The organism is Mesorhizobium sp. P2_D6 (assembly GCF_056404315.1).
The window spans coordinates 278,439-470,969 of sequence record NZ_JBFUEG010000004.1 but is presented as its reverse complement, the minus strand read 5'-3'; the positions used below and the strand labels follow the sequence as shown (position 1 = coordinate 470,969).

187 protein-coding genes, 1 tRNA gene and 5 pseudogenes (1 of these 193 cut by a window edge) are annotated in these 192,531 nt (G+C 63.6%); 103 read left to right on the top strand and 90 right to left on the bottom strand.

Annotated elements, in window-relative coordinates; translation table 11 throughout:
• Positions 1-225, top strand: a pseudogene (locus tag AC1D1L_RS11955) (IS110 family transposase); the annotation flags it as partial.
• 68 nt (positions 226-293) lie between these two features.
• Here AC1D1L_RS11955 and AC1D1L_RS11950 read toward each other — a convergent pair.
• The 6 genes from AC1D1L_RS11950 to rplS all read right to left on the bottom strand — a co-directional run bounded on the left by AC1D1L_RS11950 (position 294) and on the right by rplS (position 4,724).
• On the bottom strand, positions 294-929 hold the full coding sequence (locus AC1D1L_RS11950) for a class I SAM-dependent DNA methyltransferase (protein ID WP_477341455.1): 636 nt from the start codon (positions 927-929) through the stop codon (positions 294-296).
• 60 nt (positions 930-989) lie between these two features.
• Positions 990-1,799: an amino acid ABC transporter permease gene (locus AC1D1L_RS11945; protein WP_477341453.1), complete on the bottom strand. Its 810-nt coding sequence runs from the start codon at positions 1,797-1,799 to the stop codon at positions 990-992.
• A gap of 253 nt (positions 1,800-2,052) precedes the next feature.
• Positions 2,053-2,853, bottom strand: a complete 801-nt coding sequence (locus AC1D1L_RS11940) for a transporter substrate-binding domain-containing protein (RefSeq protein WP_477341451.1) — start codon at positions 2,851-2,853, stop codon at positions 2,053-2,055.
• 236 nt (positions 2,854-3,089) lie between these two features.
• Positions 3,090-3,587, bottom strand: coding sequence for a MarR family winged helix-turn-helix transcriptional regulator (locus AC1D1L_RS11935; RefSeq protein WP_352586433.1), 498 nt, complete (start codon positions 3,585-3,587; stop codon positions 3,090-3,092).
• The gene (locus AC1D1L_RS11930) at positions 3,584-4,012 is read right to left on the bottom strand and encodes an organic hydroperoxide resistance protein (protein ID WP_352586434.1); all 429 of its coding nucleotides are present in this window, start codon (positions 4,010-4,012) and stop codon (positions 3,584-3,586) included. The genes AC1D1L_RS11935 and AC1D1L_RS11930 overlap by 4 nt, the downstream gene beginning before the upstream one ends.
• A gap of 160 nt (positions 4,013-4,172) precedes the next feature.
• Positions 4,173-4,724 carry a 50S ribosomal protein L19 gene (gene rplS / locus AC1D1L_RS11925; protein ID WP_477341448.1) on the bottom strand — a complete coding sequence of 184 codons (552 nt, stop codon included), beginning with the start codon at positions 4,722-4,724 and terminating at the stop codon, positions 4,173-4,175.
• A gap of 339 nt (positions 4,725-5,063) precedes the next feature.
• Here rplS and AC1D1L_RS11920 point away from each other — a divergent pair, with 339 nt between their 5' ends.
• Complete coding sequence (locus tag AC1D1L_RS11920) at positions 5,064-5,816, top strand: sulfite exporter TauE/SafE family protein (RefSeq protein WP_477341482.1); 753 nt, start codon at positions 5,064-5,066, stop codon at positions 5,814-5,816.
• Here the strand turns inward: AC1D1L_RS11920 and trmD are convergent.
• Both trmD and rimM read right to left on the bottom strand, forming a co-directional pair.
• Complete coding sequence (gene trmD, locus AC1D1L_RS11915; RefSeq protein ID WP_477341446.1) at positions 5,798-6,496, bottom strand: tRNA (guanosine(37)-N1)-methyltransferase TrmD; 699 nt, start codon at positions 6,494-6,496, stop codon at positions 5,798-5,800. The genes AC1D1L_RS11920 and trmD overlap by 19 nt on opposite strands.
• A complete protein-coding gene (gene rimM / locus AC1D1L_RS11910) occupies positions 6,493-7,092 on the bottom strand; it encodes a ribosome maturation factor RimM (RefSeq protein ID WP_477341444.1) in 600 nt (199 codons plus the stop codon). The genes trmD and rimM overlap by 4 nt, the downstream gene beginning before the upstream one ends.
• A gap of 96 nt (positions 7,093-7,188) precedes the next feature.
• Here rimM and AC1D1L_RS11905 point away from each other — a divergent pair, with 96 nt between their 5' ends.
• Together AC1D1L_RS11905 and AC1D1L_RS11900 are read left to right on the top strand one after the other, a co-directional pair.
• The gene (locus AC1D1L_RS11905) at positions 7,189-8,127 is read left to right on the top strand and encodes a tyrosine recombinase XerC (protein WP_477341442.1); all 939 of its coding nucleotides are present in this window, start codon (positions 7,189-7,191) and stop codon (positions 8,125-8,127) included.
• A 62-nt stretch (positions 8,128-8,189) separates the two neighbouring features.
• Positions 8,190-9,257 (top strand): TraB/GumN family protein, encoded by a 1,068-nt coding sequence (locus AC1D1L_RS11900; RefSeq protein ID WP_477341440.1) that lies wholly within the window; start codon positions 8,190-8,192, stop codon positions 9,255-9,257.
• Between the two features lie 714 nt (positions 9,258-9,971).
• On the opposite strand, the gene lpdA is transcribed toward AC1D1L_RS11900, so the two are convergent.
• The 10 genes from lpdA to mdh all read right to left on the bottom strand — a co-directional run bounded on the left by lpdA (position 9,972) and on the right by mdh (position 21,246).
• The gene (gene lpdA / locus AC1D1L_RS11895; RefSeq protein WP_477341438.1) at positions 9,972-11,378 is read right to left on the bottom strand and encodes a dihydrolipoyl dehydrogenase; all 1,407 of its coding nucleotides are present in this window, start codon (positions 11,376-11,378) and stop codon (positions 9,972-9,974) included.
• A gap of 91 nt (positions 11,379-11,469) precedes the next feature.
• Complete coding sequence (locus AC1D1L_RS11890; RefSeq protein WP_477341436.1) at positions 11,470-12,225, bottom strand: SDR family oxidoreductase; 756 nt, start codon at positions 12,223-12,225, stop codon at positions 11,470-11,472.
• Positions 12,222-12,710 (bottom strand): hypothetical protein, encoded by a 489-nt coding sequence (locus tag AC1D1L_RS11885; protein ID WP_477341480.1) that lies wholly within the window; start codon positions 12,708-12,710, stop codon positions 12,222-12,224. Before AC1D1L_RS11885 ends, AC1D1L_RS11890 begins: the two co-directional genes overlap by 4 nt.
• 75 nt (positions 12,711-12,785) lie before the next feature.
• A complete protein-coding gene (odhB, locus tag AC1D1L_RS11880; RefSeq protein WP_477341434.1) occupies positions 12,786-14,078 on the bottom strand; it encodes a 2-oxoglutarate dehydrogenase complex dihydrolipoyllysine-residue succinyltransferase in 1,293 nt (430 codons plus the stop codon).
• A gap of 62 nt (positions 14,079-14,140) precedes the next feature.
• Positions 14,141-17,128 (bottom strand): 2-oxoglutarate dehydrogenase E1 component, encoded by a 2,988-nt coding sequence (locus tag AC1D1L_RS11875; RefSeq protein WP_477341432.1) that lies wholly within the window; start codon positions 17,126-17,128, stop codon positions 14,141-14,143.
• A gap of 146 nt (positions 17,129-17,274) precedes the next feature.
• Positions 17,275-18,177 carry a succinate--CoA ligase subunit alpha gene (gene sucD, locus AC1D1L_RS11870; protein WP_436262419.1) on the bottom strand — a complete coding sequence of 301 codons (903 nt, stop codon included), beginning with the start codon at positions 18,175-18,177 and terminating at the stop codon, positions 17,275-17,277.
• A gap of 12 nt (positions 18,178-18,189) precedes the next feature.
• Complete coding sequence (locus tag AC1D1L_RS11865; protein ID WP_477341430.1) at positions 18,190-18,687, bottom strand: DUF1579 family protein; 498 nt, start codon at positions 18,685-18,687, stop codon at positions 18,190-18,192.
• Positions 18,688-18,689: 2 nt separating this feature from the next.
• Positions 18,690-19,061, bottom strand: coding sequence for a cupin domain-containing protein (locus AC1D1L_RS11860; RefSeq protein WP_477341428.1), 372 nt, complete (start codon positions 19,059-19,061; stop codon positions 18,690-18,692).
• Positions 19,062-19,065: 4 nt separating this feature from the next.
• Entirely contained in the window at positions 19,066-20,259 is a 1,194-nt protein-coding gene (sucC, locus tag AC1D1L_RS11855) for an ADP-forming succinate--CoA ligase subunit beta (RefSeq protein ID WP_477341426.1), read from the bottom strand.
• Between the two features lie 18 nt (positions 20,260-20,277).
• Complete coding sequence (gene mdh / locus AC1D1L_RS11850; protein ID WP_023670541.1) at positions 20,278-21,246, bottom strand: malate dehydrogenase; 969 nt, start codon at positions 21,244-21,246, stop codon at positions 20,278-20,280.
• Positions 21,247-21,480: 234 nt separating this feature from the next.
• On the opposite strand from mdh, the gene AC1D1L_RS11845 reads away from it, so the two are divergent.
• Positions 21,481-21,900 (top strand): N-acetyltransferase family protein, encoded by a 420-nt coding sequence (locus AC1D1L_RS11845; protein ID WP_477341424.1) that lies wholly within the window; start codon positions 21,481-21,483, stop codon positions 21,898-21,900.
• A gap of 30 nt (positions 21,901-21,930) precedes the next feature.
• A complete protein-coding gene (locus AC1D1L_RS11840; RefSeq protein ID WP_477341422.1) occupies positions 21,931-22,269 on the top strand; it encodes a hypothetical protein in 339 nt (112 codons plus the stop codon).
• Between the two features lie 4 nt (positions 22,270-22,273).
• Here AC1D1L_RS11840 and zapE read toward each other — a convergent pair whose 3' ends face one another.
• Together zapE and AC1D1L_RS11830 are read right to left on the bottom strand one after the other, a co-directional pair.
• Positions 22,274-23,485 carry a cell division protein ZapE gene (gene zapE / locus AC1D1L_RS11835; RefSeq protein ID WP_477341420.1) on the bottom strand — a complete coding sequence of 404 codons (1,212 nt, stop codon included), beginning with the start codon at positions 23,483-23,485 and terminating at the stop codon, positions 22,274-22,276.
• A 30-nt stretch (positions 23,486-23,515) separates the two neighbouring features.
• Complete coding sequence (locus tag AC1D1L_RS11830) at positions 23,516-24,055, bottom strand: AprI/Inh family metalloprotease inhibitor (protein WP_112560096.1); 540 nt, start codon at positions 24,053-24,055, stop codon at positions 23,516-23,518.
• Between the two features lie 273 nt (positions 24,056-24,328).
• On the opposite strand from AC1D1L_RS11830, the gene AC1D1L_RS11825 reads away from it, so the two are divergent.
• From AC1D1L_RS11825 to AC1D1L_RS11785, 9 genes are all read left to right on the top strand, one after another.
• Entirely contained in the window at positions 24,329-25,339 is a 1,011-nt protein-coding gene (locus AC1D1L_RS11825; RefSeq protein WP_477341418.1) for an MBL fold metallo-hydrolase, read from the top strand.
• 64 nt (positions 25,340-25,403) lie between these two features.
• Positions 25,404-25,565, top strand: a complete 162-nt coding sequence (locus tag AC1D1L_RS11820) for a DUF1328 family protein (RefSeq protein ID WP_066991727.1) — start codon at positions 25,404-25,406, stop codon at positions 25,563-25,565.
• A gap of 210 nt (positions 25,566-25,775) precedes the next feature.
• On the top strand, positions 25,776-26,246 hold the full coding sequence (locus AC1D1L_RS11815) for a cupin domain-containing protein (RefSeq protein ID WP_477341414.1): 471 nt from the start codon (positions 25,776-25,778) through the stop codon (positions 26,244-26,246).
• 273 nt (positions 26,247-26,519) lie between these two features.
• Complete coding sequence (gene dapF / locus AC1D1L_RS11810; RefSeq protein WP_477341412.1) at positions 26,520-27,404, top strand: diaminopimelate epimerase; 885 nt, start codon at positions 26,520-26,522, stop codon at positions 27,402-27,404.
• On the top strand, positions 27,404-28,708 hold the full coding sequence (gene mtaB, locus AC1D1L_RS11805; protein WP_477341410.1) for a tRNA (N(6)-L-threonylcarbamoyladenosine(37)-C(2))-methylthiotransferase MtaB: 1,305 nt from the start codon (positions 27,404-27,406) through the stop codon (positions 28,706-28,708). The genes dapF and mtaB overlap by 1 nt, the downstream gene beginning before the upstream one ends.
• Positions 28,709-28,720: 12 nt before the next feature.
• Positions 28,721-30,697: a signal recognition particle-docking protein FtsY gene (ftsY, locus tag AC1D1L_RS11800; RefSeq protein ID WP_477341408.1), complete on the top strand. Its 1,977-nt coding sequence runs from the start codon at positions 28,721-28,723 to the stop codon at positions 30,695-30,697.
• A 61-nt stretch (positions 30,698-30,758) separates the two neighbouring features.
• Positions 30,759-31,430 (top strand): septation protein A, encoded by a 672-nt coding sequence (locus tag AC1D1L_RS11795; protein WP_112560237.1) that lies wholly within the window; start codon positions 30,759-30,761, stop codon positions 31,428-31,430.
• A 66-nt stretch (positions 31,431-31,496) separates the two neighbouring features.
• A complete protein-coding gene (locus tag AC1D1L_RS11790; RefSeq protein WP_477341406.1) occupies positions 31,497-32,117 on the top strand; it encodes a pyridoxamine 5'-phosphate oxidase family protein in 621 nt (206 codons plus the stop codon).
• Positions 32,118-32,178: 61 nt separating this feature from the next.
• On the top strand, positions 32,179-32,712 hold the full coding sequence (locus AC1D1L_RS11785) for an NADPH-dependent FMN reductase (protein ID WP_477341404.1): 534 nt from the start codon (positions 32,179-32,181) through the stop codon (positions 32,710-32,712).
• 224 nt (positions 32,713-32,936) lie between these two features.
• Here AC1D1L_RS11785 and AC1D1L_RS11780 read toward each other — a convergent pair whose 3' ends face one another.
• Positions 32,937-33,143 carry a tautomerase family protein gene (locus tag AC1D1L_RS11780; protein ID WP_127280266.1) on the bottom strand — a complete coding sequence of 69 codons (207 nt, stop codon included), beginning with the start codon at positions 33,141-33,143 and terminating at the stop codon, positions 32,937-32,939.
• A gap of 165 nt (positions 33,144-33,308) precedes the next feature.
• On the bottom strand, positions 33,309-34,229 hold the full coding sequence (locus AC1D1L_RS11775) for an SMP-30/gluconolactonase/LRE family protein (RefSeq protein ID WP_477341402.1): 921 nt from the start codon (positions 34,227-34,229) through the stop codon (positions 33,309-33,311).
• A gap of 289 nt (positions 34,230-34,518) precedes the next feature.
• Here AC1D1L_RS11775 and AC1D1L_RS11770 point away from each other — a divergent pair, with 289 nt between their 5' ends.
• Positions 34,519-34,686 carry a hypothetical protein gene (locus AC1D1L_RS11770; protein ID WP_112560088.1) on the top strand — a complete coding sequence of 56 codons (168 nt, stop codon included), beginning with the start codon at positions 34,519-34,521 and terminating at the stop codon, positions 34,684-34,686.
• A 42-nt stretch (positions 34,687-34,728) separates the two neighbouring features.
• Here AC1D1L_RS11770 and AC1D1L_RS11765 read toward each other — a convergent pair whose 3' ends face one another.
• The 4 genes from AC1D1L_RS11765 to ccmA form a co-directional block, all read right to left on the bottom strand.
• Positions 34,729-35,310 carry a DsbE family thiol:disulfide interchange protein gene (locus AC1D1L_RS11765; protein WP_477341400.1) on the bottom strand — a complete coding sequence of 194 codons (582 nt, stop codon included), beginning with the start codon at positions 35,308-35,310 and terminating at the stop codon, positions 34,729-34,731.
• The gene (ccmD, locus tag AC1D1L_RS11760; RefSeq protein WP_477341398.1) at positions 35,307-35,498 is read right to left on the bottom strand and encodes a heme exporter protein CcmD; all 192 of its coding nucleotides are present in this window, start codon (positions 35,496-35,498) and stop codon (positions 35,307-35,309) included. Before ccmD ends, AC1D1L_RS11765 begins: the two co-directional genes overlap by 4 nt.
• Before the next feature lie 105 nt (positions 35,499-35,603).
• Positions 35,604-36,269 carry a heme exporter protein CcmB gene (gene ccmB / locus AC1D1L_RS11755; protein ID WP_477341396.1) on the bottom strand — a complete coding sequence of 222 codons (666 nt, stop codon included), beginning with the start codon at positions 36,267-36,269 and terminating at the stop codon, positions 35,604-35,606.
• A gap of 229 nt (positions 36,270-36,498) precedes the next feature.
• Complete coding sequence (gene ccmA, locus AC1D1L_RS11750; protein WP_477341394.1) at positions 36,499-37,101, bottom strand: heme ABC exporter ATP-binding protein CcmA; 603 nt, start codon at positions 37,099-37,101, stop codon at positions 36,499-36,501.
• 285 nt (positions 37,102-37,386) lie between these two features.
• Here ccmA and acnA point away from each other — a divergent pair, with 285 nt between their 5' ends.
• From acnA to AC1D1L_RS11735, 3 genes are all read left to right on the top strand, one after another.
• The gene (acnA, locus tag AC1D1L_RS11745) at positions 37,387-40,077 is read left to right on the top strand and encodes an aconitate hydratase AcnA (protein WP_477341392.1); all 2,691 of its coding nucleotides are present in this window, start codon (positions 37,387-37,389) and stop codon (positions 40,075-40,077) included.
• A gap of 328 nt (positions 40,078-40,405) precedes the next feature.
• Entirely contained in the window at positions 40,406-41,185 is a 780-nt protein-coding gene (locus tag AC1D1L_RS11740) for a DUF1223 domain-containing protein (protein ID WP_477341390.1), read from the top strand.
• Positions 41,186-41,614: 429 nt separating this feature from the next.
• Complete coding sequence (locus AC1D1L_RS11735) at positions 41,615-42,004, top strand: DUF2794 domain-containing protein (RefSeq protein ID WP_112560078.1); 390 nt, start codon at positions 41,615-41,617, stop codon at positions 42,002-42,004.
• Between the two features lie 124 nt (positions 42,005-42,128).
• Here the strand turns inward: AC1D1L_RS11735 and AC1D1L_RS11730 are convergent, their stop codons facing one another.
• From AC1D1L_RS11730 to AC1D1L_RS11715, 4 genes are all read right to left on the bottom strand, one after another.
• Positions 42,129-42,707, bottom strand: coding sequence for an N-acetyltransferase family protein (locus tag AC1D1L_RS11730; RefSeq protein WP_477341388.1), 579 nt, complete (start codon positions 42,705-42,707; stop codon positions 42,129-42,131).
• 118 nt (positions 42,708-42,825) lie between these two features.
• Complete coding sequence (locus AC1D1L_RS11725; protein ID WP_112560076.1) at positions 42,826-43,566, bottom strand: Bax inhibitor-1/YccA family protein; 741 nt, start codon at positions 43,564-43,566, stop codon at positions 42,826-42,828.
• Positions 43,567-43,797: 231 nt separating this feature from the next.
• Positions 43,798-46,296, bottom strand: coding sequence for an ABC transporter permease (locus AC1D1L_RS11720; protein WP_477341478.1), 2,499 nt, complete (start codon positions 46,294-46,296; stop codon positions 43,798-43,800).
• Between the two features lie 188 nt (positions 46,297-46,484).
• Positions 46,485-47,180: an ABC transporter ATP-binding protein gene (locus AC1D1L_RS11715; RefSeq protein ID WP_477341386.1), complete on the bottom strand. Its 696-nt coding sequence runs from the start codon at positions 47,178-47,180 to the stop codon at positions 46,485-46,487.
• Between the two features lie 85 nt (positions 47,181-47,265).
• Between AC1D1L_RS11715 and AC1D1L_RS11710 the strand changes: the two genes are divergently transcribed.
• Positions 47,266-47,910 (top strand): arylesterase, encoded by a 645-nt coding sequence (locus AC1D1L_RS11710; protein WP_477341384.1) that lies wholly within the window; start codon positions 47,266-47,268, stop codon positions 47,908-47,910.
• Positions 47,911-48,047: 137 nt separating this feature from the next.
• Positions 48,048-48,644, top strand: coding sequence for an RNA 2',3'-cyclic phosphodiesterase (thpR, locus tag AC1D1L_RS11705; protein WP_477235534.1), 597 nt, complete (start codon positions 48,048-48,050; stop codon positions 48,642-48,644).
• Here thpR and AC1D1L_RS11700 read toward each other — a convergent pair.
• Positions 48,548-49,060, bottom strand: a complete 513-nt coding sequence (locus AC1D1L_RS11700) for a low molecular weight protein-tyrosine-phosphatase (RefSeq protein ID WP_477341382.1) — start codon at positions 49,058-49,060, stop codon at positions 48,548-48,550. The genes thpR and AC1D1L_RS11700 overlap by 97 nt on opposite strands.
• Positions 49,061-49,163: 103 nt before the next feature.
• Here AC1D1L_RS11700 and AC1D1L_RS11695 point away from each other — a divergent pair, with 103 nt between their 5' ends.
• The 3 genes from AC1D1L_RS11695 to AC1D1L_RS11685 all read left to right on the top strand — a co-directional run bounded on the left by AC1D1L_RS11695 (position 49,164) and on the right by AC1D1L_RS11685 (position 50,778).
• Positions 49,164-49,460 (top strand): 4a-hydroxytetrahydrobiopterin dehydratase, encoded by a 297-nt coding sequence (locus AC1D1L_RS11695; protein WP_477341380.1) that lies wholly within the window; start codon positions 49,164-49,166, stop codon positions 49,458-49,460.
• Positions 49,461-49,592: 132 nt separating this feature from the next.
• Entirely contained in the window at positions 49,593-49,955 is a 363-nt protein-coding gene (locus AC1D1L_RS11690) for a YkvA family protein (RefSeq protein ID WP_112560071.1), read from the top strand.
• Positions 49,956-50,274: 319 nt separating this feature from the next.
• Positions 50,275-50,778, top strand: a complete 504-nt coding sequence (locus tag AC1D1L_RS11685; RefSeq protein WP_477341378.1) for an invasion associated locus B family protein — start codon at positions 50,275-50,277, stop codon at positions 50,776-50,778.
• Positions 50,779-50,943: 165 nt separating this feature from the next.
• Here AC1D1L_RS11685 and AC1D1L_RS11680 read toward each other — a convergent pair whose 3' ends face one another.
• Entirely contained in the window at positions 50,944-51,411 is a 468-nt protein-coding gene (locus AC1D1L_RS11680; protein ID WP_477341376.1) for a hypothetical protein, read from the bottom strand.
• Positions 51,412-51,513: 102 nt separating this feature from the next.
• Between AC1D1L_RS11680 and rlmN the strand changes: the two genes are divergently transcribed.
• Both rlmN and AC1D1L_RS11670 read left to right on the top strand, forming a co-directional pair.
• The gene (gene rlmN, locus AC1D1L_RS11675) at positions 51,514-52,749 is read left to right on the top strand and encodes a dual-specificity RNA methyltransferase RlmN (protein ID WP_477341374.1); all 1,236 of its coding nucleotides are present in this window, start codon (positions 51,514-51,516) and stop codon (positions 52,747-52,749) included.
• Positions 52,746-53,219: a hypothetical protein gene (locus tag AC1D1L_RS11670; RefSeq protein ID WP_477341372.1), complete on the top strand. Its 474-nt coding sequence runs from the start codon at positions 52,746-52,748 to the stop codon at positions 53,217-53,219. The genes rlmN and AC1D1L_RS11670 overlap by 4 nt, the downstream gene beginning before the upstream one ends.
• On the opposite strand, the gene AC1D1L_RS11665 is transcribed toward AC1D1L_RS11670, so the two are convergent.
• Positions 53,191-53,832, bottom strand: a complete 642-nt coding sequence (locus AC1D1L_RS11665) for a LysE family translocator (RefSeq protein ID WP_477341370.1) — start codon at positions 53,830-53,832, stop codon at positions 53,191-53,193. The two genes, AC1D1L_RS11670 and AC1D1L_RS11665, sit on opposite strands and share 29 nt — an antisense overlap.
• A 225-nt stretch (positions 53,833-54,057) precedes the next feature.
• On the opposite strand from AC1D1L_RS11665, the gene AC1D1L_RS11660 reads away from it, so the two are divergent.
• Both AC1D1L_RS11660 and AC1D1L_RS11655 read left to right on the top strand, forming a co-directional pair.
• Entirely contained in the window at positions 54,058-55,281 is a 1,224-nt protein-coding gene (locus AC1D1L_RS11660; RefSeq protein WP_352556974.1) for an argininosuccinate synthase, read from the top strand.
• 150 nt (positions 55,282-55,431) lie between these two features.
• On the top strand, positions 55,432-56,010 hold the full coding sequence (locus tag AC1D1L_RS11655) for a hypothetical protein (RefSeq protein WP_477341368.1): 579 nt from the start codon (positions 55,432-55,434) through the stop codon (positions 56,008-56,010).
• Between the two features lie 92 nt (positions 56,011-56,102).
• Here the strand turns inward: AC1D1L_RS11655 and AC1D1L_RS11650 are convergent, their stop codons facing one another.
• Positions 56,103-56,900, bottom strand: a complete 798-nt coding sequence (locus AC1D1L_RS11650) for a lytic murein transglycosylase (protein ID WP_477341366.1) — start codon at positions 56,898-56,900, stop codon at positions 56,103-56,105.
• 140 nt (positions 56,901-57,040) lie between these two features.
• Between AC1D1L_RS11650 and AC1D1L_RS11645 the strand changes: the two genes are divergently transcribed.
• The 9 genes from AC1D1L_RS11645 (at position 57,041) to AC1D1L_RS11605 (ending at position 65,260) form a co-directional block, all read left to right on the top strand.
• Positions 57,041-58,288, top strand: coding sequence for a flavin monoamine oxidase family protein (locus tag AC1D1L_RS11645; protein ID WP_192254706.1), 1,248 nt, complete (start codon positions 57,041-57,043; stop codon positions 58,286-58,288).
• A gap of 91 nt (positions 58,289-58,379) precedes the next feature.
• Positions 58,380-59,477, top strand: a complete 1,098-nt coding sequence (locus AC1D1L_RS11640) for a zinc-binding metallopeptidase family protein (protein WP_477341364.1) — start codon at positions 58,380-58,382, stop codon at positions 59,475-59,477.
• A 64-nt stretch (positions 59,478-59,541) separates the two neighbouring features.
• Entirely contained in the window at positions 59,542-60,141 is a 600-nt protein-coding gene (locus tag AC1D1L_RS11635; RefSeq protein WP_477341362.1) for a DUF1236 domain-containing protein, read from the top strand.
• Between the two features lie 388 nt (positions 60,142-60,529).
• The gene (sdhC, locus tag AC1D1L_RS11630) at positions 60,530-60,949 is read left to right on the top strand and encodes a succinate dehydrogenase, cytochrome b556 subunit (protein WP_477341360.1); all 420 of its coding nucleotides are present in this window, start codon (positions 60,530-60,532) and stop codon (positions 60,947-60,949) included.
• Positions 60,949-61,344 (top strand): succinate dehydrogenase, hydrophobic membrane anchor protein, encoded by a 396-nt coding sequence (gene sdhD / locus AC1D1L_RS11625; RefSeq protein ID WP_192254711.1) that lies wholly within the window; start codon positions 60,949-60,951, stop codon positions 61,342-61,344. Before sdhC ends, sdhD begins: the two co-directional genes overlap by 1 nt.
• A 1-nt stretch (position 61,345) precedes the next feature.
• Positions 61,346-63,178 (top strand): succinate dehydrogenase flavoprotein subunit, encoded by a 1,833-nt coding sequence (gene sdhA, locus AC1D1L_RS11620; protein ID WP_477341358.1) that lies wholly within the window; start codon positions 61,346-61,348, stop codon positions 63,176-63,178.
• Positions 63,179-63,180: 2 nt separating this feature from the next.
• Positions 63,181-63,618, top strand: a complete 438-nt coding sequence (locus tag AC1D1L_RS11615) for a DUF3052 family protein (RefSeq protein ID WP_477341356.1) — start codon at positions 63,181-63,183, stop codon at positions 63,616-63,618.
• Positions 63,618-64,397 (top strand): succinate dehydrogenase iron-sulfur subunit, encoded by a 780-nt coding sequence (locus AC1D1L_RS11610; RefSeq protein ID WP_112560055.1) that lies wholly within the window; start codon positions 63,618-63,620, stop codon positions 64,395-64,397. The genes AC1D1L_RS11615 and AC1D1L_RS11610 overlap by 1 nt, the downstream gene beginning before the upstream one ends.
• A 233-nt stretch (positions 64,398-64,630) precedes the next feature.
• Positions 64,631-65,260: a YceH family protein gene (locus AC1D1L_RS11605; protein WP_477341354.1), complete on the top strand. Its 630-nt coding sequence runs from the start codon at positions 64,631-64,633 to the stop codon at positions 65,258-65,260.
• A gap of 226 nt (positions 65,261-65,486) precedes the next feature.
• Here AC1D1L_RS11605 and AC1D1L_RS11600 read toward each other — a convergent pair whose 3' ends face one another.
• Positions 65,487-65,912: an OsmC family protein gene (locus tag AC1D1L_RS11600; protein ID WP_477341352.1), complete on the bottom strand. Its 426-nt coding sequence runs from the start codon at positions 65,910-65,912 to the stop codon at positions 65,487-65,489.
• 220 nt (positions 65,913-66,132) lie between these two features.
• Between AC1D1L_RS11600 and AC1D1L_RS11595 the strand changes: the two genes are divergently transcribed.
• Together AC1D1L_RS11595 and AC1D1L_RS11590 are read left to right on the top strand one after the other, a co-directional pair.
• Positions 66,133-66,342, top strand: coding sequence for a hypothetical protein (locus AC1D1L_RS11595; protein WP_477341350.1), 210 nt, complete (start codon positions 66,133-66,135; stop codon positions 66,340-66,342).
• Positions 66,339-66,695: a YciI family protein gene (locus AC1D1L_RS11590; protein ID WP_477341348.1), complete on the top strand. Its 357-nt coding sequence runs from the start codon at positions 66,339-66,341 to the stop codon at positions 66,693-66,695. Before AC1D1L_RS11595 ends, AC1D1L_RS11590 begins: the two co-directional genes overlap by 4 nt.
• A gap of 38 nt (positions 66,696-66,733) precedes the next feature.
• Here the strand turns inward: AC1D1L_RS11590 and AC1D1L_RS11585 are convergent, their stop codons facing one another.
• Positions 66,734-68,341 (bottom strand): GMC family oxidoreductase, encoded by a 1,608-nt coding sequence (locus tag AC1D1L_RS11585; protein WP_477341346.1) that lies wholly within the window; start codon positions 68,339-68,341, stop codon positions 66,734-66,736.
• 260 nt (positions 68,342-68,601) lie between these two features.
• Here AC1D1L_RS11585 and AC1D1L_RS11580 point away from each other — a divergent pair, with 260 nt between their 5' ends.
• A complete protein-coding gene (locus AC1D1L_RS11580) occupies positions 68,602-69,132 on the top strand; it encodes a hypothetical protein (protein ID WP_477341344.1) in 531 nt (176 codons plus the stop codon).
• A gap of 274 nt (positions 69,133-69,406) precedes the next feature.
• Here the strand turns inward: AC1D1L_RS11580 and AC1D1L_RS11575 are convergent, their stop codons facing one another.
• The gene (locus tag AC1D1L_RS11575; RefSeq protein WP_477341342.1) at positions 69,407-70,663 is read right to left on the bottom strand and encodes a ubiquinone biosynthesis hydroxylase; all 1,257 of its coding nucleotides are present in this window, start codon (positions 70,661-70,663) and stop codon (positions 69,407-69,409) included.
• 114 nt (positions 70,664-70,777) lie between these two features.
• Between AC1D1L_RS11575 and tesB the strand changes: the two genes are divergently transcribed.
• The 7 genes from tesB (at position 70,778) to AC1D1L_RS11540 (ending at position 79,273) form a co-directional block, all read left to right on the top strand.
• On the top strand, positions 70,778-71,653 hold the full coding sequence (gene tesB, locus AC1D1L_RS11570; RefSeq protein WP_477341340.1) for an acyl-CoA thioesterase II: 876 nt from the start codon (positions 70,778-70,780) through the stop codon (positions 71,651-71,653).
• Between the two features lie 216 nt (positions 71,654-71,869).
• Positions 71,870-72,208: a P-II family nitrogen regulator gene (locus AC1D1L_RS11565; RefSeq protein ID WP_023670499.1), complete on the top strand. Its 339-nt coding sequence runs from the start codon at positions 71,870-71,872 to the stop codon at positions 72,206-72,208.
• Between the two features lie 31 nt (positions 72,209-72,239).
• Positions 72,240-73,670, top strand: coding sequence for an ammonium transporter (locus tag AC1D1L_RS11560; protein ID WP_477341338.1), 1,431 nt, complete (start codon positions 72,240-72,242; stop codon positions 73,668-73,670).
• A 502-nt stretch (positions 73,671-74,172) separates the two neighbouring features.
• Positions 74,173-76,839: a DNA translocase FtsK gene (locus AC1D1L_RS11555; RefSeq protein ID WP_477341336.1), complete on the top strand. Its 2,667-nt coding sequence runs from the start codon at positions 74,173-74,175 to the stop codon at positions 76,837-76,839.
• A 152-nt stretch (positions 76,840-76,991) separates the two neighbouring features.
• Positions 76,992-77,672: an outer-membrane lipoprotein carrier protein LolA gene (locus AC1D1L_RS11550; protein WP_112561228.1), complete on the top strand. Its 681-nt coding sequence runs from the start codon at positions 76,992-76,994 to the stop codon at positions 77,670-77,672.
• Between the two features lie 158 nt (positions 77,673-77,830).
• Entirely contained in the window at positions 77,831-78,637 is an 807-nt protein-coding gene (locus AC1D1L_RS11545; RefSeq protein WP_477341333.1) for an exodeoxyribonuclease III, read from the top strand.
• Positions 78,638-78,661: 24 nt separating this feature from the next.
• On the top strand, positions 78,662-79,273 hold the full coding sequence (locus tag AC1D1L_RS11540) for a GNAT family N-acetyltransferase (RefSeq protein WP_477341331.1): 612 nt from the start codon (positions 78,662-78,664) through the stop codon (positions 79,271-79,273).
• Between the two features lie 105 nt (positions 79,274-79,378).
• On the opposite strand, the gene AC1D1L_RS11535 is transcribed toward AC1D1L_RS11540, so the two are convergent.
• Positions 79,379-79,834 carry a cyclic nucleotide-binding domain-containing protein gene (locus tag AC1D1L_RS11535; protein ID WP_477341329.1) on the bottom strand — a complete coding sequence of 152 codons (456 nt, stop codon included), beginning with the start codon at positions 79,832-79,834 and terminating at the stop codon, positions 79,379-79,381.
• A gap of 216 nt (positions 79,835-80,050) precedes the next feature.
• Complete coding sequence (locus AC1D1L_RS11530; protein WP_112561232.1) at positions 80,051-80,734, bottom strand: response regulator transcription factor; 684 nt, start codon at positions 80,732-80,734, stop codon at positions 80,051-80,053.
• 145 nt (positions 80,735-80,879) lie between these two features.
• On the opposite strand from AC1D1L_RS11530, the gene AC1D1L_RS11525 reads away from it, so the two are divergent.
• Positions 80,880-81,416 carry a L,D-transpeptidase family protein gene (locus tag AC1D1L_RS11525; RefSeq protein ID WP_477341476.1) on the top strand — a complete coding sequence of 179 codons (537 nt, stop codon included), beginning with the start codon at positions 80,880-80,882 and terminating at the stop codon, positions 81,414-81,416.
• A gap of 118 nt (positions 81,417-81,534) precedes the next feature.
• Here AC1D1L_RS11525 and AC1D1L_RS11520 read toward each other — a convergent pair whose 3' ends face one another.
• On the bottom strand, positions 81,535-81,789 hold the full coding sequence (locus AC1D1L_RS11520; protein ID WP_477341327.1) for a hypothetical protein: 255 nt from the start codon (positions 81,787-81,789) through the stop codon (positions 81,535-81,537).
• A 130-nt stretch (positions 81,790-81,919) separates the two neighbouring features.
• Between AC1D1L_RS11520 and gcvA the strand changes: the two genes are divergently transcribed.
• Entirely contained in the window at positions 81,920-82,870 is a 951-nt protein-coding gene (gcvA, locus tag AC1D1L_RS11515; RefSeq protein WP_477341325.1) for a transcriptional regulator GcvA, read from the top strand.
• A 25-nt stretch (positions 82,871-82,895) separates the two neighbouring features.
• Here gcvA and AC1D1L_RS11510 read toward each other — a convergent pair whose 3' ends face one another.
• From AC1D1L_RS11510 to tsaD, 6 genes are all read right to left on the bottom strand, one after another.
• Positions 82,896-83,318, bottom strand: coding sequence for a DUF1761 domain-containing protein (locus AC1D1L_RS11510; protein WP_477341323.1), 423 nt, complete (start codon positions 83,316-83,318; stop codon positions 82,896-82,898).
• Between the two features lie 107 nt (positions 83,319-83,425).
• Positions 83,426-84,124 carry a class I SAM-dependent methyltransferase gene (locus tag AC1D1L_RS11505; protein ID WP_477341321.1) on the bottom strand — a complete coding sequence of 233 codons (699 nt, stop codon included), beginning with the start codon at positions 84,122-84,124 and terminating at the stop codon, positions 83,426-83,428.
• A complete protein-coding gene (locus tag AC1D1L_RS11500; RefSeq protein ID WP_112621800.1) occupies positions 84,079-84,504 on the bottom strand; it encodes an EVE domain-containing protein in 426 nt (141 codons plus the stop codon). The genes AC1D1L_RS11505 and AC1D1L_RS11500 overlap by 46 nt, the downstream gene beginning before the upstream one ends.
• Before the next feature lie 29 nt (positions 84,505-84,533).
• Positions 84,534-84,830, bottom strand: a complete 297-nt coding sequence (locus AC1D1L_RS11495) for a YciI-like protein (RefSeq protein ID WP_436262310.1) — start codon at positions 84,828-84,830, stop codon at positions 84,534-84,536.
• A 27-nt stretch (positions 84,831-84,857) separates the two neighbouring features.
• Positions 84,858-85,874 (bottom strand): NAD(P)H-dependent glycerol-3-phosphate dehydrogenase, encoded by a 1,017-nt coding sequence (locus AC1D1L_RS11490; RefSeq protein ID WP_477341319.1) that lies wholly within the window; start codon positions 85,872-85,874, stop codon positions 84,858-84,860.
• A complete protein-coding gene (gene tsaD, locus AC1D1L_RS11485; protein WP_477341474.1) occupies positions 85,871-86,956 on the bottom strand; it encodes a tRNA (adenosine(37)-N6)-threonylcarbamoyltransferase complex transferase subunit TsaD in 1,086 nt (361 codons plus the stop codon). The genes AC1D1L_RS11490 and tsaD overlap by 4 nt, the downstream gene beginning before the upstream one ends.
• Positions 86,957-87,076: 120 nt before the next feature.
• On the opposite strand from tsaD, the gene hemC reads away from it, so the two are divergent.
• The 8 genes and pseudogenes from hemC to AC1D1L_RS11445 form a co-directional block, all read left to right on the top strand.
• Entirely contained in the window at positions 87,077-88,000 is a 924-nt protein-coding gene (gene hemC / locus AC1D1L_RS11480) for a hydroxymethylbilane synthase (RefSeq protein ID WP_477341317.1), read from the top strand.
• Position 88,001: 1 nt separating this feature from the next.
• Positions 88,002-88,715, top strand: coding sequence for a uroporphyrinogen-III synthase (locus tag AC1D1L_RS11475; RefSeq protein WP_477341315.1), 714 nt, complete (start codon positions 88,002-88,004; stop codon positions 88,713-88,715).
• Positions 88,716-88,828: 113 nt separating this feature from the next.
• Positions 88,829-90,334 carry a COG4223 family protein gene (locus AC1D1L_RS11470; protein ID WP_477341313.1) on the top strand — a complete coding sequence of 502 codons (1,506 nt, stop codon included), beginning with the start codon at positions 88,829-88,831 and terminating at the stop codon, positions 90,332-90,334.
• A 10-nt stretch (positions 90,335-90,344) separates the two neighbouring features.
• Entirely contained in the window at positions 90,345-91,952 is a 1,608-nt protein-coding gene (locus AC1D1L_RS11465) for a heme biosynthesis HemY N-terminal domain-containing protein (protein ID WP_477341311.1), read from the top strand.
• Between the two features lie 22 nt (positions 91,953-91,974).
• On the top strand, positions 91,975-92,454 hold the full coding sequence (locus tag AC1D1L_RS11460; protein WP_477341309.1) for a tellurite resistance TerB family protein: 480 nt from the start codon (positions 91,975-91,977) through the stop codon (positions 92,452-92,454).
• Positions 92,455-92,468: 14 nt separating this feature from the next.
• On the top strand, positions 92,469-93,185 hold the full coding sequence (locus AC1D1L_RS11455; protein WP_477341307.1) for a glutamine amidotransferase: 717 nt from the start codon (positions 92,469-92,471) through the stop codon (positions 93,183-93,185).
• A 186-nt stretch (positions 93,186-93,371) separates the two neighbouring features.
• Positions 93,372-93,635: a YMGG-like glycine zipper-containing protein gene (locus AC1D1L_RS11450; RefSeq protein ID WP_112561248.1), complete on the top strand. Its 264-nt coding sequence runs from the start codon at positions 93,372-93,374 to the stop codon at positions 93,633-93,635.
• A gap of 56 nt (positions 93,636-93,691) precedes the next feature.
• Positions 93,692-94,311: pseudogene (locus AC1D1L_RS11445) on the top strand (LolA family protein); the annotation flags it as partial.
• A 45-nt stretch (positions 94,312-94,356) separates the two neighbouring features.
• Here AC1D1L_RS11445 and AC1D1L_RS11440 read toward each other — a convergent pair.
• The 7 genes from AC1D1L_RS11440 to AC1D1L_RS11410 form a co-directional block, all read right to left on the bottom strand.
• Positions 94,357-95,598: an MFS transporter gene (locus AC1D1L_RS11440; RefSeq protein WP_477341304.1), complete on the bottom strand. Its 1,242-nt coding sequence runs from the start codon at positions 95,596-95,598 to the stop codon at positions 94,357-94,359.
• Between the two features lie 153 nt (positions 95,599-95,751).
• A complete protein-coding gene (locus tag AC1D1L_RS11435; protein WP_477341472.1) occupies positions 95,752-96,594 on the bottom strand; it encodes an aminotransferase class I/II-fold pyridoxal phosphate-dependent enzyme in 843 nt (280 codons plus the stop codon).
• Positions 96,595-96,984: 390 nt separating this feature from the next.
• Positions 96,985-97,449 carry a Ros/MucR family transcriptional regulator gene (locus tag AC1D1L_RS11430; protein ID WP_352586519.1) on the bottom strand — a complete coding sequence of 155 codons (465 nt, stop codon included), beginning with the start codon at positions 97,447-97,449 and terminating at the stop codon, positions 96,985-96,987.
• A gap of 213 nt (positions 97,450-97,662) precedes the next feature.
• Entirely contained in the window at positions 97,663-98,367 is a 705-nt protein-coding gene (locus tag AC1D1L_RS11425; RefSeq protein WP_477341302.1) for an ROK family protein, read from the bottom strand.
• A gap of 14 nt (positions 98,368-98,381) precedes the next feature.
• Positions 98,382-99,758 (bottom strand): glucose-6-phosphate dehydrogenase, encoded by a 1,377-nt coding sequence (gene zwf, locus AC1D1L_RS11420; RefSeq protein WP_477341300.1) that lies wholly within the window; start codon positions 99,756-99,758, stop codon positions 98,382-98,384.
• Positions 99,759-99,780: 22 nt separating this feature from the next.
• Entirely contained in the window at positions 99,781-100,794 is a 1,014-nt protein-coding gene (gnd, locus tag AC1D1L_RS11415) for a phosphogluconate dehydrogenase (NAD(+)-dependent, decarboxylating) (RefSeq protein ID WP_477341298.1), read from the bottom strand.
• Positions 100,795-100,826: 32 nt separating this feature from the next.
• Complete coding sequence (locus AC1D1L_RS11410; RefSeq protein ID WP_477341296.1) at positions 100,827-103,259, bottom strand: glucan 1,4-alpha-glucosidase; 2,433 nt, start codon at positions 103,257-103,259, stop codon at positions 100,827-100,829.
• A gap of 204 nt (positions 103,260-103,463) precedes the next feature.
• On the opposite strand from AC1D1L_RS11410, the gene AC1D1L_RS11405 reads away from it, so the two are divergent.
• The 8 genes from AC1D1L_RS11405 to AC1D1L_RS11370 all read left to right on the top strand — a co-directional run bounded on the left by AC1D1L_RS11405 (position 103,464) and on the right by AC1D1L_RS11370 (position 113,071).
• Entirely contained in the window at positions 103,464-104,477 is a 1,014-nt protein-coding gene (locus AC1D1L_RS11405) for a substrate-binding domain-containing protein (protein ID WP_477341294.1), read from the top strand.
• 46 nt (positions 104,478-104,523) lie between these two features.
• Positions 104,524-105,990, top strand: a complete 1,467-nt coding sequence (locus tag AC1D1L_RS11400; protein WP_477341292.1) for a sugar ABC transporter ATP-binding protein — start codon at positions 104,524-104,526, stop codon at positions 105,988-105,990.
• A gap of 1 nt (position 105,991) precedes the next feature.
• Entirely contained in the window at positions 105,992-106,969 is a 978-nt protein-coding gene (locus tag AC1D1L_RS11395; protein ID WP_203279779.1) for an ABC transporter permease, read from the top strand.
• Positions 106,970-106,971: 2 nt separating this feature from the next.
• Positions 106,972-107,919: an ABC transporter permease gene (locus AC1D1L_RS11390; protein ID WP_477341290.1), complete on the top strand. Its 948-nt coding sequence runs from the start codon at positions 106,972-106,974 to the stop codon at positions 107,917-107,919.
• 109 nt (positions 107,920-108,028) lie between these two features.
• Positions 108,029-109,054, top strand: a complete 1,026-nt coding sequence (locus AC1D1L_RS11385) for a BMP family protein (protein WP_477341288.1) — start codon at positions 108,029-108,031, stop codon at positions 109,052-109,054.
• Between the two features lie 215 nt (positions 109,055-109,269).
• Complete coding sequence (locus tag AC1D1L_RS11380) at positions 109,270-110,781, top strand: ABC transporter ATP-binding protein (RefSeq protein WP_477341286.1); 1,512 nt, start codon at positions 109,270-109,272, stop codon at positions 110,779-110,781.
• Positions 110,782-111,074: 293 nt separating this feature from the next.
• Positions 111,075-112,130 (top strand): ABC transporter permease, encoded by a 1,056-nt coding sequence (locus tag AC1D1L_RS11375; protein WP_477341284.1) that lies wholly within the window; start codon positions 111,075-111,077, stop codon positions 112,128-112,130.
• On the top strand, positions 112,127-113,071 hold the full coding sequence (locus tag AC1D1L_RS11370) for an ABC transporter permease (protein WP_477341282.1): 945 nt from the start codon (positions 112,127-112,129) through the stop codon (positions 113,069-113,071). The genes AC1D1L_RS11375 and AC1D1L_RS11370 overlap by 4 nt, the downstream gene beginning before the upstream one ends.
• Positions 113,072-113,138: 67 nt before the next feature.
• Here AC1D1L_RS11370 and AC1D1L_RS11365 read toward each other — a convergent pair whose 3' ends face one another.
• Positions 113,139-113,906, bottom strand: a complete 768-nt coding sequence (locus AC1D1L_RS11365) for an SDR family NAD(P)-dependent oxidoreductase (protein ID WP_477341280.1) — start codon at positions 113,904-113,906, stop codon at positions 113,139-113,141.
• A gap of 234 nt (positions 113,907-114,140) precedes the next feature.
• On the opposite strand from AC1D1L_RS11365, the gene AC1D1L_RS11360 reads away from it, so the two are divergent.
• The gene (locus AC1D1L_RS11360) at positions 114,141-114,296 is read left to right on the top strand and encodes a hypothetical protein (RefSeq protein ID WP_112561314.1); all 156 of its coding nucleotides are present in this window, start codon (positions 114,141-114,143) and stop codon (positions 114,294-114,296) included.
• Positions 114,297-114,548: 252 nt separating this feature from the next.
• Positions 114,549-115,508 carry an LLM class flavin-dependent oxidoreductase gene (locus AC1D1L_RS11355; protein WP_477341278.1) on the top strand — a complete coding sequence of 320 codons (960 nt, stop codon included), beginning with the start codon at positions 114,549-114,551 and terminating at the stop codon, positions 115,506-115,508.
• A 95-nt stretch (positions 115,509-115,603) separates the two neighbouring features.
• Here AC1D1L_RS11355 and AC1D1L_RS11350 read toward each other — a convergent pair whose 3' ends face one another.
• Positions 115,604-116,278, bottom strand: coding sequence for a cysteine hydrolase family protein (locus tag AC1D1L_RS11350; RefSeq protein ID WP_477341276.1), 675 nt, complete (start codon positions 116,276-116,278; stop codon positions 115,604-115,606).
• A 341-nt stretch (positions 116,279-116,619) separates the two neighbouring features.
• On the opposite strand from AC1D1L_RS11350, the gene exbB reads away from it, so the two are divergent.
• The 7 genes and pseudogenes from exbB (at position 116,620) to AC1D1L_RS11315 (ending at position 122,382) form a co-directional block, all read left to right on the top strand.
• Entirely contained in the window at positions 116,620-117,585 is a 966-nt protein-coding gene (gene exbB / locus AC1D1L_RS11345; protein WP_477341274.1) for a tonB-system energizer ExbB, read from the top strand.
• Between the two features lie 6 nt (positions 117,586-117,591).
• Complete coding sequence (exbD, locus tag AC1D1L_RS11340) at positions 117,592-118,047, top strand: TonB system transport protein ExbD (protein WP_477341272.1); 456 nt, start codon at positions 117,592-117,594, stop codon at positions 118,045-118,047.
• Positions 118,044-118,991 (top strand): energy transducer TonB family protein, encoded by a 948-nt coding sequence (locus tag AC1D1L_RS11335; protein WP_477341270.1) that lies wholly within the window; start codon positions 118,044-118,046, stop codon positions 118,989-118,991. The genes exbD and AC1D1L_RS11335 overlap by 4 nt, the downstream gene beginning before the upstream one ends.
• Positions 118,992-119,209: 218 nt before the next feature.
• Entirely contained in the window at positions 119,210-119,731 is a 522-nt protein-coding gene (locus AC1D1L_RS11330) for a hypothetical protein (RefSeq protein ID WP_436262281.1), read from the top strand.
• 85 nt (positions 119,732-119,816) lie between these two features.
• A pseudogene (locus AC1D1L_RS11325) lies at positions 119,817-119,939 on the top strand (transporter substrate-binding protein); the annotation flags it as partial.
• A 234-nt stretch (positions 119,940-120,173) separates the two neighbouring features.
• Positions 120,174-121,124 carry a hypothetical protein gene (locus AC1D1L_RS11320; protein ID WP_477341268.1) on the top strand — a complete coding sequence of 317 codons (951 nt, stop codon included), beginning with the start codon at positions 120,174-120,176 and terminating at the stop codon, positions 121,122-121,124.
• Between the two features lie 52 nt (positions 121,125-121,176).
• Entirely contained in the window at positions 121,177-122,382 is a 1,206-nt protein-coding gene (locus AC1D1L_RS11315; RefSeq protein ID WP_477341266.1) for a hypothetical protein, read from the top strand.
• 46 nt (positions 122,383-122,428) lie between these two features.
• Here AC1D1L_RS11315 and AC1D1L_RS11310 read toward each other — a convergent pair whose 3' ends face one another.
• From AC1D1L_RS11310 to AC1D1L_RS11300, 3 genes are all read right to left on the bottom strand, one after another.
• On the bottom strand, positions 122,429-125,854 hold the full coding sequence (locus AC1D1L_RS11310; RefSeq protein WP_477341264.1) for an acyl-[ACP]--phospholipid O-acyltransferase: 3,426 nt from the start codon (positions 125,852-125,854) through the stop codon (positions 122,429-122,431).
• Positions 125,855-125,946: 92 nt separating this feature from the next.
• Entirely contained in the window at positions 125,947-126,234 is a 288-nt protein-coding gene (locus AC1D1L_RS11305; protein ID WP_192254861.1) for a YiaA/YiaB family inner membrane protein, read from the bottom strand.
• Between the two features lie 65 nt (positions 126,235-126,299).
• Complete coding sequence (locus tag AC1D1L_RS11300; protein ID WP_477341262.1) at positions 126,300-126,986, bottom strand: PspA/IM30 family protein; 687 nt, start codon at positions 126,984-126,986, stop codon at positions 126,300-126,302.
• A 108-nt stretch (positions 126,987-127,094) separates the two neighbouring features.
• Here AC1D1L_RS11300 and AC1D1L_RS11295 point away from each other — a divergent pair, with 108 nt between their 5' ends.
• Positions 127,095-127,709, top strand: a complete 615-nt coding sequence (locus tag AC1D1L_RS11295) for a TetR/AcrR family transcriptional regulator (RefSeq protein WP_477341260.1) — start codon at positions 127,095-127,097, stop codon at positions 127,707-127,709.
• Between the two features lie 209 nt (positions 127,710-127,918).
• On the opposite strand, the gene AC1D1L_RS11290 is transcribed toward AC1D1L_RS11295, so the two are convergent.
• On the bottom strand, positions 127,919-129,076 hold the full coding sequence (locus tag AC1D1L_RS11290) for a hypothetical protein (RefSeq protein ID WP_477341258.1): 1,158 nt from the start codon (positions 129,074-129,076) through the stop codon (positions 127,919-127,921).
• A gap of 419 nt (positions 129,077-129,495) precedes the next feature.
• A tRNA-Ala gene (locus AC1D1L_RS11285) sits at positions 129,496-129,571 on the bottom strand.
• Between the two features lie 158 nt (positions 129,572-129,729).
• Here AC1D1L_RS11285 and AC1D1L_RS11280 point away from each other — a divergent pair.
• Complete coding sequence (locus AC1D1L_RS11280) at positions 129,730-130,020, top strand: YggT family protein (protein ID WP_023668602.1); 291 nt, start codon at positions 129,730-129,732, stop codon at positions 130,018-130,020.
• Between the two features lie 13 nt (positions 130,021-130,033).
• A pseudogene (locus AC1D1L_RS11275) lies at positions 130,034-130,336 on the top strand (DUF167 family protein); the annotation flags it as partial.
• 181 nt (positions 130,337-130,517) lie between these two features.
• Here AC1D1L_RS11275 and AC1D1L_RS11270 read toward each other — a convergent pair.
• Genes AC1D1L_RS11270 through AC1D1L_RS11260 form a run of 3 tightly spaced genes read right to left on the bottom strand, consistent with a single transcriptional unit; the run spans position 130,518 to position 133,290 of the window.
• A complete protein-coding gene (locus tag AC1D1L_RS11270; RefSeq protein WP_112561284.1) occupies positions 130,518-131,399 on the bottom strand; it encodes a MurR/RpiR family transcriptional regulator in 882 nt (293 codons plus the stop codon).
• A gap of 50 nt (positions 131,400-131,449) precedes the next feature.
• On the bottom strand, positions 131,450-132,517 hold the full coding sequence (locus AC1D1L_RS11265) for an ABC transporter ATP-binding protein (RefSeq protein ID WP_477341256.1): 1,068 nt from the start codon (positions 132,515-132,517) through the stop codon (positions 131,450-131,452).
• Positions 132,518-132,519: 2 nt separating this feature from the next.
• A complete protein-coding gene (locus AC1D1L_RS11260; RefSeq protein ID WP_477341254.1) occupies positions 132,520-133,290 on the bottom strand; it encodes an SDR family oxidoreductase in 771 nt (256 codons plus the stop codon).
• A gap of 177 nt (positions 133,291-133,467) precedes the next feature.
• Here AC1D1L_RS11260 and AC1D1L_RS11255 point away from each other — a divergent pair, with 177 nt between their 5' ends.
• The 4 genes from AC1D1L_RS11255 (at position 133,468) to AC1D1L_RS11240 (ending at position 138,204) form a co-directional block, all read left to right on the top strand.
• Positions 133,468-134,700 (top strand): ABC transporter substrate-binding protein, encoded by a 1,233-nt coding sequence (locus tag AC1D1L_RS11255; RefSeq protein ID WP_477341252.1) that lies wholly within the window; start codon positions 133,468-133,470, stop codon positions 134,698-134,700.
• Positions 134,701-134,996: 296 nt separating this feature from the next.
• Positions 134,997-135,866 carry a carbohydrate ABC transporter permease gene (locus tag AC1D1L_RS11250; protein WP_436262262.1) on the top strand — a complete coding sequence of 290 codons (870 nt, stop codon included), beginning with the start codon at positions 134,997-134,999 and terminating at the stop codon, positions 135,864-135,866.
• On the top strand, positions 135,863-136,687 hold the full coding sequence (locus AC1D1L_RS11245; RefSeq protein ID WP_477341249.1) for a carbohydrate ABC transporter permease: 825 nt from the start codon (positions 135,863-135,865) through the stop codon (positions 136,685-136,687). Before AC1D1L_RS11250 ends, AC1D1L_RS11245 begins: the two co-directional genes overlap by 4 nt.
• A 20-nt stretch (positions 136,688-136,707) precedes the next feature.
• Positions 136,708-138,204 (top strand): M81 family metallopeptidase, encoded by a 1,497-nt coding sequence (locus tag AC1D1L_RS11240; RefSeq protein ID WP_477341247.1) that lies wholly within the window; start codon positions 136,708-136,710, stop codon positions 138,202-138,204.
• 146 nt (positions 138,205-138,350) lie between these two features.
• Here the strand turns inward: AC1D1L_RS11240 and AC1D1L_RS11235 are convergent, their stop codons facing one another.
• The 6 genes from AC1D1L_RS11235 to AC1D1L_RS11210 form a co-directional block, all read right to left on the bottom strand.
• Entirely contained in the window at positions 138,351-140,405 is a 2,055-nt protein-coding gene (locus AC1D1L_RS11235) for a M3 family metallopeptidase (protein ID WP_477341245.1), read from the bottom strand.
• 86 nt (positions 140,406-140,491) lie between these two features.
• On the bottom strand, positions 140,492-140,905 hold the full coding sequence (locus AC1D1L_RS11230; RefSeq protein ID WP_477341243.1) for a nuclear transport factor 2 family protein: 414 nt from the start codon (positions 140,903-140,905) through the stop codon (positions 140,492-140,494).
• An 87-nt stretch (positions 140,906-140,992) separates the two neighbouring features.
• Entirely contained in the window at positions 140,993-141,637 is a 645-nt protein-coding gene (locus AC1D1L_RS11225) for a carbonic anhydrase (RefSeq protein WP_112561294.1), read from the bottom strand.
• 150 nt (positions 141,638-141,787) lie between these two features.
• The gene (locus tag AC1D1L_RS11220) at positions 141,788-142,552 is read right to left on the bottom strand and encodes a DUF429 domain-containing protein (RefSeq protein ID WP_477341241.1); all 765 of its coding nucleotides are present in this window, start codon (positions 142,550-142,552) and stop codon (positions 141,788-141,790) included.
• On the bottom strand, positions 142,549-143,433 hold the full coding sequence (gene pdxY / locus AC1D1L_RS11215) for a pyridoxal kinase PdxY (protein WP_477341239.1): 885 nt from the start codon (positions 143,431-143,433) through the stop codon (positions 142,549-142,551). Before pdxY ends, AC1D1L_RS11220 begins: the two co-directional genes overlap by 4 nt.
• Before the next feature lie 108 nt (positions 143,434-143,541).
• Positions 143,542-143,793 carry a hypothetical protein gene (locus AC1D1L_RS11210; protein WP_203280706.1) on the bottom strand — a complete coding sequence of 84 codons (252 nt, stop codon included), beginning with the start codon at positions 143,791-143,793 and terminating at the stop codon, positions 143,542-143,544.
• A gap of 150 nt (positions 143,794-143,943) precedes the next feature.
• Here AC1D1L_RS11210 and AC1D1L_RS11205 point away from each other — a divergent pair, with 150 nt between their 5' ends.
• The 7 genes and pseudogenes from AC1D1L_RS11205 to ppa all read left to right on the top strand — a co-directional run bounded on the left by AC1D1L_RS11205 (position 143,944) and on the right by ppa (position 149,106).
• Complete coding sequence (locus AC1D1L_RS11205) at positions 143,944-144,576, top strand: LemA family protein (protein WP_477341237.1); 633 nt, start codon at positions 143,944-143,946, stop codon at positions 144,574-144,576.
• Between the two features lie 282 nt (positions 144,577-144,858).
• Entirely contained in the window at positions 144,859-145,668 is an 810-nt protein-coding gene (locus AC1D1L_RS11200; protein WP_477341235.1) for a TPM domain-containing protein, read from the top strand.
• Positions 145,669-145,717: 49 nt separating this feature from the next.
• Positions 145,718-146,185, top strand: a pseudogene (locus AC1D1L_RS11195) (TPM domain-containing protein); the annotation flags it as partial.
• A gap of 54 nt (positions 146,186-146,239) precedes the next feature.
• On the top strand, positions 146,240-147,130 hold the full coding sequence (locus tag AC1D1L_RS11190) for a TPM domain-containing protein (protein ID WP_477341470.1): 891 nt from the start codon (positions 146,240-146,242) through the stop codon (positions 147,128-147,130).
• 5 nt (positions 147,131-147,135) lie between these two features.
• Positions 147,136-147,774, top strand: a complete 639-nt coding sequence (locus AC1D1L_RS11185) for a TPM domain-containing protein (RefSeq protein WP_477341233.1) — start codon at positions 147,136-147,138, stop codon at positions 147,772-147,774.
• 167 nt (positions 147,775-147,941) lie between these two features.
• On the top strand, positions 147,942-148,448 hold the full coding sequence (locus AC1D1L_RS11180; protein WP_142869081.1) for a GNAT family N-acetyltransferase: 507 nt from the start codon (positions 147,942-147,944) through the stop codon (positions 148,446-148,448).
• 124 nt (positions 148,449-148,572) lie between these two features.
• A complete protein-coding gene (ppa, locus tag AC1D1L_RS11175) occupies positions 148,573-149,106 on the top strand; it encodes an inorganic diphosphatase (RefSeq protein ID WP_477341231.1) in 534 nt (177 codons plus the stop codon).
• Positions 149,107-149,368: 262 nt separating this feature from the next.
• On the opposite strand, the gene AC1D1L_RS11170 is transcribed toward ppa, so the two are convergent.
• Positions 149,369-149,965, bottom strand: a complete 597-nt coding sequence (locus AC1D1L_RS11170) for a hypothetical protein (protein ID WP_477341229.1) — start codon at positions 149,963-149,965, stop codon at positions 149,369-149,371.
• 464 nt (positions 149,966-150,429) lie between these two features.
• Positions 150,430-151,047 (bottom strand): TetR/AcrR family transcriptional regulator, encoded by a 618-nt coding sequence (locus tag AC1D1L_RS11165; protein WP_477341227.1) that lies wholly within the window; start codon positions 151,045-151,047, stop codon positions 150,430-150,432.
• Positions 151,048-151,120: 73 nt separating this feature from the next.
• On the opposite strand from AC1D1L_RS11165, the gene AC1D1L_RS11160 reads away from it, so the two are divergent.
• Together AC1D1L_RS11160 and AC1D1L_RS11155 are read left to right on the top strand one after the other, a co-directional pair.
• On the top strand, positions 151,121-152,404 hold the full coding sequence (locus tag AC1D1L_RS11160) for an MFS transporter (protein ID WP_477341225.1): 1,284 nt from the start codon (positions 151,121-151,123) through the stop codon (positions 152,402-152,404).
• Between the two features lie 266 nt (positions 152,405-152,670).
• Positions 152,671-154,245 carry an alkaline phosphatase D family protein gene (locus AC1D1L_RS11155; protein WP_477341223.1) on the top strand — a complete coding sequence of 525 codons (1,575 nt, stop codon included), beginning with the start codon at positions 152,671-152,673 and terminating at the stop codon, positions 154,243-154,245.
• 216 nt (positions 154,246-154,461) lie between these two features.
• Here the strand turns inward: AC1D1L_RS11155 and AC1D1L_RS11150 are convergent, their stop codons facing one another.
• Positions 154,462-154,740, bottom strand: a complete 279-nt coding sequence (locus AC1D1L_RS11150; RefSeq protein ID WP_477341221.1) for a hypothetical protein — start codon at positions 154,738-154,740, stop codon at positions 154,462-154,464.
• A gap of 196 nt (positions 154,741-154,936) precedes the next feature.
• On the opposite strand from AC1D1L_RS11150, the gene typA reads away from it, so the two are divergent.
• Positions 154,937-156,766: a translational GTPase TypA gene (gene typA / locus AC1D1L_RS11145; protein ID WP_477341219.1), complete on the top strand. Its 1,830-nt coding sequence runs from the start codon at positions 154,937-154,939 to the stop codon at positions 156,764-156,766.
• 60 nt (positions 156,767-156,826) lie between these two features.
• On the opposite strand, the gene AC1D1L_RS11140 is transcribed toward typA, so the two are convergent.
• Positions 156,827-157,447 (bottom strand): DUF1062 domain-containing protein, encoded by a 621-nt coding sequence (locus AC1D1L_RS11140; protein ID WP_477341217.1) that lies wholly within the window; start codon positions 157,445-157,447, stop codon positions 156,827-156,829.
• Positions 157,448-157,788: 341 nt separating this feature from the next.
• Complete coding sequence (locus AC1D1L_RS11135; protein WP_477341216.1) at positions 157,789-158,823, bottom strand: L-idonate 5-dehydrogenase; 1,035 nt, start codon at positions 158,821-158,823, stop codon at positions 157,789-157,791.
• A gap of 142 nt (positions 158,824-158,965) precedes the next feature.
• Between AC1D1L_RS11135 and AC1D1L_RS11130 the strand changes: the two genes are divergently transcribed.
• Positions 158,966-159,580, top strand: a complete 615-nt coding sequence (locus AC1D1L_RS11130; protein ID WP_477341214.1) for a LysE family translocator — start codon at positions 158,966-158,968, stop codon at positions 159,578-159,580.
• An 89-nt stretch (positions 159,581-159,669) separates the two neighbouring features.
• On the opposite strand, the gene AC1D1L_RS11125 is transcribed toward AC1D1L_RS11130, so the two are convergent.
• Together AC1D1L_RS11125 and AC1D1L_RS11120 are read right to left on the bottom strand one after the other, a co-directional pair.
• Entirely contained in the window at positions 159,670-159,993 is a 324-nt protein-coding gene (locus AC1D1L_RS11125; protein WP_181062078.1) for a YciI family protein, read from the bottom strand.
• A 123-nt stretch (positions 159,994-160,116) separates the two neighbouring features.
• On the bottom strand, positions 160,117-160,680 hold the full coding sequence (locus AC1D1L_RS11120; RefSeq protein ID WP_477341468.1) for a peroxidase-related enzyme: 564 nt from the start codon (positions 160,678-160,680) through the stop codon (positions 160,117-160,119).
• 161 nt (positions 160,681-160,841) lie between these two features.
• On the opposite strand from AC1D1L_RS11120, the gene AC1D1L_RS11115 reads away from it, so the two are divergent.
• Positions 160,842-165,641 (top strand): NAD-glutamate dehydrogenase, encoded by a 4,800-nt coding sequence (locus tag AC1D1L_RS11115; RefSeq protein WP_477341211.1) that lies wholly within the window; start codon positions 160,842-160,844, stop codon positions 165,639-165,641.
• A gap of 309 nt (positions 165,642-165,950) precedes the next feature.
• Positions 165,951-167,330 carry an MFS transporter gene (locus AC1D1L_RS11110; RefSeq protein WP_477341209.1) on the top strand — a complete coding sequence of 460 codons (1,380 nt, stop codon included), beginning with the start codon at positions 165,951-165,953 and terminating at the stop codon, positions 167,328-167,330.
• A 137-nt stretch (positions 167,331-167,467) separates the two neighbouring features.
• Here AC1D1L_RS11110 and purH read toward each other — a convergent pair whose 3' ends face one another.
• The 4 genes from purH to htpX form a co-directional block, all read right to left on the bottom strand.
• Complete coding sequence (purH, locus tag AC1D1L_RS11105) at positions 167,468-169,084, bottom strand: bifunctional phosphoribosylaminoimidazolecarboxamide formyltransferase/IMP cyclohydrolase (protein ID WP_477341207.1); 1,617 nt, start codon at positions 169,082-169,084, stop codon at positions 167,468-167,470.
• Between the two features lie 106 nt (positions 169,085-169,190).
• Positions 169,191-170,915 (bottom strand): heparinase II/III family protein, encoded by a 1,725-nt coding sequence (locus AC1D1L_RS11100; protein WP_352586573.1) that lies wholly within the window; start codon positions 170,913-170,915, stop codon positions 169,191-169,193.
• Positions 170,916-171,138: 223 nt separating this feature from the next.
• Entirely contained in the window at positions 171,139-172,518 is a 1,380-nt protein-coding gene (locus tag AC1D1L_RS11095; protein ID WP_477341205.1) for an RsmB/NOP family class I SAM-dependent RNA methyltransferase, read from the bottom strand.
• Positions 172,515-173,540 carry a zinc metalloprotease HtpX gene (gene htpX, locus AC1D1L_RS11090; RefSeq protein WP_477341203.1) on the bottom strand — a complete coding sequence of 342 codons (1,026 nt, stop codon included), beginning with the start codon at positions 173,538-173,540 and terminating at the stop codon, positions 172,515-172,517. Before htpX ends, AC1D1L_RS11095 begins: the two co-directional genes overlap by 4 nt.
• A gap of 105 nt (positions 173,541-173,645) precedes the next feature.
• Between htpX and AC1D1L_RS11085 the strand changes: the two genes are divergently transcribed.
• A complete protein-coding gene (locus tag AC1D1L_RS11085; protein ID WP_477341201.1) occupies positions 173,646-173,867 on the top strand; it encodes a DUF1674 domain-containing protein in 222 nt (73 codons plus the stop codon).
• Between the two features lie 84 nt (positions 173,868-173,951).
• Here the strand turns inward: AC1D1L_RS11085 and AC1D1L_RS11080 are convergent, their stop codons facing one another.
• Entirely contained in the window at positions 173,952-174,617 is a 666-nt protein-coding gene (locus AC1D1L_RS11080; protein WP_477341199.1) for an HAD-IA family hydrolase, read from the bottom strand.
• A gap of 172 nt (positions 174,618-174,789) precedes the next feature.
• Here AC1D1L_RS11080 and AC1D1L_RS11075 point away from each other — a divergent pair, with 172 nt between their 5' ends.
• From AC1D1L_RS11075 to AC1D1L_RS11060, 4 genes are all read left to right on the top strand, one after another.
• On the top strand, positions 174,790-175,659 hold the full coding sequence (locus AC1D1L_RS11075) for a transglutaminase-like domain-containing protein (RefSeq protein ID WP_477341197.1): 870 nt from the start codon (positions 174,790-174,792) through the stop codon (positions 175,657-175,659).
• A gap of 294 nt (positions 175,660-175,953) precedes the next feature.
• Entirely contained in the window at positions 175,954-176,811 is an 858-nt protein-coding gene (locus AC1D1L_RS11070; RefSeq protein WP_477341195.1) for a TadE/TadG family type IV pilus assembly protein, read from the top strand.
• The gene (locus AC1D1L_RS11065; protein WP_477341193.1) at positions 176,811-177,314 is read left to right on the top strand and encodes a VWA domain-containing protein; all 504 of its coding nucleotides are present in this window, start codon (positions 176,811-176,813) and stop codon (positions 177,312-177,314) included. The genes AC1D1L_RS11070 and AC1D1L_RS11065 overlap by 1 nt, the downstream gene beginning before the upstream one ends.
• Before the next feature lie 365 nt (positions 177,315-177,679).
• Complete coding sequence (locus AC1D1L_RS11060; RefSeq protein ID WP_477341191.1) at positions 177,680-178,948, top strand: class I SAM-dependent methyltransferase; 1,269 nt, start codon at positions 177,680-177,682, stop codon at positions 178,946-178,948.
• 30 nt (positions 178,949-178,978) lie between these two features.
• On the opposite strand, the gene AC1D1L_RS11055 is transcribed toward AC1D1L_RS11060, so the two are convergent.
• Positions 178,979-179,722 carry an MOSC domain-containing protein gene (locus AC1D1L_RS11055; RefSeq protein ID WP_477341189.1) on the bottom strand — a complete coding sequence of 248 codons (744 nt, stop codon included), beginning with the start codon at positions 179,720-179,722 and terminating at the stop codon, positions 178,979-178,981.
• A gap of 8 nt (positions 179,723-179,730) precedes the next feature.
• The gene (acs, locus tag AC1D1L_RS11050) at positions 179,731-181,686 is read right to left on the bottom strand and encodes an acetate--CoA ligase (RefSeq protein ID WP_477341187.1); all 1,956 of its coding nucleotides are present in this window, start codon (positions 181,684-181,686) and stop codon (positions 179,731-179,733) included.
• A gap of 302 nt (positions 181,687-181,988) precedes the next feature.
• Here acs and AC1D1L_RS11045 point away from each other — a divergent pair, with 302 nt between their 5' ends.
• The gene (locus tag AC1D1L_RS11045; protein ID WP_352556825.1) at positions 181,989-182,261 is read left to right on the top strand and encodes an usg protein; all 273 of its coding nucleotides are present in this window, start codon (positions 181,989-181,991) and stop codon (positions 182,259-182,261) included.
• A 183-nt stretch (positions 182,262-182,444) separates the two neighbouring features.
• On the opposite strand, the gene AC1D1L_RS11040 is transcribed toward AC1D1L_RS11045, so the two are convergent.
• From AC1D1L_RS11040 to AC1D1L_RS11030, 3 genes are all read right to left on the bottom strand, one after another.
• Positions 182,445-183,479: an aldo/keto reductase gene (locus AC1D1L_RS11040; protein WP_477341185.1), complete on the bottom strand. Its 1,035-nt coding sequence runs from the start codon at positions 183,477-183,479 to the stop codon at positions 182,445-182,447.
• A gap of 44 nt (positions 183,480-183,523) precedes the next feature.
• Positions 183,524-184,813, bottom strand: a complete 1,290-nt coding sequence (locus AC1D1L_RS11035; protein ID WP_477341183.1) for an SGNH/GDSL hydrolase family protein — start codon at positions 184,811-184,813, stop codon at positions 183,524-183,526.
• Positions 184,814-184,877: 64 nt separating this feature from the next.
• Positions 184,878-186,071, bottom strand: coding sequence for an MFS transporter (locus tag AC1D1L_RS11030; RefSeq protein ID WP_477341181.1), 1,194 nt, complete (start codon positions 186,069-186,071; stop codon positions 184,878-184,880).
• 125 nt (positions 186,072-186,196) lie between these two features.
• Between AC1D1L_RS11030 and AC1D1L_RS11025 the strand changes: the two genes are divergently transcribed.
• Complete coding sequence (locus AC1D1L_RS11025; protein ID WP_477341179.1) at positions 186,197-187,105, top strand: LysR family transcriptional regulator; 909 nt, start codon at positions 186,197-186,199, stop codon at positions 187,103-187,105.
• Between the two features lie 49 nt (positions 187,106-187,154).
• On the opposite strand, the gene AC1D1L_RS11020 is transcribed toward AC1D1L_RS11025, so the two are convergent.
• The 4 genes from AC1D1L_RS11020 to AC1D1L_RS11005 all read right to left on the bottom strand — a co-directional run bounded on the left by AC1D1L_RS11020 (position 187,155) and on the right by AC1D1L_RS11005 (position 189,728).
• A complete protein-coding gene (locus AC1D1L_RS11020; protein ID WP_477341177.1) occupies positions 187,155-188,204 on the bottom strand; it encodes an aldo/keto reductase in 1,050 nt (349 codons plus the stop codon).
• Positions 188,205-188,339: 135 nt separating this feature from the next.
• The gene (locus AC1D1L_RS11015; RefSeq protein WP_477341175.1) at positions 188,340-188,741 is read right to left on the bottom strand and encodes a PIN domain-containing protein; all 402 of its coding nucleotides are present in this window, start codon (positions 188,739-188,741) and stop codon (positions 188,340-188,342) included.
• Entirely contained in the window at positions 188,741-188,995 is a 255-nt protein-coding gene (locus tag AC1D1L_RS11010; RefSeq protein WP_112559772.1) for a type II toxin-antitoxin system Phd/YefM family antitoxin, read from the bottom strand. The genes AC1D1L_RS11015 and AC1D1L_RS11010 overlap by 1 nt, the downstream gene beginning before the upstream one ends.
• A 70-nt stretch (positions 188,996-189,065) precedes the next feature.
• Complete coding sequence (locus AC1D1L_RS11005; protein ID WP_477341172.1) at positions 189,066-189,728, bottom strand: YggS family pyridoxal phosphate-dependent enzyme; 663 nt, start codon at positions 189,726-189,728, stop codon at positions 189,066-189,068.
• A 147-nt stretch (positions 189,729-189,875) separates the two neighbouring features.
• On the opposite strand from AC1D1L_RS11005, the gene leuS reads away from it, so the two are divergent.
• Both leuS and lptE read left to right on the top strand, forming a co-directional pair.
• Positions 189,876-192,503, top strand: coding sequence for a leucine--tRNA ligase (leuS, locus tag AC1D1L_RS11000; protein WP_477341170.1), 2,628 nt, complete (start codon positions 189,876-189,878; stop codon positions 192,501-192,503).
• Positions 192,490-192,531: the 5' end (the start) of an LPS assembly lipoprotein LptE gene (gene lptE / locus AC1D1L_RS10995; protein ID WP_477341168.1), read on the top strand. It continues 534 nt past the right edge of the window; 42 of the gene's 576 nt are visible here — the first part of the coding sequence; the start codon lies at positions 192,490-192,492; its stop codon lies beyond the right edge, outside the window. The genes leuS and lptE overlap by 14 nt, the downstream gene beginning before the upstream one ends.

Below are 192,531 nucleotides of genomic sequence, written 5' to 3'. Positions count from 1 at the left end.
GGCAACAGGCATGTGCGCGCCGGACGCGCCGGGCCGCGTGGCATCCTCTTCATCGTCGCAGCCATCGTGGCTAAGTTCGATCCACATCTCAAAGCGTTCGCTCAAAGGTTGCAACTGGCGGGAAAGCCCAAAATGCTCATCCGCATCGCGCTTGCCAGAAAACTTCTCGTCATCCTCAATGCAAAAGCACGCGACGCGAGAAGTGAGTTCGCAAATGCAACTTGACCCCCCAGATAGTCGCTCTCCCCCCTCCGGAGGGAGAGGAAGGGCGCCAAAGTGGGCGAACTCACCGCTCAAACCACCTCGAACACAAAAGTCTTCACCAGCGCGTCCGGCTCGGCGATGGCGTAGCAGCGGAACCATGGGCTTTGCTCGACCGGCCGCCATTTCCCGGCCTGCTCCAGTTCGTCGAACACGGCCTGGAAGCCGCCGGTTTCGAACACCTGGTCGCGCACGGTGAAGATGGCGTGGCCGCCCTTTCTGGTGATGCGGACAAGCTCGTGCAGGCCGGACGCCGGCGCATGGCTGATGGTGAACACGCCGGTCGAGAAGAAGGCGCGAAAATGGCCGTCCGGCCAGGGCAGCGGGCCGCCGAGCATCGCCTTTTTCAAATCGCCATAGGCGTTGCGGCTGCCGGCGATCTTCAGCATGTCGTCGGAGAGGTCGAGCCCGGCAATGTCGGCATAGCCCAGCGCCTTGAGCGATGGCCCCGACAGGCCGGTGCCGCAGCCAGCGTCGAGCAGCGGCCCTTCGCCCGCCGGCACATGCCGCGCCACCCAGGCGGTGATCAGGAACGGCAGCAAATAACCGAGCGAGGCGGTTTCGCTGTCATAGGTCGCGGCCCATGCGGCGTAAGCCTCTGCGAGCGCTTCCGGCGTATCGGCGGTATAGACCGATTCCAGCGCCGCATTGGCCTTGTCGACGATCATGGGACTCTCTCCGCAACTGGCCGCATCATCCGTGATGGTAGCCGCGTCTTCGCCCGACTTCTATTCCTGATGCTGGTTGCGTAGCCGCTTCTCCAGCGCGCGCAGCGCCAGCGACAGGCCGACGGTCAGGATGAGGTAGATATAGGCGACGATCGAATAGGTCTCGAAGAAGCGGAACGAGCCGGCGGCGTAGATCTTGCCCATCTGGGTGATGTCGGCGACGCCGAGCACCGAGACCAGCGACGAATCCTTGACCATGGCGACGAAGTCGTTGCCGAGCGGCGGCAATATGGTGCGGATCGCCTGCGGAAACACGATCAGCCGGAAGCGCTGCGTGCGCGACAACCCCAACGCCTTGGCCGCTTCGATCTGGCCCTTCTCGACCGCCTGGATGCCGGCGCGAAAAACCTCGGAGATGAAGGCCGAATAACCGATGGTCAGCGCCATGATGGCCCGCCACAACAGCGAGACGTCGCGCACCAAAAGCTCGCCCATCAGGCCGGCATTCTGCAACGGCGCGGTCAGCGCATTCCAGGCGGCGACGAAGGCCGGCGCACCGGCAAAGGCGATCCAGAACAGCAGCACCAGGATGGGCACGCCACGGATGATCTCGACATAGAAGCGGGCGATTTGCCTGAGCCAGCGCGACCCAGACAACCCCATCAGCGCAATGCCGAGGCCGATGGCCGACGCCAGCGCAAAGGCGACCACGGTGACAAAGACGGTGATGCCGATGCCCTTGGCGACGGTGGCGAAGACCTGGGCATAGAGATCGCTGGTGGCAATGTAGAGCGCGGCGATCACCGCGAGAACGATCGCGGCGGCAAGCCACCAGGGGAAATCGGATTTTTGGGTGGAGACGGGTGGCATCAATGCCCAACGCCGGCAAATAGCTGCCTTCGCAAAAGCCACTGATCTCCCCCCTTGCGGGGGAGATGTCCGGCAGGACAGAGGGGGGTGCTGTCCCTCCAACCTGTCAACCGATCAGTCCTCTGGCCAGGTTCTCTTTGGAGAAGCTCAAAATAAAAGGGAGGTGATCCTGCACACCCCCCTCTGCCCTACCGGGCATCTCCCCCGCAAGGGGGGAGATTGGCATCTTTACCGGCCGTAGCGCCAAGATGGGCTACTGCCCCATCTTGTAATCAAGAAACCACTTCTTGTTGAGCGCCTCGATCGTCCCATCCGCCTTGAGCGCCGCGATCGCCGCATTGACCGGCTTCACCAGATCCGAACCCTTCGGAAAAATGAAGCCGAAATCCTCGGTGCCGAGCGGGCCGCCGATCAGCTTCAGCTTGCCTTCGGAGGCGTCGACATAGCCCTTGCCTGCGGTGCCATCGGTCAGGACGACATCGACGTCACCGGACTTCAGCGCCTGTACGGTGGCGCCGAACGTCTCGAACAGCTTGATGCGCGGGTTCTGCTCATTGCCGTCGAGCACGCTGTAGACGGCGGTGTAGAAGGGCGTCGTGCCGGCCTGCGCGCCGATCAGCCCGTCCTTGAAGGCGCCGAAGGTCTTGGCGTCGGTGAAGCGGCTTTCGTCGCCGCGCACCAGCATGAACTGTTCCGAGCGCATATAGGGGTCGGAGAAATCGACCTTCTCCTTGCGGTCGTCCTTGATGGTGATGCCGGTCATGCCGATGTTGTACTGGTTGTCGGAAACCGCCTGGATCATCGCATCCCAGGAGGTGTTCTGATACTCGACCTTGAAGTTCAGCCGCTTGGCGATCTCGTCCATCGCGTCATATTCCCAGCCGATCTGCTTACCGGTCTTGGGGTCGATGAACTGCAGCGGCGGATAGGCGTTTTCCGTCACCACCACCACCTTCTTGCCGCCGAGGTCGGGCAGCGCATCGGCCGCCCATGCAGCAACGGGCGCGAGGAAACAGGCCAGCAGGCCGGCCAGCAGCAGTTTCGATTTGGTCATGATACACTCCAGGATGAGAAGCCCGCTTGCAGCCGGGCTCACATGAAAATCCAGGCGCGACTTTAGCCGTCCGCAGACGGCTTGCAAGCCGGTCCGGTGCTCAGCGTCCGGTGAAAGTGGATTCCAATGCCTTCAACCGGCGCGGTTTTAGAACGCTTCGCGGTCGGCATTCTTCCGTGACCCGCTATGGCTAACTAGGCCGCTTTCGAGCACAAGGGAAACCGTCAAACGACGGGTCAGGATGGTGACGCCGCGTCACGCAATTTTGCGACAAACCCGGTCAAGGTCCGGTGCAGCGACTTCAGCTCCTCGACTTCCAGCGGCATGGCGCAGGCAAGGCCGGCGGATACATCCTTGATGCGTGCGCGCAGCGCCTGGCCCTTTGCGGTCGGTTCGACCAGCACGCGGCGCTCGTCGGCTGGGTCGCGTCGGCGGGTGACCAGGCCACCCACCTCAAGCCGCTTGAGCAGCGGCGTCAGCGTCGCCGAATCCAGCCCCAGCGCCTCGCCGAGCTCGCCAACCGTGCTCGGCGCATGCTGCCACAGCGCCAGCATCGCCAGATATTGCGGATAGGTGAGGCCGAGCGGGTCGAGCAGGGGTCGGTAGAGTTTGGTCATCAGCCCGCTCGCGGAATAGAGCGCGAAGCAGAGCTGCTGGTCCAGGCGCGGAACAGCGATCGTCCCGGCGGTATCCGCCGGGACTTCTGTGGCTCTGGTTTCGGTCTTCGTCGTCATGCTGCCTTTGCCGGAAGCGCCACTGTCGAAAGCGCCACCTCGACATTGCCCTTGATCGCGTTTGAATAGGGGCAGATCTTGTGCGCTTCCGATACAAGCGCTTCCGCCGCCGCCTGATCAAGGCCCTTCGTCTCGGCGGCGAGCGCGACACCGAGCTTGAACCCTTCGCCGTTGGGAAGCAGGCTGACGGTCGAGGTCACAGACGCATCGGTCAGCGGCAGCTTTTGCTTGCGCGCGACGAAGCGGATGGCGCTTTCGAAGCAGGCGGCATAGCCGACCGCGAACAGCTGCTCGGGATTGGTGGCGCCACCCTGTCCACCGAGTTCCCTAGGCAAAGCGAGGTCGACCTTGAGCAGGCCGTCGCTGGTTTCGCCATGGCCGGCGCGGCCGCCGGTGACGCGAGCCTGTGTGGTGTAGAGTGCCATTTCAGTTCTCCAATTAATTTGTGTACGATTATTTAGTACACAAGATGATAATGCGCGGTCAACAGCCGAGCCCCAATTTCTCGGCCGACAATCGTTCACAGGTCTGGTGAAACGAAAAAAGGCGGCCGAAGCCGCCTTTCCAAAATCCTTGGTCGAGATCTTATTCGGCCGGGGTGGCTTCCGCAGCGGCCTTGGCTGCCGCTTCAGCCTCGTCGGCGGCCTTCTTCTCGGCGGCTTCCTTGGCGGCCGTCTCTGCGGCCAGCGCCTGGGCGGCGGCTACCTTCTCGGCTTCGATGCGGGCCTTCTCGGCGTTCAGCGCATCGCGCTCCTCATCGTTGAGCTTGCGGGCGCGCACGCCGGTGTTTTCCGAAATACGGGCCGACTTGCCGCGACGGTCGCGCAGATAATAGAGCTTGGCGCGGCGCACCTTGCCGCGGCGCACGATCTCGACGCCCTCGACCATCGGCGAGAAGACCGGGAAAACGCGCTCGACGCCTTCGCCGTAGGAGATCTTGCGGACGGTGAAGTTTTCCTGGAAGCCGGCGCCGGCGCGGGCGATGACAACGCCCTCATAGGCCTGAACACGGGTGCGGGTGCCTTCGGTCACGCGGACCTGGACGCGCACGGTGTCGCCGGGCTGGAATTCGGGAAGCTTGCGCTTGGCTTCGATCTTGGCGGCCTGTTCGGCCTCGAGCTGACGGATGATATCCATCTCAATAGTCCACTTCTTGTTCTTCCGACAGTCAGAGCGTCCGGCACTCGCCTTGCAGTTCCATTGACCGCTCGGCTATGCCCTTTGTCTCCGAGACATCTGTCTTCTGGACATCGGGCAGGGGCGACTACACCGTCATTGTTGACGGGTCTGGGAGATTTTCTCGCCAGTACGGGCGGGCACATACAGCTATTTCACTCACTTGTCACGCCTTGGCCCTGTCTTTTTTGGTCGCATGCCACCACGCAATCGTCCAGTGCAGGGTTGCGCCTGCCCTCCAAGCTTCCTAAGCCGGACGACGCATACTTGTCCGGCGCCACTCTCATGACGATTTTCGACATGTCCGTTCTCGACGCGGCGCTGCTGTTTGCGGCAGGCTTTCTGTCGGGCGCATGCAACGCGGTCGCCGGCGGCGGCACGTTCATCACCTTCGGCGCCATGTCGCTGGTCGGCGTACCGCCGATCGTCGCCAACGCCACGTCCTCGGTGACGCAGTTTCCGGGCTACATCACCTCGACGCTCGCCTACCGGACCGACATCGAGCATTTCTGGCGCGGCGCACTGCTGCTCTGCCTGATCTCGGCCGCCGGCGCGCTGGCCGGCGCCTTCATCCTTCTGGCGCTGTCCAACCCGTCCTTCCGCGTCATGGTGCCGTGGCTGTTGCTGGCCGCTACCGCGCTGTTCGCAGCCGGACCGTGGCTGAAGCCGGCGCCCAAGCCGGGACACGAGGCCGCGGTCGGCTCGCTCGTCGGGTCGCTGGCGCAGTTCTTCACCGCGGTCTATGGCGGCTTCTTCGGCGCCGGCATGGGCGTGATGATGCTGGCGACGCTCGGCCTGACACAGGCCGGCGACTATCACCGGCTGAATGCGCTGAAGAACATGCTGGCCGTGGTTATCGCGGCGGTAGCGATCATCGTCTTCGTCTCCGGCGGCGTCGTCGCCTGGCCGCAAGCGATCGTCATGATCCCCGGCGGCGCGCTCGGCGGCTATGCCGGTGTCTGGATCGCCAAGCGCGTGCCGCAAAACGCAGTACGCGGCTTCGTCATCGCCGTCGGCCTGTTTCTGGCGTTTTATTATTTTGCCAAGGGCTGAGCGGCGAGCAAATCCGGTCGCCGATCCCTGGTCAGCTTCTCGGACTCCGCGCGGCGCCAGGCGGCGATCTTCTTGTGATTGCCTGACGTCAGCACGTCGGGGATCGGCCTGCCCTCGAATTCCTGTGGCCGCGTATAGTGCGGATGTTCGAGCAGGCCGTTCTCAAAGCTTTCCTCTTCGCCTGACACCGCATTGCCCATCACGCCGGGCAACAGCCGCACCACGGCGTCGAGCAGCACAAGTGCGGCCGGCTCGCCGCCGGAGAGGATGAAGTCGCCGATGGAGACCTCCTCCAGGTTCCGCGCCTCGATCAGCCGCTGGTCGACGCCTTCGAAGCGGCCGCAGACGATGACGGCGCCCGGCCCGGCCGCAAGCTCGCGCACGCGCGCCTGCGTCAGCGGTTTGCCGCGCGGGCTCATCAGCAGTTTTGGCCGCGGATCGCCCTCTGGCGCCGTGCGGTCGATCGCCTTGGCCAGCACATCGGCGCGCATCACCATACCGGCGCCGCCGCCGGCCGGTGTGTCGTCCACCGTGTGGTGGCGGTCCTCAGCAAAGTCGCGGATCTGGACCGCTTCCAGTGACCAAGTACCTGCCTCCAGCGCCCGCCCGGCCAGCGACAGGCCGAGCGGACCCGGAAACATCTCGGGATAGAGCGTCAGCACCGATGCCTTGAACGTCACCGGTTGCCTCCGGCGTCCTTAGGCCCGCGCGGCCGGCCCTTCGCGTCGAAATTGTCTTCTCGCGGTGTCTCGCCATCCTCGTCGTCGATCATACCGGCGGCGGCCGGATCGACGCGGACAAACCCCTCGGCAACCGCCACCTGCGGCACGGCGGCCTGGGTGAACGGGATCAGCACGCCTTTGCGCCCGCCGAGTGTGACGTCGAGAATGTCGCCGCCGCCGAAATTGTGCACGGCGACCACCTTGCCGATGACCGCGTCCTTATCGTCGCGGACCTCGAGCCCGACGAGATCGGCGTGGTAGAACTCGTCCTCCTCGCCATCGTCGGGCAGCATCGAGCGGTCGACGAACAGCTCCGTGCCAGCCAGCGCCTCGGCGGCGTTGCGGTCAGCAATGCCCTTGAAGCGCACCACGACGACGGTGTTGGCGGGCCGAATGTCGATGATCTGGAAGGCGCGGCCGTCCTTGGCATAGAGCGGCCCATAATCAGCCAGCGCCAGCGGCTCGCCGGTGAAGGTTTTGACCCTGAGCTCGCCCTTGATGCCATGGGCGGCGCCGATCACGGCCATCTGGACAGGGTTTTGGGGCTTGCTCATGGCTGATGTCCTTTGCCCTGCTCTAACGCCCTCCCGTGGCCATTTCAATGACAGCTTCTTCACTGCTTCCTAACCCGGCTGCCTGACAATGGCCGTATGCAGGAATTTCTCATCCCGGCAAAACCCGACCTCCAGGCAGCGCGCGAGAGCTGGCTGAAGATGCTGGCGCGCGAACGCCGGCTGTCGCCGGCGACAGTCGAAGCCTATGAGCGGGATACGCGCCAGTTCTTGCATTTCCTGACCGGACATTGCGGCGGCTCGCCCGGCATTTCCGACATCGCCACTTTGCGTCCGGCCGATCTGCGCGGCTTTCTTGCCGCGCGGCGCAACGCCGGCGCCGGCGCCCGTACGCTCGGCCGGGGTCTTGCCGGCATCCGTTCGCTGCTGCGTTTCCTCGAGCGGCGTGGCCTCGCCAACGCAGCGGGAGCGGCAGCGCTGCGCGCCCCGCGCCAACCGAAATCGCTGCCCAAGCCACTCACCGCCAGCGACGCCAAACATGTCGTCTCGGTGGAAGGCCAATTGGCGGAGGAGCCCTGGATTGCCGCCCGCAACGCCGCCGTGCTGACGCTGCTCTACGGTTCGGGCCTGCGAATTTCCGAAGCGCTTGGCCTCAGTGCCGCCGACCTGGCCTCGGAAGCCGACACCGTGCTGCGCGTCACAGGCAAGGGCGGCAAGACGCGGCTGGTGCCGGTGCTGCCGGTGGCGCTGCGCGCCATCGCCGAATACCGCAAACTGTGCCCCTACCATCTCGACCCCAAGGGCCTGCTGTTTCGTGGCGCCCGCGGCGGACCGCTCAATCCGGCCATCGTCCAGCGCGACATGTCCAAACTGCGCTCGGCGCTCAACCTGCCGGATACCGCCACCCCGCACGCCTTGCGCCACTCGTTCGCCACCCATCTGCTTGGCCGCGGCGGTGACTTGCGCACCATCCAGGAGCTTCTCGGCCATGCCAGCCTGTCGACGACGCAGGTCTACACCGGCGTCGACACCGCAAGGCTGCTTGAAATCTATGAGTCCGCCCACCCAAGGGCGTGAACTCTTCAAATTTGCGGCGCCGATTAACCGTTTCGCCGCTTTTCGGTCCTAGAAAAGCGATCATGAAACGCGTCATCGCCATCGCCGACCGCGCGGCCCTTGCGTCGCTGAAGCTGCTTGTCGCGCTCAACGCGCTGTTTTTCCTGTCTTTCCTCATCGTGCTGCTGCTCGCCGCCGGTAAGGCGCATGCCGACGTCCCGGTCTGCACCGGCGCTGATCTGCTGTCGGCCCTGCAGAAGGACGACCCCGCCACCTATGCCAGGATCGAGGCGCAAGCGGCGGCGACGCTGAACGGCAAGGGCCTATTGTGGAAGTTGGAAAAATCAGGCGAAAAGCCGTCCTTCCTATTCGGCACCATGCACATGACCGACCCACGCGTGACCGCGCTGCCGCCGGCCGCCAAGCGGGCCTACGACGCCGCCGGTACTATCATCATCGAAACCACCGACGTGCTCGACAAGCAGAAGATGATGGAGGCCATGCTCAAGGAGCCCGAGCTGATGATGTTCACCGACAGCACGACGCTGTCGTCGCTGTTGTCGCCGGAGGATGCGGCCGCGGTGAACAAGGGGCTCGATGCGCGCGGCATTCCGCCGGCGAGCGTCTCCAAGATGAAGCCGTGGCTGCTGTCGGCCATGGTCGCGCTGCCGGTCTGCGAGGTCGCCCGCCAGGCAGGCGGCGCGCCGGTTCTCGACGTCAAGCTGGCTGAGGACGCCAAGGCCAATGGAAAGCCGGTGGAAGGCCTGGAAACCGCCGCCGGCCAGCTCCGCGCCATGGCTTCGCTGCCGATCGCCTTTCACATCAAAGGGCTGGTTGAAACCTTGAAGCTCGGCGACAAGATAAACGACATCAACGAGACCATGATCGTGCTCTACCAGCGCGGCGACACCGGCACGTTCTGGCCGCTCCTGCGGTCAATGTCCCCAGGCGAAGAGGACGACGCTGCAGGGTACGCCGCCTTCGAGCAGGCCATGATCACCGACCGCAACAAGGTGATGGTCGACCATGCCCAGCCCATCCTGGCCAAGGGCAACGCCTTCATGGCGGTCGGCGCCCTGCATCTTCCCGGCCCCGAAGGCCTGGTGGAGGATTTTCGCAAAGCCGGTTATACTGTCACTGCCGTCGACTGATCTGCGCGGCTCCTTGCCTGCCGAATCACGCAAGGCACGGTTGTGTCTGGGTCCGCAGCTGATTCGCGGTCCGAAGACCAGTTGGCCCTATTCTTGGCGAAAAAGTACAGGTAAGCTCATTTCTGCTCACTCGCGATTGATTTTGCGGGGGAAATACAGGCCATCGAGCGGTTGCAAATCAGAATTTTCCTGCGTTCGGCGATTTCCAGGCCTAGTATGAAACCCGTTCAACGGTTGCGCGTTGATGGGTGTTGTTTGATGCTTTTCATCCACGGAGGACACTTTTATGTCGAACCCTAACGACCCGGGCCCGGCGCCCAAATCGGGCGGTGGCAGCGGCTGGCTGATTGCGCTGGTCGTCGTCATCCTTGCGATTGTCGCGTACTATGTTTTTGGAAGAAGCGGCGAGCATCCGGCACCCGCCGAGCCGCCGGCAGCCAGCACACCGGCACCTGCGCCTGCACCGGCTGAGCCGATGAAGCCCGCCGAACCGGCTCCCGCGCCAGCCCCGGCGCCCGCACCTGCGCCTGAGCCCGCTCCGGCACCAGCCCCGGCTCCCGCGCCTGCTCCGGCTCCCGCACCGGCCCAGTAATCAGGCCACTGAATTTAATAACGAACGGCCCGCTGCGAAGCGGGCCGTTTTGTTTTTGGGCCTGTTATTGGCGAGGGTAGCGATCCTTCACCGCCGACGTGCCGCAAACTTCCCTGTCGAAATCAGATATGGATCGGCTTGAAGAACGTGGCCAGTGCCGCTTCCTTGACCGCTTCCGACATTGTCGGGTGCGCGTGGCAGGTGCGGGCGAGGTCTTCGGACGAGCCGCCGAACTCCATCAGTACCGCAGCCTCATGGATCATCTCGCCAGCGCCGAAGCCGACAATGTGGACGCCGAGCACGCGGTCGCTGACCTTGTCAGCGAGGATCTTCACGAAGCCGTCGGTGTGCAGCATGGCGCGTGCGCGGCCGTTGGCGGTGAACGGGAATTTGCCGATCTTGTAATCAATGCCGGCCTTCTTCAGCTCCTCCTCGGTCTTGCCGACCGAAGCGATTTCCGGGCTGGTGTAGACGACGCTCGGGATGACGTCGTAGTTCACATGGCCTGCCTGGCCGGCAATGGTCTCGGCAACCGCCACGCCTTCATCCTCTGCCTTGTGCGCCAGCATCGGTCCAGCGATGACATCGCCGATGGCGTAGATGCCGGCCACATTGGTCCGCAGATGCCCGTCGGTCTTGACCCGGCCGCGCTCATCGACCTCGACGCCGGCCTCCTTCAGCCCGAGACTGTCGGAATAGGCCCGGCGCCCGGTCGAGATCAGCACCGCGTCGGCCTCGATGGTCTCGGCCGCCCCGCCCTTGACCGGCTCGAAGGTAACCGTCGCGCCCTTCTTGGCCTTGGTGACCCCGGTCACCTTGGCGCCGAGCTTGAACTCGAAGCCCTGCTTGGAGAGCAGGCGCTGGAACTGTTTGGAAACCTCGCCGTCCATGCCGCCCAGGATCGTATCGAGGAACTCGACCACGGTGACCTTGGCGCCGAGTCTTGCCCAGACCGAGCCGAGCTCCAGCCCGATGACGCCGCCGCCGACCACCACCAGATGGCCCGGCACTTTCTCCAGCGACAGGGCGCCGGTCGACGACAGGATCACCTTCTCGTCGATGTCGACCTTGACGCCGGGAATGCCGGCGACATCCGAGCCAGTGGCAATGACGATGTTTTTCGTCTCGATCTCCTCGACCTTGCCGTCCTCAGCCGTCACCGAGACCTTGCTAGCGGCGACCACCTTCCCGGTGCCGCGGAACGAGTCGATCTTGTTCTTCTTGAACAGGAAGGCGACGCCGTTGACGTTGGCCGAGACGGTCGCGTCCTTATGCGCCATCATCTTCTTCAGATTGAGTTTCGGCGCCGGTATCTCGACGCCCAGCGTATCGAAGGAATGGCCGGCCTCCGCGAACATCTCGGAGGCGTAAAGCAGCGCCTTGGACGGGATGCAGCCGATGTTGAGGCAGGTGCCGCCGAAAGTGGCGTTCTTCTCGACCACCGCGACCTTCAGCCCGAGTTGCGCCGCCTTGATGGCGCAGACATAGCCGCCCGGTCCCGATCCGATGATAACGACGTCATAAGCCATGATGGGTGTCCTTCTTGCCTAGAGCGTGATGCCGAAAAGTGTGAAGCGGTTTTCGGAGACCATCATGCTCTATCCCTTTGATTTGTGGCCTTCAGCGGCCGCCGCTAACATTCAGGATCGCGCCCGTCGTATAGGACGCTTCATCCGACAAAAGATAGAGAATGGCATGCGCGACTTCATCCGCCGTGCCGGCGCGTTTCATCGGCAGCATGTCACGGAACCGCTCGACCCGGTCTGGCTGGCCGCCGGAGGCGTGGATCTCGGTGTCGATTATGCCTGGCCGTATCGCATTGACACGCACGCCTTCAGTCGCGACTTCGCGTGCCAGCCCGAGCGTGAAGGTGTCGATCGCCGCCTTGGACGCGGCATAGTCGACATATTCGCCGGGCGAGCCGTGTATCGACGCCGCCGACGAAATGTTGACGATGGCGCCGCCCTGGCCGCCATTCTTGCTCGACATGCGCCTGACCGCTTCGCGGGCGCACAGAAACGAGCCGATGACATTGATGCGCATCATGCGCTCCAGCCGCGCCAGGCTCATCTCGTCGACACGCGCCTTGACGTCGACGACGCCGGCATTGTTGACGAGGCCATCGAGCCTGCCGAAGCGGTGGTCGACCGCCTCGAACATTGCCACGATGTCGCCTTCGTTGCCGACGTCACCCTTGACGGCAAAAGCCTCGCCCCCCGCCGCCTCGATCTCGGCGACCAGCGCCCTGGCGGCCGCCTCGTTCGCGGCATAGTTGACCGCGACGCGGTAGCCGGCCTTCGCCGCAAGCCGGCAGGTGGCCGCGCCAATGCCGCGGCTGCCGCCGGTGACCAGAAGAACCTTCTTGGCCGCGCTCATTCCTGGCACCCTTTCAGCAGAAACACGTCCCATGGCAGTTTCGAGAAACCGTTGGCGACGAAGGCCGACGACATCTGCAGCGACGGCCCGAGATCGGGGAAGATCAGGCTCTGCGGTGCGTCCGTGCCTTCAGCCGCCAACAGGGCGATGTTGCCCTTGTCGTCGGCGCTGTAGACGACACCTTGCCAGACCGTGCAGGCGGCAAGCTCATCGCCGGTGACGTCGCCGGTCGGGCATTTGTACATCAGCGAGCCGTGCGGCCGCGAAACGCCTGATGTCCACATGACGATGCCGTCGAGCACGCCGCCCTTGTCGAGCACCATCTTGAAGGCGTTGGTGACGGTGACCGCATCCGTCGTCGGCCGGAAATCGATGCCGGCCTCGCTCTCGGCATCGCCATAGACGGCGAGCGCCAGCGGGCAGGCGGCGTGGGCTGTAGACACAGCTTGCGTGACGCCGACCGCACACACTGCCGTGAAAACCATTCCGGACCGGAAGCGCGAGGAACGGGTCGTCATGCGGCGGCGCAGTCCTTTCCCCGGCTCAAAACCGACCAGCCTCTAGAGGTCGAGCACCAGCCGTTCCGGATCTTCCAGACTGTCCTTGACGCGCACCAGGAAGGTCACTGCTTCCTTGCCGTCGACGATGCGATGATCGTAGGAGAGCGCCAGGTACATCATCGGCCGGATCACGATCTGGCCGCCGACCACGACGGGCCGATCCTGAATCTTGTGCATGCCGAGGATGCCCGACTGCGGCGCATTCAGGATCGGCGTCGACATCAGCGAGCCGTAAACGCCACCGTTGGAGATGGTGAACGTGCCGCCCTGCATGTCGGCGACCGACAACTTGCCGTCACGCGCGGCAATGCCCAGCCGGCCGATGTCCTTTTCGATCTCGGCGATCGACATCTGATCGGCATCGCGCACCACCGGCACTACGAGGCCCTTTTCGGTGCCGACGGCAACGCCGATATGGGCATAGTTCTTGAAGATGATGTCGGTGCCGTCGATCTCGGCATTGACTGAGGGGATCTCCTTCAAGGCGTGGGTGACGGCCTTGGTGAAGAAGCCCATGAAGCCAAGCTTCACGCCGTGCTTCTTCTCGAAGATGTCCTTGTACTTGGTCCTGAGCGCCATCACCGCTGACATGTCGACCTCGTTGAAGGTGGTCAGCATGGCGGCGGTCGACTGCGCTTCCTTCAGCCGGCGCGCGATGGTCTGGCGCAGCTTGGTCATGCGCACGCGTTCTTCACGCGAGGCATCGTCACCGGAGGACGGCGCGCGCACCGCGACGGGCGCCGGTGCGGCTCTCGGCGTTTCAGCCGGCTGCGACGGTGCGCCCTTGGAAATTGCGTCGAGCACATCGCCCTTCAGCACCTGGCCGCGCTTGCCCGAGCCGGACACCTGGTCGACGGACAGATTGGCCTCGGCGATCAGCTTTGCGGCAGCCGGCGCCGGCGGCATAGAGCGTGGCTCGACCGCGCCGGCATCACCGGCGATCTTGGCGGTCTCGGCCGCGGCCTGCTTGGTCGTATGGGCCGCGTCGGGGCTCGACGCTTGCGAGACGGCTTGCGGCTTGGCCTCCTGCTTGTTTGCAGGTGCGGCGGCGGCTCCGCCGGCCGAGATCGACCCCAGCAGCGCGCCGACGCCGACGGTCTCACCTTCCTTGGCGGTGATCTCGCCCAGCGTGCCGGCAGCAGCGGCGGGCACTTCCACTGTCACCTTGTCGGTTTCGAGCTCGACCAGCGGCTCGTCGACGGCAATGGCATCGCCGACCTTCTTGAACCATTTGCCGATGGTCGCCTCGGTGACGGATTCGCCGAGAGTGGGAACGCGGATTTCGGTAGCCATTGTGCCTGTCCGTTTCTTCTCTGTCTGTTCTGTGGGCCGAATTCTATTCGCCCAATTCTGCTTTACTCACCGAGCGCATCTTCGAGCAGGGCCGCGAGCTGCGCCAGATGCTTCGACATCAACCCGGTCGCCGGCGATGCCGCCGCCGGACGTCCGGTGTAGCGCACCCGCTGGTGCTTGGCGTCGATATGCGCCAGCACCCATTCCAGATACGGATCGATGAAGGACCAGGCGCCCATGTTCTTGGGCTCTTCCTGGCACCACACCATCTCGGCGTTGCGGAAACGCGACAGTTCGGTGATCAGCGCCTTGGCTGGGAACGGATAGAGCTGTTCGACGCGCAGCAGATAGATGTCGTTGATGCCGCGCTTCTCGCGCTCCTCATAGAGGTCGTAATAGACCTTGCCCGAGCACAGGACGACGCGGCGGATCTTGGAATCCTTGACCAGCTTGATCGTTTGGTTCTGCAACAGCTGGGCATCGTCCCACAGCAGCCGGTGGAACGAGCTTTCGCCCGAAATCTCCGGCAGCGTCGATACTGCCCGCTTGTGGCGCAGCAGCGACTTCGGCGTCATCAGGATCAGCGGCTTGCGGAAGTCGCGCTTCAGCTGCCGGCGCAATATGTGGAAGTAGTTGGCCGGCGTGGTGCAGTTGGCGACTTGCATATTGTCTTCGGCGCAGAGCTGCAGGAAGCGTTCGAGACGCGCCGAGGAATGCTCCGGACCCTGGCCCTCATAGCCATGCGGCAGCAGGCAGACCAGGCCCGACATGCGCAGCCACTTGCGCTCGCCGCTGGAGATGAACTGGTCGAACACCACCTGGGCGCCGTTGGCGAAATCGCCGAATTGCGCTTCCCACAAGGTCAGCGCCTTCGGCTCGGCCAGGCTGTAGCCATATTCGAAGCCGAGCACCGCCTCTTCCGACAGCATCGAGTTGATGACTTCGTAGCCCGCCTGCGCCGCCGACAGATTGTTGAGCGGGATGTAGCGGGTCTCGTCGCGCTGGTCGTAGAGCACGGAATGGCGCTGCGAGAAGGTGCCGCGCTCGGAATCCTGGCCCGACAGACGGATCGGGTTGCCGTCGAGCAGGATGGCGCCGAAAGCCAGCGCCTCGGCCGTCGACCAGTCGATGCCTTCGCCGGATTCGATCGCCTGGCGGCGGTTTTCGAGGAAGCGGATAATGGTCTTGTGCGCCTCGAAACCCTTCGGCACCTCGGTCAGCTTCTTGCCGATCTCCTTCAGCACCTTGACCGGCACGGCGGTCTTGCCGCGGCGCTGTTCGTCCTGGTTGTCGGCGGTGCGCAGGCCTGACCAGGCGCCGTCCAGCCAGTCGGCCTTGTTTGGCTTGTAGTGCTGGCCGACTTCCCATTCGGATTCCAGATGCGCGCGCCAGTCGGCCTTCATCTTGTCGAGTTCGGCCTGGGTGATATGGCCCTCGGCGATCAGCCGGTCGCCATAGATCTGCACTGTCGTCTTATGGTTGCGGATGTTGGCGTACATGATCGGCTGGGTGAAGGCCGGCTCATCGCCCTCATTGTGGCCGAAGCGGCGGTAGCAGAACATGTCCACCACCACCGGCTTGTGGAACTTCATGCGGAATTCGATCGCCACCTTGGCGGCATGGACCGTGGCTTCCGGATCGTCGCCATTGACGTGGAAAATCGGCGCCTCGATCATCTTGGCGACGTCGGACGGATAGGGCGACGAACGCGAGAAGCGCGGATTGGTGGTGAAGCCGATCTGGTTGTTGATGATGAAATGCAGCGTGCCGGCGACGCGATGGCCGCGCAGGCCCGACAGGCCGAGGATTTCGGCAATCACGCCCTGGCCGGCGAAGGCGGCGTCGCCATGCAGAAGCAGCGGCAGCACCTTGGCGCGCTCTTCCAGCGGCACGATCTCCTCGCGGCTGCGGCCGAACAGATAGTCCTGCTTGGCGCGCGCCTTGCCCATCACCACCGGATCGACGATTTCCAGATGCGAAGGGTTGGCGGTCAGCGACAGGTGCACCTTGTTGCCGTCGAACTCGCGGTCCGACGAAGCGCCGAGATGGTACTTGACGTCGCCGGAGCCCTCGACCTCGTCGGGAGCGGCCGAGCCGCCCTTGAACTCGTGGAAGATGGCGCGGTGCGGCTTCGCCATCACCTGGGAAAGCACGTTCAGCCGGCCGCGATGCGCCATGCCGAGCACGATCTCCTTCATGCCGAGCTGGCCGCCGCGCTTGATGATCTGCTCCAGCGCCGGGATCAGCCCTTCACTGCCGTCGAGGCCGAAGCGCTTGGTGCCCTTGTACTTGACGTCGATGAACTGCTCGAAGCCTTCGGCCTCGACTAGCTTCTGCAGGATCGCCTTCTTGCCCGTGGCGGTGAAGGAGATCTCCTTGTCGGTGCCTTCGATGCGGGCCTGGATCCAGGCCTTCTCCTCGGGATCGGAGATGTGCATGAACTCGACGCCGAGCGTCGAGCAATAGGTGCGAGTGAGGATCTCCAGCATCTGCCGGATGGTGCCGAATTCGAGGCCGAGCACATTGTCGAGGAAGATCGGCCGGTCGTAGTCGGCAGCGGTAAAACCGTAATTCTCCGGCGATAGCTCGTTATAGTCCTCGAGCGGCTTGGCGATGCCGAGCGGGTCGAGATTGGCGTGCAGATGGCCGCGCATGCGGTAGGCGCGGATCATCATGATGGCGCGCACCGAATCGCGCGTCGCCTGGTGTACGTCGGCATCCGACAGCACGACGCCGTTGGTGACCGCCTTGTCCTTGACCTTCTTTTCGACCGTCCTCTCGACTAGACCCCAATTGCCGTCGAGCGCCGACACCAGCTCGCCATTGGCCTGCAACGGCCAGGAGGGCCTTGCCCAGGAGGCGCCCTTGGCGTTCTTGCGCACATCGCCGGCGTCGTCCTTCAGCGCCGCGAAGAAGTCCTGCCATTCGGGGTTTACCGACTCCGGATCATCCTCATAGGAGGCGTAGAGCGCGTCGATGTAGTCGGCATTGCCGCCATAGAGGAATGAGGTGAGTGAAAACTGGTCGTTGGCCTGATCTTGTCTTGCCATTTTTTCTGCGGAGCCTGGCTCCGTCTCCTTACGTTTGGAGGCGAGTAGGGCAGTAAGGCAATAGGGCAGTAGGAAAGTGACGTTGCCGCCGCTCGTCCCGTTCTTCCTATTCCCCTACTGCCATACTGCCCTACTCCCTTATTGCCTTAACCCTTGATCGCCTCGACCAGGGTCGTGCCCAGCCGTGCCGGCGACGGCGAAACCTTGATCCCGGCCGATTCCATTGCCGCGATCTTGTCTTCCGCGCCGCCCTTGCCGCCGGAGATGACCGCGCCCGCATGGCCCATGGTGCGGCCGGCCGGCGCGGTGCGCCCGGCAATGAAGCCCGCCATCGGTTTCTTGCGGCCGCGCTTGGCCTCGTCCTTGAGGAACTGCGCGGCGTCTTCCTCGGCCGAACCGCCGATCTCGCCGATCATGATGATCGACTTGGTCTCGTCGTCGGCGAGGAACATCTCCAGCACATCGATGAACTCCGTGCCTTTGACGGGGTCGCCGCCAATGCCGACAGCGGTGGTCTGGCCGAGGCCGACATTGGTGGTCTGGAAGACCGCCTCATAGGTAAGCGTTCCCGAGCGCGAAACAACGCCGACCGAGCCCTTGCGGAAGATGTTTCCGGGCATGATGCCGATCTTGCATTCGTCGGGGGTGAGCACGCCCGGGCAGTTCGGCCCGATCAGCCGCGAGGTCGAGCGGTCGAGCCGCGCCTTGACCCTGACCATGTCCATCACCGGAATGCCCTCGGTGATGCAGACGATCAGCGGGATCTCGGCCTCGATCGCTTCCAGGATGGCTTCGGCGGCACCTGCCGGCGGCACATAGACGACCGAGGCATTGGCGCCGGTCTTGGCCTTGCCCTCGGCAACGCTGGCAAAGATCGGCAGGCTTTCGCCCTTGGCGCCGGTCCAGGTCTCGCCACCCTTCTTGGGGTGGATGCCGCCCACCATCTTGGTGCCGTGATAGGCCAGCGCCTGTTCGGTGTGGAACGTGCCGGTCTTGCCGGTCAGGCCCTGCACCAGCACCTTGGTGTTCTTGTCGATGAGAATGGACATCGGAGCCCTTTTCTAAAAACCGTTGATCGAGGAAGGCGAGACGCGCCGGTAGACGCCGCTCACCATGTCTTGCCAGTTGTCGCTGCCGGCAGGTTTGAAATGCAGTCGCATGCGGTAGGCATCGGCATCATCGAAAAGATACGTCACGCGTGCGGCGCCGCGCGGCGACGACCGCTCGAGGACCAGTTCAGCGCCGTTCCATGTGCCTGTGGCCGGCGATGCCGGCACAAAGCCCATCGAATCGAACTGGTGCATGGTGACGAGGCTGTTTGGCTGGTCGAAGCCGAACACGCTGTGCGAGCCGAACGAGACCGTGCCGTCGCGGCGCTGGCGATAGCGCTGCACCACGAACAGGCCGCCGAACTCAGCCTCTGCCAGCACGTCCGACGTCGCTGCGCCGCCATCGGCCCATTGCGTTTCCGCAACCTCTTCCTCGCCACGCCACGCGCCGACCAGCGCCTGCAGGCGCTGGTGATCGGCCGAGAGCGAGGAGAAGGACGCAGCGTTCATGGTCAGAGCCGCTTCAGGTCGGTGACGGTGAGGGCGCTCTTGGCGTTGCCGGTGTTGAGCGTCGTTGCCGGCTCGAACATCAGCACCACCGGCTCCGTGGTCAGCGACCGCGGCCGGTGCTCGACGCCGCGCGGTACGACGATGAAATCGCCCTCGCCGAGCTCGACCGGACCGTCGCGGAAATCGATGGCAATCCTGCCCCGCAGCACGAGGAAGGCTTCGTCCTCATGTTCATGCGCATGCCAGTCGAAGGTCTCGCCGAACTTGGCAAGCTTCGCCTGGCTGTCATTGACGTCACCGGCAATATGCGGATCGAAGACCTTGGTGATCTTCTGATCAGCCGCCTCGACCAGGTTTATCTTGCGCGGAGGCATCCGCTCAGCCCTTCACCGCTGCCACGATCTTCTTGGCTGCGTCGTCGAGGTCATCGGCCGACACGACATTCAAGCCGCTGTCGTTGATGATCTTCTTGCCGAGCTCGGCATTGGTGCCTTCGAGACGCACCACCAGCGGCACTTGCAGGCCGACTTCCTTGACCGCGGCAATCACGCCCTCGGCAATGATGTCGCACTTCATGATGCCGCCGAAGATGTTGATCAGGATGCCTTTGACGGCCGGGTCCTTGGTGATGATCTTGAACGCCGCCGTCACCTTCTCCTTCGACGCGCCGCCGCCGACATCGAGGAAGTTGGCGGGTTCGGCGCCATAGAGCTTGATGATGTCCATCGTCGCCATGGCAAGGCCGGCGCCATTGACCATGCAGCCGATATTGCCGTCGAGCGCGACATAGGCGAGGTCGTATTTCGACGCCTCGATCTCCTTTTCGTCCTCTTCGGTGGTGTCGCGCAATTCCATCAGCTCGGGGTGGCGGAAGAGAGCGTTGTTGTCGAACGACACTTTGGCGTCGAGCACGCGCAGGCGGCCATTCTTCATCACGATCAGCGGGTTCACCTCGAGCAGGCTCATGTCCTTTTCGACAAAGGCCTTGTAGAGGATCGGGAACAGCGTGGCGGCATCCTTGGCGGCGTCGCCGGTGAGCCCCAGCGCTTCCACCAATATGTCGACGTCGATGGTCGTCACGCCGGCCAGCGGGTCGATGGCGCGGGTGATGATCTTTTCCGGCGTGTCGTGGGCGACGCCCTCAATGTCCATGCCGCCTTCGGTCGAGACGACGAAGGCGATGCGTCCAACCGCGCGGTCGACCAGGATCGACAGATAAAGCTCGCGCTCGATGTCGGCGCCGTCCTCGATATAGAGCCGATTGACCTGCTTGCCGGCCGGTCCCGTCTGCTTGGTCACCAGCGTGTGGCCAAGCATCTCATTGGCGTTGGCGACGACATCGGCCACCGACTTGGCCAGCCGCACACCGCCCTTGGCGTCCGGGCCAAGCTCCTTGAATTTGCCCTTGCCGCGGCCGCCGGCATGGATCTGGCTCTTCACCACATAGAGCGGACCGGGCAGCGCTTGTGCCGCGGCTTCCGCCTCGCTCGCCTTGAACACCGGCACGCCTTCGGCCACCGGCGCGCCAAAGCTCTTCAGCAGCGCCTTGCCTTGATATTCATGGATGTTCATCTGGATGGTCTCCGGGGATCACTTCGAGGCGAGATGCGGGGCGATCTTGACGCAGGCCTCGGTCAGGCCCTGCACCGTCGCCACCGAGGCGTCGAACATCTTCTGCTCGGCCTTGTTGAGGTCGATCTCGATGATGCGCTCGACGCCGCCGGCGCCAATGACCACGGGAACGCCGACATAGGTGCCCTTGACGCCATACTGGCCCGAGAGATGCGCAGCGCAAGGCAGCACGCGCTTCTTGTCCTTGAGATAGGATTCAGCCATCGAGATGGCAGAGGCGGCCGGCGCGTAGAAGGCCGAGCCGGTCTTCAAGAGACCGACGATCTCGGCGCCGCCGTCGCGGGTGCGCTGCACGATCTGGTCGAGCTTTTCCTTCGAAGTCCAGCCCATCTTGATGAGGTCGGGCAGCGGAATGCCCGACACCGTCGAATAGCGGATCATCGGCACCATGGAATCGCCGTGGCCGCCGAGCACGAAGGCGGTGACGTCTTCGACCGAGACCTTGAACTCTTCAGCGAGGAAATAGCGGAAGCGGGCGCTGTCGAGCACGCCGGCCATGCCGACCACATGCGTCTTGGGCAGGCCGGAAAACTTCTGCAGCGCCCAGACCATGGCGTCGAGCGGGTTGGTGATGCAGATGACGAAGGCCTTCGGCGCGTACTTCTTCAGGCCGGCACCGACCTGTTCCATGACCTTGAGATTGATGCCGAGCAGGTCGTCGCGGCTCATGCCCGGCTTGCGCGGCACGCCGGCAGTGACGATGCAGACGTCGGCGCCCTCGATGCCGGCATAGTCATTGACGCCGGTCAGCCTCGAATCGAAGCCGTCGACCGGCGAAGACTGCGCGATATCGAGCCCCTTGCCTTGCGGAATGCCCTCGGCAATATCGAACAGCACCACGTCGCCGAGGTCCTTGAGGCCGATCATGTGAGCGAGAGTGCCGCCGATCATGCCGGAGCCGATAAGCGCTATCTTGTTGCGTGCCATGTGAGGAAATTTTCCCTTTGTCTGTGACGACGCCCAAATCTGTGGCGATCTGGTTGACGGCGTCGAGGAAGAGGCCGGAAGGCTGCGGGATCCGCGAGATTTCGCCGCATCCAGTAGCCCTGGTGGAAAATATATTCAACCGATTATTTTCGAGTGAATAATTTCAATCGGTTAGAAACATCGGGATTTACGTAAACGTCAAAGTTTGTAAGCCGACTTGAGAGGTTTTACACAATGAACGTGGAAATCAGAAGACTATATGCCGGCGATGACGCCCTTGTGAAGCGGATCGCCGAAGACGTGTTCGACGAGCCGGTGCGCGCCGACAGGCTCGCCGCCTATCTCGCCGCACCAGGCCATTTCATGATCGTGGCACTGTCCGAAAATGTCGTCGTCGGCCAGTGCGCCGCCATCATCCACCGCCACCCCGACAAGGTCAGCGAACTCTACATCGACGAGGTCGGGGTGTCCCCGGCCTTCCAGCGCCAGGGCATCGCCCGAAAGATGCTGGATGCGATGTTCATGATCGGGCGCGAACAGGGCTGTGAAGAGGCATGGGTCGGCACCGAGCCGGACAATGTCGCGGCGCGCTCGCTTTATGAGTCGCGCGGTGCAGTAGCCGAGCCATTCGTGATGTATGTCTACAGGCTCTAGAATGCCGCCACGACAACAGGGAGGTTAGCCATGACTGAGACAGAACCGCTCATTCTGCGTCGCTGGTCGTCCGTCATCCGTACACAGGATCGCGTTGCCTATGCCGCCTATGTCGAGAGGACGGGAGGCCTCGACTACGCGGCTACGGCCGGCAATCGCGGTTTCCAGATGCTTATGCGCGATCGCGATGATGACTCGACGGAGATCGTCACATTGAGCTGGTGGTCATCAATGGACGCCGTGCGAAGCTTTGCCGGGGATGCACCCGAACTGGCCCGCTACTATCCCGAAGACGATCGCTACCTTCTGGAAAAGCCCGAATTCGTCGACCACTACACGGTTGTTGCCGGAACCTTGCCGCCCATTTGAAGGCTTAGGCCATCGCGACCGGGGGCTCGCTATGCCTGCCTTCGGGCTTCTGCGCCTTCTGCCGTTCCGCCCAGTCTTCCAGCCAGTCGCGGCTTTGCATCTCGATCAGCCGTGAGGCGGTGCGTTCGAATTCGAACACCTCGACGCCGCGCTTGGCCGTATAAAGCTCAGACGGCGCGGCCTCGGCGCTCACCACCAGCCGCGTGTGGTGATCGTAGAGCGTGTCGATCAGGAGGATGAAGCGTTTGGCCTCGTTGCGCCTGCCTTCGCCGAGCACCGGCACGCGATCGATGAAGATGGTTGAGAAACGGCCGGCAATGGCCAGGAAATCGCGGGCGCCAAGCGGCTTTTCGCAGAGATCGGCGAAGGAAAACCGCGCCGTGTCGCCCGCAGCGGCCGGCACCACCACCTGCCTGCCCTTCACCGCCAGGGTGGTCTCGACGACGGGCGCGCCGCGTGTCATCGCCTGCCAGGCCTCGTCCAGCATACGGTCGGCCTCGGCATCCGCCGGGGTGACATAGACAGGCGTGCGCGCCAGTTTTTCCAGCCGGTAGTCCTTGTCGGCATCGAGTGTCAGCACCTGGGCGTGACGCTCGAGAATGCTGATGAAGGGCAGGAAGAGCTGGCGGTTCAGCCCGTCGCGATAGAGGTTTTCGGGCGCGACATTGGAGGTGGCGACCAGCACCACGCCATTGGCAAACAGCGCCGAAAACAGCCGCGACAGGATCATCGCATCGGCAATGTCGGTGACCGAAAACTCGTCGAAGCACAGCACCCAGGCCTGTTCGGCAAGCTGGAGTGCTACCGGCGGGATCGGATCGTCCTCCTTGGCGTCGCCATTCTTGCGCGCCTGCCGGTGCTTCTGGATGCGATCCTGCACATCGGCCATGAAGTCGTTGAAATGGACACGGCGCTTGCGGCGGACCGGCAGCAGTTCGAAGAACATGTCCATCAGCATGGTCTTGCCGCGGCCGACGCCACCATGGATGTAGAGGCCTTTGACGACCTCGCGCGTCTCGCGCTTGCGGGCAAACAGCCAGCCGAGCGCACTCGATTTGTGCGCCAGCCGCTTGACCGAGATCTCATCGGTCAGCCGGTCGAGTGCGGCTGCGATGCGCTCCTGCGCCGGATCGCGTTCGACAGCGCCGGTGTCGACCAGATGGTCGTAGCGCTGCCTGACGGTGGCATGGGTCTGGAGGCCGTCACGCAGATGCATCGGTCACGTCGCTGTCTAGGGATAGGCAGCTTATCTTGTAAGCGAAATCGGCAAGCCGGTGGAAGTCTGGCCGTCGAATTTCGAACCGCCCGACGAATAGAGCCGCGCCAGGGTGCCTCCATTCTCGTCATAGAGCGTCAGCTGCTTGCCGGCGACGTTCCACGACTTGATGCCGTCGATGGGTGCCGGGCAATGCAACGGTCCGGCGCGATAGCCGGCGCCGAATTTGGTCTGTGGCGTCGCCACCTTGCAGCTCTGTCCGGACACGCTGGCGTTCCAGACACCGGCGACGCTGGCCGCGGTGAGGTCGGTGGCGCCGGCAGGCGCCGATCCATCCGGCGGCAGCGAGGCGACCTGAGTGCCGGCCGGCGCCGTCGGGAATTGCGACGGGTCGGTTGTGCCCGGCGCTGCCGGCGGCGGCAGCTGGCTTCCGCTCACCGTACCGGCGGGCGCGGGCTGCAGTGGCGCCGGCTGCTGGTCATCCATCGATGAAAAACGCGAGGTCGAACAGCCGCTCGCAAACAGCGCGGCCAGCGATACGGCCACCAGGCCGCTTCTCGAAAAAGTCATTTCAACCTCCGTCGGATCCGGCTGGGGGAGCCGTCCGCACACTCTCACCCTCACCAAGATGGAGAAGGTGGCGAAATTTCAACCCGATATGGTTAAAATAGGGTTTGCGGCAAGAATTGTTGCAAATTTGTCGCAAAATTCCGGGCGGACGAGGGCGTGCCTTGGCTCTAGCGCGGTTCGAACCGGTAGATTGCTTGCGACAGCGGCACCTGCTTGCGCCGGAGGCCCTCGTCCCTATCTAGCAAGGACCAGAAACCTGCCGGAGCCGAAACCTTGGCCGCGAGAAAGAGACCCGCCAACCGCTATTACAGCGGCCCGCCCAGCGACCATTTCGACGGTACTCTGTTTTTCAATCCCGACGGCCAGATGCCAGGCCGCTTCACAGATCTGCTCAAATGGCAGCTAAGCGGCGAGCGTTCGAAATGGCCGGCAGCCAATCCGAGTCCGTTTGAACCAACGGAGCCGGCGGCGCGCATCAACAGCGACGGGCTGCGCCTGACTATGGTCGGTCATGCGACGCTGCTGATCCAGACCGCCGGCCTCAACATCCTGACCGACCCGGTGTGGTCGCCGCGCGTCTCGCCGCTCTCCTTTGCCGGGCCCAGGCGCGTCAATGCGCCAGGCATCGCGTTTTCCCAGCTGCCGCCGATCGACCTGGTGCTGGTCAGCCACAACCATTACGACCATCTCGACCTTGCCACGCTCAAGCGGCTGAAGGCGAAGCACGATCCGCTTGTGCTGACGCCGCTCGGCAACGACGCCATCATCGATAGCGCCGTGCCGGGCATGCGAACGACGGCGCATGACTGGGGTGAGCGTGTCGAGATTACCAAGGACATCGCCGTCCATGTCGAGCCGGTGCATCATTGGTCGGCGCGTGGCGCGCGCGACCGCCGCATGGCGCTGTGGGCTGGCTTCGTCGTCGAAACCCCCGCCGGAAAGATCTATTTCGCTGGTGACACCGGTTTCCATGGCGGCGCCAATTACCGGCTGATGGCTGAGAAACATGGCGGCTTTCGCCTCGCCATCCTGCCGATCGGTGCCTACGAGCCGCGCTGGTTCATGGCGCCGCAGCATCAGAACCCGGAAGAAGCGGTGCAAGGCATGCAGCTGTGCAACGCGGCTCACGCCGCAGGTTGCCACTGGGGCACGTTCCATCTCACCGACGAACCGATCGACGAGCCGGTCCAAAAACTGGCCGAAGCGCTGAAGGCGAAGGGCGTGCCGCAGGAGCGGTTCCGCGCCCTGCGGCCGGGTGAAATCTGGGACGTGCCGGAGGTCTAGGGAAGGAACCCAACGGGCCAAAACGCGTTGTCTTGCGCGACGCAATTTGGCCGGGAGCCTTTCCATGATCAAATGGATCATCATTCTTCTGATTGTCGCCGCCGCCGCGAGCCTGCTCGGCATGCCGGCGCTGGCCGGCGCGGCCGCTACCGGCGCACGCATCCTCATCGGGATCGTGCTGATCATCTTTCTGCTGATCGTGCTCGGCGTCTTCGCTGTAACCTAGTGAATATCGGCCTGGCACAAGAGTCCGGCTCAAGATTCCTTGGCGAAAGCGCATGCGCCGCACTCGCATGCGCTCTCGCCAAGGGCGGCGTCGATACTGAGCCGAGAACTTGCTTGCCTAGACGTGGCTCCCGGACCTAATCTGGACGGTTTTGGCGAGCCCAACCCGGCACGGGCCGGAATGGGTAGCCCGCCGAGACGGGAGGCTACCATGAAAGTTGCATCGCTACTTGCAGTCGGCTGGATCGTATCCTGCGCAATCGCCTCCGCTGCTTCGGCAGAGGACGCGCATACCGTGATCACTCCCAACGAGGTCAAGTGGGGCCCGGGCCCCAAAGCGCTCCCTGCCGGAGCAAAGTTGGCAATCCTGTACGGCGATCCGACCAAGGAAGGTCCGTTTGCCCTTCGGCTCAAATTGCCGGCTGGGTACGCGATCGCGCCGCACACACATCCAGGGCTTGAAGTTGACACAGTAATTTCGGGAACCGTTAATCTTGGCATGGGAGAGACCGCCGACCGGAGTACAGCCAGAGCAATTCCTGCGGGTAGCTACTTCGCTTTGCCGCCAGGCATGGCGCATTTTGCTTATTTCGATGAAGAGACGGTGCTCCAGCTCACCACAAATGGCCCGTGGGGCATCAAGTACATCAATCCGGCGGACGATCCTCGAAAGACGCAATAGCTGCGGCGGATCAAATGCAAACTGCCCCGCCGCGCTCGGCGGCGGGGTGCCAATACCGAGACAGGCTGAAGTGGATACCCAAGCGGGACTCAGGCCGTGGGTACCAGGCGTTGGATTTTATCCGTTAGGGGCGGCATCTTGCCGTCGCTAGGCGGCGCCCCCTTGGTCGTCGCCCAAGCGCGACCACTTGGTCGTCGCGCAGCCGCGCCGGACTGGTAATTCCCGCCCGTTTCCGCCATATAGCGCCAAACGGACACGGAAATGATGGGATCGATGGCAGGCACCGCCCCCTTCGCCAAGATGAACGGCATCGGCAACGAGATCATCGTTGCCGACATGCGCGGCCGTGCCGATCGAGTGACGGCAGCGTCGGCTGTCGCGCTCAACGCCGATGCGGCGACCAGGTTCGACCAGATCATGGCCATCCATGACGCCCGCACGCCCGGCACCGCCTACTACATCGACATATTGAATTCCGACGGCTCGGGCGCACAGGCCTGCGGCAATGGCATGCGCTGCGTCGTCCAGGCGCTGGCCGCCGAAACCGGCCAGAAGAACTTCACCTTCGAGACCCGCGCCGGCATCCTCAACGCCCTCGAGCACGCTGACGGCACCATCTCGGTCGACATGGGCACGCCGCGCTTCGGCTGGCAGGATATTCCGCTGGCGGAAGAGTTTCGCGACACCCGCATGATCGAATTGCAGATCGGCCCGATCGACGCGCCGGTGCTGCATTCGCCTTCGGCTCTCTCGATGGGCAACCCGCACGCCATCTTCTGGGTCGATCGCGATGTCTGGTCCTACGAGCTCGAGCGTTTCGGGCCGCTGCTCGAAAACCATCCGATCTTCCCCGAGCGCGCCAACATCACAATCGCACAGGTGACGTCGCCGGAGACGATGATCATCCGCACCTGGGAGCGCGGCGCCGGCCTGACCAAGGCCTGCGGCTCGGCCGCTTGCGCAGCGGTAGTCGCCGCAGCCCGCACCCGGCGCACCGGCCGCAACGTCACGCTGATGACGCCAGGCGGCGGCTCGCTGCATGTCGAATGGCGCGACGACGACCACGTTATCCTGACCGGCGCTGCCGAATGGGAGTTTTCCGGCAGTTTCGATCCGTCGACCGGAAGCTGGGCTCGCGACACTGAAAGCGCGGCCTGATGTCCGGTCTTGCCAACGCGAAAGGCATCGACGTCGTCACCTTCGGCTGCCGCCTCAACACCTATGAGTCCGAGGTGATGCGACGTGAGGCGGAAAGTGCCGGCCTCGGCGCGCTCGCAGGCGGCGCCATCATCTTCAACACCTGCGCCGTCACCTCGGAAGCGGTGCGTCAGGCCAAGCAGTCGATCCGCAAGGCCCGCCGCGAAAACCCGCAGACGCGCATCATCGTCACCGGCTGCGCAGCGCAGACCGAACCGCAGAATTTTGCCGCCATGGACGAGGTCGATCTCGTGCTCGGCAATGAGGAGAAGTTGAAGGCGAACTCCTACCGCGCGCTGCCGGATTTCGGCGTCAACGACACCGAGAAGGCGCGCGTCAACGACATTTTCTCGGTGCGCGAGACCGCTGGTCACATGGTCGACGCCATCGAGGGCCGGGCGCGTGCCTTCGTCCAGGTGCAGAATGGCTGTGACCATCGCTGCACTTTCTGCATCATCCCCTATGGCCGCGGCAATTCACGCTCGGTGCCAATGGGCGCCGTGGTCGAGCAGGTCAAAAGGCTCGCCGGCAATGGCTATGCCGAAATCGTGCTGACCGGCGTCGACATGACCAGCTTCGGCGCCGATCTGCCGGGTGCGCCGAAACTCGGCAAGCTGGTGAAGACCATCCTGAAGCAAGTTCCTGATGTGAAGCGGTTGCGGCTGTCCTCCATCGATTCGATCGAGGCCGATGACGAATTGCTCGACGCCATCGCCACCGAGCCCAGGCTGATGCCGCATCTGCACCTGTCGCTGCAGTCGGGCGACGACATGATTTTGAAGCGCATGAAGCGCCGCCATTTGCGCGACCAGTCGATCCGCTTCTGCGAGGATGTGCGCAAGCTGCGCCCCGAAATCGTCTTCGGCGCCGACATCATCGCCGGCTTCCCGACCGAGACCGAGGACATGTTCGAGAATTCGATAAAGATCGTCGAGGAATGCGGGTTGACGCATCTGCATGTCTTCCCGTTCTCGCCCCGCGAAGGCACGCCCGCCGCGCGGATGCCGCAGGTCCGCCGCGAACTGGTGAAGCAGCGCGCCGCAAGGCTGCGCGCCGCCGGCGAGGCCGCGTATATCAGTCATTTGTCGGCACTCCCGGGAACGCGTCAGTCGATCCTGGTCGAGCGCGACGGCCTCGGCCGCACCGAAGGATTTACGCTGGCCGCCATCGCCGCCGGTGCGCCGGGCGAGATCGTCGATGCCACCATTACCGGCCATGACGGCGCGCGCCTGCTTGCGGCGCCGCTCGCTGCCCGCGCCGCCTGAGACGATTGAAGCATGGCCGGTTTTTTCAAGAAGATATTTTCGTTCGGCAAGAAGGAAGTCGTCGAGGAACGCATCGACGAAACCACTCCCCTGCCGCCGATCAAATGGGATGCGCTGGAAGCGCTGAAGCCTGCCGCCGAGCAAGTCGTTCCGGAGTTTTTGAAGCGTGACGAGGCGCCAGCGCCCCACCCTCCTCTCGATGGGGAGGGTCGCCACGAAGTGGCGGGGAGGGGTGACAGCGCCGACGCCGATCATCCCCACCCCCAAGCTTCGCTTGGGACCTCCCCCATCGAGGGGGAGGTAAAGGCAGCGCCGGAGCCGGCGCCCGAGGAGCTGAAGCCCGAACCAGCGCCGACCATTCCGCCGGCACCGGAGCCGGTCGTCCCCTCTGAGCCGGAACCGCTGCCGGAGCCTGTGCCGGAGCCTGTGCCGGAGGAAGAGCCGCAACCGGAACCTGAGCCCGAGCCGCTGGAACCTGAGGAGGTTCCTACGCCGCCCACCGTTCCGGAGCCGCAGCCGCAAGAGGTGCCGCCGGCACCAGCCGAGCCGGAGATCGAGCCGTCGCGCCCGGAAAGGCAGCCTGAGCCAGCGCCTGTCGAAGTGCCGCCACCGGCCGATGCACCGGTAGAGACGCCACCCCCAATCGAGGTGCCGCCACCGGCGCCGTCTCCCGCGCAGCCAACCTCAAAGGCCGGCGCCGCCCCTCATCCGCCTGCCGGCACCTTCTCCCCGTATAGTGACGGGGAGAAGGAAGAAGCGCCGACGCCTTACCCTCCCCTCGATGGGGAGGGTCGACGCGAAGCGGCGGGGTGGGGTGACAGCGTCGACGCCAGTCACCCCCACCCCCGAGCTGCGCTCGGAACCTCCCCCATCGAGGGAGAGGTAAAGTCCGCGCCGCCCGAAGCTACACCCACGCCGGTCGAAGCACGGTCCATCGTTGCCGAGATCGCGCCCAAGCCGCAGCCAGCCCCGCAACCTTCGCCAGAGCCAAAACCCGCTCCCGGCAAAGTCACTGTCACGAAGAGGGTCGAGCAGAAGGCCGAGCCGGTCAAAGCACCCGAACCGGCACCGCGGCGCTCCTGGTTCCAGCGCATGCGCGACGGGCTCGCGCGCTCCTCGAAGGAACTCACCGGCAACATCGCCGGCGTCTTCACCAAGCGAAAGCTCGACGAGGACACGCTGCAGGACCTGGAGGACGTGCTGATCCGCGCCGATCTCGGCCTGGAAACCGCGCTGCGCGTAACCGATGCGCTGGCCTCCAGCCGCTACGGCAAGGATGTCTCCGACGCGGAAGTGCGCGCCGTGATGGCAGCCGAGGTGGAGAAGGTGCTGACCAATGTCGCCATGCCGCTGGAGCTCGACCTCTCGCACAAGCCGCATGTCATCCTCGTCGTCGGCGTCAACGGCACCGGCAAGACCACGACCATCGGCAAGCTGGCGGCAAAACTGACCGATGGCGGCCTCTCGGTGATGCTCGCCGCCGGCGACACCTTTCGCGCTGCAGCCATCGAGCAATTGAAGATCTGGGGTGAGCGGACGAAATCGCCGGTCATCGCCTCCAAGATCGGCGCCGATGCCGCCGGCCTTGCCTACGACGCCTTCGAGAAGGCCAAAGAGGCTGGCTCCGACGTGCTGATCATCGACACCGCCGGCCGGCTCCAGAACAAGACCGAGTTGATGGCCGAGCTGGAAAAGATCGTGCGCGTGCTGGGCAAGCTCGATCCGGAAGCGCCGCACACCGTGCTGCAGACGGTCGACGCCACCACCGGCCAGAATGCGCTCAACCAGGTCGAGATCTTCCGCAATGTCGCCGGCGTCAACGGCCTGGTGATGACCAAGCTGGACGGCACGGCGCGCGGCGGTATTCTGGTGGCGATCGCGGCAAAGCATAAACTGCCGGTCTATTTCATCGGCGTCGGCGAACAGGTCGACGACCTCGAACCTTTCTCAGCCAGTGAATTCGCCAGGGCGATCGCGGGCGTAGCGTAACAGGCAATGATCTCGAAGAGCTGACGGCTTTTTGGACAAGATCATGCGTCAGAAGGAAGTCATGAACCCTCCCATCCTCGAACGCGACCCGTCCGACCCGCAAAAGAAGAAGGAAAGCGTCAATCCGCTGCTCAAGCTGGTGCTGGAACTCGGGCCGCTGATGGTGTTCTTCTTCGCCAATGCGCGCGGCGCCTGGCTGGTCGAGAAATTTCCGGTGCTGGCCGAATTCGGCGGGCCGATCTTCGTCGCCACCGGCCTGTTCATGGCCGCGACCGCAATTGCGCTGATCGCCTCCTGGCTGCTGATGCGCACCTTGCCGATCATGCCGATGGTCTCGGGCGTCGTCGTCTTCATCTTCGGCGCGCTGACGCTCTATCTGCAGGACGACGTCTTCATCAAGATGAAGCCGACCATCGTCAACACGCTGTTCGGCGGCGTGCTGCTTGGCGGCCTGTATTTCGGCCGCTCGCTGCTCGGCTATGTCTTCGATTCGGCCTTTCGCCTCGATGCCGAAGGCTGGCGCAAGCTGACCTTCCGCTGGGGCCTGTTCTTCCTGTTCCTGGCTCTTGCCAATGAAGTGGTGTGGCGGAATTTTTCGACCGACTTCTGGGTTACCTTCAAGGTCTGGGGCATCATGCCGATCACGCTGCTGTTCACCTTCAGCCAGATGCCGCTGATCCTGCGCCATTCGATCGAGGATAAGACCGAGAAGGTGGAAGAAGCAGGCAAGTAGAGCAATTCCAGGAAGAGTGTGTAGCGGTTTTCCCAAGGATTGCGCTGGAATTGGAGGAGAGGGGCCATGGAATTCGTCACCACGAGCGACGAGTTGAGGACAATCTACAAGACGCCGCGGCCGACCGACGCCTCGATGCGCAAGGAGCTCAGGGCGCTCGACGGCCACTGCCGCGCCTTCATCGGCAAGAGCCCCTTCGTGCTGATCGGTTCTTCCGATAACGCCGGCAATGCCGACGTGACGCCGAAGGGCGACAGGCCCGGCTTCGCCCTTGTCCTCGACGACAAGACCATCGCCATCCCCGACCGGCCCGGCAACAACCGGCTCGACACGCTGGAAAACATCCTGCTCAACCCTTCGGTCGGGCTGCTGTTCCTCATCCCCGGCATGAACGAAACGCTGCGCATCAATGGCGACGCCCGCATCACCGTCGATGCGGATTTGCGTGAGCGCCTCACCGTCGACGGCAAGCAACCGCAAAGCGTCGTCGTGGTGAGCGTCAAGGCCGCCTACATGCACTGCGCCAAGGCGTTCATGCGTTCCGAGTTGTGGAAGCCGGACAGCTGGTACGACCGCGCGACGCTGCCGACGCTCGGCCAGATCCTGTCCGATCAGATGGCGCATGCCGAAACGCCCGATGATTTCGACCGCTCACTGGACGAGGCCTACAGCAAGACCCTGTGGTAGATTTTTGGCGACGATTCGCCATTCCGGCCCCTTGCCCGGTTCCCCTTTGCCCGGTTTTCCCGTGATCGAACTCCTCGCCATCTCCGGCAGTCTGCGCGCTGCCTCGACCAATTCGGCGCTGCTCGCGGCGCTGGCCGCGAACGCGCCTTCGGATTGCCGCGTAGCCGTTTATGACGGGCTGGGCCTGCTGCCGATCTTCAATCCCGACGACGAAGGCGAGCGCACGCCACGCGAAGCCGCACGGCTGATCGGGGCCGTCACCAGCGCCGACGGCATTATCGTTTCCTGCCCCGAATATGCGCATGGCGTGCCGGGCGGCATGAAGAACGCGCTCGACTGGCTGGTCTCGCGCGACGCCGCCGTCGACAAGCCGGCCATGCTGGTGCACGCCTCCGCGCGCTCGCTCTACGCCCGCGCCGCACTGGCCGAGATCATGCGGACGATGTCCTTCGCGCTTTGTGAGGACGCGGCGCTGGAGATTGGCTTGCTCGGCAAGAAACCGCCAGAGATTGCGAACATTCTGGCGGAGCCAACGAATGTGCTGGCGATGCGGGAAGCGGTTTCAGCCTTCGAGGAGTTCATCCGGGCGCGGTGAGCGATGGCAATCATCATCGCTTGCGATCCTTCGCACCCCCCTCTGCCCTGCCGGGCATCTCCCCCTCAAGGGGGGAGATTGGCAGCTTTGCGGTCTTCGCCTTCCTTCAACGCTGGTGGTTGGCGAAAGCAGAGGCGACATCCGATCTCCCCCCTTGAGGGGGAGATGGCCGGCAGGCCAGAGGGGGGTGCTGTCCCGCCAGCTTACCAAGGCTGCACCCCTGCCTACCCCTTCCGCAGCGTCTCGACATCGGTCTTGCCGACATACCAGTCGCGCGCATTGACCTCTTCGAACACCACCCAGACATCGTCGTTGCCGAGCCCGGTGGCGTCCATGATGGCCGCCGTTACCTTTCTAGCGATGTCAGCCTTCTTGCCCGCCGGATCAGCGGCGATCACTTCCTTGACGATGCGGATGTTGACGAATGGCATGATGTCCTCCCCTTAAATTGTGCCTGATATCGCCACTGGCAGACGGCTTCGAAATCCGCTCCGGCGAACCGCTTGGCGGCGGTTCCGGCAGCCGCAGCGCAACCGGCGTCGCGGGCATGCGTAGGAGCGCCATCAAGGGCCGCCAGAGAAGTGTTTCCAGCAGCCTCAATAGGTCTTGGCCCCGTTCACCATCAGCCGCACCATGTAAAGCGACGTCGTGCCGGCGATGTAGAGGCAGTTCAGCTTGTTGCCGCCGAACACGCAATTGGCGGTGACTTCCGGCACCTTGACCTTGCCGATCAGCGTGCCGTCGGGATCGTAGCAGTGGATGCCGTCGGCGGCGCTGGTCCAGATGCGGCCGGCCTCGTCGAGCCGGAAGCCGTCGAACAGGCCGGCCGTGCAGTCGGCGAACACCTTGCCGCCCGACACTTTCTTGCCGCCCTTGCCGATGTTGAAGACCCGCATATGCGCCGGGTTTTGTGAGCCATGGGTGCGGCCGGTGTCGACGACATAGAGCTGGCTTTCATCGAGCGAGAAGGCAAGCCCGTTCGGCCGGACCATGTCGGTGATGACAGCCTCGACCTCGCCGCTGTCGGGATCGACCCGGTAGACGTAGCAGGCGCCGATTTCGCTCTCGGCCTTGTCGCCCTCATAGTCAGTGTCGATGCCGTAGCTCGGATCGGTGAACCAGATCGAGCCGTCGGAGCGCACCACGACGTCATTTGGCGAATTCAGCCGCTTGCCTTTCCATTTGGCCGCGATGGTGGTGATCGAGCCGTCATACTCGGTGCGGCTGACGCGGCGGCCCGAATGCTCGCACGTCACCAGCCGGCCCTGGCGGTCGACGGTGTTGCCATTGGAATTGGCGGAGGGCTGACGGAACACGCTGACATTGCCGTCGGTCTCGTCATAGCGCAGCATGCGATTGTTGGGGATGTCGGACCAGACGACATAGCGGCCGGCGGCGAACCAGGCCGGCCCTTCCGCCCACTGACATCCGGTGAACAGTTTTTCCACCTGCGCGTTGCCATTGAACAGCCGCGCGAAACGCGGATCGAGAATTTCGTAATAGTCTGCGGCCGCCATGCTTTTCCTCCGGGCATCACGTGACGCGCGGATCAAGCCAGCCTGCGGGCGAGAAGGCAAGATGGCGCATGCGCAATTTGTAAGACAAAAGGCATGCGGCCCGGCATTGGCTCGCCAGCCTGCCCGGCCGGGTACGGTGCTGTTAGCGCTGCATTAACCGGCTATGCGCTCTGTGCAATGGTGCATTGCAACATCTTCTTTTTGCATCGCACCATTCCTATGTCATGCTGCGTACAGTCAAGGGAGGAACAAATTCGCCGCTGATATGCGGCACGAAAGGACCCTTGCTATGATCTTCGACAGTCTCATGACCCGCGCTCGCACCTCGATTGCCAAGCGCAAGCACTACAACCGCCTCGTCGCCGAAATCGAGAACCTTTCCGGCCGCGACCTCGCCGACCTGCGCGCCGATCGCTCGGAAATGCTCTACCAGGTCCGCAAGCAGATCTACGGCTGAGCTTAATGTCCTGACGGCCCCGCGTTCGAAGCGAGGCGGCCGTCAGCCCGGTGCCGCGAGCGCCTTCTCAATTTCGGGCATCAGCACCGTCTGCGAGGCCTCGCCCGTCAGCGGCCCGACATGCTTGTAGGCGATCTTGCCATCCTTGCCGATGACGAAGGTTTCCGGCACGCCGTAGACACCCCAGTCGATGGCCGTGCGGCCGGTTTCGTCGACGCCGATGGCCTGGAACGGATTGCCGAGATCGCCGAGGAACCGGCGCGCGTTTTGCGGCTCGTCCTTGTAGTTCAGCGCTGCCATGACGAAGCGCTTGTCTTGCGACAGCGCCAGGAGCACCGGATGTTCTTCCCGGCACGGCGCGCACCACGATGCAAAGACATTGACCAGCGTCACCTTGCCGGCGAAGGTTTTTGAATCGAGGCCGGGCAGGTTTGACGCTTCCAGCGCCGGCAAATTGGTCTGCGGCGCCGGCAGGCCAATCAGCGCCGACGGCACTTCCGCCTCGTCGCGCCCCGACAAAAGCTGCAACAGGAACAGCCCCGCAAGGCCGAGGAAAACCAGCAGCGGCAACAGCACAATCAGGCGGCGGCGCGGCGGCGCCGGCGTATCGCTTTCCGTGCTCATGGTTTGTTGGCCCCAGTGCTAGCCTCAGTGCTGGCCTTGTCCGAACGCCGCCGTACGCCTGCTGCCTCTAGTTCTGCCAGTTCGCGTTTGCGCCCACGCTGGTCGAGCAGGATCCAGCCGATCAGCCCGGCCAGCACGATCGCCGTGATGCAATAGGCGGCGGTGACATAAAGGGCGTGTGCGCTCATGCAGCCCGCTTCCCTTCCGCTGTCGCTTCGCCGTGCTCGATCATGGCCTTCCCATAGCTTTGCAGCTTCGGCTTCGCAATTGGCCGCTGCGCCGCAGCCGCCACGTCAATCCGTTCCATGCCGCAGCGCCAGCGCTGCCGCCACCGGCCCCAGCACGGCAAGAAACAGCGTCAGCGCGGCAAGAATGAGGAAGGGCTGCGCGAACGGGTCGGGATCGGCCACCGCGCCGTAGCTGGCCGACACGCCGAAGATCAGCACCGGAATGGTCAGCGGCAGCACCAGCACCGAGATCAACAGCCCGCCGCGCGGCAGCGCCACCGCCACCGCCGCGCCCACCGCACCGATGAAGGTGATTGCCGGCGTGCCGACCAGAAGGGTCAGCGCCGTCGCGCCGATGCTGAGTGGCTCCATGTTCATGAATAGGCCGAGCAGAGGGGCGGCGACCACCAGCGGCAGAACGCTGCCCGCCCAATGTGCCAGGCACTTCACCAGCACCGTCAGCGCCAGCATATGGCGGTCATTGGCCAGCACCAGAAGATCGAGCGAGCCGTCCTCGCGATCGGCCTGGAACAACCGGTCGAGGCCGAGCAGGCAGGCGAGAAGCGCGCCGATCCACAGGATCGCCGGGCCGATGCGGGCGAGCAGCTTCAGGTCGGGGCCGACGCCGAAGGGGATGGTGGCAATGACGGCGAGGAAGAAGATGACGCCAGTCAACGCTCCGCCGCCGGCACGGATGGAGAGGCGGATGTCGCGGAGGAAGAGGGCTAGCATGGGCAAGCCGCCGCTGCGGTTCGACTGCATTCTCTGCTAAGACCGCGTTCCTTCACACCCCCCTCTGGCCTGCCGGCCATCTCCCCCGCAAGGGGGGAGATTAGCAGCTTCGTTGAAGGCGCTTCTCCTTCAACCTTGGTGATTGGCGAAAACCGACGCGACATCCGATCTCCCCCCTTGCGGGGGAGATGCCCGGCAGGGCAGAGGGGGGTGTGACGTAGTGCCGACATCACTGCCCCATCACCAACGCCTGCGCCCCATCAATCCCCAGCGGCAGATGCGTCGCCGCCACGACAATCCCACCGTCCGCGCAGTGCTTCGCCATCAACCCCGCAAACCGCGCCTCCGAAGCCTTGTCCAGCCCCGCCGTCGGCTCATCGAGCAGCCACAAGGGCCTGTGGCTGACCAGCAATTTCGCTATTGCCGCGCGCCTTCTTTGCCCGGTCGACAGGTACCCGAATGGCAGATAGCCGATGCCGCCGAGACCGACCGTCTCCAGTGCCTCTTCGACACCCAACTGGCCATCGCCACTGAAATCGCGCCAGAAGCGCAGATTCTCCGCCACGCTGAGCGCCGTCTTCATCGCATTGAGATGGCCGAGATAATGGACGGCCGAAGCGATCGTCGGAAACGTCTCGCCGCCGCCCTCGATTCGCACATCGCCTTCAGCCCTCGGCAGCAGCCCGGCGATGACCCTGAGCAGGGTCGATTTGCCTGATCCGTTCGGTCCGGTGACGACCAGCGCCTGGCCTTTCTCGAGCGCAAAGCCGATGCCGGAAAAGACCATCTCGCCGCCGCGTTCGCCGCCCAGATTTTCGGCGATCAGCCGCATCCTTGCCCGTCCCGAAAACTTTACCGTGCGACAGCTGCCGCATCGCACAAAATTGCCTGTCGCCTGTCTAGAACTATTCCAGAAAATTCTCTATATGCGGGACATCCGTGCCAGCGGTCGGCACGGGAAGAGAATTTGCGCCGAACCAGCGCACGCGCCGCCTTGAACGGCTCGGGTTGCTTGGGAGCGGACAGCGGAAATGGCCGTACCCGCACCTTTGCGCGTGATTGCATGCCCATCGGCGTCCGTTCCCTTTCAGGCTGAACAGACAAGGACGGACCGCACGTGTCAAAATCCCTCGACAGTTTCAATTGCCGCCGCACCCTCACCGTGGGTGGCGCGGACTATGTCTATTACAATCTGGTCGAGGCCGAGAAGAACGGCCTCACCGGCATCGCCCAGTTGCCTTATTCGATGAAGGTGCTGCTGGAGAACCTTTTGCGCAACGAAGACGGCCGCTCCGTCACCAAGGAATCGATCCAGGCGGTTGCCGGCTGGCTGACCGACAAGGGCACTGCAGGCGTCGAGATCGCCTATCGCCCGGCCCGCGTCCTGATGCAGGATTTCACCGGCGTTCCAGCGGTGGTCGATCTCGCTGCGATGCGCGACGGCCTCAAGGCGCTCGGCGGCGATCCGCAGAAGATCAACCCGCTGGTGCCGGTCGACCTCGTCATCGACCATTCGGTCATCGTCGACGAATTCGGCACGCCGATGGCCTTCGCCCGCAATGTCGAGCTCGAATATGAGCGCAACGAGGAGCGCTACAAGTTCCTGAAATGGGGCCAGCAAGCATTCCGAAACTTCCGCGTCGTGCCGCCCGGCACCGGCATCTGCCACCAGGTCAACCTCGAATATCTCGGACAGGTCGTCTGGACCAACACCGAGGACGGCGAAACCACCGCCTATCCCGACACCTGCGTCGGTACCGATTCGCATACCACCATGATCAACGGCCTTGGCGTGCTCGGTTGGGGCGTCGGTGGTATCGAGGCAGAGGCCGCCATGCTCGGTCAGCCGGTCTCCATGCTGTTGCCGGAAGTGATCGGCTTCCGCCTCACCGGCAAGCTGAAAGAAGGCGTCACCGCCACCGACCTCGTGCTCACCGTCACCCAGATGCTGCGCAAGAAGGGCGTCGTCGGCAAGTTCGTTGAGTTCTTCGGCCCCGGCCTCTCCAACATGACGCTGGCCGACCGCGCCACCATCGGCAACATGGCACCCGAATATGGCGCCACCTGCGGCTTCTTCCCGGTCGACGGCGAAACCATCCGCTACCTGACAATGTCGGGCCGTGAGGAAAGCCGCATCGCTCTGGTCGAAGCCTATTCCAAGGCGCAAGGCATGTGGCGTGACACCGGCTCGGCCGATCCGGTCTTCACCGATTTGCTCGAGCTTGAACTCAGCGAGGTCGTGCCGTCGATGGCCGGCCCCAAGCGCCCCGAAGGCCGCGTTGCGCTGGAAGGCATTCCGGCCGGCTTCGCCAAGGCGATGGAGACCGAGTACAAGAAGGCCGCCGAAATCCACAAGCGCTACGCCGTCGAAGGCACCGACCATGATCTCGGCCATGGCGACGTCGTCATCGCCGCCATCACCTCCTGCACCAACACCTCCAACCCGAGCGTGCTGATCGGCGCCGGCCTGTTGGCGCGCAACGCCAACCGGCTCGGCCTCAAGCAAAAGCCGTGGGTGAAGACCTCGCTTGCCCCCGGCAGCCAGGTGGTGGCTGAGTATCTGGAGAAATCCGGCCTGCAGAAGGAACTCGACCAGATCGGCTTCAACCTGGTCGGCTTCGGCTGCACCACCTGCATCGGCAATTCCGGCCCGCTGCCGGCGCCGATCTCCAAGACCATCAACGACAAGGGCCTGATCGCTGCCGCGGTGCTCTCCGGCAACCGCAATTTCGAAGGCCGCGTCTCGCCCGACGTGCAGGCGAACTACCTGGCGTCGCCGCCGCTGGTCGTCGCGCATGCGCTGGCCGGCACGGTCACCAAGGACCTCACCACCGAACCGCTTGGCGAAGGCCGCGACGGCAAGCCGGTCTACCTCAAGGATATCTGGCCGAGCTCGGCCGAGATCCAGGAGTTCATCGAGAAGAACGTCACCCGCGAGCTGTTCGCCCGCAAATATGCCGACGTCTTCAAGGGCGATGAGTACTGGCAGAACGTCAAGGCGCCGGAAGGCCAGACCTATGCCTGGGACGACAATTCGACCTATGTGCAGAACCCGCCCTATTTCGCTGGGATGACCGCCGGGTTCGGCAAGATCGGCGACATCAAGGGCGCGCGCGTGCTGGGTCTCTTCGGCGACAAGATCACCACCGACCACATCTCGCCGGCGGGTTCGATCAAGGCGGCGTCGCCGGCCGGCAAATACCTCACCGACCATGGCGTCGGCGTTGCCGACTTCAACCAGTACGGCACGCGGCGCGGCAATCACGAGGTGATGATGCGCGGCACCTTTGCCAACATCCGCATCCGCAACCACATGCTGGGCGAGAACGGCCGCGAGGGCGGCTACACCATCCACTACCCGTCGAAGGAAGAGGAATCGATCTACGACGCGGCGATGGAGTACAAAAGGGAGGGCGTGCCGCTGGTCATCTTCGCCGGTGTCGAATACGGCAACGGCTCGTCGCGCGACTGGGCGGCCAAGGGCACCAACCTGCTCGGTGTCCGCGCCGTCATCGCCCAGTCCTTCGAGCGCATCCATCGCTCGAACCTGGTCGGCATGGGCGTCATCCCCTTCGTCTTCGAGGAAGGCACCTCCTGGGCCTCGCTCAACCTCAAGGGCGACGAGATGGTCGAGATCGACGGCCTGAGCGCCATCAAGCCGCGCCAGACGATGATCGCCAAGGTCACCTATGGCGACGGCACGGTGAAGAACGTGCCGATCATCTGCCGCATCGATACGCTGGACGAACTCGACTACTTCAAGAACGGCGGCATCCTGCAATACGTGCTGCGCGATCTGGCCGCGTAGGGAATAGGGCGTAGGCAGTAGGCAGTAGGGAATAAGGCCTCCTACTGCCTACCGCCCAGTCTTTCCAAAGCATTGGCCGGGCGGACGGAAGTTCCGCCCTGTTTGCTTGCAGTAAAAACCGGCTGGGCTCAGGAAGATCTGCCGCAAGCTCCTGATGCCGTGCTCCCGATCGAACCGGGCGGTGAAGTGCACCGTCCTGTAGCGGCCATACCCGCGGTTGCGGCAGCAAAAATTTCACCGCAACGTGACTTCCCGTTGACTGTCGCTTCTGCCACAAATCTGGGCAACCAGAACAAGGCCGGCGTCACCGGCGGGAATCGGAACGGCCATGGCACCTCGACAACCTCTACGGCTTGCGGCTTTCGCGCTGGCCTTCTCGGCGCTTGCCGGGACCGGGCTTGCCGAGGAGTCCGGCACCATTCAGACAAACAAGCCGCAGACCGACAAACCCTTGGGCGTCGTCGAGCTTTTCACCAGCCAGGGCTGCAATTCCTGTCCGCCGGCCGACGCTTTCTTTGCCGAGCTGGCAGCCAAGGACAACGTCGTCGCGCTCGCCTACCACGTCAATTACTGGGACTATCTCGGTTGGCAGGACACGCTGAGCAACAAGGACAACACCGACCGGCAATATGACTATATGCGCGCCTTCGGCACCCGCTCGGTGTACACGCCGCAAGCCGTCATCAATGGTCGCAGCCATGTCAACGGCGCCAGCCGCAGGGAGGTCGACGGTGCGCTTGCCCGCATGGAGAAGTCGGGCGAAGGCATGCGGGTCAGCATCAAGGTCAGCCGCACCAGCGACCGCGTCATGATCGATACCGGCGACGCCGGCAGCGGCCCGAGCGACGCCCATGTCGTCATCGTCTATTTCGAACCGCCGCAGACGGTTACCATCGCCAAGGGCGAGAACACCGGCCGCAGCATGACCTACTGGAACGCCGTCACCGGCATCCAGACCGCCGGCATGTGGCACGGCAAGGCGCAGCGCTACGAATTGCCGATGACCGAGATCGCCAAGAAAGGCGGCTGCGCCGTGCTGCTGCAATCGGTCGGTAAGGACGGCCTGCCCGGCCCGATTTTGGGCGCCGCGTTTATTCACAAGCCGTAGCGCCACCTCTTCCTTCTCCCACAGGGGGAGAAGGGAAGCGCTCCGCCCAACAAAAAACCGACGTCAGCTTGCTTCTGACGTCGGTCATTTAGGTTTTGGGATCGTCGCACCCGGTCTCTCCCTAAGGAAAGTCCGAGGTTGGTTCGATCCGACGCAGACCCGTGGGCGGGGGGCTTGGGGTTTACGAGCCGGTGCCGGACCGAACCGTCTCAGGCAACGCCGGTAAATTCGTCGGACATTGGGGCATGAGCGCGGATAAAATAAGGCAGGAATGTGGCGGAGCATCACCAATTCAAACACCGCGTTTTATAAAAGTGACTGGACGTTGCGAAAACAGCGCAGCCCCGGGATGGTTAGCCGGGTCTTGCAATTCCACCGCGAACACGCCAACTTCTGCAAGCGAGATTCATTTTTAAAAGGGATCGCGGTATGACCGATCGCAGCAGCGGTGGAGCGGAGGATGGGGACTCATCCGCAATATTGATCCCGCTGCAGGAGGCGCGACGCGAACGCCTCGATCAGCCGGTTCGCTTCGACCGGCGCGAGCTCGATGAGATCCTGAGACTCTACGGACGTATGGTCGCCGCCAACGAATGGCGCGACTACGCCATCGATCATCTCGCTGATCGCGCTGTGTTTTCGGTCTTCCGCCGAGCCAGCGAAGTGCCGCTGTTCCAGATCGTCAAGGATCCGAAACTGGCGCGCCGGCAAGGCGCGTTCGCCGTCATCGCTGCCGGCGGCCGCATCCTCAAGCGCGGCCAGGAACTCGGCCGCGTGCTCGGCGTGTTCGATCCCAAGCTGAAAGTTGTCGAGGCCTGAGTTGGGGAATTGAAGACATAGAGAGCTGAGGAATTGAGAAGACGGGATTACGCCAGGACTGAGTCCCTTTTCTCAAATTCTTCAGTCCATCAATTCTCCAGTTCCTAAGTTCGTCAACCCCCACTCACTTCCCGCCAAGACTCTTGCGAAATTTCCGCTCCGGCAGCGAATCCGGATCGGGCGGAGCCGTTGCCCCGCCATTCAGCGGCAGCTGCATGAACACCGTGTCCAGCCAGCGCCCATGCTTGTAGCCGGAACCTTCCAGACGGCCGGAATGGCGAAAGCCAAGCTTTTCATGCAACCGAACCGACGCGCTGTCGGCGTGACCGTCGCCGATCACAGCGATGATCTGGCGAAAACCCGCGACCCGGCACGCCTCGATCAGCGCCTGCATCAGCAGCAGCCCGACGCCCTGGCCCTTGGCGTCAGGCGCGACATAGACCGAATCCTCGACGATGAAGCGGTAGGCTGGGCGCGGGCGGAACGCGCCAGCATAGGCGTAGCCAAGCAGCCCGCCGTCTTTTTCCGCCACCAGATAGGGAAAGCCGCCAGTTGTCAGGCTGTCGAAGCGCGCGCCCATCTCGGCACGGCTCGGCGGCTCCAGTTCATAGCTCGCCGTGCCATGCCTCACCGCATCGGCGTAGATCTCGGTGATTCGGTCGAGGTCGCCCTCCAGCGCCGCTCGTATGGTAATAATGCTCATAATTTGTGCAAACGATTCATTTGCCTGGCATCACAGCAAAGGCCGGCACAAAAGAAAAGGGCGGCCGTTATGCCGCCCTTTCGATATCAGCTGGTCCAGTTGCCTGGATGGAGACCGTTTAGCGGCGATCGCCCATGAACTGCAGCAGGAACATGAACAGGTTGATGAAGTCGAGATAGAGCCTCAACGCGCCCATGATCGCCTTGCGACCGGCGACGTCGGCCTGGTCGCCTTCGTAGTACATTTCCTTGATGGTCTGCGTGTCATAGGCGGTGAGGCCGGCGAAGATCAGCACGCCGATCGCCGAGATGGCGAAGCCGAGCGCCGACGACTGCAGGAAGATGTTGATCAGCATGGCGATCACCAGGCCGACGACGCCCATGACCAGGAACGAGCCGAACGCCGAAAGATCACGCTTGGTCGTGTAGCCATAGAGCGACAGTCCGCCGAAGGCGGCCGCCGTGGCGAAGAAGGTCTGGGTGATCGAGGCGCCGGTGTAGACCAGGAAGATGGTCGACAGCGACAGGCCGACCAGGCCCGAATAGACCCAGAAGGTTGTCTGCGCCGCGGCCACGCTCATCGACTGGATCCTGAACGACAGGAAGAAGACTGCGGCGAGCGGGGCCAGGATGACCACCCAGCGGAAGGCGCTGGCGTAGATCAGCGTGCCAAAAGCGGTCAGCTGTCCGTCGCCGGTGACGGCGAGCTGGAAAGCGCCCCAGGCGGCGATGCCGGTGATGAGGAGACCAAGCCCCATCAAATTGTAGACCTTCAGCATGTAGCTGCGCAGGCCCTGGTCAATGTCGGCGCGTGCGCCCGGCACGGCCGAAGTCTGGTAATTGCGAATGGGCTCAGCCATTGGAATCCTCTGTTGCTTCTGCCCCGTACGGTGTCAGGTCTTTCCGGACCTGGGCGCCGCTGGCGGGGCTCCAGCATGCCTGTGGCGAAATATGATGGTTCTTGACGTCAAGAACAAGACCGTAACGGGCCGCAACGCTTGGTGAATCGCCGGAAGCCGGTTTTCCAGGCCGCTGCATTACCAAGATTTAATCGGAAACGGCCGGATTCGGCCGGCTTTGCCGCTTGAGACCTAGAGGTCGCGCAGCACCGGCGCCGCCTTGTGGCCGAGCACCCGCCAGGTGCCGGCAAGGCCGATGCCGACGGTGATGGCCAGCGCAAACACCAACGTCGCCACCGCCACCTCCGGCATGAAATGCGATGGCAGCGTCATGATGCGGGCGACGATGTACCAGGCCGCGATGCCGCCGGCGGCAAGTGCGAACACCGCGGTGGCCAACCCGATCAGCATATATTCGAGCGAAAACGCCGTGATCAGCGTCCGCCTCGTGGCCCCCAGCGTCTTCAGCACCACGGCATCGTGGATGCGGGCGCGGTTGCCGGCGGCGAGCGCGCCGGCCAGCACCAGCACCGAAGCGATCAGCGCCACGCCGGCCGCAGCCCGGATCGCCGTGCCGAGTTGGCCGACCAGTCGGTTGACGATATCGAGCGCGTCCTTGACGCGGACCGTCGTCACCGCCGGAAAGGCACGGGTGACGGCGTTGAGCAGGCGCGCGTCATCCGCTACCGACGCGTCCTTCTCGGTCAGCGTCGCCAGCCAGCCATGCGGGGCGCCGGCAAAAGCGTTGGGCGAGAACACCATGACGAAATTGATGCCCATCGTCTCCCATTGCACCTCGCGGAAATTGGCGATCCTGGCCGTCACGTTGCGGCCCAGCACATTGACGGTGACGGTGTCACCGAGTTTCAGCCCGAGCGCCTTGCCTTCATCGTTGGAAAACGAAACCAATGGCTCGCCGGTATAGCTGTCCGGCCACCAGCTGCCTTCGGTCAATGTCGCATTGGCGGGCTGCTTGGCGTCATAAGTCAGGCCGCGATCGCCGCGCAGCACCCAGGCGCCTTCCGCCGGCACGTTGGCTTTGTCGACATCGATGCCGTTCAGCGCCATCACCCGGCCGCGCAGCATCGGCACCTTGACCAGCGTGCCCTTGGGCGCCTCTTTGCCGACCAGCGCCGAGAAGGCGTCGACATCGCCGTTCTGGATGTCGACGAAGAAGAAATTCGGCGCCCGCTCCAGCAGGCTGCCTGAGATCTGCTGCCTGAGATTGCCGTCGATCAGCGCCAACGTCACCAAGAGCGTCAGCCCAAGCCCCAGCGACAGCACGACGGAAGGCGTCAGCGCGCCGGGCCGGTGGATGTTGCCGATGGCGAGTCTGAGCGCGACCGAGCGCACGCGCGGGCTTTTGCGCGCCACCCACTGCACCAGCGCGCCGACCAGGCGCAGTACCAGAAAGGCAAAGATTGTCGCGCCGACGAAGATCGAGGCGATGCGCTGGTCACCGGAAAACAGGATCGCCAAGGCGGCCAAAGCGAGCGCGATGCCGACCGCCGCCGCAAGGTAGGGCAGGCGCGGAAAACCGCGGCCCTCAAACCCCATTTCGCGAAACAGCGCCGTTGCCGGCACATCGCGGGCGCGGCCGAGCGGCAGCAGCGCGAACGCCAGCGTCACCAGCAGCCCGAACAGCGCGGCAAGAGCCAGCGCGCCGGGATAGAAGCCGCCTTCCGCCGGCACCGGAATGACCGATTTCAGGGCCGCACTCGCCGCGAACGGCATGGCGGCGCCGAGGATGAGGCCGAGCACGATGCCGAGGCCGGCGATCATCAGGATCTGTACGAGATAGACGGTGAAGACGAAGCCGCCCGAAGCGCCAAGGCTCTTGAAGGTGGCGATGACGCCGCGCTTGCCGTCGAGATAGGCGCGCACAGCATTGGCGACGCCGACGCCGCCGACCACCAGCGCCGTCAGCCCGACCAACGTCAGGAACTGCGAGAAGCGTTCGATGTTGGAGGACAGTGCGGGTGCGGCGTTGGAGCGCGTGCGGATCGACCAGCCGGCTTCGGGGAAATCGCTCGCGGCCCGTTTCTGGATGCTTTTGAGATCGGCCTCGCTAGCGCCCGCCGGTAGGCGAACCTTGTAGGCATTCTCGACCAGGCTGCCCGGCTGGATCAGCCCCGACGCGGCAAGCCCCGCGGTCGAGACCATCAGCCGCGGCGCGAAGCCGAATCCATCCGACACCGCGTCCGGCTCGCTCACCAGCCTGGCGCGCAATTCGAATGTCGCGCTGCCGAGTTTCAACCGATCGCCGATCTTCACATTGAGCCGATCGAACAGCAGGTCGGGCGCCACGGCGCCGAAGATTCCGGATTTCTCACCGAACAGATCCTGTCTGCCAAGCTGCGGCTCGGTCTGCAGCGCGCCATAGAGCGGATAGGCGTCGTCGACTGCCTTGGCCTCGACCAGCGCCTGGTCGGAGCCGTCCTCGAGCCGCGCCATCGAGCGCATGTTGGCGCTGTGCGACACCGCACCCAGGCCACCGAGGAAGGCGCTTTCGGCCGGCGTCGTATCGCGCTGGTTGATCTGGAAGCGCAGATCGCCGCCAAGCAGCGTCTGGCCCTGGTCGGCAACCCCGGCGGTGATCGCCTGCGCCACCGAATTGACGCCGCCGATGGCGGCAACGCCGATCGCGATGCAGGCAAGGAAGATCAGGAAGCCGGACAGCCCGCCACGCATCTCTCGCAGCGAGAAGCGGAACGCGAGTTTCAGGGTGCGGAGCCAGGTCGCTCCCTCATCCGGCCGCTTCGCGGCCACCTTCTCCCCGAGGGGAGAAGAGGTCACCAGCGCCGGCGTCAGCCTCTTCTCCCCAGCGGGGAGAAGGTGCCCCGAAGGGCCGGATGAGGAGGGGGTCCTTTCCACCATGGCTACGCCGTCACTTTGAGCAGAGGCGCATCCTCGATGCGGCCCGAGCGCATCGACACCTGGCGCGAGCAGCGCGCTGCAAGGGCCGGATCATGAGTGACCAGCACCAGCGTCATGCCGCGCTCGGCCGCCTTGGCGAACAAAAGGTCGGCGACCTGCCGCCCCGTCACCTGGTCGAGATTGCCGGTCGGTTCGTCGGCGATGAGAATGCGCGGCGCGGGCGCCAGCGCCCGCGCAATCGCCACACGCTGCTGTTCGCCGCCGGAGAGTTCGCCGGGATAGTGGGTGACTCGGTCGCTGAGGCCTACCGCTGCCAGTTCACGCGCGGCCACGCCGAACGGATCGGCATGGCCGGCCAGCTCCAGCGGCACCGCGACATTTTCCAGCGCCGTCATATTGGGAATGAGATGGAAGGACTGAAAGACGATGCCGATGTTTCGGCCCCGAAACGATGCGATCTGATCCTCGCTTTTGCCGCTAAGCAATTCGCCGGCGATGCGCACCGTGCCCGAATCGACCCGCTCCAGTCCGGCCAGAACCATCAGCAAGGTCGACTTGCCGGATCCTGAGGGACCGACAATGCCGGTCGCCTCGCCGCGCGTCACGTCGAGGCTGACGCCTTTCAGGACATGCACGGACGACGCGCCTTGGCCGAGGGTCAGAGATATGTCTTTCAGCTGGATGACGGCTTCTGTCACAATTAAAGCGTCCTATATGGAGATGAAGGGTCTGCCTGCCGGAAGCCGTCGCCGGAAGAATTCTTGGTCATATGGGGCCTGCCGCATGTCTTTCAAACGCTCGATTGCCGCAGGGCTCATCCTTTTCCTCACCCTCTGCGGCGCCATTTCGTCGGCGCGGGCCGAGACATTCACCGTCGTCGGCTTCGGCGACAGCCTGATGGCGGGCTTTGGCCTCGGGCCCGGCGAAGGCTTCACCGACAAATTGCAGGCAGCCCTTCGCGCCAAGGGCCTTGATGTGAGCGTCGCCAATGCAGGCGTTTCCGGCGATACGTCGAGCGGTGGCCTGTCGCGGCTCGACTGGTCGGTGCCGGACGGCACCAAGCTTGTCATCCTGGAACTCGGCGCCAATGACATGCTGCGCGGCGTCTCGCCCAGCATTACTGAAAAGAACCTGGACGACATGCTGGCGAAGTTGAAAGCGCGCAACATCGCGGTGCTTTTGGCCGGCATGCGCGCCGCCCCCAATCTCGGCGCCGACTACCAGACCGTCTTCGATGCGATCTATCCGAAGCTGGCCGCGAAATACGATGTGCCGCTCTATCCGTTCTTTCTCGACCGCGTTGCCGGCGAGAGCGGGTTCCAACTCGATGACGGCCTGCACCCCAATGCCAAGGGCGTCGACCGCATGGTCGAGCGCATCCTGCCCACCGTGGAAAAGGCAATTGCAGCGGTCGAGGGCGGCGCCTGAGGCCGGACATTCGCTCCTGGCGCGGCCTTCCGTAAGGGAAACATTAGGGAAAGCCTGCGACCAACAAACCACTTGCCCTGTTTGAATATCGATGATTCGGTAGGGGCATAGTTCGATTCGAGGAAGGGAGGCTCACCATGCCGCGTCTTTTCACCGCCCTCGAAATGCCGCGTGACGCCGCGCTTTCGCTGTCCCTTTTGCGGGGCGGCCTGCCCGGGGCCCGCTGGATCGATGTCGAAAACTACCACATGACGCTGCGCTTCATCGGCGATGTCGAAGGCCATGTCGCTGACGAGATCGCCAACGCGCTCGACCGGGTTCACCGCCCATCCTTCTCGCTGACGCTGTCCGGTGTCGGCGCCTTCGGCCAGAAAAAACCGCACGCCGTCTGGGCTGGCGTTTTCGCCTCGCCCGACCTTTCCGCACTGCAAGGCGAGATCGACCGTATCTGCCAGCGGCTCGGTCTGCCGGCAGACCCGCGCAAATTCACACCGCATGTGACGCTGGCGCGGCTTCGCAATTCGAGCCCGCTCGACGTCGCGCAATATCTGTCGGCGCGCGGCAATTTCTCGACACTGCCGTTTCGCGTCGGCCGCTTCGTGCTGATGTCGTCGCGCGATTCGGTCGGCGGCGGCCCCTACATCGTCGAGGAAGCCTGGCCGCTGTCCGGCGCCGATGCGCGCTCCTCAAGCAGCTTTGCCAGCGCCTCCGACGCTTCGCGGATCATGCGGTAGACCGAAGCGAAGGCTTCCGCCCCGTCGTAATAGGGATCCGGCACGTCGCGGGCTTTTCCCTGCGCGAACTCCGCAAGCAGATGGATGCGGTCGCCGGCACCGGCCGGCGCCATCACCTTCAGGTCTCGGACATTCTGCCGGTCCATACCGAGGATCAGGTCGAAGCGGGCAAAATCCTCCGGCCGGACCTTGCGCGCCCGCTGCCCGGAAATGTCGATGCCGTGGCGGGCAGCGACCGCGACCGAACGCGGGTCGGGTGCTTCGCCGAGATTCCAGCCGCCGGTCGCGGCCGAGTCCAGCATCATGGCGCGGCCCCGCTCGGCCAGCACGGCGCGAAACACGCCTTCGGCGAGTGGCGAGCGGCAGATGTTGCCGAGGCAGACGAACAGAATGGAATTTATCGGCTTTATGCTCATTCGATATGCGCCGTTTGTGCATTTGGCATCTCAAAACGCAAGGCACGTTTGGGCGACTTGCATTATGGTGAGGGTCAAAATCGGGATAGCACAGGACATCATCATGACGAGAGAGAAACTCAGCAAGGACGCCATTACAGCTGCACTGGCCGAACTAGGCGGCTGGTCGCTGGCCGCGGACGGCGCCTCCATCAAGCGTAGTTTCGCCTTCAAGAATTTTTCCGAAGCCTTCGCCTTCATGACGCGCGTCGCTTTGGCCGCGGAGAAGATGGACCATCACCCCGACTGGTCGAATGTCTACAAGACGGTGGACGTGACGCTGAACACCCATGATGCCGGCGGCGTCACTGCGCTCGACATCGCGCTGGCCAAGAAGATGAACGGCTATTTCGGCGGCTGAACGTCCGGCGCCGCGACGCGCCGGCGACGGCAAATCGGCACCATCCTCTTGCAGCGGGGTTCGGCTTTCACCACATTTTCCCGTGCCGGCCGCGCGCAACACGGTGCGCGACGGCCAGCAGAGGAGACATTGATGGCGCAACAACCCGGTTTTGATTTCTTCGGTTTCGGCAACAAGCTGGGCGATGAAAGCGAAGTGCGCGCGAAATTCTGGCGCACGGCCAAGAAGGCGGCGCGGCAGATTCCCTTCATGGAAGAGGTGGTCGCCGCCTATTACTGCGCGCTCGACAAGAAGACGCCTTTGCGCGCCAAGGGCATATTGCTCGCCGCGCTCGGCTATTTCGTACTGCCGGTCGACGTCATCCCCGATTTCGTCCTCGGCCTCGGCTTCACCGACGACATCGCTGTGCTGACCGCGGCGATCACTGCCGTCAGCGCCCATATCACGCCTGCCCATCGCAAGGCCGCCAAGGAAGCGATCGCCGACAAGAGCTGAACCGGCGGCCGTCCCATCAGCGAACTTGTTTTCCAGAAATCTGGCGCTCAAACAGGGCGATAGCGGCTTGGCTCCGGGTTCCGCTGCGGCCGTTGAAAAAGTCAAACTCTTGCCGCTTTCGTGGCCTCCAAGTCGCCGCAGGGACATTGCGAAAGCCGTTTTTCAACAAGCGGCGCGGAAATGGCGGCGGTTTCCTCGGGTGGATGTCCTTTTCCGGAAGGAAATTCACCGTTTGGTAACCCAGATTAAATCAAAATGAAGCGACGGGCAGGACGCCGATCCGGCCTGCCCCCGCACCATTTGGAATACGGGAAAAACGATGCGCGGATTGATTGCACTAGTCTCGAGCCTAGTCCTGGTGGCCTTTGCAGCGCCAGCACTGGCGCAGCAGGCGACCAAGATCGGCCAGCACAACGCCTGGGGCACCTACAGCTATCAGGCGCAGGGCGGCAAGGTCTGCTACGTCTTGACCGTGCCGACCGACAAGCAGCCGCCGACGCTGGACCATGGCGACATGTTCTTCTTCGTCAGCCAGCGGCCGGGCCAGCAGGTGTCCTACGAGCCGCAATTTATCGCCGGCTACACCTTCCAGGAAGGCTCCAAGGCGACCGTCACCATCGACAAGAAGTCGTTCTCGATGTTCACCCGCGGCAAATCGGCCTGGGTGGAGAACGCCGCCGAAGAGCCGGTGCTGATCGCCGCCATGAAGACTGGCACCGACATGAAGGTGTCGGCGAAGTCTGGCCGCGGCAACACGACAACCTATGTGTTTTCGCTGAAAGGCATCTCGGCCGCGTTGTCGTCCATCGCAAAGTGCAAGTAAGCCGATTGGTCTGACGGAATTTGAATGAAGGCCAGGCCGCAAGGTCCGGCCTTTGCTTTTTGACGAACTGCCACTCAGTTCAAGGCCACTTTCGCCCAGGCATTCGAGATTGGCCCGCCGACGCCTGCGCCGGCGGGAATGCGCGAAGCGAGGCCGGTTCGAACCTCACATGGCCATTTTTTCACATTCGGCCTGAGCCTTCTTGGTGGACGTGTCGATCATGTAGGCTTTGCCCTTGGCGTCGGTCATCATCATCATGCAGTGCTTGATCGGCTTTGCCATCTTCATCATCTCGGCGCCCATCTTGGCATCCGGCATCATAGTGCCCATGTGGCCGTCCGGCATGATCGCCGTCACCTGCCCGCCCTTCATCATGGTCATCGTTCCCATCGCATCCTCGGCAAACGCCGGGGCGGCAGACATGCCGATGAGTCCGGCAACAACAATAAGCTTGATTGATTGCATTCCGCGTACTCCCATTTTTACAGAGGCATAGTCGCCCCCTTTCAGATTTCGCGATGGACTGCCAACCGTTACGCCAACACGAACATGTGATCGATTTTCCGCGATGGGGATGGCGCTTCGCCGCTCGCGACGGGTCAGCCGGACGATGGGATCGGCAGGCCGCAACATTCGCCGCCTCGCATGACTCTCGCCGCAAGCTGTGCTATGCGCCGCGCTTCTTTCCGGCACGATGGATGAAATCGGCCGCAATTCGCTTATATTGGCGCTGATATGACCCTTTCCTTCGATCTCACCACTGAGGGCGCACGCGATGCGTTGCGCGCCCGTGCCACATCGGCCGAGAAGCCGTCGCTGATCGGCATGACCCGGGCCGAGCTCGGCGAGGCCCTTGTCGGGGCCGGCATCGTGCCCGAGCGCCAGGCGAAAATGCGCGCCCAGCAGCTGTGGCACTGGATGTATGTGCGCGGCGTCTCCGACTTCGCCGGCATGTTCAACATCTCCAAGGATCTGCGCGCCGAGCTCGACAAGCATTTCACCGTCGCTCGGCCCGAGATCGTCGAGGAACAGATTTCCTCCGACGGCACGCGCAAATGGCTGTTCCGCTTTCCGCCGCGCGGCGCCGGCCGTCCGGTCGAGATCGAGACCGTCTACATCCCCGAGGAAGGCCGCGGCACGCTGTGCATCTCCTCGCAGGTAGGCTGCACGCTGACCTGCTCCTTCTGCCACACCGGCACCCAGAAGTTGGTTCGCAATTTGACTGCCGAGGAAATCCTCGCCCAATTGCTCACCGCCCGCGACCGGCTCGGCGATTTCCCCGACCGCGACACGCCCGACGGCGCCATCGTGCCGGCCGAGGGCCGCAAAGTGTCCAACATCGTCATGATGGGCATGGGCGAGCCGCTCTACAATTTCGAGGCGGTGAAGAAGGCGCTACTGATCGCCTCCGATGGCGACGGGCTTTCCCTGTCCAAGCGCCGGATCACGCTGTCGACCTCGGGTGTGGTGCCGGAAATCCTGCGCACCGGCGAAGAAATCGGCGTCATGCTGGCGATCTCGCTGCACGCCACCAATGACGATCTGCGCGATCTGCTGGTGCCGATCAACAAGAAGTATCCGCTGAAGGAACTGATCGCGGCCTGCCGCGCCTATCCGGGCCTGTCCAACGCCAAGCGCATCACCTTCGAATATGTGATGCTGAAGGACGTCAACGATTCCATCGAGGACGCCAAAGGGCTGATTAAATTGCTCAAGGGCATTCCGGCCAAGATCAACCTGATCCCGTTCAACCCGTGGCCGGGCACCAACTACCAGTGCTCGGACTGGGAGACGATCGAGAAGTTTGCCGACTACATCAACAATGCCGGCTATGCTTCGCCGATCCGCACCCCGCGCGGCCGCGATATCCTCGCCGCCTGCGGCCAGCTCAAGTCGGACTCCGAACGCATGCGCAAGGTCGACCGGCTGGCGCTGGAAGCCATGATGATCGCGGGGCACGGCGAGGCGTGAGCCGCGTCATCGCCTATCTCGCCCGCTTCGCCGTCATCCTGTTCGGCTATATCGTCGCTTCGCTGGCGGCGAGCGCCTTTCTCAACGTCCTGTTCCTGGCCTCGCTCGGTTACGCGCCGGAACATGCCCGCCCGACGGCGACCGCATCGCTGTATTTCTCGATCCCCTTCGTGGCGCTGTTCATCGCTTATTTCGCCTTCATGCCGGCGGCCATCGTCATCTTGATCTCGGAGATACTCAGCCGCAGAGACTGGCTGTTCTATGCCCTTGCGGGCGGCATCGTGGCCGCGGCGTTCCTCGGCTTCGCCCACCAGAATGCCGATATCAACTTTGACGTCACCGAACCGCACGCCATCGCCGCCGTGATCGGCTGCGGCATGGTCGGCGGCATCTTCTACTGGCTAAGCGCCGGCCGCTGGGCCGGAAGCTGGTGGCAGGCGGCTACTTCGCCTGAGCAGTCAAAATCTTGAGCGCGAAGGCCGAAAACACCCCGGCAAAGAGATAGTCGACCACCCGCGTGACGCGCGGGCTGGCCTTCATCGCCGCCGAAAACTTTTCCGCGGCAAACACCATCGGCGCCGTCACCGGGATCGACAGCACGATGAACATGACGCCGAGGAAGAACAGTTGTCCCGGTGCGTTCGGGTCATGCGCCGAGACGAATTGCGGCAGAAACGTCATGAAAAACAGGATGATCTTCGGGTTGAGCTGATTGACCCCGAGCCCGGCGGCCCAACTGCGGAACAGCGAAATCTCAGGGCCGCTCTTCTTCTGCGGCGAAAATGCCGAGCCTTTGGTGAGCGCCTGCCAGGCCAGGAAGACGAGATAGGCCGCGCCGAAGATCTTCAGCACGAGGAAGGCCATTGGCGAGGCGACGATCAGCGCCGAGATGCCGATCGCCACCAAAGTGGTGTGGATCAGCGTGCCGCACAGCGCCCCGGCCAGCGAGGCAAAGCCGGCAGCGCGGCCTTGGCTCAGCGTGCGTGAGACGAACAGCGTCATGTCTGGCCCCGGCGTTATCGCCAGGATCATGGTGGCGACGGCGAACTGGATCAGCGTCGTGGTGTCGGGAATGAAGGACATTGGCGGCCCCTGGCAGAGCGTCGGACCCAAAAGTGGAAGCCGGTTTTGGGAGAATCCGATGCTTAAACAAAAGGAAGCGCAGCCTATAGCGCAGGCGCTTGGCCCGTTCCAGCCGCTGACGGCCGCAGCATCTGGTCCAGCCTTGATCGGCGTTCGTCCCTTGCGCTGGCCGGAAAGCCCGTGATACCTCGCCCGCGAAGAACCCTTGTCGCGGAACCGCCAACAATGTCGAAGACCAAAGACGTCAAGAAGGTCGTGCTCGCCTATTCCGGCGGCCTCGACACCTCCATCATCCTGAAATGGCTGCAGACCGAACTCGGCGCCGAAGTCGTCACCTTCACCGCCGATCTCGGCCAGGGCGGCGAGCTGGAGCCGGCGCGCAAGAAGGCCGAGATGATGGGCATCAAGGATATCCGCGTCGTCGACGTGCGCGAGGAGTTCGTCTCAGACTTCGTCTTCCCGATGTTCCGCGCCAACGCCGTCTATGAAGGCACCTATCTGCTCGGCACCTCGATCGCCCGTCCGCTGATCTCGAAACACCTGGTCGAGATCGCCAGGGAGACCGGCGCCGACGCGATTGCCCACGGCGCCACCGGCAAGGGCAACGACCAGGTCCGTTTCGAGCTTTCGGCCTATGCGCTGAACCCCGACATCAAGGTCATCGCGCCTTGGCGCGACTGGTCGTTCAAGTCGCGCACCGACCTGATCAATTTCGCCGAGCAGCACCAGATCCCCGTGGCGAAGGACAAAAGAGGCGAGGCACCCTTCTCGGTCGACGCCAACCTCTTGCACTCCTCCTCGGAGGGCAAGGTGCTGGAAGACCCGTGGAGCGAACCGCCGGAATTCGTCCACCAGCGCACCGTCTCGCCGATGGATGCGCCCGACAAGGTCACCGAGATCGAGATCGAATTTTTGAAGGGCGATCCGATTGCGCTCAACGGCAAGAAGCTGTCGCCGGCTGCGATGCTGACGGCCCTCAACGATCTTGGCCGCGACAACGGCATTGGCCGGCTCGACCTGGTCGAGAACCGGTTCGTCGGCATGAAGTCGCGCGGCGTCTACGAAACACCCGGCGGCACCATCCTGATCGTCGCCCACCGCGCGATCGAGTCGATCACGCTCGACAGGGGTGCAGGCCACCTCAAGGACGAGTTCATGCCACGCTACGCCGAGCTGATTTACAACGGCTTCTGGTTCTCGCCCGAGCGGCTGATGCTGCAGGCGATGATCGACAAGAGCCAGGAAGATGTCGAAGGCACGGTGCGCCTGAAACTCTACAAGGGCAATGTCATGGTCACCGGCCGCAAGTCGAAGAAGACGCTCTATTCCGACGCGCTGGTCACCTTCGAGGACGACCGCGGCGCCTACGACCAGAAGGACGCCGCTGGTTTCATCCGCCTCAACGCGCTGCGGCTGAGGACACTTGCAGCACGCAACCGCAAGGGTTGAGCCCAACTACTATTACAGACAGACCCGGCGGAGACGCCGGGTTTTTATTTGGCATCTCTAATATAAGAAAAGTCAAACCAGCCGGGCGGCTCCTGTTGACCTTCTAAAAGCTTCATCTAAATTCCCTCGCGGGACGGAGGGATTCTGATCGTGAAGAACGCCATTTTTCTCTTGCTTGCGGCGGCCGTCGTCTTTACCGGATGCCAGTCCTCGCAGGCAGCCGCGAAAGGCGAGCAGAATCCAGACGGGTGCATCTCCGCTGTCCATTTATGGAGCATCACGTTCAAGCACGAAATCGCCTCTTTCATGGGCGTCTCGCAGGAGCGCATGCCGGCTTTGTTCTGCCAACGCATTGGCGAAGGGGTCCGCAGCGGGCGGATCAGCTACTCCGATTTGAACAAAGTGCAGCTCGACCTACCGACCGAGATATGGCTGGTCATCAAGGGCAAATCAAAAGCGCCTCCGCAACCACCGGCGCCGCAGAACTCCAAATTCCGCACCTGCTCAAATGTTATCACCGGCTCCTTCGAGGTTCTCGCTTCCGCGAAATGCCCCTTGGGCGGCAGCTACTCGCAAGCTGCCGGAGTCCCAATGGTGATCGAGGGCAGGCCAAAGGCGGCTCCTCCAAAGCCGAGGAACTCCAAGTACCGTACCTGCTCGAATCTTTACGGCGGCTCCTTCGAGGTTCCCGCTTCCGAGAAATGCCCCTTGGGCGGCGGCTACAATTGAGAGCCCACGCGCTCGCCGCTCTTGGCGTGCCCCACGCACCGACAAAAAAGCCCGGCACATTGGCCGGGCTTTCCGTTGAATGGGATTGTCGCTCAACCGCCGTCGATTGCATCGGCGATCTGGGCGATGGCCTGCTGGTAGACGCTGGCGGAATTCCAGCCGGCAATTGCGCCTATATTCGCGCTCGCGCTCGCGCCCGCCCGCCAGCCATGAGCCTTGAGGAAGTTGGCGGTGGACGCCAGCGCGGTTGCCTTGTCGCGCAGATTTCCGTTGCCGACGCCATACTTCAGGACGTTTCCGGGCAGGAATTGGGTATGGCCGATCTCGCCATGCGCGGCGCCGACCGACGAGGCGCTCAGCGCGCCGCGATCGACCAGCTTCAGCGCCGCAATGGCGTGCGGGTAGAAGAACCCCGGACGACGGCAATCATAGGCCAGCGTCAGGATGGCGGAGACCGTGTTCTGGTTGCCCAGGGAGGCACCGAAGCCCGTCTCCATGCCCCAGATGGCGAGCAGCACGCCCGGCGAAACGCCGTAATTGCTCTCGATCCTCTCGAACATTGCCGCGTTCGACTTCTTCAGCGCACGGCCCTTGGAGATGATCGCAGCCCCGCCACGGCGCTTCATGAAAGCATCCACCGAGCCGCTGAACGCCTTGTGGATGGCGCGGTCGACGGAGATCGTCTTGGTCGCGTAGCTGGCGCCGGCCAGAGCAGCCAGGCCCTTGGGGCCAACACCTTCGGCCTTGGCCTCTGCAGCGAACTCCGGCTTCCACGCCTCGAAACCGGCGCCGGTCTTGCCGCAGCTGGCCGCCGCCTGCGCGCCCGTTGCCAGCGCAAGCACCGCCACCACCGTGGCCGCAAAAATCTTTCCCTTGGCAAACAATGCCATGCTTCTCTCCTGATTGCCTGAATCACGTCCCGGTTGTGAACTTGCCAGTGAAACGCGCCATTGTCACCGTACCCCGGCGCAACGCTGGCCAATGCAGCGGAATTTGCCTACGATCAAGTGCTTATTGTGGCGGGGAAACCATGGAAGACGTTGATGTCGTCATCATCGGCGCCGGCTCAGCTGGCTTAGCTGCCGCCAGGACCATTCGTGCCGCAGGCCTTTCCTTCAAGCTGCTCGAAGCCATGGGCCGCATCGGCGGCCGCGCCTGGACCAGCGACCAGCATTTCGGCATCCCGTTCGACATCGGCTGCGCCTGGCTGCACGCCGCCGACCGCAACCCCTATTTTCCCGAAGCGCAGGCTGCCGGCTGGACGCTGCATCACCACGACATGAATGTCGACCATCTCTATTACCGCCAGCGCAAGGCGAGCGAGCAGGAGGAGGCAGAGATGAAGGCCGCCGATGCGCGGCTGTTCGAGCTGCTGGCCACGCATCAGGTCGAAGAGGGCGACGACGACCGGCTGTCGACGCTTCTGGCCAAGGGCCAGGCGCCGCGCGCCGCCGCCACTTTCGCCGGACCGATGGATTTCGGCGCCGACGAGGACGAGATCTCGATCCGCGACTTCCAGGCCGCCGCCGATCTCGACCCGAACTATTTCAGCAAAGAAGGCTTCGGCGCGCTGGTCGCCCGCTTCGGCGCCGACCTGCCGGTCGAACTGTCGACGCCGGTGCGCAAGATCCTGTGGGATGTGCCGGGCGTCGCCTGCGTCACCGATCGCGGCACCGTGCGCGCCAAGGCGGTGATCGTCACCGCCTCGCCGGCCGTGCTCGCCTTCGAGGAGATCGAATTCTCGCCTGCACTTCCCGACGCGCATTTTGGCGCCTTCTTCGACCTGCCGATGGGCATGCTGACCAAGCTGCCGGTGGAGATCCGCGGCACCAGGCTCGGCTTGGAGCCCTTCGACGATCTGTTGATCGAACGCATGGCGCGGCACGACATCTATTTCCTATGCTTCCCCTTCGACCTCGATCTGATGGTCGGTTTCGTCGGCGGCGACTTCGCTTGGGAAATGTCGGCGGCGGGCGAGGCGGCCGGCATCGACTTCGTCGTCGACCGGCTGTGCGGCATTTTCGGCAGCGACACCAGAAAGCATGTGGCACGCGCCATGATGACCAATTGGGGTGGCGAGCGCTTCGTGCGCGGGGCCTATGCCGCGGCCCGTCCCGGACGCTCGGAGGCGCGCGCAACGCTAATGCAGCCGGTAGCGGACAAGATATTCTTCGCCGGCGAGCATCTGGCTGGCCCGCTGATCCAGACCTGCGGCGGCGCGCGCCTGTCGGGTGAGAACGTGGCGCGGCAGGTCGCCGCCCGGCTGGCCGTGAAATAGCCCCGGCAAAAGGGGAACGCCCGCCGGTCACTGGCGTTTTGGGCCGCGCGCCGCGCGTACCATATAACTGCCGTGACGATTTGAGGCCGAGATGAAACTGTTCGACTGTCCGCATTGCGGCCACCGGCTCTATTTCGAGAACGCGCAGTGCCTGAGCTGCTCGAACCTCGTGCTCTACGACCCCGAGCATGCGCGCTTCGCCCTGTCTGATATCGACGGCATCTTCCACTGCACCAACGCCGATGAATGCGCCTGCAACTGGATGGCCGAGCCGGGCCACCCCTTCTGCCGCGCCTGCGTGCTGAATCAGCTGATCCCCGACCTCTCCGTCGACGGCAACCGCCGCCGCTGGATCCGCGTCGAGGCGGCCAAGAAGCGCGCCATCTATTCGCTGCTCGCCTTCGGCCTGCCGGTGGCGCCCAAGCAGAACCCCGGCGACGAGATCGGGTTGGCCTTCGACTTCCTGGCCGACCCGATCGGCGGTGGCCCCGGCGGCGAGCGCATCCTCACCGGCCACGACAACGGCCTGATCACGCTCAATGTCGCCGAGGCGGACTCGGCCGAGCGCGAGCGACGGCGCGTCGAGATGGGCGAGAACTACCGCACACTGCTCGGCCATTTCCGCCATGAGCTCGGCCACTATTATTGGGACCGGCTGATCCGCGACGACCCGCAAAGGCTCGACGCCTTCCGGGCGCTGTTCGGCGACGAGCGCGCCGATTACGAACAGGCGCTGCAGACCTACTACGCCAATGGTGCGGCGCCCGACTGGCAGCAGAACCACATCTCGGCCTATGCGACATCGCACCCGTGGGAAGACTGGGCGGAGACCTGGGCGCACCATCTGCACATCACCGACACGCTGGAGATGGTGCACGCGTTGAACTTTCCGCTCGGCCAGCTGGAGACGATGGAGGCCAATGTGCTGCCGCAGGGCGACACCGGTGGCCGCCTGCAGCCCGCCCCAGCCGAGCCTCACGCCGTGCCCGAGCCGTTCGAAAAGATCCTCGCCCGCTGGCTGGTGCTGTCGGAAGCCTCCAACTCGATCAACCGCTGCATGGGCCTGCCCGACCTCTATCCCTTCGTCATTTCGGACGTGACGGCGCAAAAACTCGCCTTCGTACATGAGCTTCTGACGGGTTTGCCGAAAGAAACCGGAATAAATCGTGAGCCGGCACAGGCATTTTAGCCGGAACGCATAAGGCTCGGTTTCGTTTCGGCTCGCGAGGGACCAACGAAAACGGAGCGAAATCATGAGACGCATACTGTTTCCGGCCGTCGCCGGGGCGCTTGTCGCCATGTCGGGTGCGGCACTCGCCGATACTGCCGTCTCGGCCGTCACCGACCTTAACGTGCGCGCCGGCCCCGGCCCGCAATATCCGGTGATCGGCGTGCTTGCCGCCGGCCAGTCGGCGACGCTCAATGGCTGCATCGAAAACAGCAAATGGTGCACCATCGCCGAAGCCGGCGGCCAGGGCTGGGTCTATTCCGACTATGTGACGGCCGATTTCGGCGGCAACCGGGTCGTGCTGACGCGCCGCCCCGCCGACGCCGCCATCACTGTCGTTACACCGCCGCAGGATGATTATCCCGACACTTATACCGGCGCGATCCTTTCCGATGACGGCCCCATCGACGCCATCGACAGGCCACCGGCTGAAGTCGGCACCTATGTCAGCACGCACCGGCTCGACCCCGTCTATCTCGACGGCGAGGTGGTGACAGGCGCGACCTTGCCTGACACCGTCGAACTGCGCGAAATCCCCGATTACCGCTACCGCTATGTCTATGTGAACGGCCAGCCTGCGCTGGTGGACCCGCAGACACGGCGCATCATGTATGTTGTGCGCTGATTGAGCCCCCCGAAGGCGGTCCCCGTCCGGGCGGCCGCCTTCTCCCCGGTGTCGGCCTAGTCAGGCCGCTTGGAGTTGCTCTGTCGATCTCGGCCTTCCTGGCCTTGCTCCCGACGGCGAGGTCATAGCTCGCCTGCATGTTCATCCAGAACCGCCGTCGCGGAACGATTATTCCGCACTGCAGCGAACGTTGCGCCGGCTTCGGGCCGGCCCCTAATCGATTGAAGCAATCGCCAGCCTTTTTGTCAGACTAAATGACGTTTCCAAAACGATTTTCTGGCTTTGACGCGGTGCAAAAAGAGCATTAGAAACCGGCTGTCTGAAGTCACACATGAAGGCGGCAAACGCTGCATTCCATTGCGGCTCCGGACTTCGAACTGGGGCAGCCATGAGCAAATCACCAGCCACCCGAACCGCCAGACGTGAACGGCCGCTCTCGCCGCATCTGACGATCTACCGCCCGCCGATCACCATGACGATGTCGATCATTCATCGCATCACCGGCGGCGCGCTGTATTTCGGCACGCTCCTGGTCGCGGCCTGGCTGATGGCGGCGGCGAGTTCGCAAGCGACTTTCGATTGGGTCAATTGGGCCTTCGGCACCTGGCTCGGCCGCCTCATCCTGTTCGGCTACACCTGGGCGCTGATGCACCATATGCTGGGTGGCGTGCGCCATCTCGTATGGGACACCGGCGCCGGGCTGGAGAAGCACACGGCATCGAAGATCGCCTGGACGACGCTCGCCGGCTCGGTTGCGCTCACGCTGCTGATCTGGGTCGCCGGCTATATGGCGCGGGGAGCCCTGTGATGAGCGGCAGCAACAACGACATGCGCACGCCGCTGGCGAAAGTCCGTGGTCTCGGCTCGTCCCACGAGGGGACACAGCATTTCTGGCGCCAGCGGCTGACGGCGCTCGCCAACATTCCACTGACACTGTTCTTCGTCGGCTTCCTCATCGCGCTCAACGGCGCCGGCTATACCGAGGTGCGGGCAGCGCTCGCCAATCCGTTCGTGGCGCTGGTGATGATTCTTTTCCTGATTTCCGGGCTTTACCATATGCGGCTCGGCATGCAGGTGATCATCGAGGACTATGTGATCAGCGAAGGCCTGAAGCTGCTGACGATCGCGCTCAGCACATTTTTCACCATAGCGGTCGGCGTGGCCTCGATCTTCGCCCTGCTCAAGCTCGCATTCGGAGGCTGAGTTGGCCAAGGACGCAAAATCAGCCAACCCGGCTTACACCTATGTCGACCACAAATTCGATGTCGTGATCGTCGGCGCCGGCGGCGCCGGCTTACGCGCCACGCTCGGCATGGCCGAGCAAGGCCTGCGCACCGCCTGCATCACCAAGGTGTTCCCGACCCGCTCGCACACGGTGGCGGCGCAAGGCGGCATTGCCGCCTCGCTGTCCAATATGGGTCCGGATTCCTGGCAGTGGCACATGTATGACACCGTCAAGGGATCGGACTGGCTGGGCGATGTCGACGCCATGGAATATATGGTGCGCGAAGCACCGGCCGCGGTCTACGAACTCGAGCACTATGGCGTGCCGTTCTCGCGCACCGAAGAGGGCAAGATCTACCAGCGGCCGTTCGGCGGCCACATGATGAACTATGGCGATGGCCCGCCGGTGCAACGCACCTGCGCGGCGGCCGACCGTACCGGGCATGCCATCCTGCACACGCTCTACGGCCAGTCGCTGAAGCATAACGCGCAGTTCTTCATCGAGTATTTCGCGCTCGACCTGATCATGGAGCCGGATGGCACCTGCACCGGCGTCGTCGCCTGGAACCTCGACGACGGCACCATTCACCGCTTCTCGGCCAAGATGGTGGTGCTGGCAACCGGCGGCTACGGACGCGCCTATTTCTCCGCGACCTCGGCGCACACCTGCACTGGCGATGGTGGCGGTATGGCCGCACGCGCCGGCTTCCCGCTGCAGGACATGGAATTCGTGCAGTTCCACCCGACCGGCATCTACGGCGCCGGCTGCCTGATCACCGAAGGCGCGCGCGGCGAGGGCGGCTATCTCGTTAATTCCGAGGGCGAGCGCTTCATGGAGCGCTACGCGCCGTCGGCCAAGGACCTTGCCTCGCGCGACGTCGTCTCGCGCTGCATGACGCTGGAGATCCGCGAAGGCCGCGGCGTCGGCAAGAAGAAGGACCACATCTTCCTGCATCTCGACCATCTCGATCCGGCCGTGCTGCATGAGCGGCTGCCCGGCATTTCGGAATCGGCCAAGATCTTTGCCGGCGTCGACCTGACCAAGGAACCGATCCCGGTGCTGCCGACGGTGCACTACAATATGGGCGGCGTGCCGACCAATTACTGGGGCGAGGTGCTCAACCCGACGGCCGAAAATCCCGACCGGGTGTCGCCCGGGCTGATGGCGGTCGGTGAAGCCGGCTGCGCCTCGGTGCACGGCGCCAACCGGCTGGGCTCGAACTCGCTGATCGATCTGGTGGTGTTCGGCCGCGCCGCGGCGATCCGCGCGGGCCAGGTCATCGACCGCAATTCGGCGATCCCCGCGCCCAATGAAGCCTCGGTCGAAAGGATCATGGACCGCTTCGACCGGCTGCGTCATGCCAACGGCTCGACGCCGACCGCCGTGCTGCGTGAAAAGATGCAGAAGGCGATGCAGGAAGATGCCGCCGTGTTCCGCACCCAGGAATCGCTGGAGAACGGCTGCAAGCGCATTTCGGAGATCTGGACCGAGCTCAAGGACGTCAAGGTCTTCGACCGTTCGATGATCTGGAACTCGGACCTGGTCGAGACGCTGGAGCTGGAAAACCTGATGGCCAATGCCATCACCACGGTCTACGGCGCTGAAGCCCGCAAGGAGAGCCGTGGCGCGCATGCGCGAGAGGATTTCTCGGCCCGCGACGACAAGGTCTGGCGCAAGCACACGCTGGCGCGGCTCAATGAGGACGGCAAGGTGAGCCTAAGCTACCGCCCCGTGCACACCGAGCCGCTGCAGGCGGAAAAGGATGGCGGCATCAGCCTCGCCAAGATCGCGCCCAAGGCCAGGGTGTACTGACCATGGCGCTGGCGGCCTCGGGATATTCGAGCACGCCGCTTCAGGCCAAGCTTGGCCTGAAGGACGGGATGGTCGCGGCGTTCATCGCGCTGCCCGACGATCTCAGCGATCTCACGGAGGCCGTCGATTTCGCCCTGGTCGACCGGCTGGGCGAGTGGTCTGATATTTCGGGAACGACCCTGAAATACGATGCCGTCCATGCCTTCACCCGGCAGCGCACCGAGATCGAGGATCGTCTCGGCGATGTCGAAGCGGCGATCAAGCGTAACGGCATGGTCTGGGTATCCTGGCCGAAGAAGGCATCGAAAGTGCCGACCGATATCACCGAAGGCGTCGTCCGCACTGAGGCGCTGAAGCGCGACCTGGTCGACGTCAAGGTCGCTGCCGTCAATGAAATCTGGTCCGGGCTGAAGCTCGTCATCCGAAAGGACCTGCGGTAATGGTCGAACTCACGCTTCCTAAGAACTCGAAGGTGCAGCCGGGCAAGACCTGGCCCAAGCCGGAGGGCGCCACCAACCTGCGGGAATATCGGATCTACCGCTGGTCGCCGGACGATGACGAGAACCCGCGCATCGACACCTATTTCGTCGACATGGACGATTGCGGACCGATGGTGCTCGACGCGCTGCTCTACATCAAGAACAAGATCGACCCGACGCTGGCCTTGCGCCGCTCCTGCCGCGAAGGCATTTGCGGCTCCTGCGCCATGAACATAGACGGCTCCAACACGCTGGCCTGCACCAAGGGCTGCGACGACATTTCCGGCGCCGTCAAAGTCTATCCGCTGCCACATATGCAGGTGGTCAAGGATCTGGTGCCCGACCTCACCAATTTCTACGCCCAGCATGCTTCTATCCAACCCTGGCTGCAGACGGTTTCGCCGATGCCGGCCAAGGAGTGGCTGCAGAGCCATGAGGACCGCGAGAAGCTCGACGGACTCTACGAGTGCATCCTGTGCGCCTGCTGTTCGACCTCGTGCCCGAGCTACTGGTGGAATGGCGACCGCTATCTTGGCCCGGCAACGCTGCTGCAGGCCTATCGCTGGCTGATCGACAGCCGCGACGAAGCCAAGGGCGAGCGGCTCGACAATCTCGAAGACCCGTTCCGGCTCTATCGCTGCCACACCATCATGAACTGCGCCCAGACTTGTCCCAAGGGGCTGAACCCGGCCAAGGCGATTGCCGAAATCAAGAAGATGATGGTGGAGCGGCGGGTTTAGGCCCGGCGGGCCGCTCGCGGCGATCTCGAACGCAGCGATCCTTCGCGCCCCTCTGTCCTGCCGGACATCTCCCCCACAGGTGGGGAGATTGGCTGTCATCCCGTCGTTCGCCAATCTCCAAGGTTGAAGGATGGCTCGCTGTCGGCGAAGCTGGCGATCTCCCCCCATGTGGGGGAGATGTCCGGCAGGACAGAGGGGGCTGTCCYGCCAGCCTCAGAAAGGATTGCAACCCAATGAGCGAAGACCTTCCCATCCTTAATCCCGTCGAAGCTCGCGTGCTCGGCTGCCTGATCGAAAAGAAGGAGCTGACTCCTGACGTCTATCCGCTGACGCTGAATGCGGCACTTGCCGCAGCCAATCAGAAGACGGCGCGCGAGCCTGTCATGGCGCTGGAGCAGACGGAGGTGCACCGCGGGCTAAAGCTGCTCGAGCAGAAGGGGCTGGTGCGGCAGATGTTCGGTTCGCGCGTCGAGCGGTATGAGCATCAGATGGCGCAGCGCTTCTCGCTGACCACACCGCAGACCGCCTTGCTCGGGCTGCTCCTGTTGCGTGGACCGCAGACGGCGCATGAGCTCCTGGCGCGGAGCGAGCGCATGGCGCGGTTTTCTTCAATCGAGGATCTGCGCGCCGAACTCGACATGCTGATCGGTCGCCGGCCGCCGCTGATCCAGGAAATCCCACGCGGTCCGGGCCAGCGCGAGGACCGCTACGTGCATCTGCTCGCTGGAGCGGTGGACGTCGCAGCATTATCGGTACAGCGCAGCGCGCAAGCCATGCCTGCTTCCGACCTGGAAGAGCGCGTGAGGGTGCTGGAAGAAGATGTTGCCGCGCTGCGCGCCCGGCTCGAAGCGCTGGGCGGGTAAGATTTCCGAAGTTAGCGCTGCCCCTCATCGCCCTGCCGGCACTTCTCCCCGTATAGTGACGGGGAGAAGGAGGCCGGCCGCAACCGCGACGCATTTCTTGCAACGTTGGCGGTTGGCGAAACCGTCGATAACAGCATCCCTCGCCCCGTTTACGGGGAGAGGATGGCGGCAGCCAGGTGAGGGGCGGCGCTGACGGCGAAAGTACGGTGCAGACCCTGCCGGCCCTTCACCCCAATTTCGCGTCGAGCGACACCTTGATGGCGCCGAGCGCCTTCGACACCGGGCATTCGGCCTTGGCCTTTTCGGCCAATTCCTTGAACTTCGCCGCGTCGATGCCCGGCACCTTGCCGACCAAAGTGAGGGCGCTGCCGGTGATGCCGGTGCCGGGCACCAGGGTCACCACCGCCTTGGCGTCGAGTTCGGTGGCCGGCGTGCCGTTCTCGGCCAGGAAATGCGATAGCTGCATGGCGTAGCAGCCGGCGTGCGCGGCGGCGATCAACTCTTCGGGATTGGTGCCGGATTTACCGCTCTCGTCCTCGAAACGAGCCTTGAACGAATAGGGCGTGCCCTTCAAGGCGCCGCTCTGCGTGTCGAGCGTGCCGTTGCCCTCTTTCAGATTGCCTTTCCAGACGGCGTTTGCGGTGCGGTCCATGAAGTCCTCCTTGATTGCAGCGATAGCGCCGGCCTGGCGGCGTTCCCTTCAACTATAGCGCGGCGGCAGGGGAAGACCACCGCGCTGTTTTGGCGTGACCGCGGCGCCGCCGAGCCCTGCCGAATCTTTTTGAAAAAATCTGCGTGCAAAAATGTCGACTTGCATCTGCGCCGACCGTCCTGCGGGCGGCCACGGATTCTCGTGGCGGATGGAGGTACCCATGAACAATCTGTTTTCTGCCCATTGGAACGGCCCCGGCGGAAGGCCGCAAGACATCGATTGCTCGCGACCTTCCGGCTTCGGCCGGCTGCTTTTGGCGATCGCCATCATCGGTCTTGCGGTCTGCGTGCTCGACCACGTCTCCGCCGGCAAGGCTGCAACCGGCACGCTGATCGCCTATGGTTCGTCCGATCAAGGGAGCTGGAAATGAAATATGTCTGTCTGGTCTACGGCGAGGAAAAAGACCTCCATGCCATGACGCCACAGCGTCTGGCGAAGCTCGACGCCGATTCGATGGCCTATGACCGGTCATTGGATCAGCAAGGCAAGCTGATCATCGCGCAGGCACTGCAGTCGGTGAAAACGTCGAAGACGGTCCGGCGGCGCCAGGGCAAGCGGTTGATCACGGACGGCCCCTTCGCCGAAACCAAGGAGCAATTGCTTGGCTTCGTCATGATCGAGGCCGATAATCTCGACGCGGCGCTGGAGATCGCCGGCGAGATTCCTCTGGCCGAAATCGGTATCATCGAGGTGCGGGCGATCTACGACGTGCCAGGGTCATAAGAAGGACGGAGCGCTTCGTCGGCCGCGCGTGGGTAGACTCACGCTGGTCGGCGGATCATGTCGGCTGCCTTTTCGGCGATCATCACCACCGGCGAGGCGGTATTGCCGGAAACGATGCGCGGCATGATCGAGGCGTCGATGACGCGCAGGCTTTCGAGACCGGTCACGCGCAGGTCCGCGCTGACCACGGCGCGGTCGTCGACGCCCATCCGGCAGGTCCCGACCGGATGGAAGATCGTCGTCGCGATCGAGCCGATCTGGTGCAGCAAATCATCGTCGGACTGGTGCGCGAGACCGGGCAGGATTTCTTCCGGATGGAAGGCTTCAAGCGCCTTGGCGGTCATGATCGAGCGTGCCTGGCGTACCGAGCGCAGCGCGATCTCGCGGTCACGTACCGTCGAGAGATAATTCAGCCGGATCTCCGGCTGCACGGCGAGTTCTGGTGTCGTGGCATGCACCGAGCCGACGCTGTCGGGCCGCAGATTGCAGACCGACATGGTGATCGCCGGGAACGGATGCAGCGGGTCGCCAAGCCGGTCCGTCGACAGCGGCTGGACGTGGTATTCCAGGTCCGGCGTCGCCATCGACGGATCGGATTTGCTGAACATGCCGAACTGGCTCGGCGCCATCGACATCGGCCCCGAGCGGGCAAAGGCATATTGCAGCGCGATGCGCGCCTTGCCGGTCAGGCTGTTGGCAAGGGTATTGAGGGTCAGCGCCGACGACACTTTGTAGACGGTGCGGATCTGCAGGTGGTCCTGCAGGTTTTCGCCGACATCGGGGCTGGCGTGCACCACGTCGACGCCGAGTGCGGCGATGCGATCCTGCTGGCCGACGCCGGAAAGCTCGAGCAGTTTCGGCGTGTTGATCGAGCCTGCCGTCAGCAGCACCTCACTTCCGGCCTTTGCCTCGATGGCTTCGCCGCCGGTGAGATAGCGGACGCCGATCGCGCGCTTGCCGTCAAACAGCACCTTCTCGACATGCGCGTTGACAACCAGCCGAAGGTTGGGCCGCCGCAGCACCGGGCGCAGGAACGCCTTGGTCGTGTTCCAGCGCACGCCCTTGCTCTGGTTCACTTCGAAGAAGCCGGAGCCCTCATTGTCGCCGTCGTTGAAATCCTCGCGCGGCATGATGCCGAATTCCTTCGCGGCTTCCTGCACCGTGTTGAGGATCGGCCAAGACAGGCGTTGCCGCGCCACTTTCCATTCGCCGCCGGCGCCATGCAGCCTGGTCTTGCCGCCATGGTGGTCCTCGGATTTGAGGAAGTAGGGCAGCACGTCGTCCCAACCCCAGCCGACATTGCCCATCTGCCGCCAGCCATCATAGTCCGCCGCCTGGCCGCGCATGTAGATCATGCCGTTGACCGAGGTGCAGCCGCCCAGCACCTTCCCACGGGGATAGACCAGCGAGCGGCCGTTCAGGCCGGCTTCGGGCGCTGTCTTCATCATCCAGTCGGTGCGCGGATTGCCGATGCAATAGAGATAGCCGACGGGGATATGCACCCAGTGGTAGTTGTCGCTGCCGCCGGCCTCGAGCAAAAGCACGCGTGTCGCCGGGTTTTCGCTCAGGCGGTTGGCCAGCACGCAGCCGGCGGTGCCCGCGCCGACGATGATGTAGTCGTAGTCGCCATCGAGCCGTTGGGTCATTGCGGTGTTCTACTCGGTCCTGCGGCCTGTTCGGCCCAGAACGATCGCAGCGTATCGGCGAGGCTGCAATAGGCGCGATAACGCCTGTTGTAGTGATTCCGCATCGCTGGGTCCGGACGAGGGCGGCGCGAGGCCCGGGACCTTCGGAGTGTGGAAGCTTGAGGGAAGCAGCTGTGTTTCTTAACCAGCCGCAATTCTTGCGTGTTGAAGCAACGTCGGAGTTCTCTTATCGTCGCCGGGATTTTGGGGGAATTTTCGACATGCCTTTTCTGATTGCTCTTCTCGGCGTGCTGGGAGCGGCGGCGTTCTGGTGGTACCGCATGAAGGCCATGAACGACGCCGCGCGCGAGGTCGCCGATGTCGTCGGGCGCGTCCAGGGCAACATCCGCCGCAAGAAGCTGCGCAAGCAGGCGGCGCTGTCGCCGCTGACGGCGATCGACGACCCGGTCGTGGCGGCGGCAACGCTGATCACTGCCATGGCTGCGGAGCACGGCCCGATCCTGCCGAAGCGCGAAACCATCATCCGCGAAGTGATTTCGCAGATTGCCGAGAACCAGAAGAAAACCGACGAGGCCGTCGTCTACGCCAAGTGGGCCTCGGCGCAGATCGACGACACGACCATCGTCATCGACAAGCTGGCGCCTTTCCTGCGCGAGCGCCTCGATCCGCACGAGCGGGAAGATCTGCTGCAGATGCTGAACCGCGTCGCGCAAGGTGGCGAGCAGAAGTTCAAGGTCGCCGATCAGCGCATGCTGCGGCTGCGGCAAAAGCTGGGGTTCGAGGTGAACTGAGGGTGTGCCTGATATTCAGGTCGGTTGCTTGGGGTTCAATCCACCTGCAATCGTTGGCGCTGCCCCCACCTGCCTGCCGGCATCCTCTCCCCGTATAGTGACGGGGAGAGGGGTCGCTCTCATCGATGATTTCGCTAATCTCCAGCGTTGCAAGAAATAGTGCCGAGGGTGCGGTAAGCCATTTCTCCCCGTCCCTATACGGGGAGAAATGCCCGGCAGGGCAATGAGGGGCGGCGCTGACCTTCGATAATCTGTCGCTCGCACCGTGAGGGCTTCAGATCGTCTCGCCCTTCAATAGCCGTGGCGTGTCGCCCGACAGCCCCGACGCTTGGCGGATGAAGAACTCCTTCAGCCGGGGCATGCGTTCGACGAGGCCGAGGCCGATATCACGGAGCTGGCGCAGCGGGCCGATGTCGTTGGAAAACAGCCGGTTCAGCACATCGGTGGTGACGCCCATCTGCACGGTGTCGAAGCGGCGCCATTGCTGGTAGCGCTCGAGTACGTCGAGCGCGCCGATGTCCTGCCCAAGGCGATCGGCCTCGACAATCACTTCGGCCAGCGCCGCCACATCCTTGAAGCCGAGATTGAGGCCCTGGCCGGCAATCGGGTGGATGCCGTGGGCGGCGTCGCCGGCAAGCGCGATGCGCGGGGCGACGAAGGCGCGCGCGATGGTCAGGCCGAGCGGCCAGGCGCGTGGCTTGTCGGTGACGCGGATCTCGCCGAGCTTGAGGCCGAAGCGCAGTTCCAGCTCATGCTCGAAGACGAGGTCGTCGCCCGAAACCAGTTTTTCGGCATCTTCGGAGCGTTCGACCCAGACCAGCGATGAACGGTTGGTGCCGTCCTCGGTCGGCTTCAGCGGCAAAGTGGCAAACGGGCCGGCGGGCAGGAAATGCTCCTCGGCGCGGCCATTGTGCGGGCGCTCATGCGCCACCGTGCAGACGATGCCGGACTGGCCATATTCCCATTTCACCGTCTTGATGCCAGCCATGTCGCGCAATTTCGAATTGACGCCGTCGGCGGCGACAAGCAGCCGCGCTTTGAGCGTCGCGCCGTCGGCCAGATGCACGGTGACGCCGGCGCCGTTCGTGTCGAAGGCGCTGACCGCGACACCTTCGATGATATCGATGCCAAGCTTTTGCGCGCGGCGGCGCAAGGCGCCGTTCAGATCCCGGTTGGCGACCATGTGGGCGAACGGTTCGCCCGGCGCGACCTCGCCGTCGAAGGTGAGGAACACCGGGCGCACCGGATCGGCGGTGCGGGAATCGGTGATGATCATTTCGGTGATGGCTTGCGAGTGGCCGACGATCTCCTGCCAGACGCCGAGCTGGTCGAGCATGCGGCAAGCGGCGGCGGCGATCGCCGAGGCGCGGCCGTCCTTCTGCCAAACGCCGGCTGGGGCTGCATCGACGACGGCAACGGCCAGGTTCGGCCGCGCCTGTTTCAGCGACACGGCGGCGGCGAGGCCAACATAACCGGCGCCGGCGATCAGCACATCGAGCGAGTTTTTTGTGTCCGTCTTGCGGTCTGCCATGTCAATTCCTTTCGAAGCCATGACCGTCCTGCCTCCACGGGGACATTGCGGCCTTGACTGCCCGCCATTCCTGTCCGAAACCGCCATAGCATCTTTAAGGCGAGGTCACGAAGCATGACAGCGGCCATGGACGAGCTTCTCAGCATTCTCGACCTCGAGCAGCTGGAACACAATCTGTACCGTGGTCGCAGCCCAAAGCTCGACTGGCAGCGCGTCTTCGGCGGCCAGACCATCGCCCAGGCGCTGGTCGCCGCGCAGCGCACGGTCGAGCCCGAGCGCCATGTGCATTCGCTGCACGGCTATTTCATGCGGCCGGGCGACACCAAGGTGCCGATCGTCTACGAGGTCGACCGCATCCGCGACGGCGGCTCTTTCACCACGCGCCGCGTGGTGGCGATCCAGCACGGCCAGGCGATCTTTTCGCTGGAAGCCTCGTTTCAGCAGGACGAGGTCGGCCTCGAGCATCAATTGCCAATGCCGCGCGACGTGCCGGCGCCCGACAGCCTGTTGTCGCAGCGCGAATTGCTGGGCAAATTCGGCGAGGCGGTGCCGGAAGGCATCAGGCGCTACTGGGAGCGCGACCGCCCGATCGAGATGAAGCCGGTGATGCTGAAACACTACACCAGCCGCGAAAAGCTGGAGCCGCAGCAGAACATCTGGATCCGCACCACCGGCCCGGTGCCGGCCGACCGCGGCATACAGGCTGCGGTGCTTGCCTACCTCTCGGATATGACGTTGCTGGACACCTCGACCTTTGCGCACGGCCGCGCCATTTTCGACCGCGACATCCAGGCGGCGAGCCTCGACCACGCCATGTGGTTCCACCGCAGCCATCCGCTCGACGACTGGATCCTGTACACGCAGGACAGCCCGTCGACGCAAGGGTCGCGCGGCTTCACCTGCGGCTCGTTGTTTGCCCGTGACGGCACGCTGATCGCCTCGGTTGCCCAGGAAGGCCTGATCCGCCTGAAGCGTCCGCCTGCCGAATAGGCATTTTCTAAAAATTGCCCATTTTTTAATCAGTGACTGTCCGGTGACAATGTGCACCGCGCTGCTGCGGCCCGGTCAATCCGTTTGTTTACAATGAGTTAAAACACTGCTTCGGCAACTGGCACGGAGCTTGAATCCTGTCGGGCACTCTCCGGCTCTTTGGGATCGGTGAAGGTGTAAAACGCGGGGGACCGCAACAGCAAAGGGTGAAACCTTATGAAAATCGTGATGGCAATCATCAAGCCGTTCAAGCTCGACGAGGTGCGCGAAGCGCTCACCGCCGTCGGCATCCAGGGCCTGACCGTCACCGAAGTCAAAGGCTACGGGCGTCAGAAGGGACACACGGAAATCTATCGCGGGGCGGAATACGCGGTCAGTTTCCTGCCGAAAATCAAGATCGAAGTCGCGGTCAGCACCGACCTGGTCGACAAGGCCGTCGAAGCCATTACGGCGGCGGCCAAGACCGGTCAGATCGGCGACGGCAAGATCTTCGTCTTCGGCATCGATCAGGCGGTACGCATCCGTACCGGCGAAACAGACACCGACGCGCTCTAAGCGGCGAACACGTATTCCAATGGAGAGTTCAATGAATATTCCTTCCACCTTGAAGACAGTGGCGCGCTCCGCGCTGCTGGGCTCGTTCGCGCTCGGAGCATTGGGCACGGTTGCTGCCTTGGCGCAGGAAGCGGCACCCGCCGTCGCCGCGGCAGCGCCAGCGGCGCCGGCCTTTACCGTCGACAAGGGCGACACCACGTGGATGATGATCTCCACCGTGCTGGTGCTGTTGATGACCATTCCCGGCCTTGCGCTTTTCTACGGCGGCCTGGTTCGCACCAAGAACATGCTGTCGGTGCTGATGCAGGTCTTCACCATCACCAGCGTGGTCATGATCATCTGGGTTTTCTACGGCTACAGCCTCGCTTTCACCCCGGGCAACGCCTTCGTCGGCGGCCTCTCCAAGATGTTTCTCTCCGGCGTCAATGTGTCGACGCTGTCGGAAACCTTCAGCAAGGGCGTCGCCATTCCTGAACTGGTGTTCGTCGTCTTCCAGATGACTTTCGCCTGCATCACGCCGGCCCTGATCGTTGGCGCCTTCGCCGAACGCGTCAAATTCTCCGCCTTGATCCTTTTCGTTATCCTCTGGGTGACGGTCATCTACTTCCCGATCGCGCACATGGTCTGGTTCTGGGGGGGCCCGAGCGCCTATGCCGACCCGTCCGGCCTGATCTTCAGCCTCGGCGCCATCGATTTCGCCGGCGGCACGGTCGTTCACATCAATGCGGGCATTGCCGGCCTCGTCGGCGCGCTGATGATCGGCAAGCGTATCGGCTACAAGAAGGACATCATGGCGCCGCACTCGATGACGCTGACCATGGTCGGCGCCTCGCTGCTGTGGGTCGGCTGGTTCGGCTTCAACGCCGGTTCGAACCTCGAAGCGAACGCCTATGCGGTGCTGGCCATGATCAACACCTTCGTCGCCACGGCGGCGGCGGCAGTGACCTGGATCGTGCTTGAATCGCTGCTACGCGGCAAAGCCTCCATGCTCGGCGCTGTTTCGGGCGCGGTCACCGGCCTCGTCGCGGTCACGCCGGCGGCCGGTTTTGCCGGCCCGATGGGTGCCATCGTGCTTGGCATCGTCGCCACCTTCGTCTGCTACTTCTTCGTCTCGGTGGTGAAGAACACGTTCGACTATGACGACAGCCTCGATGTCTTCGGTGTCCATTGCATCGGTGGCATCATCGGTGCGCTCGGCACAGGCATACTGGTCAATCCCGCCCTCGGCGGCGCCGGCATCGTCGATTATTCGACCGCCGACTTCGCCGCCGGCTATGCCGGCACGGCCACACAGCTTCTGGCGCAAGGCAAGGGCGTCCTGGTGACCCTGCTGTGGTCGGGCATCGGCAGCGCCATCCTCTACAAGATTGTCGACCTGATCATCGGTCTGCGGCCGACGGCCGACGCCGAGCGCGAAGGCCTCGACCTGACCTCGCATGGCGAAGCGGCCTATCACTCGTAAGCCTTCCCGGGGGCGGCCTCGGCCGCCCCCGCATTCTCCCATCCCGTCGTGACGCTCCCGAAAAGGGCTCACGCTTTGAGGCCCGGGTCATTCCGGGCCTCTTTTTTTGCAATACCGTCATCCGGGCGCTCGGCGGCGCCAACCGATGATCGACGCAAGGGATGGCCCGGCGTCCCCCGCGCGGGGGATGCAAGCGCCGGACCGGTGTGGCACCTCGTGGAAGATCGCGAGATTCGCGACCTCACTCGAACAGGACGTCTCACCATGAAAAAAGCCTACGAGAAGCCGACGCTGTCAAAGCGTGAAAAACTGTCCCGTGTCACCGCTGGCATCCCTTTGTCGCAGCAGGCATGAGTCGAAACGGCCGTGGCGCGCTCTGTGCAAGATCGTTGCCCACGGCCTTATAGTTAATGCGGCCTTAACCTTCCCCCCGATAGTCTGGCGTTCGAATCTGCCGGGGTGCGTCATGCGCCCGGCCAGGCAAAAACAGACGGGGAAGAGCATGCGTTCAGGGGCTTCAGCACCGCTCGCGCTGACCGATACGGGGCACGGCATCCAGGCATTCGCGCGGCGCCAGGTCGGGCGGCTAGTCGGCGCCGGCCTGTTTGTGCTGGTCGCCTTTGGGGTCGCGGCGCTGGCCACCTGGAACGTCGCCGATCCAAGCTTCTCGCACGCCACCGACAACATCGTCACCAACGCCATGGGCTATGCGGGCGCGGTGTTCTCCGACCTCGCCATGCAGTTCTTCGGCCTTGCGGCGGTCGCCGCGCTGGTGCCGGCGGTGATCTGGGGCTTTCTCCTGTTTTCGGCGCGTGGCGTCGACAGGCTGCCGAAGCGCGGCCTCGCCTGGTTCGGCTTCGCGCTGCTTGCAGCGGCGATGGCCGGCTGCGTGGTGCCGCCCAAGACCTGGCCGCTGCCGACCGGCCTCGGCGGCGTGTTCGGCGACATGGTGCTCAACGTCCCCGGCCTGCTCATTGGCGGCTACCCGACCGGCCTCGTTGCCAGCATCATTGCGATACTGCTCATCGCGCCGGCGCTGTGGCTGTTTGCCTATGGCTCGGCGCTGATTGCGCGCAAGAACGGCTTTGCCGTCATGGAGCGCACTGCCGAGTCCGATCCCCGAGAGGACGACCTGCTCTTCGACGAAGACGAGGACGAGGGCGATGAAGGGATATTGGCGCTCGGCGCAATTACGCACTGGTGGCTCTCCTTCCGCGCGTGGATGCACCGCCGCGCCGTACGTCGCCAGCAGGAGCGCGACGAGTACGAACCGGAGATGGAGCAGCGCTCCACCGCATGGCGCCGTGCCGCCGAACGGGTCGAATCGGCGGAATTCGCCGAAGCGCGGATGAGCCCGGATGGCCGAGCCCGCGTCGAGCCGGAATTCTTCGCCGCCATGGTCAATGACCGCAGCGTTTCCGTCGATCCGGACGATGACGACGTCCTCGATGCCGGGTTCGACAATGGTGACGAAGAGGCCGATCTCGACGACGAGGCGGTCCAACGCCGTGCCGCGCCGAATGCCAAGGTGCAGAACTTCCGCTCCGATGCGGCGACCCGTGTTGCAGCACCTGCGCCGCGTCCCGCTCCTGGCGCCCGCGTTCAGCGCGAGGCGCAGACCTCGCTGATCGGCTCGGAAACGTTCGAAATGCCGTCGCTGCATTTCCTGTCGGAACCGAAGAATGTGGTGCGCGACGCCAGCCTCTCCAAGGACGCGCTGGAGCAGAATGCGCGCCTGCTCGAAGGTGTGCTGGAAGATTTCGGCGTCAAAGGCGAGATCATCGCCGTCCGGCCCGGTCCGGTGGTCACGCTCTATGAGCTGGAACCGGCGCCCGGCATCAAATCGTCGCGCGTCATCGGCCTGTCCGACGACATCGCGCGTTCGATGAGCGCCATCGCCTGCCGCGTCGCCGTGGTGCCCGGCCGCAACGCCATCGGCATCGAACTGCCGAATGCCAAGCGCGAGACCGTCTATCTCAGGGAGATCATGGCCAGCCGCGACTTCGAAACGACAAAGGCCAAGCTGGCGCTGGCGCTGGGCAAGACCATCAATGGCGAGGCGGTCATCGTCGACATCGCCAAGATGCCGCACGTGCTGGTCGCCGGCACCACCGGCTCCGGCAAATCGGTCGCCATCAACACCATGATCCTGTCGCTGCTCTACCGGCTGACTCCGCAAGACTGCCGGCTGATCATGATCGATCCGAAGATGCTTGAACTCTCGGTCTATGACGGCATCCCGCACCTTTTGACGCCGGTCGTCACCGATCCGAAGAAGGCGGTGGTGGCGCTGAAATGGACCGTGCGCGAGATGGAAGACCGCTACCGCAAGATGTCCAAGGTCGGCGTGCGCAACATCGACGGTTTCAACGCCCGCGTGCAATTGGCCGAGAAGAAGGGCGAAAAAATCTCGCGCACCGTGCAGACCGGCTTCGACCGGCAGACCGGCGAGGCGATCTACGAAACCGAGAATCTCGACCTCGAGCCGATGCCCTATATCGTCGTTATCATCGACGAGATGGCCGATTTGATGATGGTCGCCGGCAAGGACATCGAAGGCGCGGTGCAGCGCCTGGCGCAGATGGCGCGCGCCGCCGGCATCCATGTCATCATGGCCACCCAGCGCCCGTCCGTCGACGTCATCACCGGCACCATCAAGGCCAATTTCCCGACCCGCATCTCCTTCCAGGTGACGTCGAAGATCGACAGCCGCACCATTCTGGGCGAGCAGGGCGCCGAGCAGCTGCTGGGCATGGGCGACATGCTCTACATGGCCGGCGGCGGCCGCATCCAGCGCGTGCACGGCCCGTTCGTTTCCGATGATGAGGTCGAGAGGATCGTCGCGCATCTGAAGCTGCAGGGCGTGCCCGAATATCTCGACGCCATCACCGAAGATGACGGCGAAGACGATGACGACGAGCCGTCAGGCAAGGGCGGTGGCGGCGGTGGCGGTAATTTCGAGGATTCCGACGATCCCTACGACCAGGCGGTGGCCGTGGTGCTGCGCGACGGCAAGGCGTCAACCAGCTATATCCAGCGCCGGCTCGGCATCGGCTACAACCGTGCCGCGTCGATCATCGAGAAGATGGAGAAGGAAGGCATTGTCGGCCCGGCCAACCATGCCGGCAAACGCGAGATTCTGGTGCCGACGGAGGACGACAAATTCTGATTGGGCAATAGCGCCGGGGCAAAGACCGCCCGGCGGCAACCTTGAACCTTTTGGCGCGTTCAAGCGACAGAGTGCCGTTCGGCCGCCAAACTTAAGTCTAACTGGGGGTCCACGGACTGCAACGAGACACACACCACACGAGAGTGACCGGCATGAAAAACGATCCTTCCGCGCTCAGCGATTTCGCTCCAAACCGCCGCCAGCTGCTCGGCCTTGGCCTGGTTCTTGCCGGCGCCGCGGCCGTCAATGTCATGCCGGGGTTCCAGCTTCTGGCCTCTGCGCAGGCGGCGGTGCCGCCGACGGCGCAAAAGATCGCCGACCACTTCTCCTCGGTCAAATCGATGAGCGGCGAGTTCGTCCAGTTCGGGCCCAACAACCAGCAGACCGGCGGCAAGTTCTTCCTCGAGCGGCCGGGCAAAATCCGCTTCAACTATGAGGGCAAGTCGAATTTCCGGGTGATTTCCGACGGCAAGTCGGTGGTCATCCTCAACAAGCGGCTGAACACGTCCGATCTCTATCCGCTGTCGAAGACGCCGCTGAAGCTGTTGCTCGACAACCGGATCGACCTCTCCGGCGGGCGCGTCAAATCGATCAAGGAAGAGAGCGACCTCACCACCATCCAGCTCGCCGACAAATCGGTGTTCGGCAATTCGAAGATCACCATGATGTTCGATCCGAAATCCTATGATCTGCGCCAGTGGACCATCACCGACGCACAGGGCAAGGACACCACGGTGATGATCTACAACACCAAGGAAGGCGTCAGTTTCCCTGCGGATACCTTTGCCATCGATTATACGGCGAACCGCGAGCTGAACACCAAGACCAGATAGTGTTCTGCCGCTGCGGGCATTCCTCCTGCCGTTGGCGGTTTACGCCTGCTTGTTTTTAGATCGTGTGGCTGGCAGTAGTTCCAGGACCAATTTCATAGGCATAATGTCCTGTCGGGCTGTCCCGGCGGGATTTTCGCTGCCTCGGACCGGACTCCTGCATGCCCTTTTCCATCGCCACCTGGAACATCAACTCCGTGCGCCTGCGCATGCCGATCGTCGAGCGCCTGCTGGCGGAGCAGGCGCCTGATGTGCTCTGCCTGCAGGAGACGAAGGTTCCCGACGAGCTGTTTCCGGAAAAAGCCTTCCGCAAGGCGGGCTACGAGTACATCGCCTTCCATGGCCAGAAGGGCTATCACGGCGTGGCGACGGTGGCGCGGCGGCCGATCGAGGTGGTCGAAAAGCGGCGCTTCTGCGAGATCGACGACAGTCGGCATCTGTCGGTGAAAGTGCAGGCCGGCGGCAAGGCGATCCTCATCCACAATTTCTATGTGCCGGCCGGCGGCGACGAGCCCGATCCGGAGATCAACCGTAAATTCCGCCACAAGCTCGACTTCGTCGACGAGATGAATGCCATCCGCGCCGCGCATGACGAGGCATCCGCCTCGATCCTGGTCGGCGACCTCAACATCGCGCCACTGGAGCATGATGTCTGGTCGCACAAGCAATTGCTCAACGTCGTCAGCCACACGCCGGTCGAGACCGAAAATTTCGAAGCGATGCGGGTCGCCGGCGACTGGGTCGACCTGATGCGGCTCAACGTGCCGGTGGAGGAAAAGCTCTACACTTGGTGGAGTTATCGCGCGCAGGACTGGGAGGCGTCCAACCGCGGCCGCCGGCTCGACCATGTCTGGTCGTCACCGAACCTGGTGCCAAGTTTTGCCGGCTACGAAATCCTGCGCACCGCACGCGGCTGGGACCGACCATCGGACCATGTGCCGGTGATTGCGCGGTTTGATCTGGATTAGGCCGCGAGCCAAAGGGGTCGTTGAATGGAGATAGTGGCAGCACGGGAGCCGGATGTGACATCGGCGGCCGACTGTCTGGCGGCTGCCTTTGCCGATGATCCGCAGATGAGTTTTTTCTTCGATCCTCCGCAGCGTCAGGACCTGGTGACGGAGTTCTTCTCGATCCTGATGGCGGCGCGCCTGGCGCTTGGAATGCCTGTGCTGCTGTTAAAGAGCGAGGGTCGCATCCTTGGTGCGGTGATGGGCTATGATACGCAGCGGCCTGAATGGCTTCCGGCTCACCAGGAGAGATGGGCTCTGCTCCAGCAAAGGCAGGCATCGATGGCTTCGCGCTTCGAGCGAGCTGACGCCATCAGCGAGAAATACAAGCCGCAGGAACCGCATTTCTATCTTGGGGTCTTGGGCGTTCACCCTTCAATGCAGGGAAAGGGGGCTGGCGGCGCGCTCATCAAGGCCTATTGCGATCTTGCCGAAGGAGATCCCGTCTCGGCAGGGACGTTTCTCGAAACCGCACAACGCAAGAATTTGGCTTTCTACGAGCGTTGCGGGTTTCGACTCCTGGGCCAAGGTGAACTTGCGCCCGGGAAGCCATTCTGGTGCCTGTTCAGGCCAAAACCCGTTCGAGACAGCAGTTAAAGCGCGTCGCATTGAAACGGATTCAGGCAACGCGCCTTAAGTCTTTGTTTTGATGCATGTCGTTGTCCCAAAACCGCTGCGCACTTGTGGGCGATATGCATTAGCCTACTCGCCAAACCGCGGAGCCAGTTTTTCGATGCGTGCGATCATGGACTGGAAATCCTCGAGGATGCGCTGGTGCAGTTTCACCGCCACGTCGGGATATTCTTCGAGGATGCGGCGGAACATCTTGCGGCTGAGGCGGATCACTTCCGAATCGATCTCGGCCGACGCGCTGGTCAGCCGGTTGGTGTCGGCGATCAATGCCAGTTCGCTCAGCATCGTACCAGGGCCGGCCTTGCCGATCGGGATGCGTTCGCCATTCTGCTCGCGATAGAGCACGATGCGGCCGCTGACCACGATATAGGCCGAATCGGCCTCGTCGTCTTCGCGGTAAAGCTTGTGGTCGGCCTGCAGATGCGTGGCTTCGGCGCCGAAGGCGAGCAGGCGCAGCTGTTCCTGCGTGAAACCCTCAAAGAGCTTCACGGCGGACAGGATGCGGATGTCGTCATCCAACGCCATCTCTAGCTGCGTCCCCGAACGGTCAGTCCAATCCCTCCCTTAGAGCGCCGCGCGTCCTCCTGGTCGCGCAAAGACGCTCCAACATTTTCAATCTGCGCAGCGTTCTTCCCCAAAACCGAATCGATTTTGGGCCGATGCGCGGGTCGATCCAGGCCCCTCCAGCCGGATCGTACCCGAAACAGTCCCGCCCCGACCGCCTATTGAATAATGAAATGTTTAAGGAACCAGCTTGTAGCCGCCGCTTTCTGTCACAAGAATTTCAGCATTGGAAGGATCGCGCTCGATCTTCTGGCGCAGCCGGTAGACATGGGTTTCCAGCGTGTGCGTGGTGACGCCGGAATTGTAGCCCCACACTTCCTCGAGCAAGACGTCGCGCGTTACCACCTTCTGGTCGGCGCGATAGAGATATTTGATGATCGAGGCCTCTTTCTCCGTCAGCCGCACCTTGGCGCCGCGTTGGTCGATCAGAAGCTTCTGGCTGGGCTTGAACGTATAGGGACCGACCGAGAAGGTGGCGTCCTCGCTCTGCTCGTGCTGGCGCAGTTGCGCGCGGATACGGGCGAGCAGCACGGCGAAGCGGAACGGCTTGGTGACATAGTCGTTGGCGCCGGCCTCGAGGCCCAGAATCGTGTCGGAATCGGTGTCGTGGCCGGTCAGCATGATGATCGGCGCCTTGTAGCCGCCCTTGCGCAGGATCTTCACCGCCTCGCGGCCATCCATGTCGGGCAGGCCGACATCCATGATGAGCAGGTCGATGAGCCCACCGCGCGCAGCAGCAACACCTTTGGCGGCGGTCGCTTCCTGCAGGACGTCGAATTCTTCGTAAAGGGCGAGTTGCTCGACGAGGGTTCCGCGCAGGTCATCATCGTCGTCAACGATAAGAATGGTACGTGATGTCATGGATCAATCCGTTGTTTTGAAAAGAATTTTCAGTTGACCGACCCCCATTTATGCGGAAGCTGACCGGCGCAACAGTCCGATCACAGTGATTTGTTCCGTGACACGATCATACAAGAAAAAACGCGTTCGCAATGCAGCCGGCGCAATTTTGCCTAAAGGGCTGCGGGTGCTGGTGGTACGGGCGAGGCCCGGCAACCCAAGCCAAGGGATTTTGCAGGCCGGCAGCAAGGTGTTCGCGTGCGCGCTCGGACGCGGCGGCATCTCCGCCAACAAGCGCGAGGGCGATGGCGCGACGCCGCTTGGCGAGATGCGGATTCTATCGGGATATTTTCGGGGCGATCATTTTCCGGCGGCCCGCAAAACCCGGCTGGCAATGGCCCCGATCGGCCCAGATCTCGGCTGGTGCGAGGTGCCGGACGACCGCAATTACAACCGGCCGGTGAAAATCCCCTACGGCGCCAGCCATGAGCGGATGCGGCGCGACGACCGCCTCTACGATGCCTGCCTGGTGCTCGACTGGAACATGGCGCCGCGCCGGCGCGGGCGCGGCAGCGCCATTTTCTTCCACCTGGCGCGTCCCGGCTTCACGCCGACGCAAGGCTGCGTGGCGGTAACCGCGCGGACGATGGCGCGACTGTTGCCGCTGATTTCGGACAGGACGGTGGTGAGGGTGGTTAGGTAGGCAGTAGGCAGTAGGCAGTAGGCAGTAGGCAGTAGGCAGTAGGCAGTAGGCAGTAGGCAGTAGGCAGTAGGGCCGGGTGTCGGTGCCGTCTCATTTTTCCCTACTGCCTACTGCCTATTCACCACTGCTTATTCCTCTGCCAGCCGATATCCAGTAGTCCCAGCCTGCCCAACTCCCGGTCCATGGCGCGGGCGACATCCTTGCGTTCGCCGCCAATGTCGCGCAGCTCGCGATCGGAGAGATCCTCGACGTCCTGGTGGACGACATTTTGCTGGGTGAGGTGGATCGCGACCCTGGCGTGACGAAGCCAGTCGAGCACGGCGCGCAGCCAAGACGGCCGGGCAATCGATGAATGAAAAGCGACGGTGGACATGGTGTGATCCGTTCCTCCGGATATCAAATCCGGTTTGATGGTGTTTCGATTGCGCCCATCATGTCGGATTGAAAGACAAAGGAGAAACGAGTAGTTTTCTCCATATCATCAAGTTTTATTTGGAGATCGATTGGCCCGCCTGCTGCCTGGAACCCGTGCCTTGAGGACGCTGGAAGCGGCGGCCCGGCACCTCAATTTCACCCGGGCCGCGGACGAACTCGGGCTGACGCCGGCGGCGGTAAGCCACCAGATCAAGGAGATCGAGGATCAGCTCGGCATCGTGCTGTTCACCCGCACCAGCCGGACCATCCGGCTGACGGAATCGGGCACGGTGCTGTTCGAGGCTTCGATCGATGCGCTCGACCTGCTCAACCGGGCCGTTTCGCGGGCGCAAAAGATGACGCGCGGCATGGCGCTCCTGAAAATTACGCTCGACCCGCAGTTTGCGACCAAGTGGCTGATGCGGCGTGTCGAGGATTTCCGCAAGCATCAGCCCGGGATCGAACTTCGCTTCGACATCACCTATGAGGTGCGCGATTTCGATCGCGATGACGTCGATATCGGCATTCGCTTCGGCACCGGGAAATATCCGGGCATCGTCAGCCACCGGCTGTTCGACAACATCATCATTCCGGTCTGCAGCCCCGCTTTGCTGACCTCCGGTCCCCCGCTGCGCGAGCCGCGCGATCTGTTCCGGCACACGCTTGCCCATATCGTCTGGGCGCGGCAAGGCGTGACCTGGCCGAACTGGCGCATGTGGATGGCGGCGGCCGGCATCGACGATTTTGATGACAGCCGGACCATCGTTTTCGGCTCTTCGTCAGATGCGGTGCAGGCGGCGCTCGATGGCAATGCGGTGGCGCTCGCCGACTTCGCCATGGTGGCGAACGACCTGTCGGAGGGACGGCTGGTGCGGCCGTTCGAACTCGGCCTCAAGGTGGCGGCCGAATTCGCCTATTTCCTGGTCTATCCGGCAGGGTCGGCAAACGACGCCAGGATCATCGCGTTCAAGGACTGGATCCTGGGCGAAGTCCACAACCCGCAACCGGACCCGACGCGCCGGGCCTGGGACGAGCTGTAGGTCAGTCTCGACTCTGGAAAGGGCTTCAGCCGGGGACGACCGGTGCGCCGAACCAGCCGATGACAGCGCCGATGATCAGCAGCACGCCGAGCCAGTGGCCGCCGTCGATGAGGGTCAGGTCCCAGCCGAAATTCTCATAGCGATGGTTGGCTGTCAGCGTGGTGGCGACGAAGCCGAGCCAGAGGACGAAACCGAAGACCAGGCCGGCGACAAGGGTCGGCTCGCCGCCGGTCATCGCGCCGACAACCAGGGCGAAGACCGCAGCCATGATGAGTTCGGCAATGAAGGAGATGAGGAAGGGCAGCTTCGACTTGCTCATCGTCGCCGGATCGAGCTTGGCCGCCTTCAGCCACGGCTTGCTCAAAGCCATGTACCAGACGGCTCCGAACAGCCACGCCACCACGGCCGCGACAACGACCGCCAGCCAGTTCACTGCTGAAAAATCCATAAAGTCCTCCCCTCGAGCATGTCGCCCAAAAGTGTTGAGCGGTCTTGGGATAACGACATGCGTATTCTCAAATCAATCCCGCGATGGAATGCCTGTCGGCAGCGCCGTCAAGCGAAGCGCCACACCGTGGTGCGCTTGACCAGGGCATCCTCCAGCGCCCGCGTCACCGCCACTTCGTAGACGGCCAGCGGCTCCAGTCCTGCCTTCGGCATGTACGAGCGGCCGGGATCGCCGACGAGGATGTCGGCGCCGCGCGCCTTCAGTGTCGAAAACCACGGCATCAGCGTGTCGGCGAAGGATCTGTCGTAGAAGACGTCGCCGGCCAGCACCACATCCCAGCCGGCATCGGTGCCGATGCAGTCGGTGCCGCAAAATTCGATGGCAACGCCGTTGGCTTCGGCATTGAGGCGGATCGCCGTTTCGCAGAACGGGTCGATGTCGGTGGCGATCACTTGTGCAGCACCGGCCTTGGCGGCGGCGATGGCGACAAGCCCGGAGCCGGAAGCGAAGTCGAGCACACGTTTGCCGCGCACTTCAGACGGGTTGTCGAGGATATAGCGGGCAAGACCCTGGCCACCGGCCCAGGCAAAGGCCCAGAACGGTGGCGGCAACCCGATTTCGGTCAACTCGTCCTCGGTTCGCTGCCAGAGGTCATGCGCCTCATCGGCAAGGCGCAGAAAAATTTCCGGCACGTGCGGCGGCGTCATCAGAGCCGTGTTGTCGAGAATGAACTTTTTCGCGCTATTCGGCGTGAGGACCGTCACGGAGCGGGCGTCAGGCCGCCCATGCGGCAGACTTCCTTCCATTCGGCCGGAGTCACCGGCTGTACGGAAAGCCGCCCGAGCCTGACCAGCGCCATCTCGGCGAGCTTCGGGTTGGCCTTGACCTGTTCCAGTGTCGGCGGGTTCGGCACGTCCTTGAAGGCGCGGATGTCGACACACTCCCAGCGCGGATCGTCGGTGGTGCTGTCGGGATGGGCAAGCGCGCAGACCTCGGCAATGCCGACGACGTTCAGCCCCTCATTGGAATGGTAGAAGAAGCCGAGATCGCCGATCTGCATCGCCTTCATGTTGTTGCGCGCCGCATAGTTGCGCACGCCGTCCCATTGCGTGCCGGCCTTGCCCTTGGCCTTCAGCGCCTCGAAGGAAAAGACCGAAGGTTCGGATTTGAACAGCCAGTAGTTCATGTCTTTGCTCCTCCTTGGCGTAGCCCGAATTAACTAGCCGCCGGCTTGTTGAAGGTCCAGTTCCACTGGCGGATTTCGACGGTTTCAAACAGCCCTGCCTTGGCATAGGGGTCGGCGGCCGACAGCGCCTGCGCACCGGCCAGATCCGGGGCCTCGACGACGACGAGGCTGCCGTTCGGCTTGCCGTCGGCATCGAGGAACGGACCGGCAAAGGCCAATGTCCTGTCGGTGTTCAAGCCCTCGAGAAAGGCGACGTGGGCGGGCCGCGTGTCGACGCGCACCTGCAGGCTGCCGGGCTTGTCCTTGCAAATCAACGCAAACAGCATGCTTTCAAAACTCCGGTTTGTCCGAGATCAGATATCAGCTTCGGTCTTCAACGGCCGCGTCATCAGGGCGGACACAGCCTGCCGTATGGTGATCGTGCCGTCCAGTATCGCCGACACCGCAGTTATGATCGGCGCGTCGATGTCGCGCTCGGTGGCGATGCGGGCGGCGATCGCCGCCGTCGGCACGCCTTCGGCGAGCGGCAGGCCGGCCAAGGGCTTGCCTTGTCCCAAGGCCAAGCCGTAGGCGAAATTACGCGACTGGGCGGACGAGCAGGTCAGCAGCAAATCGCCGAGGCCGGAAAGCCCCATCAGCGTCTCCGGTTTTGCACCGAAGGACGCGCCGATGCGGCGCAGTTCGACGAAACCGCGCGTCACCATGGCGGCCTGCGCGCTGGCGCCGAGCCCGGCACCGGTGACGGCACCGGCGGCGATGGCAAAGACATTCTTCAGCGCGCCGCCGATCTCGACGCCGATCAAATCGTCGCTGGAATAGCAGCGCAGGTTTTCCGCCGAAAAGCGGGCGGCAAGCTCGGCCGCAAGGGCGTCATCACGAGCCGCGACCACGACAGCGGTCGGCAGGCCCCTGGCGACATCGGCGGCGAAGCTTGGGCCGGACAAGGCTGCGACCGGGGTTTCCGGCAAAATGTCCGCGACGATTGCCGACAGCAGGGCGCCAGTGTCGCGCTCAATGCCCTTGGCGCAGAGAACCAGCGGAATGCCTTGCGTCACATGGGGTTTCGCTGTCGTCAGGATGGCGCGCAACGCCTGCGCCGGCGCCACGGCCAGCACGCAATCGGCATCAGTCAGCGCAGCGCCAATATCGCTCGTCGCCGCGATGCCGGGCTCGATGGCGATGCCGGGGAGATAGCGCGGGTTCTCACCGCGGTGGATGGCGGCGACCGTTTCTTCATCACGGGCGTAGAGCCGGACATCGTGGCCGGCGCGCAGCATGGCCAGCGCCAGCGCAGTGCCCCAGGCGCCGCCTCCGAGCACGGCGACGCGCCAGCCGGTCTTGTCCCTGTCGCTTGCCTTGCTGCCGGTCATGCTTTCGCTCCACGCCGGCCGGAGCCGACCATCGGCGCCGAAATGCTGTCCAGCGGCCAGCGCGAACGCGGCACGAAATCGAAACCGTTCTCTTGCGACAACCCAGCCCGCAGCCGCTCAATGCCGGCCCAGGCGATCATCGCCGCATTGTCGGTGCACAGTTTCAGCGGCGGTGCGACGAAGGCAAAGCCGGCCTCGGCGCACAGCTTGTGCAACGTCGCCTTGATCGTGCGATTGGCGGCGACGCCGCCGGCAACGACCAGCGAGGGCATGGCCTTGTCCGGAAATTCCTGGCGAAAGCGGGCCAGCGCACGGGCAACGCGGTCGCCCAGCGCATCGGCCACCGCCGCCTGGAACGAGGCGCAGATATCGGCGACATCTTGCTCGCTCAACGGCTGGATGGCGGTCGCCGCCTGGCGCACGGCGGTCTTCAAACCGGAGAAGGAGAAATCGGGCTGCGCCGAGCCTTTCATCGGCCGTGGAAAGGCAAAGCGGGTCGCATCGCCCGTTGCTGCCGCCTTCTCGACATTCGGCCCGCCGGGATAGGGCAGGCCGAGCATTTTCGCCGTCTTGTCGAAAGCTTCGCCGAGCGCGTCGTCGATGGTCGTCGCCCAGCGCTGGTAGTCGCCGACGCCGCGCACGGCGACGATTTGCGTGTGGCCGCCGGAGACCAGCAGCAGCAGATAGGGAAAGTCGAGCCCCTCGGTCAGCCTTGCGGTCAGCGCATGGCCTTCGAGATGGTTGATGGCGATCAGCGGCTTGCCGGCGGCCGCGGCTATCGCCTTGGCCGTCATCAAACCAACGATCAGCCCGCCGACCAGACCAGGCCCGGCGGTGGCGGCAATGGCGTCGATGTCGGCAAGCGTTGTGCCCGAATCGGCAAGGGCTGCCTCGACGATCCCGTCCAGCGCCTCGACATGGGCGCGCGCGGCGATCTCCGGCACGACGCCGCCAAAGGCGGCGTGCTCCTCGATCTGGCTGAGCACGATGTTGGACGCAATGACCGGCGCGGAAGCGCCGTCCAACGTCACCACGCTGGCGGCGGTCTCGTCGCAACTCGTCTCAATGCCCAGAACGCGGATCAATTCGTCGCTGTCTCCAGAGATTGTGTCGCCGGACTTTCCTAGATAGTAGAGGCGGGCCTCGTTAGGGAGAGTGCCGGAAACGCAAAGCCAGCCGGGGGTTATCACGGACCGCGCGCCATGCAAACTTTGAAAATCGGAACACGCGGCAGCCCGCTCGCGCTCGCCCAGGCGCATGAGACGCAGGCGCGGCTGATGGCAGCGCATGGCATGCCGGCGGAAGCCTTCGAGGTGGTCGTCATCTCGACCAGCGGCGACCGCATCCAGGACCGGCCGCTGTCGGAAGCCGGCGGCAAGGGCCTGTTCACAAAGGAAATCGAAGAGGCGTTGCTGGCCGGGGCGATCGATATCGCTGTGCATTCCTCCAAGGACATGCCGACGGTGTTGCCGGATGGGCTTGAGCTGTCCGCCTTCCTGCCGCGCGAGGACGCGCGCGATGCCTTTATCGGCAAGGCGGTGAAAAGGATCATCGACCTGCCGCAGGGAGCCAAGGTTGGCTCGTCCTCGCTGCGGCGCCAGGCGCTGATCCGGCGCATGCGGCCGGACCTCGACGTGGTGATGTTCCGCGGCAATGTGCAGACCAGGCTGCGCAAGCTGGAGGAAGGCGTCGCCGAAGGCACCATCCTCGCCCATGCCGGGCTGAAGCGGCTGGGGCTCGGCCATGTCGTCACCGATCTGATGCCGCTCGACGCTTTTCCGCCGGCACCGGGACAAGGCGCGATCGGCATCGAAACCCGCATCGGCGACAGCGCCGTGGAACAGATGCTGACCGCCATCCATGATGTGCCGACGGGCCAGGCGCTGGCCTGCGAGCGCGCCTTTCTGGCGGCACTCGACGGCTCCTGCCGCACGCCGATCGCCGGCTATGCCACGATAGCGGACGGCACGCTCACCTTCGCCGGGCTGATCATTTCGCCAGATGGCACGCAATCGCATGAGGTTAAGGCCGAGGGTCCGGCGCAGGATGCCGCCCGTATCGGCATGGACGCCGCCAAAACGGTGCGGGCCAAGGCCGGCGAAACCTTCTTCGACGGCTGGGTCTGATATGCGTGTCCTGGTGACGCGGCCGCAACCCGGGGCGTCGCGCACCATGCGGCGGTTGCAGGGGCTGGGATTTGAGCCGATCCTTCTGCCATTGACCGAAACCGTAGCCCTGCCGGTCGATGCTAGCGCAGCAGGCGACAATGCCGTGGCCGTCGCGATCACCAGCGCCAATGCCGTGCGCCATACGCCTAAAGAGCTCATCGCGGCGCTTGCCGCCTTGCCTTGCCATGCCGTCGGCGCAAGGACGGCTGAAGCGGCGCGCGCGGTTGGGTTTTTGTCGGTCCACGAAGGGCCGGGCGACGCCGAGAAACTGGCCGAAGCGATTGCCGCCGGCGTTTTCGGCAAGGCAATCGTCTATCTCACGGGACGCGTGCGGTTTCCGGCTTTCGAGGCGCGGCTGCGACAGGCCAGTGTCGAGGTCCGCGCCATCGAAACCTACGACACTGTCTCACTGAACTATTCCGATGATGAAATCCGTGCGCGCCTGTCCGGTCAGGCGGTTGATGCGGTGCTGCTCTATTCGGCCAAGGGGGCGGCAGCGTTGCAGGCCTTGGCCAAGCGGGCGGAATTGGGCGATCTCCTTGGAAAGGCGCGGATTTTTGCCCTGTCCGAGCGCATAGCAGCTGCCTTCGGCAATGCCGCCGGCAAAAAAATAGTGATTGCCCGGGAACCGCAGGAGGAGGCGTTGCTTGAGCTGTTGCGTGCGGGCCCCTGACCCCCGTGTCATCACGCCGCCCCTTTTCACCGCTTGGTGATGTGCTAGACCATTTTTTAAACCATCACGCGCCGTCAGGCGTTGAGACGAAGCAGGATTTGCGGAGCCCAGGCATGGTCAAGACGCCGAAGATGCGACATTCGAAAAGCCGCCGCGAGCCGGTGACCATCGAGCTCGAACCCGGCGCCGTCTCGCGCATCGTCGATGCGGATGCCGCCAAGGCGGATGGCGATGTGGGGGCATCCCCTAGCCCCGATGCGACCGGGACCTCGGCCGAATCGGTCATGCACGAGGAGGCGGCTGCCACGACCGATGCACAGCCGGAGACGCCTGACGAGCCGGTTCATGCTGACCAAGCTGATCTCGAGCCGTGGGAGCATTCCGACGCCGCGGCGCAGGCCGCGCCGGAGAGCACCGGTGCCAAGGTGTCCGGCGAACCGGAAAGGCCTTATCCCGCCGCCTCGGACGCGCCGTCGCACGCCAGGACCTCCGATTACAGTTTCGAGGATGCCTCGCCCAAGCCGGGTGCATCTAAGGAAACGCCTGATACAGCCGAGGTGAGGAGCCAGCCCATGGCAGCGCAGCCGAAGCGTTCCAACGGCATTGCCGCCGGCATCATTGGCGGTGTCATCGCGCTGGCCGCCGCCGGCGGGCTGCAGTTTGCCGGCGTGCTCGGCGCTCCGGGTTCGGGCGGTGGCACGGTCTCGCTCGACGGCGTCGATGGCGAGATCGCCTCGCTGAAGAGCGAAATCGCCGACCTCAGGGAAGCCAGCGGCAGCGGCGCCGCAACGGCCAAGGTGGACGGGCTGTCATCGACTCTGGACCAGGTGAAGGCCGATGTCGCATCGCTGAAATCGGCGGTCGAGCAAGGCGGCGCCGGCGACAATGCCGGGCTTGCCGCGCTTGGCGACAAGGTCAAGCAGATCGAGACGGCGGTCGCGGCCCTCGGCCAGGCCGGCGGTCCGGTCGATATCGCGCCCCTCAACGAAAAGCTTTCGAGTCTGGACGCCCTCGTGAAATCGGCCGGCGAGGCAGCCAAAGCGCAGGAGGCCAAGATCGCCGCGCTCGAACAGTCGGTGACGCAGCTCGCTGGCAAGGTCGATGCGCAGGCCTCGCAGCCGAAGATCGCGATGGCCATCGCCGCTTCGGCGCTGAAGTCGGCGCTCGATCGCGGCGCGCCATTCGCTGCCGAGTTGGAGACGTTCGCAGCGATCTCGCCCGATGCGCCGCAGATTGCGGCGTTGCGTCCCTATGCCGAAAAAGGCGTTCCCACCCGCATCGAAATCGCCGGCGAGGTAGATGCCGCGGCCAATGCGATGATCGCCGCGGCGACGCCGGTCGACGAAAATGCCGGCTTCTTCCAGAACCTTTTGTCGAGCGCCGAATCGCTGGTCAAGGTGCGGCCGATCGGCGCCGTCGAAGGTGCCGGTGCACCGGAAACCGTGGCGCGCATGGAGGTGGCGGTCAATCAGGGCGACTACGCCAAGGCACTCAGCGAGTATCGGACGCTGCCCGATGCGGTGAAAGCCGCGGGCGCCGATTTTGCCGGCAAACTGAAAGCGCGCATCGAGGTCGAGACGCAGGTCGACGCGCTGATTGCAGGCGCGATGAAGGCATGAGGACGACACGATGATCCGCATTCTCACCTTTATCGCCGCCGTCTTCGCGCTCGGCCTGGGCTTTGCCTGGCTGGCCGACCGTCCCGGCGAGATGATCGTCACCTTCAACGGCTATCAGTATCAGGTCAGCCTGATGGTGGCGGCGGTTGCGATCGTTGCCGTCGTCGCAGCAGTGATGATCGTCTGGTGGCTGATCAAGGCGCTGTGGAACAGCCCCTATACGATTTCGCGCTATTTCCGCGTGCGGCGCCGCGACCGCGGCTACCAGGCGCTGTCGACCGGCATGATCGCCGCCGGCGCCGGCGATGGCGCGCTGGCGCGCAAGAAGACCAAGGAAGCGGCCAAGCTGATCCGCTCCGATCAGGAGCCGCTGATCCATCTGCTCGAAGCGCAGGCCTCGCTGCTCGAAGGCGACCATGAGGGCGCGCGCGAGAAATTCGAGGCGATGCTCGACGATCCCGAAATGCGGCTGCTCGGCTTGCGCGGGCTCTATCTCGAAGCCGAGCGGCTGGGCGACCGCAACGCAGCGCGCCACTATGCCGGCCGCGCCGCTGCCGTGGCGCCGCAACTGGCCTGGGCCGCGGAATCGACACTCGAAGACCTGACCGGGCGCGGTGACTGGGATAGCGCTCTGAAACTGGTCGAGGCGCAGAAGTCGACCCGGCAGATCGAACGCGACGCCGCCAACCGGCGCCGCGCCGTGCTTTTGACTGCCAAGGCGCAGTCGCTGACCGACAGCGATCCTAACACGGCGAAGACAGCGGCGCTCGAGGCCAACAAGCTGGCGCCCGATTTCGCGCCGGCCGCGGTTGCGGCGGCCAGTCTTCTGTTCAAGCAGAATGACGTCCGCAAAGGTTCCAAGATACTCGAGGCAGCCTGGAAAGCTGAGCCGCATCCGGAGATCGCCGAGCTCTACACGCATGCAAGGCCGGGCGATGCGGTGGTCGACCGCCTGAACCGGGCGAAAAAGCTGCAGGAGCTGAAGCGTAACAACGCCGAATCGTCGATGACGGTGGCACGCGCCGCGCTCGACGCGCAGGATTTTTCCACCGCCCGCCGCGAGGCCGAAGCGGCGATCCGCATGGACCGTCGCGAAGGCGCCTACCTGCTTCTGGCCGATATCGAGGAGGCCGAGACCGGCGATCAGGGCAAGATCCGGCAATTGCTGTCCAAGGCCGTCCGGGCGCCGCGCGATCCGGCCTGGGTTGCCGACGGCGTCGTCTCCGAACGCTGGGCGCCGGTGTCGCCGATCAGCGGCAAGCTCGACGCCTTCACCTGGCGCGCACCGATGGAACGGCTCGGCCAGCTCATCGACAGCCATGAGGAAACACCTGGGGCCGAGGTGCCGGTGCTTGCGGCACCGGCCAAGCCGGCAAAGGAGGCCAAGGTTGTCGACCATCCGGCCGTCGGCAGAACGATCAGCGAGGCGCCGATTGAGCCGAAGTCTGTGGTGGGCGACGACCATGTCACGCCGGTCACCGCCGCAGCTTTTGCTGCGGTGCCGACGGATAGCGAAGCAGTCGAGCCGGCCGAGGAGGTTATCCGGTTGCCGGACGACCCCGGCGTCGACCCCGAAGACGAAGCGGAGAAATCACCACGCCGGTTCCGCCTGTTTTGAACCCTGACCTGATGTGAGCACCATGTTCGAACGCGTTCTGTCCTTTCTGAAAGACCTGCCGGCCGGCGCGGGGGCTCGCGCCAATGCCGACGATCCGCGCGTTGCCGCTTCGGCTTTGCTCTACCATGTGATGAATGCCGACGGCGTGCGCCAGGATGTCGAGTGGGAGCGGTTAAAGCAGGTGTTGGCGCAGAGCTATTCGATCAGCGGCGATGAGCTCGATGCGCTGGCTGCAGCCGGCGAGCGCGCCGACAATGAGGCGATCGACCTCTATGCCTTTACCAGCGTCTTGAAACGCCATCTCGATGCTGATGCGCGCAAGGCCTTCATCGGCCTGATGTGGGAGATCGTTTATGCCGACGGCGAACTGCATGAGCTGGAAGACAACACGGTCTGGCGCGTCGCCGAACTGATCGGCGTCGAACGCCAAGACCGGATCGAGGCACGTCGCAAGGCGGCCGCCGCCGCGCCCGGCGCCAGTGGAACGTCGAGCGACGAATAGGATCCCAGCTCTCCATGCCGCCTAGACCGAGCTCGAAACCGAAAATCCTGATCGTGCTGCATCAGGAGACTTCGAGCCCCGGCCGGGTCGGCCACATGCTGCTCGAGGAAGGTTTCGATCTCGACATCCGCCGGCCGCCGCTCGGCGACAGCCTGCCGGAAACACTGGATTTGCATGCCGGCGCCGTGGTGTTCGGCGGGCCGATGAGCGCCAATGACGAGGATGAATTCGTCCGCCGCGAGACCAACTGGCTGAATGTGCCGCTGCGCGAGAACCGGCCCTTCCTCGGCATCTGTCTTGGGGCGCAGATGCTGGCCAACCATCTCGGCGGCAAGGTCGAGGGTCATGGTGAAGGACTGGTCGAGATCGGCTGGTATCCGCTGAGGCCGACCGAAGCCGGCAAAAAGCTGCTACCTTGGCCCGACATGGTCTACCAGTTCCACCGCGAGGGCTTTTCGCTGCCCAGGGATGCGACGCTGCTGGCGACCGCCGAAACCTATCCCAATCAGGCCTTTCGCTATGGCGACAATGCCTGGGGCATCCAGTTCCATGGCGAACTGACCCGGCTGATGATGCAGCGCTGGGTGGTGCGCGGCGCGCACCGCTTCGAATTGCCCGGCGCGCAGCCCGGCCGCGACCATCTCGGCGGCCGGCTGATCTGGGACATGCATCTCAAGCGCTGGCTGAGCGAGTTTTTGCAGCTGATTTTCGGCAAGCCTACCGAGGGATAGAGTAAAGTCCAATTACTCTGAACGGCCGAGCTTGACCAAAAGACGACTTACGTCTGCCGAGGCGTGAAAAAGCGAGCGCAGCCCACGGGTGCAAACGTTGCGAGGGTTCCGTAGCCTGGGTCGATGGATCGAAAAACTCCGTGGCGCATTTAAGCTTCGGCTAACAATGGCCTCAGGAGAGAACCAATGAAGAAGACGCTGCTCATATTGAGTCTACTCGTTCCGCTCGCGGCATGCTCCCGCACCGAACAAGGCGCTGCCGTCGGTGGCTTGGGTGGCGCGGCTGTAGGCGCAGCAGTGGCCGGTGACCCGGTGAAAGGAGCGGTTGTTGGCGGCGCGGTCGGAGCGCTAGCCGGAGCGGTCATCGGGCACGCCAGCGAAGCCGGCCAGTGCAGATACCGCGATCAGTACGGTCGAGTGTACGTTGCACGGTGCCCGGACGGCTACTGATCTCAAAGGCGCGTGATCTCTTTAGATCACGCGCCTGCTCGGGGTAGGATAACTGAATGGCATATAGAATCAAAAGACTGCTGGCTTTCTGGTTTGCCGTTGTTAGCGCTGCCGCGATAAACGTCGAACTTACGACCGCGATCTCGGCCGCGCCTGTAGAAGCGAAGACGATTGCCGATCACTTCTCATCGGTAAAGTCCATGTCCGGGGACTTTGTCCAGTCGGGCCCAAGAGCGGAAAGGACCAAAGGGAAATTTTTTTCCAGCGGCCGGGCAAGATTCGCGTCAACTATGCAGGCCAATCAGGGATCAGCGTAATTGCAGATGGAAAATCCTTGGTGGTCTATAACAACAAGCTCAAGACATCGCGGCTTTATGCTCTTTCGAAGACGCCGCTTAAGCTGCTCCTCGACAACCAGGTCAACTTTTCCGGCAATCGCCTCAAAAGCATCAGAGACGATGGCGCCCACGTGATCGTCAAGCTGGCCGACAAGTCGGTCTTCGGCAATTCGAATATCACTATGGTGTTTGACAGGGAGTCGCTCGATCTACGCAGATGGAGCCTCACTGACGAAAGGGGCCTTACCACGACAGTCACAATATCCAACGCGACGAAGGGCGTTCGCGCTCCTGCGGGTACCTTCACTATCGACTATGCGGCAAACCAATACCAAAACGAAATAGTCGGCAGCGCGACTGACCGTGGAAGCCGGTGCGCTCGATCAGTTGCGGCTGTTGAGATGCCGCACCCGGCGCAGCTGCGGAAACAGCACCGCCCATAGGCCGGCGACGGCAATCGCTCCGATGCCGCCGATCACCACTGCCGGCACCGTGCCGATCAGCGCCGCCATGGTGCCGGCGCGGAATTCGCCGACTTCGTTGGAGGCGCCGACGAAGACCTGGTTGACGGCGTTGACGCGGCCGCGGACCTCGTCGGGCGTCCACAGCTGGATCAGCGTCTCCCTGATATAGACGCTGAACATGTCGGTGGCTCCGAGGCCGGCAAGGGCCAGGATCGACAGCCACGTGATGGCCGAGACGCCGAACAGCACGGTGAAGGCGCCAAAGCCTGCGACGAAGCCGAGCATGATCTTGCCGGCATTGTCGCGCAGCGGGTGTCCGGCAAGCCAGACCGCGACACAGATGGCGCCGATGCCCGGCGCCGAGCGCAGCAGGCCGAGGCCCCAGGGGCCGAGTTCGAGAATGTCGCGGGCATAGACCGGCAGCAGCGCCGAGGCGCCGGACAGGAGCACGGCGAAGAGGTCGAGCGAGATGGCGCCGAGCACGATCTTCTCGCTCCAGATGTAGCGGAAGCCGGCAAACAAAGTTTCCATTGTCGGCTTGTCGGTGGCGCTTTGCTGGGCCGGCTTGGGAATGGTGAAGATCAGCAGGCCAGCCACCAGCATCAGCACGGAGGCGGTGGCGTATGCGGCTTCGGCGGAGACGCCATAGAGCAGGCCGCCGGCGATCGGGCCGACAATGGTTGCCGTCTGCCAGGCCGACGAGTTCCAGGCGATCGCATTGCCGAAATCCTCAGGCGGCACCAGATTGGCAAACAGCGACGATGAGGCCGGGCCGTAAAAGGCGCGCGCCATGCCGAACAGCGCCAGTACGATGAAGATCGGCAGCGGACTGACGAGGCCGCGCAGCGTGAAGTACAGGAGAACAAGCGCACAGCCCGCCTCGATCACGGTGGCCAGTGCCATGATCAGGCGGCGCCCAAAACGGTCGGCGACGACACCGGTGACCAGCACCAGCAGCAGCGACGGCAGGAACTGGACGATGCCGACAATGCCGAGATCGAAGGGATCGCGCGTCAGATCGTAGATCTGCCAGCCGACGGCGACGGACACGATCATGGTAGCGAAGGTGGTGAGGAAACGCGCCGCCCAATAGCTCAGGAAGGAGCGGTGGCGGAAAGCGGCGTAGCGCTGGTCCGGCGATGTCTGGGAATGGGATGTCATGGATATGGCCCCGTTGCGATTTGCACTGGCCGGCGGGGCACTTCCCAAAGATGGGCGCTGTTCCGGCCAATGAGAAAGTTCGGGGCGCGTATGCGTTATAATCGGGCCTGGATCAAGAGTTTTTCGTTCAATCCGCCCGATTGCGCGGCGAAGTTACTGCCTCAGCGCAGCTGAGATGGCGTCGAGGCCGCCTTGCAATTCGGCCTCTTTCGGCCAGCCGAATCCGATGCGGAAAAACCGCTTCGGCATGTCGAACCAGTGGCCCGGGCCGACATAGGTGCCGTGGCTTTCCAGCAGATTGACGTAGAAACGGTCGAGGTCGAAGTCGGAGCCGACATTCAGCCTGGGAAAGCCGACGACGCCCCCTTGCGGCTGCACCCAGTCGACCAGGGGTTCGCGGTCGATCCAGGCCTGGACGATGTCGCGGCGCTTGGCCATTTCGGGCAGCAGTGCGGCCAGGAAGGCGTCGCGGCGCTCCAGCATGCCGCGCGCAATGCCTTCGTCGATGACGCTGCCGCAAATGCCGATCTGCTCTTTGGCGGCGAGGAAGCGTTCCTGTAATTCGGCATCCCTCGTGATCAGCCAGCCGATGCGGATGCCGGGAATGCCGAAGGCTTTCGACAGCGACGACACGCTGATCGCCTTGGGGCTGAGCGAAGCCGCTGCCGGCAGGCGCTGTCCGTAGGACAGGTCACGATAGGTCTCGTCGACCAGCAGATGGCAGCCGCTCGCTTCGGCCAGCGCAATGAGCGCATCGAGATCGGCCCGGCGCATCATCGTGCCGGTCGGGTTGTGCGGGCAGGTGACGCTGATCAGCTTCGTGTTTGGTTGCAGCTGGGCCGCGACGCGGCCGACATCGATGGCGAAGCGGTTGTCGAAGTCGAGATCGGCATAGGAGATGGCGCAGCCGATCGCCTTGGGGGTCTCGATGTTGGTGGCGTAGTTCGGCCTGATGACGACGAGGTGGTCGCGCTCGGACAAAAGCGAGGTCGAGATGATGAACAGCGCGCCGGCCGCACCGGCCGTGACCAGAACGTCGTCGGGGCGAAATGCCGGAATCCTGCGCCGCGATCAGCGCCCGCAGCTCCTTGTCGCCGCGATGCTCGCCATAGAACAGGGTCAGGTCAGGCAGCGACAGGCCGATGTCGGAGAGTTTCTGGTCGGAGATCGAGCTTTCGGAGAGGTTGTAGCGGATTCGGTCGTAACCGTATTCTTCCGGCGCCTCTTTCTCGATCACCATTCTGGCGTAGTTCATGGCCGCTCCCCCAAAGTCCTGACATTTCCGAGGTACAAGCCATAAAAGCACGAAGCCTGCCAAGGCTCATTCGCCGGCAGGCTTCTGTTCCAGTCGTCCAAACTGTTGGCTCAGCGCCGAGCTGCTGATGTTCAGGCCGGAACTTTGGCTTTGCGACCCTTCGCCTTGGCCGGCGCGGGCGCGGCGGCCTTGCGGCCGAGGCCGATCGACTTGGCCAGTTCGGAGCGCGACGCCGCATAGTTGGGGGCAACCATCGGATAGTCGGCCGGCAGGCCCCATTTGGTGCGGTAGGCTTCCGGCGTCAGGTTGAAATGAACGCCGAGATGGCGCTTCAGCGATTTGAACTTCTTGCCGTCTTCGAGGCAGATGATGTAGTCCGCCGTCACCGACCGCTTGGGATTGACGGCCGGGATTTGCGGCGGCGCTACCGGAGCCGGCGGCTGGCTGAGCCCGCCGATCGACGCCGCAACGCTGGCGATGAGATCGCTCAGGCCGGCAACGGGCAAGCGGTTCTTCTCGACGTAAGCGGACACGATATGGGCGGTTAGTTCGAGCAGGTCGATGTCCTTGTCAGAGTCGTTGCTGTCGTCGGCCAATTTATCTCTCCGTCGCTAGGGGGTGGCGGAAACTTCCGGAGCTGTCCCTGCGGAGCCGGAAATCCGCTCTAGTCATTTGTCTTGCCGCATTTGTACGGTTGCGCCAGATGATTCCATCCGGTGCAACCGCTCTAATCGCCAAATCTGCGTAACGCAATGACTTCGTGTCGCGTCACACGTTATTTTGAACAACTATACTGAATCTCAATACTATCAGACGATCAGCGCCCGGTCGCGCCATAGTCGAAAGCCGCCCTCGAAGGCGCGCGTATTGTCGCCGCGCCTGGATTTGGCGGGCAATTCATCCAGTCTGTCGACATTGCCGCCGCCGATGACGATGTAGTCCGGCTGCAGGGCCGCACGCAGCCGCTCGACGATGTCGAAGACGTATTTGCGCCATTTCTTCTTGCCGAATTTCTCCAGGCCGCGCTCGCCGACATAGTCCTCGAAACTGCGGCCCTTGCGGTAGGGCAGATGGGCAAGCTCCATCGGCTGGCAGACATTGTCGAGGATCATTGCCGCTCCAAGGCCGGTGCCGAGGCCGAGGAACAGCATGCGCCCGCCCTCATAGCTGCCAATGGCCTGCAGCAGCGCATCGTTAACGACCTTGACCGGCTTGCCGAAGGCGGCGGTGAAATCATAGCCGTCCCAGCCCTTGCCGAGATTGGCGGGGTCGAGCGAAGGCTTGTTCTCCCTCACCGGGCCGGGATAGCCCATCGAGATGACATCATAGGCCAGCCCTTCGACCAACGTCTTGACCGTGGCGATCATTTGCTGCGGCGTGAGCCCGAGACCGGAATCGGCGCGCCGCTCCTTGCCGCCGGCGCTGGTCAGGATCTTGACGTGCGAGCCGCCGACATCGATCGTCAGCACGATCGGTTCGGCCCCGGCCGTCGCGGGCTTGGCTGCCTTGGCCATGTCGTTTCCTCCGCTCACTTGGTCGGATTGATCCAGCCGTTGGGCGGGCCGAAGCTGGCCATGGCGTCGGCCGGGCCCCAGGTCTTCGGCTCATAGATGTGCGGCGGTGTGGTGTCGCCCAGCACCGGGCCGACGATGCGCCAGGCAAGCTCGCTTGCGTCCTGGCGGGTGAACAGCTGGCCATTGCCGTTCATGGCGTCGCCGATCAGCCGCTCATAGGGCGGCATGTCGCTCTTCGAGTCGTCAAGCGCGGTGAGTTCGACCTGCTCGCCGACCATGTCGTCGCCGGCCGCCTTGCGCTGCGCGCCGATCGAGATCGCCACCTGGGGGTCGATGCGGAAGCGGACATAATTGGCGTCGTCAGGCTTGATCGGGTCGAAAACGTCGAGCGGCGGCCGCTTCAGCCGCACGATCACTTCGGTGACGTGCACCGGCATGTTCTTGCCGGTGCGGATGAAGAACGGGACGTCCCGCCAGCGCCATGTGTCGACCATGAAGCGCACCGCGGCAAAGGTCTCGACCGGCGAGTTCGGCTTCACACCGGGCTCAGTGAGATAGCCCGTGAACTGGCCGCGCACGACGTCGTCCTTGGTCAGCGTGCGGATGGCGCGCAGCACCTGCACCTTCTCGTCGATCAGATCGTCGGCGGAGCGGCCAACCGGCGGCTCCATGGCGAGCAGCAAAAGGATGTTGAGCAGATGGTTTTCGATCACGTCGCGGATGGCGCCGACATCGTCGTAGAATTTGCCGCGGCCGTCGATGCCGAAATCCTCGGCCATGGTGATCTGCACGCTTTCGACGAAGTTGCGGTTCCAGATCGGTTCGAGGAAGGCATTGGCGAAACGGAAATAGAGCAGGTTCTGGATCGCTTCCTTGCCGAGATAATGGTCGATGCGGAAGATCGACTGCTCGTCGAATACCAGATGCAGCACCCGGTTCAGCCAGCGTGCCGATTGCAGATCGTGGCCGAACGGCTTTTCCACCATCAGACGCGCACCATGGGCGGTACCGGACTGCTCCAGCCCCTGAACCACCGTCTCGAACATGGTCGGCGGCACGGCCATATAGTGCAGCGGCCGCTGCGCCGAGCCGAGCGCGGTCTTCAGCTTTGCGAAGGTCGCGCCGTCCCGGTAGTCGCCGCTGACATAGCGCAGCAAATTGGCAAATTTGGCGAAGGTCTTTTCGTCGATCTTGCCAACGGCATTGACAATGCCGTCGCGGGCTCGCGCCTGCAGCTGCTTGATGTCCCAGGCATCGAAGGCAACGCCGATCACCGGCTCGGTCAGCGTACCCTTGGCGACCATCTGGTAAAGCGCCGGAAAAATCTTCTTGTGGGCGAGGTCGCCGGTTGCTCCGAAGAGCACCAGCGTGTCTGACCGGTCCTGGCTCATGCGTTCGTCTCCCCTGTCGGCTTCACTTGCCGGCCTTCGGTTTCTCGACATGGCCGCCAAAGGCATAGCGCATGGCCGACAACAGCTTGTCGGAGAATTCGGATTCGCCTTGCGAGGAGAAGCGGTCGAACAGCGCTGAGGACAGAACGGGCGCCGGCACGCCAGTGTCGATCGCCGCCTTCAGCGTCCAGCGACCTTCGCCGGAATCAGAGACGCGGCCACCGAACTGGGCAAGCCCCGGGTCGCTCTTCAGCGCACCGGCGGTGAGGTCGAGCAGCCAGGAGCCGATGACGCTGCCATGGCGCCAGACTTCGGCCACCTGCGGCAGGTCGATGTCGAACTGGTAGTATTGCGGGTTTTCCAGCGGGCTGGTCTCGGCATCCGCGGTGCGCTGCCTTTTGCCGGCATTGGCCGATTTCAGGATGTTCATGCCTTCGGCATAGGCGGCCATGACGCCGTATTCGATGCCGTTGTGGATCATCTTGACGAAATGACCGGCGCCGCTCGGTCCGCAATGCAGATAGCCGAAGGGTGCGGTCCCCGCAGCCTTGTCCGGCGTGGCGCCGGCATCGGCGCCGGGCGCCAGCGTGGCGAAGATCGGATCCAGATGTTTGACCGCAACGTCGGGGCCGCCGATCATCAGGCAGTAGCCGCGCTCCAGGCCCCAGACGCCGCCGCTGGTGCCGACATCGACATAGTGCAGGCCCTTGACTGCCAGCTCGGCGGCCTGGTCGACGGCGTCGTGGTAGTAGGAGTTGCCGCCGTCGATGATGATGTCGCCGGGCTCCATCAGTGCTGCCACCTGGTCGGCGATCTTGCCGGTGATTGCCGCCGGCAGCATCAGCCAGGCGCTGCGCGGCTTGGACAGCTTGCCGACGAACTCCTCCATCGAGGCGGCGCCGATGGCGCCGTCGGCGACCAGGGCGGCAACGCTTGCCGGGTTGATGTCGTAGACGACGCATTCATGGCCGTCGCGCATCAGGCGGCGCACCATGTTGGCGCCCATCCTGCCCAGTCCCATCATTCCGATCTGCATGGTGTTGTCCTAGTCGCTGGAGGAAACGAAAATTACTGGCGAGTTAGTTCTTCAATGCCGACGGTGAAGTCGACATTCTCCCAACGGTCGCCGTCGGGCCAGAAAAAAGTGAAGACGATGGTGTTACCCGGCGGAATATCGGCCACGGGCAAGTCAGCCAGATGAACGCCCAAAGCGTTTTCGGCTGTGTCGATTTCGTGGATGGTCTGCCAATGGTCGCCGCTCCAGCAGATCAGCGCCGGCTGCAGCAATTCGATGCGTAGGCTCTTGCCGGCCTGCAGCGTGCGCAGCTTGTTGTTGAAGCGCCATATCCTGAGCGGCGAACCGGTCTTGCCCTCGATGTAGCGCTTGACGCCTTGCGGCGGCATGTCGAAGACGGCGCCGTCGCGCAGCGAACGCAACAGCTTGATGTGTTCGGAATGCGCCCAAACCAGCGGCATAGCGCTGCCCGACGGCTTGCCCAGCCACAATTCGCGTTCCGGCAAATCGGCGCCGTCCCAGACCTGTTCCGGCAGCAGGCCGCCTTGCCCGGCGGACGCCTCGAATGTCTTGAGCAGGCTTGCCGCTTTGTCCTTGTTTCCGGCGGCCAGTTCGTAATGGGCGCGCTCGCCGGCGAGCAGCGGCCACGGCCGGCCTTGGCCGGTGCCATCGAAGGGTGCGCCGTCGGCGTGTTCGCCATAGCCGTCGCTGGTGTAGCGATACCAAAGAGGTCCTTGCGGCAGGTCGCAGCGCAATTGCGCGTCGATGATCGTGACCGTGTCGACGATGCGCGGATCATCCGCGGCTCTGAGGCCAAAGCGGACCAGCGCTAGCGCGTCCGGGCTGACGATCGCCTCGGCGGGCTTGTCGGTATCGCCCGGCGGCCGGTTCTTGATCGGCACGAAGCCGTCCTTCGGCGATGCGGCGCCTGAAGCGTCGACCGGCGCGATGCGGACGTAGTAGCCGTCGACGCCGGCCTTCTGGCACTCCGGCGTGCCGCCGACGTAGGTCCAGCGCTCGATCTGGTCGTTCCAGCAGTCGGCGACCTCGCGCAAATAGTTAGCCGGCTCCGCCATACCCGAGGCTTCGAACAGATCGGCGGCGCCCAGCAGCGCCGATATCTCGACGGCAAGCGTGAACGGACTGTAGCCGGCATCCTCTTCCCAGCGGTCCTGCCCGGTAACGGGGCCGTTGCGCACGACATAGGACGCCGCCTTCTCGATCATCGGCATGAAAGCAGCGAGTTTGGCGCGCGGCAGATGTCCGGCACGGTGCAGCGCATCGGCCAGCAGCAGCGGGAAGGCACATTCGTCCATCTGGATGCCCGGCCAATAGGGCGATCCGTCAAGCCACACATTCTGCGGCCAGTGGCCGTCCGGTTGCTGGATCGAGCGGAGATAGGTGAGGATCTGCAACGCCTGCGCGGAGTCGCCGGCGGCGACGAAGCCGCCCGCGGTCTCGACCAGGTCGCGCGGCCAGACCAGGTGATAGCCGCCGAGGTCGTCATCGCCCTTGCTGAAGCCCCAGGGGATCGACAGGCTGGCGACGGCAGCACTTGGCCTGGCCAGCGACAGGTGCGTCGCCAGCACCGCGGTGCTGACACGGTAGGTGTTGAGGCCGGATGCATCATGGCGGTCGAGCGGCAGCAAGCCGGCCTGCCATTTCCGCCATTTCGCGACATAGGCCTTTGCCGCCGGCTCAAACCCGCGCTTCAGGCTGGCGGTGGCGTTTTCGGCGGCTTCGTCGGGGGTCGAACCGAAGCCGAGCGCCAGCAGGGCCGTGTTGTTGCCTGAGGAAAAACCGATCTCGCCGGTCAGCGCGACATTGCCGTCCTCGGCTCTTTGGCCGGATAGGCCGAGCCGGCCCTCACGGCTGAGCTGCTGCCAGCCGTCGGAAAAGCCGACATAACCGGCCGAGCAGTCGCCCCAGGGCAGCGACGAGGCGAGCGCCAGGCAGGTGCCGCGCCCGGAGGCGAACAGCATCGGCTTGCCCTTGTGCTCGCCGACCCATGCGGTGTTGCCCATGCCGGCATTGACGAGATGCGGCGCCAGCAGAGCGTAGACGCGGTAGTCGGCGGCATTGCCCTCTAGCGGCGTGAAGCTGGTCTCCTGCAACAGCGCCGGGCGCGCCGGATCGGCCAGGATGCGCTTTTCGATCCGGTAACGGAGCGTGGTGTTGACCAGCCGGTAGGCGGGCACGCCGTCCTCGAACGGCGCGATGACGTGGGTGGCGTCGCGCTTCTCCTCGGAGAACCAGCTGCCGGGGCCGGTGACCAGCAGCCCCATGTCGCGCGTGCAGGCGCTGTCGAGGCCGGGATAATAGACCTCGTTGACGATGCCGTGGCTGAGCGTGAACCAGATGCGGCTCGCCGGCGACAGCGCTGCGCCAACGCCGCTCTTGGCGCTCGACGTCCAGCGCGCCGGAATTCCGGGCGCGCCCATTTTTTCGGATGCACTGGGGGCTAGGGTCGGCGGCGTCGCTGCCATGCATGGTCTCCTGGACCCTTCCCTAGACCAGCACATGAAGGCTTTTCAATCATCGCACCTGAAGTTGATCGCCAAAGCGGGGCCGATCGCAGTTGACAAGCGGGCGCATCTGGATTTGTCTGACAATAGATAAAAAACAGGCAGCCAACGCCAAAATCATCAGCAACAGTCGGCGGGGCCGACAATCCATGGGAGGATAATGACATGAAGAAACTGCTCGTCCTGAGCGCGCTTGCGGCAATGCTCGCCTCGGGCACGGCGCTGGCCGACACCAGCGGCAAGAAGATCGCCTTCTCCAACAATTACGCCGGCAATTCGTGGCGCCAGGCGATGCTCGACAGCTACGGCATCGTCACCAAGAAGGCGGTCGAGGACAAGATCGTTGGCGCCGCCGACATCTTCACCACCGCCGACAAGGAAGTGCCGACCCAGGCAGCGCAGGTGCAGAACCTGATCCTGCAGGGCTATGACGCCATCGTCATCAACGCCGCCTCGCCGGATGCGCTGAACGGCGCCATCAAGCAGGCGTGCGACGCCGGCATCGTCGTCGTCTCTTTCGATGGCATCGTCACCGAACCTTGCGCCTACCGCGTCGTCGTCGACTTCAAGGATATGGGCAAGCAGGAAGTCGAGCAGATGGCCAAGTTCCAGCCCAAGGGCGGCAATCTGCTTGAAATCCGCGGCCTTGCCGGCACTTCGATCGACGACGCCATCCATGCCGGCATCCTCGAAGGCGTCGCCGCGCATCCCGAATTCAAGATCGTCGGCTCGGTGACCGGCGACTGGGACCAGACGACGGCGCAGAAGGCGGTCGCGACCATCCTGCCGTCGCTGCCGGATGTCGTCGGCATCGTCGACCAGGGTGGTGACGGCTATGGCGCCGCGCAAGCCTTCGCCGCCGCCGGCAAGCCGCGCCCGACCATCATCATGGGCAATCGGCAGGACGAGCTGAAATGGTGGAAGGAGCAGAAGGAGAAGGACGGCTACAAGACCTGGTCGGCTTCGATCGCACCAGGTGTGTCGACGCTCGCCTTCTGGGTGGCGCAGCAGGTGCTCGACGGCCGCACCGACATCCCGCACGATCTCCTGGTGCCGTATCTGGCCTTCACCCAGGACGATTTCGAGGCCGCGCTGCCGAAGATCAAGGAAGGCGGCGTCGCCACCCACGAATACACGCAGGAAGAAGCCATCGCGGCGATCAAAGCCAACATCAAGTGATGCAAGTCCGGTTGCCGTCCGCATTGCCAACCGGATATCGTTGAGCATGCTCAAGGCGAATACCGACATCATCAGGCTGAACGGCGCCGAAAAACATTTCGGCGCCGTTCGTGCCCTTGACGGCGTCGACTTTCATGTCGGCGCCGGCGAATGCGTCGGGCTGGTCGGCCATAACGGCGCCGGCAAGTCGACGCTGATGCATATGGTGGCCGGCACGCTGCGGCCGGATGGCGAGATCGCGGTGCGCGGCAATGCGGAAATCGACTACTCGGTGGCGCGCGCGCTGAAGCTCGGCATACGCTGCGTGTTCCAGGAACTGTCGCTGTGCCCGAACCTCAGCGTCGCCGAGAACACGCGCATCAATCATCCAGCGCTGACCGGCCTCGGCTGGCGGCGCAAAGCCGCTAATCTTATCGCCGCCAAGCTCGAAGAAATTTTCCCGGATCACGGCATTTCCGCCGACGACATTGCCGGCGACCTGTCGATCGGTCGGCGGCAGATGGTCGAGGTGGCGCGTGCCTTCACGGTGACGCGCGATCCGCTCGACCTGGTGATCCTCGACGAGCCGACCTCTTCGCTCGACGCACACACGGCCGGCCAACTGCTGGCCTTCGTGCGCCGCTTCGTCGCCGCCGGCGGCAGCTGCATCCTGATCTCGCATGTCTTGGGCGAGGTGCTGCAGAATGCCGATCGCATCGTGGTGATGCGTGATGGCAAGGTCGTTGCCACGGACGCGGCAAAGGCCTTCGACCGCGACCGGCTGGTGGCGACCATGGGCGGCGCGGAAGCACGCGAGAAGATCGCGGCGGAGATTGCAGCCGCCAGGTCGGCGGACAGCCCCATCAGGGTGCGGGCGCGGCCTGCCCGGCAAGAGGACGGCAGGGAGCTTGTTGCCCGCGCCGGCGAAATCATCGGGCTTGCCGGGCTTGCCGGCCATGGCCAAACCGATCTTCTGCTGGCGATCTTCGCCGCCGCTACGCGCAGAAAGACCGGCATCGAGGTGGCCGCGCCGGTGGCGCTGGTGGCCGGCGACCGCCAGTCGGACGGCATTTTTCCGCAATGGTCGATCGCGGAAAATATCGGCATCCGCTCGCTGGCGCGGCTGCGCAACGGGTTGCTGATCTCGCCGCAGCGCGAGGCCGAGCTTGCCGAATTCTGGAAGCAGAAGATCGGCATCCGCACGCCCGACATGACCAACAACATCTTTTCGCTGTCGGGCGGCAACCAGCAGAAGGCGCTGTTTGCCCGCGCGCTGGGCTCGGATGCTGAGATCGTGCTGATGGACGATCCGATGCGCGGCGTCGACATCGGCACCAAGCTCGAAGTCTACGATCTCGTGCGCGAGGAAGCGGCCAAGGGCCGGACCTTCCTTTGGTACACCACCGAGACCGAAGAGCTCGACAATTGCGACCATATCCACGTCTTCAAGAACGGCCGCATCGTCGCCAATCTGACCCGCGACGAGCTGACGGAGGAAAAGATTATCCAGTCCTCATTCGGTGACGCGGCCTGAGATGACGGCAATCGCTCCCGGTACGACCCCAACTTCCTCGCCGCGCAGCAGTGCCGCGCGGGCCCGACTGCTGCGCAGCCTGTTGCCGGCGCTGTCGCTGGCGCTGGTGCTCATCGCCATTGCCTGGCTCAACCCGCGCGCCATCAGCTATTTCGGCTTCAGCCTGATGCTCAACCTGGCGATCCCGATCGCGCTGGCGACGATCGCGCAGATGTTCGTTATATCAGGCAATGAGCTTGACCTGTCGATCGGCACCTTTGTCGGTTTCGTCGGCTGCGTCACCGCGACATGGCTGAAGGATGCGCCGCTGCTTGGTGTGATTGTGCTCATCGGCGCCATAGGCGTCTATGCGCTGCTTGGCGCGTTGATCCATCTGCGTAATCTGCCGTCGATCGTGGTGACGCTGGGCATGAGCTTCGTCTGGCAAGGGCTGGCCATTCTAGTTCTGCCCAAGCCGGGCGGCAAGGCGCCCGACTGGCTGCTGGCGCTGATGTCGTTCAAGCCGCCCTTCATTCCATTTCCGATCATCGCCGCGCTGGTGATCGCGGCGGTCGTGCATTTCGGCCTGATGCGCACTTCTTATGGCGTCATCCTGCGCGGCTCGGGCGGCAATCCGGCGGCGCTCAGGCGCGCCGGCTGGTCGCTGCTGCGCACCAAGATCGTGCTGTTTGCGCTGACCGGCCTGTTCGGCGTTCTGTCCGGCATGGCGCTGATCGGCATTACCACTTCGGCCGACGCCAATATCGGCAATGGCTACACGCTGCTGGCGATCGCCGGCGTCATTCTCGGTGGCGGCGAATTCGTCGGCGGCCGGGTGTCGCCGATCGGCGCCGTGCTCGGCGCGCTGACGCTGGCGCTGGCGGCGTCGCCGCTGCTCACCTTCATGCACATCCCGCCGGATTGGCAGGTCGCCGCCAACGGCGCCATCCTGATCATCGTGCTGGCGGCTCGGGTGCTGATCAGCCGCAGGGAGAGGTAGCGATGACGCCGGTAAAATCGCTGGCCACCAAACCCTGGATATGGTCCTTCCTCGGCGCGCTGCTGGTCTGGCTGGCAACCATCGCCTTCACCGGCGGCTACGGCGGCGGTGGCATGGTCACGGCGGCCCTCTCGCTGGCAGTGTTCACCGTCATCGTCGGCGTCGGCCAGATGTTCGTCATCACGCTTGGCCCCGGCAATGTCGACCTGTCGCTGCCGGCCAATATCGGGCTCGCCAGCGCCGTCGCCATGAAGGTGATGGATGGCAGCGATTCCATGATCGTTGTGGGCTTGATTGCCGCGCTCGCCTGCGGCGCTGCCATCGGCGCCGTCAACTATCTCTTGATCTGGGCGCTCAGGATTCCGCCGATCATCGCCACTTTGTCGGCCAGCTTCATCATCCAGTCGATCGACATCAGCTATGGGCGCGGCCTGCAGATCAAGCCGCCGCCGGGCTTTGCCGACTTCGCCAACTGGCAGATCCTGGGCATTCCGGTTCTGGCGATCCTTACCGTATTGTTCACCATCGGTGCGGCCATCGCCTTGCAGCGCATGATCTATGGCCGCTCGGTGCTGGCGATCGGGCAAAACATTCGCGCCGCGTGGCTCGCCGGCGTCAATGTCGGCCGCACCCGCTTCCTCACTTACACGCTTTCGGGCGCGCTCGGCGGCATCGACGGCGCGCTGCTTGCCGGCTATTTCCGCGGCGCCAATGTCGATATCGGCAATGAGTATCTGCTGGCCTCGATCGCTGTCGTCGTCATCGGCGGCACTTCTGTCGCCGGTGGCAAGGCCAATGTCCCAGGCGTCTGGGGCGCGGCGCTGTTCCTGGTGCTGCTGTTGACCATGCTCAACACATTCGGCGTCAGCGCCGGCGTTCGGCTGTTGCTGACCGGGCTGATCATCGTCGGTGTCATCACTGTGGCCGGTGGCGAGAAGGCCTTGCGATAAATCGCCGCCAAATTTGACCATGTGGACAAAAGTCCGCACCCGTTCCATAGTTCCGTGTCTGATTTCAGAACAGCCGGCTCGACACGGCTGTCAAACAGAGGGGCACTAGATGGAAAACCGAAAGAACAAATCGCAATCGACCGGCTTGTCGCGTCGCAACGTGCTGGAACTCGGAGCGCTTGGCATGGTTGCAGCCATGCTGCCGACTGCCGCCTTCGCCAAGGACAAGAAGCTCAAGGTGGCGGCGATCTTCGCCACGCCGATCGAGGAGCCGTGGGACAACCAGATCCACGTCGCCTTGCAGAAGGCCGAGAAGGAACTCGGCATCGAATACAAATGGTCGGAGAAGGTGCAGACCGCCGATTTCAGCCGCGTCATGCGCGAATATGCGCAAGGCGGCTATCAGCTGGTGCTGGGCGATGCCTTTGCCGCCGAGCGCGAATCGCGCCGCACCGCCAAACAGTTCCCGAAGACTGCCTGGCTGTTCGGCTCCGGCGCCGGCCCGGCCGAACCCAATTTCGGCGTCTTCGACAACTGGATCCATGAGCCGGCCTATCTCTCCGGCATCATCGCCGGCAAGATGTCGAAGTCGGGCACGATCGGCGCCGTCGCGGCGATGGGCATTCCGGAGGTGAACCGGCTGGTCAACGCCTTCTTTGCCGGCGCCAAGGAGGTCAACCCGAACATCAAGAAGAAGGTCGCCTTCATCGGTTCCTTCTTCGACCCGCCCAAGGCCAAGGAAGCGGCGGTCGCCCAGATCGACGCCGGCGTCGACGTCATCTATGCCGAGCGCTTCGGCGTCATCGAGGCGGCGGTGGAGAAGAAGATCTACGCCATTTCCAACATGTCAGACCAGTCGAGCCTCGGTCCCGACACGGTCATTACCGGCCCGGTCTGGGACATGTACCCGACGGTCGAGCAGGCGATCAAACTGGTCAAGGCCGGCGTCTTCACCGCGCAGGACTATGGCGACTTCTCGCGCATGGCCAAGGGTGGTTCGTTCCTGGCGCCGTACCACAAGTTCGACAAGACCTTGCCGGCGGATGTGAAGGACCTGGTCGACAAGAAGAAGGCCGAGATCCTGGAAGGGAACTTCCGGGTGGATGTGGATGAGAATACGCCGGTCTCGGATTAGGCTTGTTTTGAGGGTTGGTGCCTGGGCACCCCCCTCTGCCCTGCCGGGCATCTCCCCCTCAAGGGGGGAGATTGGCAGCGTCGCCGACGCCGCTGTTATTTTCCGGCGGAGATTGGCGAAAGCCGGCGTGACATCCGATCTCCCCCCTTGAGGGGAGATGCCCGGCAGGGCAGAGGGGGGTGTGACGGGCACGCCCTCACAATTCAGGAGCATCCTTGTCCGCCCCTCTCATCGAAATGCGCGGCATCACCAAGAGCTTTGGCGCCGTGAAGGCGAACGAGGCGGTCGATCTCAGCGTTGCACCCGGCGAAATCCTCGGGCTGCTGGGCGAAAACGGCGCCGGCAAGACGACGCTGATGAACGTGCTGTTCGGCGCCTATGCGCCGGATGCCGGCGAAATCCTCATACAGGGCGAGCCGGTGCGGATCACCAGTTCGGCCGATGCGCTGGCCGCCGGCATCGGCATGGTGCATCAGCATTTTCATCTGGCGCCGCGGCTGACGGTTCTGGAAAACCTGCTCATCGGCATATCAGGCAAATCCGGCCGCATCGATCGTGCCGGCGGGCTTGCCCGGTTGTCTGACATCAGCGAACAGCATGGGCTGACGCTCGACCCCAATCTGCCGGTCTCTGCGCTGTCGGTCGGCGAGCAGCAGCGGCTTGAAATCGTCAAGGCGCTGTTTCGCGGTGCGAGGCTTTTGATCCTCGACGAACCGACGGCGGTGCTGGCGCCAAGCGAGGTCGACGGGTTGTTTTCGGCATTGCGTTCGATGGCGGCGCAAGGCCTCGGCATCATCTTCATCTCGCACAAGCTGAACGAGGTGCGGGCGCTTACCCATCGCTGCACGGTGCTGCGGCATGGCCGGGTTGCGGGCCGCGTAGACGATCCGGCCAACACGACGTCGTCTGAGATGGCGCAGCTGATGTGCGGCCACGAGATCGTGCCGCCGGCGAGGGGGCCGTCGACGCCGGGTGCGGCGGTGCTGACGCTCGACGGCATTTCCACCTCACGGCACGCGGGCACGCCGCTGCGCGATATATCGCTGTCGGTGCGAGCCGGCGAAATCCTCGGCATTGCTGGCGTCTCCGGCAACGGCCAGCGGGCGCTGGCCGAGGTGATTTCCGGCACACGGGTGCCTGATGCCGGCGCGATGACGATAGCCGGCAAAGCAGTGACGCGGTTTTCGCCGCGCGAGGTGCAGGCGCTCGGCCTCGGCCGTATCCCGGAAGACCGCATGACGACCGGGCTGGTGACCAATCTGCCGCTCGCCGATTCCATGGTGCTGCCGCGCATCGGCACCGAAGCCTTCAGCCGCAAGGGCCTACTCAAGCCGGATGCGATCCGTGCCTTCGCTGAAGAGCAGATCAAGGCCTATGACATCAGGTGCCCCGGGCCGATGACTCGGGCCGGCGCGCTGTCGGGCGGCAATCTGCAGAAAGCGCTGCTGGCGCGCGAGTTGGCCTTCGATCCCAAGGTGCTGATCGTCTCGCAGCCGACGCGTGGCCTCGACATCGGGGCGGCCCGTTTCATCCACGAAAAGTTCCTCGACATGCGCGCCAAGGGCTGCGGCATCGTCGTCATCGGCGAGGATCTCGAGGAGCTGCTGGTGCTCTGCGACCGCATCGCGGTGATGTATGAGGGACGCATCGCCGGGACGCTCGACAGCGCTGACGCCACGATCGCACGGCTCGGACTGCTGATGACAGGGGCGGAGGGGAGGGCTTGAACAATGCTGTTGGCTGACTTCCTCGGATATTGCCCACAACATAGTGCTTTGGCCGTCAGCGCTGCCCCTCACCTGCCTGCCGGCATCCTCTCCCCGTATAGAGACGGGGAGAGGGGCGCTCTCATCACGGCTTTCGCCAATCGCCGGCGTTGCAGGAAAAGTGCCGAGGCCGCAAACAGCCCCCTTCTCCCCGTCTCTACACGGGGAGAAGGTGCCGGCAGGCGGATGAGGGGCGGCGCCAACACCGGATACATCGGTGGGACAGCTGCGCCGAGGGTGGAGGGCCGTAGCTGATGTTCCGCCTGGAGGCCCGCACCTCGACCCCTGCCTGGTTCAACCTGGCGCTGCCGATCATCGCCATCGCTGCCACGCTTGTGCTCTGCAGCGGGCTCATCGCGCTGGCCGGCGCCGGTGTGCTCGCGGCCTATGGCGTGATGCTGTCGGCCTCGTTCGGCGACAGCTATGCCATCACCGAAACGCTGGTGCGCGCAGCACCCATGATCTTCACCGGGCTGGCGGTCGCGGTGGCCTTCCGAGCCAAATTCTGGAACATCGGCGCGGAAGGCCAATTGCTGGCCGGCGCCGTGGCCGGCTGCTTTGTCGGCGCCATCCCGATGCCGGGGGCGCTCGCAATCCTGTTGATGGCGCTGGCGGGCGCTGCTGCCGGTGCCGCTGTCGCGCTGGTGCCTGCGACCCTGCGAGTGAAATTCAAGGTCGATGACGTCGTCAGTTCGCTGCTGCTCAACTCGGTCATCTACTACGCGCTGATGGCGCTGATCGAGGGACCGTGGAAGGACTCCTTCAGCGGCTATCCGATCTCGCCGCCCATCGAGGATTCGGCGAATTTCCCAGTGCTGCTCGAAGGCACAAGGCTGCATCTCGGCGTCATCGCGGCGCTGATCGCGGCACCCCTGATCTGGTTCCTGATCGTGCGCACCACGCTCGGCTTCCGCATCCGGGTCACAGGCGAAAGCCCGGAAGCCGCCCGCTATGGCGGCATCCATGTCGAGCGGGTGCTGATCTCGACGGCGCTGCTGTCGGGCGCGCTGGCCGGGCTCGCCGGCGTCGGCGAGGTCGGCGGCGTGCATTTCCAGGTGATGAGCGACATCTCGCCGGGCTATGGCTATTCCGGCATTGTCGTTGCAATGCTGGCGCGCCTCAATCCGCTCGGCGTGGTGCCGGCGGCGATTTTTCTTGCCGCCGTGATGACCGGCGCCGAGGCGATGTCGCGCGCCACCGGCGTGCCGGCCTTCCTCAGCGACGTCATCCAGGGTACGGCGCTGCTGGCTATGCTGGTGGCGCTGCTGTTCACGGCCTATCGCATCCGCCGCGTCGGAGCGGCCTCATGAGCGCAGTGTTCGAACAGATTTTTCAGGTCGGCTTCCTCGCCGCCATCATCCGCATCGCCACGCCTTTGGCGTTCGCCACGCTCGGCGAGATGTTTTCCGAGCGCGCCGGAGTGCTCAATCTCGGCATCGAAGGCATCATGCTGCTCTCCGCGATGACCGGCTTCACCGCCGCCAGCCTCAGCGGCAGCCTGTGGCTCGGCGTGCTGGCGGCTGTATTGACCGGCATGCTGATGGGGGCGCTACATGCGCTGTTCACAGTGGCACTCGGCCTCAGCCAGCATGTCTGCGGCATCGGCGTGACCTTGTTCTCGTCGGGTCTTGCCTATTTCCTCTACCGGCTGATCTTTGGCCAGCAATCGGTGCCGCCGAGCATCAAGGGTTTTCAGACCCTGCCGATCCCGATCCTCTCCGACATTCCCGTTCTGGGCCCGGCGGTGTTCAACCAGTTTGCGCTGGTCTACATGGCGATCATCGCCATCCCGCTCGCCGCCTTCATACTCTACGGCACGCCCTGGGGCCTGTCTGTGCGCATGGTCGGGGAAAACCCGCGCGCTGCCGATTCCGCCGGGGTCAGCGTCATTGCCACGCGCGTCCAGGCGGTCATCCTCGGCGGCGCGCTGATGGGGCTCGCCGGCGCCTTCCTCACCATGGCCCAGTTCAACGCCTTCACCTTCGGCGTCGTCTCCGGGCGTGGCTGGGTGGCGATCGCGCTGGTCGTGTTCGGCCGCTGGGACCCGTGGCGCTCGGCCGGTGCGGCACTGCTGTTCGCCTTCGTCGATGCCTTGCAACTGCGCATGCAGGCGAGCGGGCTCGGGCATATCCCTTACGAAGCGTTCCTGATGCTGCCGTTCATCTTCACCATCGTGGCGATGGCCGTGATGTCGCGCAACGCGGTGGCGCCGTCAGCGCTGCTGAAGCCGTTTCGACGGGAAGAGCGGTAGACGGGCTTGGCATCCTTTCCTCTCCCCCGATCGACGGGGGAGAGGAAGGGCACCAAGCCTGGGATACTCACATCGCGGTAAAGCCGTTGTCGACGAACAGATGCGTACCGTTGACGAAGCTGGATTCGCCGCTGGCCAGATACAGCGCGGCCTTTGCGACCTCTTCCGGCTCACCGATGCGACCCTGCTGCGCGGCAAGCGCTGCGTCTGAAACATCGACGCCGAGCTTGCCGAGATCGGCAACCTCGCGCAGGCCGTGCGGTGTCCTGATGAAGCCGGGGCAGACGGCATTGCAGCGGATGTTGCGGTCGCGGAACTCCACCGCAATGGCGCGCGCAAACATGTGGCAGGCACCCTTGGTGGTGTCGTAGAGCACCTCCATCGGTGTCGCCGCCACCGCCGAGATCGACGAGGTGCAGACGATCGAACCGCCGCCGGCCGCGATCATGCCGGGCAGCACGGCGCGGGTCATCAGGAACATGGAGCGGACATTGACGGCATGCAGCCAGTCCCACTCCTGCACCGTCGTTTCCAGGAACGGTTTTATCACGATGGTGCCGGCATGATTGAACAGCACGGTGGCCGGGCCGAGCTTGGCCGTCGCCGCTTTCACCGCTGCCTCGACTTGCGCTTCATCAGAGACATCGGCGACGAAATGCTCGGCGACATGCCCCCGCGCCCGGATCGCCGCCGCGGTTGCGGCCGCCGCCTCGACGTTGCGGTCGATGATCGCCACTTTGGCGCCTTCGGCCGCGAACAATTCCGACGCCGCTCCGCCCATTCCCGTTGCGCCTCCCGAGATGATGGCGACCTTGCCAGCCAGTCTTGCACCCATGTTTTGTTCCCCATCCCCTGATTGAAATCGTCTGCTTTTACGCGGGAAGGGCGATGCTATCCTCGAAGTGAAGGCCGGCCAAGCTGGCTGGTCGCTTGCCGCGAATCGCGGCCTCCCAGCAATCTCAGACCAATTCACATAGAAATTTGAGAAAATTGTTCTGCGGGTAGTCAAAAAATAGCAATCGACAAAGTCTACTGATTTTATAGATTAATGGCTAAGACGGAGGTCGATATGTCCTATATCCAGAACGCCGAGACGGACCGCAGCAGTCAGAGGCTGGCCAATGCCCAGGCTTTCCGCCCCGCCTATGCAGGCGCCTTCGCCTATCTCGTCTTTGCCCTTGCGTTTGCGTTCACCGGGGCAGTTGTGCTCGGCCTGATCCCCTGATCCGTTCAGGCCGAAAGGGTGGCGACCCAAAGCAATTCCAGGAAAAGTGTGAAGCGGTTTTCCGTCCGGAATTGCGAGAAACAAAGAGATAGAGCGGTTCGCCGTGGCGAAACGCGCCTTCAGGTGACCGGAGTTGATGAACCGAACGCGGATGCGCTTTGGCGCGGACCGCTTTGTTTTTTGCATGTCGCTGCCCCAAACCCGGGGGCCACGTTTGAGCGGCATGCATCCAACGTGATGGAGGAGATGGCAATGCCGATCGAGTTCACGCATGTTCCCGGTAAAACACAGGCCGCCGACGCCGGTTCGGCCGTGCCTTTCTTCTATGATTTCGTCGAGACGGCGACAAAGCTGTCGCTGATCGAGGATTCCGGCTTCCAGAGGATCGTCGTCGACGATCAGGCCGGGCTTCTGACCAATATGGACATTGCCGCCCAGGCGCTCGACCGCACCTCGTCGCTGGAAGTGGTGCTGACGCATTGGGCCGGCGTGGTCGCGCCCGCGGTTGCGGCCAGGCAACTGGCGGCGCTCGACGCCAGGAGCGGCGGCAGGCTGTCGGTGAGGATGCTGAGCGAGCCGCTGGATGACGACGATGCCGAAACGCGCCCGGTCGGCCACACCGTGGTCTGGCAGCGCATCGATGAATATCTGGTGCTGTTGAAGCGGCTGTGGTCGAACGACAAGCCCTTCGACCATGAAGGCGCCTTCTACAGCATCAAGGGCGGCTATGTGCCGCGCAAGGGGCCGCATGGCGCCGACATCACCATCCGCATGGGTGGCCAATCGGGCACCGCGCTCCGGGTCGCCGGACGGCATGCCAACGTCTTTGAGCTGGCGGCTGGTTCGCTGGACGAGATCCGCCAGCTAATGGAGCGGGCACGCGCCGCCGCCGCCGAACATGGCCGCGCCGGCAAGCTGCGTTTTGCGCTTCCGGTTCGTATCCGCTCCGAAGGCGACGCATCCACTGCCGGCCATAAGGCGGTGGAACTCTCCGGACCGCCGGCACAGATCGCTTTGTCGCTGCTGCCCTACACAGCACTCGGCATCAATGAATTCATGATCGTCGGCATCGACAGGCCGCGCGAGATCGCCAGCATCGGCCGCGAGACGATCGCGCTCTTACGCAACTCGCTGGCACGCCGCGAGGCCGAGGTGCCGCAGCCCGGTGCGTTTGCATCGCGGGGTGTGAATGAGGTTCACGCCGTAAGGTAACAACCTACCGAAACCATCCGCAGCGGATTGCGATCCGCAAACGTCGGCGGGACAGAGGGGGGTGTGACGGGACGCCACGAAACGTTCTTGTCCCGCTAACCAGCCTTCCCACCCAACCGGGCCAGCGCCGCCAGCACAGCGCCCGATTCCGCCAGTGCGCCGAAAACCCCATCCTCCACCGTCACCATATGTAGCGCCGCCTCGTGCGCGTACTGGTCACCGCTGGCGCAGGCGTCGGCGATGGTCAGGCACTGGAAATTGCGGTCGCAGGCCTCGCGCAGCGTGGTGTGGACGCAGACGTCGGTCGTGCAGCCGGAAAACATCAGATGCGTGATGCCCCGCGCGCGCAGCACAAGCTCAAGGTCGGTATAGGTGAAGGCGCTGTTGCAGGTCTTATCGACGATGATGTCGTCGGGCGCGACCTCGATGTCGGCGACGATCTGAAAGCCGGGGCCGGAGCGCAGCAGCACGTCGGTGGCTTCGAGGCCCGCCCGCTTGCGGCGCCATTTCTCGTAAGGCGTCATGTCGGCCATGTCGCCGCGATAGCCTTGCCTGGTGTGGATGATGGTGAGGCCGGCCGACCGTGCGGCCGCGATCAATCGGTTGACCGTCGGCAGGATGGCGCGCAGCGGCGCAGGGTCATACCCTTTCCTGGCGAAATAGCCCGATGTCGAGAGAAAGTCCTCCTGCAGGTCGATGACCAGCAACGCGGTATTTTGCGGCACCAGCTGGCCGTCATAGGGGAAATCGAACGGTGTCGCCTTGATCAACGGCTGCTTGCCTCAATTGCTGCCCGGCATCGTGGCCCAGCAACGCCGCCGCCGTCCATCCCTCCGTGCGACGCGGCAAGGTGGACCGACACAAAGACGATGCGCCGGAATCGCGCCAAAGACCGATGGAAAAAAAGCCATCTTTTTTGTTGACTAGTAAACTCATGTTTTATAGTCAAGCGGGGGGCACGGCCGCCTGAATTGGTTTCCAGTGGCTATGCCACGTTTGAGAGAAAGCCAGAATCCGTGGCTGGTATTTTTCGGGGTCGAGATGGGGTGTTTGCGCATCCCGTTACCGGCCAGCCCATCGGTTACGTGCAATGACGAAGCGAGGACGAACCGTGTCCAGAAACGGTCTTTTGGCGGCGCTGGCCGCGGTTGTGCTGTCGGCCGGCAGCGCTGCGGCGCAAGAGCAGCCGGGCACGCAGCCTCGGGTGACGACCGAACCGGCTCCAGCTGCGCCGGCCGCAGTCGCCCAGCCCGCGCCGGTCTCGCCGCCAGCGGCAATGGAACAGGCGGCACCGACCGCGCCGGCTGCGCCTTTGCCGGCCAGCCAGCCCGGTACGCCCACGCAGGCCGAACCTTCCGCCATTTCGCTGACCTTGCCGCACGATCTGTCGCCCTGGGGCATGTTCATGGCCGCCGACATCATCGTCAAGGCGGTGATGATCGGGCTCGCCTTCGCCTCCCTCGTCACCTGGACGGTGTGGCTGGCCAAGTCGCTGGAAATCCTGTTCGGCAAGCTCAACGCCCGCCGCGCCGCGCGCGCCATCGGCAATGCCGCCACGCTGCGGCAGGCGAGCCGTAAGCTTGGCACCAGCGCCAGCCCCGGTGCGCTGCTGATTCAGGCAGCCGAGGAAGAGGCAGCGCTTTCGGCCGGCGCGCTCGACCACGTCACCGGCGACGGGCTGAAGGAGCGCGTGACGTCGCGTCTGTCACGCATCGAGGCGGCGGCGGCGCGGCGCATGTCGCGCGGTACCGGCGTCTTGGCGACGATCGGTTCGACAGCGCCCTTTGTCGGCCTGTTCGGCACTGTCTGGGGCATCATGAACGCCTTCATCGGCATCTCGCAGGCGCAGACCACCAACCTCGCCGTCGTCGCCCCCGGCATCGCCGAGGCGCTGCTGGCCACCGCCATGGGCCTGGTCGCGGCTATTCCGGCTGTCGTCATCTACAACGTCTTCGCGCGCTCCATCTCCGGCTACCGGCAGATCCTTGCCGATGCGTCGGCCGGCGTCGAACGGCTGGTCAGCCGCGATCTCGATTTCCGCACGGTGCCTCAAGCGCCCGCGTTGGCGGCGGAGTGATGGGGCATGGCGGGTAGAATTCGCGAGAACATCGACGGCGATCTCGAGGAAAACCACGAGATCAACGTGACGCCGTTCATCGATGTCATCCTGGTGCTGCTGATCATCTTCATGGTCGCCGCACCTTTGGCGACGGTCGACGTCAATGTCGACCTGCCGGGCTCGACGGCGACACCGGCACCGCGGCCGGAAACGCCGCTGTTCCTGACGCTGAAGGACGATCTGACGCTGGCGATCGGCAACGACAGGGTGCCGCGTCCCGCTTTTGCCGCCGTGCTCGACGGCAAGACAAAGGGCGACAAGCAGACCCGCATCTTCCTGCGCGCCGACAAGGCGGTCGGCTATGGCGATCTGATGGAGGTGATGAATCTCCTGCGCCGCGCCGGCTATCTGAAGATCGCGCTGGTCGGGCTGGAGGTGCCGGCGGATCCGGCGGCGCCGCAACCAGGCGCCGTCCCATGACGCATCTGGCCGCCGCCGTTCCCATGGCCGATCCGCCGCGCACAGGCGCGCGCGAGATCGGTTTGTGGGCGGCTGCGGCCATTCTCATTGTCGGCGCGCATGTCGCGATCGCCTATGCCGTGCAGAATTTCGGCCTGGCCAACGAGATGGATGGCGGCCCGCCGCCGGCGGTGGCGATCGAACTGTCGCCGATGATGCTCGCACCGGCGGTGCCTGAGGACACGATGGCCGATGTGGTGACGCCGGAGCCGACGAACCAGGTCGAGGAGACCGTCGCCGACGCAAGACCCGTCGTGGATCCGGACGTCGACAAGCCGGAGCCGGTTGCCGATGAGGCGGAAGCGGTTCAAGCCGACGAGACCGCACCGGTCGAGACAGCAGCGGCCGAACAGCCCGATCAGGCGCCGCCGCTGGACGAGGTCGTACCTGACATCGTCCCGACCGTGGCGCCGGACGTGGTCATTCCGCTGCCGCAAGCCAAGCTTGTGGAGGACAAGCCGGTCGAGAAGGCAAAGAAGACGGTCGAAAAGCCCAAGCCGCGCCCGAAGAAAGAGAAAAAGGAAAAGGCCGCGCCGGCGAAAGCGGTCGTGACCGCCAGCGTCGATGCGAAGGTGGGCGCACAAGCGTCGGCGCCGAAGACTTCGCAATCGAGTGGATCATCGGTCAGTGCAAGCAAATGGAACTCACAGCTGATCGGATGGATCAATCGGCACAAGCGCTACCCGAGCGCGGCAAGGTCGCGGCGCGCCGTGGGTACCGCAAATGTGACCTTCGTCGTCAGCGCTTCGGGCAAGGTGATCTCCGTCCGGCTGACCCGATCATCGGGTGACGCGGACCTCGATCGAGCCGCGCTGAGCATTCTGCAGGGTGCGACGGTGCCCGCACCACCGCCAGAGAAGGTCGGTACGGCTGTCGTGGCGCCTTTGATGTTCACGCTGCGGTAAAGTGGAGTCCAGCGAACGGTACCGACCTTGTTGGTGCGCGAAAAATTGCGCCCGGCGCCATGCGGCGAGAAGCCAAGCCCGTTCTCGGCATTCTTGCCGCGCACGATCAGCACCATGGCAAGCGGAAGGATGGCGACACCGATACCTCGCCTCGCTCGGCCACCTTTTCGTGAAGCTGAACGGGTTGAACCGCTCGCCTGTTTGCCTAGGTAAAGAGCGTGGCCGGGCGCATTGCAAATCTGACAATCGGTATGACATTTTCCTGTATTAGAAAGCTTGCCCTTCCTGTTCTTGTCGTCGGCGTCCAGTCTTCCTGCGTCATTCCCGACGATACATCACGCATCGCCAAGGTTGACCCCACGGTGGCGGCGGCTCGCAAGGAGATGGTCGGCCTCAGCGAAGCCGACGTCCGGATGTGCGCGGGGTTTCCGACCGCCACCGCAGACGTTGGCGGGTCTGGCCAGATCTGGACCTACAAGCGCGTCGTTCAGCGCGGCAATCTCAGCATTGCCGTCCCAACCATGGCGATAGGCGCGATCCCGGCGGTCGGCGGGTCCGTCAATGTCGCTCCCGGCGGTTATTGCGATACGCAAATTCGCATGGCCAACGGTCGCGTCGCCGAAGTCGCCTACGCGGGCGACAACAATTTGCCGAACAGACGGGACGCGCTTTGTGTCAGCACGGTGGACGCCTGTGTGGCTTATGCCCGCCAACACAGTCAAAGAGCGACAGCCAGATAGCTGGTCACGGCTGATTTGTCCGACGGCAGCTAAAACCGACGGCAAGCCGTGGCTGCATGTCGCCGCCAATAAGGGCTTGACTGACAAGGAGACGATCCCGGTGCTGGGGAAGGCGGGGGGCATGCTCTGGTATGCCTGCCCCTATGAAGGCTTCGAGGCCAACGAGCATGTCGTCTACATGCACGCTTGCCCCAACCAGCACCTGGTGCTGTTCACCGATATAGACGATCAGGAATCGGTCGGCTAAACGGCTGTAGTTTCCCGGTCCCGAGAGCCGCATCTATTCAGATGGCCGAAAGTATGCCGCCATCGGAATGCCGGCATTGCAGCTATTCTTTACCTTGTTCAGACCAACCAGCGTTGTCGTCTTCGGGTTTACCGCACCTTAGGCTGATAACGGCCATGATACATCAGGCGTTCAGGCCCGAGGGGACAAAAGATATTGCTGAAGGCGGTTCTGCAGCTGCTGCCGGGTCGGTTCATGGATGTTCGCATGCGCGCGTCCGACGGCTACGAGACGCGCGTCGTGGAGCGGCCCGGGCGCTGGATGAAGGCGGCCGATCTGGAGCAGTTGAGCAACGATCTGCGGCTGGTGGCGTCGAAGACGCTGAAGGTGGGCAGCCTGACCTATGGCGTCTTTTCCGGCGATCGCAGCCGACTGGAACATTCCATCATCACCATCGTCTATCGCCGCAGCGACGGGCGGGCGATCGCCTTCAACGCGCTGGCGCTGATGGAGATTTCACTGGCCGGCAAGCCGTATGAGGTCCTGCACCTCGGCCTCGTCATGGTCGATCCGGACGAGCGCAGCCGGGGGCTGAGCTGGATCCTCTACGGCCTGACCTGCTTCCTGATGTTCCTGCGCAACCAGCTGCGGCCGATCTGGATCTCCAACGTCACCCAGGTGCCCGCCGTCGTCGGCATGGTCGCTGAAGCCTTCACCAATGTGTTTCCGGGACCCCATGCCGGCGCGCGGCGGTCGCTGGCCCATGTGCTTTTGGCGCGGCAGATCATGGCGCGCCACCGCCATGTCTTTGGCGTCGGCCCCGAGGCGGGCTTCGACGAGGAGCGCTTCGTCATCACCAATGCCTATACAGGCGGCTCGGACGATCTGAAAAAAACCTTCGACGAGGCGGCCAAGCACCGCGTCGAGACCTATAACGAGTTCTGCCAGAAAGAGCTCGACTATGGGCGCGGCGATGACGTGCTGCAGATCGGCCAGATGAGTTTTCAGTCCGCGCGCGCCTATCTCGCCGACGCGGTGCCGCGCGGCTCGCTTGCCGCCCTTGCCGTGGCGGGTGCCGCCGCCACGCTGCAGCGGCTGGTGCTGCCGGTGGTTCACTGGGCGGATTCGAGCCGGCAATGGAATGTGCTGAGACCATGGACACGCTAGCGGCCTCAGATGCGGTACGCCGTTTCACGCTCAAGCTGATGGCAGCGGAGCCATGAGTTTCGACGACACACTCGTCGCCGACACCATCACCTCGCTGGCGGCGCTGTTCGGCCTGCTGATCGTGATATCGGTCGTCGGCGGGCGCGACGATGGGTTGTCGCGCCGCTTCCTGTTTGGGTTGCGTGTGCTGGCGGTGCTGCTCGCCTGCCGCATTCTGGACTGGACGACCGGCCTCGCCCTCTTCCGTTTCGTCACCATCGCGGCAGCGGGCCTGCTGCCGCTGGCCGCTCTTTTGCTGACTGAGGGCTTGCTGCGCCGGCATGCGCCGTTTGCGCTTAAATTCTTCGCCGCAAGTGGCGCCCTGCTGTTCCTCCTGCTGGCTCTGATCCCGGAAAGCCTTGCGGAGCCATGGCGGATGGCGATGCTTCTGGCCTTCCAGTTCGGTGGTTTTGTCGCCATCGGCTGGCTGGTGACGACGCGCGATCGCGACAGCCTGTCGGCGGCCGAGAACCGCACCGTGGAGCGCATGGCGCTGTCGCTGCTGCTGATCCTTCCGTTCATGGTCACCGACTATCGGCCCGGCCTGTTTGAAGTGCCGGTGCGGCTCGGCGGGATCGCCATCCTGTTCCTGTGCTGGCTGACCATTGGCCTCGGGCGGGCGAGCCTCGGCCACCGAGACACGATCGGCGCCTTTGCCGTCATCGCACTCAGCTCGGTGTTTGCCGGGCTGGCGCTGGGCGGCATCGATGATCTCGGCTGGCGCGGCAGCGTGCAGGGCGTGGTGATCGTGCTGTCGGCGACGCTGCTGGCCGTCATCTACAATGACAGCGTCAGCCTCACCGCCGAAAAACGCCGCGATTCGCTGCTGAAGCACATGGCCGAGGGCGACCTGACGGATTCCGCGCGCTTCCTGCGCGGCCTGCAGCACCATATCCTCGTCGACGGCGCGCTGATCCTGCCGGCCGCCGACCTCGGCGATTTCGACCTGAAGGTGCTGGCGCGGGCGCTGGAACAGGAGCCGGTGCGCTCGCTCGCCGACGTGCAGCCGGATGCCCCCGTGGACGAGGACATACGCGAGCAGCTGGCATGGCTGTTCGAGAAATACGAGGCGACGCATGTGCTGCTGGCGACACTCGACCCGTTGGCCGTGGTCGCGCTCAACATGCCGGCGATGGCATCGTCGCCCGGCGTGGAAATGGAATTGCGCGCCGTGCAGCGCATGGCCATGCTGATAGCGCAGCGGGAGGCCGTGACGTGACGACAAGAAGGGCCGGCGTTTTGTGCCGACCCGTCTTGTGAGTGGATCAGGCGGCCTTAGTCTTCAAGGCTTCTTCGTCTCGGACCATCTTGGTGACGGCGGCGAAGTCGAGCTTGCCGGAGCCGAGCACCGGCACTTTTGAGACGACCCGCACTTCGGCCGGCACCATCAAATCCATGGCGCCATTGGCCTTGGCGAACGCGAGGAAATCCGCGCGGGTGGCGCCTGGTGCCTCGGTGATGAGGATCAGCTTTTCGCCCTTGCGCGCGTCCGGCACGGTGGCGACGGCCGAGAGCGAGCCCTTCCACAATTCCCCGGCCAGCGCTTCCACCGCCGCCAGCGAGATCATCTCGCCGCCGATCTTGGCGAAGCGCTTGGCGCGGCCGCGAATGGTGATGAAGCCACCCTCGTCGATGGCGACGACGTCGCCCGTATCATGCCAGCCGTCTTCAAGCGGTTCGAGCACGCCGGGCTTCTCGGCCCGGAGATAGCCGGCCATGACGTTCGGTCCGCGCACGAACAGCCGTCCGCCATCGTCGACGCCGGGCACGGGATCGAGGCGATATTCCATGCCGGGCATGATCTTGCCGACGGTTCCGGAGCGGTTGTACATCGGCGTGTTGATCGAGATCACCGGCGCCGTCTCGGTGACGCCGTAGCCCTCGAGGATGCGCACGCCGAACTTCTCCATGTAGGTCATGCGCGTCGCGGCCTTGACCGGTTCTGCGCCGGCAAAACAATAGCGGATCGAGCGGAAGTCATAGGGATGCGCGGTGCGCGCATAGCCGGAGAGGAACGTATCGGTGCCGAAGATGATCGTCGCGTTCGAGCCGTAGATCAGTTCGGGCACAAGGCGGTAGTGCAGCGGCGAGGGGTAGAAATAGACCGGCACGCCCGAGATCAGCGGCAGTACGGTGCCCGCCGTCATGCCGAAGGAATGGAAGATCGGCAGCACGTTGAAGACCTTGTCGCCCGAGTGGAAGTCGATGCGCGACGCCGCCTGGGCGGCATTGGCCAGGATGTTGCGGTGGGTCAGCACCACGCCCTTGGGCGTGCCTTCCGAACCCGAGGTGAACAGGATCACCGCAGGATCGTCGGGCTTGCGGGCAACGCGCGGCGTGCTTTTGCGCAGCAGGCCCAGGAGCTTGTCCTTGAGGCCAATGGTGGCGCGCAAATCATCGAGCCAGACGATGTTCACCGAGCGGCCGAGCTCCTCGACCACGGCGCCGAGTTTTGCCTGTTCGATAAAGGCGCGCGAGGTGAGCACGGTCTTCACCTCGGCGGCCTTGCAGGCGGAGAGGATGTTGGCGGCGCCGGCGGTGAAGTTCATCATCGCCGGAACCTTGCCGGAAGACATGACACCGAGCAGCGTCGCGCAGGAGCCGTTGGCGTTGGGCAGCATGATGCCGAGCGTCTGCTGGCCGGCGTAGAGGTTCTTGAATTTCTCGCCAAGCACGGCAGCAGCCGTCAGGAGCTTGCCGTAGCTCAGGGAACCGGTTACCGGGTCCTGCACGGCGAGCTCTCTCATGCCGCGTTCGGTGGCGGTCTGGATGATCTTTTCCAGCACTGTCTTGTCGATGTCCTGGGTGCGGAAGACGAGGTCCGACATCACCTGATAGAGGGCAGACCCGGCCGCGGCGCGGCGCTTGCGGCCCTTCAGCTCCGGCGCAACCTCGAGCTTCACCGGTTCCAGAATGGTCACCTTGACCTTGGGGAACAGGCGGCGGCGCACATGTTGCGAGCTCAGCCGCGAGAAGTAGGTCTTCTCCAGCCCGTCGATACGCACCGGCACAACCATCGAGCCGGTCTTGTCGGCGACCATGGCGGCGCCGTCATAGACCTTCATCAGGCCGCCGGTAACGGTGATGCGGCCCTCCGGGAAGATGACCAGCGGGTCGCCACCCTGCACGACCTTGATCAGCGTGCGGGTGGACATCGGCTTGGCCGGATTGAGCGGCAAAGCGCGGGCAAGTTTCATGAACGGCTTCATCCACCAGGCCTGGGCGATGGTGTAGTCGATGGCGAAGACCGGCTCCTCATCGGTCAGCGTCAGCGCCAGCGGACCGTCGAGGAAGCTGACATGGTTGAGCGCCAGGATCGGCGCCTTGCCGGCCGCCTTGAGGTTGTCCATGCCCTCGACCTCCAGGCGGAGGAAGGCCCGGAACAGGATGGAGACGAAATCGCGGAAGGGGCTCGTCGGCAGGAATTTCAGCATCAGCCAGGCAGCAATCGCATTGGCCGCGGCGAGGCCGAACAGAATGCCACCGGTGGAGACTTTCGTCTGGATCACGGCGACAATGATACCGCCGACCGTCATGAAGCCGGCATTGACGATGCTCACCGCGGCAACGACACGGGCACGGCGCGCCTCGGGCGACCAGGCCTGCACGGCGGCGAAGGTCGGCACCACCAGGAAGGCGGCTGCAATGGCCATGCCGGCGAGGTCGATGGCGACCCGGATCGTGTTCGGGCCGGCGAAGAATGCGCCAAGAGTTTCTGCCTGGGGCGAAGGCGTCATGCTCCATATGGTCCAGGCCAGATGCAGGCCGAACAGCGCCAGCAGCGCCGTGCCGACCGGTGCCGGCAGAAGCACGATGCGGCCCTGCGACATCCAGGCGGCGATGGCCGAGCCGATGGCGATCGAGACGGCGAAGACCGCGAGATAGACGGTGACCGCCATCTCGTTGCCGCCGAGCGAATCCTTGACCAGGGTCGGCAGGATCGACAGCACGATGGCGCCGATCAACCAGAACCACGAGGTCATCAGGCCGGCGCGCCAGATGCGCATGTCTGTGCGCAGTTCCGAGACCTGACGCCAGGTCGAGCGGAAGATGTTCCTGTCGATGACGAGGTCGGGCGCCGCCGAACCGGTGGAGGGAATGTAGCGGCTGACGAGCCAGCAGCCGACGGCGAGCGCCATCATGATCGGTCCGAACACTGTGACGCCGATGCCATCGGCGGAAACGACGCCACCGGCAATGGTGCCGCCGAGGATGGCGGCAAAGGTGGCCGACTCGATCCAGGCGTTGGCCTTGGGCAGTTCCTTGCGCTCGAGGTGATCCGGCAGGATGCCGTATTTGATCGGCCCGAACAGCGCCGAGATGATGCCGAACATCAAGAGCGCCACCATCAGCACGGGAATGGACGACAGCGCGATGCCGACGACAGAGACACCCGCCGCAGCGATCTCGGCGAATTTCAGTCGCTTGGCGATGAGGGCCTTGTCGAAGCGGTCGGCAATCTCACCGCCAAGCGCGGACAGGAACAGGAAGGGGGCCATGAAGACGGCGCCCGCCAGAGTGACCAGAGACGCCGCCTGATCCGCCGCCAGCGTGAACAGAATAAGGAACACCAGCGTGTTCTTCAGGAAATTGTCGTTGAAGGCGGACAGGAACTGCGTCCAGAACAAAGGCGCAAAGCGCCGGGATGTCATCAGATGAGCTGTGGGACGGTTGATCGGGGCGATTTCCATAGCGGCGACTTCCATTGGGCAAGACCGGTGAAATCCTATTGGGATTGATCAGCGGTCTTGCGCGGTTTGAGCCTTGTTTAGCGGGAACCCGGTTACACTTCGTTACTGCGGCTGACTTCCATCAGCAGCTTCTCGGTCTTGGCGTCTTCCAGCCGGTTGATGAAGCGGCTTGCTTCTTCCGAGTCACGCAACGTCTTGGTGATGGTGATCGAGGTGTGCACGAGCATGATGGCGGCCATGGCGTAAAAGCCCTTGGCGGCGAAGCTCGCCTCCATGAAGTAGATGCCGCCGGCCATCATCGTGGCGGCAACGACGAAACTGGCCATGGTGAAGGTCTTCCAGGCACTCGAGTCCTTAGGGGAGTAGGTGTTCGGGGTCATCGGTATAATCCTTTCGTTTCAGGGTTAGGTTGGTTGGGCACGGGTCTGTTTCAGGCCTGATACAATCAGGCCGGCTTGGTCATCGTCTTCGTCAGCCGTTCGAGCACGGCGTCGGCGCTGCTTCTGAGCGGCGCGCCGCAGCCGGCGGCCGCGAGCTTTTCGCTGACCGCGGCCGGATCGCCCGATTGCTCCATCTCGGCCATGGCCGCCGCGGTGGCGTCGATCTGCTTTTGCCGTGTGCGCAGGCGCAGCAGCGTCTCCTCGGCGTCCCTGAGCGCCGAGAGAGTCGAGCCCGGAGCGCTTTCGCGCAGGCGCTGGGTCGAGTCGACGGCGGCAACGATGCGCTGGCCGCGCTGCAATTCACGCAAGCGCATTTCAGAGACGCGAATAATCCGCTTCAGCCGTTCGATTTCGGTGCTGAAGCTCTTCTGCGCCTCGCTGGAAGCGTCGCGTTCGGCTTCCAGCATGGCGATGGTTTCCGCCGCCTCGCGGGCCAGTTCATTTTGTCCCTGCTCGATCGCGGCGATGGTGCGCTTCTCCAGGTCGTCGATGCGGACGACCAGTTTCTTGAACTGCGCGACTTCCTGTTCGTTCTGGGCGATGGCAATTGCGACCGCCCGGCGGGCAGCGGCGATGGCGTCGGCGCAATCGCGGATCTGCTGGCGCAAGATCACCAGCGCGTTGCGGTCGACGACCGTCTCTGCTGCTTCGTAGCTGCGGCCGCGAACGAGAGCAAAAAACTGTTTCAACATTCCCGCTTCTCCTCTATGAACGTTGTTCACAAATGCAACGTAACACATCGTGAACGGCGTTCAAGAGAAAAATGAACGGTGTTCATGAATTTCGGAGCAAGACGGTTAATGACGGCAAAACGGGACGCCAAACGTGAGGATCTCAGGGGCAGGCTGATCGAGGCCGCCCAGGCGCGAATTCAATCCTCGGGGCTCGCCGGGCTGCGCGCACGCGACATCACGGCCGATGCCGGCTGCGCGCTCGGTGCGCTCTACACCGCCTTTGCCGACCTCGACGAACTCATCCTGCACGTCAACTCGATTACGCTGGCGCGGCTGGGAGAGGCCTTGCAGCAGGAGGCGACGGGCGCCGCAGAGCCAAGGGCGAGGCTGAAGGCGCTGGCCAAGGCCTATCTCGGCTTCGCGCGCGACAATCGCATGGCGTGGAAGGCGCTGTTCGAACACCGCATGGCGCCAGGCGTGGCGGTGCCCGAATGGCACCTGGCCGAACATGCGGTGCTGATCCAGCATCTGGTCGAGCCGCTTGCCCATTTGCTGCCCGCGTTGGACACGCCGGACCTGCTGGCCCGCGCGCGCACCCTGTTCTCCGCCGTCCACGGCATCGTCGCCATCTCGCTCGAAGACCGCTTCATTGGCCTCGCGCCCACCGACCTCGAAAGCGAGCTGCTGGGTTTCGTCGACACGCTGGTGAGCGGGTTGCAGGCGGAGGGTGGAGAGAAATGACGACAGTTACGAAAGAGCGCCTTCAAACAAGGTGCGGATCTTTCGAAGGCAGATGGACAGAAATTCTGCTGGTAGAGCTGAGGCGGCTCCACCAAGTTCGCAAAGCTTTTTGTGGCTTGGTAGCGCATTCCTTATGGAGAAGTATCCGGAGGACGCGTTTTCGCATCTCCGTTATGCATCTCGTAAAATGGCAGCGATCGATCATAGCATCATGGATCACCTTCAACACTCGGCTCTGCGGTTGCCTGCACTAGCCATTCTCCTAAGCCCTTTGCCTCATGGTGAGGCAGCAGATAGCTTAACCACCCATGCCCAATGTGGCGCAGGTTGAGTAGTACTCCTGATAGCCCTGGATGAATATTGAGGTGGGTGCGCCATGTGGGATTGATCGCAACTATCGAGCCACCTGTCGGCTTGAAAGGCACCTCTGGAAATATGTCTGCTCTGTGTCGCGTTAGTTCGGAAACCAAATCGGTGAGTGTGTCGGCGTTCAGGTCAATCGTGCACTCTCCAATCGTAATTGATACCGCTTTCTCCGACTTCTTGGTGACGGAAATGCCTTCAGGAAGCTTTATGTCTTCGCTCATGTTGTGGGAAATCCGATGATGGAATTCCGTGGCTGTGTTGTGTACGGAGTAAGAGATTGCATTCCCGTGGTCCGCCAGGACAAGGTCAATTTTTCCGTCTACGCCCTGCACAATACGCAAACTCTTCAGAGGCCATGGTTGCTGTTCGCCGATGAATAGTGACGCGTCGTGCCCCAATCTGCTCTTTATAGTTGCTATGAACTCGTTCGGCGACCCGGAGATGCTATGTTGATTGTATCCATCGTCATTCTTTAGGATGACCACTCCGGATTGCCGCTGAACTGTGTAAATAACCATGCCATCGTTTTCCGATGAGCCCGTCACCGACACCGTGTACCCACCTAGCTCCGGCGTACCCGGACCAATGAGGTCGCCAGGCTTATGCGTTTCAAATGTGGGATCGGATACTGCGTAGACGTAGCCGCAAAACGCCGCCCCGGCTTCGGTCAAAAGGTATGGAGTTGCCCATCCGCCGACGTCATGCTCAGCGGTAGTCGAAAACAGTTCGCACATAGCGACAATCGCTGTATCAAGTTCATGGGGGACCTCTCTCCCTGCAACACCGCACATGAAGTGTTTGAACGCTTTTGGAGCGAAACGGGCTCCTTCGGTTCTCAACCGCTGAAATCGTTCAAATGCGTCGGGCGAGCCAATATGCAGTGTGGGTAGCTCCGTCGCATCCCCCTTGCTTATGCGTTGCAAGGTCGGCCCATCTTTCCGTACTAGTGCGACCGCAAAATCGGCGTCCACATCGCGCGAAGCTTCGATCAAAATACTCAAGGCATGCTCCGCGCTATCTGCAGATGAAGCTCGCCTAACTAGCTGACTACCCAACTCAGCGGCGCCGGCGAAAGCAAAGAGGCCAGGGAAATTCTTGCTGCTCTCGATTTTCGGGAGAAACTGCCTCTCTCTTAAGCTGATGAGTCCACCCGTGATTGCCGTGTCGCCAACCATCCACGCCGAACCGTCTGATATCCCAGCTACGATTAGGGTCACTGTCGCTACCTCTTGCTCCAACTAACTATAAGATCGAACCAACGCCGGAACTGCTAAGGCAGACTGATTCCAGTGATATTTCCGGAAACGTGCACAGTTCCTGCACGGCCATGGTTTTGCGGCCTCAGATATCACGTCCAAAGCGGGGCTTTAACGGGACTGTCGATGTGTCCGAAAGCTGAATGTGGTGGAAAAAATTCCGCTGGTGGAGCTGAGGAGGATCGAACTCCTGACCTCGTCATTGCGAACGACGCGCTCTCCCAGCTGAGCTACAGCCCCGTCCAGCGGATGGCGCATTTATCGAAGGCTGCGGTTTCCTGTCAAGGCGGGGGTTTGCCGAAATCCCTTGTCGCCATGCCGCGTCGGGCGCTGTGCAAACGCTGCCCTTGCCGGTTTCGTGCGCAATGGCTACATGTCGGCAACAATTGGAGACCGGCATGCTCGCCCTCATTCAAACAATCGTCATGGCGCTCGACCTCTACTGGTGGGTCATCATCGCCTCAGCGATCTTTTCCTGGCTTTATGCCTTCAACGTCGTCAACTCGCGCAATCAGTTCGTCGGCAGCATCGGCAACATGCTCTACCGGCTGACCGAGCCGGCGCTGCGGCCGATCCGTCGGTTCATGCCCGACCTTGGCGGTGTCGACATCTCGCCGATCATCCTGCTTTTGCTCCTGTTCTTCCTCAGGCAGCTCATTCTCACCACGATAGCGCCGCTGGTCCTGTGAGGCCGAAGATCGCTTGAGCGCGCCTTTTCGTACCCGCGAGAATGGCATCGACCTGTTCGTCCGGCTGACGCCGAAGTCTTCCGCGGACAGGCTTGAAGGCGTCGAAATATCGGCGGACGGGCGAAGCTATTTGAAGGCGCGCGTGCGCGCCGTGCCGGAGAATGGTGCGGCCAACGCCGCGCTGGAGCGGCTGATTGGTAAGGCGCTCGGTGTGCCTGCATCGACCGTGTCGGTTGTCGGTGGAGGTACTTCACGGCTGAAGACACTGCGTGTCGCGGGTGATCCGGCTGTGCTGGCGCTGCGCGTTGAAACGCTCAGCGGCGGATCGAAGATCCAGCGTTGCGGCATGTACACCCTTGATCTGTCGGAAGGACAGCGCCCCCCTCTGTCCTGCCGGCTTTCGTCGCTCGCAAAGCCAAGCAATTGGCTTTGCGTCCGCAATGCGGACCGCTCCTCAACCCCCACGAGGGGGGAGATTGGCAGCTTCTGCGTCGCTCTCAATCCCCCAGCGGCAGCTTCGGATCATCGACCTTCAGCGTGTTCACGCTCTGCTTGATGCGGCGCAGGTTTTCGAGAACCCTGGGTCCGCGCGTCTCGGCGACCGAAGTGACGATCATGTCGACGATCGACAGCAACGCATAGCGCGACGAGGTCGGCTTGTAGATGTTGCCGTCTTCCAGCGACTGGAACTGGATGACCGTGTCGGCGGCTTTGGCGAGTGCTGAGTCCGGCGGGGTGATGGCGATGGTGGTGGCGCCATATTGCTGGGCAACCTGGACCGCATCGATGACCGAGCGCGCATAGCCGGACACCGAAAAGGCGATCAGCGTCGTCTCTGATGTGGCGACCGCGGCATACATGCGCTGCAATTGCCCGTCGATCTGCGCCAGCACCGGCACGCCCAGCCGAAATAGCCGGTTCTGCATCTCGGTCGCCATCATCGAGGAAATGCCGCCGGAGCCAATGCACAGCACATTGCCTGAATTGACGATGCGCGCGGCGACGCCCACCAGCGTCTTCATGTCGAGGTTTTCGCTGGCACGCTGGATGGCGGCAATTGCCGCTTCGGTGATGGCTGAGGCGATGCGCTGCTCGCGCGCATCGCGGCTGAGCGGCTCGGGCGACAGATACTGGCCGCCAATGGCGATGGCCTGCGCCAGATAGAATTTAAAGTCGCGCAAGCCCTCGCAGCCGAGATTGCGGCAGAAGCGGGTGACCGTCGGCTCGCTGACGCCGACACGTGCGGCGATCTCGGAGATTGCCGCCTTGGAGGCGAAATCGAGATCGGTCAGCACGAGGCCGGCCAGCCGGCGGTCCGATTTGGTACCATCCTGCAGCATCAGCTGCAGGCGCGTGATGATGTCGGCCGGCGTTTTCATTTCTGGGTTGTCGTCTTCATCCCTGGATTTTCGTTTTCATACCGGCGCTTTCATAGCGGCAGGCCCGTGGCCTTGTCGAACAGATGGATGTTGCCCGGCGCGACGGAGACCGGCAGCATTTCACCCGGCTTGACCTGTATTCGGTCGCGGAACACGGCACGGACCGTATCCGCACCGATGGCGCCATAGACATGGGTTTCCGAGCCGGTCGGCTCGACGACATCGACCTTGATCGCCATCGCGTCGACAGCCTCGCCGATGACGAAGTGTTCGGGCCTTATGCCGGCCTCGACCGTGCTGCCCGCCGGTACCGTCTTGCCGCCGAGCGCCAGCCGCCCGCCGCCGGCCGACTCGAACCAGCTTTTCTCGGGCGTGGTCTTCAGCGCGCCGGACACGAAGCTCATCGACGGTGAGCCGATGAAAGAGGCGACGAATTTGTTGGCGGGACGGTCGTAAAGCTCCAGCGGCGCGCCGACCTGCTGGATCTCGCCGCGGTCCATCACCACGATGCGATCGGCCATGGTCATGGCCTCGATCTGGTCGTGGGTGACATAGACAATGGTCGATTTCAGCCGCTGGTGCAGCGCCTTGATCTCGGTGCGCATCTGCACGCGCAGCTGAGCGTCGAGGTTGCTGAGCGGCTCGTCGAACAGGAACACCGAAGGTTCGCGCACGATGGCGCGGCCCATGGCGACGCGCTGGCGCTGGCCGCCCGACAGCTCCCGGGGGTAGCGGTCGAGATAGGAGAACAGGTTGAGGATGCCCGACGCCTTCTTGACCTTCTCATCGATGGCAGGGCGCGCCTCGCCGCGAATCTTTGGACCGAAGCCGATATTGTCTGCCGCCTTCAGGTGCGGGAACAGCGCATAGGACTGGAACACCATCGCAATATTGCGCCGCTGAGGCGGCAAATCGTTGGCGCGCACGCCGCCGATCAGAAGGTCGCCCGAGGTGATCGGCTCCAGTCCCGCCAGCATACGCAGCAAGGTCGACTTGCCGCAGCCGGACGGGCCGACCAGCACGACGAACTCGCCACTTTTGATGTCGAGGCTGATGTTCTCGAGGATCTTGTGTCGCCCGAAGGATTTCGACAGGTCGCGGAACTCGACATCGGTCATGGTCAGGCTCCCAATATGTCGTCGATGAAGGGCAAGAAGCCGGCGGTCAGTCCAGCGTCCACCGGCACCACCGCCCCCGTTATGCCCGATGCGCGCTCCGAGGCAAGGAAGGCCACCGCTTCGGCCACTTCCGTGGCATCGACGATGCGGCCGAGCGGATAGAGCCGCTGCAGCTTGCCGAGAATATCCGGGTTCTTGGCCAGGCGATGGTCCCAGGCAGCGGTGCGGATCGAACCAGGGCAGACGACATTGGCGCGCAGGCCGCTGCGGCCGAGCTCCACCGCGACCGCTTTGGCATAGGCGTTGATGCCGGCCTTGGCCGCGGCATAGGCCGGGTTGCCGAAATGGGAAATCGCATTGACCGAGGAGATGAAAACCACGTTGCCCGAACCACGCGCCGCCATCGCCTTGATCAGCGGATCGGCGAACAGCATCACCCCGGCCAGATTGAGGTCGAGCTCGTGCTCGATCTTGTCGGGGGTCAGCGCGGCAAGCGTCTCGGCACGCGTCCAGCCGGCATTGTTGATCAGGATGTCGGGAACGCCGTCTTTCTCGAGGATCGCTGGTATCGCCACCTCGATGGAAGCCCGGTCGAGCAGGTCGAAGACGTAGCGCGAGGTCAGATGCGGGCTGCCGAGTTGATCTTCCGATTGGTCGCAGCCGACGACCCGTGCGCCGCGCTCCGCCAGAAGCGCCACGATGGCCGAGCCGAGGCCCCCGCCGGCGCCGGTGACCAGCACAGTCTTACCTGCAAATTCGGCCTTTGAAACCACCCTGCGCGTCTCCCTGGGTCTACGATAGTCGCAAAACGCTATTTTAAGAAATGTAATTAAGCAACAGGATAATCTGCTTGCGCAGCGCGAAATGATGGATAATGTAGGAAAGTCACATCAAGCCGAGGCCGCCTGAAAGCCGCAAGTGCGCAGGCGCCAATCAATGGGAGAGATCATATGACGCTTGCGAAATGGACCATAGGCCTGATGGCCGGAATGAGCATGCTGGCGCTGACGGCGCAGGCGGACGCCGGCGAAGTGCGTGTCACCGTCGCCGAATACAGCGCCAAGACCGGGCCGTATTTCGAAGCGGTGAAGAAGGAATTCGAAGCCGCCAATCCCGGCATCACCGTCAAGTTCGAAGTGGTGCCGTGGGAAGTGCTGCTGCAGAAGCTGACCACCGACATCACCGCCGGCACCAATGCGGACCTGTCGATCATCGGCACGCGCTGGCTGATCGACTTCGTCCAGCAGGATGTCGCCGAGTCGCTCGACGGCTACATCACGCCCGACTTCAAGGGCCGCTTCATCGACACTTTCCTGTCGCCGTCGATCATGGAGGGCAAGACCTACGGCCTGCCGATCGCGGCTTCGGCGCGCGCCTTGTACTACAACAAGGAATTGTTCGAGAAGGCCGGCATCGCCAAGCCGCCGGAGACCTGGACCGAACTGCAGGAAGACGCGCGCAAGATCAAGGCGCTGGGCACCGGCACGTTCGGCTTCGGTTTGCAGGGCAAGGAGATCGAGACCGACGTCTACTACTACTATGCGATGTGGTCGCAAGGCACCGAGATCCTCAACAAGGACGGCACTTCCGGTTTGAGCACGCCGGGTGCGCTCGAAGCCGCCAAGCTTTACAAGTCGATGATCGACGAGGGGCTGACCGAGCCGGGCGTCACCTCCAACAACCGCGAGGACGTGCAGAACCTGTTCAAGCAGGGCAAGGTCGGGATGATGATCACGGCACCCTTCCTGTCCAACCAGATCAGGGACGAGGCGCCAAATCTCAAGTATGGGGTGGCGGCGATTCCGGCCGGCCCAACCGGCGCGCGCGGCACCTACGGCGTCACGGATTCCATCATCATGTTCAAGAATTCCAAGAACAAGGATGAGGCCTGGAAGCTGCTGGATTTCCTGTTCACCACCGAACAGCGCGCCAAGTTCACCCAGGGCGAAGGCTTCCTGCCGGTGAACAAGGAAGAGGCCAAGATGGACTACTACGTCAACAATGCCGATCTGGCCGCCTTCACCGCACTGCTGCCCGATGCCCGCTTCGCGCCGGTCATTCCGGGCTGGGAAGAAGTCGCCCAGATTACCTCGGATGCCATGCAGAAAATCTATCTTGGCGGCGACCCCGAGGCAGGCCTGAAGGAAGCGGCTGATAAGGCCAACGCGGTGCTGAAGAAATAGGGCGTGTCTCCCTGCGCCCGGCGCGCCCCTAGAGATCGGGGCGCGCCAAATCTTCCAGCCTTCGGACGAAGGACAGATCGTCGATGTCAGCGCCGCCCCTCATTGCCCTGCCGGGCATTTCTCCCCGTATAGTGACGGGGAGAAAGGGCTGACGCACCTCCAACAATGAGACCGGGGCAGCGCAAACGTCTGCAGGAAACTCAAATCCTGAAGCGCTGCTCTAGAACGATATGCAAGATTGATCCGAGCTGGGATGCCAGCGCCACTGATGTCCAAACACGGTACAAAACCGGCCGATGCAAAATCGCTTCCTGCCCTATATGCTGACCTTGCCCAGCCTGCTGCTGGCGGCGGTGGTTATCTTCTGGCCGGTCTGGGACCTGATCCAGATCTCAACGCATGATGTCAGCCGCTTCGGCCAGTTGCGCGACTTCAACAATTTCGCCAACTACGCCGCCTTCCTCGCCGATCCCGATTTCCTGGCGGCGCTCTGGCGCACTGGCCTGTGGACGCTGCTGGTTGTCGGTGGTGCGCTGCTTTTGTCGGTGCCGGTGGCGATGGTCCTCAACACCGATTTCTATGGCCGCGGCATTGCCCGCGTCATCATCATGCTGCCCTGGGCGGTGTCGCTGACGATGACGGCAGTGGTCTGGCGCTGGGCACTCAACGGCGAAAGCGGCATGCTGAACTCGGCGCTGATCGGGCTCGGCCTGATCCATGAGAACATCCAATGGCTGGCGCGTGCTGAGACCGCCTTTCCGATGCAGGTGCTGATCGGCATATTGGTGACGGTGCCGTTCACGACGACGATCTTCCTCGGCGGCCTGTCGTCAATCCCCGACGATCTCTATGAGGCGGCGGCGCTGGAGGGTGCCACGCCGCTGCAGCAATTCCGCGAGATCACCTTTCCGCTGCTGAAACCGTTCATCAACATCGCCATCGTGCTCAACACCATCTACGTCTTCAACTCGTTCCCGATCATCTGGGTGATGACGCAGGGCGGGCCGGCCAATTCCACCGACATATTGGTCACCCATCTCTACAAACTGGCTTTCCGCATCGGCAAGCTGGGCGAAGCGTCGGCGGTGTCGCTGCTGATGTTCGCCATCCTTTTGATCTTCACCATGATCTATGTGCGCCTCGCCATGCGGGAGCAACGCGCATGACGCCAAAGCTGAAGCGCACGATCATCGCCTGGCTGCTGCTTTCGCCGCTGCTCGTAGTGACGATCTTTCCGTTCGCGGTGATGTTTTTGACCGCGGTCAAGCCAAGGCAGGAAGTGTTGTCGCCGACCTGGTGGCCGAGCGAATTCCACTGGTCGAATTTTGCCGACATGTGGGTGGCGACCGGCTTTGGCCAGGCGCTGGCCAATTCGCTCTATGTCTCGGTCATCGCCACGGCCGGCGCCATCCTGATCTCGGTGCCGGCCGCTTACGCCATGTCACGGTTTCGCTTTGCCGGCTATGGCGCCTTCCGCCAGTTCCTGCTGATCTCGCAGATGATCTCGCCGATCGTGCTGGTGCTCGGCCTGTTCCGGCTGATGGCAGCCTGGGGGCTGATCGAATCAACGACCGCGCTCGGCGTCATCTATATGGCCTTCAACGTCGCCTTCACCGTGTGGATGCTGCAGAGCTATTTCGACACCATTCCGCGCGATCTCGAGGAAGCCGCCTGGATGGAAGGCGCCGGCCGCTGGCTGACACTGCGAAAAGTGTTCCTGCCGCTCTGCCTGCCGGCGATCGCGGTCACCGCCATCTTCACCTTCATCAATGCCTGGAACGAGTTCGTCGTCGCACTCACCATGCTGCGCAGCCAGGAGAGCTACACGCTGCCGATCCAGGTGTTCTCGCTGGTCGCCGGCCGCTACTCGATCGAATGGCACCATGTGATGGCGGCGACGCTGCTGGCGACCCTGCCGGTGGCGATCCTGTTCATCTGGCTGCAGCGCTATCTCGTCAGAGGGCTGGCGCTCGGGGCGGTCAAATAGCCTGACACTACGGAGCTTCCATGCGTATCTTCACCGCCTCGCTGGCGACGGAAACCAACACTTTCTCGCCGGTGCCGACCGACCGGGCGTCGTTCGAGATGGCGTTCTATGCCGGCCCGGGCAAGCATCCGGACACGCCGACCTTGTGCTCGTCGCCAATGGTCGCGCTGCGCCGGCGTGCAGCCAAGGATGGGCTGACCGTCATCGAAGGCACCGCCACCTGGGCAGAGCCGGGCGGCCTGGTGCAACGCCAGACCTATGAGGCGTTGCGCGACGAGATCCTCGGTCAGTTGCAGGCCGCCTTGCCTGTCGATGCCGTCATTCTTGGCCTGCATGGCGCCATGGTCGCGCAAGGCTATGACGATTGCGAAGGCGATCTGCTGGACCGAGTCCGCGCAATGGTCGGGCCGGATGTGGTGATCGCGGTGGAGCTCGATCCGCACAGCCATCTGACGCCGAAGCGCGTCGCGGCGTCAAACATCATGGCCTACTTCCTCGAATTCCCGCACACCGATTTCTACGAGCGCGGCGAGCATGTCGTCGAGCTTGGGTTGGCTGCCGCGCGCGGCGAGATCAGGCCTGTGATCTCGACCTTCGACTGCCGCATGATCCAGGTGCTGCCGACCAGCCGCGAGCCGATGCGCTCCTTTGTCGACCGCATCAAGGCGCTGCATGGCAAGGACGGCGTGCTGTCGGTCTCGGTCATCCATGGCTTCATGGCGGCGGATGTGCCGGAGATGGGCACGCGCATCCTCGTCGTCACCAACAATGACAAGGCCAAGGGCGATGCGCTGGCGGAGCGCTTGGGGCGTGAACTCTACGCCATGCGCGAGAAGACCGCGATGACGATGCTGAACACCGAGGACGGCATTGCGCGGGCGCTGGCTGTGCGCAAGGAAAACCCGGATAGACCGGTGGTCATCGCGGACATATGGGACAATCCCGGCGGCGGTGTTGCCGGCGACGGCACCATCGTGCTGCGCGCCATGCTGGCACGCGGCATCGACAATGTCGGCGTGGCGACGATCTGGGACCCGATTGCCGTCACCTTCTGCCAGGCTGCCGGCGAGGGCGCCGTCATCGACCTGCGCTTCGGCGGCAAGGCCGGCCCGTTGGCCGGCGAGCCGATCGACGCGCGCGTCAAGGTGCTGAAAGTCGTTCCGGAGGGCTGGCAGAGTTTCGGGCCGAGCCGGGTGACGCTCGGGCCGACGGCGCTGGTGCGCATCGAAGGTACCGAAATCGACATCATCCTCAACACCAACCGCACGCAAACCTTCGAGCCGGATATTTTCTTCAACATCGGCGTCGATCCGATGAGCAAGGATATCTTGCTGATCAAGTCGACCAACCATTTCTACGCCGGCTTCGAACCGATCGCGGCGGAGATTATTTATGTCTCGGCGCCGAGCTCGTACCCGAGCAATCCGGCGATGACGGATTACAGGAAGCTGACGCGGCCGGTGTGGCCGAGGGTGACAGATCCTTGGAAGGACGAGGCCGGTAATCTCCCCCCTTGAGGGGGAGATGTCGCCGCAGGCGACAGAGGGGGTCGCCTCGCGTGAAGCGCTAACCCCTGCGCCGAAGATGAGGGGCGCGCCCGGTCGGACCGACCCCCTCTGGCCGCTTTGCGGCCATCTCCCCCTCAAGGGGGAGATTAACTGCGCTACACCAACCCGCGCTTCACCATCATCGCCTCCGGCGACGGCATCTTGCCACGAAACGCCGTGTACAGCTCTTCCGGGTCCTGCGAGCCACCGGCGGCGTAGATGTTCTTCCGCAGCCGTTCGGCCAGCGCCGGGTTGAAGGGGTCTCCGGTTTCCTCGAAGGCGGCGAAGGCATCGGCATCGAGCACTTCCGACCACATGTAGGAATAGTAGCCGGCTGAATAACCGTCGCCTGAGAAGACATGGCCGAAATGCGGGGTGCGGTGGCGCATGGCGATGGTGTCAGGCATGTGTAGCTTCTCCAGCGTTTCGGCCTCGAATTGAAGCGGCTGGTCCGGCGCATCCGAGCGCGCGTGATAGGCCATGTCGATCAGCGCCGACGCCGTGAACTCGACCGTGGCGAAGCCGGCGCCGAAGGTGCGGGCGGCCAGCATCTTGTCGAGCAGCGCCTTCGGCATCGGCTTGCCGGTTTTCACATGCAGCGCATGCTTTTCCAGCACCGCCGGCACCGTCAGCCAATGCTCGTAGAGCTGCGAGGGCAGTTCGACGAAATCGCGGCTGACCGAAGTGCCCGCCACGGACGGCCAGGTGACGTCGGTCAGCATGCCGTGCAGCGCATGGCCGAATTCGTGGAACAGGGTCTTGGCCTCATCGACCGACAGAAGGGCGGCTTCGCCGGCCGGCGGCTTGGCGAAATTCATGATGTTGTAGATCACCGGCTTCGACCCGTTACCGAGCTTATAGCCGGACTTCAGCGCGCTCATCCAGGCGCCGGAACGCTTGGAGGAGCGGGCGAAATAGTCGGCAAGAAACAGGCCCCGCTCGCTGCCATCGGCGTTCTTCACTACGAAGGTGCGTGCGTCGGGATGCCAGGCGGCAATGCCCCTCTTCTCCTCGAAGGTGATGCCGAACAGTTTGGTCGCAACGTCGAAACAGGCGTCGATGACGAGGTCGAGCTGCAGGTATGGCTTCAGCTCCGCCTCGTCGAAGGCGTATTTTTCCGTGCGCAGCTTCTCCTGGTAGAAGCGCCAGTCCCAGGCGGCGAATTTTTCGTTGCTGCCGGCTTCGGTCGCCAGCCGTTCCAGTTCCTTCTGGTCGGCGGACGCCTTCTCCAGCGCCTTCCCCCACACCGGGTCGAGCAAATCGTGCACGGCCTTCGGCGTCTTGGCCATGGTGTCGTCGAGCTTCAGCGCGGCGAAAGAGCCGTAGCCGAGCAGCTTTGCCTTCTCGGCGCGCAATTTCAGCATGTCGCGCACCACTGACGTGTTGTCGCTGGCGCCGCCATTCTGGCCGCGCATGGTGAAGGCGCGGAAGGCGGTTTCGCGCAGGTCGCGGCGCTCGGAGAAGGTGGTGAACGGCTCATAGATCGAGCGCGACAAAGTAACGGCGTAGCGGCCCTTCTGGCCGCGCGTCTCGGCCGCCTCGGCCATCGAGCTCTTCACGAAGTCCGGCAGGCCGGCGAGATCGGCCTCGTCGAGGAACAGCGCCCAGTCGCGCTCGTCGGCCAGCACGTTCTGGCCAAAAGTGGTGCCAAGCGAGGACAGTTCCTCGCTGATGTTGGCCAACCGCTTCTTGCCGTCGGCGTCGAGCTTGGCGCCGGAGCGGACAAAGCCTTTCCAGGTCTTTTCCAGCACGCGCAGCGTCTCGGCGTCCAGTTTGAGCGTTTCGCGGCGCTGGTAGAGATCGTCGATGCGGGCAAACAGCTTCTCGTTCATCGAGATCGCCGAGAAATGCCTCGACATCTTTGGCGAAATCTCGCGCTCCAGCGCCTGGATCGCGTCGTTGGTGTGAGCGCCGGCCCGGCACCAGAAGATCGACGAGACATGATCGAGCGGCTCGCCAGCAAGCTCAAGTGCTGCCAGCGTGTTGTCGATGGTCGGCGCATCCTTGTTGCCGGCAATGGCATCGATCTCGGCCTCATGCGCCTTCAGCGCTGCGTCGAACACTGCGGAGAAATCGCCGTCGCCGATGTTGGCGAAATCCGGCAGGCCGAGCGGCCCTTGCCATTTGGTCAGCGGATGGGCGGCGAGGTCGACGGTTTTCGTGGACGGCATGGGGATCTTTCTATGATTGGCGGGCTTGCTGACCGATGTAGGGCGATGCCTGGCGCTGCGCAACAGCGCGACCGTTCAAGCTGGCGTCAGAAGCCGTCGCAATTTTCCGCGATCGCCGCTTGCGAACTGGCGGTGATGCGGTTGCCGGTGACCGCAAACGTCTCCTGCATCAGCATGTCATTGTTGGGAAAATCGTAGCAGGCGATGACCGTGGTGATGCCGGCCTCGCTTTTTTCGATGCGATGCCGGATCGCGGCGCCGGCGACCGCACCCTTCCATTCGTCGATTGAAGCGATGAATTCCTGTTTCGACTGCACGACGCCGAGATCGTCGAGCTTGATGCGGACATCGTCGGCGAGCAGATCCGACAGTTCGGTGCGATCGGCAACCAGCAGCGCCGAATACCAACGGTCGATGATGGCGCCGTCATCGGCGCGGGCAGGGGTGAGCGAGAAGAGCAGCGCCACCACGGCGAAAACGATCGAATGGCGATTCCGCATGGCTGCCTCCTCTTATTTGACCATGATCTTATCCGAAAACCGGTGCCCACTTTTCGCTGGCGCGGACCTTCGGTTCGGGATCATGATCTATGTCAAATCCGGCCGCTCGAAGTCGCCGGTGTCCTTGTTCATCACCCAGAGTTCGCCGGTCGAAATGTCGAACCAGGCGCCGTGCAGCGCCAGCCGTCCCTTGCCTTCGAGGATCGAAACGCAAGGGAAAGTCCTCAGATTGGCAATCGAATAGCGGATGGAAATGCGCTCGAGCGCCGTCTGCCGTTCGGTCGCCGTCATGAAGGTGCTGGACGACACGGTCTCGGCCGCCGGCGCGATCAGGCTCATCCATTTGCCGATAAAGTCGCCGGGCGACAGCGGCGCCGAATTGGGATCGAGCGCGGCGCGGATGCCGCCGCAGCGGCCATGGCCCATCACCACGATGTTTTTCACCTTCAGGCTCTGCACGGCGAATTCGAGCGCGGCGGAAGTCGAGTGGAACTCACCATCCGGCGCATAGGGGGGCACCAGATTGCCGACATTGCGCAACACGAAGAGTTCGCCGGGGCCGGCGTCGAAGATCGCTTCGGGGGCGGCGCGGGAATCGCAGCAGGCAACGATCATGGTTTCGGGCGACTGCCCCTCGCGGGCGAGCTCACGATAGCGTCCGCTCTCGGTGAGATAGCGGCCGTTCATGAAGTTGCGATAGCCGTTGAGAAGGTGTTCGGGGAGGTGGGGCATGGGCGGAGGACGGAGCCTTTCCGGGTTGGAGACGGCAGCTCGTTTTCAGTTGAGAAAGCCTCTAACGGCAAATGCCCGTCGCGGGCAATGCCGAATTGCGGATGACTCCGTCGCAAATCGCCATGCGGCACGCATGGGTCGCGGCCTGCCTTACGCCCAAATGGCGACGGGAATGCCGAAACGGTCGGCAAGCGGCGGGTCGGGAAACGGTCTTGCCTTGCCGCTGGCGAGGCGTCCGGCGATCAGCATCATCACTGCCGCGTCGAGGAAATCGTCGGCGGCAGCCCCTGTCGGCGGCTTCTGATCGAGAAAGGCTCTGACATAGCCGTGTCGGCACAGCAGCGCCTTGCGCTCTTCCATGCCGGCCGGGTTGACTGCGCCCTTGATCTTCTTCGGCAGCGTCATCGCCTTTTCACTGTTCAGCCGGCAGAAGGCGACTTCCGGATGCGATTCGTAGACGCGGGTGCGCAGCTCGGGGCGCGCAATCAGCAGCGCGTCGATCTCGCGGATCTTGGCAAAGATGCCGAAAGCCTGGATCGAGACGCCGCGCGGCGGATCGGAGGTCGTCTTGGCCACGTCGCTGGCGCGGCGATGCGCTTCATACCAGGCCTCAACCGTGGTGAAGTCGCTGATGTCGGCGTAAAGGGCAGCGCGGGAAGGGATAGAGAAGACGCTGGACTGGCGCTGCCCGAGCAGCGACCGCACCAGTGCTTCCGGTCCGCGCCCGCCTCTTTGCGAGAAGTCAGGCAGGCCGATCGGCATATCGACAGCCACGATCGCATCGGTCGGCAAGGCGTCGAGCAGTTCTGCGAAGCTTGGAAAGACAGAGGCTGACGGTGCGGCATCCAGATCGCGGCGGACGGCGATCCAGCCGGCCTTGCAGCCGTCGACGCCGACGAGCACACCGGATGTCACGCCCGGCGGTCCCGCCCTGGGTGTGTGAGATGGCGCATCTGCACCATCGCCATCGGGTGCGACAGGCTTTGCGCATCGGTTTCGAGCTGCAGTTCGTCGCCGCCGCGCTTGGCTGTGCGTGCTAGGATCTCATAGACGGCGGCCGTGGTCGACTGCAGCGCCTTGATCGGCGGCTGTCCCGACAGGATGCGGGCGAGGTAGACGGCAGCCGTGAGGTCACCCAGCCCATTCGGCGGCTTGTCGATGAGGCGGTGTTCGGCCAGCAGCGCCTGGCTGCCGTCGAGCAGCAGATTGCCGGTGCCGCCGGTCATCATCGACGGCGCTGACGTCACCAGCATGGTGCGTGGTCCGGCATGAAGGGCAGCTGCAATGACCGATTTCAGATCGGGCAAGGGCGCGCCGGCCATCCACTCCAGCTCGAAGCGGTTGGGGGTGGCGATATCCGCGATCGGCATCAGCCGGTCGCGCATGCCGGCGGCCGTCGGCTCGGGTACGTAGAGCCCGCCGGAATCGCCCATCACCGGGTCACATATATAGACCGCGTCCGGCGTCTTCGCCTTGACCGCAGCAACCAGCGAAGCGACGGCCTCGGCCTGGCCGGCCTCGCCGAGATAGCCTGACAGCACGGCGCCGACCTCGCCCAGCCAGGGCGCGCGCTCGAGATCGGCCATCAGCGCCTTGAACTGGTCGAGCGGCGGCACAATGCGCGTGGCCCGCCCATGGCCGGGATGCCAAGGCAGGATGACCGTCGGCACCGCCCACACCGGGAAGCCCAGCGTTTCCAGCGCAAACACGGCGGCGCGGTTGCCGACCGAGCCGCGGGCGACATGGCTGGAAATGACGATGACCGCGCGCGGCGCGTCGGCTTTTTCGCTGTTCATGGAATTCCTAGATCGGGATAACGTTTCGTTGAATCGTCATCCTAATCTATCTCTTTGTTGGAGCATGATCTTTTCCGAAAACCGGTTCCCACTTTTCGGGATCATGCTCTAGCTGCCCCGGGAGACGAAATACACCAGCCAGATCAAAAGGCCGAGGGCGACGATGAGCCCAAGCGTTCGGCCAATGCGGGTGCCCCAGACCTCGATCGGATCGGAGCGGTCGGCCTCGGCGGCGGTGACGTGATCGCGCGCGCCTTTCGCGGCACGCGCGATGAACGACGTCCCGCCCGGGCCGCTCTCGTTTGCCACGCGCTCGATAATGCGGCGCGATTCGCTGTCATCGTCTTGGCGTTGCGCCATGATCCTGTCCTGTTTGCCGGCGACCTTACCGTGTTCGCGCGGTCAATCACAGGGCCTCGCGAGCGCATGCGCGCGCGCCAGCCGCAGACATTTTCTTGAGCGCAGATTGTGCTAATGCTTCGCGTGCAACTTCTGTCGAGGGACCACATTATGTTTGCCCAGCGCCTTGCCTTCCCATTCCGCAACCTGCCGGCCGTGCTGATGATGGCCATTGTGCTGCCGCTGCTTGCCGGCTGCGGCTACAACACCATCCCGACGGCGGAGGAAAACGCCAAGGCAGCCTGGAGCGAGGTGCTGAACCAGTACCAGCGCCGTTCCGACCTGATCCCGAACCTGGTCGAGACGGTCAAGGGCTATGCGGCGCATGAAAAGGACACGCTCGACGCGGTGGTCGAAGCGCGCGCCAAGGCGACGCAGATCACGGTGACGCCGGAAACGCTGAAGGATCCCGAAGCCCTCAAGAAGTTCCAGGATGCCCAGGCAGGGCTAACCAGTGCGCTGTCGCGGCTGATCGCGGTGTCCGAGGCCTATCCCGACCTCAAGGCCAATCAGAATTTCCTGGCGCTGCAGGCGCAGCTCGAAGGCACAGAGAACCGCATTGCAGTGGCGCGGCGCGACTACATCCTGGCGGTCAAGGACTACAATCTGACACTGAGGACCTTCCCCTCGGTGCTGTGGGCAACCTTCTGGTTCCGCAGCAACGAGCCCTTCGCCAACTTCACCGTCGAAGAAGACAAGATGCAGCCGCCGAAGGTCGATTTCGGCACGAAGCAGGGCGGATAAGCGATCGGTTGGCAAGCTTGGTCATTTTCGGCCTTGTATTCCTTCACACCCCCCTCTGTCCTGCCGGCCCCGGCCCTTCGCTGCCGCTCCGGGCGTTCGTCGCTCGGAAAGCCAAGCAATTGGCTTTCCGTCCGCTGCGCGGACCGCTCCTCACCCCCTGCAAGGGGGGAGATCGGCAGCTTTGTCGCTTTCGCCAATTTTCGGCGTTGCAGAAAGGTAGCTGCCGGTGATGACAGCCAATCTCCCCCCTTGCGGGGGAGATGGCCGGCAGGCCAGAGGGGGGTGTGCCGGAGCGCCTTCGTCGGCGTCTTGCTTGCCCTGTTTTTCCTCCCCTTCACCGCCTTCGCCGCCGATCTCCCGGTGCTCACCGGTCGCGTCGTCGACAATGCCGGCATCATCGATGCGGCGACCGAGGCGGCACTCACCCAAAAACTCGCCGACTTCGAGACAAAAGGCTCCGATCAGATCGTCGTCGCCACTATCCCAAGCCTCGACGGCGAGGAGATCGAACCCTATGCCAACCGGCTGTTCCGCTTCTGGAAGCTCGGCCAGGCGAAGGAAAACAATGGCGTGCTGCTTCTGGTGGCGCCGAACGACCGCAAGATGCGCATCGAGGTCGGCTATGGGCTGGAAGGCACGCTCACCGACCTGCACACCAGGCTGATCATCGAAAACGACATGGTGCCGGCGTTTCGCGCCGGCGATTTCTCCGGCGGGCTTTCCAAAGCCGTCGACGACATGGTGATGGTGCTGGAAGGCAATCCGGAAGAACTGGAGGCGCGCGGAAAGCGCAATGAGCAACCGCCCATCGACATGGACAATCTGTTCTTCACCGTCTTCATCAGCATCTGGGCGATCATCTTCTTCGGCAGCATGGCGGCCTCCATCCTGCCGCCGATCTTCGGCAAGAAACTTGGCCCCGGCCGCTACCGCTGGCTGGGCATGACTTTCGAGCCAGGCCGGCGATCATCCAGCAGCCGCTGGTCTTCGGGCAGTTCGGGCGGCGGCTGGTCGTCGGGTTCAAGCGGTGGTGGCGGCTTTTCAGGCGGTGGCGGTTCGTCCGGCGGCGGCGGCTCCTCGGGAAGCTGGTGACGAGATGAACGCACGCATCATCAGTTCCTGGCATGGCCGTCTCGTCGCAATGACCGGCGCTGCCTTGCTGGGCTTGGCGGTGCTGCTCGTCGGCTTCACAGCGCTGGCTGCGGAGTTGCCCGCACTCACGGGTCGTGTCGTCGACAATGCCGACATCATCGACGCCGCGACCGAGGCGGCGCTGACGCAGAAGCTGGCGGATTTCGAGACCAAAGGCTCCGACCAGATCGTCGTCGCCACGGTTCCCAGCCTCGGCGGCGAGGAGATCGAACCTTACGCCAACCGGCTGTTCAACTTCTGGCAGCTCGGCCAGGCGGGCAAGAACAATGGCGTGCTTCTGCTGGTGGCCAGGAACGACCGCGAGATGCGCATCGAGGTCGGCGATGGGCTGGAGGGCGCGCTGACCAATTCGCACGCCACACGGATCATTGAAAACGACATGGTGCCGGCCTTCCGCGTCGGCGATTTCTCCGGTGGCCTTTCCAAGGCCGTCGACGACATCATCAAGGTGCTCGAGGACAGTCATGGCGCTTGAGGGCAATCCGGAAGCGTTGGCGGCGGTGTCGATATGATGATGCCCATCATCAGCCCCTCCGGGCGTTTCACCGCCGGTGCGTTGTTTGCCCTGGCGGTGTTGATCTTCGGCTTTGCCGCCATGGCGGCGGAGTTGCCGGCGCTCACCGGTCGCGTCGTCGACGATGCCGGTATCATCGACCCCGCGACCGAGGCGGCGCTGACCCAGAAACTGGCCGACTTCGAGACAAAGGGCTCCGACCAGATCGTGGTGGCAACGATCAACAGTCTCGACGGAGAGGAGATCGAGCCCTACGCCAACCGGCTGTTCCGCTTCTGGAAGCTCGGCCAGGTCGGCGAGAACAATGGCGTGCTTTTGCTGGTGGCGCCGAACGACCACAAGATGCGCATCGAGGTCGGTTATGGGCTGGAAGGCACGCTGACCGATTTGCACACAAAACTGATCATCGAAAACGATATGGTGCCGGCTTTTCGTGCCGGCGATTTCTCCGGCGGCATTTCCAAAGCCGTCGACGACATGGTCATGGTGCTGGAAGGCAATCCCGAAGAGCTGGAAGCGCGCGGCAAGCGCAATCCGGCCGACAACAGTACGCCCATCGATCCCATCGTCGCGATCTTCCTGATCCTGTGGGCGACGATGTTCTTCGGCGGCCTGGCGATGGCCTTCCTGCCGCCGATCTTCGGCACCAAGCTGTCACCGGGCGTGTATAAATGGCTGGGCATGACTTTTCGCTATGGCCAGGGACCGAGGGGATCGTCTTCGGGTTCAAGCAGCTGGACAACGAGTTCGTCGTCGGGCTGGTCCTCGGGCAGTGGATGGTCGTCAGGAAGTTCGGGCAGCAGCTGGTCGTCGGGCTCAAGCAGCGGCGGTGGGTTTTCAGGTGGCGGCGGTTCGTCCGGCGGTGGCGGGTCTTCAGGGAGCTGGTGAGAGACATGGCAACACGACCGATCAGCCCGCAGGACCATGAGCGCATCGCCACCGCGATCCGCGCCGCCGAATCGAAAACCGACGGCGAGATCTACTGCGTCGTCGCGCATGCCAGCGACGGCTATTTCTTTCCGGCCGCCTTCATGGCGACATCCGGCATGCTGATCGTCAGTCTCGCCGTCGCCTATGGGCTGGAAGCCTGGTGGCTGTCGATCCGGCTGCCGCATTTCGTCATTGTACAGCTGCTGGCGCTGGCCTCGGTGCTGGTGCTGTTATGGGCGCTGCCCGCTTTGCGCATCCATCTGGTGCCGCGCCGGCAGCGTTACCAGGCAGCACATGACAATGCGCTCAGGCAGTTCCTCGCCCGTAACGTCCATCGCACCACGGCGCGCACCGGCGTGCTGGTCTTCGTGTCGATCGCCGAGCGCTATGCCGAAGTGGTCGCCGACTCGGGCATCAACAGCAAGGTCGGCCAGCATGTCTGGGACGGTGTCATCCGCGACCTTACGCAGCATGCCGGCGACGACCGGCTCGCCGACGGCTTCGTCAAGGCGATCGAGCAGGTCGGCGCGGTGCTGGCCGAGCATTTCCCGGTTACATCGGGCGACGCCAATGAGTTGGACGACCATCTGGTCGAGATCTGAAAAGCCTGCAAACGCTACCCTGACGACCGTTTACCGCCTCGGCAGCGCGCGTTTTCAAGCCGGCTCTGGCCCGATGTCACCAGTGTCGTGGTCGGCTGTGAGAAAGCGGTTGGCGAGTTGGCCTCGACTCTTGCAAATGGCCGATGCGGGTTTATGGTTAACAAATCATGAATACGCTGAGCATCGACATCAGGAAGGCAGAACCACGCGACGCTGGCGCCATCGCCGACGTGCACCAGCAGGCTTGGGAGGGCGCCTATTCCGGCATCATCCCGCATCGCTCGCTGACCTCGATGATCAACCGTCGTGGCGCCGACTGGTGGGCGAATGCGATTCGTCGCGCTGCCACGGTGCTGGTGGTCGAGATCGGCGGCACCATTGCCGGCTACGCCACGATCGGCAAGAACCGCGCCCGCGAACTTCGCCAGCAGGGCGAGATCTACGAGCTTTATTTGCGTCCGGAGTATCAGGGCATCGGGCTCGGCAGCCGGCTGTTCAAGGCGGCGCGGGCACGGCTTGCCGACCACGGGCTGAAAGGCATGGTGGTGTGGGCGCTGGAAGACAACCAGAACGCGCTGGCCTTCTATGCCGGCGCCGGCGGCCGCGATGTTGCCGAGGGCGTCGAGATTTTCGAGCAGAGGGCGCTGAAAAAGGTCGCCTTCGTCTGGGAATAACGGGTCTCGGTTACAAATCATCATAAACTGTGCGCTTCCATGAGCGCTGCGTACCAATCGCCGCATTGCGCCATTGCGCTCCGCCCGCTATCGATCTGGGAAAATCGAGAGAGGGATTTGAGCCATGCGCATTGAGGCCATTGCCAGCGGAAAGAACCCGCCTGAGGACGTCAACGTCATCATCGAGGTGCCGATCGGCGGCGAGCCGATCAAATACGAGATGGACAAGGAGGCCGGCACGCTGTTCGTCGACCGCTTCCTGCACACTTCGATGCGTTACCCCGGCAACTACGGCTTCGTGCCGCACACGCTGTCGGGCGATGGCGACCCAATCGACGTTCTGGTCTGCAACACTCGCGCGCTGGTGCCGGGCTGCGTCATCAATGTGCGGCCGATCGGCGTCTTGATCATGGAAGACAATGCCGGCCAGGACGAGAAGATCATCGCCGTGCCGTCGCCGAAGCTGACGCTGCGCTATGAAAACGTCACCGAATACACGCAGCTGCCCGAGATCACCCGTGACCAGGTGCAGCACTTCTTCGAGCACTACAAGGATCTCGAACCCGGTAAATGGGTCAAGATCGAAGGCTGGCACGATTCCAAATATGCCAAGAAGATGATTATCGACGCGATCGCGCGGGCGAAGGCGGCGAAGTAGGCGGCGACGCTGGGGGTGCGAGCGCCGCTAAGCACGGCGCCGCCCCTCATCCGCCTGCCGGCACCTTCTCCCCGTGTAGTGACGGGGAGAAGGGAGTAGCCCGGCCCTCGGCTTCTCATTCTGCAACGTGTGTAATTGGCGAAAGCTGCGATGACAGCGTCTTTCTCCCCGTCACTATACGGGGAGAAATGTCCGGCAGGACAATGAGGGGCAGCACGAACCGACGACACTGCATAAGGGGGCGTTCCAACGCGAACGGCCCTTAGTTATCCACCCTACCAAACGCCGGCACATCGCCAATGACGGTGTGCTTGTCCTTGCCGCAGGCGAAACTCTTGGCCTTTTCGTCAGCCAGTTTGCGTGCCTGGTCGTTGGCCTGCGGGTTGCCGGTGGCGAGCACCAGGCCGATGGTGCAGCCATCGCGGGCTTCCATCTGGGCGACCTTGGCGACGAGCAGCACTTCGGTCGGCTTGTTCTCATCCTCGGGATTACTGATCGAGCGGCGGTGGATGACGGCGAAAGGAACGGCGACGTCGCCCTTGCTCTCGATGCGCCATTCGACCTTGGCGCCGGACGAATTGAATCCGGAAAAGCTCTCCCAGACCGAGGTCATCTCGCCGCCGGGCGGAAATCCGTAAAACAGTGATTCACGGGCATCGTCATAGGCGATCAGCACGGGATAGCCGCGATAGCCGGAGCAGGCGAGTTCAGCCCAGTCGCCATCGCCTTCCTCGGCCTGCGCATAGGTGACGCAGTCCTTTTGCGAATCGAGGTCGGTGTAGGCGCTGGATATGCCGTCGGCATGGGCTGCCTGGCAGAGGCCGGCAAGGGCAAAGGGGACAAGCAGCAGGGTGCGCATGTGGACGTCTCCCGTGGAGTTCGTTCCAGCCTATCGTCAAATTTTCGACAGGCCTAGCGTGCGCTATCAGGGGTTGGCGCCGCCCCTCATTGCCTGCCGGGCATTTCTCCCCGTGAACGGCAGGGCAATCGCATATGACATTTTCTGAGATGTTTGCCTGGCACTTACCCCCACCCTTAATCCCTCCCCACAAGGGGGAGGGAGACCCTGCTGGCGCTGATCTCGGCAAATTATTGAGGTCTGGATGCAGGGGCGGAGATAAACAGGGGGCGCGGCAGCGTTCCCTCCCCCTTGTGGGGAGGGTTAGGGTGGGGGTCCCTCTTCGTAAGAATCCATATGCGATTGCCCTGCCGTGAACGGGGAGAAAGAGGCTGGGCGCGCCCCGGCGAAACTCTTGCAACGTTGGTGATTGGCGAAATCGGTGATGGGAGCGCCCCTCGGGGCGGCGACAACGCTCGAAAATGTTATTTCTTCAAGCTCGCCTCAATCAGCAGGTCGGCGTTGCGGGCTACCGATGCCGCCGGGCCGCCGAGGCCGAACAGCTGGCCGCTGATGTAGGCGCCCTCGATCAAAAGCAGCAGGCCGTCGCCGAGCGTGTCAGGGGCTTGTGCACCCATCGTTGCCGCCATTTCGCGCAAGCGGCGGCGCAGTTCCTGCTTGTTGGCTTCGCTGACGACGCGTGCCGGATGGCCGTGTTCCGGGTATTCCACCGCCGCGTTGGTCATACCGCAGCCGCGATAGTCCGGTCTTTGCGTACGCTTGCCGACGCGGGTCAGGAAGGCACTGATCTGCGCGCGCGGGTTGCCGGGATGAGCGGCCACGGCTTCGTCGAAACGCTCCCAATATTCACGGTCATATTGCCTGAGATACGAAGCGGCGAGCTCGTCCTTGGAGGGAAAGCTGCGGTAGAGGCTGGGCTTGGTGACGCCGGCGCGCTTGACGATCTCGTCGACGCCGATCGCCCGGATGCCGCGCCGGTAAAACAGGTCGTAGGCGACGTCGAGGATCTTCTTGGCAGCCTTGGGCGGCGGCGCTGCATGACCGTCATTGATGGTCAGTTCAATATTTTTGTCCGTTGGCATCATGTGACTCGGTTGACGTGTTACCGATCGGTACGTATACATCTCCTCGCCCTGCAACGTACCGGTCAGTAACATGATAGCTCAATCCCGTCCCTTTGGCCAGCGCTACGCTTTCGTCGTGGTCGGCGTCATCTTCCTCTGCCTGCTGATCGCGGCCGGGCTTCGTTCTGCGCCCTCCGTGATGATGCTGCCTCTGGACAAAAGCTTCGGCTGGGGGCGCGATACCGTGTCGGTTGCCGCCGCTATCGGCATCTTCCTCTATGGCCTGACCGGGCCGTTCGCCGCCGCATTGATGGAGCGTATCGGCCTGCGCCGTACGCTGCTGGCCTCGCTGGTGATCATGTCGGGCTCGACCGCGCTCAGCCTGCTGATGACCGAGCCCTGGCACCTGTTCATCACCTGGGGGGTGTTTTCCGGCATCGGCTCCGGTGCTGTTGCCACCGTGCTCGGCGCCACCATCGTCAATCGCTGGTTCAAGACCAATCGCGGTCTTGTCATGGGGCTGATGTCAGCCTCCAGCGCCACTGGCTTGCTGGTGTTCCTGCCGCTGCTCGCCTCGCTCGCCCAGTCGGGCGGCTGGCAGCCGGTCGCCATCGCCGTCTCTGTCGCCACCGCCTGTCTGCTGCCGCTGGTCTGGCTGCTGGTGCCGGAGCGTCCCGCTTCCATCGGCATGGTGCGCTATGGCGCCGAGGCCGATGACGTGCCGCCGGTGTCGCCGGCCTCGCAAGGCAATTTCCTGGGGCATACGCTCAACACGCTGCGCCGCGCCGCGGGAACCAGGGTATTCTGGTATCTGTTCGCCACCTTCTTCGTCTGCGGATTCACCACCAACGGGCTGGTCGGCACCCATCTGATCTCCTTTTGCGGCGATATGGGCATTGGTGAGGTGCAGGCGGCCGGCCTTTTGTCGATGATGGGCATTTTCGACCTGATCGGCACGACGCTGTCGGGTTGGCTCACCGACCGTTTCGACCCGCGCAAGCTGCTCGGTGTCTACTATGGCATTCGCGGCCTGTCGTTGATTTACCTGCCCTATTCCGGCTTCTCGGCGACCAGCCTGATCATCTTTGCCGTGCTCTACGGTCTCGACTGGATCGCCACCGTGCCGCCGACGCTCAGGCTCGCCAACGAAGCCTTTGGCGACCGCAGCGGACCCATCGTCTTCGGCTGGATCGTCGCCGGCCATCAGGTGGGCGCCGCCGCTGCCGCTGCCTTTGGCGGCACCATGCGGGAATTGCAGGGCAATTACGAACTGGCCTTCCTGATTGCCGGCATGACGGCGATTGTGGCGGCGTGTCTGTCGCTGCTGATCAATACGAGCCGGCCGGCCTTCGACCCGGAGCCGCAGGTGGCTTGAGGTGCGGTGCTGATCTCCCCCCTCGAGGGGGAGATGGCCGCGAAGCGGCCAGAGGGGGTCGGTCCGACCGGGCTCGGCGTCCTTGCGGCGAAGGAGGAGGTCAGCGCTCTACGCGCGGCGACCCCCTCTGTCGCCTTTGGCGACATCTCCCCCTCAAGGGGGGAGATCACCTGTCCATTGTTATCAAAACTTCATCTTTCCGAGATGCGGCTGAAACATTGAGGCTGGACGCTGGTGGCGGACGTTCAAGCCATCAGGAGACAGCCATGAACAAGATCTCGTTGACCCGCCGCGCTTTCGTCACCTCAGCGAGCGCTGCGGGTCTGCTCGGCGCATCGGGCCTCGCTTTGCCCTACTATTCGCGCGCCAGCCAGCGCCCGGCCTTTACCCATGGTGTCCAGTCCGGCGATGTCGATGCCTCGAGCGGCATGGTGTGGACGCGCACCGATCGACCCTCGCGCGTCATGTTCGAAGTGTCGTCGACCGAGAATTTCGCCAACGCCATCCGGCTGGCGCCGCTCGATACCTCGCCGGCCAGCGACTTTACGGTCAAGCGGCTGCTCACCGACTTGGCTGCCGACCAGGACATCTTCTACCGCATGACGGCCGCCGACCTCGCCGACATCAATGTCGTTTCCGAGCCGATCGTCGGGCGCTTCCGCACTGCACCCGCCTCGAAGCGCGACATCAAATTCGCCTGGTCGGGCGACACCGCCGGCCAAGGCTGGGGCATCGACCAGACCGGCATGAAGACCTACGCCACCATCGCCAAGCACACGCCCGACTTCTTCCTGCATTCCGGCGACACGATCTATGCCGATGGCGCCATGAAGGATGAGGTCGACCTGCCTGGCGGCGGCAAATGGAAGAACGTCGTCCTCATCGACGGCAAGCGCAAGGTGGCCGAGACGCTGGACGAGTACCGCGACCAGTGGAAGTACAACATGATGGACAAGAACGTTCTCGCCCTGAGCGCCATCTGCCCGACCTTCTACCAGTGGGACGACCACGAGGTGCTGAACAACTGGTCGGATTCGAAGGATCTGAGCGCAGACAACCGCTACACCGAAAAATCCATCCATGTGCTGGCGGCGCGTGCGGCGCGCGCCTTCCATGAGATGACGACGATCCGCTACGAACCGTCGGAGCCGGGCCGCGTCTATCGCAAGATATCCCATGGGCCGCTGCTCGACGTGTTCTTCCTCGACATGCGCTCCTATCGCGGCCCCAACGGCCCGGACATGCAGGACACCATGACGCCGGAGTCCCGTATACTCGGCGAACAGCAGACCAAATGGCTGAAGCGCGAACTGGCCAACTCCAAGGCGACCTGGAAGATCATCGCCGCCGACATGCCGCTTGGCCTCGTCGTCTGGGACGACGGCACCAAGAAGGTCGGCGCGGAAGCCGTCAGCAATGGTGACAACGGCCTGCCCAAGGGCCGCGAGCTCGAGATCGCCGACCTGCTGCGCTACATCAAGAACGCCGGCATCACCAACACAGTGTGGCTGACGGCCGACGTGCATTACACGGCCGCGCACTATTACAACCCCGACAAGGCGCAGTTCCAAGACTTCAACCCGTTCTGGGAATTCGTCTCCGGCCCGATCCATGCCGGCACGTTCGGCCCCAACGATTTCGACATGACCTTTGGGCCGGAACTGAAATTCATCAAGGCGCCGACCGCCGAACAGGGCCAGAACCTGCCGCCCTCGGCCGGGCTCCAGTTCTTCGGGCTGGTCGATATTTCAGGGGCGACCGAGCAGCTGACGGTGCGGCTGATGGATCGCGATGATAACGAGCTCTACAAGGTGACGCTCGATCCGGTGCGGTCGGCGTAGGCTGGATAGGTCGGCAGGACAGCACCCCCCTCTGTCCTGCCGGACATCTCCCCCGCAAGGGGGGAGATTAGCAGTTCTGCCGCTGGCGCAGGTTCTTCCGCGTTGACGATTGGCGAAAGCCGACGCGGCATCTGATCTCCCCCCATGCGGGGGAGATGCCCGGCAGGGCAGAGGGGGGGTGTGACGGATCGCTACGCTTGGAGTAGGTGGGAACCGTCAATCCGGATAGCAAACCGTCGGAATCTTTGGCCAAACCGCGCTGTCGCAGCCGGCAACCTGCTGCCTCTGCTTGAAGGAGGCGCTGACCGGGCCGGTGACCACGGGGTCGACGCCATCAGGGGCGTCGGCGAACAACTGCTCGGCCGTCTGGTCAGAGGACGAGACTGGATTGGCTTCCTTCAGCGTCGCGGCCGATTGCGCGGCATTGGCCGCCAGCAGGGCAGCGAATGCGACCGAAGCGATGAGTGGCCAAAATCGGTTGAGTTTGTCGGTCATGAATTTCGAACTGCCCAGGCCCCGAAAGGTTCCCGCCTTGGTTAACAAAACCATCTCACACCGAGATGCTTAAGATTTGATGAGTATTTGGTGATGCGCCTCCTCTTTCGCAATTGCGAAAAACCCTGTATGAGCCGCGCAACCGAAAGAGGCGGCGCCTTTGGCCTGCTGCCTGCAACGCTCCCGAGACCACAACATGAAAATTCGTAATATCGCGATCATCGCGCACGTCGACCATGGAAAAACCACCCTCGTCGACCAGTTGCTCCGGCAATCCGGTTCCTTCCGCGACAATCAGCGCGTCGCCGAGCGTGCCATGGATTCCAACGACCTGGAAAAGGAACGCGGCATCACCATCCTGGCCAAGGCGACCTCGGTCGACTGGAAGGACACCCGCATCAACATCGTCGACACCCCCGGCCACGCCGATTTCGGCGGTGAGGTCGAGCGCATCCTGTCGATGGTGGATTCGGCCATCGTGCTGGTCGACGCCGCCGAAGGCCCGATGCCGCAGACCAAGTTCGTCGTCGGCAAGGCGCTCAAGGTCGGGCTGAAGCCGATCGTCGTGATCAACAAGATCGATCGCCCGGACGCCCGCCATGTCGAGGTGGTCAACGAGGTGTTCGACCTGTTTGCCGCGCTCGACGCCACTGACGAACAGCTCGACTTCCCGATCCTCTACGGCTCGGGCCGTGATGGCTGGGTTTCGGAAAATCCGGAAGGTCCCAAGGATCAGCAGCTTGCGCCGCTGTTCGACCTCGTCATCAAGCATGTGCCGGAGCCGACCGTTCATCCCGGCCCGTTCCGCATGATCGGCACCATTCTGGAAGCCAACCCGTTCCTCGGTCGCATCATCACCGGTCGCATCGAATCCGGCACCTTGAAGTCCAACCAGGCGGTCAAGGTGCTGCACCATGACGGCACCCAGATCGAAACCGGCCGTATTTCCAAAATCCTCGCCTTCCGCGGCCTCGAGCGCCAGCCGATCGACGAAGCGCAGGCGGGCGACATTGTCGCCATTGCCGGCCTGTCGAAAGGCACCGTTGCCGACACGTTCTGCGACCCGGCGGTGACCGAACCGCTGCATGCGCAGCCGATCGATCCGCCGACCGTGACCATGTCGTTCCTGGTCAATGACTCGCCGCTCGCCGGCACCGAAGGCGACAAGGTGACCAGCCGCGTCATCCGCGACCGCCTGCTGCGCGAAGCCGAAGGCAATGTCGCGCTGAAGATCGAGGAATCGCCCGATAAGGATTCGTTCTTCGTCTCCGGCCGCGGCGAATTGCAGCTGGCCGTGCTGATCGAGACGATGCGCCGCGAAGGCTTCGAGATCGCCGTGTCGCGTCCCCGCGTCGTCATGCAGAACGGCGAGAACGGCGAATTGCTGGAGCCGGTCGAGGAAGTCGTCATCGACGTCGACGAGGAGCATGCCGGCATCGTCGTGCAGAAGATGTCGGAGCGTAAGGCCGAGATGGTCGAACTGCGCCCCTCCGGCGGCAACCGCCAGCGCATCGTCTTCCACGCGCCGACACGTGGCCTGATCGGCTACCAGTCGGAACTCTTGACCGACACGCGCGGTACCGCCGTGATGAACCGGCTGTTCCATGCCTACCAGCCCTACAAGGGCGAACTGCCGGGCCGCACCAACGGCGTGCTGATCTCCAACGAACAGGGCGAAGCAGTGGCCTACGCCATGTGGAACCTGGAAGACCGCGGCCCGATGGTCATCGATCCCGGCGTCAAGGTCTATCAGGGCATGATCATCGGCATCCATAGCCGTGACAACGACCTCGAAGTGAATGTGCTGAAGGGCAAGAAGCTGACCAACATCCGCGCCGCCGGCAAGGATGAGGCGGTCAAGCTGACGCCGCCGATCCGCATGACGCTGGAGCGCGCGCTGGCCTGGATCCAGGACGATGAGCTGGTCGAGGTAACGCCGAAGACCATCCGCCTGCGCAAGCTCTATCTCGACCCGAACGAGCGCAAGCGCTTCGAGAAGTCGGCGAAAGTGGTCGGCGCGGCTTAATCGTCTGATTTTTCCGGATATGGGACGGGGCGAAGCACCAACATGCTTCGCCCCTTTCGTTTATCCGCTGGCCGCTGAGATAATGGCTTTGCGGTCGGCTTCGCTGGCGAGATCAATCCGCACGGTGGTGCCGTTGCGGGCCGGCTTGCGCAAAGCCTTGGCCCCTTCCGGATCAACCACCAGCAATCGGTTCTCCTCCAGCGCCTGAAGCCTCGACCGTGAGATGCCGAGCTCGCCGGCAAGCAAACGGTCGAGCCGCAGCGATGTCGGCATTTCGAGCGCGAGCCCGATCTCAAGCGCGGTTGCGCCTTCGCCGCCGAGCCTGTGCTTGTGAACCGCGACGTCGGAAAACTCCTCGACGCGTCCGACCCGGCTTCGCAACGCCAAGACATCGAAGGCGTGGCGGCGGGTCAGCGCCGGGTCGTTGCTTTCAAGGGCTGCCAGCAGGGTCGGTTCGATGTCGCGGCGGTTGCAGCGTTCGAAAATGCCGAAATTCCAGGAATTGTCGCAATCGATGCAGCGATAGATCAGCCACACGTCGATACGCTTGCCATTGGCGTTGACGCGGAATTTGTCGCTGCAGCGATAGGCCTTCACCGTGCCGCAGCGGTTGCAGTTGATCAGGGGTCGAGGTGCGGTGCCGGGCGCGATCGTCCAGCGAATAGCGAGATGTTGAGACAAGCCGAAAACCTTCCAATGCGGAAGTTCTTCAGGCCGGCAATGTCGAGATGCCCATGCGGGCACGGCGTGGCGAGAGCTAGCTATGGTCGGAAGTCAGGTGCCACGGGCGACAGCCACGCAACAGCGGTTCAGCAGTGCCAAACCGGTCTCGAACCGCCGCCTGAGGAACACATGAAAATGGAGCAGACACCGCTTAATGCGGCGCCCTGCCAGTGTGATCAGGGGAGTTGGCGAGACCGGCGGTTACTGAGGCAAAGTGAAGCTCGAAATGGATGTCGGGACGGGTCTTCTAGCGACAAGATGCCACGTGGGCAAGGCCTATAGCCGGTCTTCCGCCATGCTCAGCCGAACGCGATCTGCACCTTCATCGATTGGGTGCGGTCGCCGGCGATCTCGAACGCCGCCACCGCCTCGTCCATCGGATAGATGCCGGTCAGCAGCGGCTTGACGTCGACACGGCGGTTGTTGATCAGGTCGACGGCCAGTGCGAATTCGTCGTGAAAACGGAAGGAGCCGCGCATCTCGATCTCCTTGGCGACGATCTGATTCTGTGGCAACGACATGTCGCCGCCAAGCCCGAGCTGGACCAGCACGCCGCGTGGCTTCAGCACGTCCAGGCCGGCCCGCACCGCGCGCTCATTGCCGGAGCATTCGAACATCACGTCGAAACTGCCCTTTTCGATGTTGTAGGCGACGAGGCTGGCGCCGTCGGTGGCGACATTGATGGTGCGGTCGGCGCCGATCTCGCGGGCCTTGACCAGAACCGCGTCCATGACATCGGTGGCGACGATCTCGCGCGCGCCGTGGACGCGCGCAGCCAGGATGCAGAGCGCGCCGATCGGCCCGCTGCCGGTGACCAGCACCCGCTTGCCGAGCAGCGGGCCGGCGCGGTTCACGGCGTGCAGCGTCACCGCAAAGGGCTCGGCGAAGGCGGCTTCATTGATGGAGACGTGGTCGGCGATCTTGTGGCACTGCCAGGCTTCCGCGACCAATCGCTGGCGGAAGGCGCCCTGTATATGCGGCATCGGCATGGCGCTGCCGTAGAAGCGCATGTTGAGGCATTGGTTCTGCGTGCCTTGCAGGCAGTAGCGGCAGGCATTGCAGGGCCGGCTGGGCGAAATCGCGACGCGGTCGCCGACGGCGAGGCTTGAGACACCAGCGCCAAGCGCTCTCACCGTGCCGGCAACCTCATGTCCCAGGATCATCGGTTCGCGCAGGCGGACGACGCCAAAGCCGCCATGATTGTAATAGTGCAGGTCCGAGCCGCAGATACCGCCGGCTTCGACTGAAATCTCGACCTGTCCGGCGCCGAGCGCGCCCGGATCGGTCTCCTCGATGCGGAGGTCTTTTGCGGCGTGGATGACGATCGATTTCATGGCCGCGATCCTTTCTCAAACCATAGGTGCGGGCAAGGTGCGAGCGCTGAAATTTCTCGTAAGCTCTGGCCCATCGGCCCGCAGGGTTCCAAATTGCGGCTGATCGGCTATCCTTCGCGCTCCAACGCTCGAAGGCTCCGCCATGCACCTTACCTCGCTCCTGATCTTCGCCGCCGCTCTGTTCGTCGCTGCTGGCTCGCCCGGTCCGTCGATCGCCGCGCTGGTTGCGCGCGTCATCTCGAAAGGGTTTCGCGACGTGTTCCCGTTCCTGCTTGCCATGTGGATCGGCGAGGGCATCTGGCTGTCGCTGACGGTGTTCGGACTGGCTGTCGTGGCGCAGACGTTTCACTTCGCTTTCGTGGTCGTGAAATGGGTCGGTGTCGCCTACCTCGCTTACCTCGCCTGGAAGATGTGGACCGCGCCGGTCGAAGCCAGGGACGGCGAGATGCCGCGCGAGGATTCGCCGCTCAAGCTCTTCTTCGCCGGTATGGCGGTGACGCTCGGCAACCCCAAAATCATGATGTTCTACCTGGCGCTGCTGCCGACCATCATCGATCTCGCTTCGGTCAGCGTCGTCGGCTGGGTCGAGCTGACGGCGACGATGGCGGTGGTTCTCATCGCCGTCAATCTCGCCTGGGTGGTCGCCGCCTCGCAGGCGCGCAAGCTCTTGAAGAGCAAGCGGGCGATGAAGATCGCCAACCGCATCAGCGCCACGACGATGGCCGGCGCAGCGGCGGCGATCGCAGCGCGGTCATAGGGCATGATCCGGAACCGAAGGACCGGGTCAGCGAAAGGCGAAACCCGGTTTGCTTTGGTCCCGAAGATCATGCTGGAACAAACGGCACGTCACATCATTTCGATGATCGGCGCGATCTCGACACTGAACGCCGGGTCCATCAGGATCGGGCAACCCTTCGCCTTGGCGACGGCATCGTCGATGTCCTTCGCTTCGACGATCGTGTAACCGGCGGTCGGACTGCTGCCACCATTGTTCTCGACCTTGCCGCCGGGCAGCACCATCTTCGACTTGCCGACCGGATTGCCGCCGTCGACGACGGCCGAGCCAAGCTTGCCGTACCAGCCGGTCCAAGCGTCCATCGAGGCTTTCCGCTCGGCCTCGTCGGTCGGCATCTTGCCGGAGCCATGATAGACATAGAGAAATTTCGCCATGTTCTCCTCCCTTGGTGAGCGGCTCGAACCGGCACGCGGTCATGCCGCCCGCCGATCATCGGACCAAACGGGCAAACAAGCAACGAGAATGAGGGATAGCTGATATAAGGCGGCCGCCGCGCCTCACCTTGCCATGGCGTGGTATTCGTCGTTCGGGCGCATATCGATGGCCGCCGCCACGCGGTTCGACATGTTGAAGAAGGCCGCCGTCGAGGCGATGTCCCAGATGTCGCGGTCGGTGAAGCCAGCCGCGCGCAACGCCGCCCGGTCGGCCTCGACGATTCTGGCCGGCTCTTCGGTCAGCTTGACGGCGAATTCGAGCATCGCCGTCTGCTTCGGGGAAAGATTGGCGGCACGGAAATTCATCACCATCATCTCGCCGAAAGCCGGGTCGCCGGAGAGTTGCCGCACCGCCGCGCCGTGCGCGGTCAGGCAATAATAGCAGTGGTTGACGGAGGAGACGACGACCGCGATCATCTCGCGTTCCAGCTTCGACAGGCCCGAATCGCCCAGCATCAGGTCGTTGTAGGTGTCGGTGAAGGCGCGCAGCTTCTTCTCGTCGAAGGCATAGGACAGAAGCACGTTGGGAACGAGGCCGAGCTTCTCCTCGCATTTGGCGAAGTAGGCTTTTGTCGCCTCGCTGAGTTCGCCAGGGGCGAGGTCAAGTGCCGTGATCTTTCTGCTCATGCTGGCGGGGGTCTTGCCGGTCATGGGGGCCGTTCTCCTCACTCGTCGCTGATATCAGCCAAAATTCCGAATAATCTTTGCAAGCCGTCAAACCTTTGTCGCCAAACAGCAGTCATCTGCTACCATAATCGCAAAAGCATATGACGGGAGGGAATAGCATCATGGCCAGCCTGAAAACCGTAAGCCAGCCGAAAAAGACGGCTCCGGCCAAGGGAAGCGCGGCAAGGACGAGCGAAAGACAAGGCGGACTCGCCGACTATCTTCTGGCGCGCGCGCCGGCCGAAGACGTCGCCGCCTACGATGCCGCCGACCTTGAGCGCGCCGCCGATCTGGCCGGGCGCGCCGTCGCCAGGCACAAGAAGGGCGATTGCGTTGTCGCCATCGACGTCGACTCCGGCGTCGTGCGCCAGGGCCGGCCGCTGACGGTGATCACCGTCGTCAATGACAACATGCCGTTCCTATTCGATTCCATCCTCGGCGAGATTACCGAGAGTGCCGGCGAGCCGCTGCTGGTCACGCATCCGGTCATCGTCGTCAAGCATGGCAAAAGCGGCGTCGAGGAAATCCTCGGCGATGGCGGCTTCGCCAAGGGTGATCGCAGCCTTGACCGGCTGAGCGTGATTCATGTCCATATCGGCCGCCTTCCGGTCGACCAGGCCGAGGCTTTGGCCGGGCGGTTGAGGAAACTGCTGGGCCAGGTGCGCGCTGCCGTCACCGACTGGAAACCAATGCTGGCCCGCCTTGACCAGGCAATCCACGAATTCCGCTATGCGCCGGTGCCGCTCGACAAGGCCAGTGTAACCGAGGCCATCGCCTTCCTCGAATGGCTGCGCGACGACAATTTCACCTTCCTCGGCATGCGCGAGTTCAAATATACCGGTGGCGAAAAGAGCGGCACGCTAGAGCGCGCCGACAAGCCCGGCCTCGGCATCCTGTCCGATCCGGACGTGTTGGTGCTCAGGCGCGGCACCGAAGCGGTGACGACGACGCCGGAAATCCGCGCCTTCCTGCACGGGCCGGAACCGCTGATCGTCACGAAAGCCAACGCCAAGTCAGCCGTGCATCGCCGCATCTATCTCGATTACATCGGCGTCAAGACCTACACCGACAAGGGCACGCTTCTGGGCGAATTGCGCATCGTTGGCCTGTTCACCTCGACCGCCTACACGCGCTCGGTGATGAAGATTCCCTATCTCCGGTCGAAGGCCGAGACCATCATCGCCAAGTCCGGCTTCAATCCAGGCGATCATTCCGGGAAGGCGCTGATCAATGTGCTGGAGAGCTATCCGCGCGACGAGCTGTTCCAGGTCCCGGTGCCGATACTGCGGAAGCATGCCGAAGCCATATTGGGACTGGTGGAGAGGCCGCGGGTCAGGGCGCTGGTGCGCGCCGACCAGTTCGACCGCTTCGTCTCGATCCTGGTCTTCGTGCCGCGCGACCGCTACGACAGCGTCGTGCGCGAGAAGATCGGGGCGTACCTGAAGACGGCATTCGAAGGCCGCCTGTCGGCCTATTATCCAGCCTTCCCGGAAGGTGGCCTGGCGCGCGTGCATTTCATTATCGGCCGCTCCGGCGGCAAGACACCGAAGATCGAGCAAGCCACCATCGAGGCGGCGATCCGCGACATCGTGCGCACCTGGGACGACGCGCTGCGCGAAACCGCGGCCGAGACCGGCGCCGACGCGGCGATGACCGCGATCGCCTCACGCTTTTCGGAAAGCTATCGCGACAGCTTCCCGCCGGCGGTGGCGCTGGCGGACGCTGGGCGCATCGCCAAGATCAGCCCGGCCAATCCGATCGCCATCGACTACTACCGCCATGGCGACCAGAAGCCGCAGCAGGCGTCGCTGAAGATCTTTCACCACGGCAACCCGGTGGCGCTGTCCAGGCGTGTGCCGGTGCTGGAAAACATCGGCTTTCGCGTCATCAGCGAGCGCACCTTCGAGGTCGGTGACGATCCATCCAGCATGGTCTTCATCCACGACATGGAGCTCGAGAACAGCTACGGCAAGCCGATCGACCTCGGCGACGGCGGCGCGCTGTTCGAGGACGCCTTCCTGTCGGTCTGGCGCGGCGACGTCGACAATGACGGCTATAATGGCCTTGCCCAGACCGCCGGCCTGTGGTCGGACGAGGTCACCATATTGCGCGCCTATGGCCGCTATTTGCAGCAGGCCGGCATTCCGCAGAGCCAGGATTTCATTGCCGCCGCACTCAACCGCTACCCCGACATTGCGCGCGGCCTGCATGCGCTGTTCGTCGCCCGCCTCGGGCCGACGGCCGGGACGGAAGGCCTGGTTGCCGCCAAGCATCTCAAGGCCAAGATCAAGGATGCCTTGGAAGAGGTGCCCAATATCGATGACGACACCATCATCCGCCGCTACCTCAATCTGATCGAATCTTCGCTGCGTACAAACCATTTCGTCGCCGAAACGAAGGCGCGGGGCCAGTCGCTGGCGATCAAGCTCGACTCGCAGGCGGTCGAGGGTCTGCCGGCTCCGCGGCCATGGCGCGAGATTTTCGTCTACGGCTCCGAGGTCGAAGGCGTGCATCTGCGCTTCGGCCCGGTGGCGCGCGGCGGCCTGCGCTGGTCGGACCGCGCCCAGGATTACCGCACCGAGGTGCTGGGCCTGGTCAAGGCGCAGCAGGTCAAGAACGCCGTCATCGTGCCGGTCGGCGCCAAGGGCGGCTTTTTCCCCAAGCGCCTGCCCACGGGCGGCAGCCGCGACGCCATCTTCGAGGCCGGCACCTCGGCCTACAAGAACTTCGTCTCCAGCCTGCTGTCGATCACCGACAATATCGGCCTGGATGGAGTGATCCCGCCTGCCGGCGTTGTCAGGCGCGACCCCGACGATCCCTATTTCGTCGTTGCCGCAGACAAGGGCACGGCGACCTTCTCCGACACTGCCAACGCTATCTCGGAGAAGCACGGCTTCTGGCTCGACGACGCCTTCGCCAGCGGCGGCTCGGCCGGCTATGACCACAAGAAGATGGGCATCACCGCCAAGGGCGCCTGGGAAGCGGTGAAGCGGCATTTCCGCGAGATGAACCGCGACATCCAGACCTCGCCCTTCACCGTCGTCGGCGTCGGCGACATGTCGGGCGACGTGTTCGGTAACGGCATGCTGTTGTCGCCGCAGACCAGGCTGATCGCCGCCTTCGACCATCGCGACATCTTCATCGATCCCGATCCGGACAGGGTGGCGTCGATGGCCGAGCGCGAGCGCATGTTCGCGCTGCCGCGCTCGTCCTGGCAGGACTACGACAAGACCAAACTGTCGGAAGGCGGCGTTATCGTCTCGCGCAGCCAGAAGTCGATCACGCTACCCGCGGCAGCCGCCACCGCGATCGGCCTCACCAAGACCACCGCGACCCCGGTCGAGATCATGACCGCCATCCTCAAGGCGAATGTCGACCTTCTGTGGTTCGGCGGCATTGGCACTTACTTGCGGGCATCGGGCGAAACCAATGTCGAAGTCGGTGACCGCGCCAATGACGCCATCCGCATCACCGCGCTCGACGTCCGGGCGAAAGTGATCGGCGAGGGCGCCAATCTCGGCGTCACGCAGCGCGCCCGCATCGAGTTCGGTATGAATGGCGGCCGCTGCAATTCCGACGCCATCGACAATTCGGGTGGCGTCAACTGCTCCGACGTCGAGGTCAACATCAAGATCGCGCTGGCCTCCGCCATGCGCAAGGGACTGCTGACCCGGCCTGCGCGCAACAAATTGCTGGCTGAAATGACCGACGAGGTCAGTGGGCTGGTGCTGTCAAACAATTACGAGCAGACGCTGGCGCTTTCGATCGCGCGCAAGCGTGGCCTCGCCGACATCGCGCATCAGAGCCGCTTCATGACGGCCCTGGAGGCGCGCGGCCTGCTCGACCGTGCGGTCGAGACGCTGCCGTCGCCGGCAGCCCTTGCCGAGCGCGAGGCGCGCGGCGAGCCGCTGACCCGGGCCGAGCTCGGCGTGCTGCTTGCCTATGCCAAGATCGTGCTGTTCTCCGACATCGTCGCCAGCGACGTGCCGGACGATGCGCATTTCGACCGCGACCTGATGGGCTATTTCCCCGATCGGATGGCGAAGAAATACGCCACCGAAATCCATGGCCACCGTCTGCGCCGCGAGATCATCGCTCGCGTCGTCGCCAACGATCTCGTCAACCGTGGCGGCCCGTCCTTCGTCAACCGGCTGCAGGAAGCCACCGGCCGCAGTGCCGCCGACGTGGTGCGCACCTTCGCCGTGGTGCGCGATGGCTTTGGACTGCCGGGGCTCTACCGCGAGATCGACGCGCTCGACAGCCAGATCGATGGCCAGGCGCAGCTCGACCTCTACCAGTCCGTCAGCCGGCTTATCTTTGTGACCAGCGGCTGGTATCTGAAGAACGACGCGGGCACGGCAGCGCTCGGCCAGCGCATCGCCGAATTGCAGGAGGCGCGCAAGGCGCTGGAGCCGAAGCTCATCTCGCTGCTGCCGGGCTTCTCGCGCGAGCGGGTCGAGGAACGGCGGCATGGCCTGTTCAAGGCCGGCGCTCCGGAAAAGCTCGCCGGGCAACTGGCTATGGCCGATCTGGCGGCACTGATCCCCGATATCGCGCTGACCGCGCGCACGGCCAATTCCGACATCGTCGCGGCGGCCAAGGCGTTCTTTGCTGTCAGCGATGCTTTCCGGATTCCGCGCGTCGAAGAAGCGGCGCGTTCGATCACACCGTCGGATTATTACGACCAACTGGCGCTGTCGCGTGCCACAGACACAATCGGCGCGGCGCGACGCGGCATCGCGGTCGCCGCTCTCACCGGCCATGCCGGCACGGCGGACCCGGTGGCCGCCTGGCTGGAGGCCGGCGGCGAGCGGGTGGCCCGCATCCGCGAGCGGTTGCAAGCGCTGACCGAAGGCGGCGACATCACCGTGTCGCGGCTGTCGGTGGCGTCGGGGCTGATGAGCGATTTGACGGGGATGTGAGGCTTACCCTCCCTCTTGTGGGGGTGAGCAGCCGGTTCGCGAAGCGAATTTATCGTGCCAGTGGCACGATGAAAGGCCGGCGAACGCCGGGACTCGCGTAGCAGCGGGGACCCGGCGGGGCGATCGGTCGCACCCGACCCTTCGCTGGCTCAGGGCGTTCGAAGCTCGAAAAGCCAAGCAATTGGCTTTTCGTCCCGGACCGCTTCTCACCCCCACAAGGGGAGGTCGGGGCGCGGCGCATGTTAATTGCATGAGCACCGGAAACATGCAGACATGGCGCCCGATACGGGCGGAGCAGGGATCTTCAGCATGGCGGCGGTAGAAACAGTGCAGCGGGCATCGGGACGCGGCATCTGGGGATGGATGCTGTTCGACTGGGCGGCGCAGCCGTTTTTCACCGTCGTCACCACCTTTATCTTCGGCCCTTACTTCGTCTCGCGCATGGCCAGCGATCCCGAAAGCGGACAGGCCGCCTGGGGTTATGGCATCGCCGCTGCGGGCCTGGTCATCGCTGTCTTGTCGCCGATCCTCGGTTCGATCGCCGACCAGACCGGCCCTCGCAAGCCATGGATCGCCTTCTTCGCCTCGATCAAGATCATCAGTCTTTGCCTGCTGTGGTTCGCCGCTCCCGGTTCGAACCTTTTCCTGGTGGTGCTGTTCTTCTCTCTCGCATCAGTGGCGGCGGAGTTTTCGACCGTGTTCAACGATTCGATGATGCCGCGCCTGGTGCCGAAGAGCGAGATCGGCCACATCTCGAATATGGCCTGGGGCCTCGGCTATCTCGGCGGCATGATCGCGCTGATCTTTGTCGTCACCTGCCTAGCGGGTTCGGCGGAGACCGGCAAGACGATCATCGGCATCGACCCGCTGTTCGGGCTCGACCCGAAACTCGGCGAGGACGCACGCGCCACCGGGCCGCTGTCTGCCGGCTGGTATTTCCTGTTCATCCTGCCGATGTTTTTCTTCACGCCGGACGCCATTAAAGGCATTCCGATTGGGCCGGCGGTCCGCGAAGGCCTGTCGGAACTGAAATCGACCCTGACCGAAGTGCGCCAGCGCAAAGGCATCTTTCGCTTCCTTGTCGCTCGCATGATTTATCAGGACGGCGTCAACGCGCTGCTCGCCTTGGGCGGCACATTTGCGGCGGCGATGTTCCACTGGTCGATCACCGAGATCGGCATGTTCGGCATCATCCTCAATGTCGTCGCTATCGTCGGTTGCCTGGTTGCCGCGCGCCTCGACACCGCGCTCGGGTCCAAGACCATCGTGATGATTTCGCTCGTCATGCTCAGCCTCGCCACCATCGGCATCGTTTCGACCGGGCCGGGCTACACGCTGTTCGGCGCCTGGATGATGCCGGGAGCCGATAGCGGCGGCCTGTTCGGCACGGCGGCGGAAAAGGCCTACATCTTCTACGGCTTGTTGATCGGGCTGGCCTTCGGGCCGGTCCAGGCATCGTCGCGCTCCTATATGGCGCGCAGCGTGACCGCTGCCGAGTCCGGCCGCTATTTCGGCATCTATGCGCTGGCCGGGCGTGCGACGAGTTTCCTGGCGCCGTTCATGGTGGCGTCGATCACGCTCGCCAGCGGCTCGGCGCGGCTCGGTATGGCTGCGATCGTGCTGTTCTTGGGCGTCGGCATCGCGATATTGATCTGGACGCCGTATCCGGCGGATCAGCCGGTGGGGTGAGCTTTACCCTCCCCCTGGTGGGGAGGGTCGATCCGCGAAGCGGAGCGGGGTGGGGGTGCGGCGCCAGTCACCCCACCCCGGTGCGCTCGCAAGCGAGCGCACCGACCCTCCCCTCGAGGGGAGGGTAAAGGCAGCGCTCAATGCCTAAAGTGCCTGACACCCGTAAACACCATCGCGATGCCATGCTCGTCCGCGGCGGCGATGACGTCTTCGTCGCGCATCGAGCCGCCGGGCTGGATGACGGCGGTGGCCCCGGCTTCGATGGCTGAGATCAGCCCATCGGCGAAGGGGAAGAAGGCATCAGAGGCAACCACCGAGCCTTTGGTCAGCGGCTCCGCCAGGCCAGCCGCTTCCGCCGCGTCAAGCGCTTTGCGGGCGGCGATGCGCGAGGAATCGACGCGGCTCATCTGGCCGGCGCCGATGCCGACGGTGGCGCCGTCCTTGGCGTAGACAATTGCGTTCGACTTGACGTGCTTGGCGATGCGGAAGGCGAATTTGAGATCGGCCATCTCAGCCGCTGTCGGCGCGCGCCTGGTCACCACCTTGAGTTCGAGGTCGTCGACCACCGCATTGTCGCGGCTCTGGACGAGCATACCGCCGGCGACGGACTTCACCGTGGTGCCGGCAGAACGCGGATCGGGTAGGCCGCCGGTGACCAGCAGGCGCAAATTCTTCTTGGCGGCAACGATGCGGATGGCGTCTTCCGAAGCGTTCGGCGCAATGATCACTTCTGTGAAGGTTTTGACGATCTCCTCCGCCGCCTCGGCATCGAGAATGCGGTTCATCGCGACGATGCCGCCAAAGGCCGAGACCGGATCGCAAGCCAGCGCCCTTGCATAGGCCGCGGTCAGCGAAGCGCCTTCGGCGACGCCGCACGGGTTGGCGTGCTTGATGATGGCCACCGCGGCGCAGCGGTTGGGATCGAACTCGCCGACCAGTTCGAAGGCGGCGTCGGTGTCGTTGATGTTGTTGTAGGACAGCTGCTTGCCCTGCAACTGGCGGGCCGTGGCGACGCCCGGCCGCTTGTCGCCATTGACGTAGAAGCCGGCGCCCTGATGCGGGTTCTCGCCATAGCGCATGACGCTCTCCAGCCGGCCGCCGAAAGCGCGCCAGGTCGGATGCTCGATCTCCAGCGTCTCGGCGAACCAGCCGGAAATCGCCGCATCGTAGGTCGCGGTGCGGGCAAAGGCCTTGGCCGCCAGCTTCTTGCGGAAATCCAGCGACAGCGAGCCGATGTTCATTTCCAGCGCATTCAACACCGAGGCGTAGTCGCCGGGATCGGTGACGATGGCGACATAGGCGTGGTTCTTGGCCGAGGCGCGGATCATCGCCGGACCGCCAATGTCGATGTTCTCGACGATCGCTGCATAGTCGGCGCCGGAACGGCGGACCTCTTCGAACGGGTAGAGATTGGAGACCAGGAGATCGATCGGCTCGATGCCGTGATCGCGCATGGCCTTTGCATGTTCGGGATCGTCGCGCACGCCGAGCAGCGCGCCATGCACCGAAGGATGCAGCGTCTTGACGCGGCCGTCCATGATCTCGGGAAAGCCGGTCAGCTCGGAAACGTCGCGCACGGCCAGCCCCGCATCGGCGATCGATTTTGCCGTGCCACCGGTCGAGACCAGCTCGACGCCGGCCGCGGCCAGGCCTTTGGCGAAGTCGATCAGGCCGGTCTTGTCGAAAACGGAAAGCAGGGCGCGGCGGACCGGAACGAGGTCAGGTGCCGGAATGTTCTTGGCGGCGACGGCCATGGGCTGGCGGCCTTTCAGGGCTGATTGGAGAGCGTTGCCGGGCCGTAGCACATAAGGTCAGGAAATCAAGCCGGAAGCTCGATCAAGCCGGTGCCGGCAACGACGCTCAGTTGTTCTCGGGGTAGCCGGCGATGCCGGTGCGCGTCAGCTGCCAATGGACTTCGGCAATCTCCGAGGCCTTGAAGGCAAGCACGATCTGGCGGCTGCGGCGCGGACCGCCGAGGCCGGCGAAATAGATCGATTCCTCCACCTCCGGCGCCACCTCGGTGCAGGTGAACACCCAGGTGTCGGCCTCGTCGGCGGTTAGCACCAGGCGGTCATGCTCGTCTTGCAGCAGGTTGATGTCGGGATGAATGTGGAAGCGGACCACGACGAAGTCGCGGCCATTATTGCGGATTGCCGCACCGCCGGGGCGCAGGAAGCGGTCCCGTCCGGCAAGCACATTGCCCTCGCTCGACAGTTTCAGCTCACGCTCATGCTGGAAGCCAAAGCGCTGGACGTAGCCGTCATGGCGGGCGATGAAGCCTTGCGCGCCCTTCTGGTCGATGCGCTTGCACGGCACATGCTGCGGGCCACCGAGCAATGGGGTGCCGAGCAAGTCGTTGACGCGCAGCGAATGGGAAAAGCGCGCCGACGAGGTGTCGTTGATGGTGGCGGTCGAATGCGCCGCGGTGGCGCGGGCCAGCGGCCGGAATTCGGCGGCGCCATAGGTGTCGATACCGGCATTGACGACATAGTGCTGGCGGCCCGAGGACAGTTCGAAGGCCAGGCAGCCGGCATGCGCAGCGTTGGAGACGTCGATGGGCGGCGACGCGCCGGTATCGGCAATGACAGTCACGCCGCCCATAGACAGCCGCTCATAGCCGGAATGCGGTGCATGCAGCAGCGGTGCTCCGGCGGTGTCGTCGTGGCGCAATATGGTGGCGATGCGGTCGTGGATGGTTGCGCCCATGCCGTTGAAGCGGGCGAGGCTGCCGTCCTGGTGACGGAAGAAGCGTAGCGCCGGCAGCATGCGGTCGATGGCACCCATAAGTGCTGCCGGTGGCGTTTCGGCCTGGTTGGCATAGGTCTGGCGCAGCGGCAGAAGGTCGGCAAGCAGTTCCAGCACCGCCATCGGGTTGCGCGAAATATGGCCGCCGTCGGGAAGAATCTGGCGGTCGAGTTCTTCCGCCAGATTGCGGGTGGCGCCGCGCAATGCCGAGGCCGGCGCCGGCAGCGACAGCGCGGCGAAGGCAAGCGCGATGCGAGCGCGCAGCCTGTCCTTGCCATCCGGCATTTCGCGCGCCATCGAGCGCAGATAGCGGATCTGCACGGCGAGCGATTTCAGAAAGGCGCGATAGAACGGAAATTCGGCGCCTTGCAGGACAACCGAGGAATGTTGCAGCCAGGCGATGACGCGCTTGGCGGTGGTGCCGGGCTCCCAGGCGATGCCGGATATCTGGTTGCCGTGCATGGCGATCCAGTCGGAAACCAGCGCACGGGCGTTGGCTGCGGCCAGCTCGGTGCCGGCAGCGCGCATGTGGCGCAGCCAGCGGAAACCGTGCAGCGTTTTCACCCAGCCACGATTGGCAACGTCGATCTGGAACGGCGATTTGCCGCCGGTCTCGACCAGATGGCCCGACAGCGGATAGCGGCCGTAATAGATTTCGAGCGCGATCTGCGGGTCGGCGAGCCTGAGATCCGGCGGCGCAATCAGGACGCGCTCCGGCGTGCGTCCGGAATAGCGCCAGCGATAGACTGGCCCTGCCCGCAGGCGCCGGCGCGTCTTGCGCCAAAACTCCTTAGCGACAAGCGTCCACAGACGTGTCGTACTGCCGGCAGCCAGTGCCAAAACCCCTCCTCGTCGTCCACTTCCCAAGCACAAGCTTATATGATTCAAGAACTTATGCGAAGTCGAATTCGGCCGACGTGAAGGGCTTCACGCTGCCGGCGGCCGATCAACTCCGAAAAAAGTCGAGCGATTTCCGGGGGTAAGCCCGACAATCCGGCACTCACTTGCGGTTGTGACGCGGTTGATCACCAAGGTCTGCGGTCGGCAACCTGAACCGACGACCCTAGGCCGCGCGCCGCATGCGGGCGGCGAAGAAGCCGTCCAGACCGGAAATCCCCGGCGAACCTAGGTCGAAATCGGCGGGCGTTGTGCGCAGCGTGCCCTGGCGGGTCAGGAAAGCATCGATGCCGTCGATCTCGCCCGGCTGCAATGGATCGTCGGCGATGGTTTTGTTTCCGGCCAGAAAGACGCGATAAAGATCTTCGCCTTCGATCGGGTCGAGCGAGCAGTTGGAAAAAACAATCCGACCGCCCGGTTTGACCAAGGTGACGGCGCGGGCGAGTAGCCTTGCCTGCAGGTCGGCGAGCTTTTCGACGTCGGCCATGGTCTTCGTCCACGGCACGTCGGGATGCCGCCGCACCGTGCCGGTGGAAGAGCAGGGCGCGTCGAGCAGCACGGCGTCGAACAGCTCCGCCGGCTGGTATTTCAGCAGATCGGCCTGGACGATGTCCGCCGACAGGCCGAGCCGTTCGAGGTTGTGGGTCAGCCGCGACAGGCGGTTCCTCGAGCTGTCGACGGCGGTGACTTTTGCGCCGGCAAGGATCATCTGGGCGGTCTTGCCGCCCGGGGCGGCGCAGAGGTCGGCGATGCGCAGGCCTTTGACATCGCCGAACAGCCGCGCCGGAAAACTGGCGGCGGCGTCCTGAACCCACCAGGCGCCTTCGCCGAAGCCGGGCAGTTCGGTGACGGAGGCGCTGAGCTTTTCCACCCGGATCGTGCCGGTCGGCAGCACGATGCCGCCGAGCTTTTCAGCCCAGAGTTCGGGATCGGCCTTGACGGTGAAGTCGACCGGCGCCTCGACCCGGTGAGCAGCGAGAATCTGCTTCGTCTTGTCGGCGCCATAGGCGGCCTTCAGCCTATCCGAGAACCACTTTGGCGCTTCGTCGGTGGCGGCGAGGGCTGCCGGCAGTTCGGTTTCCTTGGCGCGTGCCAACGTGCGCAGCACGCCGTTGACGAGGCCGGAAAAGCGCTGCGTGCGGGGATCGGACTTGGCGTGTGTCACGGCAAGGTCGACGGCGGCGCTGTCGGGAATGTCGAGGAACAGGATCTGCGCCGCTGCGACATGGAGGACGTGCGACAGAGCCGTGGCGTTGGGTGGCAGCGGCTTTTCGAGGCGCTTGGCCAAAAGCCCAGCAATCGTCATGCGGTAGCGCAGCGCGGTGACCAGTATGGCGCGCACCAGGCCACGGTCGCGCAGGTCGAGCGCCTTGTATTGCGGATGGCCGTTCTCGTGGTCGGTCAGCCCGTCGAGCGGCGTGCGCGCATCGATGACAGCAGCGAGCAGCCGCGCCGCCGCTTTGCGCGCGGCAAGGCCGGCGACCGGCTCGCCTGCATTGTCTTCACGATCGCCTGAATGTGCGGGCCGGCGTCTGGCTTCGCTCACGACCACGGACCTTTGGGTCCGGTCGGGTTGCGGCCCCACGGGTTGGGCTTTGGCTGTGCCGGTTCGGCCGGCGGCTCAGGCTGTGCCGGCCTGCCCCATGGGCCTTGCTGGCCATCGGAATGCAGTTCTTCGGTGGGCTCGGGCGTCGGCATCTGGCGCGGCGCCGGCTGGCTGCTGGCCATGTCGCGCGCCATCGCCTGCAGCGCGGCGATGCGGTTGTCGGTGTTCGGGTGGGTCGAAAACAGGCTGTCCATGCGCTCGCCGTGAAGGGGATTGATGATGAAGAGATGCGCGGTCGCGGGGTTGCGTTCGGCATCCGGGTTGCGGATGCGTTCTGCGCCGCGAGCGATCTTGTCAAGCGCTGATGCCAGCCAAAGCGGATTTCCAACGATTTCGGCGCCGCGTCGGTCGGCCTCGTATTCGCGTGTGCGGCTGACCGCCATCTGCACGATCATGGCGGCGAAGGGCGCGACCAGCATCGCCACCAGCACGCCGACAAAGCCGAACGGATTGTTGTTGTCGCGGCTGCCGCCGAAGAAGAAGGCGAAATTGCCGAGCATCGAGATGGCGCCGGCGAGTGTGGCGACGATGGTCATGGTCAGCGTATCGCGGTGCTGGATGTGGGCGAGCTCATGCGCCATGACCGCCGCCACTTCCTCATGCGAAAGGCGCTCCAGCAGGCCGGTCGAGGCCGCGACGGCGGCGTTCTCGGGATTGCGGCCGGTGGCGAAGGCGTTGGGCTGCGGATTGTCGATCAGATAGGTCTTCGGCATCGGCAGGCCGGCCTGCTTGGCCAACGCCTCGACGATGGCGTAAAATTCGGGCGCATTCCTGGCGTCGACCTCGACGGCGTGGTTCATCGACAACACCATCTTGTCGGCGTTCCAATAGCTGAACAGATTGGTGCCGGCGGCGACCAGGAAGGCAATCATCATGCCGCCAGTGCCGCCGATCAGCAAGCCGACGCCCATGAACAGCGCCGTCATCGCGGCCAGAAGCATGGCGGTGCGTAGCGTGCTCATCGTCTGCTCCGTTTGCGGCCGTGGCAAAAAGGGGTCGATCCGGGTGTCATCATCGCTATATGATGGGAGACGCCGTCTCTCGTTTCAATCCGCCGGAACTATCGCATGACCGATGAACCCAGTAAAACGCCGGCCGGAGCGGAGGACGACACGCTGCCAAAAGAGTTGGCACCCGCCGCCCGCCGTGCGCTGGCCGAAGCCAAGGCGCGCCGTGACGAGTATCGCCAGAAGGAAGCTGCGCTGCCCAAGGAAATCGGCGGCCGCGGCGGCAAGGAACCCGGCCGCTACGGCGACTGGGAGGTCAAAGGCCTGACCAGCGATTTCTAGGAACAGAAGAACTGGGGAACTGAAGAGTTGAAGAAAAAGGCGCATAGCGCCCGATGTTCTCCAGTTCTCCAGCTCCTCAATTCCTCAGGCCACGCTGCGCTGCGGCTCCAAGGTCATCCAGCCGCCGTCATCGACGGCGATGCCTACAGCGTCGTAGCCGGCAATCGCGGTGTGCAGTGTCGCCATCGGGTGCTGGTGGGTGGCGCTGATCACCATCACCGACGCTCCCGCCGCCTCGGCCGCCGCGATGCCGGCCGGGGCATCCTCGAAGACCAGGCAGTCGGCGATATCGACGCCGAGCCGTTTTGCCGCCAGCAGGAAACAGTCGGGCGCCGGCTTGCCGTGCGAAACGTCCTCGCCCGCGACCATCAGGGCCGGAACCGGGATGCCGGCCGCCTGCATGCGCAGCAGCGCCAGCGGGCGCGGCGCCGAGGTGACGATCGCCCAGCGCTCGGGCGGCAGCGCGTTGAGGAACGGCACGGCGCCGGCGATCGGCAGCACGCCTTCGACATCGTCGGACTCGGCCTGCAACAGCACATGCGCCTCGTGGACCGGGTCGACACCGGGAAGCGCCAGCCTGGTGATGGTCTCGACCGCGCGCACGCCGTGGATCGTCGGCAGGAAGGTTTCGACGTCGAGACCATGCCTAAGCGCCCACGCCGCCCAGACGCGCTCGGCCGAAGCAATCGAATTGAGCACCGTGCCGTCCATATCGAAGAGGAAGGCGGCGAATTTTCTGCCTGCAAACATCAGATTTTCCAGCGGGGTTAGGGATCGCTTCGGGAGGGTGTCGCTCGACCGTAACGTCGCCACGCCTGCCTGGGAAGGCGTGGGCGGTCCTTTTCGATAGTTCCAGGGAACCATGGTCCCGCTTCTGGCGTTTGAGCAAAACTGTTTTCTACGAGATCGAGGGGGAATTGCGATGCTGATCCGGCTTGGCTACGAAATCGCCATTGACTGTGTGGACGCCACGCCGGTCATCTCGCTTCTCGAGATCCATGCGGACCGGCAAGCCGACATCAAGCGGCAGACGCGCGTGCTGACCTCGCCTTCGGTGCCGAGCAAGGTCTATCACGATCTGTTCGGCAATGCCTGCCGCCGCTTTGTCGCGCCCGCCGGCAATTTCCGTATCCTCTACGACGCTGCCGTCGAGGACAGCGGCGAGCCCGATGCGGTCAACGCGCTGGCCAGGGAAGTGCCTGTGGCCGAACTGCCGGACGATGTGCTCGGCTATCTCCTCGGCAGCCGCTATTGCGAGACCGACCACCTGAGTGGGCTGGCCTGGCAGCTTTTCGGCCATCTGCCGTCCGGCTGGGCGCGGGTGCAGGCGATCGTCGACTATGTCCATAACCGGCTGTCCTTTGGCTATGGCTATGCCCGTCCGACGCGCACGGCCGCACAGGCGAATGAGGAGCGGGTCGGTGTCTGCCGCGACTTCGCCCATCTGGCGATTACGCTGTGCCGTTGCATGAACATCCCGGCCCGCTATGTGAACGGCTATCTCGGCGATATCGGCGTGCCGGTCGATCCGGCGCCGATGGATTTCTCCGCCTGGATGGAAGTCTACCTCGACGGCAAGTGGTACACGTTCGATCCTCGCCATAACAAACCCAGGATCGGTCGCGTCGTCATCGCGCGCGGCCGCGACGCCACGGACGTGCCGCTGCTGCACAGTTTCGGTCCGCATCGGCTCAGCCTGTTCAAGGTCTGGACCTATGAGCAGGAAGGCAAGCTGTTCAATCCGCCCTATCACGGCGTCGACAAGACGGTCAGCGCGCGCATGCTCGCGTAAAGCGGCTCCCGGCCCGGATTCTGATCCGCTTCGACACACTGCATCTTCCGGACATCTGTGCCGGATCGGGATCGGCATTCGGCACGCAATGGATCATGGTAAGCACTTCGTAAACGAAGTCGCTTGCGTGAATTTCCGTTTACCGCCCGTTCACTTTGCTGCGATGCAGAACCCAGCAAAAACAACGGCTTGAATGATAGTTGGCTGCTTTCGCGGAGGCAACCGCGCGATCCGGCCGGAATCCTGCATTGGCCTTCCTGCGGCGACTGGGCCGAGGCGAACGGAGGCTGAAGGATGCGGAATTACGGGGGTCTTATTCACGCGGCGGGTGTTTTCACCAGGGATCGCAGTGGAAGTTTCGCGGTGCTGTTCGGCCTTGCCGCTTCGGTCCTGGCGCTCAGCGTCGGCTTTGCCGTCAACATCTCCCAGATTTACAACGCCAAATCGAGTCTGCAGGGCGCGGTCGATGCCGCCGTTACCTCCACGGCGCGCGACCTGACCACAGGGGTGATCAAGGAAGCCGACGCCAACAAGTCGGTGCAGGCCTTTCTCGACGGCAACAGCATGGCCGGCATACTGCGGGCCAACCAGATCGTTCTCGACAAGCTGACTATCGACAGGACCGCCAACACGGTCACGGCCGACGCACACGCTGATGTCGCGCTCTACTTTCAGCTGTTCAGCATCGGCGACATGCAACGTGTCGGCGCTTCGACCACGGCGCTCTATTCCGACAAGACCATCGAAGTTTCGATGATGCTCGACGTCACCGGCTCGATGGCCGGCCAGAAGATCAAGGATTTGAAGGCAGCGGCAAGCAATGCCGTCGATGCGTTCCTCGCCGGCCAGGACATGTCGAAGGCGCGGGTGCGCGTCGCCATCGTGCCCTACGCCAATTCGGTCAATGCCGGCGCGCTTGCCGCCAGCAGCGTGTTTGTCGAAACCAAGGCCAGCCAGCGCAAACAGGCTCCGGCCAATGGCGACCCGCAAGCCGTCTCGTCATCGGCGCGTCCGGACAACTGTGCCACCGAGCGCAAGGGCGCCAACCAATATACGGATGCCGGCCCCGATGTCGGCATGGTCAATCGCGATTATTTGCTGTCGGGCTTCGCGCAAAACACCGGAACGGCGCCTGCCCGGCCGCCGCGCTGATGCCGCTGACGGCCGACGCCAACGCGCTCAAGAGTGTGATCAAGAACTTTTCCGCTTCGGGCGGCACCGCCGGCCACATCGGCGTGCAGTGGGCCTGGTACATGCTGTCGGAAAACTGGGGCAGTGTGATGAAGGCGTCGCAGCGGCCAGCCAAGATGGATCCGAAGAAGGTCGCCAAATTCGCGATCCTGATGACCGACGGCGAGTTCAACCTGTCCTATTTCGACGCCAACACGGTCAATGACGTCTACAACGACGCCGGCAAGGAACCGACCCGGACGGCAGCCAAGACCTTGTGCGGCGCGATGCGCAACAAGGGCATCGAGATCTTCACCATCGGCTTCGACCTCAACGAGAAGAACGCCAAGGCGACCTTGCAGGATTGCGCCAGCCCGGACACCGGCAGCATCAAGCACTTCTACCAGGTTGCCAGCGGCACAGAACTCAACGCTGCCTTCCAGACCATCGCCCGCAACATCGAGAACCTGGCGTTGACCAAGTAGGGATTCGGTTGGCTCCAAAGGAAAAGGCCGCCGCTTCTTGACGAAGCCGGCGGCCTTCCGTGTTTCCGTCCATGGCGCGGCCGATGGCGGCGACCGAAGTCGCCCACCGCGCTTCTCGCGCCTTAACGGGAAGACTGCTTCCCGAAAGTGCAATCCGCTGAGGCCACGTTCTGGAAAACGAAATCACTCGACATCGGATCACCTCCTTTCGATTTGTTGAACACACCGTCATGATGGGGTGCGTCGCAGCAAAAGACAAGATGCCGGTTTGAAATAGCCGGCGGGCTGGCTTTTCCGGGGCGGGTTGCGATCGGCGGGCCGGCCGGGCAAACTCTCCCCGAGGGACGAGCATTGGGAGGAATCGCATGGAAGCAGCCGGTAAGGCCGCGCGTATCGTTCGAACGGTGATCGAAACGCTGAAGCCGGGTTTTGCCGTCAGGCTGTGGACCGGCGAACGCATCGGCCCCGCCACCGGTCCGGTGCTGACCATCAACGATCAGGACATCGTCTGGCAGGTGGTGAAGCGTCCATCGTTGTCGACGCTGATCGAGATGTGGATTTCCAAGACGATAGACATCGAAGACGGGACGATTTTCGATTTCTACGCCCTGCCGTCGCAAGGCAAGCTCAGAACCAAGATCAAGTCGCTGCCGAAGCTGGCGATCCTGCGCGACCTGCCGGCGGTGCTCTTGTCACGCAAACAGATGAGTGCGCGGACCGATCTGTCGGGGCGCAATCCCTATGTCAGCGGCTCGAGCCAGGAGGCGATCCAGCATCACTACGACATTTCGAATGCCTTCTACCGGCTCTTCCTCGACGAGCGCATGGTCTACAGCTGCGGCTACTTCACGGATTTCGCCAACGGCATCGATCAGGCGCAGGCCGACAAGCTCGACCACATCTGCCGCAAACTCCGGCTGAAGCCGGGCGAAAAGCTGCTCGACATTGGCTGCGGCTGGGGCGCCATGCTGATCCATGCGGCAAAGCATTACGGCGTCGTCGGCCACGGCGTGTCGCTGTCGCAGGCGCAGACCGATCTTGCCCGCGAGCGCATCCGCGCCGAGGGTCTGGAAGACCGCATCACCATCGAGATCAAATCCTATGCGGAGCTCGAAGGCAGCTTCGACAAGATATCCTCGATCGGCATGTTCGAGCATCTCGGGCTCGCCAACCACGCTACCTATTTCAAGACCATCCATCGCCTGCTCAAGCCGGGCGGCATCTATCTGCACCACGCCATCACAAGGCGCAGCAAGGGAGATTTGAAGAAGACCTTGCGCAAGGGGCCGGAGTTCAAGGCGCTGCTCAAATACATTTTCCCCGGCGGCGAACTCGACACGATCGGCATGACGCTCGGCAATTTCGAGGCGCATGGCTTCCTGGTCTATGACGTCGAGAATTTGCGCGAACACTATGCGTGCACCTGCCGGCTGTGGGCCGAACGGCTGCAGGCCCGTTTCGACGAAGCGGTCGCCGAAGTTGGAGAGGCCAAGGCGCGGCTGTGGCTGCTCTATCTCACCGGCTGTTCGATCACCTTCGAGCGCGCCTCGGCACAGATTTTCCAGACCGTCGTCACCAAACGCGCGCGCGGCCCGAGCGGCCTGCCGCCGACACGGGCGGATTTGTATCGTTAGTGATCTGTCTGATCCGGGACTGGCCCGGCGCTAATCCTGAACGAACCGCATCGGCGCGCCGATCTCGACGCTGGCTGGCCTGTCCACCGTGCAATAGACGCCGAGATTGTGGGCGTTGTGGCGGACCAGATTGCGCAGGATGCCGGGGTCGTGGTCGAAGCCGTCCTGGGAGATGATGGTGAAGCCGCAGCGGCGGCATGGTGCCGAGATGGTCACCAGCAGGTCGCCGATGGCGAGCTTGCGGCCGATCCATTCGGTCTCGGGAAACGAACCTTCAACCGCCGCCATGTCGACGACGATGTTGGGGCGGAAGCGGCGCGTGTCGGGGGTGCCTTCCGGATGCAGCGCCTTCAGCCGCGCCAGCGATGCGGTGGTCAAGAGATGGATCGGCGCCTTGCGGTAGCGCTCGGCGGTCAGCGGGCCGGTGTAGCCGGGCGCGTTATCCTGGCTGAACGGCCGGATCGAGGCGGCGAAGCCGAGATAGGCCGAGACGGCGCGGTCGCATTCAGCACCTGGTGCTGCCAGCCAGTCGCCGTCGGGAACGGCGATTTCAAGCTTCCGGTCGTTGGTGAGCCGGGTGCGGATGCGCGGCACCTTGTGCCATTTCGCGTCGCGATCGGGCCGCGCGATCTCGTTGTCCGAGACATCGACGAGACCGAACAGCCGGTCACCGCCGATGGTCTCAAGGCCGACCGAAATGGCGTCGCGACGCTCGCCGGCAAGCGAGCTTGCCGGGTAACGCCAGAGCTCCGTAACCGCCCCCAGTGCAGTCATCAAACGCGTCAGCTCTTCTTGTTCTGGCGGTTGGCGATCAGGTCGTTGACCACGGCCGGGTCAGCCAGTGTCGAGGTGTCGCCAAGTGCGGAAAAATCGTCCTCGGCGATCTTGCGCAGGATGCGGCGCATGATCTTGCCGGAGCGGGTTTTCGGCAGGCCGGGAGCGAACTGGAGCTTGTCGGGCGACGCGATGGCGCCGATCTCCTTGCGGACATGGGCCACGAGCTCCTTGCGCAGCTCCTCGGTCGGTTCCACGCCTTTCATCAAGGTGACGTAGCTGTAGATTCCCTGGCCCTTGATGTCGTGGGGATAGCCGACGACGGCGGCCTCCGAAACCTTGTCATGGCTGACCAGTGCCGATTCGACTTCCGCCGTGCCCATGCGGTGGCCGGAGACGTTGATGACGTCGTCGACGCGGCCGGTGATCCAGTAATAGCCATCGGCGTCGCGCCGGCAGCCGTCGCCGGTAAAGTATTTGCCCTTGTAGGTGGAGAAATAGGTCTGCACGAAGCGGTCGTGGTCGCCATAGACGGTGCGCATCATGCCCGGCCAGGAATCGGTGATGCAGAGATTGCCGTCGGCGGCACCCTCCAGCACCTTGCCCTCGCCGTCGACCAGCTGCGGCTTGACGCCGAAGAAGGGCCGCGTCGCCGAGCCGGCCTTGAGGTCGGTGGCGCCGGGCAACGGTGTGATCAGAATGCCGCCGGTTTCGGTCTGCCACCAGGTGTCGACGATCGGCACCTTGCCGTTGCCGACGACGTTGAAATACCACTGCCAGGCTTCCGGGTTGATCGGCTCGCCGACCGAGCCCAGCACGCGCAGCGATTTGCGCGATGTCTTCTTCACCGGTTCGTCGCCGGCGCCCATCAGCGCGCGCAGCGCCGTCGGCGCGGTGTAGAAGATGTTGACCTTGTGCTTGTCGATGACTTCCCAGAAGCGCGACTGCGAAGGGTAGTTCGGCACACCCTCGAACATCAGCGTGGTGGCGCCGTTGGCGAGCGGGCCATAGACGATGTAGCTGTGGCCGGTGACCCAGCCGACATCGGCGGTGCACCAGTAGATGTCGCCGTCATGGTAGTCGAAGACATATTGGTGCGTCATCGAGGCATAGACGAGATAGCCGGCGGTGGTGTGCAGCACGCCCTTCGGCTTGCCGGTCGAGCCCGATGTGTAGAGGATGAACAGCGGATCCTCGGCTTTCATCTTCTCCGGCTTGCAGTCCGCCTTCACGGTGGCGATCTCGTCATGGTACCAGACGTCGCGGCCCTGGACCCAGCCCGCTTTGCCGCCGGTGCGGCGCACGACCACCACCTTTTCGACCTTGGTGCCGGCCTTGGCCGCGATCTCGATCGCCTTGTCGGTGTTGTCCTTCAGCGGAATCGGTTTGCCGCCGCGCAGCCCTTCATCGGCGGTGATGACGAAGGTCGACTTGCAGTCGTCGATGCGGCCGGCCAGCGCGTCCGGCGAGAAGCCGCCGAAGACGATCGAATGGATGGCGCCAATCCGCGTACAGGCCAGCATCGCATAAGCGGCCTCCGGGATCATCGGCATGTAGATGGTGACGCGGTCGCCCTTCTTGACGCCGTGCTTCTTCATCACATTGGCCAGCCGGCAGACGCGCTCGTAAAGCTCGTTATAGGTGACCTTCTTGTCGTCGTAGGGGTTATCGCCTTCCCAGATGATTGCGGTCTGGTTGCCGCGCTTCTTCAGATGGCGATCGATGCAGTTGTAGGAGACGTTGGTCTCGCCGTCCTCGAACCATTTGATCGAGACCTTGCCGTCGAAGGAGGTGTTCTTGACCTTGCTGAACGGCTTGAACCAGTCGATGCGCTTGCCGTGCTTGCCCCAGAACTTGTCCGGATTTTTCACGCTGTCGGCATACCATTTCAGGTAGGTGTCGTTGTCGATCAGCGCGTTCTTCTTCCACGCCGGCTGGACGCGGTGGACATGAACCTCGGACATTTCTTCACTTCCTCCCCAAACTATCCGCCGATTTGATGATTGGCGGGATCGCGGCAATGCGGCCGCGAATTCGCGCGCATTATTAACAGTTCCGGGATGACGGCAACATTAGACGTTGGATTCGCGCGGCGGGATGCCGCAGCCGTGGATGCAGCCGCTGTCAGCACTCTGCCAAGGTCGCTGCTAACTGCATGTTTTAGCGTGGAAAATGCCCGCGACGATCAAAAAAAATCAATAGACAGTTAAGCAAGTGAGCGCAGAATCCAACATTGGGAGGAAAGGAGATCGACGCAGGGGCTGCAATGCGTGACCATGCCGAAATGGACTTGATGCTCAAAGGCTATGGGCTGACCACGGCCAAGATTCTCTATCACTTCCCCGACCACCCGCACCTGCTGCAGAGCTTCATCTGGCAGGATTACGATCTGGCACCGAAATTCCCGGTGCTGGTCCGCTTCATCGAATTCTGGCAGGCCAAGCTCGACGGCCCGCTGCATTCGGTGACCTACACGCACCAGAAGCTGATCGCGCCGAATGAGTGGCGGAAGGTCGACGGGGAGTTCGTGCTGCATTAGGGCGGCGCGCTTGATCTCCCCCTTGAGGGGGAGATGGCCGCAAAGCGGCCAGAGGGGGTCGTCTCGCATAGAGCGCCGACGCCTTAGAATACGAAGATGAAGTCGGTACTCCACGCGCGGCGACCCCTCTGTCGCCTTCGGCGACATCTCCCCCTCGAGGGGGGAGATTTGGCATGTCAGCAATCACACCGCCGGCGGGCTGAGTCGGGCGAATCCTTCCTGACGGCGATAGGGGAAGTACGGGTAGGGCGCGGTGACCTCGCTTGCCGCGTCGAGTTTTTTCACCTGCTCGGGCGTCAACGCCCAGTCGACAGCGCCGAGGTTCTGGCGCAATTGCTCCTCGTTGCGGGCGCCGATGATGACGGAAGACACGGTCGGGCGCCGCAAGAGCCAGTTGATGGCGATCTGCGGCACGGTCCTGCCGGTTTCTTCGGCCACCGCGTCGAGCGCATCCATGACCCGATAGAGATGCTCGTCGGCGACCGGCGGGCCGAAATCAGCGGTGTCGTGCAGCCGGCTCTTTTCCGGCAGGGGCTGGCCACGGCGGATCTTGCCGGTCAGCCGGCCCCAGCCGAGCGGGCTCCAGACCAACGCGCCGACACCCTGGTCGAGGCCGAGCGGCATCAGCTCCCACTCATAGTCGCGGCCGACCAGCGAGTAGTAGACCTGATGCGCGGCGTAGCGGGGATAACCGTGCTTGTCGGCTTCCGCCAGCGACTTCATCACTTGCCAGCCGGAGAAGTTGGAGACGCCGACATAGCGCAGCTTGCCGGCGCGTACGAGATCGTCCAGCGTCGACAGCACTTCCTCGATTGGTGTGCCGGCGTCGAAGGCGTGCAGTTGCAAAAGGTCGATGTAATCGGTGCCGAGGCGCTTCAGTGCCGCGTCGACGGATTTGATCAGGCGCGAGCGCGACGAGCCGTATTCGGCTGGCCCATCGCCCATCGGCAGCGAGGTCTTGGTAGAGATCAACACGGCGTCGCGGCGGCCCTTGATGGCTTCGCCCAGCACCTCTTCGGAAGCGCCATTCGAATAGACATCGGCCGTGTCGAACAGATTGACGCCGGCCTCGAGACAGATGTCGATCAGCCGCCGCGCCTCCTTGGCGTCGCTGTTGCCCCAGGCGCCGAACAGCGGGCCGGAGCCACCGAAAGTGCCGGCGCCGAAGGAGAGTGCGGGCACTTTCAGGCCCGATGCGCCGAGACGTCGATAATCCATTTTATGTCCTTTCAAAGTGTGAACCGAAGCAGCGGATGCGTCGCTCAGTTTTTGACCAGTGTGGCGAGGTCGATGGCGTCGGCCATGGCCTGGTTTCCCTCGTCACCTGGATGCAGATGGTCGCCGGAATCGAATTTGGGCAGCAGACGTGTTGGGTGCGCCGGTTCGCGCAGGAGGAGATCGAAATCGACCACGGCATCGAAGGCGCCGCTGGTGCGGATCCAGTTGTTGACCTTTTGGCGCAGCGCATCTTTTTCCGCCGTATAGTAGGGATCGAGCGGCGTCCCGCTCAATGCGCCCTCGAAGGGCGTCAGCGTGGCGCCGACAATGCTGAGATTGTGGGCGTGGGCCTGGGCGGCGAGCTGCAGGTAGGCGCTTGTCAAGGTTTCGAAAGCGGGCAGGGATTTTTCGCGCACGAAGGGCGTGCCTGGCCAGCTGATGTCGTTGATGCCGATAAGCAGGATCACCGCCTTGACGCCGGGCTGGGCCAGGACATCGCGGTCGAAGCGGGCGGATGCCTTCACGCCCATGGCGTCGTCCAGGAGCCTGGCGCCGGATATGCCGGCGTTGAGCACCGCCACCTGTTTCGGAGCGAGACGCTCTGCCAGGAAGTCGGGCCAGCGGTTGTCCGCATCCAAAGTGGCGCCGGCGCCGTCGGTGATCGAATCGCCGATAGCGATGACGGCGCCGTCATTTGCCGGGGCGTCGACCAGGACTTCGCTGAGCAGGATGCGTGCATCGGTGGTCTGCGTGGCCGCGAATGCGTCCGAAGCCGTCTGGTTGCCGTCGCCGACGTAGGCAGTCTGCTTGCCGTCCCAATGGAAGGTGGCGAGCGGCGTTTCCTGCGGCAGATAGATCGAGACCGAAAGCCGGCTCAAGGCATCGAGGGGCAGGTCCACCGGGTCGCTGATCAGAGACGTGCCCGGCGCGATTGCGGCCTTGGCCTGTCCGCCAAAGGTCAGCACGCGATCGGTGCCGGAGAGGATTTTCGACCCCTCGCCGGCGACCGCCACATGGGCCCCGCCGATCTGCACCGGCGTGGCGGCATACTCGTTCGACAGGACGACGCGGAATTTTTCGCCGCCAAGGCTGATCCGGACCGTCTGGCGAATGGTCTGGTTCTCAAGCTGCGGCGGTATCTTCACCGGCAAGGCGAAATCGGCGCCCCATGTCGGTTGCGGACTGGCCAGCCAGGTGCCGACCCATGCTTGCTTTTCGCCGGCTATCGCCGGATCGAACATCAACGACGCCGCCAAAGTGAGCGGAACGAGCTTCAAATGCCTGACCGCATTGGCAATGATGGCGTAGCGAACCGGATCTCTGCTGTTGGTCACAACGGTCTCTCCTGTTGAGTTCGTGTCTAGGCTCCTGTCGGGGCAGGATGTTGCGGAGTTGCGGTCACTCCGCAGCGCTTGGGCAGACGGCCACCGGCGCCAATCGCCTGCCGTTTCTGTCGAGGCGCAGCGCCAGGGCGGCGACGCCGAGTGCCGCGACCGGCAGCAATGCGGCGACCCAGGTCAGCGAGCCGAGGCCGAGGCCATGGGCAATCACCGCGCCGCCGAGCCAGGCGCCGGCGGCATTGCCGAGATTAAAGGCGGCGATGTTGAAGGACGAGGCGAGGCTCTGGCCGGCACCTTGCGCCTTTTCCAGCACCCACATCTGCAGCGGTGCCACGGTGGCGAAGGCTGCGGCACCCAGCAGGCCGACATAGATCACGGCCAGGACCTGGCTGTGGACGGCAAAGGTCATGGTTGCCAGCACCAGCGCTAGCACCACGAGGCTGCCGAGCACCGCCGGTACCAGCCAGCGGTCGGCGACTTTGCCGCCAAGCAGATTGCCGGCGATGAGACCGCCGCCGAAGACGAGCAGGATTGGCGACACCGCCGCTTCCTTGAAGCCGCTGATCTCGGTCAGCAATGGGGCGATGTAGGTGAAGACGGCGAAGACTCCGGCATAGCCGAGCACGGTGGTGGCAAGGCCGAGCAGCACCGGCGTGCGGCGCAGCACGGCGAGGTCGGCGCGCAAATTGGTCTTTTCGGGGGCTTCCTGGCTGCGTGGCACCAGAAGGAGGATGACGGCGAAGGCGGCCAAACCGACCAGGGTTACGGCCCAAAAACTGGCGCGCCAGCCGAAGGCCTGGCCGAGCCAGGTGCCGAAGGGGACGCCGAGAATGTTGGCGATGGTCAGGCCGGTGAACATCAGCGCGATCGCCGAGGCCTTCTTGTTGGGCGCGACCAGGCCGGTGGCGACCACCGAGCCGACGCCGAAGAAGGTGCCGTGGGCAAAGGCGGTGATGATGCGGGCGCCCATCAGCGTCCAGTAGTCTGGCGCCAGCGCACAGGCGAGGTTGCCGAGGGTGAAGATGGTCATCAGCGCCAAGAGCACGGTCTTGCGCGGCCAATTGCCGGTGGCGATGGTCAAAAGAGGCGCGCCGATGACGACGCCAAGTGCATAGCCTGAAATCAGCTGGCCGGCGGCCGAGATCGAGACGCCGAGATCTTTGCTGACATCGATCAGGAGGCCCATGATGACGAATTCGGTGACACCGATGCCGAAGGCGCCGGCGGCGAGGGCATAGAGAGCAAGAGGCATGGCGGTTTCCACTTCCAAGACGATGAGCGCCTTGTCCAAACCGCGCCCCGACCCAAGAAATCGTGCACCCACGCCTTGTGAACCAGACTTGCCTTAGGCATATTTCCTGTGAAATAGATTCACAGATGGCCAGACCCGACGTCAACCGCTCCGGCGAGATCGAAGTGTTCGTGCGCGTTGTCGAGGCGGGCAGCTTTTCGGCTGCCGCTCGCGCGCTGCGCATGACGCCGTCGGCGGTCAGCAAACTGATCGCGCGGCTGGAGGCAAGGCTCGGGGCGCGGCTGGTCAGCCGCTCGACACGCAAGCTGCAGCTGACGCCGGAAGGGACGGCCTTCTACGACAGCGGGCTGCGCATCCTGGCCGACATGGCGGCGGCCGAACGCGAGGCCGCCGTGGGTGCGGCACCGCGCGGACGGCTGCGCGTCAACAGCTATGTGCCCTTCGGGGTGCACCGACTGATCCCGCTGCTGCCGCGCTTCCTCGAACGCTATCCCGAGATTTCGGTCGATCTCGTGCTGACCGACAGCGTCATCGACCTGATGCAGGAGCGCGCCGACGTCGCCATCCGCGCCGGTCCGCTCGGCGAATCGCGGCTGGTGGCGCGCAAGCTCGGGCAATGCCGGATGGTGGTCGTTGCAGCAGCGTCCTACCTCGGGACGCATGGCACGCCGCTGACACCAGCCGATCTCGACCGGCACAGTCGCATGGCTTTCGGCTTTGTCCGGCATGTCGATGGCTGGCAGTTCGTCGACGCAGCCGGCAACGCCGTCACGGTGCCGATAATGGGAAACACGGTGGTCAGCGATGGTGAGTCGATGCGGCTGATGGCGGTTGCCGGCGTCGGCATCGCCCGGCTGGCACATTGGCATGTGGCTGATGACATTGCGGCGGGCCGGCTGACGGCGCTGCTGGAGGATTTCAATCCGGGCGACGAGGAGCCTAGCCACGCCGTCTATGTCGGCCAGGGCCGGCATTTGCCGGCACGGGTGCGGGCCTTCCTCGACTTTCTGGTTGAGAGCGTGCGGATGGCCTGACAGAGATTCGGGAGCCAAATGGCTCCCGAAGTATGAGGCCGAGATGCGCCTACCTCTTCGGCACGAAAGGCGCCGGGCGGCGGCCGGCGCCCTGACGCTCCAGCATCCAGCCGGGATATTCGGAGGGCAGCGCGCTGACCTCGTCCAGTTTGGCGAGATCGTCGACGTCGAGCTTCACATCGGCCGCGGCAAGGTTCTGTTCCAGCTGCCCCATGCGGCTGGCGCCGATGATGACGCTCATGACGAAGGGTTTGGCCAGCACGTAGCCGAGCGCCACCGTGGCGACGCTGACGTCGTGCTTCTTGGCGATGTCGCGCATGACGGCGACAGCTGCCCAGGCGCGATCCTCATTGACCGGCGGGAAGTTGAAGGCGGCGCGGCGGCCTTCGCCATTGCCGGGCGCGCCGGGGCCGTATTTGCCCGACAGCAGGCCACCGGCCATCGGCGACCACACCATCAGCCCGAGCTTCTCCTCGTTGATGAGCGGCACGATCTCGCGCTCGAGGTCGCGGCCTGCGATCGAATAATAGGACTGGATGGTCTCGAAGCGGGAAAAGCCCTTGCGCTCGGCAATGCCCAGCGCCTTGGCGATGCGCCAGGCCTGCCAGTTGGAGACGCCGACATAGCGAACCTTGCCGCTGGCGACGAGATCGTCCAGCGCCCGCAGCGTCTCGTCGATCGGCGTCACCGTGTCGGTGCCGTGCAACTGGTAGAGGTCGATATGGTCGAGCTGCAGCCGCTCCAGGCTAGCGTCGACCGAATCCATGATGTGGCCGCGCGACGAGCCGCGCTCGTTCGGGCCCTGGCCCATGGCGCCATGCACCTTGGTGGCGATGATGACGTCGGAGCGCTTGACAGCGAGATCTCTGAGCGACTGGCCGAGCAGACGCTCGGACTGGCCGAACGAATAGACGTCGGCCGTGTCGAAGAAATTGACGCCGGCGGCGATGGAGCGGGCAACGATGTCGTTGACGCCCTTCTGGTCGAGACTGGCGATGAGGCCCCATTGGGCATTCTCGCCGGCGGCGCCGAAAGTCATGGTGCCGAGGCAGAGTTCGGAGACGAACATCCCCGTATTTCCGAGTTGGTTGTAGCGCATGGTGGCGGCTCCAGAAGATGTGGTGAAGGCACATCTCATATAGGAACGGTCCGTTTCGTTTCTAGTCGTGGCGCAATGATGGACTCTCGATTGGTCCAACCATGCCGGCTCGCGTGCGTCAGGTAGCGGAGGCGGTCAGTCGTCCCAAGGGTTGAGCACCGTCACGCCTGTATCATCGAAGTCAGTGACGTTGCGTGTGACAAGAATGAGATCATGGACGAGCGCGGTTGCTGCGATGAGCGTGTCCGCGCTGCCTCGCGTGCGACCGGCGGTGATGCGGCCCCAAGCCAGCGCGACATCTTCCGTGACAGCAAGAATACGGTCGGCATTGTCGCGCCGAAGCTCGCGTAGCCATAGATCGAGGCGTGTTGCCTTTTCGGAATCGACCTTGCGCAACTTGATGATCCCACGCTCGATCTGTCCAAGCGTTATGACGCTGAGACTCACCGATGTGGGATCCACCGAAGCCAGCCATTCGATGGGCTTGGGTAGTCGCCTCTGCACATCCGAAACGATGTTCGTATCGAGCAGATACATCAGAGGTCGACATCTCTGATCATCGTATCCGGGCGGCGGTTGACCTCCTCGGCGAAATCATCATCCCAAACTGGGCCGGTCAAAAGATACTCGGCCAACGACTTCTTCTTTCCGGCCAGACGGTCATAATCTTCGGCGGAAAGCACCACTGCGGCACGCTCGCCGCGCAACGTCACCGTCTGTGGTCCCTCGCTGCGCGCGCGTTGAACCACCTTGGAGAAATTATTCTTTGCGTCCTGAAGGTGCCAGTTCATAGATGCTTCCTAGCTAGCTTGGCTAGATATAGCATTCGGCCGACGACGCGGCAAGGAGTGCTGGGAGAAACTACCGGCTGCCGAAGATCGCCGAGCCGACGCGGACGCTGGTGGCGCCGAAGGCGATGGCTGTTTCATAATCGCCGGACATGCCTATCGACAGTTTGGCGACGCCGGCCTCGCGCGCCAGCTTTTCCAGCAAAGCGAAATGCGGGCCGGGGTTTTCGTCCGCCGGCGGGATGCACATCAGGCCTTCGATGGCCAGCCCGTGAATGTCGCGGCAATGAGCAACAAAGGCGACGGCGTCACGCGGCTCGATGCCGGCCTTCTGCGGCTCCGAACCGGTGTTGACCTGGACATAGAGTTTTGGCGTCCGGCCTTGCCTGGTGATCTCTTTGGCAAGTTCGGCGGCGATCTTCTCGCGGTCGACGGTCTCGATGACGTCGGCCAAAGCGACCGCTTCCTTCGCCTTGTTCGACTGCAGCGGGCCGATGAGGTGCAGCTCGATGTCGGGGAATTCCTGTTTCAGTGCCGGCCATTTGGCCTGCGCCTCCTGGACGCGGTTTTCGCCGAAGACGCGCTGGCCGGCTTCGATGACGGGGCGGATGGCGTCGGCCTCAAAAGTCTTCGACACGGCAACCAGCGTCACGGAACCGGCGTCGCGGCCGGCTTCGCGCTCTGCAGTGGCGATCCTTGTCTTGACGGCGAAAAACTGTTCGACGGCGCTGGCCATGCCTATATCCTGCCTGTCTTTCTAGCCCTCGCCGGCTCACCGCAGTTGACGGGTCCGGCAATCCATGGTGAACACCGCGACGACATTTACCTCGGCCACCGGGCCTTGTCCGGCGGCTTGCGCCTGCTTTTAAGTGAAAATCATCCGATGGCAACCGAACGATACAATCCGCGCGCGTCAGAGCCCAAATGGCAGAAAGCCTGGGCCGAAAAGAAGCTGTTCGAAGCGCACAACAACGACCCGAAGCCGAAATACTATGTGCTGGAGATGTTCCCCTATCCGTCGGGGAAGATCCATATCGGCCATACCCGCAACTACACGATGGGCGACGTGGTGGCGCGCTACAAGCGGGCCAAGGGTTTTAACGTGCTGCATCCGATGGGCTGGGACGCCTTCGGCATGCCGGCCGAAAATGCGGCGATGCAGAACAAGGTCCATCCCAAGGAATGGACCTACGCCAATATCGCCGCCATGCGCGAACAGCTCAAGATGATGGGGCTGTCGCTGGACTGGGCGCGCGAATTCGCCACCTGCGACGTCGACTATTACCACCGCCAGCAGATGCTGTTCCTCGATTTCGTCGAGAAGGGGCTGGTGACGCGCAAATCCTCCAAGGTCAACTGGGACCCGGAGGACATGACGGTGCTCGCCAACGAGCAGGTCATCGACGGGCGCGGCTGGCGCTCCGGCGCGCTGGTCGAACAGCGTGAGCTGACGCAGTGGTTCTTCAAGATCACCGATTATGCGCAGGATCTGCTGGATTCGCTGAACGGTCTCGGCGAGTGGCCGGAAAAGGTCAAGCTGATGCAGCAGAACTGGATCGGCCGCTCCGAAGGGCTGCTGATCAGCTGGCCGCTGGCAGCACCCGTTGGCGACACGCACGAGCTGGAAGTTTACACGACCAGGCCCGACACCATCTTCGGCGCTTCCTTCATGGCAGTTGCCGCCGATCATCCGCTGGCCAAAAAGGCGGCGGAGACCAATGTCGAGCTGGCCAAGTTCATCGACCAAGTGCGCCATATGGGCACGTCGGTGGCCGCACTGGAGACGGCCGAGAAGAAGGGCTTCGACACCGGCATCCGCGTCGTCCATCCGTTCGACGACTCGTGGACGCTGCCGGTCTATGTCGCCAATTTCGTGCTGATGGAGTACGGCACCGGCGCCATTTTCGGCTGCCCGTCGGGCGACCAGCGCGACCTCGACTTCGCCAACAAATACGGCCTGCCGGTCATCCCGGTGGTGATGCCGGAAGATGCCGACGCAAAGAGCTTCCAGATCACGGAAGAGGCCTATGTCGATGACGGCGTGATGATCAATTCGCGCTTCCTCGACGGCATGAAGCCGGAGCAGGCGTTCGACGAAGTGGCGAAGCTGCTGGAGCAGAAAAGCATCGGTGGCCGGCCGATGGCCGAGCGCAAGGTGAACTTCCGCCTGCGCGACTGGGGCATTTCGCGCCAGCGCTATTGGGGCTGCCCGATCCCAATGATCCATTGCGAGGATTGCGGCGTGGTGCCGGTGCCGAAGGCCGACCTGCCGGTCAAACTACCCGACGACATCGAGTTCGACCGTCCCGGCAATCCGCTCGACCGTCACCCGACCTGGCGGCATGTGAAGTGCCCGCAATGCGGCAAGGATGCGCGGCGCGAGACCGACACGATGGACACGTTCGTCGATTCGTCCTGGTATTTCGCGCGCTTCACCGCGCCCTGGGCCAACGAACCGACCGAGCCCAAGGCTGCCGACGATTGGCTGGCGGTCGACCAGTATATTGGCGGCATCGAGCACGCGATCCTGCATCTGCTCTATTCGCGCTTCTTCACCCGCGCCATGCGCGAGACCGGGCATCTCGACCTCGCCGAGCCGTTCAAGGGCCTGTTCACGCAAGGCATGGTGGTGCACGAGACCTACCGCGTCGGCGGCGCCTCGACCAATGGCCGCTGGCTGTCGCCGGCAGAGGTCAGGATCGAGGATGCCGGCGGCAAGCGCCGCGCCATCGAGATCGCCACCGGCGAAGAGGCGGCGATCGGATCGCTCGAAAAGATGTCGAAGTCGAAGAAGAACACGGTGAGCCCGGAAGACATCACCGACGGTTACGGCGCCGACACCGCGCGCTGGTTCATGCTGTCGGATTCGCCGCCCGAGCGCGACGTCGAATGGACCGACGATGGCGCCGCCGGCGCGCATCGCTTCATCCAGCGCGTCTGGCGCCTGGTGTCGATCGCCGCCGAGACGCTCGACGGCGTCAAGCCGCAGGCGGCGAAGGAGGGCGAGGCCGGCGCCGTTTCCAAGGCCGCGCACAAGATCCTGAAGGCCATCGGCGAGGACATCGAGAAGCTCGGCTTCAACCGCGCCATCGCCCGCATCTACGAGCTGGCCAACGCCTTGACCACGCCGCTCAATGACGTCGCCGAGGGCAAGGCCGATGCAGGGCTCAAAGGGGCCTGCCGCGAGGCCGTGGAGATCCTGGTGCATGTGGTTGCGCCGGTCATGCCGCATCTGGCGGAGGAGTGCTGGCACACGCTGGGCGGCACCGATCTGGTCGCCGAACGGCCGTGGCCGGTCTACGATCCGGCGCTGGTCGTCGACAACGAGATCGTGCTGCCGGTCCAAGTCAACGGCAAGAAGCGTGGGGATTTGACAATTGCCCGCGACGCGGACCAAGGTGCGGTCGAAAAAGCGGTGCTGGCCCTCGACTTCGTGCAAAAAGCGCTGGAAGGTAAGGCGCCCCGCAAGGTGATCATCGTGCCGCAGAGGATCGTCAATGTCGTTGCCTGATCTGGAAAAGACGACGCATTTGCTTCGC

Bases quoted from the DNA above. Each gene is read 5' to 3' on its own strand.
- AC1D1L_RS11950 (WP_477341455.1), bottom strand. From the start codon at position 929: ATGATCGTCGACAAGGCCAATGCGGCGCTGGAATCGGTCTATACCGCC.
- AC1D1L_RS11945 (WP_477341453.1), bottom strand. From the start codon at position 1,799: ATGCCACCCGTCTCCACCCAAAAATCCGATTTCCCCTGGTGGCTTGCC.
- AC1D1L_RS11940 (WP_477341451.1), bottom strand. From the start codon at position 2,853: ATGACCAAATCGAAACTGCTGCTGGCCGGCCTGCTGGCCTGTTTCCTC.
- AC1D1L_RS11935 (WP_352586433.1), bottom strand. From the start codon at position 3,587: ATGACGACGAAGACCGAAACCAGAGCCACAGAAGTCCCGGCGGATACC.
- AC1D1L_RS11930 (WP_352586434.1), bottom strand. From the start codon at position 4,012: ATGGCACTCTACACCACACAGGCTCGCGTCACCGGCGGCCGCGCCGGC.
- rplS (WP_477341448.1), bottom strand. From the start codon at position 4,724: ATGGATATCATCCGTCAGCTCGAGGCCGAACAGGCCGCCAAGATCGAA.
- AC1D1L_RS11920 (WP_477341482.1), top strand. From the start codon at position 5,064: ATGTCCGTTCTCGACGCGGCGCTGCTGTTTGCGGCAGGCTTTCTGTCG.
- rimM (WP_477341444.1), bottom strand. From the start codon at position 7,092: ATGAGCAAGCCCCAAAACCCTGTCCAGATGGCCGTGATCGGCGCCGCC.
- AC1D1L_RS11905 (WP_477341442.1), top strand. From the start codon at position 7,189: ATGCAGGAATTTCTCATCCCGGCAAAACCCGACCTCCAGGCAGCGCGC.
- AC1D1L_RS11900 (WP_477341440.1), top strand. From the start codon at position 8,190: ATGAAACGCGTCATCGCCATCGCCGACCGCGCGGCCCTTGCGTCGCTG.
- lpdA (WP_477341438.1), bottom strand. From the start codon at position 11,378: ATGGCTTATGACGTCGTTATCATCGGATCGGGACCGGGCGGCTATGTC.
- AC1D1L_RS11890 (WP_477341436.1), bottom strand. From the start codon at position 12,225: ATGAGCGCGGCCAAGAAGGTTCTTCTGGTCACCGGCGGCAGCCGCGGC.
- AC1D1L_RS11885 (WP_477341480.1), bottom strand. From the start codon at position 12,710: ATGGTTTTCACGGCAGTGTGTGCGGTCGGCGTCACGCAAGCTGTGTCT.
- odhB (WP_477341434.1), bottom strand. From the start codon at position 14,078: ATGGCTACCGAAATCCGCGTTCCCACTCTCGGCGAATCCGTCACCGAG.
- AC1D1L_RS11875 (WP_477341432.1), bottom strand. From the start codon at position 17,128: ATGGCAAGACAAGATCAGGCCAACGACCAGTTTTCACTCACCTCATTC.
- sucD (WP_436262419.1), bottom strand. From the start codon at position 18,177: ATGTCCATTCTCATCGACAAGAACACCAAGGTGCTGGTGCAGGGCCTG.
- AC1D1L_RS11865 (WP_477341430.1), bottom strand. From the start codon at position 18,687: ATGAACGCTGCGTCCTTCTCCTCGCTCTCGGCCGATCACCAGCGCCTG.
- AC1D1L_RS11860 (WP_477341428.1), bottom strand. From the start codon at position 19,061: ATGCCTCCGCGCAAGATAAACCTGGTCGAGGCGGCTGATCAGAAGATC.
- sucC (WP_477341426.1), bottom strand. From the start codon at position 20,259: ATGAACATCCATGAATATCAAGGCAAGGCGCTGCTGAAGAGCTTTGGC.
- mdh (WP_023670541.1), bottom strand. From the start codon at position 21,246: ATGGCACGCAACAAGATAGCGCTTATCGGCTCCGGCATGATCGGCGGC.
- AC1D1L_RS11845 (WP_477341424.1), top strand. From the start codon at position 21,481: ATGAACGTGGAAATCAGAAGACTATATGCCGGCGATGACGCCCTTGTG.
- AC1D1L_RS11840 (WP_477341422.1), top strand. From the start codon at position 21,931: ATGACTGAGACAGAACCGCTCATTCTGCGTCGCTGGTCGTCCGTCATC.
- zapE (WP_477341420.1), bottom strand. From the start codon at position 23,485: ATGCATCTGCGTGACGGCCTCCAGACCCATGCCACCGTCAGGCAGCGC.
- AC1D1L_RS11830 (WP_112560096.1), bottom strand. From the start codon at position 24,055: ATGACTTTTTCGAGAAGCGGCCTGGTGGCCGTATCGCTGGCCGCGCTG.
- AC1D1L_RS11820 (WP_066991727.1), top strand. From the start codon at position 25,404: ATGATCAAATGGATCATCATTCTTCTGATTGTCGCCGCCGCCGCGAGC.
- AC1D1L_RS11815 (WP_477341414.1), top strand. From the start codon at position 25,776: ATGAAAGTTGCATCGCTACTTGCAGTCGGCTGGATCGTATCCTGCGCA.
- dapF (WP_477341412.1), top strand. From the start codon at position 26,520: ATGGCAGGCACCGCCCCCTTCGCCAAGATGAACGGCATCGGCAACGAG.
- mtaB (WP_477341410.1), top strand. From the start codon at position 27,404: ATGTCCGGTCTTGCCAACGCGAAAGGCATCGACGTCGTCACCTTCGGC.
- ftsY (WP_477341408.1), top strand. From the start codon at position 28,721: ATGGCCGGTTTTTTCAAGAAGATATTTTCGTTCGGCAAGAAGGAAGTC.
- AC1D1L_RS11795 (WP_112560237.1), top strand. From the start codon at position 30,759: ATGAACCCTCCCATCCTCGAACGCGACCCGTCCGACCCGCAAAAGAAG.
- AC1D1L_RS11790 (WP_477341406.1), top strand. From the start codon at position 31,497: ATGGAATTCGTCACCACGAGCGACGAGTTGAGGACAATCTACAAGACG.
- AC1D1L_RS11780 (WP_127280266.1), bottom strand. From the start codon at position 33,143: ATGCCATTCGTCAACATCCGCATCGTCAAGGAAGTGATCGCCGCTGAT.
- AC1D1L_RS11775 (WP_477341402.1), bottom strand. From the start codon at position 34,229: ATGGCGGCCGCAGACTATTACGAAATTCTCGATCCGCGTTTCGCGCGG.
- AC1D1L_RS11770 (WP_112560088.1), top strand. From the start codon at position 34,519: ATGATCTTCGACAGTCTCATGACCCGCGCTCGCACCTCGATTGCCAAG.
- AC1D1L_RS11765 (WP_477341400.1), bottom strand. From the start codon at position 35,310: ATGAGCACGGAAAGCGATACGCCGGCGCCGCCGCGCCGCCGCCTGATT.
- ccmD (WP_477341398.1), bottom strand. From the start codon at position 35,498: ATGAGCGCACACGCCCTTTATGTCACCGCCGCCTATTGCATCACGGCG.
- ccmB (WP_477341396.1), bottom strand. From the start codon at position 36,269: ATGCTAGCCCTCTTCCTCCGCGACATCCGCCTCTCCATCCGTGCCGGC.
- ccmA (WP_477341394.1), bottom strand. From the start codon at position 37,101: ATGCGGCTGATCGCCGAAAATCTGGGCGGCGAACGCGGCGGCGAGATG.
- AC1D1L_RS11740 (WP_477341390.1), top strand. From the start codon at position 40,406: ATGGCACCTCGACAACCTCTACGGCTTGCGGCTTTCGCGCTGGCCTTC.
- AC1D1L_RS11735 (WP_112560078.1), top strand. From the start codon at position 41,615: ATGACCGATCGCAGCAGCGGTGGAGCGGAGGATGGGGACTCATCCGCA.
- AC1D1L_RS11730 (WP_477341388.1), bottom strand. From the start codon at position 42,707: ATGAGCATTATTACCATACGAGCGGCGCTGGAGGGCGACCTCGACCGA.
- AC1D1L_RS11725 (WP_112560076.1), bottom strand. From the start codon at position 43,566: ATGGCTGAGCCCATTCGCAATTACCAGACTTCGGCCGTGCCGGGCGCA.
- AC1D1L_RS11720 (WP_477341478.1), bottom strand. From the start codon at position 46,296: ATGCGTGGCGGGCTGTCCGGCTTCCTGATCTTCCTTGCCTGCATCGCG.
- AC1D1L_RS11710 (WP_477341384.1), top strand. From the start codon at position 47,266: ATGTCTTTCAAACGCTCGATTGCCGCAGGGCTCATCCTTTTCCTCACC.
- thpR (WP_477235534.1), top strand. From the start codon at position 48,048: ATGCCGCGTCTTTTCACCGCCCTCGAAATGCCGCGTGACGCCGCGCTT.
- AC1D1L_RS11700 (WP_477341382.1), bottom strand. From the start codon at position 49,060: ATGAGCATAAAGCCGATAAATTCCATTCTGTTCGTCTGCCTCGGCAAC.
- AC1D1L_RS11695 (WP_477341380.1), top strand. From the start codon at position 49,164: ATGACGAGAGAGAAACTCAGCAAGGACGCCATTACAGCTGCACTGGCC.
- AC1D1L_RS11690 (WP_112560071.1), top strand. From the start codon at position 49,593: ATGGCGCAACAACCCGGTTTTGATTTCTTCGGTTTCGGCAACAAGCTG.
- AC1D1L_RS11685 (WP_477341378.1), top strand. From the start codon at position 50,275: ATGCGCGGATTGATTGCACTAGTCTCGAGCCTAGTCCTGGTGGCCTTT.
- AC1D1L_RS11680 (WP_477341376.1), bottom strand. From the start codon at position 51,411: ATGTTGCGGCCTGCCGATCCCATCGTCCGGCTGACCCGTCGCGAGCGG.
- rlmN (WP_477341374.1), top strand. From the start codon at position 51,514: ATGACCCTTTCCTTCGATCTCACCACTGAGGGCGCACGCGATGCGTTG.
- AC1D1L_RS11665 (WP_477341370.1), bottom strand. From the start codon at position 53,832: ATGTCCTTCATTCCCGACACCACGACGCTGATCCAGTTCGCCGTCGCC.
- AC1D1L_RS11660 (WP_352556974.1), top strand. From the start codon at position 54,058: ATGTCGAAGACCAAAGACGTCAAGAAGGTCGTGCTCGCCTATTCCGGC.
- AC1D1L_RS11650 (WP_477341366.1), bottom strand. From the start codon at position 56,900: ATGGCATTGTTTGCCAAGGGAAAGATTTTTGCGGCCACGGTGGTGGCG.
- AC1D1L_RS11645 (WP_192254706.1), top strand. From the start codon at position 57,041: ATGGAAGACGTTGATGTCGTCATCATCGGCGCCGGCTCAGCTGGCTTA.
- AC1D1L_RS11640 (WP_477341364.1), top strand. From the start codon at position 58,380: ATGAAACTGTTCGACTGTCCGCATTGCGGCCACCGGCTCTATTTCGAG.
- AC1D1L_RS11635 (WP_477341362.1), top strand. From the start codon at position 59,542: ATGAGACGCATACTGTTTCCGGCCGTCGCCGGGGCGCTTGTCGCCATG.
- sdhC (WP_477341360.1), top strand. From the start codon at position 60,530: ATGAGCAAATCACCAGCCACCCGAACCGCCAGACGTGAACGGCCGCTC.
- sdhD (WP_192254711.1), top strand. From the start codon at position 60,949: ATGAGCGGCAGCAACAACGACATGCGCACGCCGCTGGCGAAAGTCCGT.
- AC1D1L_RS11615 (WP_477341356.1), top strand. From the start codon at position 63,181: ATGGCGCTGGCGGCCTCGGGATATTCGAGCACGCCGCTTCAGGCCAAG.
- AC1D1L_RS11610 (WP_112560055.1), top strand. From the start codon at position 63,618: ATGGTCGAACTCACGCTTCCTAAGAACTCGAAGGTGCAGCCGGGCAAG.
- AC1D1L_RS11605 (WP_477341354.1), top strand. From the start codon at position 64,631: ATGAGCGAAGACCTTCCCATCCTTAATCCCGTCGAAGCTCGCGTGCTC.
- AC1D1L_RS11600 (WP_477341352.1), bottom strand. From the start codon at position 65,912: ATGGACCGCACCGCAAACGCCGTCTGGAAAGGCAATCTGAAAGAGGGC.
- AC1D1L_RS11595 (WP_477341350.1), top strand. From the start codon at position 66,133: ATGAACAATCTGTTTTCTGCCCATTGGAACGGCCCCGGCGGAAGGCCG.
- AC1D1L_RS11590 (WP_477341348.1), top strand. From the start codon at position 66,339: ATGAAATATGTCTGTCTGGTCTACGGCGAGGAAAAAGACCTCCATGCC.
- AC1D1L_RS11585 (WP_477341346.1), bottom strand. From the start codon at position 68,341: ATGACCCAACGGCTCGATGGCGACTACGACTACATCATCGTCGGCGCG.
- AC1D1L_RS11580 (WP_477341344.1), top strand. From the start codon at position 68,602: ATGCCTTTTCTGATTGCTCTTCTCGGCGTGCTGGGAGCGGCGGCGTTC.
- AC1D1L_RS11575 (WP_477341342.1), bottom strand. From the start codon at position 70,663: ATGGCAGACCGCAAGACGGACACAAAAAACTCGCTCGATGTGCTGATC.
- tesB (WP_477341340.1), top strand. From the start codon at position 70,778: ATGACAGCGGCCATGGACGAGCTTCTCAGCATTCTCGACCTCGAGCAG.
- AC1D1L_RS11565 (WP_023670499.1), top strand. From the start codon at position 71,870: ATGAAAATCGTGATGGCAATCATCAAGCCGTTCAAGCTCGACGAGGTG.
- AC1D1L_RS11560 (WP_477341338.1), top strand. From the start codon at position 72,240: ATGAATATTCCTTCCACCTTGAAGACAGTGGCGCGCTCCGCGCTGCTG.
- AC1D1L_RS11555 (WP_477341336.1), top strand. From the start codon at position 74,173: ATGCGTTCAGGGGCTTCAGCACCGCTCGCGCTGACCGATACGGGGCAC.
- AC1D1L_RS11550 (WP_112561228.1), top strand. From the start codon at position 76,992: ATGAAAAACGATCCTTCCGCGCTCAGCGATTTCGCTCCAAACCGCCGC.
- AC1D1L_RS11545 (WP_477341333.1), top strand. From the start codon at position 77,831: ATGCCCTTTTCCATCGCCACCTGGAACATCAACTCCGTGCGCCTGCGC.
- AC1D1L_RS11540 (WP_477341331.1), top strand. From the start codon at position 78,662: ATGGAGATAGTGGCAGCACGGGAGCCGGATGTGACATCGGCGGCCGAC.
- AC1D1L_RS11535 (WP_477341329.1), bottom strand. From the start codon at position 79,834: ATGGCGTTGGATGACGACATCCGCATCCTGTCCGCCGTGAAGCTCTTT.
- AC1D1L_RS11530 (WP_112561232.1), bottom strand. From the start codon at position 80,734: ATGACATCACGTACCATTCTTATCGTTGACGACGATGATGACCTGCGC.
- AC1D1L_RS11520 (WP_477341327.1), bottom strand. From the start codon at position 81,789: ATGTCCACCGTCGCTTTTCATTCATCGATTGCCCGGCCGTCTTGGCTG.
- AC1D1L_RS11510 (WP_477341323.1), bottom strand. From the start codon at position 83,318: ATGGATTTTTCAGCAGTGAACTGGCTGGCGGTCGTTGTCGCGGCCGTG.
- AC1D1L_RS11505 (WP_477341321.1), bottom strand. From the start codon at position 84,124: ATGGAAGGAAGTCTGCCGCATGGGCGGCCTGACGCCCGCTCCGTGACG.
- AC1D1L_RS11500 (WP_112621800.1), bottom strand. From the start codon at position 84,504: ATGAACTACTGGCTGTTCAAATCCGAACCTTCGGTCTTTTCCTTCGAG.
- AC1D1L_RS11495 (WP_436262310.1), bottom strand. From the start codon at position 84,830: ATGCTGTTTGCGTTGATTTGCAAGGACAAGCCCGGCAGCCTGCAGGTG.
- AC1D1L_RS11490 (WP_477341319.1), bottom strand. From the start codon at position 85,874: ATGACCGGCAGCAAGGCAAGCGACAGGGACAAGACCGGCTGGCGCGTC.
- hemC (WP_477341317.1), top strand. From the start codon at position 87,077: ATGCAAACTTTGAAAATCGGAACACGCGGCAGCCCGCTCGCGCTCGCC.
- AC1D1L_RS11475 (WP_477341315.1), top strand. From the start codon at position 88,002: ATGCGTGTCCTGGTGACGCGGCCGCAACCCGGGGCGTCGCGCACCATG.
- AC1D1L_RS11470 (WP_477341313.1), top strand. From the start codon at position 88,829: ATGGTCAAGACGCCGAAGATGCGACATTCGAAAAGCCGCCGCGAGCCG.
- AC1D1L_RS11465 (WP_477341311.1), top strand. From the start codon at position 90,345: ATGATCCGCATTCTCACCTTTATCGCCGCCGTCTTCGCGCTCGGCCTG.
- AC1D1L_RS11460 (WP_477341309.1), top strand. From the start codon at position 91,975: ATGTTCGAACGCGTTCTGTCCTTTCTGAAAGACCTGCCGGCCGGCGCG.
- AC1D1L_RS11455 (WP_477341307.1), top strand. From the start codon at position 92,469: ATGCCGCCTAGACCGAGCTCGAAACCGAAAATCCTGATCGTGCTGCAT.
- AC1D1L_RS11450 (WP_112561248.1), top strand. From the start codon at position 93,372: ATGAAGAAGACGCTGCTCATATTGAGTCTACTCGTTCCGCTCGCGGCA.
- AC1D1L_RS11440 (WP_477341304.1), bottom strand. From the start codon at position 95,598: ATGACATCCCATTCCCAGACATCGCCGGACCAGCGCTACGCCGCTTTC.
- AC1D1L_RS11425 (WP_477341302.1), bottom strand. From the start codon at position 98,367: ATGGCCAAGGCAGCCAAGCCCGCGACGGCCGGGGCCGAACCGATCGTG.
- zwf (WP_477341300.1), bottom strand. From the start codon at position 99,758: ATGAGCCAGGACCGGTCAGACACGCTGGTGCTCTTCGGAGCAACCGGC.
- gnd (WP_477341298.1), bottom strand. From the start codon at position 100,794: ATGCAGATCGGAATGATGGGACTGGGCAGGATGGGCGCCAACATGGTG.
- AC1D1L_RS11410 (WP_477341296.1), bottom strand. From the start codon at position 103,259: ATGGCAGCGACGCCGCCGACCCTAGCCCCCAGTGCATCCGAAAAAATG.
- AC1D1L_RS11405 (WP_477341294.1), top strand. From the start codon at position 103,464: ATGAAGAAACTGCTCGTCCTGAGCGCGCTTGCGGCAATGCTCGCCTCG.
- AC1D1L_RS11400 (WP_477341292.1), top strand. From the start codon at position 104,524: ATGCTCAAGGCGAATACCGACATCATCAGGCTGAACGGCGCCGAAAAA.
- AC1D1L_RS11395 (WP_203279779.1), top strand. From the start codon at position 105,992: ATGACGGCAATCGCTCCCGGTACGACCCCAACTTCCTCGCCGCGCAGC.
- AC1D1L_RS11390 (WP_477341290.1), top strand. From the start codon at position 106,972: ATGACGCCGGTAAAATCGCTGGCCACCAAACCCTGGATATGGTCCTTC.
- AC1D1L_RS11385 (WP_477341288.1), top strand. From the start codon at position 108,029: ATGGAAAACCGAAAGAACAAATCGCAATCGACCGGCTTGTCGCGTCGC.
- AC1D1L_RS11375 (WP_477341284.1), top strand. From the start codon at position 111,075: ATGTTCCGCCTGGAGGCCCGCACCTCGACCCCTGCCTGGTTCAACCTG.
- AC1D1L_RS11370 (WP_477341282.1), top strand. From the start codon at position 112,127: ATGAGCGCAGTGTTCGAACAGATTTTTCAGGTCGGCTTCCTCGCCGCC.
- AC1D1L_RS11365 (WP_477341280.1), bottom strand. From the start codon at position 113,906: ATGGGTGCAAGACTGGCTGGCAAGGTCGCCATCATCTCGGGAGGCGCA.
- AC1D1L_RS11360 (WP_112561314.1), top strand. From the start codon at position 114,141: ATGTCCTATATCCAGAACGCCGAGACGGACCGCAGCAGTCAGAGGCTG.
- AC1D1L_RS11355 (WP_477341278.1), top strand. From the start codon at position 114,549: ATGCCGATCGAGTTCACGCATGTTCCCGGTAAAACACAGGCCGCCGAC.
- exbD (WP_477341272.1), top strand. From the start codon at position 117,592: ATGGCGGGTAGAATTCGCGAGAACATCGACGGCGATCTCGAGGAAAAC.
- AC1D1L_RS11335 (WP_477341270.1), top strand. From the start codon at position 118,044: ATGACGCATCTGGCCGCCGCCGTTCCCATGGCCGATCCGCCGCGCACA.
- AC1D1L_RS11315 (WP_477341266.1), top strand. From the start codon at position 121,177: ATGAGTTTCGACGACACACTCGTCGCCGACACCATCACCTCGCTGGCG.
- AC1D1L_RS11310 (WP_477341264.1), bottom strand. From the start codon at position 125,854: ATGGAAATCGCCCCGATCAACCGTCCCACAGCTCATCTGATGACATCC.
- AC1D1L_RS11305 (WP_192254861.1), bottom strand. From the start codon at position 126,234: ATGACCCCGAACACCTACTCCCCTAAGGACTCGAGTGCCTGGAAGACC.
- AC1D1L_RS11300 (WP_477341262.1), bottom strand. From the start codon at position 126,986: ATGTTGAAACAGTTTTTTGCTCTCGTTCGCGGCCGCAGCTACGAAGCA.
- AC1D1L_RS11295 (WP_477341260.1), top strand. From the start codon at position 127,095: ATGACGGCAAAACGGGACGCCAAACGTGAGGATCTCAGGGGCAGGCTG.
- AC1D1L_RS11280 (WP_023668602.1), top strand. From the start codon at position 129,730: ATGCTCGCCCTCATTCAAACAATCGTCATGGCGCTCGACCTCTACTGG.
- AC1D1L_RS11270 (WP_112561284.1), bottom strand. From the start codon at position 131,399: ATGAAAACGCCGGCCGACATCATCACGCGCCTGCAGCTGATGCTGCAG.
- AC1D1L_RS11265 (WP_477341256.1), bottom strand. From the start codon at position 132,517: ATGACCGATGTCGAGTTCCGCGACCTGTCGAAATCCTTCGGGCGACAC.
- AC1D1L_RS11255 (WP_477341252.1), top strand. From the start codon at position 133,468: ATGACGCTTGCGAAATGGACCATAGGCCTGATGGCCGGAATGAGCATG.
- AC1D1L_RS11250 (WP_436262262.1), top strand. From the start codon at position 134,997: ATGCAAAATCGCTTCCTGCCCTATATGCTGACCTTGCCCAGCCTGCTG.
- AC1D1L_RS11245 (WP_477341249.1), top strand. From the start codon at position 135,863: ATGACGCCAAAGCTGAAGCGCACGATCATCGCCTGGCTGCTGCTTTCG.
- AC1D1L_RS11240 (WP_477341247.1), top strand. From the start codon at position 136,708: ATGCGTATCTTCACCGCCTCGCTGGCGACGGAAACCAACACTTTCTCG.
- AC1D1L_RS11235 (WP_477341245.1), bottom strand. From the start codon at position 140,405: ATGCCGTCCACGAAAACCGTCGACCTCGCCGCCCATCCGCTGACCAAA.
- AC1D1L_RS11230 (WP_477341243.1), bottom strand. From the start codon at position 140,905: ATGCGGAATCGCCATTCGATCGTTTTCGCCGTGGTGGCGCTGCTCTTC.
- AC1D1L_RS11225 (WP_112561294.1), bottom strand. From the start codon at position 141,637: ATGCCCCACCTCCCCGAACACCTTCTCAACGGCTATCGCAACTTCATG.
- pdxY (WP_477341239.1), bottom strand. From the start codon at position 143,433: ATGAACAGCGAAAAAGCCGACGCGCCGCGCGCGGTCATCGTCATTTCC.
- AC1D1L_RS11210 (WP_203280706.1), bottom strand. From the start codon at position 143,793: ATGGCGCAACGCCAAGACGATGACAGCGAATCGCGCCGCATTATCGAG.
- AC1D1L_RS11205 (WP_477341237.1), top strand. From the start codon at position 143,944: ATGTTTGCCCAGCGCCTTGCCTTCCCATTCCGCAACCTGCCGGCCGTG.
- AC1D1L_RS11190 (WP_477341470.1), top strand. From the start codon at position 146,240: ATGATGCCCATCATCAGCCCCTCCGGGCGTTTCACCGCCGGTGCGTTG.
- AC1D1L_RS11185 (WP_477341233.1), top strand. From the start codon at position 147,136: ATGGCAACACGACCGATCAGCCCGCAGGACCATGAGCGCATCGCCACC.
- AC1D1L_RS11180 (WP_142869081.1), top strand. From the start codon at position 147,942: ATGAATACGCTGAGCATCGACATCAGGAAGGCAGAACCACGCGACGCT.
- ppa (WP_477341231.1), top strand. From the start codon at position 148,573: ATGCGCATTGAGGCCATTGCCAGCGGAAAGAACCCGCCTGAGGACGTC.
- AC1D1L_RS11170 (WP_477341229.1), bottom strand. From the start codon at position 149,965: ATGCGCACCCTGCTGCTTGTCCCCTTTGCCCTTGCCGGCCTCTGCCAG.
- AC1D1L_RS11165 (WP_477341227.1), bottom strand. From the start codon at position 151,047: ATGCCAACGGACAAAAATATTGAACTGACCATCAATGACGGTCATGCA.
- AC1D1L_RS11160 (WP_477341225.1), top strand. From the start codon at position 151,121: ATGATAGCTCAATCCCGTCCCTTTGGCCAGCGCTACGCTTTCGTCGTG.
- AC1D1L_RS11155 (WP_477341223.1), top strand. From the start codon at position 152,671: ATGAACAAGATCTCGTTGACCCGCCGCGCTTTCGTCACCTCAGCGAGC.
- AC1D1L_RS11150 (WP_477341221.1), bottom strand. From the start codon at position 154,740: ATGACCGACAAACTCAACCGATTTTGGCCACTCATCGCTTCGGTCGCA.
- typA (WP_477341219.1), top strand. From the start codon at position 154,937: ATGAAAATTCGTAATATCGCGATCATCGCGCACGTCGACCATGGAAAA.
- AC1D1L_RS11135 (WP_477341216.1), bottom strand. From the start codon at position 158,823: ATGAAATCGATCGTCATCCACGCCGCAAAAGACCTCCGCATCGAGGAG.
- AC1D1L_RS11130 (WP_477341214.1), top strand. From the start codon at position 158,966: ATGCACCTTACCTCGCTCCTGATCTTCGCCGCCGCTCTGTTCGTCGCT.
- AC1D1L_RS11125 (WP_181062078.1), bottom strand. From the start codon at position 159,993: ATGGCGAAATTTCTCTATGTCTATCATGGCTCCGGCAAGATGCCGACC.
- AC1D1L_RS11120 (WP_477341468.1), bottom strand. From the start codon at position 160,680: ATGAGCAGAAAGATCACGGCACTTGACCTCGCCCCTGGCGAACTCAGC.
- AC1D1L_RS11115 (WP_477341211.1), top strand. From the start codon at position 160,842: ATGGCCAGCCTGAAAACCGTAAGCCAGCCGAAAAAGACGGCTCCGGCC.
- AC1D1L_RS11110 (WP_477341209.1), top strand. From the start codon at position 165,951: ATGGCGGCGGTAGAAACAGTGCAGCGGGCATCGGGACGCGGCATCTGG.
- purH (WP_477341207.1), bottom strand. From the start codon at position 169,084: ATGGCCGTCGCCGCCAAGAACATTCCGGCACCTGACCTCGTTCCGGTC.
- htpX (WP_477341203.1), bottom strand. From the start codon at position 173,540: ATGAGCACGCTACGCACCGCCATGCTTCTGGCCGCGATGACGGCGCTG.
- AC1D1L_RS11085 (WP_477341201.1), top strand. From the start codon at position 173,646: ATGACCGATGAACCCAGTAAAACGCCGGCCGGAGCGGAGGACGACACG.
- AC1D1L_RS11080 (WP_477341199.1), bottom strand. From the start codon at position 174,617: ATGTTTGCAGGCAGAAAATTCGCCGCCTTCCTCTTCGATATGGACGGC.
- AC1D1L_RS11075 (WP_477341197.1), top strand. From the start codon at position 174,790: ATGCTGATCCGGCTTGGCTACGAAATCGCCATTGACTGTGTGGACGCC.
- AC1D1L_RS11070 (WP_477341195.1), top strand. From the start codon at position 175,954: ATGCGGAATTACGGGGGTCTTATTCACGCGGCGGGTGTTTTCACCAGG.
- AC1D1L_RS11065 (WP_477341193.1), top strand. From the start codon at position 176,811: ATGCCGCTGACGGCCGACGCCAACGCGCTCAAGAGTGTGATCAAGAAC.
- AC1D1L_RS11060 (WP_477341191.1), top strand. From the start codon at position 177,680: ATGGAAGCAGCCGGTAAGGCCGCGCGTATCGTTCGAACGGTGATCGAA.
- AC1D1L_RS11055 (WP_477341189.1), bottom strand. From the start codon at position 179,722: ATGACTGCACTGGGGGCGGTTACGGAGCTCTGGCGTTACCCGGCAAGC.
- acs (WP_477341187.1), bottom strand. From the start codon at position 181,686: ATGTCCGAGGTTCATGTCCACCGCGTCCAGCCGGCGTGGAAGAAGAAC.
- AC1D1L_RS11045 (WP_352556825.1), top strand. From the start codon at position 181,989: ATGCGTGACCATGCCGAAATGGACTTGATGCTCAAAGGCTATGGGCTG.
- AC1D1L_RS11040 (WP_477341185.1), bottom strand. From the start codon at position 183,479: ATGGATTATCGACGTCTCGGCGCATCGGGCCTGAAAGTGCCCGCACTC.
- AC1D1L_RS11030 (WP_477341181.1), bottom strand. From the start codon at position 186,071: ATGCCTCTTGCTCTCTATGCCCTCGCCGCCGGCGCCTTCGGCATCGGT.
- AC1D1L_RS11025 (WP_477341179.1), top strand. From the start codon at position 186,197: ATGGCCAGACCCGACGTCAACCGCTCCGGCGAGATCGAAGTGTTCGTG.
- AC1D1L_RS11020 (WP_477341177.1), bottom strand. From the start codon at position 188,204: ATGCGCTACAACCAACTCGGAAATACGGGGATGTTCGTCTCCGAACTC.
- AC1D1L_RS11015 (WP_477341175.1), bottom strand. From the start codon at position 188,741: ATGTATCTGCTCGATACGAACATCGTTTCGGATGTGCAGAGGCGACTA.
- AC1D1L_RS11010 (WP_112559772.1), bottom strand. From the start codon at position 188,995: ATGAACTGGCACCTTCAGGACGCAAAGAATAATTTCTCCAAGGTGGTT.
- AC1D1L_RS11005 (WP_477341172.1), bottom strand. From the start codon at position 189,728: ATGGCCAGCGCCGTCGAACAGTTTTTCGCCGTCAAGACAAGGATCGCC.
- leuS (WP_477341170.1), top strand. From the start codon at position 189,876: ATGGCAACCGAACGATACAATCCGCGCGCGTCAGAGCCCAAATGGCAG.